The organism is Mycobacterium sp. ITM-2016-00318 (assembly GCF_002968285.2).
Taxonomy (GTDB): domain Bacteria; phylum Actinomycetota; class Actinomycetes; order Mycobacteriales; family Mycobacteriaceae; genus Mycobacterium.
Window position 1 is genome coordinate 5004058 of sequence record NZ_CP134400.1, and the last position, 229978, is coordinate 5234035.

The window sequence follows — 229978 nt, forward strand, 5'->3', positions numbered from 1 at the left end:
TCTGCCAACTCCTGCTCCCCTTCCGACGCCGCCCGTCGTCCATCATGGACTACATGGGACACGAGATCGTCGACATTGACCGCATGCCGAGGGGCGGGCCCGACGCCTCGTGTCTGGATCGGCTGCTGCAGACCGATCGACTCGAGTATCTCGATCGCGACGACATCGATGAGAAGAAGAAGCGCAGCGTAGTCCGGGCGCTGGAGTGGACCGGTGACGTCTTCGGCAACAACGAGAAGTTCGCCAGGATCGCACTCGACGAGGTGGCAGACGTGCCCGACCCGAGAATCCTCGAGCTCGGCGCGGGCCATGGCGCGCTGTCACGCAAGCTGCTCGAGTGGCATCCCACCGCAGAGCTCACGGTCACCGACGTTGAGCAGGCGTCGGTGACGGCGATCGCGGCAGCCGACCTCGGCGAAGAGCCCCGCGCGACGGTGCGCCGGATGGACGCCACCGCGATCGACGCGCCCGACCGGCACTTCGACCTCGCGGTGTTCGTGCTGTCGTTTCACCATCTGCCACCCTCGATGGCCTCGCGGGTGATCGCCGAGGGCACCAGGGTGGCGACCAAGCTGCTGATCATCGATCTACCGCGGCTGCCATCGCTCCTGCACATCGCGCGCCTGGCGACGATGCTGCCGCTCGCGCCGTGGATTCCGTTCGCACACGACGGCGTGATCAGCTCACTGCGCACCTACAGCCCGTCGGCGCTGCGGGCGCTGGCGCAACACGCAGGCCCCTCGATCGACATCGAGTTGCGCGGCGGGCTGGCCGGCCCTCAGATCGCGGTCGCCAACCGCAGGCTTCAGTCCTTGTAGCGCTGATGGTGTCCCCAGTCGCCGCCCTGGGAGATCAGCACCATCAGGAAAATCGCGTGGAAGATGATGAACAGCAGCAGCAGGCCGCCCGCTATCCACAGCGAGAGCTGACCGAGGCGCCGCACCCGGTCCGAGGCGTACTGGGCATCGGCGAAGTTGCCTGCCGCCCACAGCGGATAGACGTTGAACGCGTGGGTAAACGCCGAGAAGGACAGCGGCCAGAAGAACAGCACGGCGGCCACCGCCCACCCGACGTTGTGCGGCGGCGGGCCCACGGGCATCGGCGCACCAGGCGCCTGCGTCGGCGTGGTGGGTTCGGATTCCGTCATCGAGAGCCTCCCTCTCGTTGATTGGCGACAACATCGCCAACGTACCGCCGTCGACGGCACCCGTCAGATGCTCACCGACGCCCCACGTTCGAGTTCGATGATGCGATCGGCGATTCCACGCTTCCTCATCTCGTCGACGAAATCGGCCAACGGCGACGCGAACACGCCGTAATCGTCGAAATGCACCGGGATCATCTTCGGCAGCTTGAGCGCCTCGACGGCATCCGCGCCCTGGTTTGCGTCCATGGTGACCGTCAGGCCGAAGGGCAGTCGCCGACCGGCAGGCAGCCGGGTGCCACCGAGATGCAACACGCCTGCGTCGATGGCGTCGAACCGCACCGGGATCTCCTTGAGTTCGTCGACCATGAGCGTGTCGCCGGAGATGTAGAGACGTCGCGTGCGGCCGTCGGACGAGGAGAATTCGAGCATGCTGCCCATCACCGGCGGCAGCATCCGATGGATCGGGGCAGGTGCATGCCTGCCGGGCAGTGCCGTCACGGTGACGACGGTGTCTCCCTTGACGATTTTGTGTGTCTGCCAGGTCGAAAGGCCGAATGCGGACGCGAAGCCGCGGTGGCCGAGCCGCTTGGCGGCGTGCGGCGTGGTGAGGACCGGTAGCTCGTGATCGAGTTCAGTGGTCGCTCGCCGGTCCCAGTGGTCGCCGTGCATATGCGACAGGACGACGGCCTCGAGCTGCGGTAGCTGGTCGATGTCGATCGCCGGCTCCCGCAGCCGCTTGGAGACCAGGCCGTAGCCGAGATAGGCGTGCTGGCCCCGGTGTAGAAAGTTGGGATCGGTGAGGAAGGTGACGCCGCCACCCGAGATCAGCGTGGTGGCGTTGCCGATGAAGGTAACGGAGATGTCCATCGCCGGGGGCTACCCGCCCGGCGACGATTTATCCGGGGATTTCCTTGCGCGCGCGTCACAGAGCCTGTTGCATCGGCGTTGTGGGCGAAGAGGTGAAGCAGGCCGACTTCAGTCGTGAGCACCGCCGCGAATACCGGCGCAAGGTCCAGCTGTGCCTTGACGTGTTCGAGACGATGCTGACCCGGTCCAGCTTCGAATTCGAGCGCCCGTTGACGGGCATGGAGATCGAATGCAACCTCGTCGACGGCGGCTATCAGCCCACGATGCGCAATTCCGAGGTGTTGGACTCCATCGCCGACCCCGCCTACCAAACCGAATTGGGCGCTTACAACATCGAATTCAATGTTCCGCCCCGGCCTTTGCCCGGCAGGTCCGCGCTCGAACTGGAAGCCGACGTACGCAGCAGCCTCAACGCGGCCGAATCGAAGGCCAATGCGAGCGGTTCGCACATCGTGATGATCGGCATTCTGCCGACGCTGATGCCGGAACACCTCTCTGGCGACTGGATGAGCGAGTCGACCCGCTACCAGGCCCTCAACGACTCCATCTTCTACGCCCGCGGCGAGGACATCCAGATCGACATCGCGGGCCCGGAGCGGCTCAGCCTTCAGGCGGCCACCATCGCTCCCGAATCTGCTTGCACGAGCATGCAATTGCACCTTCAGGTATCGCCTGAGGACTTCGCCAAGAACTGGAATGCCGCGCAGGTGATCGCGGGCCCGCAGCTCGCGCTCGGCGCCAACTCGCCCTACTTCTTCGGACATCAGCTGTGGTCGGAGACGCGTATCGAGTTGTTCGCCCAAGCCACCGACACCAGGCCTGATGAGCTCAAGGCCCAGGGCGTGCGGCCGCGGGTGTGGTTCGGCGAGCGGTGGATCACGTCGATTTTCGACCTGTTCGAGGAGAACGTCCGCTACTTTCCGTCGCTGCTGCCCGAGCTTTCCGAGGAGGACCCCGTCGCCGAATTGGCTGACGGGCGGACCCCGAAGCTGCCGGAGTTGCGGTTGCACAACGGCACCATCTACCGCTGGAACAGGCCGGTGTACGACGTCGTCGACGGAAGGCCGCACCTGCGCGTCGAAAACCGCGTGCTGCCCGCCGGCCCGACGGTCATCGACATGATGGCCAATTCAGCGTTCTACTACGGCATGCTGCGCACCCTCTCCGAAGAGGACCGCCCGCTGTGGACGAAGATGAGTTTCGCTGCGGCACATCAGAATTTCCTTGAGTGCGCCCAGCATGGGATGGACGCCCGGCTCTACTGGCCCGGACTCGGCGAGGTGACGCCGGACGAACTGGTGCTGCGTCAACTGCTGCCGATGGCACGCGACGGGCTGCGCACCTGGGGTGTGTCAGGCGAGGTGACCGACCGCTATCTCGGCGTCATCGAAGGTCGCGCCAAGACCGGACGCAACGGTTCGGTGTGGCAGGTGGAGACGGTGCGCGCGCTGCAGGAGCGCGGCATGACCCGGCCGGAGGCGTTGGCCGAGATGCTTCGGTTGTACTGCGAGCAAATGCACAGCAACGAACCGGTGCACACGTGGCAGAGCGTCGGATGAGCACTTCGGCGAGGCGGGTGCTCTCCGTGGCGCTACTGGCGCTCGCCCTGGTGGGATGTCAGGTGAGCCGCGAAGCGGGCGCGGATCCGGTCACATTCGCGCTCGGGCAGCAGTTCACGCTCGGCGGTGGGCAGGAAGCGGTGTTCGGCGGCGGCGACCTGAGCGTGCGGTTCAGCGAACTCCTCGAGGATTCGCGCTGCCCAACCGAGGTCGAGTGCTTCTGGACCGGACAGGCACGCATCGCGGTCATCGTGCATGCGATCGGACGCCCTTCCACGACAGCGTATTTCAACACGAACCCTGCCCCGGGTGAGAACGTGGAGTCCGTCCGCGCGGGCGACTACGCCGTTGAATTGACGTCGCTCGAGCCGTACCCGCGCACGCCCGATGATCCGATCCCGTTCGAGGACTACCGGGCCACGCTGGTCGTAGCGCGCTAGCCGCCCGCGACCGCCGTGGTGGCCTCGGCCAGGGCGGCGGCGAAGACCGCCAGCTCGTCGGCTGTGGTGTCGACGTGCGGCGAGACCCGCAGCACCGGCCCGGCCATCTCGAACGGCGCGCGCGCCACCTCGGCGTAGGTGGTGACGATGCCGCGCTCGGCGATGAGCCATGCGCGGACCCGTTGCGGGTCGGCGTCCTTGGTCGCAACCAACGTGGTGATCGCGGTCGGCTCAGCGCCGGGTTCGACAACGCGCCAGCCGTCGGCGTCGGCGAGGATGTCGCGGGTCATCCGCCCCTGCTCGGCAAGGGCGGCACGGACGTTTTCCGCACCCGCCGCAAGGTACTCCCCCAGGGCGACCGAAAGAGCCACCCGCGCAGCGAGATTCGTCTCGCCGTGTTCGAGGCGCTCCAGCACCGTGAACGGCAGGTTCCATTCCGGTGGCGGCAGCCGGGGCCGCAGCCGCTCCGCCAGCGACGGCCGAATCGCAAGCATCCCCACTCCGCGCGGGCCCGCGAGCCATTTGCGGGACGAGGAGTAGACGGCGTCGGCGTCGACAACGCAGTCGATGTGACCGAGCGCCTGTGCGGCGTCGACGACCAGCGGCAGCCCGAGGCCGCGGCACACCTCGGCGAGCTCGCGCGCCGGCTGCACGATGCCGCGGTGGCTGGCCAACGGGGTGAGGTGCACCAGCTCGGGCGGGTTGACGGCAAGCATGGTGGCGGCTTCGTCCAGGTCCAGCCGTCCGTCGCCGTCGACAGGCAGCGCGCGCACGGCGAAGCCGTTCGCGGCCATCACCGCGAGGTTCGGACCGTATTCGCCGGGCAGGCATGCCACGGTGCGTGCTCCGGGCCAGCTGCTGAGCAGTAGATCAAGGGAGTGGTTGGAGCCGGTGGTGAACACGACGTCGGACGCCGACATTCCGGTCAATGCGGCGACCGCCGCGCGGCCCGCGTCGAGGGCGGGCGCCGCCGCCGTCGCGGCCACATAGCCGCCCACTTCAGCCTCGTGCCTGGCGTGCGCAGCGGCCGCGTCGATGACGGCAAGGCTCTGGCGCGAACAGGCGCCGCTGTCCAGGTGCAGGCCGGCCACCGGTGGCCGGGCCGCCCGCCAGCGGTCGGCGAGGTCGGTCATTTCGTCGACAGCGACAGCCCGAAGTCGCCCGCCGCGTCCGTCCACCAGTGGGTGCGCCGCAAACCTGCCGCCGACAACTCGGCTGTCACCCCGTCGGGACGGAACTTGCACGACACCTCGGTGAGCAGTTCCTCGCCGGCCCCGAAATCGACGGTCAGATCCACTGCGGCCACCCGCACCCGCTGCGGCGATCTCGCCCGCAGCCGCATCTCGATACGTTCCTCGTCGGCGTTCCACTTGGCCACATGCTCGAAGGCATCGAGGCCGAAGTCGGCGTCGAGTTCGCGGTTCACCACGGCGAGCACATTGCGGTTGAATCGCGCTGTGACACCTGCGCTGTCGTCATAGGCCCGGACCAGCCGGTCGGTGTCCTTGACCAGATCCGTCCCCAACAGCAGAGTGTCGCCCGGTTGCAGCGTGTCGGACAGCGTCGAAAGAAACCGGGCGCGCGGTTCTGAGGTCAGATTGCCGATGGTGGACCCGAGAAACACCACGAGCCGACGTCCGACGCGCGGGATCTTGCCGAGGTGCTCTTCGAAATCGCCGCACACGGCGTTGATTTCGATTCCCGGGTACTCGTCGAGGATTGCTGAGCTGGCGGCCTGCAGCATTCCCGCGTCGACGTCGAACGGGATGAACCGGCGCAGCGATCCGGTGTCGCGCAGCGCGCTGAGCAACAGCCGGGTCTTCTCCGATGTACCGCTACCAAGCTCCACTAACGTGTCCGCACCCGACGCAGCGGCGATCCCAGCCGAGCGGTCGCGAAGGATCTCGGCTTCGGCCCTGGTCGGGTAGTACTCGGGCAGACGGGTGATCTGGTCGAACAGGTCGCTGCCCACCGAGTCATAGAACCATTTGGGTGGCAACGATTTCGGGGTCTGGCTCAGACCCTCGTAGACGTCACGGCGCAGCGCCCGCGCGGCAGAGTCCGCGGCGAGGTGGTTGGACATCGACAAACTTGATGCGCGATCCACATTCGCTTCTCGCTCGACTGTCATGCCGATCCTTTCAGCGTGGTCATCTCAACACGGTTGCCGGTGACGGTGACGAGGTGACGGTCGGGGATCTCCTGCCAATCCCCTTCGTCGTCGAACGGTTCGCTGGCCAGCACCACGCCGTCGTCACGCCGCAGCGCGAACAGCGTGTCTCCCCATGTGGTGGCGCGCAGTTCGGATCCGTTGCCCGCCAGGATGTTCAACCTGGCATTAGGGTCGGCCGCCGCCACGTCGGCGATGGTTTCGCCCAGTGCGTCCATGCCGCGGTCGAAGATCATCGCGGCCAGAAGCGCGCTGTCGTTGGTGGACTCCGCCACAGCCGAGGCAGGCAGCACCGCGCGATCGACCAGACCGTTGTGCGACAACAACCACTGCCCGTCACTGAACGGCGCCGACGCCGATGCCTCGATGGGCATTCCGACACTTGCCGATCGCACCGCGGCCACCACGCATCCGCTGTGCAGGACGGGCGCCAGCGAGGCGAACGACGCATCCCCCCACAGCGGGGTGGCGCTGCGCCACCGCCTGACCACACCGCCGTCATCGAAGAACCCGATGCCCCAGCCGTCGGCGTTCATCAGGCCGTGCTTTTGCCTACGTGGTGAATACGATTGCACCAGGAGGCCGTACGGCGGATCGAGCGTCAGTGACGCCACCGATCGCGGCTTCCCGAGCCAGCCAAGGTGGCGACACATCAGACGTCCCAGGCCAGCCGCAGACCGCTGAAGATCTGCCTGCGTATCGGATGGTCCCAGTTGCGGAAGCTGGGCCGGAGGATGTCGCCGGCGACGGCCCACGAACCACCGCGCAGCACCTTGTAGTCACCGTCGAAGAACGGCTGGCTGTAGAGGTCGTAGATCATCGGCGTGAAGCCCGGCCACGGCCGCAACGGCGACGACGTCCACTCCCACACATCGCCGAGCATCTGTTCGGCACCATATGCCGACGCGCCGGCAGGGTAGGCGCCGACCGGTGCGGGGCGTAGAGCGTCGCCTCCGAGGTTGGCCAGCGCTTTGGTGGGTTCGGATGCGCCCCAAGGGAATCGGCGCCTTGCCCCGGTGTGCGGATCCCATGCGCACGCCTTTTCCCATTCGATCTCGGTGGGAAGCCGCGCTCCCGCCCACGCCGCGTAGGCCTCCGCTTCGAAGTACGTGATGTGCTGCACGGGTTCGTCGGCGGGAATGTCCTCAACGTGCCCGAACCTCGTTCTTGTCCCCTCGAGGCCGCCTTCGTTCCAGAACTGCGGCGCCGTCAAACCCGCCTTAACACAGTGCGACCAGCCTCGCTGCGACCACCACCGCGGCTCCCGATAGCCGCCGTCGTCGACGAACTGCCGCCATTCACCGTTGGTCACGGGCACCCGGCCGATGCGGAACGCGGGCACGTCCACCTCGTGCGCGGATCGCTCGTTGTCGAGCGACTGCGGTTCGGTGACCGCGTCGACACCGAGCACGAATGTGCCGCCGGACACCAGCACCGAGGTGCCCGCCATCTCGGACCTACCCGGCGGAAGCGCGCTTCCGTGATCGAGCAGCGGTGGACCCGAGCGCAGGTTCAGCGCCTGCAGCATGGTCTCGTCGTGCTGGTTCTCGTGGCTGATCACCAGCCCGAAGTTGAATGCCGCCTCGCTGTCATCGTCGGTCAGCGCGTCGAGCCGCTCGAGCGCCGTGTCGCGGACGGTCGCGCAATAGGCGCGGGCGTCCGTCGGCGGCATCAGCGGCAGATCAACCCTGCTGGCCCGTGGATTTCGGAAGGCGTCATAGAGCCGCTCGACGTCGGGGGCGAGCAGGCCGGGACGTTGCGGGTTGTTGTCCCGCAATAGCCACAGCTCTTCCTGCCAGCCGATGTGGGCGAGGTCCCACACCAGCGGGCTCATCAGCGGGTCGTACTGCCGGTGCAGTTCGGCGTCGTCGAACTCGACGAGCCGCAGCGTCCGGTCGCGGGCCTTCGTCAGCCGCTGCGCCAGAGATTCACGTGCGGTCACGGCTCCCCTTGCGCCAGTGCGGTGACCGCGGTGGCGATCCCGTTGCGCACCACCCGGTCGGAGAAATCGTCGGCCGGTGCGCGTCCTTTCTCGACCGAACGCATCAGCCGCTGCATCGATTCCTCGAGTTCGGCTGGCGCCCGCTCGGCGGCCGCCTGCACGCACCGGACCGCGGCTGCGCGCAGCCGCCGGTCCCCCAGCCCGGTCTGAGCGGCGCGATCCCACGCCATCGCAACGGGCTCGGTGACCTCTGCCGCGACGTCGGCGGCCGCCGGATCGTCGAGCAGCGTGGTGAGGGTGAAGACGAGCGCGGGCCAGTCGGCGTCGGGCACGCTGTCGAGGTAGCGGATCTCCAGGAACCGGCGCGGCCGCACCGGCGGGAACAGTGTGGTCAGGTGGTAGTCGAGATCGGCGATGGTCGGGCGTCGGTCGCCGAGCAGCACGCGGCCGTCGGCCCAGTCGGCGAACGGCACCCAGTCCGTCACCGGCACCGCGTCCATCTCCGGTGTCGGGTGCACGAGCATCACCGGCGCCTTCATCGCGTAGCGCGCCCACTCGCTCGACGGGTCCTCCGCGTCCGCGCCGAGCACCGGACCGCACCGGGCGGAGTCGAGCTGACTCCACACCCACTGCCGCGAGCTGCGCCAACCGGTGAACTTCCCGCCGAGCAGAGGCGAGTTGGCCGCGATGGCGACCATCGTCGGACCGAGCGCATGCGCCAACCGCACCCTGGCCGCCCACCCGGCCTGCGGTCCGGCCTCCAGGTTCACCTGCACCGACGCCGTCGAGGTCATCATCGCCGCCCCTGCGGCGCCGGTTTCGCTGGCCACGAAGAACTGCTCCATGGCGCGGTAGCGGTCGCCCGGGTTGATGCGCTTGGCCTGCCGCAACGGATCGGCGCCGAGCAGGACGAGGCCGAGGCCCGCTTCGGCGAACGCCGCGCGCAGCACCGCCCGGTCAGCGGCCATGGCGGTGATCGCGCTGACGATGTTCTCCGCAGGCGGGCCGGACAGTTCCACGGCGCCGCCGGGTTCGACGGTGATCAGACTCGCGCCGGGAAGATCGCCGACACCGGCAATGACCTCTCGCAGCTCGTTCCACTCCGGGCGACGGCCCGGTTGGGTGAGATCGAAGCAGTGCGCCTCGATCTCCAGACCGGCGCGGCCGACGGGACCGTCGGTCAGACACGTCTCACCGATCAGCTGCGCAGCGTCGTTCGCGTTGGTCAGCTCATTCTCGGCGGCGTCGACTGGGTGCCCTTCATCCAGGTCGGTCGTGATGGTGTTGGTCATCCCAACCATCCCCTCCGGCTCCGGACGATCGCGGCCTCTATCCATCTTCCAGAGATGACCGACAAAATCCCCGCGATTTTTTCCTGACGAATCGGTGTCGGGTGACCCGTCGGCAGGCGGTTACTGTCCGAGCGTGTTCTGCATCGCTCCTGCCAGCGCGTTCACCGCAGGGCCGCCGTTACCCGCTTGGCAGACTTTCGCCTGCAGCAGAACATTTTCGCGGAGCCGCGTCGTGTTGAAGCAGCGCCGGTCGGTGCCCGCCTCCTGCTTCACCCAGTCGGCGTCCGTCGCCGTCGCCGGTCCTCCGGTGAACGACCAGACCTCGGTCACCATGTTGTCCAGATGCATGGCCGTGGTCTGGCCCGAGCAGCCGACGGTGCGGTCGACGACGCGGTGGAACGCCCGGTCGGCGGCCTGGCTGGTGGCGAAGACTCCCACGGCCTGCTTGACCCGGTGGGTGTCGTCGGTCGGCGACTCCTGCGTCGTGGTGCCGTTGAACGATGCCAGGTCAGGATCGGCGTACACCTCGGGCAGCCCGACGTCGGCCCAGTTGTTGCACGCCGGGTTGTCGACCCAATACGACTGGAACGGGTCGGTGAACGGCCCGTCGAACCGCAACGTCGCGCCGACGATGTTGCCGACCGATCCCTTGCCGAGGACGGCGTAGTTGACCACTCCGGGTTCTGACGGGCGGGCCGCCGCGGGCGCGGCCACCGCCATGCCGACGGCCAGCCCGACTCCTGCTAGGGCGACGGTGCGCCTCATGAGGTCAGACCTTCGCCGACAGCTTGACGTCGATGTTGCCGCGGGTCGCCTTGGAATACGGGCAGACGCCGTTCGCCTTCTCCATGAGCTCATCGGCTGCGCTCTGCTCCAGGCCGGGCAGATACCCGATCAGGTGGGCGTTGATGCCGAATCCCCCTTGGGAATCCTTGCCGAAACCGACCTGCGCCGTGATGCCCGTCGCGTCGTCGAGATCGATCTTCTCGTTGCGGGCGACCAACCTCAACGCGCCGAGGAAGCACGCCGAATAGCCCGCCGAGAACAGCTCTTCGGGGTTGGTGCCCTCACCGTTTCCGCCCATTTCCTTCGGCGGCCGGGTGTCGAGGTCGATCCGGCCCGTCGTGGACTTCACGTGACCGTCGCGGCCACCTCCGGTTGCGGTTGACTCTGCGGTGAAAACGACTTCGATGCTCATGGGCTCGATCATGCCAGCTGCCGATCCGAACACGTAGCGGCACGGCATTTCGTGATTCGAGCACGATTCGGCGAACCCGGCGGCCTACTCGGCGCCACAGCAAACCACAGCGGAGTAGCTGATGAAGCGCCTTTTTCTGGTCGGCGCGGTCGGTACCGCGGTTGTGCTGGCTACCATCGCGCCGGTCGCGAATGCGGAACCTCAGCCGTCGCCTGCGCGGATGCCCTCTTCGACCTTCTTGCCGAGATCGGGGTCGACGTTGGTCCAGTACTCGAACACCCGCGACAGCACGGGTTCCCGCACGCCATCCGACACGTGGCCGATGATGTTGTGGGCCAACCGGTCCCGCTCGGCATCGTCGAGCACCTCGCGCACCATCGTGCCCGCCTGACCCCAGTCGTCGTCGTCCTGGCGCAGCGCGTACGCGGTACGGACCATGTCGCCGTCCGAGGCCCAGTGCACCTCAGCCGCACGCCTGGCGTCCACTTCGGGCCCGCCCATGGAGTTCGGCGTGTACACGGGGTCGGTGGCCTTTCGGATGCGCATCGCGCCGTCCTTGCTGTAGGCGTTCACCTCGACATGCGGCTCGTTGACCGGGATCTGTTTGTAGTTCACCCCGAGCCGGGCCCGGTGCGCGTCGGAGTAGGAGAACCCGCGGGCCAGCAGCATCTTGTCCGGGCTCAGCCCGGTGCCGGGCACCACATTGTTCGGCTCGAACGCGGCCTGTTCGACCTCGGCGTGGTAATCGGTGACATTGCGGTTCAGCGTCATCTTGCCGACCTCGTGCAGCGGGTAGTCGCTGTGCGGCCACACCTTCGTCAGGTCGAACGGATTGAACCGGTAGGTCTTCGCGTCCTCGAACGGCATGATCTGCACGTGCAGCGTCCAGCTGGGGAAGTTGCCGTCCTCGATCGAGGTGAACAGGTCGCGTTGGTGGTAATCGCCGTCCTCACCTGCGAGCCGGTCGGCGTCTTCCTGGGTGAGGAAGTCGATACCCTGGTCGGTCTTGAAATGGTATTTGACCCAGAACAATTCGCCGTCGGCGTTGAGCCAGCTATAGGTGTGGCTGGAGTACCCGTTCATGTGCCGCCATGTCTTGGGAATGCCGCGGTCACCCATCAGCCAGGTGACCTGGTGCGCCGACTCGGGTGACAGCGTCCAGAAGTCCCACTGCATGTGGTGGTCGCGCAGATTATTGGCCGCCATTCGCTTTTGGCTGCGGATGAAGTTCTGGAATTTCATGGGGTCGCGGACGAAGAACACCGGGGTGTTGTTGCCGACCATGTCGAAGTTGCCCTCGCTCGTGTAGAACTTCAGCGCAAAGCCGCGCGGGTCCCGCCACGTGTCTGGGCTGCCGCGCTCGCCCGCCACGGTCGAGAACCTGGCCACCATTTCGGTTTTGGCGCCCGGCTGCAGGAACGCGGCGCGGGTGAACCTGCTGACGTCCTGCGTCACCTCGAACTGACCGAAGGCGCCGCCTCCCTTGGCGTGCGGTTGACGCTCCGGAATGCGCTCGCGGTTGAAGTTCGCCATCTGCTCGATGAGGTAGTGATCCTGCAGAAGGATCGGGCCGTCGGGCCCCACGGTCAGCGAGTGCTCGACGCTTGGCGCTGGAGCGCCGGAATCGGTTGTCGTGAACTTGTCAGCCATGTGAGTCTGATACCCCAAACCGCAAAATCAGAAAAGCGCCGAGCGTGCGGGGGCGTACGCGACACGCGGGGCGTGCGCACAGAACCGCACACTCGGCGCGTTGTCCTACGGGCGGACCGGTGCTGACGTGGTCGGCGGCTGCGCAGGCTCCGGCTGCTGCGCGCCTGGGCCGCCGGGACCCTGCCGCTCGAAGCCGCCGCGCGGACCGGGTCCCATCGGACCCATCGGGAACATCGGCGGTCCGCCGCGGTGCATCTCTCCGAACTCGCGATCACCACCGCCGTGGTGGCCACGATGGCCGCCGCCGGAGTGCGCACCGAGGACGAATCCGCTGAAGAAGATCACCGCGACGATGAAGACCACCCCGGCCACGATCCCGACCCACGCGGCCACCGCGGTCAGCCGCGCGCGCCGACGCTCGGGTTCCACATAGGCCGGTTGCTGCGGTGCGGTGGTCCCCACGGGCCTCGTCGCCGGTTCAGGTGTTGATGTTGTTTCACTCATGGCATCGAGCATGCAAAGGCCAGCGATGCGCCGCTCTTGAATTGCATATGAATCTGCTGTGAATAGACCACCGTTTTCGGGCGGTTCAGGCGCTCGTCCGCCGGTGAGGCTCGGCGACCGGTTTCGACTCGGCGGAACCGCGCTGGCGTAGGAAGATCGACAGCCCGACGATGGCGGCGACGGCGATGAACTCGCTCTGCCAGTTCTGCATCGACTCGAACCAGAACTGAGACGTGGTCAGGTAGCGCCAGAGGGAGATCGCGGCCTGGCCGTGTTGCAGCTGTTCCTCGTTGAACGCCTTGACGCCGCCCACCGCGTGAAGCAACCACGAGGCGAAGAACAAGGCGAAGAAGGCAATCGCCAAGGAGTGCTCGTAGATCGGCAACACCCAGCCGCCCTTGCGCACCGGCCACGGCGTCCATCGGTTCGGCGTGACGTCACGCGGGTCCTCGTCCTGTGGCGCAGGCTCGTCGAGCGGCTTCGACTCCGATGACCCCTTCTGATAGAGGAATGCGGTCAGCACGACATACATGCCCATCTGAAGAAACTCGGACTCCCAGTTCTCGAACATCGCCTCGACGAAGTCACCCGTGGTGAGGTACTCGAGCACCGAAATCCGAGCCTGTGAGCCGTGCTCCTGTTGTTCCTGGTTGTAGGTCGCGGTGCCGGAGACGATCATGCCGATGAAGAAGACTGCGAAAAGGCCCAGGCACGTCAGCAGCAAGCCGTTCTCCCGCAAGAGCTTTCGGATATGGCCTTGCGGCATCTTTCACATCCTACTCGGCGGGTGCGTCCTTACCCGACGGATAGCAAATTCTTGCTTACGATGCGGAAGAATGTGGCTTGTCGCTGATTACGCCGTCCTCGTCCGAGCGGGACCATGAGCGTATGACGGACTCGACGACTGACGACTACGGCGAGTGGCTGCGCCTGGCGCAGGAGGCCTTCGGCGTCACGCCGAGCGGTCATTCGACCGGCAGCGACTCCCATGGCTTGAGCGGATTCACCGCGAACTGGATGACGCGGTACGGCGCTTGAGCGCGCGGGAGCGTATTCCACTGGCTGATGAACACACGCAGCTCGTCGAGCGTGGAGCCCGGCGAGATGTATCCGCCGTACGGCTGAGCCAATCGATTGACCTCCGGCGGCGGCAATTGCTCTGCGGGGTCGGGCCATTCGCCTGCGACCACCACCGTCGTCACCGGCGCGGCGCCAAGCGCCGTTGGGTTGTCGGCCACCCGAACCTCCATGTTGCCGTTGCTTGCGTTGAAGTACGACAACACCGTTTTTCCGTCGATCTGGCGGATGCTCATCTCGCCGATCCGGTCGGGCCACAACGGCGTCGGCGTTCTGCCCCAGCCACCGTCGGAGGACCAGCCCTGCCAACTCGCGCGATCGGTGAAGGTCTCGCGCTTCGCGCGGTAGAGAACCACAGGCCCGGTGCGGTCGAAGTTGTTGGCGACGATGTAGACCCAGCCGGTCGGCGAGCCGTCCGTCGGGATCGGATCGTAGTACCCGCTGATCTGGCTCTGCCTGCTGTTCTCGAAGGCCGCCGGACGCTCCGAACCAGCCAGCGTCGGCCAACTGCCGCGCGCCGGATCGGCTTTCACCAGCCGCGAGGCTTGGGGGCGCAGGTCTTTCGTGGTCGTGACCATCATGTAGTTGTCGCGGTTGATCTGCACGACACCGGCGGGCAGTTGCGACTCCCCCGGCTTCGTCGCCTCGGCAAGCAGCGGCTCGTCGGTGCCGGTGACGCCGTCGTAACGCACGCCCGTGGGGTCGTCGATCGAGTCGATCTCGACGTGCAGCGCGATCGGTGAGTACCAGCCGCCGAACCCGACGCCTTGGCCGGCGAAGCTGTCTCCGCACACCTGAAGGATGCCGCTCGGAAATTCCATGAATTCACACAGGTCGGTGGCGCCGATCCCGTAATCGCCTGTCGGCGTTCCTGTTCCAGCCGTTGGGCCGATGCGGAGCACTTGGCCCGGCGCCAGCGGCGGCAGGACCGGCTCGGGGATCGGCGAGGGCGGATCCGCGTACGCGACGGGTGCGGCGAACGCCGAGATCGACATAATGGCGAGAAGTACTCGCACTTCCCCGCCCAAACGTCGGCTTCGGCGCACAGGGGTGGTCGGGGTCAGAGCTCGGCGGCCAGCAGTTCGGCGATCTGAATAGTGTTCAGCGCAGCACCTTTTCGCAGGTTGTCGCCGGACACGAACAATGCCAGCCCGCGGCCTTCCGGCACACCGGGATCGTGGCGGATCCGGCCGACAAGTGAGTCGTCGACTCCCGCGGCGGCCAGCGGCGTCGGCACCTCGACCAGTTGCACACCCGCCGCGTCGGCGAGTACTTCACGCGCACGCTCGGGCGAGATCGGCTTGGCGAACTCGGCGTTGATCGACAGCGAATGCCCCGTGTACACCGGTACGCGAACGCATGTTCCGCTGACCAGCAGGTCGGGGATGCCGAGGATCTTGCGGCTCTCGTTGCGCAGTTTCTGGTCCTCGTCGGTCTCGCCGGAACCGTCGTCGACGAGCGAGCCCGCCAGCGGAACAACGTTGAACGCGATCGGAGCGACGTACTTGTTCGGCGGCGGAAAGTCCAGCGCACGTCCGTCGTGCACCAACTTCTCGCTGTCGCCGACGACCGCACTGGCCTGATCGAAGAGCTCCTGCACGCCCGCCAGCCCGCTGCCGGACACCGCCTGATACGTCGACGCGACGATGCGGACCAACTGAGCTTCGTCGTGCAACGGCTTCAGCACGGGCATCGCGGCCATCGTGGTGCAGTTCGGGTTGGCGATGATGCCCTTCTCGAGGGACCGGGCGCGGTTGGCGACATCCCGCTCGAAGTTGACCTCGCTGACCACCAGCGGGACGTCGGGGTCCTTGCGCCATGCCGACGAGTTGTCGATGACGACGGCCCCGGCGTCGGCGAACCGCGGCGCCTGCACCCGCGACATGGTCGCGCCGGCGGAGAACAGGGCGATGTCGATACCGCTCGGATCGGCGGTCTCGGCGTCCTCGACCTCGATCTGCTGGCCTCGGTACTCCAGCTTCTTGCCCTGCGAGCGGGCGGAGGCGAAGAACCGCACAGACGTGGCCGGGAAATCGCGCTCGTCGAGGAGTGTGCGCATCACCTGGCCGACCTGACCGGTCGCGCCGACTACACCGATGTTGACCATGGCGTCCTACCGTCCTGTTCCCGCGTACACCACCGCGTCCTCGTCGCCGCCGAGACCGAACGCCTCGTGCAACGCCGAAACCGCCTTGTCCAGTTCGGTGTCCTTGACCAGCACCGAGATCCTGATCTCCGAGGTGGAGATCAGGTCGATGTTCACGCCGACGCCTGCCAGCGCCTCGCAGAAGGTCGCCGTGACGCCGGGATGGCTGCGCATGCCTGCGCCGATCAACGACACCTTGCCGATGTGGTCGTCGTAGAGCACCTTCGTGAAGCCGATCTCGCTTTGCAGCGACGTCAGCTTCTCCACCGCGCCGGGACCGCTGTCGCGCGAGCAGGTGAAGGTGATGTCGGTCTTGCCGTCCTCCACCTTCGAGATGTTCTGCAGCACCATGTCGATGTTCACATCGGCGTCGGCGACGGCGCGAAACACCTTGGCCGCGTAGCCAGGGACGTCGGGCAGCCCGACAACGGTGACCTTGGCCTCGCTGCGGTCATGTGCGACTCCGGTGAGGATGGCGTCTTCCATGGGGATGTCCTCGATCGATCCTTTGACGATGGTTCCTGGCTTGTCGGTGTATGACGACCGGACGTGAATCGGGACGTCGTAGCGGCGGGCGTACTCCACGCAGCGCAGCATCAGCACCTTCGCGCCTGCCGCCGCCATCTCGAGCATCTCCTCGAAGGACACGGTTTCCAGATGCCGCGCGTTCGGCACGATCCGCGGGTCGGCGGAGAAGATGCCGTCGACATCGGTATAGATCTCGCAGACATCGGCGTTCAGCGCCGCGGCCAGGGCGACGGCGGTGGTGTCCGAGCCGCCCCTGCCCAGCGTGGTGACGTCCTTGCTGTCCTGGCTGACGCCCTGAAACCCGGCGACCAGCACGATCAGACCCTCGTCGAGCGCCGAGCGCAACCTGCCGGGCGTGACGTCGATGATCTTGGCGTTGCCGTGCGTCCCGGTGGTGATCACACCCGCCTGCGATCCGGTGAACGACCTGGCCTGCGCGCCGAGGGAGTCGATGGCCATCGCGACCAGTGCGTTGGAGATTCGCTCGCCCGCCGTCAGGAGCATGTCCATTTCCCGTGCCGGCGGGGCCGGGCAGACCTGTCTGGCCAGGTCGAGCAGGTCGTCGGTGGTGTCGCCCATGGCCGAGACCACCACGACCACATCGTTGCCCTGCTTCTTGGTCTCCACGATGCGCTCAGCGACGCGGCGGATCCGTTCGGCGTCAGAAACCGATGATCCGCCGTACTTCTGCACGACGAGCGCCACTGTCGAAACCTCTCAGGTGTTCAAAGAAGATCCCACCAAGGATAAGGGGTTCGCGCACCTCATTTACTCCGCCGGTAGCGTCGGGCCATGGGCCGCGACTCCGCCAAGAAGGCCGACACCCGGGTGCCCATCCATCCCGACATCGCCGCACGGTGGAGCCCGAGGTTGTTCGACGCCGAGGCAATGCTGGACATCGAGGCGCTGGTGGCCGTGCTCGAGGCTGCGCGGTGGGCCGCCACCTGGGGACATCGTCAGCCGGTGCGGTTCATCGTCGGCCTGCGCGGAGACCACACCTTCGGCGCCATCACCGAGCTGCTGAAGCGCGGCAACCGCTACGCGCACGCGTCGGGCGCGCTGGTGATGGTGTGCGTCGACGAGGGCGAGGACGAGCGGACGGCCCGCTATGCGGCGGTCGACGCCGGCGCTGCGATGGCGCAGCTGACGATCGAGGCGGTGTCGCGCGGATTGATCGCCCACCCGATGGCCGGGTTCGACGCCGACGGCGCGCGCGAGGTGTTCGGCATTCCGGCGGGCGTGCAGCCGATTGCGGTGGTGGCGGTCGGATCGCTCGGCGACTACGACAACGCGCCGCAGGAGATCGTCGAACGCGACGCGCAGGGTCGACAGCGCCTGCCGCTGGACGAGGTCGCGTTCGCAGGCAGCTGGGGCACGCCGTTGTCGTTATAGAAGGCGCCTCATCCGCAGGCGTCGGACAGCTTCTTCAGTGAGTCGGCGATCTGGGTGTTGAGCAAGTCCATCTGGAACACCGCGGGAGGTGCGGGCGCGCCCGGGGCTTGCGACTGGGCTGCGATACGGACCTCGGAGAACTTGCCGACGAACTCGTTCGCGAGGCTGGCGAGCTGGGTGGCGTCGCGTGCGAGCTCGGGTTCGTGCACGTTCTGCGCCCGCTCGGCGACGCCGTCGGCCCACGCCTGGTAGGCGCCTTCCTCGGCGACCGTCGGGACGCCCTTGGAATCAGCGGTCTTCGACGCGATCTGCTCGGCCTGCGCCGTGTTGAACGCCAGCACGTCCTTCACCGGTCGGCACTCCTCCGACGACGGGCCGAAAAGGCCCAGCCGGGACACCGCAAGGGCGACCACCGCGATCACCACCGCGGCGATGGTGAACGTCCAGCGGCGAGCGAGTCTCATCGCAGCGACTCTACGTTCGGCCGACAATTAACACTTACGCAACAAGCTGAAACCGTCCACGTAACAGAAACATCGGTTACTGCCAGTGATCGGCCAACGGAAGGCCGCAACCACTGATGGAGATGTATATGGACGTGGATACAGGAACCACAGCTTTCATGCTGTGTTGCATCATCGGCCTCACGCTGATGATCCCCGGGCTCGCGCTGTTCTACGGCGGCATGGTGTCCGTCAAGAGTTCGACCAACATGATGATGATGACGTTCGGCTCCGTCGCGATCGTCGGCGTGCTGTGGGTGCTGTTCGGCTTCTCGATGACCTTCGGCACTTCCTACGGCGGATTCGTCGGCGACGTCTTCGAATTCGCCGGGATGAAGGACCTGCTGGAGTCAAACACGACGATCAGCGGGTTACCGATAACACTGTTCGCCTTGTTCCAGGCGTTGTTCGCGGCGATCACCGTCGCCCTGATCTCGGGTGCGGTCGCCGACCGGATGAAGTTCGGCGCGTGGATGGTCTTCGCGGCGGCCTGGGCGGTCCTGGTGTATTTCCCTGTCGCGCACTGGGTTTTCGCCTTCGACGGCGTGGTGACCGAGAACTCCGTCGGCGGCTGGATCGCCAATAGCCTGAAGGCTATCGACTTCGCGGGTGGCACCGCGGTGCACATCAATGCCGGCGCCGCCGCGCTGGCCGTCGCGATCGTGCTCGGCAAGTCCGCAGGCTGGGGCAAGCTGCGCAAACCGCACAACGTGCCGCTGACACTGCTCGGTGCGGGCCTGCTGTGGGCCGGTTGGTACGCCTTCAACGGCGGATCGGCTCTGGCCGCGGGCAACTCCGCCGCCATCGTCATGGTCACCACGTTCGTCGCCACCTGTGCCGCCACGCTGGCCTGGATCGCGGTCGAGAAGATCAAGGACGGCCACGTCACCGGCGTCGGCGCGGCCTCAGGGGCCATCACCGGACTGGTCGCGATCACACCCGCCTGCGGTGCGGTCACGCCGGTCGGAGCGATCATCCTCGGCGCGATCGCGGGCGTCATCTGTGTCTACGCGGTCGGGCTCAAGGCGCGCTTCGGCTACGACGACTCCCTCGACGTGGTCGGCGTCCACCTCGTCGGCGGCGTCGTCGGCACTCTGCTGATCGGCTTCCTCGCCAGCGAAAGCATGCCCAACGCCACGAACGGACTGTTCTACGGCGGCGGTTTCGATCAGCTGTGGCGGCAGGCGGTCGCGGCAGGTGCGGTGATGGTCTACTCGTTCGTCGTCGCGGGCATCATCGCCTTCGTGATCAAGAAGACGATGGGCATCCGCATCTCGCCCGACGAAGAAGAAAAGGGCATCGACGCGGCGTTCCATCGCGAAGCGTCGTACGAACTGGCACCTGCCTGACCCAAGCCCCGGCCGGCGCGGCGACCCACTCGCCCGCGCCGGCCGGTTTGGTCGGCGCCGTGTTTCCTCACGTGATGCTTCGATTCATACCAAGAGAACAAGGCCCAGACATGCCCACCGACCTCGCCGCAATGGCCAACGAGTCCGGGACGAAGTTCATCCTCGCGCTGTTCGTCGACCTGCGCGGGAAACCGTGCGCCAAGCTCGTCCCTGTCGAGGCCGTCGAGCTGCTGGCCACCGAGGGCGTCGGCTTCGCCGGGTACGCCGCCGGCGCGATCGGCCAGGAGCCCAAAGACCCTGACCTGATGGCGATTCCGGATCCGACGTCGTTCACCCCGATCCCGTTCATCAAGGACGGGCTGGCCATTGTTCATTGCGATCCGCATGTCAACGGCGAGCCGTGGCCGTATGCACCGCGGGTCATCCTGAAGTCGCTGGTCCAGCGTGCCGCCGACGCCGGGTTCGAGCCGTGGGTCGGCGCGGAAGTCGAGTATTTTCTGCTGCACCGCGGTACCGACGGCAGTCTGTCGGTCGCCGACACCGCCGACACCGCTGACCAACCGTGTTACGACGCCCGCGGCGTCACCCGGATGTATGACCACCTCACCTCGATCTCCACCGCGATGAACCGACTGGGCTGGTCAAACTACGCCAACGATCACGAGGACGGCAACGGTCAATTCGAGCAGAACTTCGAGTACTCCGATGCGCTGACGACCGCGGATCGCGTTGTGACACTGCGCTATCTGTTGTCCGTGATGGCGGCCGAGCGCGGCATGGTCGCAACGTTCATGCCGAAACCCTTCGCCGACAAGACCGGCAGCGGATTGCATCTGCACCTGTCCCTCACCAGCGCGGGCAATCACGTCTTCCCCGCTGACGACGACGCGCGCGGGCTCGGGCTGTCCGACACCGCATACGCCTTCGTCGGCGGCATCTTGGAACATGCATGTGCGCTACAGGCAGTGGTGGCACCGACGGTCAACTCCTACAAGCGAACCGGAGCGGTGACGACATCGTCGGGTGCGTCATGGGCACCGAGGATGCCAACATACGGCGGCAACGACCGCACCCACTACATCCGGGTGCCCGATTCCTCGCGTGTCGAACTGCGCGGCGGCGACGGTTCGGCGAACCCGTACCTGGCCATAGCGGCAGCGCTGGGGGCGGGCATCGACGGGATCAAGCGCAGCACGGACCCCGGCGCCGTCGGGGACGGCAGCACCGGACGGCCGCTGCCACCGACGTTGTTGCACGCCGTCGACGAGTTCGAGGCCGACCCGGTGATCACCGGTGTCCTCGACGCCGCGGGCGATGGTGTCGCGTCGTACTTCGCCAAAGTCAAGCGCGACGAGTTCTTCTCCTACCACAGCGCCGTCACGCCGTGGGAGATCGACAACTACCTGACCGCCTTCTGATATCGGAATACGAAGGGAGTCAACACATGTGCGGGATCGTCGGATTGCACCTGCGTGCCCCCGACCTCTACCCGCGGTTGGGGGAACTGCTCACGGGAATGCTGTGCGAGATGGGCAACCGCGGCAGCGACTCGAGTGGCGTCGCCGTCTACGGCGATCCGACCTGGTCGCCGCCGGGACGCGGGGCTGTCTCGTTGGTCAACCTTCCCGATGACGCCGACAGCGTGGCCTCGACGGTGAGCAGGCCTCTCGGCGGCTCCGTCGATGTGGTGACCGTCGGCACCAGTTACCTGCTGACCGCCGACGTCACCTCCGAGGTGCTGCTGGACGTGGTCAAGGCGGCCTACCCCCGGGCGCTGATCGCAGGCTTCGGGACTGACATGGCCGTCCTCAAGGGAGTTGGAGACCCCCGGACGTTGACCGATGCATGGGGTCTGGCCACAGCGCAGGGCTGGCAGGGAGTCGGCCACACCAGGATGGCGACCGAGTCCGCCGTCACACCCGCCGGTTGCCATCCCTACACCGTGGGACCCGGGCAGTGCATGGTGCACAACGGCTCATTCGCGAATCACGCCACCATCCGGCGCCGACTACGCTCCGCGGGAATCGCTTTCGACAGCGAGAACGACACCGAAGTGGGCGCTCGCTTCATCACCAAGCAGCTTGCCGACGGTCGCGACGTCGAGTCGGCGCTCAAGGAACTCTGTGCGACGTTCGACGGCTTCTACACGCTGCTGGTGTCCGACCGGGATTCGTTCGCGGTGGTCCGCGACGCCATCGCGTGCAAGCCGGCGGTGATCGCCGAGACCGACGACTGGGTGGCGGTCGGCAGCGAATACCGCGCACTGGCAGGACTTCCCGGTGTCGAGAAGGCCATCATCTGGGAGCCGGAACCGGAGGTGATCTACGCATGGACTCGGTGACCGCCTTCGACCTGCGCGCCACCCCGCTGCGGGAGGTGAATTCGGCGCTGCACACTCCGGGGCTGTCCGTTGAATTCGTCATCACCCATCCCGACGGCGCCCACAATGTCGCCGTCGGTGTCAACGCACCGGTGCAGATCACCGTCGAAGGACACGTCGGCTACTACGCCGCCGGGATGAATCAGCAAGCCGAGATCACGATCAACGGCAATGCGGGCACCGGGGTCGCCGAGAACATGATGAGCGGCTCAGTGTGGGTGAAGGGCGACGCATCACAATCCGCCGGAGCGAGCGCACACGGCGGTCTGCTGGTCATCGAGGGCAATGCCGCTGCACGCTGCGGGATCTCGATGAAGGGTATCGACGTCGTGGTGGGCGGGAACGTCGGCCACATGAGCGCATTCATGGCGCAGGCAGGTCGGCTGGTGATCCGGGGCGATGCGGGCAAGGCGCTCGGCGACTCGATCTACGAGGCTCGCATCTACGTACGCGGCGAGGTCGCCTCGCTCGGCGCGGACTGCATCGCCAAGGAGACGGCCGACGAACACCGTCAGGAGCTCGAACATCTGCTCAAGGCAGCAGGTTTCGAAGGTGACGACATCAGCGCATACACTCGCTACGGCTCGGCTCGCTCCCTGTATCACTTCCATGTCGACAACGCTGCGAGCTACTGATGACCTACACCGCTGACGATCGTGCCCGCCTCGGCCTGCGCGAGTCCGCGACCTTCGACCGCCAGACCATCGCCGCCATCCACCGCGCGGCGGAGACCGGTATCTACGACATTCGCGGCTGGGGCGCCAAAAGACCGCTACCGCACTTCGACGACCTGCTCTTCCTCGGCGCGTCGATGTCGCGCTATCCGTTGGAGGGCTACCGCGAACGCTGCGGCACCGATGTCGTCCTCGGCGGTCGGCACGCCGAACACCCGCTTCGCCTTGACATTCCGGTCACGATCGCCGGGATGTCATTCGGCGCCCTGTCCGGTCCGGCGAAGGAGGCGCTCGGGCGCGGAGCAAGCGAGGTCGGCACGTCGACCACCACGGGCGACGGCGGCATGACGGCCGAGGAGCGCGGCCAGAGCAAGTACCTGGTCTACCAGTACCTGCCGTCGCGCTACGGCATGAATCCCGACGACCTCCGCAAGGCGGATGCGATCGAGGTGGTGCTCGGCCAGGGCGCCAAACCCGGCGGCGGCGGAATGCTGCTCGGCCAGAAGATTTCCCCGCGTGTGGCGGGGATGCGAACGCTGCCTGAGGGCATCGACCAACGGTCGGCGTGCAGGCACCCGGACTGGACGGGGCCGGACGACCTGACGATCAAGATCCGCGAGTTGCGGGAGATCACCGACTGGGAGAAGCCGATCTACGTCAAGGTCGGCGCCACCCGCACCTACTACGACGTGAAGCTGGCCGTGCACGCGGGCGCAGACGTCGTCGTGGTCGACGGCATGCAGGGCGGCACCGCTGCCACCCAGGAAGTCTTCATCGAGCACGTCGGGGTGCCGACGCTGGCCGCCGTGCCCGAGGCGGTGCAGGCGCTCCAAGAGCTCGACGCGCACCGTAACGGTGTGCAGCTCATCGTGTCCGGCGGTATCCGCACCGGCGCCGACGTGGCCAAGGCGATCGCGCTCGGCGCCGACGCCGTGGCGATCGGCACCGCGGCGCTGATCGCGCTGGGCGACAATCACCCCCGCCACGACTCCGAGTACCAGCGACTCGGCAGCGCGGCGGGCTTCTTCGACGATTTTCAGGACGGCACCGATCCCGCGGGCATCAGCACGCAGGACCCAGAGCTGGCAGCGCGGTTCGACCCCGTCGAGGGTGGCCGCAGGCTGGCGAACTATCTGCGGGTACTGACGATGGAGGCGCAGACCATCGCGCGGGCGTGCGGCAAGGCTCATGTGCTCCGCCTCGAGCCCGAAGATCTGGTCGCCGTGACCATCGAAGCCGCGGCCATGGCGCGGGTGCCGCTGGCGGGCACCGACTGGATCCCTGGCCGATGAGCGAGACGGCCGACGTTGTCGTCGTCGGCGGCGGCATCGAAGGTGCGGCGGCCGCGTGGGCACTGAGCCAACGCGGTGTGGCCGATGTTCTTGTCGCAGAACGCAATACCGTCGGGTCCGGCATGACAGGCAAATCGAGCGGAATCGTACGGTGTCATTACGGGGTCAGCTCGCTCGCCGCGATGGCCGCTGTCGGCCTCGAGGTGTTCGAGAAAGCCGACGAGATGTTCGGCACCGACATCGGGTTTCGCCAGACCGGATACGTGGTCGGTGTCGGCGAGCCGAACGTCGACTCGCTGCGCAAGAGCCTCGCCGCGCAACGTGCGGTCGGCGTGCAGACCGAGGAGATCGGTCACTCCGACGTCGCCGCGATGTGGCCGTTCGCCGACCTGACCCCGTTCGCCGCTTTCGGCTGGGAATCGCGCGGCGGCTACGGCGACGCCTATCAAACCGCGCAGGCGTTCGCGGCCTCCGCACGGTCTGCCGGTGTGCGGATCCGCCAGGGCACAACGGTCGCAGAACTGTTGATCGACAGCGACACGGTCACCGGCATCCGGCTCGCCGACGGCGCCACGGTGTCGGCGGGAACCGTCGTCGTAGCCACCGGCGTCTGGACGAAGCCCTTCCTCGAGCCGTACGGCTTCGACGTACCGATCCGCGTGGTCCGTGAGCAGATCGTCACCATCGACCCCGGGGTCGAAACGGCCGGCGTCCCGGTGTTCTCCGATCTGGTATCGCTGCAATACGTTCGCCCTGAGGTGGGCGGCGACATCCTCTTCGGGAACAGCGACCTGTCCGATGTCGAGGAAGTCGACCCCGACAGGTACCTCAATCGGGCGACGGAAGCCTTCGTCGACCTCACCGTGAACAAGGTCGGCACGCGGTTTCCCGGCTTCGGCGGCGCGACGATCCGGGCCAGCTACGCCGGATGCTATGACGTCACGCCGGACTGGAATCCGGTGATCGGCGCGACACCGATCGGTGGTCTGTTCGTCGCCGCGGGTTTCAGCGGCCACGGCTTCAAGATCGCGCCCGCGGTCGGCAGGCTGGTCGCCGATCTCGTCGTCGACGGCCGTAGCGCCGACCCTCGCATACCGGAGTCCGACTTCAGGCTCGCCCGGTTCGCCGAGAACGATCTGCTCAAGACGCCGTATCCGTACGTCGGCGCTGGACAGATGCGCTAGAGAGGACTGGCATGAGCGACCTTCCGCTCCTGAGGAACAAGTCCGGCACCGCGCGCGACCGGGATCCCAGCGCGCCGGTCGACGACCTCGAATTCGAGGCCGCTTCCTCTCGGTGATCGCCTTCCCCGATTCGCAGGTCTAGCAGCCGCCGATTCTGCTGAGAGATCGCCCAACAGCACGAAATCGCGATCTCCTTGCAGAATCGACGCGGACAAAGCGGGTTTTGTCAGGCGCGAGCTGCGGAGTATGGTGGTCGACGTGCAGCGGGTGCTCCTTCTCGGCAGCCGCGACGGGGTCTGAACCAGACTGGCTTCCCGTCGCGGGTAGTCGCGATGCGCCGGTCGAGTCCCTATTACTCCCGGAGCAAACACCGTGACCACCTTCTCGAAATCCAACCCGGATTCGCCTGACGCCTTCGCGTCGGTACGCCAGATCACCAAGCCGTCCGGCCCGGCCCACCCCGGTCAGCCTGCGTGGAACACCCAACGCGGATCGGCGATGCCGGTCAACCGCTATCGCAGTTTCGCCGACGAGGTCGAGTCCGTCGCTCTGACCGACCGAACCTGGCCTGACAAAATCATCGACCGGTCCCCCATGTGGTGTGCGGTCGACCTTCGCGACGGCAATCAGGCGCTGATCGACCCGATGAGCCCACAGCGCAAGCGACGCATGTTCGACCTCCTCGTCCGCATGGGTTACAAGGAGATCGAGGTCGGCTTCCCCTCGGCCAGCCAGACCGACTTCGACTTCGTCCGCGACATCATCACCGAGGGCGCCATCCCCGACGACGTCACCATCCAGGTGCTGACGCAGTGTCGGCCCGAGCTGATCGAGCGGACGTTTTTGGCGTGCGAAGGCGCACCGCGCGCCATCGTGCACTTCTACAACTCGACGTCGATCCTACAGCGCCGCGTGGTGTTCAAAGCCGATCGCGAGGCGGTGAAGGCGATCGCGACCGACGGAGCACGCAAGTGCGTCGAGGAGGCCGAGAAGTATCCCGGCACGCTGTGGCGCTACGAGTACAGCCCGGAGTCCTACACCGGCACCGAGCTGGACTACGCCGTCGACGTCTGCAACTCGGTCGCCGACATCGTCAAGCCGACTCCCGATGTGCCGCTGATCGTCAACCTGCCCGCGACCGTCGAGATGGCGACGCCGAACGTCTATGCCGACTCGATCGAGTGGATGCACCGAAATCTGAACCCTCGGGACTCGATCATCCTGAGCCTGCACCCGCACAACGATCGCGGAACAGCCGTGGCTGCAGCCGAATTGGGTTATCAGGCCGGCGCCGACCGGATCGAGGGCTGCCTGTTCGGCAACGGTGAGCGCACCGGCAACGTCTGCATCGTCACGCTCGGGCTGAACCTGTTCTCCCGTGGCATCGACCCACAGATCGACTTCTCCAACATCGACGAGGTCCGGCGCACCGTCGAGTACTGCAACCAGCTGCCCGTACCCGAACGTCATCCCTACGGTGGCGATCTCGTTTACACCGCGTTCTCGGGCAGCCACCAGGACGCGATCAACAAGGGTCTCGACGCGATGAAGGTGTCCGCCGACGAACAGGACGCCGATGTCGACGACATCCTCTGGCAGGTGCCGTATCTGCCGATCGACCCGCGTGATGTGGGGCGCACCTACGAGGCTGTCATCCGGGTGAACTCGCAGTCCGGCAAGGGCGGCGTCGCCTACATCATGAAGGCCGACCACGGGCTGGTGCTGCCGCGGCGTCTGCAGATCGAGTTCAGCCAGGCGATCCAGAAGATCACCGACGGTGAGGGCGGGGAGGTGTCGCCGAAGGAGATGTGGGACGTCTTCGCCGAGGAATACCTCACGCCGGTCCGCCCGCTGGAGCGCATCCGGCAGACGGTGACCGCATCGGAGGTCGACGGCGGCACCGACACCATCGAGGCCGTCGTGAAGGTCGACGGGGCCGAGCACGAGATCGTCGGCGCGGGTAACGGTCCGCTCGCGGCGTTCGTGGATGCGCTGGGCGCCATCGGAATCGACGTATCGGTGCTGGATTACTCCGAGCACGCCCTGTCGGCCGGCGAAGAGGCTCAGGCCGCGGCATACGTCGAAGCCTCTGTCGGCGGTAGAACGGTGTGGGGTGTCGGTATCGCGACGTCGATCACCACCGCATGGCTTCGCGCAGTCGTGTCGGCGGTCAACCGCGCCGCGCGCTAATCCAGGAAGGCGCTCAGCAGCCGGTCCACGAAACCGGCGGCATCCTGCGTGCCCGGTTCGGGCGCGAGGGTGAGGTTGCTGAACACAAACCCGTTCAGCACTCTGCTGAGTTCGTCCATCCGCTCCGGCGTCACGGTGAAGCCGGCGGCCTCGAATATGAGTGTCGCCGACTTCACCGCGGCGGCCTGGAGTTCTCTCATCAGCGGTTGCAGTTCTTCTCGGCGGGTGCTTTCCATGAACAGCTCGAATCGCGCCAATGTCCAGCGACGCAACTGTTCGTCGACCTCGAGCATGCGAATAAGCAAAACCCGCAGCGTATCTCGGGACATCGGTCCGACCGTCGACTGCAGTGCGCCGACACGCCGCCAATGCAGGTCCACCGTTCTGGCGGCGGTCGCCTCGAGGAGTGCCTGCCTGGTGCGGAAGTAGTTCGACGTGGTGCCGGCGGGCACACCGGCGCGACTGTCGACCTGCCGATGCGTCAGACCCCCGACGCCGTCATCACACAGGATGTCGATTGCCGCGTCGAGGATCTGGTTACGACGTTCCGGGTTGGGTGGCATCAGTTCCTATAGTGCAGCCTGGAGAACATCGTGAGAAGCGCAGCGTAGAACGGAAACAACAGGTAGCTGAACCACACCGGGAAGAAGTCGAAATAGAAGTCGACGTTGTCGCGCACCACGCCGAAATAGACGTGCATCGGCACACTGAGCCCGATGTAGACGAGCGACCACGTGAAGAACACCCTGTGGGCTCTGGTCGCGAATTCGACGCGACGCCACAGCAGTATGCCCGTGATCGCTGCGTAGGTCATCGGCACCAGCAACACCTTGTCCGTCGCGGGTGTCATCACGTACTGCAGGGTGGTTTCGTCGCCGAAGATGACGCGACAGAGGTGCATGCAAAGGCCCATCGCGATGGTGACGATCGCTGCTTCGCGGAAGAAATAGCCGTGTTGCCGGAAGCTACTGCGAAGGGATGGCTCGCGTACTACATCTGTAGTGGTTGTCATGCACCGACGGTACCACTACACCTGTAGTGCTCGTCAAGACTGGTTTATGGCTTCGCCGGGAGATTGGCCAGCCAGCTGTCGGGGAGCAGCTCGATCAGCTGCCCGTCCGGGTCACGGATCATCGCGAAATGCTCAGAGTTCGCACCCTCGACAAGAGACCCGCCGAAGGCTTCCACCTGCGCTAACACGCCTTCCAGATCGGACACCGACAGCGAGATGTGCGTCAGGCCGACCTCGTCCATCACCCGCTTCTCGCGTACCTGCGCCTTGCGCTGCGAATAATCGATCAGCTCGAGTACGAAGCCGTCGCGGACCAGGTACGTCGCCCGGACTCCGATCGGGCCGTCGAGCTGCAGAAGCGCGGCGGTGCCCTCGTCGGGCAGATCGAGGTCCCACCAGAACTGAAAGCCGAGCAACTCCTCGTAGAAGCGGCGCGACCGGTCGCGGTCGGTGACGCACAGCCCGACGTGGTTGAAGACCGTTCGGAAATTCGACACGACTCCGCCTCTCTAAACCTGCAAAGATAGCGCAATGGGCCGCCCGGACGTCAGCAGCGACGCGACCCTGAACTTCGATCATCACTGCGACGACTACCAGCGCAACGAGCTCGCGATCAACGCCGACCTGCGCAACCGGTGCCCGGTCGCATGGAATGAGAACTACGGCGGGTTCTGGTTCGTCACCGGCTATGACGCCGTCGCGGCGGTGGCGCGCGACGGCGAAACGTTCGCGCACAAGTACGAGCCCGACGCTCCCGACGGAGTCAGCTATCAGGGCGAGATGGGGGTCCCGCGCCCCGAAGGCCAACCGCCACTTGGCATCGGCGAGGTCGACGGCCCGTATCACCTGGCGCTGCGACGGGCGCTCACCCCCTTCTTCTCCACCGGCGCCGTCGAGAGGATGCGGCCGTTCATGGAGCAGTCGGTCCACTGGTTCCTCGACCAGCGGATCGCCGACGGGCGGATGGACCTCGTGAATGACTATGCCAGCCCGGTGCCCGCAATCCTCACCATGCGGTTGATGGGCCTGCCGTTGGACGACTGGCAGCGCTACGCCGACCTGTTCCACTCGGTGATGGCCGCGAACGGCGGCGACGACTACAACAGCGCGATCGCCGAGGTGCCCGGGATGCTCGACGGACTGCTGAGATTCATCGCGGCCCGCCGGGCGGAACCGCGCGACGACCTGACGAGTTTCCTCACTGCGTTCGACATCGACGGCAGGTACCTGACTGACACCCAACTGCTCGACATCCTGTGGAACCTCATCGGCGGCGGAGTCGACACCACGACGTCGCTGACGGCGCTGAGCCTGCTGCACCTCGGTACTCATCCGGAACTGCGCTCGCGGCTCATCGAGCGGCCGGAGCTGTATCGCAGTGCGGCGGAAGAGTTTCTGCGGTTCTTCTCCGTCAACAAGCAGCTGAGCCGCACCGTCAGCCGCGACACCGTGCTCGGCGGCCAACCTTTGCGGCGAAACGACCGGCTGCTGATCAGTTGGATCAGTGCCAACCACGACGAATCCGAGTTCCACTGTCCTGGCGAGGTGATGCTCGACCGCTCACCCAACCACCACGTCGCGTTCGGGCTTGGACCGCACCGATGCATCGGTGCACCGCTTGCGCGCGTCATGTTCGAGGTGATGGTCAGGGCCGTGCTGGAACGCATGCCCGACTACGAGATCGACCTCGACGGCGTCGAGCGGTACGCGGGCAACCCGACGATGGACGGGGTGGGCAGGCTTCCCGTGACGTTCAAGCCCGGACTGTCGCTGGGCACACCGCCCCCCCAGTGAGTCCTAGAAGAGAGCGAACTGGCCGCCGTCGAGGGTGTGGTCGGTGAACTCCTCGATGTCGGTTCCCGCGACCACGCCCTCGAGGCACGCCATGAAGTCGGCATCGGAGACCAGCGGCACGCCGAGCTCTCCTGCCTGATACCCCCTGCCCTGCTCGGGCTCAGGCACGTTGCAGATCACCAACGACGTTTCCGGGTCGATGGTGTCGGTGTAGGCCAAGCCTGCGTGCACGATGCGCTCGACGAGTTCCTCGTGGGTGCGCGACACTTCGGCCGACAGCGCGACCCGCATCCCCTGCACGAGCGGACGCCCGTGGACGTAGCGGCCGGGGTTGAGGTACGGGCACGGCATGCGCGACGCGATCATCTTGAGTGGGCGCAGCTCGTCGTGGGTGACAAGCCCACTTGGCCAGGTATGGCGCTCCACCGGCCGCAGCGGCAGCCAGACCTTGCGTTCCCGCGCGCGCACCAGCGCCGGTTTGAGGATCTGCGCCAACACCAGCGCGTCGTCCAGCGCATCGTGCGGCTTCATCTGGCTGATTCCCCAATGTGCCGCCAGCGTCTCCAGGCGCATGTTGTCGCAGTCGAGGCCAAGGCGTCGGGCGAGCTCGACGGTGCACATGACGCTGTCGATCGGCAGCTCGACCGCGGCGAGTTCGGCCTCCGCGGCCAGGAACGAATAGTCGAAGTTCACGTTGTGGGCGACCAGGGTGCGACCGCGCAACACCTCGATCAGCTTTGGCGCGACGTCGGCGAAGGTCGGCTGACCGGATAGCATCTCCGCGGTCAGGCCGTGCACGTGGGTGGGTCCTGGATCGACGCCTGGATTCAACAGGCTCGCGACGCTGCGCTCGACGTTTCCGTCGTCGCCGACGGCGAGGGCCGCCACGCTGACCACGCGAGCGTGGCCCGGTCGGAAGCCGGTCGTCTCGACGTCGACGACCGCCCAACCCTCGCCGGGCTCGGCGGCGGGCCGGCCCCACGTGTGGCTCACAAGATCAGGATGGCACGAGCGGCTGACAAGCCTCGGCCGCTGAGGTTGCGTGTCGGCCACATAAAATGCACACCAATGGTCACAGCTCGTGGACGAATCGCGCTGGCGGCCGGCTCCGCCGCACGCTGGTCGTCGCGGGTGACCGGTCGGGGTGCAGGCGCGATGATCGGCGGTCTGGTGTCGATGACGCTGGACAAATCGATCCTGCGCCAGCTCGGCGCGGGCCGCTCGACGGTCATCGTCACCGGCACCAACGGCAAGTCCACGACCACCCGGATGACGGCGGCCGCGCTCGGCACCCGCGGCCCCGTCGCCACCAACGCCGAGGGCGCCAACATGGACGCGGGCCTGGTCGCGGCACTCGCCGCCGCCCCTGACGCAGGCCTGGCGGCTCTTGAGGTAGACGAGATGCACGTGCCGCACGTCGCCGACGCGGTGAACCCGGCGGTGATCGTCCTGTTGAACCTGTCCCGCGATCAGCTCGACCGGGTCGGTGAGATCAACCACATCGAGCGCACGCTGCGGGCCGGGCTCGCGCGCCACCCCGACACCGTCGTCGTCGCCAACTGTGACGACGTGCTGATGACGTCAGCGGCCTACGACAGCCGCAATGTCGTATGGGTCGCCGCGGGCGGCGGCTGGGCCAACGACTCGGTGAGCTGCCCGCGCAGCGGCGAGATCATCGTCCGCGACGGCTACCACTGGTACTCCACGGGAACGGATTTCAAGCGACCGACCCCGCAATGGTGGTACGACGACGCGAACATCTACGGTCCCGAAGGGTTCTCGGTGCCGATGCAGCTCGCGCTGCCGGGAACCGTCAACCGCGGCAACGCAACTCAGGCGGTGGCCGCCGCCGTCGCACTGGGCGCCGACCCGGGGGCAGCGGTGACAGCGGCCTCCGGCGTCGACGAGGTCGCCGGCCGGTACAGCACCGTGCAACTGGGCACGCACACCGTGCGGATGCTGCTCGCCAAGAACCCGGCGGGCTGGCAGGAGGCGCTGTCGATGGTCGACACCGACGCCGGCTCGGTGGTGATCTCGGTCAACGGCCAGGTGCCCGACGGCGAGGATCTGTCGTGGCTGTGGGACGTCAACTTCGAACATTTCGTGAACCATCCGGTGGTGGCCGCGGGTGAGCGCGGTACGGACCTTGCGGTGCGGCTCGGCTATGCGGGCGTCGAGCACACGTTGGTGCACAACGCCGTCGAGGCGATCACGTCGTGCCCGCCAGGCCATGTCGAGGTCGTCGCGAACTACACCGCGTTCCTGCAACTGAATCGCACCTTGGGACGAGGCGGCCGTGGTCCCAGGGGGCTGGAGCGATGGGCCCACACCCGCAGGGTAGGGGACGACTCGGGGGAAGATGGCTGACTCGACGGTACGGATCGGCCTGGTGCTGCCCGATGTGATGGGCACATACGGCGACGGCGGTAACTCCGTGGTGATGCGGCAACGGTTGCGGCTCAGGGGTTTCGACGCCGAGATCGTCAATATCACGCTCGACGATCCGGTGCCGTCCACCCTGGACCTGTACACGCTCGGCGGCGCGGAGGACTATGCGCAGCGCCTCGCGACGCGGCACCTGATCCGCTATCCGGGCCTGCAGGAGGCCGCGGCCAAGGGCGCGCCGGTGGTGGCGATCTGCGCGGCGATCCAGGTGCTGGGGCACTGGTATGAGACGTCTGCCGGTGAACGGGTCGACGGTGTCGGACTGCTGGACCTGACGACGTCGCCGCAGCCGAAGCGAACCATCGGCGAGGTGGTGAGCCAGCCGCTGCTGCCCGGCCTCACCGACCGGCTGACCGGCTTCGAGAACCACCGGGGCGGAACGGTTCTAGGGTCCAATGCGCAGCCGTTGGCCACGGTGATCTCCGGTGCGGGCAACCGGGAGGGCGACGGAATCGACGGCGCCGTGCAGGGCAGCGTCGTCGCCACGTATCTTCACGGCCCGTGCCTCGCGCGCAATCCGCAGCTGGCGGACCGTATGTTGGCGCAGGTCGTCGGCGACCTCGCACCGCTGGAACTGCCCGAGGTGGACCTGCTACGCCGCGAACGGCTCGCCGCACCCCGCCGCGTGTAGCGCGTCACCGACTCTGGCCAGCCAATCGTGCGGGCTGTCTTCGGCGATCACCCGGATAACGGTCCAGCCGAGTGCTTCCAGCATCCGCAGCCGCGCAATGTCCTTGACGTACTGCTTGCGATCTTTGCGGTGGTGATCACCGTCGTATTCCACCGCGACCATGAAGTCCCGCCAGCCCATGTCTAGGTATGCGACCGGCTGCGTGGACCTGGCCAGCACGGGTATCTGCGTCTCCGGACGCGGAAACCCCGCGTCGTGCAGCCACAATCGCGTCATGCTCTCGCGCGGTGACTCTGCGCCTCCGTCGACCAGCGGAAGCAGTTCGCGGAGTTGGCGCACGTTCCTGGCGCGCGGGTACCGCTCGGCAAGTGCGAGCACCGCATCGGGCGAGAACTTCTGGTTCCACATCAGCGCGTCCAACCGCGCCAACGCCTCTGGTCTGTCCAGATGGCGACCCAGATCGAACGCCGTGCGAACCCTGGTCGTGACGGGCAATCCGGATCTTCTCGTGATTTCATCGTCGGCGACTCGTTCCGCGCGGGCGACCAAGCCGTCCTGGGGTGCGCATTTCACACCGAGGAGCTCGATCGGCACCGTTGGGTCCACCCATGGGGCGCCATGGAGAGCCGACGCCGCCACCCCGGCCACGGCTCCCCGCCGACGCGATGCGAGCCAGGCACCTATGGCGCGATCCCGCAGGGACGCCTCACGCTCCTTGGGTATGTACACGCCGCGATACAGCTTCGTGTACCAACGGCGCAGTTCGTGACGGGTCACCACTCCGGCCGCGACGGCTTCGCCACCCAATATCACCTGACTCATGACTGCATCGTGCAGGCAGGCACCGACAACGCTCGAGATCCGAGTTTTGTAGCGAAAGTGCGAGAGAACGTCTACAAAAGTCGACTTTCACGAATCACGTCAGGGCGCGGCGGCCGGAGAGCGCCCGGCCGAGCGTCAGCTCGTCGGCGAACTCCAGGTCGCCACCCATCGGCAGACCCGACGCGATGCGCGTGACGGCGAGCCCGGGGATGTCGCGAAGCATCCGAACCAGATAGGTGGCTGTCGCCTCACCCTCGGTGTTGGGGTCGGTCGCGATGATCACCTCGGCGATATCGACGCCGTCGACTCGCTCGCCAATCCTGTTGAGAAGCTCGCGAATTCGCAGCTGCTCAGGACCGACACCGGATAGCGGGTCAAGCGCGCCACCGAGTATGTGGTAGCGGCCGCGGAACTCGCGGGTGCGCTCGACGGCCTGCACGTCCTTCGGCTCCTCGACCACGCACACCAGCGACGCGTCGCGGCGCGGGTCCAAGCAGATCCGGCAGCGGTCGTCGTCGGAGACGTTTCCGCACACCGCGCAGAACCTGACCCCGTCGCGCACCTTGTTGAGCACCGCGGTCAGCCGGTCGATGTCCGGAGGCTCGACCGAGAGCAGGTGAAATGCGATGCGCTGCGCACTCTTCGGGCCGATGCCCGGTAGCTTGCCCAGTTCGTCGATGAGGTCCTGGACCGGTCCCTCAAACATAGCGGCTCAAACTCACACGCCTGGTAGACCCAGATCGCCCATGCCGCCCGCCAGCGGCCCGAGTCGTTCCTGGGCCAGCAGGGTGACCTGGCGGGCCGCATCGGCGTGCGCGCCGACGAGCAGGTCCTGCAGCGTTTCGACGTCGTTCGGGTCGACGACCTTCGGATCGATCGACACGCCGACGACCTCGCCGCTGCCCTTCATGGTGACCTGAACCAGACCGCCGCCGGCCTGCCCGTGCACCTCGGTGTTGGCCAGCAGTTCCTGGGCCTCCATCAGCTTCTGCTGAACCTGTTGCGCCTGCGCGAGGAGCGCCGACATGTCGGGCTGGCCTCCGGGTTGCATGATTGGTCCCCTTGCGTGTTGGTAACTACGTGGTCTCGACTTGGTTGCGCTCGCCGGTACGCAGCGTTTCGGTCTTTCAAGCGTAGACGCCCAGCGGCTACGTTGGCGCCGTGCGTGTGTCAGCGACCCTTCGTGTCGGCGCGACTGCGGCTGCCTGCCTAGTCGTCGCGGGGTCGACGCTCGCCGCCCCGATCTCCGCCGCGCCCGCCAACATCAGGGGCATGGTCGTGTTTCTCGACCCCGGCCACAACGGCGCCAACGACAGCTCTATCAGCCGCCAGGTGCCCACCGGCCGCGGCGGGACCAAGAACTGCCAGGAAAGCGGCACGTCGACGGGCGACGGCTATCCCGAACACAGCTTCACCTGGGAGACCACGCTGCGGATCCGCCAGAAGCTGACCGCGTTGGGCGTGCGGACCGCGATGTCGCGCGGCAACGACACCGGCCTCGGCCCCTGCGTCGACGAGCGCGCCGCGATGGCCAACTCGCTGAAACCCAATGCCATCGTCAGCGTCCACGCCGACGGCGGCCCGTCCACCGGCCGCGGATTCCACGTGCTGTACTCGTCGCCGCCGCTCAATCAGGCCCAGGCGGGCCCGTCGGTGCAGTTCGCCACGGTGATGCGCGACCAGCTGCGTGCCGCGGGCCTGGTGCCCTCGACCTACGTCGGGAGCGACGGCCTCAACCCGCGCTCCGATATCGCGGGTCTGAACCTGGCGCAGTACCCGTCGGTTCTCGTCGAGCTGGGCAATATGAAGAACCCCGCCGACGCGGGCCTGATCACCACACCCGAGGGCCGGCAAAAATACGCCGACGCGGTGGTCAACGGCATCGCGGGCTTCCTCGGCGCGCAGCCGCGTTAGCTGCTTTCGACGGCCTTCTTCAGGTTGTCCAGCACCTGGGCCTGAATCTTCTTCAACCCCAACGGCGCGAAAGTCTTCTCGAAGAAGCCGCCGATGCCTCCGGCGCCCTGCCATGACGTCTTGACCGTGACCGACGAGCCGGGCCCCGACGGTGCGACGGTCCAGTTGGTGACCATCGAGCTGTTGGCGTCCTTCTCGATGACGGTGTGGCCTGCCACGTCGACTGAGGCCTTGACGTCGCGGACCCGCGACTTCGTCGCCTGCAACTTCCAGGTCGCCACGGTGCCCGCACCCTGACCGCCTTCGAGCACGGCGTAATCACGGTAGTGCTCCGAGAGGATCTTCGGGCGAACCGTTGTGTAATCCGACACAGCCGCCAACACCTTCTCCGGCGTGGCGTCGATCAAGACGCTGCTCGACGCGCTGACCTGTCCCATCTCCTGTGACTCCCCTCTTCGTGGTGCGGTCGCATCAGCCGCAACCGCGGACTAGCGTATATGCGTGTCTGTTTCGGCAACCGAGGCGCGTGCTGCCCACGCCGCGGGTGTGCAGCGACTCCTTGACAGCTATCGCGCGATCCCTCCGACGGCGACCGTCCGGCTGGCCAAATCGACGTCCAACCTGTTCCGCAAGCGGGCCAAGAGCAACGCCAAGGGCCTGGACACCTCGGGGCTGACGGGCGTGATCGAGGTGGATCCGGACGCGCGGACCGCCGACGTCGCGGGCATGTGCACCTATGAAGATCTCGTCGCCGCGACGCTCCCGTATGGCCTGTCGCCGCTGGTCGTTCCGCAGCTGAAGACCATCACGCTCGGCGGTGCGGTCACCGGGCTCGGCATCGAGTCGACGTCATTCCGCAACGGCCTGCCGCACGAGTCGGTGCTCGAGATGGACATCCTCACCGGAGCGGGCGACGTCGTCACGGCGTCGCAGGAAGAAAACTCTGATCTGTTTCGCGCCTTCCCGAATTCGTATGGCACGCTGGGCTATTCGGTCCGGCTGAAGATCGAGCTGGAGCCGGTGAAGCCGTTCGTCGCCCTGAAGCACCTGCGATTTCACTCGCTCCAGGACCTGGTCGCGGCGATGGAACGGATCATCGAAACCGGCGGTCTCGACGGCACACCGGTCGACTACCTCGACGGCGTGGTGTTCAGCCCCGACGAGAGCTACCTGTGTGTCGGCGTGCAGACCTCGACGCCGGGACACGTCAGCGACTACACCGGCCGCGAGATCTACTACCGGTCGATCCAGCACTCCGCCGGCGAGAAGCACGACCGGCTGACCATCCACGACTACCTGTGGCGATGGGACACCGATTGGTTCTGGTGTTCACGCGCGTTCGGCGCGCAGAACCCGACGATCCGGCGGTTCTGGCCGCGGCGCTACCGACGCAGCAGCTTCTACTGGAAGTTGATCGGCTACGACCAGCGCTTCAACATCGCCGACCGCATCGAGAAGCGCAAGGGGCGTCCGCCGCTCGAACGCGTGGTCCAGGACATCGAGGTGCCGATCGAACGGTGCGTGGACTTCCTCGACTGGTTCACCGGGAACGTGCCCATCGAGCCGATCTGGCTGTGCCCGCTGCGTTTGCGCGGCGAGGCGAGCTGGCCGCTGTACCCGATCCGGCCGCATCACACCTACGTCAACGTGGGTTTTTGGTCGTCGGTGCCGGTCGGCCCGGAGGACGGTTACACCAACAGGCTGATAGAACATGAGGTCAGCAAGCTCGATGGGCACAAGTCGCTGTATTCCGACGCCTTCTATTCACAGGAAGAGTTCGACGAGCTCTACGGCGGGGAAACCTACAAAATCGTCAAGAAGGCCTACGATCCGGATTCACGTCTCCTCGATCTATACGCGAAGGCGGTGCAACGAAAATGACGACGGACAAAGAACATGCGGCAAGTGCGCCGCCCAGGAAGCTGGCGCTCGCCGAGATCCTGGAGATCTTCGCCGGAGGTGGCCGGATTCCGCTGCGGTTCACCGCATACGACGGAAGCACGGCCGGGCCCGACGACGCAGGCCTCGGTCTGGACTTGCTGACACCCCGCGGCACGACCTATCTGGCAACCGCACCCGGTGAGCTCGGGCTGGTCAGGGCCTACGTCTCCGGTGACGTCGACCCGCACGGCGTGCATCCCGGCGACCCCTACGAACTGCTGCGGGCGCTGGCCGACAAAATGGACTTCAAGCGGCCCTCTGCACGGGTGCTGGCCAACATCGTCCGTTCCATCGGCTTCGAGCACCTCAAGCCGATCGCGCCCCCGCCGCAGGAGGCGCTGCCCCGTTGGCGCCGTATCGCAGAAGGCTTGCGGCACAGCAAGACCCGCGACGCCGAGGCCATTCATCACCACTACGACGTATCGAACACGTTCTACGAGTGGGTGCTCGGCCCGTCGATGACCTACACGTGCGCCTGCTATCCGAATCCGGAGGCGTCGTTGGAGGAGGCGCAGGACAACAAATACCGGCTGGTGTTCGACAAGTTGCGGCTGCAACCGGGCCATCGACTGCTGGACGTCGGCTGCGGCTGGGGCGGCATGGTCCGCTACGCGGCCCGGCACGGCGTCAAGGCCGTCGGCGTGACGCTGTCGAGGGAACAGGCGCTGTGGGCGCAGAAGGCCATCGCCGAGGAGGGGCTGACCGATCTCGCGGAGGTGCGCCACGGCGATTACCGCGACGTCTCCGAAACCGGGTTCGACGCGGTGTCCTCGATCGGATTGACTGAGCACATCGGCGTGCACAACTATCCGGCGTACTTCGGCTTCCTGCAGTCCAGGATGCGCACCGGCGCATTGCTGCTCAACCACTGCATCACCCGGCCCGACAACCGCACCGGCGCAACGGCGGGCGGCTTCATCGACCGCTACGTCTTCCCCGACGGAGAGCTGACCGGCTCGGGCCGCATCATCAGCGAAGCCCAGGACGTCGGCCTCGAGGTCGTGCACGAGGAGAACCTTCGTCACCACTACGCCTTGACCCTGCGTGACTGGTGCCGCAACCTCGTCGACCACTGGGACGAAGCCGTCGAGGAGGTCGGCCTGGCCACCGCCAAGGTGTGGGGTCTCTACATGGCGGGCTCGCGGCTCGGGTTCGAGACCAATGTCGTTCAGCTGCACCAGGTTCTGGCGGTCAAGCTCGACGAGGACGGCAACGACGGCGGGCTTCCGCTGCGGCCGTGGTGGACCGCCTGAGGGGCTAGCCGCCGTCGATCCGGCGGGCGCCGAGTTCGTTCTGCAGTAGTTCGAGCGCGGCCTCTTCCGGATCGCGACGCTCCGTCTCGGCGTTGTCGCTGCCGGCCTCGGCCAGCATGCTGTCCTCTTCGCTGCGGGCGACGTCCCCTGCGGGTGTCTCCGCGGTGCCTGCGTCAGAGGGAGATCCGACCTCGTAGCGCACCTTGAGCCCGATGCCGAGCGCGTCCTTCAACGCTTCCTCGACGACGTCGGTGTTGCGCTGTTCGTTCAGCCGCTTCGCCAGCGGCGCCGACTCATGGTTCAACAGCAGCGTGCCGCCGTAGACGGTGCGCACCACCGCCCCGGCCAGCATGACCGCAAGCGAACGGCTGCGTTCGCGCACCTTCTCCAGCACGGTGGCCCACTGTCTGCGGATCGCTGCCGCGTCGGGTTCCCCTGGGACCGGGGCGGCGGGTGTGGGCGGTGCCTCGACCACCGGCTCTGACGGCGGTCGCAGTGGCGGCGGCGACGGCGGAGGCGCAGGCTCGACCGGCTTCGGCGCGGGCTCGGGACTCGACACCGGTGCGGGTGCGGGCTCCTTGACTTCGGGCGCGGCCTCCGGCGCAGGTTCCGACTTGTCCGACGGCTGCGACCTGCTCCTACGGGTGAACTGTTTCGCAGGCGCGCCCGCGGCGGATCCGGCGCCGCTTGCACCGTCGGCGGGAATCGACATGTCGAGACGCGTCTCGATGCGCTCGATCCGTTGCAGCAGAGCCGATTCCGTATCGCTTGCCGACGGCAGCAGCAGCCGCGCGCACACCACTTCCAGCAGCAGGCGCGGCGCGGTGGCGCCGCGCATCTCGCCGAGGCCGGCGTGCACCACCTCGGCGTAGCGGGTCAGCGTGCCCGCGCCGATGCGCGCGGCTTGATCGCGCATCCGATCGAGCACGTCGCCGGGTGCGTCGACGACTCCTCGCGCGGCGGCGTCGGGCACCGCCTGCAGGACGATCAGGTCGCGGAAGCGTTCCAGCAGATCGGTGGCGAACCGACGCGGATCGTGTCCCGCGTCGATGACGCCCTCGACCGCGCCGAACAGCGCAGCCGCATCGCCCGGGGCCAGCGCGTCGATCGCGTCGTCGATCAGCGCGACGTCGGTGGCACCCAGCAGTGAGAGCGCCCGCGGATAGAGCACCCGGTTGCCGTCAGCACCGGCCAGTAACTGGTCGAGCACCGAGAGGGTGTCGCGGGGCGACCCGCCGCCGGCGCGGATCACCAGCGGGTAGACGGTTTCGTCGACCTCGACGCCCTCCTGCTCGCAGATTCGCTCCAGCAACGAGCGCATGGTGCGCGGCGCCAGCAGCCGGAACGGGTAATGGTGGGTACGCGAGCGGATGGTTGGCAGCACCTTCTCGGGTTCGGTGGTCGCGAACACGAAGATGAGGTGGTCGGGCGGCTCCTCGACGATCTTCAGCAGCGCATTGAAGCCCGCGGTGGTGACCATGTGCGCTTCGTCGATGATGAAGATGCGGTAGCGCGACTGCGCCGGTGCGTAGAACGCGCGGTCGCGTAGCTCGCGCGTGTCGTCGACGCCGCCGTGGCTGGCCGCGTCGAGTTCGACGACGTCGACGCTGCCCGGCCCGTTCGGCGCGAGCGCGACGCACGAGTCGCAGACGCCGCACGGCGTCGCGGTGGGGCCCTGCTCGCAGTTCAGCGAGCGGGCCAGGATCCGCGCCGACGACGTCTTTCCGCAGCCGCGCGGGCCGGAGAACAGATAGGCGTGGTTGATGCGGCCTGCCGTGAGCGCGGTCGACAGCGGATCGGTGACGTGCTCCTGGCCGACCACGTCGGCGAATGTCGACGGACGGTACTTGCGGTAGAGCGCCACGCTCAGCAGGCTACCCAGCCGAGCGGACAGTCGGGCGGCGCGGCCGGTCCTGCACGGCGAGCGCTCACACCTGTACGGTTTCCGCGGCCTGTTTTGTACAACGATGAGCGCTCGCGGCTGGGACCGTCACCCGCTGGCCAGACTCAGTCCTTGAGCAGGGCTTCGGTTGCGGCGAGCAGCGCGCAGGTGGAGAGGCCGTGGATGGCCTCGCGCAGGTCGGGCAGCGACGGGAACGTCGGAGCGATTCGAATGTTCTTGTCCTCCGGGTCTTTCCGATACGGAAACGACGCGCCCGCCTCGGTGACGGCGATGCCGGCGTCCTTCGCAAGCGACACCGTGCGCTTGGCGGTGCCCGGCCAGACGTCGAGGTTGACGAAGTAGCCGCCCTTCGGGTCCGTCCACGACGCGATCTTCGACTCGCCGAGCCGGTCTCCGAGGATTTCCTGGACCAACGCGAACTTCGGCGCGAGCTGCTGCTGATGGCGCTGCATCTGCCGCCGCACCCCGTCGGCGTCCTTGAAGAACCGTAGATGCCGCAATTGGTTGACCTTGTCGGGTCCGATCGACTTCTTGCCTGCGTGCTGCAGATACCACGCGATGTTGGCCAGCGATCCGCCGAAGAAGCTCACACCGGCACCCGCGAAGGTGATCTTGGAGGTGGACGCGAACACCAACGGCCGGTTCTGGTTGCCTGCCGCCGCGGCCAACCCGAGGATGTCGATCTGCTGGACCGTGTCGTGAGTGAGGGTGTGCACCGCGTACGCGTTGTCCCAGAGCAACCGGAAATCTGAGGCAGCCGTGCGCATTTGGACCAACCGACGCACCTTCTCCCAGGAGAACGTGACGCCGGTCGGGTTGGAGAACACCGGCACGCACCACATGCCCTTGATCGCCGGGTCGGCGGCGACGAGCTCTTCGATCAGGTCGACGTCGGGGCCGTCTTCGAGCATCGGGATGTTGATCATCTCGATGCCGAGGCTCTCGGTGATCGCGAAGTGCCGGTCGTAGCCGGGCACCGGACACAGGAACTTGACGACCGGTTCGGCGACCCAGGGCCGCGGCGAATCCACCCCGCCATGGAGCAGCGAAAACACCACCACGTCGTGCATCAATTCGAGGCTGGCGTTGTTGCCCGCGATCAGGTTCTGCACCGGGATGCCGAGCAGCTCGCCGAAGATGGCCCGCAGTTCGGGCAGGCCGTGCAGGCCGCCGTAGTTGCGCGTGTCGGTGCCGTCGCCGTCGCGGTAGTCGTCGCCGGGGAGGCTCAGCAGCGCGTTGGACAGGTCGAGCTGCGCGGGTGCCGGCTTCCCGCGGGTCAGATCCAGTTTGAGCTGCTTGGCCTGCAGGTCGGCGTAGCCCGCCTTCTGCTTGTCGTGCTGCGCCTGCAATTCCTCACGGCCAAGCGAGTGAAACGACACGATGCGCGTCCTCAATGTCGGGAAAAGAAAAAGGGGACCCCGCGCACCCGACAGAGCCCATTGACCCTTGCTGCCTTCCGGCCCTGGGGGAGTTCACAGGATAGACGCCGCGCGGGGTCCACGGAGAGTGTAATACGTGGTCTCCGGCGGGCAGGTTGGAGCGGTGGGGGTGCCCCCAGCCCGAAGGGCAAGGGGGACGACTGGGGGATCGGCAGCGGCGGGCTGGGACGGCGTATTGGGCAGGTCGGTTACCATGGCCCGCGGAGGATTCGCCTAGTGGCCTATGGCGCTCGCCTGGAACGCGGGTTGGGTTAATAGCCCTCGCGGGTTCAAATCCCGCATCCTCCGCACTGGGTCCGAGGGGCGACCAGCCGGAAGTCAGAGCTGGTCACTCCTTGGCCCGAGGAATCTTGAGGAGGAGTATGAGCCGCAAAATTGCGGTGGCCTGGCACGCATCGTTCTCGATCGCCGCCGGCGTCTTGTACTTCTTCTTCGTGCTTCCGCGCTGGCCTGAGCTGACCGGTGCTACTTCACACAGCCTCGGCACGGTGCTGCGTATCGTCACCGGCGCGCTGATCGGCCTCGCCGCGCTTCCGGTCGTGTTCACGCTGCTGCGGACGCGCAAGCCGGAACTGGGGACGCCGCAGCTGGCGCTGAGCCTTCGAACGTCGTCGATCGGTCTGCACGTGCTCGCCGGTGCGCTGATCATCGGCACCGCGATCAGCGAGATCTGGCTCAGCCTTGACAGCGCAGGTCGCTGGCTCTTCGGCATCTACGGCGCCGCCGCGGCGATCGCGTTGCTCGGCGTCTTCGCGTTCTACCTGTCGTTCGTGGCCGAGATGCCGCCACCACCTCCCAAACCCCTCAAGCCCAAGGCCAAGAAGGCGGGTCGTCGCGGCCGCCGCAAGGCCACAGAAGCCCAGGCCAGCGAGGACACCGAGGTCACCGACGAAGCTCCCGAAGTCGCTCCCGAAGCCGAGGCTGCGCCGGAGACCGAGGAGGCCACGGGCGACGACAGCGAACCCGCCGAAGCCGAGGCACCCACGGAGGCCGAAGAGCAGGCCGACGAGCAGCCCGCCGAGGTGACAGCCGACAAAGAGGACGACGCGGCAGGAACCGAAACCCAGGCAAAGGCCGAAGAAGCCGACGGCGTCACCGGTGATGAGTCAGCCAACGGCGGCCTGCGGAACCGGCGCACATCAGGCAAGATCTCACTTCGGAAGCGCAAGAGATCGCGCGGCGGCGTTGCCGTTGACGATTAACCACACATCGACACGGGAACTCCTCATTGCCACGATGTAATGAGAATCCGCCCCAAGCCGAAAGTCCCCATATGGCCCGCTCGCACCCATATCGCCTGCTGATTGCGCTCGCCGCCGTTTTGGCACTGGTGGCGCCGATCCGCCCGGCGATCGCCGCTGCGGCGCCGCTCGACACCGCCATCGCGGCCGTCGAACCGGCCGTGGTGCAGATCGACACGACGATCGACTACCAGCAGGCCATCGGCGCGGGAACGGGCTTCCTGCTCAACCCCAACGGCGAGGTGCTGACCAACTTCCACGTGGTGCAGGGCGCTGACGTCGTCACCGCCCTCAACGTGGGCACCAGCCAGTCCTTCGGCGCCGACCTGATCGGCTACGACCGCACCCATGACATCGCGCTGCTGCAGCTGCGCGGTGCGTCCGGCCTCCCCGTCGCGCCGGTGGGCAACTCGTCGGCAGTGGCCGTTGGTGAGCCCGCCGTGGCGATCGGCAACGCCAATCCGGGCGGCCCGCCGACGCGTGAGGCAGGCACCATCACCCAGCTCGGCCGGTCGATCGAGGCCAAGGACGCGCTGACCGGTGCCTCCGACGAACTCACCGGCCTCATCGAGGTGGCCGCCAACGTACGCGCCGGTGATTCAGGGGGCCCGCTCGTCAACGGCACGGGCCAGGTGATCGGCGTGACGACGGCTGCGACCGTGAATTACCGGTTCGCTCCCGGGGGTAAGGGTTTCGCCATCCCCATCAACCAGGCGCTGGGAATCGCCGACCAGATCCGCGCGCGGACTCCGTCCGACACTGTCCACGTCGGGCCGCCCACGCTGCTCGGCGTCGGCGTCGCCGCGGGCGACCAGAGTCAGGGAGTGCCCGGCGTCATCATCCGCGAGGCGCTTCGGGGTGGCCCGGCCGAAGCTGCGGGCCTAGCCAGCGGCGATGTCCTCACCAGCATCGACGGCGCACCGGTGGATTCGGCGACGACGCTGACCCGGCTGCTCGACCGGCACTACCCCGGCGACGTCGTCGACCTCACCTGGATCGACAGGAGCGGCGCACAGCGGACCGGTAAGGCGACGCTGACCTCCTGACCGCACGGGTCAATTTTCTGGCCGAAAGGCACCGCTGCGATGCCTGCCCTTTCCCTATGCTGAGCGAGTGCCAAACACCACCCCTTATCGCGTCGTCCAGTGGACGACGGGCAATGTCGGAAAGAGTTCGGTGGAGGCGATCGCCAAGAACCCGAACTACCAACTCGTCGGGTGCTACGCCTGGTCCAAGGAGAAGGACGGCGTCGACGTGGGCGAGTTGGCCGGGATCGAGCCGCTCGGAGTCGCGGCCACCAACGATGTGGACGCGCTGCTGGCGCTGAAACCCGACTGCGTCGTCTACAACCCGATGTGGATCGATGTCGACGAGCTGGTGCGCATCCTGTCGGCAGGCGTGAACGTGGTGACTTCCGCGTCGTTCATCACAGGGCACAACCTGGGCGACGGCCGCCATCGCATCGAGGAAGCCTGCACGTCGGGTAACTCGACGATCTTCGGCTCCGGCGTCAGCCCGGGCTTCGCCGACCTGCTGGCGATCGTCGCGGCGTCGGCCTGCGATCGCGTCGACAAGGTGATCGTCGCCGAGTCCGCCGACACGACGCTGTACGACTCACCCGATACCGAGCGACCAGCTGGCTTCGGCGTCCCGATCGACGACCCCGACCTGGGGCCGATGGCTGCCAAGGGCACGGCCGTCTTCGAAGAAGCGGTGCGGCTGGTGGCCGATTCGCTCGGCGTCGAACTCGACGAGGTCGTGTGCGAAACCGAGTACGCGCAGACGACCGAAGACCTGGAGATGGCGTCTTGGACCATTCCCGCCGGACACGTCGCTGGGGTCTTCGCCAGCTGGCAGGGCCGCGTCGGCGGTAAGACCGTGGTGGACCTCAACGTGCGGTGGCGCAAAGGTCAGACGCTGGAACCGGATTGGAAGCTCGACGGCGACGGCTGGAAGATCACCATCGAGGGCCGCCCGACCGTCAACATGCAGGTCGGCTTTCTGCCGCCGCCGGACATGATCGAGAACATGAAGTCGATCCAGGACCTCTTCGTGATCGGCCACATCATGACGGCGCTCCCGCCGATTCACGCGATTCCCGCCGTCGTCGCCGCAGCGCCTGGGATAGCGACCTACAACGATCTTCCGCTACCCCAGGCACGCGGCACGGTGCCGACGAACAACTAGATGCAGGCACTGCCCTCTACGTAGCCGAACGGGCCCTCGATACCGACGCAGGCGTCGACCGGGTCCCAGCGCCCCGGGCCACGGCCGTCCCACCACCAGTCGTCGTCGTGTCCATGACCGTGTCCACGGCCGGGACCCTGCTCTGCGATGTACTGCGGTCCGGCGAGCGCCGGGGTTGCGGGTGCGGCGTTCGCGACGCCGGTGCTCACACCGACGGTGCCAAGCGCCATACCGGCGCTGAGGACGAGTCCTGCAGCGAGTGCTTTCACATCAATCACGCTAAATATCTCCTCAGCAGCTGTTCTTACGGTGCACGGCGCCGGATACCGTTTGGCGCGCCCTGTCGGCCAAAGACGTTGCAAGCACACATCTTCCGGCGTCCGCGAAACACTATAACGCCCGGTTGGACAGCGCGCGAAAGCAGCGCGTCACTTACGCGCGTGATGGTTTGCGCTGAACTAGCGCCTGCCTGCTAACCGCTTCTTCGGTGCGTCGCTGGGTCCGTCATCCTCGCGGAACGTCGCGCCGTATCGCGGCACTGTCATCGCACCGCTGTTGCGCGCGGCGGCGATCGCATTGCTCAGCGGGCGCGCCATGCCCGCGAACGAACCCATGTCGAAAACCAACGCCGTGAGCAACCTGTTGTGTACGAAACCAAACGCGCTACCGGTCGACGGGTCGGCCCAGCCGAGCGTCCCGCCGAGGCCGATATGGCCAAATCCCTTCATCAAGCCGGGGATCGGCGATTCGTGGTAGCCCAGGTGGAACGGCATCGGCATGATCATGTTCAGATCGGGCCGCACCTTCGGCTTGCCGGTCAGGCCGTTGGCCAACTCCGGCGAGAGGAAGTGCTGCCCGTCGATCACGCCACCGTTGGCGATGGCCGCGTACATCTTCGCCAGACCACGGCCGGTGACGACACCGTTGGCAGCCGGTACCTCGCCGTTCAGGAACGGAATGTCGCCCTGCACAAGAGACATGACGCCAGGGAAGTACATGGCGCCGAGTGCGCCGGAGAACGGCAGGCCCGCGACCTTGGGCGCGACAAAGTCGATCACCGGGTTGGGCCGCCCGTTCTGCGGAAGAAGGATCTGCGCGACTTTGGTCGGTGAACCGGCCGGCGGACGGCCGAGGTGCACGCCATCGGTGTTGAGCGGACGGGCCACCTCGTCACGAAACAGTTCGCGCATCCCCACGCCGGTGACGGCCCGGCACACCCCGGATATCAGCCATCCATACGTGAGCGCGTGATATGCCTGCCGTCCGCGGAGGTGGTCGACCCCAGCCGCGGCCAGCCGCTCCTCCATCAGGCGGTGGTCCAGCAGGTCCTCTTTGGTGACCCCTTTCAGATGCGACAGGCCCGCTCGGTGCCGTAGCACGTCGCGAATCGTGATGTCTTGCTTGCCTTTGGCTCCGAACTCGGGCCAATACTCGGCTACGGGGGTGTCGTAGTCCAGCAGCCCGCGATCGACGAGCCGGTGCACGACGGTGGCGGCGACTCCCTTCGTCGCCGAGAACACCATCGCACCGGTGTTGGCCGTCCACGGCGTGGTGCCGTCGCGATCGGACCACCCGGTCCAGACATCGACCACAGGCTTCCCGTCGATGTAGACCACGAGGGCCCCACCGCCGAACCGTCGACCGGGAGTCAGCCCGGCGAAGATGCGGATGACGTTGGCGAACCGCGGGTCCGCCGCCCCCTGTACCCCTCGTGGCAGGCCTTCTTCTGCGCGAAGCAGCGATGACGCCATGTCACTTCCCGTCATCGACAGCGTCGAATACCCCGACCGAGTGCTGGAACGGCGCAGGAGTGATCCCGACCTGGCTCCCGAAGGGGTGGTCGAGACAGTAGATGACGAACAACAACAGACCGAGCAACAGAGAGACCGCCCCCGACAGCACGATGTGGCCCCGCGTACTGTCCAATCGCAGGAAACCCGCCAACCCGACCAGAAGCACTCCGCCGAACATCAATCCGAACCACAGCAGCCATGGAATGCGCGGCTCGGCGTCGAGAATGCGGGTGTTGCGCTCCGACGCGAGCACCGTCAACTGGCCCAGGAATTCGGAGTTGATCCCCGATGACGCGGCGTCGGGATCCTGCCGACCCAACACCCGATACATATCGGTGATCGCGCTGCGGGCGACGTCGCTGGGGCCGCCGCCCTCGTTCTGCTCCTGCTGTCGCCATTCGGGACCCTGCACGGCGGTCGTGTACTTGCGCAGCAGAACCCGGATCTCCTGCTGCTCCTGGGCGGGCATGGCCACCGTCTGGCGATACATCGTCGCCAGCGTGGACGCCTCGTTGGCGACGTTGGCCTCGGCCGAAGAGAACTGCTCCCACGCGACCACCACCGTGAAGCCGAGCAACGCGCCGTACACCAAGGCAACCGTGGTCAGAAAGGGCGACAGCGTCGAGTTGTGCTCCTTCCCGATTTTCGAGGGGATCACGCGATCGGCGATCAAGATCATTCCCGTCGCCACGAGCACACACGCGACGATGACCACACCAAAGAGCACCCACACGTTCACGGCGCTATCCCACCACCTTGGTGACCGCCGCCTTGAGCTGGGCTCCCGGCGGGCCCTCCAGCGGCACGTCCTGGAGTACCCGGGCCTGGCCGCCCTGCACGGTGAAGTCACCGTCCTGCGGCTGATGACCGCCGGTGACCTGATACAACACCTTGATCTCCTTGTCCGGCAGTGGGTGCAAACCAAGGTATTTCGGCTCGACTCGATATCGGTACACGCATCCGCCCGGGTCTGCGCACTTCTGATCGGTGACGACGACGCCGATCTGGAACTCGGCCGGTGTCGGCACCTTCGGCGTTGGTGCGGCGAGGGTCGTGCGTGGCGGCGGCGGTGGGCTGTCCTTTGCGGTGATCATCGCGATGGACACCCCTAACCCGGTTGCGACCGTCGCGAAGACGGCCAGCGCCGCGATCAGTCGACGGGCGCTCATCCGACCTCCATTTGCCAAGACTGCACCACGGTGCCGCCGCGTGTTCGCCGATTGAAGTACTCCAATACCCACGCCGACCGCGCGAACCTGCAGTAAGTGTTATCGATATGCACGAGCAGTTGGCCGGTTACATCTCGGGGCGGGTCAACGCCGAGGACCTCGCGTTGGCGCCTGGCGGCGAATGGGTGCTGACGTCGGGGATGACGGGGCCCACCGCCCCGCTCGGCCGGCTGTACGCGGTGAGCGTGTCCAACGGGGCGTGCAACGAGATCTTCCCCTACCGCGCCACAGCCGCGTTGGACACCGAAAGGTTCATTCAGCAGCCCGATCTCAATCCGCTGAAATTTCGGCCGCACGGCATCGACGTGGGCTTGTCGCCCGACGGTCGGACCGAACTGTATGTGGTGAACCACGGTGGCTATGAGTCGGTCGAGGTCTTCGAAGTCAATCTCGACGAGTCCCGTCCCGCCTTGAAAGGGATTGGCGGCGTGCGACTCCCCGGCAGCGCCGTCGGAAACGACGTCGCAGCGGTCGACGACGGGTTCGTCGTCAGCACCACAGGAGACTTCGAGGGGCTGACCGAGGTGAGCGTCGAGGAAGCGATGGCGGGCGCCGACACCGGTGGCGTCCTGGAGTGGTCACCCGTGATGGGCTGGCTCGCCCTGCCCGGCACGGCGATCAACACCGCCAACGGCGTCGCGGTGTCACCCGACGGTGAATGGGTGTACATCGGCGGCTGGAACTCGCGCTGTATCAGAAAGGTCCGGCGTTGCGGCGCCGAACGGGAATCCGTCACCGCGTCGGTCGACATTATGGTCGACAACCTGACGTGGTCGGTGTCGGGCCGACTCCTCGCCGCGGGCACCTACGGCACGAGCATGCGAAATTTCCTCGCGGGCCACCTCGGCCCGAATCCGCGGCTCGGCATCCCGTCGCGGGTGATCGGCGTGGATCCGGAGACCCTCGCGACAGAACGGCTCATCGACTACGGCCCGGACACCTTCGGCGCGGCGACGACGGCACTTCAGGTCGGCCGCGAGATCTGGGTCGGTACGGCACGCGACCAGGGCCTCGCCCGGTTCCGGTTCCCCACCGCGATAAGGCGCTGACCACTTGTCCTGCTTCTACTTCTCACGGGCCGTGGAACCTGTTGAACAGTCGCAGAGAAGTGCATTAAGTGTGAAGAAATTGATTCCGGGGGATCAACCCCTTCAAGCCACAGCAGAAGAGCCGGGAGGCTTGGCTCCAAAGTGACAGCTAGGCAGAGCGTTTCACTATGTGAGCCGGGATCAAAGCTCACAAACCTATTGCGAAGGTACAACGAACCATCAGATGCGATTCCTCTTCCAGTCGGCTTTGCACAGTTGGCCGGGAGGATCTACTTTCCAGGAATCGCCGTCTGTCACTGTTGCTGAGCTTCCTTGCCTGCCACGGGGCATTTTCGCGTCCAGGAACTGCTCGCCGGGACGAGAGCTTTCTTCCGAAGAATCAACGACCCGGCAGCGTCGCTGGCTCACGAATCATTCGCGTGCTCAGCAGCCTCTTGGGCCAGCCGCAGCGTCGGGAACTCGCCGATGGGCTGGCGTTCCCGGAACAGGCGGTGCTCACCCGATGTGACGATGAGGATCGTCCAGTGGCCGTCATTGCTGAAGTAAGTCGGCCCCGAGATCCCGGACACCCTCCGCCATTTCATGACCGAATCACTTTCGATTTCTCGGTCTCACCCATTGGCCTGCTCCGCGTCGCTCGCAATAGGATTTCCCCCCGCGCTGGCTACTAGCCCTCCTCGGGGCCAGTGGCCGTGCGGGTGCAGCCCGCCCCAGTCGTCCCAGGTTTCGTGGCGTCGGTTGCGAGGGGCGACGATGCGGCGTCGCAGCTCAAGCAGCAACTCCTCGGTGGAGGCGCGAGCCAGCGCATCGGAGGCGGCGTGTGAGAGCGGTGCGGAAGGGGGGCGGCGTAGTTCGGGCACGGTTTCTTTGGGTTCCCCGCCGGTAAGGATGGTGTCGATGCTCCCCGGTGCCCAGGCCAGCTTGTTCTCCAGCATCGCGTAGGTGCCGGGGCTGGCCTTGCGGACGCCCTGCTCGATGTCGGCGAGGGTGCGCACGGTGAACGCCAGGGTGCTGGCCAGGTCGGTGCGGTTGCGGTAGCCGAGGCTTACCCGCCGACTCACAACGTGGTGACCGAGGTTTGCCAGGTCGCGTCGGTCCATGCAGTGATGATGACGCATTAGGGCGGCAATGTCGAGTCGCCGTTGCTATTTCTTTCTTTCTGTTGCTTGAACTGGCCTCACCAGCGCAATACCGCTGTAAGCATCGGCGAACCCATACGCCTGGTTAGCGTCGAGGTAGGCGCGTTCGATGAGTTGCTCTCATCACTGTCACGCCGTCACCACGTACACCGTCGTCATAGTTGCCTCCCGTCTCCGCTGGTGGGCCTCGATCTGACAGCACCGCATCACTACCACGTCCGACAAGCCGCTGCCGCGACGTCGCACGGATTCGGCATGACTGCACTCGTCCGCCTTCGTGACGTAGATAACAGCGGCAATGGTTGCCGGATTATTGACATAGTTGCTGTTTATTTCCTATTGTTGCTCATAACCGCCGCTGAATCCAAGGGGTTCGGCGGCGGCATCACTGTCCCGAAACTGACTGAGGCCCAACCCGTTCTCGGCAGGTCAACAAAGGAGAAAGCAAAGACATGAAGAAGATCATCACGGCCGGTCTGCTGGGCGGCGCGATCACCGCTTCCCTCCTGGGACCCGGTGCGGCCAACGCGGCAGAAAACGAGTACGTCGGCGTGGAACCGGGCAGGCTGGTCCAGATCTCCGTCGAGCGCACTGCTTCACTGCCTCTCGGGCAGGCCCAGGCACTCACGGAAGCCCACAGGGCGTTCAGGGCAGGCAACGACGCCGAGGTCACTCGCATCGTCACGAACATCGTCGATGGTCCGCAGTGGGCTATTGACCCAGCTATCGAAGCGGCTGCCCAGGTGCTGCCAAAGCCGGTGGGCGGAACCAATGGTGACTCCTACACCGCCGATGGTGACGGCTCGCTGATGCAGTTCCGCAACACCCAGATGCTGCAGGCACGTGACACCGCTCGCGCCAACGCCCAGGCTCACGTGGCCCAGGCGGGCGAGGTTCGTGACGCGATCAAGGCGGCCCTCACGCCCCCGGCCAACTAAGCCCGCATCACAGACTGATTCAGCCCCGGCCCGCGTACTCCAATCCGCGACCAGCCGGGGCTGATCTCTGTCCCCGATTTGCATTCACCCTATAGAGCGCTAGGCAAAACGCCGAAGTTGGACTTCACCCCTCCGCCGCGCAGCCCGCCTACTTCACCACAAAGGACCTTGTCGGCGAGCCGGTTTCGGATTCACCAACCTCACTACTGTGGCCTTTTCCGTGATCGTGGGCTATACCGAATTCCCCGAATCATCCCAATTGGCCGCAACCTTCTTGCTCGGTTGAACTCGTGGCGGCTCGCCCGGCATCTTCGGGTAGTTCGGTGGGTAGGGCAGATCGCCGAGGCCCCGCTCCTCGTCGGCCTCGACCATCTCGAGCAGCGGCTCGATCGACTGGGCGACGGCGTCTAACTCGGCCATCGCGTCGCCGCGCTTCTTGACCAGATCGGGGACGGTGGAAATGGTGTAGTCGTCGGGATCGGCATCGCGCAGTTCGTCCCACGACAGTGGCATCGAGACGGTGGCGATCGGTGTCTTGCGCACCGAGTAGGCCGACGCGAAGGTGCGGTCGCGGGCGTTCTGGTTGTAGTCAATGAACAACCGCTGGCCGCGCTCCTCCTTCCACCACGACGTGGTGACGGCGTCCGGAGCCCGCCGCTCCACCTCGCGCGCCAGCGCGATGCCCGCACGGCGCACCTGGATGAAGTCCCAGTCCGGTTTGATTCGCAGGAACACGTGGACGCCGCGCCCACCGGAGGTCTTCGGGAAGCCGATCAGCCCGAGTTCGTCGAGCAGCGGTTTGAGCACGTCGACGGCGATCGCGCCGGCTTCCCGGAATCCGGTACCCGGCTGCGGGTCGAGGTCGATGCGCAATTCGTCGGGGTGCTCGGTGTCCTGGCAGCGCACCTGCCACGGGTGCAGCGTGATGGCGCCCATCTGCGCTGCCCACGCGATGGCGGATGGATGCGTCACCTTCAGCGCGTCGGCAGTGCGCCCCGAGGGGAAGGTGATGAGACACGTCTGCAGGTAGTCGGGGTGCTTCTGCGGCACCCGCTTCTGGTAGATCTCCTCGCCCTCGATGCCGTCGGGAAAGCGCTGCATGTGAACGGGCCTGTCACGCAGCAGGTTCACCATCTGGTCGGCAACCGACAGGTAGTAGTCGAACACGGCGCCTTTGGTTCCCTTCGAACCAAGCTTGGGAAAGTAGGGCTTGTCGCGATTGGTGAACCGGACGGCGACCCCGTCGACTTCGATTTCCTCTGCTTTACCGGCCATTTCAGGACTCCAACACGTCGTAGAGGTCGTAGTTCACGGGTGCGTCGAGCTGGTCGAAGGTGCAACTCGCCGGATCGCGGTCGGGGCGCCAGCGGAGGAACTTCACCGCATGCCGAAATCGTTGGCCGTGGACCGTGTTTCCCTCCATCTGGTCGTAGGCGACCTCACACACCCTCTCCGGCCGGATCGGAATCCAGCGCTTGTCGGCCGCGGAGTTCCACCGACTGGGTTCGCCGTCGTTGACCTGGTCACCTTCCCGCAGCGGTGCCAGCTCGGCGAGTAGCGACACTCTGGCCTTCGCGGTGAACGACGCTGCGCCGCCGACCATCTGGAGCTCGCCGTCGTCGCGGTAGAGGCCGAGCAGAATGGATCCCACCCCCTCGCCGCTCTTGTGAATGCGGTAGCCGATGGCCACGCAGTCGGCGTCGCGGGCGTGCTTGACCTTCGCCATCTCCCGTTTACCCGGGAGATACGGACCGTCGAGCCGCTTGGCGATCACGCCGTCGAGGCCTGCGCCCTCGAACTCCTCGAGCCACTGCGCCCCCAGCGCCGGATCCTCGGTGGTGCGGGTGACGTGGCACCAGTCCTTCTCGGTGACGGACTCCAACAGCGCCTGCCTGCGGACCCGAAACGACTCCTTCAGCAGCGACGCGTCGCCGGTGGCCAGCGCATCGAATCCGATGAAATGCGCAGGCGTCTCCTCGGACAGCATCTTGATCCGGCTCGCCGCGGGGTGAACGCGTTGGCTCAGTGATTCCCAGTCCAGCCGGACCCGGCCTTCGATCTCGCGGGGGACCACGATCTCGCCGTCGAGCACGCACCGCGGCGCCACCTCGGCGCGCAACGCGTCGAGCAGTTCGGGAAAGTATCTGCCGAGGTCCTTGCCGTTGCGCGACTGTAGGACGACGTCGTCGCCGTCGCGGAACATCAGGGCCCGGAAACCGTCCCACTTCGGCTCGTAGGACCACACCCCGGCGTCGTCGGGCACCTTTGCCTGGGCTTTCGCCAGCATCGGGTCGATCGGCGGCTGCAGGGGGAGGTCCACGGTTCCCATACTCAACTAGACCGACGACATGGGGCAATGTCATCGACGCCGCCGCAGGCGAGAATAGGCGGGTGCAGCTGCCCGTCATGCCGCCGGTTTCGCCCATGTTGTGCAAGTCGGTGCCTGCGATTCCGCCGGGCGCCTCCTATGAGCCCAAGTGGGACGGCTTCCGGTCGATCTGCTTCCGTGACGGCGACGAGGTCGAGTTCGGCAGTCGCAACGAGCGTCCGATGACCCGCTACTTCCCGGAGCTCGTCGATGCGGCTGTCGCGGAGCTGCCCGACCGCTGCGTCGTCGACGGCGAGATCGTCATCGCCGCCGACGGTGCGTTGGACTTCGAGGCGCTGCAACTCCGGCTGCACCCTGCCGCGTCGCGGGTGAAGATGCTCGCCGAACAGACTCCGGCGTCGTTCATCGCGTTCGACCTGCTCGCCCTCGGCGACGACGACTACACGGGTCGGCCGTTCAGTGAGCGGCGGGCCGCACTCGTCGACGCGTTGGCCGACGCGGGCCCCACGTTCCACGTCACTCCGGCGACCACCGATCCGGCGACGGCACATCGGTGGTTCGCCGAGTTCGAGGGGGCAGGCCTCGACGGGATCGTCGCCAAGCCGCTGACAATCCGATATCAACCGGACAAGCGAATCATGTTCAAGGTCAAGCACGCCCGGACCGCCGACTGCGTCGTCGCCGGATACCGACTGCACAAGTCCGGTGCCGATGCGGTCGGCTCGCTACTGCTCGGGCTCTACAAGGACGACGGCACCCTGGCATCCGTCGGCGTCATCGGCGCCTTCCCGATGGCAATGCGTCGCCAGCTGCTCACCGAACTACAGCCGCTCGTCACCACGTTCGACAGACACCCATGGAACTGGGCGGCAACCGCGGAACCGGACGTCGTGCGCCGCTATGGAGGTGGCTCGCGCTGGAACGCGGGCAAGGACCTCTCCTTCGTGCCGCTGCGACCCGAGCGGGTCGTCGAGGTGCGCTACGACCACATGGAAGGCGAGAGGTTCCGCCACACAGCGCAATTCAGCCGTTGGCGGCCAGACCGTGAGCCACGCTCGTGCACCTACGCACAGCTCGAACAACCCGTCACGTTCACACTCGGCGACATCGTTCCGGGCCTGTGACCGCTCACGCTTGACCTCAACCTTTGTTCGGGTTGCACGGTGGTTCCCATGGAACAAGTTCTGAGTGACCTCTGGCAGACCCGCACCGACTCGCCCTTCCCCGGGCTGACGACCCACGCATTCCTGTGGACCGGCCGCAACGCGCTGTTCTACTCCACCGCGACAGACGCCGACTTCGCCGAACTCGAAGCCCTCGGCGGCATCTCCGATCAATACCTGTCACACCGCGACGAAGCCGGGCCGATGTTGGCGGCGATCGCCGGCCGTTTCGATTCGGCGCTGCACGCCCCCGTCACGGAACTGCTCGAAATCGGGCAGCATGCCCACGTCGACGTACCACTGGCCGGCCGACACGTCGACGCCAACGACGTCGAGATCATCCCGACGCCGGGCCACTCACCCGGCAGCACCTGCTATCTGGTCAACGGCGCCGAGGGCAGATACCTGTTCACCGGCGACACCCTGATACTCGGCGACTCGGGAAACTGGTGGGCCGGTTACATCCCCGGCGTCGGGGACGCCGACGCGTTGGGCGAAAGCCTGCGGCTGTTGCGCACACTGAGCCCCGATGTCGTGATTTCCAGCGCGTTCCAAGGTGTCTCGGCAGTGCACCGCATCCAGCCGAAACAGTGGAAGGACCACATCGACCAGGCGCTCGACGGCCTGCCGGCTGGTTTGACGTCGTACTGACCGGGCACCCGATGTGCATGTCCGTGACAGCATTCCAAGATCTGCCGCTCGCCGACCGGGACCGTGGGTGGGACGGCAACGCGGCGGAGAAGCGGGTCCGCAAATGGGCCGGCGCCGAAGACGAGCCGAACCAGGAATACCGCGACGCCCACGTCTGGTACGACAGCGACAAGAAGACCAATTTCACCGCCTACAAGCTGCTGATCGCCGACGTGGTCGGCGGCGAACTGAAAGTCGTTCCGCGCGCGGTGATGGCGGCAGGGGCGATCGTCGACGGCGCGCGCGGCGGGATCGACATACCGTCTGACGACGAAGACCGGGTGAAGAGCCATCTGGCCAAGTACTACAAGAAGATGGGTGAAACGGCCCCGTGGGAGCGTTAGTCCGCGGCGTACAGGTGAATCAGCCCTGATGCGACGGCGTATCGCGGTCCATGCACACCGTCTACGTTCGCCCTGCCGACAACCACGTCGGTGCCGCTCAACGCTTCACTGACGGTGCGGAGCAGTTCGTCGTCGAGCGCTCCGCCGCCTGCGAGGACGAGTGCGCTTGGGCCCTCATCGAACACCTGCATGCAGCGGGCGATGTTGGCTGCCACGGTTTCCTGTTTGATGGCCAGTCGCAGGCTGCGCCACTCCTCGGCGGCGAGCCTGCCCGTGAACGGAACAAGGCCGGCGCTCCCTCGGGTGCACAGCCGACCGATGGCGTCGGCGGAAGCCTGCTTGTCGAGGAACACGCGGCGCCCGTCCTCTTCGTGAGCGATGTGCGGGCTTTCCACACGCACGGCCGGTGACCGCTTCACCTGCTCAGCCAGCGCCAGGGGGATGCCGAGCACTCTTGCGACAGCGACGGTTATCGTCTCGCCCGCTCCGGCCGCCACCACCGTCACCCCGCCGCCGACCAAATCGATTGTGCCGCCGCCGATGTCACATACGATCGATCCCGGCGGCAGGCCCGGCGTCGTCCGCGCGCCATAGGCCGCGGCCTCCGGTTCGGTGGCGACCGTGCGCGCCGGCTTGCCCGTCAGCTCCGTCATGGTCGCCGCAGCGTCAGCCACGTCGTCGGCGGCGAGAAGCGCGACGACGGTGCCGTGCGTCTCGGCGATCCCCCTTCGCAGCCATGCCCCGTTGTCGATCGACGCCAGATCGGTGAAGAACACGTCGTCGACGGCGAGTTCGTCCTCCGACGACGCAATGGCGCGAAGCCGAACCCGCAGCACGCTGCCCGGCGGTTGCGACCGCAGGAGGCTCTGCGCCTGCGCGGGGGTGTAGCGCTCCTCCTTGCCGTCCACGACGCAGTCGACATAGTCGTCGTCCGGCGCGGGCGGTTCCGGCGGTTCGGTTCGCACGGTGACCGCGATGGCGGGCGAGTCCGCCAGCTCCCTGGTGAAAACGGCGACGTCGCGGATCTTCTCGTGCCCGAGCTGCAGAGCCGCAGACAGCGCGATCGGGTCGGCCATCGCACGGTAGGCGCGCCCTTCGGCGACCACCTCCACGGCGACCAGCACTCCCCGTTCGAGCCCCGCCAGATCGACCTCGTCGACGACGGGCACGTCGGCGGGTATGCGGTTGCGGATGAGCACGGCATCGTCCTGCGCGGCGAGCACACCCACGATCTGCCAGCCGCGCTCGAGCGCGCGGGTGACCTGCTCGGCGGCCACCTCGAAGTCGGTGGCCGCGTCGACGGAAACTATTGCAGGACCGGCGATCACGTCTGCACCAAGATCGCCGAGCGGCACATGCCGTCCGACGGCGGAGCCGGTGCCGGCAGGCGTCCGGGCGTCGGTCCTGCGCAGGCTACGCACCGGCGAGTGCGGGGACGATGGTGGCGGAAGCGGCGCCGTCGACGTGTCGACCGGACGCAGCGTCGCCAGCACCAACTGGTCGACGGCGGCGTCCGCCTCGATCTCCAACCGGTGCAGCAGAGCCGCCGCTCCCTCGAGCGATTCGCGAGAGCCCTTCCGACCCCGGGTCGGGGCCTGGCCGTGCGCGATCGGCTCGACGTCACCGTCGTCGACGCGCGCCAAGACTATTTCGGTGGTGTGGTTCCCGACGTCGATCCCGGCGACTACGCCCGCGGCCGTCAACGCAGAAGGCCTCGACGAGCATATGCGTCGGCGGCCTGCCGCACGAGCTCGGCGCACCGCGAGGCGCCGCGGTCGGAGAGCGACGCACGCAAGGCTTGCAGTTCCTCGGCGGTCGACCTGTGCGGACGCAGCGCCTCGTAGAGGCCCATGACCTCTTCGCCGTCGAGGACCGCCAATTCCGCTGCACGCAAGAAGTTGTCGGCGAGCTGCGGGTTGCGCTGCTCCTTGGCGACGGACGCCTGGTGCGCCAGCGTCGCCGGGTCCATCCGGAGATCCGCCAGTTCGAGCTTGCCGTCGACGGCCGCCTGCACGCTGAGTTCCTGTCGGCTCATGCTCGTGTCACCCTCACCGTCATCGGCGAGCGGCCCGGCTCGCAGAGCTCGCGCTCGAGGGCGACGAGCGCGACTGTGCGGGCCTGGTACCGGGCCGAGATCGACTCGTCGGTGCCGCCGCCCAGAATCGGGACGGGCGTCATACCCTTCGCGTGCCTACCCGCGTTCTTGCCGAGTTCCCGATACATCGCGGCCGTCAGCTGCGGTGCGACGCTGAAGAGCTCGAGGTTGGCCAGCGGGGCAAGATCACGTCGATGAATCAGTGCGGTGCCCTTGCCCTGCAACCCGATTCCGATCCCCGACCCCGATAGCCGCGCTGCGGTGAGCCCGATCAGACCGACGTCGATGGTGGATCTGACCCGGACGAGTCGCGAAAAGCAACCCTCCTCCTCCAGCCCCGCTTCGATCTGGCGCAGCGCCTCGCCGACGGTCAGACCACTCAGCGTGAGCCAGACGGTACGGGCGAACGCGGGCGAGAGCCCGATGCAGACTTCGCGCGGATCGCTGCCCTGTTGCGCCTCCTCGACGTCGGTGACGGTGAGGTGGCCGCGGTGTTCGTGCTGATCGGCCGTCAACTCCGGCACGGTGCGCGCCTGCCGGATGTTCTCGATCTCGGCGCGCCGCTCGTCCGTCGGCGCGTATCCGGTGCCCGGTCCGGAGTAGTCGTTCGGATCGGTGATCTTCGACAGCACCTGGAACTTGTCGTCGAAGATCGCCGACGTCTGCAGCTGATCGCCTTTCAGCCGTTCGCGGGTCAGCCGCATGATGGCCTCCGCCTCGTCGTCGTAACCGGTCCGCTTCAGCGATGCGATCACGTCGAAGACCGTCAGCTGTTTGGCCTCGATCGCCGCCGCCGCCTCGGCGACGATTCTGGGATGGCCGGGCGGTAGATCGCGAGATCCATTGGCGGCCACGACCACTTCGATGTGGTCGTCGGCGTAGTCGGCGAGCCCGAGGTCTCGGTAGACCGCCTGGACCGCGGTCGCGGCGCGCCTTCGCACCTTCGCCAGATGTTCGGCCGAGACGGTCCGGAGGCCGCCGTCGGCCGCCCAGTCTCGCTGCAGCACAAGGAAGTCGTCCATGTCGTCGGAGTTGAAGTTGGACAGCGCGAACGCGTTGTCGTAGCGCGGGATCGACCCGAAGCCGGAGAAGATGAAGTCCGCGCCCGCGAGCAGCACAGGCAGCGTGTGCGCGCTTCTGCGGATGTCGGATTCGGAGATCAGGTTGTCGTTGCCTGCGCAGGATTCGAGGTCGCGCAGCATGACCATCAGGTTCTCGGCGAGCAGTTCCTTCATGCCCTCGGGCACCGACGACACCACGCCGACGCCGTCGATGCCGCCGTTCTGCACGCCCTGGGCGCCGAGCGCCCTTGCCAGCGACACACATCGCGACTCGAGGTAGAGGATGGAGCATTTCTCGGCCGCGCCCATGAGCACCTCGGCTCCCCCGCCGCTGGTCACCCGCATTTTCAGGCCGCGCGAGGCATAGGCGGAGGTCAGGATCGCCTTGGAGAACGGGGTGTCGTCGCCATCGACGAACACCTGCTCGGTGCCGTAGAGGGAGATCGTCTCGGCGTAGCTGGTCAACCCGCGCAGGCCAAGCCGGAGTTCCAACGCCTCCTCGATCGAGCACTGGGCCATGGCGCCGGGCACCCCGACCTGGCTTCCGATCAGCAGGGCGATCGCGTTGGACGGCGCGTCGCCCAGCACCGGAACCGTGGTCTCGACCTCGCGGAATCCGTAGGCCACGGCGCTGGCCGCGTCGGCGGCGATCAGCAGTGGGTCGTCGAGCTGGTTGGTGACGTGGGCCTGATTGCTCGGCGTCCTCCTCGCGCGCATCTTGCTCATCGCCATCTGCATCTCGACGGGGGTGAGCACGGCGACCGCGCGGGCCAGTTTGGCCGGGGTGGTCCCGCCGACCAGCCGTGCGACTTCGGCGCGACTGACGGTCAGGTCGACCATCATTCGCGCCAGCGTCACGTCGTCGAGTGCCATCGCCTCCGGCGCCACCTCAAGGTCCAACCCGTAGCGGGCGATGAACTCGTCGATGACGTCGAAGTCCTCGGTCGGCTTGCCGTCGAGTTCCACGACGACCCCGTCACGCACCACGAGCGACGGGTCCGGGTCGAAGGGGCTGGCCATCGCGACCAGCCCCAACTCCGGGTTGGTGACGGAGAACCCGTCGAGGTTGACCGGTTTCGCGTCGAGGACGCGCATCCGCCCGAGGCCGAAATCGTTGTCGCTCACCGGCGGACTACGCTCCTACTCCCGCACTTCGGTGTCTTCGTAGATGACGCGGCCGATCAACTCGTATTTCGCGGGGTTCCGGTACTTGAAGTACAGCGCCAGCGCCCCGCCGAGGACGAACAACCCGACGACGATCCACGGTGTCAGCTTGAACAGCAGCGTGCCCGACGCGGCGCCAGCCGCTGCCTCCTTGTGCTGCCACAGCAGGAAGACGACGTACAGCATGCCGATCCCGCCGAGCAGCGGAGCGACCAGCGTCTTGAACCAGTGCTTGCTCTCCTCGTTCTCGCCGTGGAAGTGGAAGTAGGCGATCACCGAGAAGGCACACAACGACTGCACGATCAGGATCGCCATGGTGCCGAGAATGGCCAGCAGGGTGTAGAGGTGCAGGTAGGGGTCCATGCCCGCGAACAGGAAGGCCAGAATCAGCACCAGCGTGATACCGCTCTGCACGAGGGAAGCGATGTGCGGTGACCCGTGGGTGGGATGCGTCCTACCGACCGTCTTCTGCATCCGCTCCGAAAGACCTTCGCGGCCAAGCGCATAGAGGTAGCGAGAGGCGCAGTTGTGGAAGGCCATTCCGCACGCGAAGGAACCCGTGCACAGCAGGATGTTGAACATCGTCACGGCCCACTCGCCGTAGTACTGGCGAACCGGTCCGAAGAAGATGTCGCCCGCTGTGTTCGCGTCCTGCGCCAGCTGGATGGCGTTGGCCGGCCCGGTTCCGGCGATCGCCATCCACGAGACGAAGACGTAGAACAGACCGATGCCGACGACGCTGAGGATGGTCGCCCTCGGGATGATCTTCTTCGGGTTGCGCGACTCCTCGCCGTACATGGCGGTCGACTCGAACCCCACCCAGGACCAGAACGCGAAGAACAGGCCGAGCCCCGCGCTGGCGCCGACGATGCCCTCGGCGGAGGTGAACGCGCCGAGCGGGTTGAGGGTGTCGCCGATCACCAGGCCCTCCGGGCCGCCGCCGTGGACCAGAACCGCGAAGGCGCCGAGCGACAGCATGATGATCTCGGTGATCAGGAAGACACCGAGCACCTTGGCGGTGATGTTGATGTCGTAGTACGCGAGCACAGAGTTCGCGATGATCATCACCAACGCGGGAATGATCCAGTGCACGTCGAGGCCGAACAGAGACTCCATCAAGTTCTTCGCGAAGAACGAGAAGATGCCGATCAGCGAGCCTTCGAAGACGACGTAGGCCATCGTGATGATCAAGCCGCTTGCCATACCGACAATGCGGCCGAGACCGTGCGCGATGTAGCCGTAGAACGCGCCGGTCGCCGTGAGGTGTTTGGCCATCGTGGCGTAGCCGACGGCAAAGAGCGACAACACGATGGTGGCGACGAGGTAGCCCGCGGGCGCAAACGAACCATTTCCGAAGCCCACCGCGATGGGGACATTGCCGACCATTGCGGTGATCGGGGCGGCAGTGGCGACCGCCATGAACATCACGCCGACGATGCCGACCGCGTTCGGTTTCAGTCGGTGGACTTCGTTCTTGTTCTCGTTTTCGTCGCGGTTCAAGACCTGGTCGGTCATTATGGGCAGCCTCCGGGCGGTAGAAGGGCAGTCGAGTGTGGTGTACGCCACTACGCGAACCCTAGGAGTTTGGCACTACCAAAAGTGTCGCGCAAGCGGAGCGCGCAACCATTGACATAAATGGTCCATCCTTTTTATGGTGGGGGCTGCCCTCAACTCCGTAGAGGAGCCGCATGTACGACTACGGCACGTTCTCTTTTGACTCCAAGGCCGAGGTGCTGGAGGCCTCGAAGACGTTCTGGAACCCGGGCAAGACGCAGTTCTGGACAGACGAAGGCGTCGACCTCGTGATCGACCGCAGGCAGGGGTACTACCTGTGGGACATGAGCGGCCGACGGCTCATCGACATGCACCTCAACGGCGGCACCTACAATCTCGGGCACCGCAATCCCGAAGTGGTGCAGGCGATCACGGAAGCCACCGAGATCTTCGACGTGGGAAACCATCACTTCCCCTCGGTGGCGCGCACCGCGCTGGCACAGCGGCTCGTCGAATCGGCGCCCGCGTCGATCACCAAGGTCGCCTACGGGTCCGGTGGCGGGGAGGCCATCGACATTGCGATCAAAAGCGCGCGCCACGCCACCAAGCGACGCAAGATCGTCTCGATCGTGAAGGCTTATCACGGGCACACCGGCCTCGCGGTGGCATCCGGAGACGACCGTTTCGCCAAGATCTTCCTGTCCGACCGGCCCGACGAGTTCGTGCAGGTGCCGTTCGGTGACCTCACCGCGATGGAGCAGGCGCTGACGCCAGGTGACGTCGCCGCGGTGTTGATGGAGACGATCCCGGCCACGTACGGCTTCCCGCTGCCGCCCCGGGGTTATCTCGAGGCGGTCAAGGACCTGGCCTCAAAGTACGGGTCGCTCTACATCGCCGACGAGGTGCAGACCGGACTGATGCGGACCGGCGAGATGTGGGCTATCACCAAGCACGGCATCGAACCCGACATCATCGTCACCGGCAAGGGTCTCTCGGGCGGGATGTACCCGATCACCGCCGCCCTGCTGGGCGACCGCGCCGCGCAGTGGCTCGACGAGGACGGCTTCGCGCACATCTCCACGTTCGGCGGCGCCGAGTTGGGCTGCGTGGCCGCGATCAAGACCCTCGAGATCACCGGTCGCCCCGAGGTCCGGTCGACGGTGCACTACATCGCCGACCTGTTCGCCGAAGGGCTGCGCCGCATTCAGAGCGACAACCCGGACTGGTTCATCGGGATCCGGCAGAACGGCGTGGTGATCGGGCTGGAGTTCGATCATCCCGAAGGCGCCAAGTTCGTGATGCGCGAACTCTACGAGAACGGCGTGTGGGCGATCTTCTCGACACTCGATCCCCGCGTGCTGCAATTCAAACCGGGCATCCTGGTCAGTCGTGGTCTCTGCGAAGACGTGCTGGACCGGCTCGACGTCGCCGTGCGATTCGCCCGCAAGGCCGCCATGGATCGGAGGGCTTCATGACCACCGCCGCGCAGGCCGGCCACCTGCTCGAGCGTGCCCGGTGGGCCGCACGCGCGTACGCCGACTACGACCAGGCCTCGGTTTCGGCCATCGTCGAGGCGGTCGCCGACGCCGGATACACCGCAGCCGAGCGGTTCGCCGAGGCCGCGGTCGCCGAGACCGAGATGGGCGTCGTCGAGCACAAGGTGATCAAGAACCGGGCGTTTTCGCGGGGCATCCTCGACCACTACCGCGGTGAGGACCTCGTCTCACCGCGGATCGACACCGCGCGAAAGATCGTCGAGATACCCCGTCCTGCAGGCGTTGTGCTGGCCATCACCCCGACCACCAATCCCGTGTCGACGGTGTACTTCAAGGTGCTGCTCGCGCTGATGACCCGCAATGCCGTTGTGGTGGCGCCCCATCCGCGCGCCAAGAAGTGCTCGGCGGACGCGGCGCGGGTGCTCGCAGAGGCCGCGGTCGGCGCCGGGGCGCCCGACGGCATCGTCTCGGTCATCGACGAACCGTCCATCCCCCTTGCGGAGGCGTTGATGGCCGACGAGCGCACCGACGTCATCGTCGCCACCGGCGGAACCGGCGTCGTGCGTGCGGCGTACTCGTCAGGCAACCCTGCACTCGGGGTCGGTCCGGGCAACGTGCCGGTCTTCGTCGACGCCAGCGCGGACATCAACGCCGCTGCCCGCCGAATCGTCGACAGCAAGGCGTTCGACAACTCGGTGCTGTGCACCAACGAGTCGGTGCTCATCGTCGAGGAGTCCGTCGCCGAGAAGCTGAGCGCGGCGCTCACCCGCAACGGTGCCCACCTCCTCGATGCGGACGACGTCGCGCGGCTGCGCGAGTTCATGTACCCCTTCGGACATCTCAACACCGATGTGGTGGGTCGCGACGCGGCATGGATCGCGGGCAAGGCCGGACTGCGGGTGACCCAGAAGACACGGGTGCTCATCGCGCCGTTTGCGCACGTCGTCGAAGAAGAGGCGCTCACCCACGAGAAGCTCTCGCCGGTGCTCGGGATGACGACGGTGGCCGACGCGGAACGCGGCATTCGGGCGGCCAGGACGATCGTCCGGATCGGCGGGGTCGGGCATTCGGCGGCTATTCACAGCGAGAACCCCTCGGTCATCGCGGATTTCGCTGCCAGGGTTGCGGTCCTGCGGGTCTCGGTGAACGTCGGCAACAGCACCGGCAGCTCCGGGCTGGATACCAACCTGGCCCCCTCCATGACACTCGGCACCGGCTTCGTCGGCAGTAGCTCGCTCGGTGAGAACCTGGCGCCGCACAACCTGGTGAACTGGATCAAAATCGCCTACAACAGCGATTCGGAGGTGGGGATGCCGAACTTCGCCGGCATCACTCCGTGGCGGTCGCCAGCCGGGCGGGTTCCCGCATATCCGCGCGCCTCCAACGAATGGGAGTCCACGCCTGCATCGCCGCGCCGCAACGGCGCACCCGTCAAATCCCGGGCGACCGAGCCGAACCTCGACGCCCTCCGGGCAGAGCTGCGCCAGCTCGTCGCCGAAGAACTCGCACAACTCATCAAGAGGTGAGCCGTGGCTGAACTGCGTTCCTTCATCTTCATCGACCGCCTGCAACCGCAGACGATGTCCTACCTCGGCACGTGGATAAAGGGTGCGCTGCCCCGCGCCGCCGCCGCGGCCCAGATCATCGAGGTGGCACCGGGTCTGGACATCGAGGGCATCACCGACGTGGCACTCAAGCACGCCGACGTGAAAGCGGGGGTGCTCGTCGTCGAACGCCAATTCGGCTATCTCGAGTTCCACGGCGAAACCGGTGCCGTCAAGGCCGCCGCCGACGCGTGCCTACAGGAGATGGGCGCCACCGCCGACTCCGCGGTCCGCCCGACCGTACTGGCCTCCCGCGTCATCTCCAGCGTCGATCGGCAGCATGCATTCCTGATTAACCGCAACAAGATCGGGTCCATGGTGCTGGCCGGCGAGTCGTTGTTCGTGCTCGAGGTGGCGCCCGCATCGTATGCGATCCTCGCCACCAACGAGGCCGAGAAGGCCGCCGACATCAAAGTCGTCGACTATCGGATGATCGGCGCGACCGGCCGGGTGTACCTCTCCGGCACCGAAGCCGACGTGCGGCAGGCCGCGGCCGCCGCACACGATGCGTTGGCACGGGGCACGGCGTGACAGCGACCGGAGCCGACCTGCGCGCACTCGTGCGCGAGGTGGTGCGCGACGCCGTGGCCGATCTCGCGACGCCTACGGAGCCGACGAACGGGCACAGCGCTTTCCGGCCTGCGGCCCCGCTCACCGCCGAGGAGAAGGCACGTGTCGACACCGTGCGTATCGCGACCGACGCCGACCTCGACGCGTTCGTGCGACAGCTGATCCGGCTGTTCGAGAATCCGAAGAGCCGCGCCGACCTGCGCAACGGCCGGTTGAGCTTCCGGTTGGCCAACCCCAAGACCGGCGGCACGCAGGCCGCGACACATCGCATCGACAAGGGCGCCGTCACCGAGCGCCACATCATCGAGATCGCCGCATCGGGCGGGGCCCTGACGCTCGGGCCGAAGGCAGTGATCACGCCGCTCGCGCGGGAGAAGGCCCGTTCGCTTGGGGTCACGATCAACAAGGAGCGCAGATGATTTCGGCGACCGTAACCGGACAGGTCTGGTCCACCCGCCGCATCGACGGGCTGCCGCCGGGCGCCCTTCTCGAAGTCGAAGCCGACGGGTCGGGCGCGCGCCTGATCGCCTTCGACGTGCTCGGCAGCGGAGTCGGCGAGCGCGTCCTGATCGCACAGGGATCGGTCGCGGCCAACTGGTTCACCGGAACTCCGCCCCCGGTGGACGCCCTGATCATCGGATCCATCGACACCGATACAAGCGGGTAGCAGTCCGCGACCCGTGCACTGAGAAGTTGAGGACAAGGAGAAAGTGATGCCGAGCAACGCGATTGGAATGATCGAGACCAAGGGGTATGTCGCCGCGCTTGCGGCTGCCGACGCGATGGTCAAAGCCGCCAACGTCACCATCACCGACCGCCAGCAGGTCGGCGACGGGCTCGTCGCCGTCATCGTCACCGGCGAGGTGGGCGCGGTCAAGGCCGCCACGGAAGCGGGCGCGGAGTCTGCGGCCCAGGTGGGTGAGCTGATCGCCGTGCACGTGATCCCCCGGCCGCACAACGAGCTCGGTGCTCACTTTGCCGTTTCCGCGCAATAGTCAGCCGCGGTCATGGCTACAGAGACGGTGACGCGCACAGACATCCGCGTCTACCTCCTCGTGGAGGATCTGCAGCGGCAGTTCGCCGCATATCTGGGCACACCGACGCGGGCGCGCGGCTATCCGCCGTACGAGGGCGAACACGCACTGATCGTCGAGGTGTCGCCCGCACTGGCGATCGAGCGGGTCATCGACCTCGCCCTACGCGAGGTGCCCGGGGTGGCGCCGGGAATCCTCTACGTGGAGCGCCAGTTCGGCGTGCTGGAGGTGCACTCCGGCGAGCTGGACGACGTCCGTCGTGCCGGCGAGGCGATCCTGGCGGGTACGGGCAACCGGGCAGCCGATCAGCTCCGGCCGCGCGTGCTGTTCCACGACATCATCGACGACATCACCGACCAGCATGCGGTGATCCTCAACCGGAACCGGCAGGCGTCGATGATCCTGCCGGGGCAGTCGCTGCTCGTCTACGAGATGACCCCCGCGTTGTTCGCGGCAGTCGCCGCGAACGAGGCTGAGCGCGCGGCTCCCGGACTTACGATCGTCGACGTGCAGATGATCGGTGCAACGGGCCGCCTCTACATCGGCGGAAGCACGACTGACGTCACCACGGCGAGGGACCGGATCACCGCGGTGCTGGCCGGGATCGAGGGACGCGACCACTGATGGCGGATTCGGACGGTGTGATCTCCAACGACATCGACGTGGCCGAGCTTGCCCTTGCCGAATACGGTCTGCCGGAGGGCTCGTCGCTGACGCTGCTGAACCTTTCGGAGAACGCGACCTACGCGGTGGACCATGCCGGCACCGGCACGCAGACGATCCTTCGGGTGCACCGGCAGAACTATCACCTGCCGCATCAGATCGAGTCGGAGCTGGACTGGCTGGACGCGCTGCGCCGCGACAGCGACATCACCGTGCCGACGGTGTTGGAAGCAGCCGACGGCAGGCGCGTGGTGACGGTCGATTCCCGCGGAATCCCACGGCATGTCGTTCATTTCGCCATGGTCGCGGGCGCGGAGCCCGACGAGGAGACGGTGACCGTGGACGACTTCCACACCCTCGGGCAGATAACCGCCGCGCTCCACGAGCACTCCCACACGTGGCAGCGGCCACCGTCGTTCAGTCGGTTCGCCTGGGACTGGCCGAACTGCCTTGGGGCCGAGGCCCGCTGGGGGCAATGGCGGGACGCCGCAGGTGTCGGTGATGCCGAACGCGACATTCTGGATCGCGCGCAGCAGCTGTTGTGCAACCGTCTGGGAGAGTACGGCTCCGGACCCGACCGCTTCGGCCTCATCCACGCCGACCTCCGGCTGGCCAACCTTCTTGTGGACGGGCCGACCATCACCGTCATCGACTTCGACGACTGCGGATTCGGCTGGTTCTTCTACGACTTCGGCACGGCCGTCTCATTCATCGAGGACGACCCCGCGCTGCCGGAGTGGCAGGACTCCTGGGTCACCGGCTATCGCACCCGCAGATCAATGGCAGCCGAAGACGAGGACATGCTGTCGTCGTTCGTCCTGCTGAGGCGGTTGATGTTGCTGGCGTGGATGGGGACCCACAGCCACTCCAAGGAATCCCAGGCCAAGGCGATCACCTACGCCGAAGGCAGCTGCACGCTCGCTGAGCGCTATCTCAGTTCCAACGGCCATCGACTGGCCTGACCGAAGGGCACCTACATGTTCACCTCACTTCAGGGCCGTTCCGCCATCGTCACCGGGGGCAGCAAAGGCATCGGTCGCGGTATCGCCGAAACCTTTGCCGCAGCAGGCGTCGACGTATTGATCACCGCACGCAACCAGGCGGATTTGGACGCCACGGTGGCGGCGCTCGCCGACCAACCGGGGAAGGTCAGCGGCTTCTCCGCCGACGTGACGAACCCCGACGACTGCCGCCGTGCGGTCGAGGCCGCGATCGAGCGACACGAAGGCTTGGACATCGTGTGCGCGAACGCGGGCATCTTCCCGTCGGGCAAGCTGGAGGATCTGACGCCCGAGGACATCGAGCAGGTACTGGCGGTGAATTTCAAGGGCACCGTATTCGTGATCCAGGCCGCGTTGCCTGCACTCACCGCGAGCGGACACGGCCGGGTGATCGTCACGTCGTCGATCACCGGGCCGATCACCGGCTTTCCCGGGTGGTCGCACTACGGCGCAAGCAAGGCCGCGCAGCTCGGCTTCATCCGGACCGCGGCAATGGAGCTGGCACCCAAACGGATCACCATCAACGCCGTGCTGCCCGGCAACATCGTCACCGAGGGCCTCGTTGAAATGGGTCAGGAATACATGGACCAAATGGCTGCGGCGATTCCCGCTGGTCGACTCGGCAGTGTTGCCGACATCGGGAACGCCGCGCTGTTCTTCGCCACCGACGAAGCCGGTTACATCACTGGTCAGACGCTTGTCGTCGACGGCGGTCAGATCCTGCCCGAGTCCAACGAGGCGTTGGCGGAGGCGTAGCCGGGTAGAATTGGCCGTACCAAATCGACGGGGAGGTTCGAGAGTGGCGACGCCGACCGAGGAGCTGCGGCGTCGAATCGTTGCGGACATCAATGCGGGCGATCCCGGCGCCAAGCTCGGCAGCGAGCGAGACCTCGCCGAGCGCTACAGCACGAGCCGGTCCAGTCTTCGACAGGTACTGGCTGCGCTGGAGGAAGCGGGACTGGTACACCGGGTCATCGGTCGGTCCGGCGGCATCTTCATCAGCCACGGCCAGGTGCAACGCAGCCTGTCCGACGTCGTCGGCGTTCCCGCGTTCCTGGCGAACCAGGGTTACGTCGCAGGCACCAGGGTCATCTCGACCAAGATCACCGCCCCTGACCGGGTGACGCAGAAGGCCCTTCACATCGCCGCGAGCGACTTCGTCGTGGAGATCCAACGCGTCCGGCTCGCCGACGGCTCACCGATCTCGCTGGAGCTGGCCCAGTTTCCGGCCGAGGCGTTCCCCGGTCTGCTCGAGCAGCAGCTCGGTGGCTCCATCTACGAAATGCTGGAAGCCCATTACGGTCTCGTGCCGACACGGGCCGAGGAGCGGATCGAAGCCGTCAACGCCACCACCACTGAGGCGTCGCTGCTCGGGATCAAACCCAAGGCGGCACTGCTACTGATCACCCGGGTCACCCACGACCAGCACGGTGTGCCGTGCGAGTTCTCCCGCGACCTGTTCCGCGGTGACCGTACCCGTCTCGCGGTAAACGTGGCGGGCCACGGGGTGGGCGTCGAGTCGGCCGTCGACACTGCCTCGGTCTCGCTGCAGAAGCAGGAAGTCAAGACCAAGGCGAGCTGACCGGATGGCCCTCGGAGCTACTCCTCACGTCGGGGGAGCCGGCCGGTTCGCCCCGAGTCCGTCGGCAGACCTGCACATCGGCAACCTGCGAACAGCCGTGCTGGCGTGGCTGTTCGCCCGAACCTCAGGCAGGCGCTTCTTGATGCGCGTCGACGACCTCGACGATCGCACGCACACCGATATCGCCACCCGACAGCTTGATGACCTCGCGGCGATCGGGCTGACGTGGGATGAACCCGCCGAGTGGCAGACTCGCCACTCACAACGCTACGACGATGTCGTCGACGAACTCGCCGAACGCGGGTTGTTGTACGAATGTTATTGCAGCAGAAAGGATATCCAGCAGGCGCCGCGGGCGCCACATGCCCCGCAGGGGGCCTACCCCGGCACGTGCCGCGATCTGACCGACGACGAGCGCAGGGCGCGGCGCGATGCCACCGGTCGTCCGCCCGCGCTGCGGCTGCGCACCGATGTCGTCGCCTACACCGTGCACGACCTGCTGCACGGCGAATACACCGGCCTGGTCGACGATTTCGTTGTCCGCCGCGGCGACGGGGTGGCCGCCTACAACCTTGCAGTGGTCGTCGACGACGCCGCCCAAGGGGTCGATCAGGTCGTGCGCGGCGACGACCTGCTAGCTTCCTCGCCTCGGCAGGCCTACCTCGCGACACTGCTGGGCCATCCGCAGCAGACCTACGCGCACGTGGCGCTGGTGCTCAACTCCGACGGGGCGCGGCTGGCCAAGCGCGACGGCGCCATCACACTGGCGGAGATCGGGATTCCGCGTGCGCTTGAGCAGATCGCCGCATCGCTCGGCTGGCAGGCGACAAGCCTCGAGGAGATGCTCGCGCAGTTCGATCCGGCGGCGCTGCCGCGCGCGCCGTGGATCTACCTTCCGACGGACTAACTCTTCCGACGCGCACTTGCCTCGCTGACACAGCACGTGATACAACTGCCTCATCCGCAGTATCAGCTAGTGTCTCGACTTATGACTCCCGACCCGAAGGACACCTCCGTGAGCGCAGCGACCGTGACGATTCGTCGCACGCTCGACGCCCGCCAGCTGGACGTTCGCGCGCGGATACTGCACGCCGCACGTCAACTGATCAACGAGCAGGGTCACGAGGCCGTCGGCATGGAGGCCATCGCGGCGACAGCGGGGGTGTCCAGGGCGACGATGTACCGCTACTTCGCCTCAAAGGAACACGTGGTCTGCGACGCCGCACTGGCGTGGGGCCACGAACTCGCGGCACGCCTCCCCCAGGCGATCGCCGAGGCACCGGAATCGAGCCCCGCGATCGAGGTCGCCGTTGAACAGGTGGTCCGGGAAGCCGCATCGGACCTTCCAATGGTGCGAGCAACCATGTCGTCGGTGCTCGCCCTCGGCCCGGTCGCCGACGAGTTCCGTCTCGGCGTCCGCGGGATGTTCGACGCACTGACGGCGGGCACCGACACACCACCCGCCATGGATGCGGCGATGACGCTGCTGGGCCGGGTCTTCTTCGCCGATCTGGCTCTGCTCAGTGTCGGCGACATCACGATCGAGCAGTGCGTCGACGAGCTCCGCACCGCGGCCCAACGAATCCTGCTCTAAACCGACACATAGGAGCCTTCGCATGAACCAGTCCGAACTGCAGCCTGTTTGGGGTTGGCTGCTAGAGAGATTCGGCACGGAGTTCTTCGAATTTCCGCTGTACTTCGTGCCCGTGGTGGTTGCCGTGGTGCTGGTGACCGGTGTCGGCTACTCGATCCTCGACGTCGCGGCGCAGAGAATTTCGGCGCGTGCCGCATCGTTGCACGGATTGCGGGTCGCGGCCACCTATGTCGGCTCGGCGGCTCTGTTGCTGTATCTCAACGACCGGTTCCATCCGATTTCACTCGATGTGCCCACTGCCGCACCGACATTGACGTCATTTGTCGTACAGGTAGGCCTCTACATGCTGGCCGGCGAGTTTCTCACCTACTGGTGGCACCGCCTCGAGCACGGAAGCGCATTCGTCTTCAAACACGTTCACTACCTGCACCACCGGGTCAAGTCGCCGTTGACCATCTGGACCAACTTCGTCGTCCATCCGGTCGAGGGACTGATGGTGATGCTGTGCCTGTACGTCGCCCCGGTGGCGCTCGGTGCACACCCGCTGGTGATGATGGCCTACGCAGTGCTCAACACCACGGCCATGGTGGTGACCCACAGCGGTTACGACATGCCCTTCTACCCGAAGTGGTTGTTCCCGCCTGCCTCCAACCACGAACTGCACCATTCCGAAAAGCGCCCGACCAATCTGTCGGTGGTCATGAGCTACGGCGACAAGGTGTTCGGAACATTCAAGCAGACAACGGGTTTCATCGAGCGCTCAAGCGCTAATGAGGAGCTAGCCGTCAGGTGACTGGCGAGCGACCGTTCGATGCCCGTGCCGCCGCGGCCAGCAACTCGTCGCGGAACTGGGGATGGGCGATCGCGGCGAGCGCTTCGCCGCGCTCGCGCACGGTGCGGCCCTCGAGTTCGGCGGCGCCGTACTCCGTGACGATCACGTCGACCTGATGGCGGGGCGTGGTGATCACCGCGCCGGGGCCGAACCACGGCACGATCCGCGATTGCAGCTTTCCGTCGTTGGAGAACGTCGACGGCAGGCAGATCAGCGAGCGGTCCGACAGCTGGAGACCCGCCCCCGCCACGAAGTCCTCCGCGCCGCCGATTCCGCTGAACTGGCCGCCGGCGATCGTGTCGGCCACCACCTGGCCGTGGATGTCGATGGCGAGGGCGCCGTTGATCGTGACCATCTCGTCGTTGGTGGCGATCACGTCGGGGGCGTTGACCACCTCGACGGGCAGGAATGCGACATCGGTGTTTCCGTCGAGCCATTCGTACAACTCGGAGGAACCGAACGCGAACGTCGTCACGCTGACGCCGTCGTATTGCCGCTTTCCGGTATTGGTCACCTTGCCCGCGCGGTGCAGCTTCATGCAGCCGTCGGTGAACATCTCGCTGTGCAGTCCGTAGTCGCCGCCCTCGCCTTCGGCCAGCAGCACCGCGATCTGGTTCGGGATCGAGCCGATGCCCGTCTGCAGCGTCGCGCCGGACGGAATGTAATCCACGGTGTGCCGGGCGATCTCCTTGTCGACATCGGACGGCGCCGCCTCTCCCCCGGGTAGCGCGAGCGGCGCATCGGTCGACTGCACCATGATGTCTATCTCATCGACGTGCACGGCATGGCGGTGCTTCTCACCGAGTCCGAACGTGCGGGGGAAGGCGTCGGAGACCTCGACGACAAGAAGCCGGTCCGGATCAGCGCCCGCGCGGTGCAATTCGGGAATCGTGCCGCCCGCATGCAGCGACAGCGAGCACCAGCCGTCGGAGTCGGGCGGCGTCGCGATCGTCGTCATCACGCGCGGGGCCTGACGTTCGAGCAGCGGACCGAAGCGGCGAAAGTCGGCGGGAGTGAACTCGATGTCGGCGCCCATATCGCGCAGGGCGCGTTCGAGTGGACCGTAGAACCCGCACAGGTAATGCACGCCCTCGCGCGAGAACAATTCCGTCCCGACGGCCAGCAGGGCGCCGTAGACACGCAGATCAGTCCAGCCCTCGCGTTCGCCGAGCATTCGAAGGAAAGCGGGCGGCTGGCCCGGACCGAGCGGTATGCCCAGCGTGTCGACGGGGCGCAGGCGCGCGGCGGCTTCTTCGGCACTCAGTTCTTCTGGCATTGCGCCGGATCCTATATCGGCGCGCTGAGCAGAACTCTTTCTGTACACCCAGCCACTTGCTAGCGTCCGCCGGTGAGCATCGTCCGGAAGTCCTTCCTGGCCGTGATGCTCCTGGTCTCGCTGCTGCTGCTCGCGGCGTGCGGCGGATCGTCCGGCGAGAACCAGGTGAATGGTTTCCGATCAGGTGCTGTTCACCGATCGCGGGGTGATCCTCGAGAAGGGCCCGCCCGCCGAGGTGATCGGCGATCCCAAGGAGGACCGGACGAGGCAGTTCATCGACGAGTTGGTGACGTGATCTACACCCGGCACGAGATCTCCATGCTGTCGGAGTCCCGAACCGGAAAGTGCACGCTGACATACCCGTTGGCCGGCTCACGCACATAGTCGAGATAGGGCTGTAGCCCCGCCATGCTCGTGTTGTCGGCGACGACCATCGCGCCGGACGCCAGCCGCGGCTCGAGCAGGTGCAGCACCGCCGCGTACATGTCCTTCCACCCGTCGAGCAGGACGAATTGCACTGGGCCGTCGACCGATGCCAGGGTCTCGAGCGCATCGCCGTGCAGCACGGTGATCAGGTCGTCCAATCCGGCGTCGGCGAAGTTCGCCGTGGCCATCTTGACCTTCTGGGCGTTGAGTTCCGTAGTCACCACCCGACCTTCGCCGTTGTCGCGCACCGCCGACGCCAGGTGGATCGCGGAGATGCCGAGTGACATGCCGAACTCGACGACGGTCGTCGGGCGCGACGCCCTGACAAGCGTGTACAGCAGGCGGCCCGCTTCCGGTGTGATCGGCAGGTAGAAATCGCTCAGCGCGTCGGCGCGCTGCTGAGCGCTCGCCTCGGCGGGCACGGCGTCGCGGCCCATCAGCTCGCCGAGCATCGGCATTTGAGCGTCCGCGTCGGTGAACATCCGGTTGAGAGCCGCCGCGACGCGCGAGTCGAGCAAGGTGGAAGTCATAAGCTTGCAAGGTAGTCCACACTGGTCCCATGCCCGTCTTGCACATCGAGCACGAGATCAGCGATCTGGCGGTCTGGCGAGACGCGTTCAAGAGGTTCGCACCTGCCCGCGAAGCGGCGGGGGTGACGCGCACCGAGGTGTACCAGCGGGCCGAGGACCCGAACTATGTGGTGATCTCCCTGAGCTTCGAGAACCTCGATGCCGCAACCAATTTCCGTGAGCTTCTGATCCACCAGATCTGGTCGTCACCGGACTCGGCGCCGGCGTTGGTCGGTCCGCCGACCGCCCGCATCCTCGAGGAAGTGGAGCTCTAAACCGACACCGGCAGGGTGGGCCGTCGGAAACCGAGCGGTGACAGCCGACAGCGCAATGGCCGCGTCCAGCCGAGCCAGCGCGGCGTCAGGACCCGTAATACCGTCCGAGCACGTCGGACCGCAGCTCATCGAATTCGCCCGCCCCGATCGCGGATCGAATGTCGTCGACAAGCCGGATGATGAACCGCTCGTTGTGAATGGTGCAGAGCGTCGCCGACAACATTTCTTTGGCCTTGAACAGGTGATGGACGTAGGCACGGGTGTAGTGCTGGCATGTGTAGCAGTCACATTCGTCGTCGATGGGCGTGAAATCGCGGCGGTAGCGGGCGCCGGTGATGTTGAAGCGGCCGGTCGCCGAGTACACCGCGGCATTGCGAGCGACACGCGACGGCGACACACAATCGAACGTGTCGGCGCCCGCGGCGACGGCGGCGAACAGGTCGTCGGGCTCACTGATTCCCAGCAAGTGCCGGGGTTTGTCGGCCGGCAATTCGGCGCTGACCCAGCCGACGATCGTGGCGAGATTCTGCTTCTCCAGCGCGCCGCCGATGCCGTAGCCGTCGAAGCCTCGACCGTCGTCGTCGACGATCGACACCAACCCGCGCGCTGCTTCCCGTCGCAGATCTTCGTACTGCGCTCCCTGCACCACGCCGAACAGGGCCTGCGGCGCACGATCCGGTTTCTGCGCGCTAAGCCTGCGATGCTCGGCCAGGCAGCGCACCGCCCACCGGTGTGTGCGCTGAACGGATTGCTCCTGGTAGCCGCGAGTGTTCACGAGGGTGGTCAACTCGTCGAACGCGAAGATGATGTCGGCACCCAATTGATGCTGAATCCCGATGGACACCTCGGGGGTGAACCTGTGGGTGGATCCATCCAGATGCGAGGTGAACGTGACGCCGTCGTCGTCGACGCGGGCCAGCCGCTCCTTGCCTTCGGCGATCACGTCGTCGGCCTGGACCCGGTCGGTGTCCATTGCGAGCACCTTGCGGAAACCTGCGCCGAGCGAGAGAACCTGGAATCCGCCGCTGTCTGTCAAAGTGGGGCCCGGCCAGTTCATGAACGCACCGAGACCTCCCGCTTCGGCGACGATGTCGGCGCCCGGCTGCAGGTAGAGGTGGTAGGCATTGGCCAGAAGTGCTTGTGCGCCAATTCTTTTCATGGTCTCAGGTAACACCGACTTCACCGTCGCCTGGGTGCCGACGGCCACGAACGCGGGAGTGTGGATGTCGCCGTGCGGTGTTCGGATGACACCGGCGCGCCCTTGCCGCCCGGGAAGCTCCGCTTCGACCTTGAAATACGGATCCGCCACGATGTGTATTCAATCAGCAGGCGGTTGCCAGGCAAATTTCCGGCAATCTCAACACCCCAGGTGGGCGCCCCCCATACTCTCTGGAAGACGGGCCGCCGATCTTGACGGTTCGCGACAACAAAAGGAGAGCAGTGGTGAAGCGTGGGTTCGTGGTCGCCGTAGGCGGCGCGGCGATTGTCGTCGCCGGTCTAGCAGGCTGTTCGTCGGAGAAGAAGTCCGAGACGAGCGGAGAGACCTCCTCGGCTGCCTCAGCGGAGGGCAAGAGCACCGTCACGATCGATGGCAAGGACCAGGCCGTACAGGGCACAGTCGTCTGCAGCACCATGGGCGACAACGTCAACATCGCGATCGGCGATGCCACCACCGGTATCGGTGCGGTAGTGGGTACGGGCGACAGCCCGGTGGTGCATTCGGTCGGCCTGGGCAACGTCAACGGCGTCACGCTGGGCTTCCAGGAGAATGCGGGTCAGGGCGAGGCGAAGGCGGAGAAGGACGGCAACACCTACAAGATCTCCGGCACGGCGGTAGGCGTCGATATGGCGAATCCGATGCAGCCGTTGAACAAGCCCTTCGAGATCGAGGTCAGCTGCCCGTAACTGACGTCCATTCCAACGACACGGCGGCGTCCAACTGGGCGCCGCCGTTGTATATCCGGGCGCCTACGTACCCGGCGGCAACCTGTGCAAAAGTGGAAGTGTGAACGCACACCATCTGAGGCGTCTGCTTGGTGTCGCGGCATTGACGACCGGAACGCTGCTCGCCACACCCATTCCCTTTGCAGCCGCGGAACCCTGTCCCGACGCGGAGGTGGTGTTCGCCCGCGGCACGTTCGAGCCGCCCGGTCTCGGCGGGATCGGACAGTCGTTCGTCGACGCCGTGCGCAAGCAGGCGGCGGGTAAGTCGGTCTCGATCTATTCGGTCAATTACCCGGCCAGTACGGACTTTCCCACCGCAGTCCAGGGCATCAGGGATGCGGCCAACCGGATCGAGGCGACCGCGGCGAGCTGCCCGAACACCAAAATCGTGCTCGGCGGCTTCTCACAGGGGGCGGCCGTCGCGGGCTTCGTCACCTCCGAGACGGTACCGAGCGGAGCGGACGCCGAAGACGTGCCCGACCCGATGCCGCCCGAGGTCGCCGACCACGTCGTCGCCGTCGTCCTGCTCGGCAAGCCGGGGCCGAAGTTCATGGAGGCAATCGGAACGCCGCCGGTCGAGATCGGCGATCTCTACAAGGCCAAGACGATCGATCTCTGTATCGTCGACGACCCGATCTGCGCGGGCAACGGCGACGGCGGCAACCACAGCCTCTACAACCAGAACGGAATGACCGACCAGGCAGCGGCTTTCGCCGTCGGCAAGCTTTGACCAATTCGCCGCGCGTGGCATCGCGCCTAAAAGGGTTGCGACACGGTCACGGATAGGTACCTATCAGCGCATCAATAGTCTCATTAGCCCCATCGCTCACTATCGTCACATCAGCTAGTGCGGGTCGTCAACTGCGCGGTCCTGCTCCCTGAAAGGTGTGACATGTCGCCGTTTGCTCGAATCGCATCGATACCGGTGGCGTCGGCGGCCGCTGTCGGCCTCGTTTTCGGAGTCGTCGTCGCGCCGCCTGCCGTTGCGGAGCCGTGCACCGGCGCAGCCGCAGAAGCCCAGCCGCCTGCGGCGCCGAACACAGCGGCCACCCCGGAGTTGCCAGGCGTCAGCGGGCCACCGATCGGGCACCGGCCCCGCAAGGCGAACGACAGTGCACCGCTGCCCAACCTGGGCCGGCTATCGCGGTCGATCCTCAGCTCGGTCATGCCGCAGTCCGGGCGGGTGCAACAGCAGGCCGGGGTCGTTCCGCCCGCGCCGCCTCCGCCTGTTCCCAACGCGGCGGCCATCGCGGCGCCGGCACCACCGGCTCCCGCGCCGGGTCCGGCTCCGGCGCCCCCACCGGCGCCCGGTCCGCCGCCGGGCAGCGCGCTCGTCGGCTGGGTCACCGGCCCACAGAGCCCCAACGACACCATCAAGCGCTTCGCGATCACCGGCACCGACCTCGGAATCATGTGGGACAACGGCGATCCCGCGAACAATCAGGTGCTGATGGCCTTCGGCGACACCATCGGGTACTGCAGCGTGCGCGGTCGGCAGTGGCGGTACAACACGATGTTCCGTACCAGCGACCGCTCCCTGGCGCAGACGGTCGAGATCCCGAACGGTGTTGTCAACAACAAGTATTCGGGATCCCCGTTGTGGGCGCCCGCGTTGTCCAAGCAGGTCGTCAACAGCATCAAGTTCGCGCGTTCGGAGACGGGCATCATCCCGACATCCGGCATCGCGATCGGGAAGACGCAGTACATGAGCTTCATGTCGATCAGGAGCTGGGACAGCCCCGGCCAGTGGTCGACGAACTTCTCGGCGATCGCGGTCTCGCCCGACAACGGCGAGCACTGGGGCGTCTACCCGCAGAGCGTTCGGCCTGCATCCGGTGACGCGACGCCGCGAGTGCCTTATGTCCCCGGGGGCGAGAAGTTCCAGGTTGGCGCGTTCCTCAAAGGCAGCGACGGATACCTCTACTCGTACGGGACGCCGTCCGGGCGTAGCGGCTCCGCGTTCGTCTCGCGCGTGCCGCAGAACGCGGTGCCGGAATTGAGCCGATACGAGTATTGGGACGGCGGCAACTGGGTGCCGCAAAACCCGGGCGCCGCGCAACCGGTCATTCCCGGCCCGGTCGGCGAGATGTCGGTGCAGTACAACACGCATATGAAGCAGTTCCTCGCGCTGTACTGCAACGGAAACAACGACGTGGTGGCAAGGACGGCGCCCGCGCCGCAAGGTCCATGGGGACCGGAGCAATTGCTGGTCGCGTCGAGTGACTTCCCCGGCGGCATCTATGCGCCATATCTGCACCCGTGGTCAACGGGCAAAGAGATCTACTACAACCTCTCGCTGTGGTCGGACTACAACGTGATGTTGATGAAGACGGTGCTGCCCTAGCGTCGAAATGAGGCAACACCTGCCCGCAGCAGCGGCTGAACGCTTACCCCGCGGATAGGAAACTCTCTTCGTCCTAGAGCGGATTCTGGCGTCGGCGCAATTACCAGATCGCCACGCAGCCATCACCATTGCGTCATGACCAAATTCGCACCCACCGTCGTCACCGCAGCGGCCATCGGATTCGGCGCCTTGCTGATCGTCGGCGCGCCCGCGGCGAACGCAAGCCCGAAGTCCGATTGCGAAGGCAAGGGCGGCACCTATTCCGAGACCACGATCGTCGACAACGGAACCGGAAAAATCGGAACGAGCTACAGGTGCTGCGTCAAGGACGCCGCGACGAACACCACCAGTTGCACGACCACGACGGTGACTGCCGCGGAGAACATCCAACCGACGCGACCGCTGCACCGGGTTCCGCTCGGCGTACTGAACAACGCGGTTCCGATCGAGGCGGCCCCTTAGCCGTGCCTGGCCGCCTCCTGGGCGAGCTGCACGCGCGAGGTCAGGCCCAGTTTCGTGTAGACGTGGGTGAGGTGGGCCTGCACGGTTCGCGGCGAAACGAACAGCCGCAGCAAGTTCCTTGTTGCCGAGCCCTTCGCTGACGAGTTTCACCACGTCGAGCTCGGCCTCGTGCCCGCCCGCGCGAATACCAATGCTCCCTCGATCATGATCGGCGAGCGCTGCGCGGATCTCATCTTGTCCGCCTTGGCCACCGCCGTCCGTCACGTAGACAACAGGGCGATCAGTCCACCCGCGGCACCCACCACCAACACCGCAGCCACCAGCTGATTGACGCGCACGCGGCCACAGACGATGTCAGGTTCTTCGCGTAACGGCTCGAGAACGAACCGCCCGGCGCTGTACCAGGCTAGAACGGCCAGGGCGAGGCTCCCTGTCGGAAACTCTTTTGGCCACAGGCCGATATAGCCCGCCAATCCGAGCAGCCACCATGCCATCTCAAGAAACTGGACCGGGATCCGCCGCCTCATGACGCCCTTGGCGTCGTGCAGGAGGACACCGAACGGGGCGTCAGTCTCGCGGCCCACGCAGCAGCCGTTGAATACGCAGCCCAATCGAATACAGAAGCCACCGACGAGCACGCCGACGCCCATGTCATCGAACAATGCGCCGGCCGGAATGCCGAACAGCGCTGCTGCTGCGAATGACACCGGGACGAAGGTGAGCAGCGCACCGAAGACGCTCAAGCCGCCGGCAGCCCTGTCCCACAATGCACGTCGCGGGCCGGATGTGAAGTAGGCCTGAGCATGCACCAGCACGTGATATACCCGCGCTCCTATCACCCCAGCGAGCGCGGAAGCCATCGCCGCCGAACCGGCGCGCAGTGGCGACAGCCCGGACAGATCTGCCATCACAGCAGTCACCACGGTGCCGACGCAGATGCCGACGGCCAGAAACACTTTGTACGAGTTGACAGAATTCCCGGCGATCTCGAAGAAGCGGGGGAAGCCGAGCTGCACCGAAGGGGTGAGCGCGGGCGCGCTGGACTCACCGTCAGAGTTCAAGGACTGTCCTCAGCAGTTCGACCGCGATCCCGATCGCGCCGACCGTCAGTGCGATGTCGGCGATGTTGAAAGCCGGCCAGAAAGGCGGACGAATGTAGTCGGTCACGGAACCGCGCAGCGAGCCCTCGACGGCGTTACTTGCGGAGCCACCGAGCATGAGACCGACGAAAACACTCAGTGACGGCATCCACGCGGCGACGATGATCAGCGCAACAGCAGGTATCACCCATTGCCACAGCATGTGCGGGGTACTGACGCCGCCCCGGCCTATCCACAGCTGCCCCTCGACAACTCGTAGGCCGTCGGCGCGGCGAGCCAGAAGTTTGACCGCCTGATCGACTGCCAGCACCACAGTCGCGGTCTGGGCCAGTGCCGCCCAGCCGTTCACTCCGACGCCGCCGAGTCGGCACCCACTCCAGAAGCCTCGTGTTCGTGCGCCGTGCCCAATTGAATGTGGTCCACACGGCCGTCAGCGCCGATCTTGATCGTGGTGGGCCAGCACCGCACGCCATACCGCAGACCTATCTGCTGCCGGGAATCCTGCACAACCGGATACGACAGAGCGAGACGCTTGCGAACCACATCCAGTTGCTTTGCATCGGCGCCACCGTGAAACGCAACGATGAAGGGCGACGGACGACATTCATCGTGTAGCCGCTGCAGGCGCTGCAATTCCGCGATGCATGGCGCCGACCACGACTGCCAGAAGTTCAGCAGGACATCTCCGCCGCGCAGCCGGTGCAACGCGTATCCGCGTCCACCGTCGGTGAACGCGGCATCAGGCGCGGCCTCGCCCGGTGAGACGGCCAGACGTATCGGTGAGAAACCCGACGGGACAGTCGGAACCGCCAACTCGTCCAAGGCAGCGGCGACCGTTGCGGGATCGGGTTCACCCTCGTGCTTCCATACGAACTCGCGCCTGGCATTGAGCAGATACATCGACGGCGTAGTGGTGACCCCGAAGGTACGTGTCCAGCCGCCTTCGTCGTCCTCGGTGAGTTGTAGCGGGCCGGAGCTCTCGCCAGACAACCCGAGCCCATCTTCGACCTCGCGGCGAGACGCGTCGAAGGCACCGGCGGGCAAGACGACGACGGTCGCTACCGACGACGCGCGCTTCGTCCGACTCAACGCCTCCATCAGCGGACCAAGAGACCTAGCGCGGCCACCTGCGAAGTACACCAACGCATTTCGATGTCCCAAGCTGCTTCCCGGGGGGCTTTGCACGCCAACATGGCCGGCGATGGCCTGGCGCAAGGTGCCGCTTTCAACGAGCCCCGGGGTGAAGAACGGAATAGTCAGCGGACCCCACCACGACGGAATGTCAATCGCGACTTCCGGCTCTTGCACCCGGCAAGTCGTACCCCCCGCAACTCCTAACTCCTGCCCTGCCGACCCGATCAGGGTGCCTTCGAGTCGGAGGCAAATCCGACCGACATTCTTTACTCCCGCCGGCTTGGGAAGAATGAAGTCGTGCTCCTGTACCGACGTCTTTTCGACGCCCTGCAGAATGCTGCCGGTGTCGGGGTACTCCACCCACGTCCAGACGAACCGATCAATTCGCCCGGCTGGGATCCAGCTCTTGAAGGCAGTGAAAGCGGCGCCCCCATGGGTTTCGGCGACCTCGATCACCGGTGGACGACGCGGAGAAAGGCTGCCTATCTCACCCCGCACGATGACGCCGTTGCCGGTGATCTGGATGCTCGTGAATGACACAATCGCGCCGGGGTCGAACTCCCGCAATCCATTTCGAAGGTCGCTCCGTGCGTCCTGGAACACCCGTCTGATAGCGGTGCCGTTTCTGACGAGCGCCTCGTCCACCTCGCGCCTGACGATGTTGACCGCCCGATCGTGGGGGATGAACCACGACTCGTCCACATCGGGGTCGCCTGCACGCCTGACGCTGATCGCCTGGGTCTGCGGGTCCACGTCGAGCGTGATCAGCTGTGTGAACTGGACCCACCCGTTTGGCGCCCACGAAGTGGAGGTTCTCGCGTCGACGCGCCCCGAGATCTGTATCCCGCCATTGGTCAACGTCAGGAACGGGCCCCCGTTGCCGAAGCTCAGGTCGTACTTCACTGTGGCCGAGCCCAGCCCGTAATCGATGGTGAAGCTGGGATGCACTGCTGCGACCGACTGCCGGATCGCGTTGAGGTCGATGAGGCTGGTGACGTGCGATTTGCTGATTCCTACACCGAATCCACTTGAGCCGATGAACGATTGCGTGACGCCTTGAAGGCCGGTGGGAGGTGGCATTCCGCCTGACAGTTGGAACGGTAGCGCGATGACCTGGTTCGAGCCGGAGCCAATGCCTTTGAAGGAGGTGAACGCGAAGTCGTCTGGCAGGTCGACGGGAAGCAGGGTGAGACCGCGGATGAACTTGCGCACCTGTACGGCAATCCTGCTCTCGTCGACCGCCGTCAACCCGCTTCCCGGCGCGGCCACGAACTGAATCTTGGTGTCCTGCGCGGACGGCTCGATGAACAGCCGGCTTCCCTGCGAGCCAGGGACATTGGTGACGTCGAAGGTGGTGTGCACTTGGCCGTGGACCGATGCGGGCAGTGCGGTCGTGCCCGGATCCGGGTAGTACCGCGCCCTGATACTCGCGTGAATGGTGACCTCGGACGATGAGCCGTTCGGCACGGAGATCGTCACGTTTGACACCTGCAGCCTGACGAGGCCGCGCACGACGTCGGGATCGTCAGGCAGCTCGACCTCCCAGTTGTCGAATTCGTCGAACGCTTCGGAGAGCAGCTTCGCGGTGCCGGGAGGTGAGGTGGCAATCAGCTGATCACGAAGGTCATCAAGCCCAAGGCCGGAGCCGGCGCGCTGCTGGGCGATCACCCATTCGCCGAATGGACCTACTTCAGGCTCTCGGCGCGGAGGATCGCCGATGCGCGCACTCGTGCTGTGCAGAAGCTTGAGCGCGGCGTCCTGATCGGCATTCTGGTGGAGCGCACCCAAGAGTCCGTTGAGTTGGCGTACGGCGATCTGCACAACCGCCTCGCAGTCGCCGGTGAGGGGATTGGACATGGCTCTCCGACTTCCTCTAGGGCTACGTGACGGGTGTTAGTCGGACAGCCAGACCGGCGTAGTCGACACCGCTGGCCCGGGTGGCGGTGAAGGAGATGGCCGCGGCTCCAGGCGCATCGCCGATCAACATGCCGTTGGTGCTGGTGAATCGGAGCGTCTGGTTGTAGGCGGTGATCGGTCCCGATGCCGTGGCGAACATCTGCACGACCATTTCTTTCATGGCTGAGTTGACCGGCTGCGTCATCGTGGTACCCGCCTCTGTGCCGAACACCGGAGGCGCGGGTACGAAAGCGGACACCTGGGCGTAGGAGACGGAGCATGCCTCGAAACTCAGGTTCGATGCAGTTCGATCCACGGTGACCGATACCGTCTGCGCGCCTGTTGGCGGATTACGAAAGCCGAAGAATTCTTCGTATACGCCGCTGATCGCGTTTACCGCTTCGTCGTTTAGCCCACGGGCGCCGAGCGATTGCATCGCACCTGCACCGTAAGTGACTGTGCGGGTTGGCGTTCCAATACCGCCAGTCTGGGACCACCGCACTCCCACGACAACAGCCGCTGCGTTGCCCGACGCGGTGTGAGACCAGGTTGTGCTGGCGTTACCGATACCGGAGTCGGTATGGCCGCCGCTGACGGTATCGAAGGTCACGGAAGGCGCGACGACGACGACGGCGGGGGTTTCGACTGGGACGATCGGCGACCAAGGGCCTCGTTGACCGTCACCGTAGATCTCGCGAACTTGATACTCGTAGACCGAGTCCGCACTCGGCCCGCCGTCGATGGTGTTCTGCGGCAGCCTGTCGACGACAAAAAGATGTGGGAGCTCAGCCGATTGGCCCGCTTTCGGCTTCTTGTCACGCTGAAACTCGATCTGCGCTGAGTAGCCGCCAGTCCACGCCAATTTGACGGTGTAGGGGCCCGTGGCGGTGGCGCTGGTGATGACGAGCGGCGAATAGCTGCTTTGCGCCTCGAAACCACAGCCGGCGAAACCCAACAGCAACACGACCGGCAGGACGACTGCAGGCACAAGTATTAGCAGAAGCAACCACTCGATCATGGTGAATCGAGCATACGCTGCAGAAACGTCCCGCCCGTGGCCGTTCGACACGAAGTTTTATTCGACTGCAGCGTCCCGGGTGGCAATGGCAAGATACGCGGCTGGTCGGCGGGCGGTGATGGCGTGGCGGAGGGATTTGCAGACTACCTCGCCAGAGCGACGAACCCGGTCTGCAACTGCCCGAACACTTCTCACATCAACGCGGCCATCGGCAAATCATGCTCGACAGCACACTCAGTTGGCCCCCCTAGGTGGCGGGGCCAACTTTGGTTGGCCTTGACAGTCAAGGGCATTCGCCGATGCCAACCCAGGTTCTGGGATACAGTGAACTCAGTGTGCCCGTAGCAGCGGTTATCGCATGCTCTGAAGGGCAAGACCCATGAGTACCGACCTGTTGGCCCCCTTGGCCAGGCTGATATCTACCGCCGAGGCGATCGAGGAACTTCGAGACCTCTTCGCCGCCGAGGAGCCGTTAGACGACATCGCCGCACGGGTCGCAAAGACGGCACTTGCCGCCATCCCGAATGCGGACGCCGTGAGTATCACTGCGCTGTCGTGGCCAGATACTCGTACTGCGGCCTCCACACACGAGTGTGCGCTGGAACTCGATCACCATCAGTACGCGTCAGGCCGTGGGCCGTGTCTGGAAGCCACGTGGCGACGCACGCCGGTGCGCGCTGCAATCGGCGAAGACCTCCAACGGTGGCCGGAGTTCGTTGAAGCCGCGCGGCGCATGGGCATCCGAGCGAGTTTGTCGGTGCCGCTGCTCGTCGGCACCCTGGATGAGAAGCAGGAACTTCTGGGGTCGCTCAACATCTACAGCAAGACCGCATCCGCGTTCGACCCGTTCGACGCACAACTCATGCGCCTCTACACCGCGGCTGCCGGTCAAGCGATCAGCAACGCCGGCCGGTGGCAGGACTCCCGGGAGACTGTCACCCAGCTTGAGAAGGCGCTCCTCTCCCGTTCAGACATCGACATGGCTAAAGGAGCTTTGATCGCGCTGCACGGCTGCGACCCCGGTGAGGCGTTCGCCAGACTGGTCGAAGAATCTCAGCGACGAAACATCAAAGTGCGCGACCTCGCTGTCGAGATGCTCGACCGCCTGCAAGCAACTGCTTAAACCGCGCTCTTAGGCGTCGATATCGGTTGTCGACCCGGCCACCGAACCGCAGGAGATCACCAATGCCTCCGCGTCGGTGCGATCCTGGTGGACTGCCGCGCAAGAGGCTTGCGGCGAAGTCAGCCCCCGCAGAACTGATTCCGATGCTTCGGAGGCGCGGCGGCGACAGGCGGAGGGCGGTGAAGAACGGCGATTTGCCTGCGGCCGGCCCGATACCATGCGCGGTGTGCTGACAATGATCTCCCGCGTAGTCATCGCAGCCCCCAAGCGAGTGCTCCTTACGGTCGCGCTGTTGACCATCGCGGCGGCGGTGTTCGGGGGAGGCGTTGCCGAACACCTCGGCGCTGCGGGCTTTCAGGACCCGAACTCGAAGTCGGCACGGGGAATGGAAGTCCTCACCGAGAAGTTCGGCCAAGGCGACATGGACGTCACGTTCGTAGTCCGGAGTTCTGGTGACGTACTCGATCCGGCAGCGGCACGGGCCGGCCGCAGACTCGTCGAGGACATAAAGAGCGCCCCCCACGTCAGCGGAGTGGTGTCGCCGTGGGACGACTCGGCGCGGAGTGCGGGCTTGATCAGCCAGGACGGCAAAACCGCGGTCGTCATCGCGCAGATCACGGGCGGAGAGAACAACGCGCCGAAGTACGGAAAGGCGGTAGCCGACCAGGTCAGTGGTGAGCGCGACGGCCTGACCGTGCTGGCCGGGGGCACGGCGATGGTCACCTCCGAGATCAACGAGCAGTCCGAGAAGGACCTGCTGGTTGCCGAACTCATCGCCCTGCCGTTGACGCTCATCGTCCTCATCTGGGTGTTCGGTGGGCTGTTCGCCGCCCTGCTACCGCTGCTGGTCGGGATCATGGCCATCGCAGGGACGCTCGGAATGCTGCGCGGAATAACCCTTTTCGCCGATGTATCCATCTTCGCGCTCGACCTCACCACCGCCATGGGCTTGGCTCTCGCGATCGACTACACATTGCTGCTCGTCAGCAGGTACCGCGAGGAGTACCTGCTCATCGGAGATCGAGACGAGGCCCTGCGACGGGCAGTGGCCAAGGCAGGGCGCACGATTCTCTTCTCGGCGTGCACGGTGTTCCTCGCGGTGGGTGCACTCGCGGTGTTCCCGATGTACTTCCTGCGTTCGATGGCGTATGCGGGTTGCGGGGTGGTGGCCCTGGCCGGTCTCTACGCCATCGTCGTAGCCCCGGCGGTGATCAAGCTCCTCGGCGACCGAATCGAATCGCTCAACTTCCGTACCTTGCTCCGCCGAGCACCCAGGGACCCGGACATCAGGCGGAGTTTCCTGTACTCCACGGCCTCCTTCGCGATGCGCCATGCGATTCCGTGCGCGATGGCGGTCGTGGCCCTGCTGCTGATACTCGGGGCTCCGTTCCTCAGCGCGCGCTTCGGCCTCCCGGATGATCGCGTGCTGCCCACGAGCGCCGAGTCACGACAGGTGGGCGACACTCTCCGTACGGAGTTCCCCGGCAACACGGCGATGGCGACGTCGATCGTGATTCCGGATGCGAACAGTCTGAGCGACGACGACGTAGCCGATTACGCCGCCGCGCTCTCGAACGTTCCGGGGACGGTGGCGGTTTCGGCCCCGGGTGGTTCGTACGTCGACGGCCGCGCAGTCGGTCCTCCGCTGTTGCCGACTGCGGCGAAGGACGGGAGCCTGTGGCTCTCTGTGGCGATCGAAGACCCGTCGTCCGATTCGAAGTCCCGGGAGGAGCTCGATCGACTGCGCGCGGTTCCCGTGCCGCACGGCGCCGAGGCCCTGTTCACCGGCGCCAACGAGCTCAACCAGGACTCGGTCGACGAGATCGTTCGCCTGCTGCCCGTCGTGCTCCTTCTCGTCGCCACGACCACGTTAATCCTGATCTTCCTGCTCACCGGCAGCTTGCTGCTTCCGGTGAAGGCGCTGTTCCTCAACACGTTGTCGCTGTCGGCCACGCTCGGTGCGCTGGTCTGGGTGTTTCAGGAAGGGCACCTGGGCGGACTCGGCACCACGGCGACCGGCACCCTGGTCGCGGATGTTCTGGTGTTTCTGTTCGCGACCGCATTCGGCCTGTCCATGGACTACGAGGTTTTCCTCTTGTCCCGGATCCGAGAACACTGGCTGGCGTCACCCCAGCGCAGCGAGGACAACGCCGAGGCGGTGGCGCTCGGCATCGCGGGCGCCGGTCGGGTCATCACTGCGGCCGCGCTGTTGATGGTGATCGTCTTCGCGGCGCTCAGCAGCGGCCAGGTCGCGTTCATGAGGATGATCGGCGTCGGCCTCGCGCTCGCCGTCGTAGTGGACGCGACGCTCGTGCGGATGGTGTTGGTGCCGGCAGTGATGAAGCTTGCAGGCAGGTGGAACTGGTGGGCTCCGCGCCCGCTCGCCAAGCTCCACGCGAAGCTCGGGCTCGAGGGTTGAGACGGCTGTTTTACTCGGCGGTGAGAGTGATCTCGCCACGCAGTTCGTGGTCGAATAGGAAAGTGCCGGACTCGCGCACCGTCGGCGGGTGGAACGAATAGGCCGAGATGCACGAGGACAGGTAGGCGATCTCGGGATCGGTGGCAAAGGCGACGCCACCCACCCGCGAGACGATTCGGGCCACGCTTGCCTGGAGCTGGTCGCGCAGACCGAGCCGGATCCACAACAGGTCCGCGAAGAGGGCGTCGCTCCGGTCGCCGGCGTCGTAACGCTCGGCGATCATCCGGAGCGCCCGCCATACTCCTTCGACCGGGGAGAACAGCTCGACGAAATCGGCCTCGTTGAAGCCGGAACGATCCGCGAGTTTGAGCGCGAGCCGGGTAGCAGCTCCGATGTAGCCGGCCGTGATGATCAAGCCGAACAGCACGTAGCCCGACTTCTCGTTGCGGCCGTCTGGATCCTCCACATCACTGACCATCATCAACTCGTTCGGCACGAAGACGTCTTGAAAGATCACCTCATTGGTTTGCGCCGCGGACAGCGGTGAGCTGGTCCAGAGCGGGGTCACACTGAGTCCGGGGCTGCCGTTCCAAATGAGCATGATTGCGCGCTGTTTGGTGTCATCGAGGAGCACGCTGGCCATGACGCAGTCCATACTCGCCGCCAGGCTGCACGGCTTCTTACGCCCGGTGACCGTATAGCCGCCGTCGGCCGGGGTGGCAGCCATCGTGGGACGGAAGACGCTGCCGGAAATGGTGCCCTCCGAGAAACCCGACGCAAAGACGGTGCGGTTTTCGATCAGCGACTTGATGAGGCCCACAGTCGCCTCATCCGTGGTCTTGGCGAAGTCGGCCAGGCCTGCGACGGAAAGGTAATGCATCGTGCTCGCGGCGGCGAGCGAGGGGCTCAAGTAACCGATACCGCGTTGCAGCTCAACTGTTTCCACACAGGTTGCCCCCAAACCGCCGAGGTCTTTCGGCGCGGTGAGCCGAGGACCGTCATGCTCCTTCCACAGTTCGACGACGCCGGTCGCCGGGTCTTCGGCGGCCATGAGCCCAAGGGCCTCCAGCCTGCCGCCGAGTTCGGGGAGGTGACGGCTGACTGCTGCCACGTAGGACAGTCGCGCTTCGAGTCGGCTGCGATCCATCAGAGTTTCCTTTGTCGGGTTGGATATGAATGAGGTTGGGAGCTCACGGGTTACGTAGCTACGGCGATATACCTCTGCAGAGCCTCAGCCGAACTCGTGGAAGGTCGCCAGTTCGTCGTGGATCGGAGCAGTCTCGAGTCGAGCAGCGGGTCGCCGAGCGTCACCCAGTGCCCCGAGAACGGCGCAAGGTGCAAGCGGAAAAGCAAATCTGCGCCGGTTTCCAAGAGGCGCAGTGGGCCAGAGATCAGTCGTGATCCGTTAATCGAGCTGATCTCCTCGACACTCGTTTGGTCCGCTGGGGCAATGTTGTAGATGCCCGTAAGCCCCTTCGTGAGGATGGTGGCGTAGGCGTCCACTAGGTCTGAGTCCCATAGAAATTGGTAATAGGACCGCGCCGGCTCGGGGTAGAGCACGAACTTCGCGAGAAAAGCGCGAAGACCGGAGTTGTCAAAGTGCTCGCCGACTATGTAACAGGGTCGCGCCACGGCCAGACTCATGTCTCCCTCGGCGGCGTTGGCCCAGTGCCAATTTGCCAGGTGTTCCAGAAGAGCCTTGTGATAAAAGTAATAGTTGTCGGGATTCTGGTCCCCGGCGGGATAGCTGTCCTCGGCCAACTGTTTGCCTGTACCGCAGGATGCCACGCCGAGAGCGTTTGCGCTCGACGTGAGGACGAGATGGCGGATACCCACCCGGCTCGCTTCATCGAGCAGCGTCCGTGTCGCCACCACGTTGACCTGGAAAGCCCGCCGTTTGTCCCTGGGCTCCTCGACGCAGTAGGCCAGATGGACCAGCGCGTCGTAGTCGGTGACCGATTCGAGGTCGAACCGGCCGCTCAAGTCGAGGAACGTTTCGCGCAGCTTCGGGTGTTGCCGGCCCGTCCGTCGGCGGCCGAGGACGGTGATTTCTGCGACGTCGTCGCTCAGCAGGGCCCAGCTGAGCACGGACCGTCCGAAATCGCCGGTCGCACCGGTGATGGCGAGGCGGAGCCCTCGCCTCATGCAGCTGCCAGGGCCCACGAGAGTTCTTTGGTGAGCACATCAGCGCACCAAAGGACCTCTTCTTGGCTCAGTTCGGAGGTCATGCAAACGCGCAGGATTGGCTTGCCCAAAGGCACCGCCGGGTAGATCGCCGGGGTGACGAAGATCCCCGCGTCCCTGAGTTTGTGCCAGCTCAGCGCGGTTCGCAGCTCGTCGAACAAACGAATGGGAATGATCGGGGACCAGTCGGGACTGAGTTCGTCTGGGCGGTAAAGGGCGACGTCGAGGGGCTCGAGCGCCTTGCGGATGAGGCGGGCATTGCGCTCGAGACGGCTCCGACGTTCTCGTCCCTCATCACCCTGGATGACCTCGATCGCGGCGGCAGCGGCCGCCACCGACCCCGGTGTTCCGGACGTGCTGAACCAAAAGGACCGAGCGCTGAGCCGGATCTCGTCGATGATGTCCTGCGAAGCAGCGACGAATCCGCCCAACCCGCCAATGGCTTTTGACAGCGAGCCCATCAGGATGTCGATCTCCTGTGCGACCCCGTTCCGTTCCGTCAGACCAGCCCCGGTGGGCCCGAACACCCCGATACCGTGCGCTTCGTCAACCATCAGCAGTGCGCCTGCGTCTTTGCAGACAGCGACGATCTGTTCGAGCGGGGCAGTGGAACCTTCCATCGAGTACAGCGAGTCGACGAGAACCAAGATCCGCCGGAACTGCGTCCCAGCGTGGCTGCGCAGCGCCGCAGCCAGGGCCGCGGCGTCATTGTGGGCGAATTTGGTTTCGACAGCTTGACTTAGACGCACCCCGTCACGAATCGAAGCGTGTACATAGGAGTCCACGACGGCGAGGCAGTCCGGACCGAGGAGTCCCTGGATGGTGCCGACGTTGGTCTGATAACCCGTGGTGAACACGACAGCCCCCTCGCAGCCAAGCCATTTCGCAATCTGCTGTTCGAGCGCTACATGCAAGCTGTAAGTGCCGTTGAGTAGACGACTACCCGTAGTGCCGGCTCCGAAGTCTTCCGTCGCCTTGACCGATGCGGCGATGACGTTGGGATGCTTCGACAGGCCGATGTAGGAGTTCGAACCGAGCAGCACGCACTCCCGACCTGCGACGCTTACCGTCGGTGGGGTGACAGCGTCGATCTGCTGGAAGAACGGCAGTTGCCCGATGGCCGCGAAGTGACGAACCATGGCGATCCGTTGGCCGACGTCTGTGGCGATGTCACCGGTTTCGGAGTACTGCGTCCCGTCGTCATGCATGTGCTGTACCTCGTCGTTTCGGCGACAGACGCTGGGCGCCCGGCGGCTAACTGCGCGAGCAAGGCCTCTCGTTGACGAGCGGCTGTTCAACCAGACCCCGGCTTAGGCCCTGCTTATGAGCGACACCCCCCGGCAAATAAAGCCTACCTATGTGCGGTATTCGTGCCCCTGAAAAACGGTCGCAAATCTCACTCGCCGGCTCATCGTTCACGCTCTTGACGTCGTCGAACAGGGTCAGAATTGACGTCAGAAAATGGTAAGCGGTCCCCGCGAAATTCCTGTCGGCGTCGTCTAACAACTGACTCCGAATTTTGACCCCTCCGTCCGAGTCTCGGCTTACGAGCCGAGAGGAGAAGGGGGCCAGATTGAACATCTCAGCTCAGCGCTGCGACGTCCTTGTCATTGAACACGTACATGTTGCTTGAATCCGCGTGGAGGATCCACGTCTCGACATCCATCTTGCGCGCGTACGGCGTTCTCTCAGGGATTCTCACTGATGCTAGATCTCGGCTGCACATATGGCAGAAGAAAGATGGCGGTGGCGGAGGGATTTGAACCCTCGGACGGGGGTTACCCGTCACACGCTTTCGAGGCGTGCTCCTTAGGCCGCTCGGACACGCCACCGTGTGGCAGCGTACCGAACAACGAAGGGTCTATTCCAATCGCTGCCGCGCGAAGAACGCCTCGAGCGGCGCAGCACACTCGTCGGCCAGCACCCCGCCGACCACCGCGGGCCGATGCGTCAGCCTGCGGTCGCGCACCACATCCCACAACGAGCCCACCGCTCCGGTCTTCGGCTCCCACGCGCCGAAGACGAGCCGGGACACCCGCGCCATCACCAGCGCGCCCGCGCACATCGTGCACGGTTCGACGGTCACCGCCAGCGTGGTGCCCTCGAGACGCCAACCATCGCCCAGCACTGACGCGGCCGCCCGCATGGCCAGGATCTCGGCGTGCGCCGTCGGATCCCCGAGCGACTCCCGCGCGTTGGCAGCCCGGCCCAACTCCGTACCGTCGGGCCCGAAAACCACCGCGCCGATCGGTACATCGAGTGGCCCCGCGTCGCATGCGGCGGCAAGGGCAGCGCGGATGAGGTCTTCGTCGGTCACCGATCGAGGCGGTCGAGCACCGCCGACAACTCCTCGGCGAAGCCCATCTCCCTGGCGATCCGGCCGATCTGCTCGTCGGCGTACAGGTCGTACTCACCGATGATCACGCCGAGCACGGCCTCGGGCAGGCCGATGTCCGACAGCAATCCCAGATCGCCCTCTTCGAAGGGGTCGGCGTCCTCGAGTTCATCCGGCTCGATGTCGTTGTCGAGTTTCTCCAGCACTTCGGCGGCGATGTCGTAGTCCAACGCCGCGGTCGCATCCGACAACAGCAGCCGGGCACCCGCAGGCGCGGGCCGCACGATCACGAAGAATTCGTCGTCGACGTCCAGCAGCCCGAAAACAGCGCCTGCACTGCGCAGCTCACGCAGCTCGGTCTCCGCGGCCGCCAAACTGGTCAACGCATTGGAACGCATCGGCGAGCAGCGCCACTTGCCGTCCTCGCGGACAACGGCCACGCCGAAGCCGTCCGGCGCATCGGCGTCCCGCGCGGGTGCCCGCTGTGGTCCCATGGGCGCTTACGCTAGTCCCCGACCAGGGCATTTGACCAGCGATCCACACCAGCCGCGCGTTCGGTGAGCACGATCATGTGACACCCTTGAAGCCGTGACGAAACCGCCCGTCTGCGTGTTGGGTCTCGGCCTGATCGGCGGCTCGGTGATGCGCGCGGCGGCCGACGCGGGCCGCGAAGTGTTCGGGTACAACCGGTCGGTCGAAGGCGTCCAGGCGGCCGAGGCAGACGGCTTCGACGCGACCCCGAACATCGATGAGGCGCTCAAGCGAGCGGCGAACGCGAAAGCCTTGATCGTCGTGTCCGTGCCCGTGCCCGCGCTGCCGATCGTGCTCGAGCACATCCGCGACCACGCTGCCGACGTCCCGCTGACCGACGTCACGAGCGTCAAGGCTGCCGTGCTCGACCAGGTGAAGTCGTTCGGGCTGCAGGACACCTTCGTCGGCGGCCATCCGATGGCGGGTACCGCGCACTCGGGCTGGGCGGCGGGCGACGCGAAGCTGTTCGGCGGCGCGCCGTGGGTGCTCAGCGTCGACGATCACGTCGACCCCGGGGTCTGGGCCATGGTCATGCACTTGGCGCTGGACTGCGGCGCCGTCGTGGTGCCCGCAAGATCACACGAACACGACGCCGCCGCGGCCGCGATATCGCATCTGCCCCACCTGCTCGCCGAGTCGCTCGCCGCCACCGCCGCCGAAGTGCCCCTGGCCTTCGCGCTGGCCGCCGGTTCCTTCCGCGACGGCACCCGGGTTGCCGCGACGGCGCCGGATCTGGTGAGGGCGATGTGCGAAGCCAACGCCGAGCAGTTGCTGCCCGCCCTCGATCGCTCCATCGACCTGCTGAAAAATGCACGCAATTCGCTGGCCACCCAGGGTTCGGTCGCCGACCTCGTGAAGGAAGGTCACGCCGCGCGAATGCGGTTCTCCGGCTACCGCCGGTCTCAGATAGTCACCATCGCCGTCGGCCAGGACGGCTGGCGCGATGAACTCGCCACCGCGGGCCGCGCCGGCGGGGTGATCAAATCCGCTCTGCCAGTCCTGGATAGTCCAGGATGAAGCCGTCGGAGTCGACGGTCACCGTCGTGTCGGCCACCGGCGAATGCAGCTTGATGCCGTCGGAGGCACTGCTGTAGCTGATCGTCACCGGGCTGACCGCGAGGTCGGGCAGCGACACGTAGACCACCGGCACCGACATCGAGTCGCTGCGCTGATGCAGCCCGGTGCGCCGGATCGGCAACGTGTTGAAGAGCGGACTGAAGATCACATCCACGTCGAGCGCGCCGTCGTACGCGGCGCGGACGGTCTGGCCGGAGTGGTCCTGCACAAGCCACATGTTCTCTTCGTCGCGGGCGATCGACAGCTGCCGTTCACGCTCGGCCATGGTGACCGTCATCGAGAGCCGCTTGGTCGCCCCGGACTCGTCGGTGACGAGATCGTAGGACGCGGAGAAGGGCGGGTGCGTAGAGGTCGCCGCCGCCACCATCCGGCCGTATGCCTTGATCCGGTTGTTGGACAACTGCACCCGAGCGGATTCCATTCGCGGCACGTCGTGTGCGCGCCACGTCAGGATCGCCGGCCAGGCTGCGGGCTGTTCTGCACTCACCCATCTACCGTAGGCGAAGGACCGCCTCGTTCGTAGCCCGCTGAGAAACTGCACTTCGTCCGGTTCTCTGCGGGTACCCGTGACTCCAACGCCACTTCGTCATCCAGCAACGGCGTTGGCATTCGGCGTAACCGTCCGCTGCCCGGCACCGACGCCCACACCGCGAGCGCCATGAGGCCGTCGAGGATGAGCGCGAGCGCGGTCACCATCAGCGCGCCCACCAGCGCGAGGTAGAACTCGCGGACCTTGATGCCGTCGATCAGATAGCGACCAAGACCACCGAGGCTGGCGTACGCGGCAACGGTCGCGGTCGCGACGATCTGCAGCGTCGCGGTGCGCAGACCGCTGACGATCAGCGGCATCGCGTTGGGCACCTCGACGCGCAGCAGTACCCGGCGCTCGGTCATGCCCATCGATCTGGCCGCGTCCACCACCGCCCTGTCGACGTTGGCGATTCCGGAGTACGTGCCTGCCAGCAGCGGCGGAATGCCGAGAAGCATCAACGCGACCGTGGGCGGTATCAGCCCGAGGCCCCACAGCAGCACGCCGAGCAGCAGCACACCGAGCGTGGGCAGCGCACGCAACGCGTTCACGCCGGTGACGACGAGGAACGTGCCGCGCCCGGTATGGCCGATCAGCATGCCGAGCGGAATGGCGATCAGTGCCGAGAAGAAGACGGCGACCACCGTGTACTGAAGGTGCTCGAGGATTCGCGCGGTCAGACCTGCAGGGCCGCCCCAGTTCGCCGCGGTGAAGATGTAGGACAGCGCCTCGTTGAGGAAGTTCATGCGGCCACCCCCGCTTTCGGCTTGGCCGCCTTCGGCGTGCCGGTCGCCCTTGTCCACGGGGTGAGGGCCTTGCCCGCGAGCATGATCAAGGTGTCGATCACGAGAGCCAAAACGAAGATCGCGATGATGCCCGCGACGATCTGGTCACTCTTGTTGGCCTGATAGCCCTCGGTGAACCACGTTCCGAGACCACCGACGCCGATCACCGAGCCGACCGACACCATCGAGATGTTGGTGACGGCGACCACGCGCAAGCTGGCGACGAGCACCGGAACAGCTAGCGGCAGTTCGATTTTTAGCATCCGGGTGAGCGGCTTGTAGCCGACGGCCGTCGCCGCATCAAGCACCGCGGGCGATACGGCGTCCAGTGCCTCCGGAACCGCGCGCACCAGCAGCGCGACGGTGTAGAGCGTCAACGCCACGATCACGTTGGACTCGTCGAGGATTTGGGTCGGGATGATCAGCGGCAGCACGACGAACAGCGCCAGCGACGGAATCGTGAAGATGATGCTCGCGGTGACGGTCGTCAGCCGCCGCAGCGCCGTCGTACGTTGCACGAACGCCCCCAACGGCACGGCGATCACAAGCCCGAGCACGATCGGGATGAGCGACAAGCGCAGATGGATCACCGTGAGCGTCCACAGGTCGTCCAGGTGGGTGAAGAGATAGCGCACCGGCTACCCCACCTCCGGGATGCGTCGCTGCTTGTCCAGGAGCTCCAAGACGTCGTCGGCCCGCACGCCGCCGAGCAGTTGACCGTCGTCGTCGACCGCCACCCCCAGTCCCGTCGGTGACGACAACGCGGCGTCCAGCGCCAACCGAAGCGTGCCGTCGGGCCGGAAGAATGATCCACCACCGACGGTGCTGTCGTAGAGCGAGCTGCCTCTGCGGTGCACGTCGACGCCGTCGGCGTTGATCCACGCGAACGGCTTGCCGTCCTTGGTGACAAGCGCCCACTCCTGCGGCCCGAGCGCGAGCGTGTCGACATCTCCCTCGGATACCGACCGGACGTCGTGCAGCGGCAAGCCCGATGCATGGAAGAACTGCAGGCCGCGGTATCCGCGATCGGCACCGACGAAGCTCGACACCAGTTCGTTGGCCGGGTTCGACAACACGAACTGCGGATCGGCGTACTGCTGCAGCACGCCGCCCCTGCCGAACACCGCGACCTTGTCACCGAGCTTGACCGCCTCCTCGATGTCATGGGTGACGAACACGATGGTCTTCCGGAGTTCGCTTTGCAGCCGCAGGATCTCGGTTTGCAGGTCCTCGCGCACGACCGGGTCGACGGCGCTGAAAGGCTCGTCCATCAGGAGGATCGGCGGATCTGCGGCCAGCGCCCTTGCGACTCCGACGCGCTGCTGCTGACCGCCCGACAGCTGAGCGGGATAACGGTTGCCCAGCTTGGGGTCGAGCCCGACGCGCTCCATCACCCCGAGCGCGGCATTGCGTGCGCTGCGCCGGGATTCGCCTCGCAGCACCGGGACGGTGGCGATGTTGTCGATCACGCGAAGATGCGGCATCAGTCCGGCGCTTTGGATCACGTAGCCGATACCCAGCCGCAGTTTGACCGGATCCACCTTGGTGACGTCCTCGCCGTCGACGGTCAAGGTGCCCGACGTCGGATCGATCATCCGGTTGATCATCCGCATCGACGTGGTCTTGCCGCAGCCGGACGGCCCGACGAACACGGTCAGCGTTCCTTCGGGCACCTCCAACGTCAGATCGTCGACTGCGACGGTGCCGTCCGGATACTTCTTGGTGACGTTCTCGAAGGTGATCAACTCAGTGCCTTCTGCTCTTCGCGCAAGCGTCCCCCGCAAGCGGGTGGTACCCCCACATCGGTCTCATTTCTGCAGGGGCTTCTCGAAGCCGTTGTCCTTGATCCACGTTTCCGCCGCCTCGTCGGGGTCGACGCCCTGATTGCCCTCCACCGCGGTATTCAGTTCGATCAGCGCCTCGGTGGTCAGTTTCGCGCTGACGGCGTCGAGCACCGTCTTCAGTTCGTTGGACATCTTCTGAGATGCCACCAGGGGCACGACGTTCGCGGCGAGGAACACGTTCTTCGGGTCCTCCAACACCACCAGGTTGTTCTGCTCGATGGACGGCGACGTGCTGAAGATGTTCGCCGTGGTGACGGTGTTACCGGTCAACGCCTTGACGGTCGCGGGCCCACCGCCGTCGCTGATCGCGATGAAGTTGGCGGGCGCGATGTTGAGGCCGTATTTGTCCTTGAGTCCGACCAGACCCGTCACACGCGTCTGGAACTCCGACGGCGCACCCACCTTCACCTCGGCGGAGTGCGTGGCGAGATCCGCTATCGACGTGAGGTTCAGCCGCTGTGCGGTGGCCTCCGTGACAGCGAGCGTGTCCTTGTCCTCGGCGGGTGACGGGTAGAGGATCGACAGATCGCCGGGCAGCGCCTTGAGCAGCCCCAGCAGCACCGCGTCGGGGGTGGTGGCGGTGGTCTCCTCGTCGAAGTACTGCAGCAGGTTGCCGGTGTACTCAGGGATCAGATCGATCGAATGATCCTGCACCGCAGGGATATACGTCTCCCGGCTGCCGATACCGAATTGACGGGTGACGGTGAAGTCGTTGGCCTCCAGTGCCTGCGCGTAGAGCTCGGCGATGATCTTCGACTCGGTGAAATCGGCCGAACCGACCTTGATCGATTTCAGATCGCCGGAGATCTCGCCGCCGCCCAGCGGGTTCGAACTGCCACACGCGGTTGCGATCACGGCGAACACGGCCGCGAGAACCGCCAGACAGCTCTTCGGTGTCTTCGACATACCGCTCGACATACCCAATGTCCTCTCGGCGCTTGGCTTGACCGGACCTTGTCGACAAGCGGGGCAACCCGCCGCGCTTTGCAATCACCGTGAAAATGACGGTTCGTTTGATTCGGACCGCGAAAGGGCAAAGATGGTCCCATGACCAGCGATCCGTCCGTGCCCGACCGGCCCCTTGGGGCGACGCCGCTGCCCGGCGAGCCGACCCCGCCGCCGCTGGCGGAAATACCGGAGGAAGGCCATGTCGCCACGCCTGGGGCCCGTCCGGCGAACGCGGTCCATTTCACCCGCGCGGCCGCGCTGTGGTCGGCGTTGATAGGCGGTTTCCTGATCCTGATCCTGCTGCTGGTGTTCATCATGCAGAACACCAACTCCATCACCATCAACTTCTTCGGATGGAACTGGAATCTCCCACTGGGTGTCGCGATCCTGCTGTCAGCGGTTGGCGGCGGCCTTCTGACCGTCGCGGTGGGTACCGTCCGCATCGTTCAGCTTCGTCGGGCCGCCAAAAAGAACTTGAAGACCCGCTTTTAGCGCAACCCGCAAAATCCACCGCGGGAATGCAACCCATGCCGCTTTGGTTGATGTGTCACGTAAATGCACTAGGCGTCGACTAGCGTGATAAATCACGTAAAGCTTGAGGAGGCGGACACCATGGGTGTCGTACAGGACAGAGTCGCATTGGTGACAGGCGGTACGTCGGGCATCGGGTTGGTGTCAGCACACCGCCTTGCCGAAGAGGGCGCGTGTGTCTTCATCACCGGGCGCAGCCAACAGCGCCTTGACGAGGCGGTCGCCCGAATCGGCTCGGCGGCAACGGGTGTGGTCAGCGATGTCAGTAACTTCGCCGACATCGATTCGGTCGTCGAGGCAATCCGCTCGCACGGGCGCGGGCTGGATGTGGTCTTCACCAATGCCGGGGGCGGAGAGTTCGGCTCCATCGCGGACATCACCGTCGAGAACTATCTCGACACATTCAACCGCAATGTCGGCGGCACGCTGTTCACCGTGCAGAAGGTGCTACCGCTGCTCAACCGCGGCGCTTCGATCATTTTGGCCGGATCTACAGCGGCGTCCGGGTGAACACCCTGGTTCCTGGACCGGTCGAAACTCCCGGGCTGGTGGGCCTGGCGCCGTCGGGCGGCGAATCGGAGTTGTTGGCGCAGATGGCTGCCGGGGTCGCCATGAAGCGGGTGGCGGACCCCGACGAGATCGCCTCGACCGTCGCCTTCCTCGCCTCCGACGCGAGCAGTTTCATGACGGGCAGCGAGCTGTTCGTCGACGGCGGCGAGGCGCAGGTATGACCGGGCCCGCGTCAGTCGGGCAGGGGCAGTGTGCCCTTGCGCAGGATCGTCTCGAAGACCTCACCGAGCAGGTCGGCGAGCTTGTCGGCCGAATCGTCGTCGAGGTCGGAGAAGAACAGTGTGCGCACCCACGCGACGTGTTTGGGCGCAGCCGCCTGCAGCAGCCGCCAGCCCTGCGGCGTGAGTTTGGCGTCGGTGGCGCGGCCGTCGGTCTTCGACGCGATCCGCTCGACAAGGTGCCTGGTCTCCATGCGACGAAGCTGATGCGACAGCCTGCTCCGTTCCCATCCGATCCGGGTGGCCAATCGGCTCGACTGCAATCGCCGGCCCGGCTCGCCCGACAGCGCGTTCATCACCGTGTAGTCGGCGAGCGAGACCCCGAAGTCAGCCTGAAGCTGCCGGTTCATCTCGTATTCGAGCCGGTGATAGACCTGCATGTAGTTGTGCCAGGTCCGCTGCTGGGTGGCGGATAGCCAGATGCGCTGGGCCATACCGCACATCATCACTGTTGGTTGACGTATCACGCAATGAGGAGAGCGCCATGACACAAACCATCCACCAGCTCATGCTGGGCAATCTGCTGGAGGTGTTCGACGAGCGTGACCCCGAGCGACGGCGGTCAGCGATCCAGCGGATCTACGCACCCGATGTCCGGTGGACCGACGACGATGGTGTCAATGTGGGACACGACGCGCTCGACACGAAGGCGGCCGCACTTCAGGGCGGCCTCGGGTCGCTTCGGTTCGTGGCGGACGGGCCCGTGCGTCAAACGACCGGCTTCGGTTATCTGGCCTGGCATCTGGTAGCCGACGGCGATCCGACGCCTCGGGTGTCCGGCTTCGACGTGGCGATCATCCGCGACGAGGTCATCGCCGAGCTGTACACCGTGCTGACGAAGCCGCCCACCGGCTAACGGTTGAGCGCGCGCAGGCCCTCGGCCATCAACGGGCCGACGGCCTTGTCGACTTCGTCTGTGTCGGCCGCCACGCCGCCGCCCTCCCTGGCCCGGAACGCGATACCCGCGGCGATGATCGCCACCTTGAAGTAGCCGAGCGCCATATAGAAGTCCCAGTTGTCCAAGGGTTGTTCGGCCGCAAGCGAATACCGGTTGGCCAGATCGTCGGCGTCCGGCATCTTGTCCGACGCCCACGCAGAACTCGCGTGGATCACGTTGAACAGCGGATGGCGATACACACACATCAGCGCCGCATCGCTGATCGGGTCGCCGAGGGTTGACATCTCCCAGTCCAGGACAGCAAGCACCTTGGTGGAGTCGTCGAAGTCGAGCATCGTGTTGTCGATGCGGTAGTCACCGTGCACGATCGAGGTCTTGCTCTGCGCGGGAAGGGCCTCGGCGAGAGCCGAGTGCAGCTGCCGGACGTCGGCGTCGAATGGGTCGTTGTCGCGCTTGACGAGTTCCCACTGCGAACCCCACCGCCGAACCTGGCGCTCGAGATAACCCGACGGCCTGCCGAAGTCGCCGAGCCCCACCGGCTGCGGGTCGACCGCGTGGAGGTCGGCGAGCACCTTGATCAACGCGTCCACGCAGTCGCTGATCGTGTCCTCGTCGCCGAGCGCCTCGAGCTCGTCGGCGTGCCGCACCACCCGGCCCGACACGAAGTCGACCATTTGAAACGGTGCACCGCTGACCGAGTCGTCGTTACGCATGGTGACCGCGCGCGCGACCGGCACGGGCGTGTCCTGCAGGGCCGCCACGACCCGGTACTCGCGCGCCATGTCGTGCGCCGACGGCGTCAGGCCGTGCAGCGGGGGTCTGCGGAGCACCCACGTCGACTCGTCGTCGGCCACCAGGAACGTCAGGTTCGACCGGCCGCCCGAGATCAGCTCGGCCCGCAGCTCGCCGCTGCGTGGAATGCCCACCTCCCTGAGGTGGCGGTCAAGCGCGGCGAGGTCGAGACCGTCAAGCGAAGTCGTCACCGGACTTTCCTACCACCGCTGATTTCTCGGGAGCAGGTCCCATACGTGTTCGGTGCCGTTGACCGATGCGACGTAGAGCCCTCCCCCGCGAGACGACAACAGCCGGGTGACGCCCGCATAGTCGACGTTGACGCAAAGAATCTTGTCCGTGCGCAGGATGGAATGCAGCAGTCCGTTGATCACTCCGCCGTGGCTGAACACCGCGACCGTGTCCTCGTGTTCGCCCGATGACGCGATATCTCGGATGCCGTCGTTGATGCGGGCCAGAAACGCGTCCTCATCGACGGTGCTCGGCAGATGACCGCTCGCCAGCCGCGCCAGTTCCTCGGGGTACTCGGCGGCGATCTGCTCGATGGGGATGTAGTGCGCGAGGTCGCGGTCGTACTCGGCGAGCCGGTCGTCGATGTCGATGTCGAGCCCCAGCGCGTCGGCCACCGGTTGTGCGGTCTGCACCGAGCGTCGCTGCGGGCTGCTCACCAGACGAGAGATCGGGAACCGCGCCAAAGCGTCGGGCAGCCGCTTGGCCTGCTCGATGCCGTCGCCGGAGAGGTCGGGGTCGGATCCCTCACCAGGCTCGCTGCGCCGCGGCAACGCATGCCGGATCAGTAGGACTTGCACCGTGACACCATAAGGCCATGAGTTACGCGGACGAACTGTTCGACCTCACCGACCGGGTGGTGCTGGTCACCGGTGGTAGCCGCGGTCTCGGCAGGGAGATGGCGTTCGCTGCAGCGCAATGCGGGGCCGACGTGATCATCGCCAGCCGCAACCTCGAGTCGTGCGAGGCCACCGCCGAGGAGATCGCGTCGGCCACCGGCCGCGCCGCGATGCCCTATCAGGTGCACGTCGGCCGATGGGATCAGCTCGACGGTCTCGTGGACGCCGCCTACGACCGGTTCGGCAAGGTCGACGTCCTCATCAACAACGCCGGAATGTCGCCGCTCTACGATTCTTTGGAATCGGTGTCGGAGAAATTGTTCGACTCCGTTGTCAACCTCAACCTCAAGGGCCCGTTCCGGTTGTCGACGCTCGTGGGCCTGCGCATGGTCGCCGACGGCGGCGGCTCCATCATCAACGTCAGCTCGAGCGGATCGCGGCGTCCGCAGCCGGCACAGCTGCCCTACTCGGCGGCCAAGGCGGGTTTGAATGCGCTCACCGAGGGCCTCGCGCTCGCCTTCGGCCCAACCGTGCGGGTGAACACCTTGATGCCTGGACCCTTTCTGACCGACGTCAGCAAGGCGTGGGACATTCCTGCGACGACGAAGGGTGCGCAGAACTTCGCGCTCAAGCGTCTTGGCAATCCCGCCGAGATCGTCGGTGCGGCATTGTTTTTGGCGTCGGACGCGTCGAGCTACACCAGCGGATCGATCATCCGGGCGGACGGCGGGATGCCGTGAACTCCTACGGCTCGACGATGTTGAAGGCGGGATCGGGCCTGTCGACCACCGCCAGTACCGAGGGCATCGCGTTGACGTCTCCGGTGACCTCCAGCCCCGCTGAGTCGGTATCGCCCGCGGCAAATGCCAAGAGCCGCAATGTGTTAGCGAACATGATGGTCGCCTGCGCGGTGGATTCATCGGCAGTCAGCCTCCGGTGGACCAGCACCCCGTTGCGTACGGTCACGCGGTAGTTCGACGCGGTGTCGAGGAAGGTGATGTCGACGGCCACATCGAGATTCCACGCTAGGGGACCGTTGAGGTTGATCGCGAAAATGTCGAACAACTGTTCCGGCGTCAATTGCGCCATGATCGACGGCGACGCAGCCTGCGTCGGAGTGCCGAAATTGCCCTCCCGCAACTCGGTGGCGCCGGAAAGGAAGAAGTTGCGCCAGACGCCGTTCTCGGAGCCGTAGGCCAGCTGTTCGAGCGTGTCGGCGTACAGCTCCCGCGCGCCGGCGTGGCTCTTGTCCGTGAATATCGCATGGTCCAGCAACGTTGCCGCCCAGCGGAAATCGCCGTCCTGGAATGCCTTGCGGGCCGTCTCGACGACCCGCTCCATTCCACCGATGGCTTCGACGTATCGCGGTCCGATGGCTTCGGGAGGATGAGCCCACAACCGGCCGGGGTTGCCGTCGAACCATCCCATGTAGCGCTGGTACACGGCCTTGACGTTGTGGCTGACCGAACCGTAGTAGCCGTGCGTGTGCCAGGCCTTTTCCAGCGCAGGCGGCATTTCGAACGTCTCGGCGATCTCGATGCCGGTGTAGCCCTGATTCAACCGACGCAGCGTCTGGTCGTGCAGGTAGGCGTACAGATCCCGCTGCAGGGAAAGGAATTCGACGATCTCGTCCTTGCCCCATGTCGGCCAATGGTGAGAGGCGAAGACCACGTCGGCGCGGTCGCTGAAGGTGTCGATGGCCTCGGTCAGATATCCGGCCCACCCGTGCGGGTCCCGCACCAACGCACCGCGCAGCGTCAGCAGGTTGTGCAGATTGTGGGTGGCGTTCTCGGCCATACACAGCGCGCGGAACTTCGGGAAGTAGAAGTGCATCTCCGCCGGAGCCTCGGTGCCCGGCGCCATTTGGAACTCGATCTCGACGCCGTCGACGGTGTGCTTTTCGCCCGTATCGCGGATGTCGAGTGTCGGGGGGATCAGCGCCACTTCGCCGACCGACGGTGTCTGGCCGAGCCCGCAGCCCACCTGTCCCTCTGGCCCGCGCGCCAACACGGCCCCGTACATGTAGCCCGCTCGTCGTCCCATCGCCGTACCGGCGTAGACGTTCTCCTGCACCGCGTGTTCGGTGAAGTGCTCCGGTGCGATGATCGCGACCTTGCCCGCTTCGACGTCAGCCAGTGTCGTCACGCCGAGCACGCCGCCGAAGTGGTCGACGTGGCTGTGCGTGTAGATGACCGCAACGACGGGGCGGTCCCCACGATGCGCGCGATACAGCCCCAGGGCGGCGGCCGCCGTCTCGGTGGAGACCAGCGGGTCGATGACGATGATTCCGGTGTCGCCCTCGATGAAGCTGATATTGGACAGGTCGAGACCGCGGACCTGGTAGATCCCTTCGACCACCTCGTAGAGGCCCTGCCTGGCGACCAGTTGGCTTTGCCGCCACAGACTTGGATGGACCGACGGCGGCGCATCGCCGGTTAGGAACGAATACACATCGTTGTCCCACACCACCCGGCCGTCGGCGGCCGTGACCACACAGGGTTCGAGTGCGGCGATGAACCCCCTGTCGGCGTTCTCGAAATCTGTGATGTCGCTGAACGACAGCGTGTTGCGATGTTCGCGGTTCGCATTCTCGATGACTGCGGTGGGCGGCTTCTGTTCCATTTCGCCGACCCTGCCATCGATCGCGACTATGCGGGTTCGGTTGGGGCGGGACACTTCGATGGCCCCCTTACTCAGATAGGCGGCGGGGTTGCACGCCGTGATGGTTGACTGGCGCCATGGGTGTGCGTCGAGTGGTGACCGGACACGACGGGTCCGGGAAGTCGGTGTTCGCGAGCGACGAAACAGTCGAGCCCGACCGGCCGGTGCTGATGCCCGCCGCCGAGTTCTATCAGCTGTGGGGCGGCGACAGCGCTTCGCGGTTTCCCGACGACGGATCGATGCCGCCGTGGCGGACTTATTTTCCGCCCGTCGGTGGATTCCGGTTCGGCATGTTGACGCTGCCGCCGTCGACAGGAGTCGAGGAGCAGGAACTCTTCAACCTCGACGAGGCGGTGGCCGACATCGAGAGCAAGTTACCCGGCCTGCTGCGCTATATGGATCCCTCGGACCCAGGAATGCACGCGACCGACACCATCGATTTCGAAGTGGTTCTCGATGGCACTGTCGTGCTGGAACTCGACGGCGGTGCGGAGGTCACGCTGAAGCCCGGCGACACCGTGGTGCAGAACGGCACAAGGCACCGGTGGAAGAACCCCGGCGACACACCTGCCCGGATGGCGATCTTCATCTGCGGCGCGAACCACGAGGGAGTGCCTGCCGCCGATTAGTTCTCGCGTTCGGCAAGCCACCGCTCGGCACGGCGGGCCGACGCCCGTGACAGCCAGGCGTCCTGGATGAGTTCGGTCAGCTCCTGCCTGCCGATCTCCTTCAGCGAACCGGCACGCACCAACACCGACGGATGCCCGTCGAAGCGGTCGGTGGTGAAGAACGGCGACCCCTGGTCCTGGACAAGCGCGAGCTTGTCGCTCTCGGACTCGACCCAGATCATGATGACGTCGGTGTAGCGCTCACCCGTCTCCGAATCCTCAGCATCGGGCTGCGGCGTGCGAAAGAACACGAACGACTTCCCGCCGACCTGATAGATCGGGTTGCCTTTCGGGCCCTCGATCCTTTTGACGTGCGGCATGCCCGAGGCGATCTCGTGCACATCGGCGACCTTGGCGGGCAGGTCACGCATCGCGCTTCTCAAGGCGGTGCAAGGTGACGTCGGAGAGTTCGCCGTCGTCGACGATCGCGGTCATGAACGTGGCGAACGGTTGCCGCCTGCGATCGGTCGGCGATCCCGGATTCAGCAGGCGCAGACCGGTCGTCGCCGTGGTGTCCCATGGAATGTGGCTGTGCCCGAACACGAGAACGTCGGTGTCGGGATACAGCTTGGCCATCCGTGCGTCGCGGCCCGAGGACCCACCGGTCTCGTGGGTCACCGTGAACCGCAGCCCTTCAAGGGTCACATCGGCTCGCTCGGGCAGCCGGGCGCGCAGTTCCTCGCCATCGTTGTTGCCCCAGCACGCAACGAGCCTGCGGGCCCTCGCCTCGAGCGCATCGAGCAGTGCGGTCTCGACCCAGTCGCCCGCATGCATGACGACATCGGCCTTGGCCACCTCGTCCCACACCTGCGTCGGCAGGTCGCGCGCCCGCTTGGGCACGTGGGTGTCGGCGATCAGGAGCAGCCGCACGGTCAGCTCTGCGACAGCAGCTCGGCCATCTTCGGCATCAGCGCCTGCAACCCCTTGAGCGGCCGCACCATCACCTTCACCGAGGTGATCTCCTGCGCGTCGTTCCAGTGGATCATGTCGATGCCGTTGACGTATTTTCCGTCGATGGTCGCCTCGAACTCGAGAATCGCCGACCGCTCGCCGAACCACTTCTCGACGTAGTGGAAGTCGGTGTCACCGAAGACCTGCGCGGCCGCGGACAGGTACGCCAGCGTCTTGTCGCGGCCTTCCTGCGGCGTGAAGATCGCTGGCGAAGAGAACACCGCGTCGACGGCCAGCAGGCTGTCCAACTCCGAACTCCGGCCGTTCTCGATGATGTCGATCCAGCGGGTGATCACCGGTGGCGTCATGCAAACGACCCTATCGCCAAGAAAAGATTGTAAGCACTTACTATCTTTGGTAACGTCCTCCGCGTGACTTACGACGTGATCGTTCGCAACGGCCTGTGGTTCGACGGTACCGGCGCCCGCCCCGTGCGCCGCACGCTGGGCATTCGCGACGGCATCGTGGCCGCCGTGTCCGACTCCCCCCTCGACGAGACCGGCTGTCCCGACGTCATCGACGCCGACGGAAAGTGGATCCTGCCCGGCTTCATCGACGTGCACACGCACTACGACGCCGAGGTTCTGCTCGATCCGGGCCTGCGTGAATCCGTCCGCCACGGTGTCACGACGCTCCTGCTGGGCAACTGCTCCCTATCGACGGTGTACGCCGAGTCCGAGGACGCCGCCGACCTGTTCAGCCGCGTGGAAGCGGTGCCGCGCAAGTTCGTGCTCGGCGCCTTGGAGGCCAAGCGGACATGGACGTCGCCCGCCGAATACGTGCAGACGCTCGACGACCTGCCACTCGGTCCCAACGTCAGCTCGATGCTCGGACACTCGGATCTCCGCACCAGGGTGCTCGGGCTCGAACGGGCCACCACCGAGGGCGTCGAACCGACCGATGCCGAACTCGAGAAGATGGCCGAGCTGCTCGACGACGCGCTCGAGGCGGGTCTGCTGGGCATGTCCGGCATGGACGCGCCGATCGACAAGCTCGACGGCGACCGCTTCCGGTCCCGCGCCCTTCCGTCGACGTTTGCGACCTGGCGTGAGCGCCGCAGGCTGATCAAGGTGCTGCGCAAACGCGGCCGCATCCTGCAGAGCGCACCCAACACCAAGAACCCGATCGAGGCACTGAACTTCTTCCTCACAAGCAGCAGGCTGTTCGGCCGAAGGCGCGGCGTCCGGATGAGCCTGCTGGTCTCCGCCGACGCGAAGTCCAACACTGGTGCCGTGCACGTATTCGGCCCCGGCACAAGGATTCTCAACCGGCTGTTCAATTCGCTGGTGCGGTTCCAGCACCTACCGGTGCCGTTCGAGCTGTATTCCGACGGCATCGACCTGCCGGTGTTCGAGGAATTCGGCGCGGGGACCGCGGCCCTGCATCTGCGCGACCAGCTCGAGCGCAACGAGCTGCTGGCCGACCCCGAGTACCGGCGCCGGTTCCGCGCGTCGTTCGACCGCAAGAAGCTCGGCCCGACGCTGTGGCACCGCGACTTCCACGACGCCACCATCGTGGAGTGCCCGGATGCGACGCTGATCGGCAAGAGCTTCGGGCAGATCGCCGATGAGCGCGGCCTTCACCCGCTGGATGCCTTCCTCGACGTGCTCGTCGAGAACGGCGAACGCAACGTGCGATGGACGACGATCGTCGCGAACCACCGCCCCAAGCACCTCAACGCGCTGGCGATCGACCCGTCGGTCCACATGGGCTTCTCCGACGCCGGCGCGCACCTTCGCAACATGGCCTTCTACAACTTCCCGATCAAGCTGCTGCGGCGCGTCCGGGACGCCGAGCTCGCAGGCAAGCCGTTCATGACGGTCGAGCATGCGGTGCACCGCCTCACCGCCGAGGTCGCCGAGTGGTTCGGCCTCGCGGCGGGCACGCTCCGCGAGGGCGACCGCGCCGACTTCGTCGTCATCGACCCGGCCGGGCTCGACGACTCGGTGGACACCTACCACGAGCAGAAGGTGCCGTTCTATGGCGACCTGTCGCGAATGGTGAACCGCAATGACGAGGCCGTGGTGGCGACCGGCGTCAACGGCGAAGTCGTTTTCCGCGAGGGCGAGTTCCGCGAGGGCTACGGCGAAACCGTGAAATCCGGCCGATTTCTCAAAGCGGGTGCATCTGCACGGGCATCCGTCTCCGCCTGACATGGCAAGGACTCAACGGCAGCGCCGCGAGGACACCATCGCCCGGCTGCTCGACGCGAGCATCGAGACCATCATGGAGGTCGGGTACGCGCGGGCGTCGGCGAAGGTGATCGCTGCGCGCGCGCAGGTGTCCGACGGCGCGCTGTTCCGGTACTTCCCCACCATGGGCGACCTCATGGCGGCGACGGCACAGGAGGCGGGCCGCCGGCTGATCGACCTAGGCGTGAGCAAGGTGGCAGAGATTCCGGCCGCCGAGCCCTCGCTCGAGGAGGCGCTGACCATCCTTCGCGACGTCACCGCAGACCCGACCAACACCGTGATCCACGAACTGGCCGTCGCCGCACGCACCGACGAGCTCTTGCGTGCCACCCTGCGCGATGTCATGGCCGTGTACACCGCGAAGATCTACGAGATCGCGAAGATCACACTGTCCGATCAGATCGAGGCGTTCGGCGAAGACAATTTCCGGGTTCTGCTCGCCGTACTCCTCAACAGTTTCGACGGAGCGGCGATCTTCTCACATGTACTGACGCACGCGGCGATCGAGGAGCAGCGTATCCCGCTGCTGATGTCGATGATCGGCGTCGGCATGCGTGTTGATCATGCACCTCTGATTCCCGGCTGAAAGCATTCGCCATAGGGTGGTCAATGTGTCGGAGCAGCAAGCGGCCAGACCTGCCAAGTTGATCTTGTATGTCCTGACGGCGGGTCTTTTGATGGCGGGCTTGATGTTTCCGGTCGTCGGTGGCGCGGGCGCGATCGCGAACCGGTTGTCTGACCGGACCGCGCAGGACACCGCCAAGCTCCTCGAGGGCGAGATGCCGGTCATCTCGACGATGGTCGACGCCGCGGGCAACCCCATCGCGTGGATCTTCACGCAGCGCCGGTGGCTGGTGCCAACCAACCGGATCGCCGACACGATGAAGCTGGCGATCGTCTCGATCGAGGACAAGCGCTTCGGCGCGCACAACGGCGTCGACCTGCAGGGCTCGCTCACCGGACTCGCCGGATATCTCAAGGGCGCGGTCGACACCCGCGGCGGGTCGACGATCGAGCAGCAGTACGTCAAGAACTACAACTTCCTGGTCAACGCTGCGAACGACGCGGAGCGCCGGGCCGCGATCGAGACCACGCCGATCCGCAAGCTGCGTGAGATGCGGATGGCGCTCGAGCTCGACAGGGCGCTTCCCAAAGCCGAGATCCTGACCCGCTACCTGAACCTGGTGTCGTTCGGCAACGGCAGCTTCGGCGTTCAGGACGCCGCGAAGACCTACTTCGGCGTGAACGCCGTGGACCTGAACTGGCAGCAGGCGGCGCTGCTGGCCGGGATGGTGCAGTCGACGAGCACGCTCAACCCGTACACCAATCCCGAAGATGCGCTGGCGCGCCGCAACCTCGTCCTCGACACCCTGATCCAGAACCTGCCGGACAAGGCCCCCGAACTGCAGAAGGCCAGGGCCGCGCCGCTGGGCGTCCTTCCCAAACCCGCCCCGCTGCCGCAGGGCTGCATCGGAGCGGGCGACCGCGCCTTCTTCTGCGATTACGCGCTGTCGTATCTCGCCAGGGCCGGCATCGACAAGGACGTCCTCGCACGCAACGGCTACCTGATCCGCACCACGCTCGACCCGAGAGTGCAGGACTCAGTCAAGCAGGCGATCGACAAGATCGCCGACCCCTCACTCGAGGGCGTCGCGAGCGTCATGAGCGTCATCAAGCCCGGCCGGGACGCCCATCGCGTGCTGGCGATGGGCGACAACCGCACGTACGGGCTGGACCTCTTAGGCGGGCAGACCGTGCAACCGCAGCCGTTCACGACCGTCGGCGACGGTGGCGGGTCGACCTTCAAGATCTTCACCACCGCGGCGGCGCTCGACATGGGGATGGGCATCAACTCCCAACTCGACGTCCCCGCGACGTTCCGGGGGGCCGGGCTCGGCGACAGCAATACGCCGGGCTGTCCGCCGCGAACGTGGTGTGTGAGGAACGCGGGCGGCGGCGGCCGCGGCCCGATGAACGTCACGGACGCGCTGGCGCAGTCGCCGAACACCGCGTTCGCCAAGCTGATCCAACAGGTCAGCGTGCCGCGTGCGGTCGACATGGCGGTGCGCCTCGGGCTGCGGTCCTACGCCGAACCCGGAAGCGCCAAGGATTACGACCCGAATTTCAAGGGCAGCCTCGCCGACTACGTCAAACAGCAGAACCTCGGCTCGTTCACGCTCGGTCCGCTCGAGCTGAACGCGCTGGAGATGTCCAACGTGGCCGCGACGCTGGCGTCGGGCGGTATGTGGTGTCCGCCGAACCCGATCGACAAGGTCCTCGACCGCCGAGGCCGCGAAGTGCCCGTCCCGCAGACGAAGTGCGAACAGGCTGTGCCGGAGGGCCTGGCCAACACGCTGACGAACGCGCTCGGCAAGGATCACACCGGTGGCACGGCGACCAGTGCGGCCGGGTCCGTCGGCTGGAGCCTGCCGATGGCGGGCAAGACCGGTACCACGGAGTCGCACCGGTCGTCGGCATTCCTCGGGTTCACCAACCAGTACGCCGCAGCCAACTACATCTTCGACGACACCCCGGCCCCGAAGGAGTTGTGCTCGTGGCCGCTGCGGAGGTGCTCGAGCGGAAACCTGTACGGCGGTAACGAGCCTGCGCGCACCTGGTACACCGCGATGCAGCCGATCGCCGAAGAACTGGGTCCGATCGCGATGCCCCCGACCGACCCTCGCTATGTCGAGGGCGCACCGGCGATCCCGTTGCCGAGCATTGCCGGCCTCAAGTTCGATGCCGCACGAAAGAAGCTGCAGGACGCCGGTTTCCAGGTCGCCGACAAACCCTCGGAGGTGGACAGCTACTTGTCGAAGGGCGCGGTCGTCGGCACCACCCCGAAGGACAAGGCCGTCCGCGGGTTCCTGATCACGATCAACACCAGTAACGGCGTCGCTCCATACGAGTATTACCCGCAGCGGCGGTTCCCCGACACGCCACCACCGCCGCCGGAGGCGCCGCCCCCACCCCCACCACCACCGCCGCCGCCGCCCGACGCCAACGTGATCAACATCCCCGGGCTGCCGCCGATCTTCCTTCCGCCGCCTGCTCCGCCACCACCGCCGCCGGAGTTCGCCCCACCGCCGCCTCCGCCGCCCGGGCCTGCGCCGCTGCCGCCGCCGCCCTTCGGCGCACCACCCATAGGCGCGCCGCCACCACCGGCCTGAGCAGGCGCCGCCCGACGCGTCTACTCGGTGCGCTCAGTGGCGCCTTCCCGGATAGCGCGGGCGTCACGATGGAGCGCTTCGGCCTGTTTGCGTAGCTGTGTAGCCCTACGGTGAGTCGCGTCAGCGGCGCTGTGGGCGCGATCTGCCGACTCGTAATCCAACTGCGCGTCCGCTATCGCGTCACTGGCTTTGTCGGCTGCGTCCGAAGCGGCATCCTCGGCCTTACCCATGCAGCACCCCTTTCGTGAGACACGTCCTATAGCCGCACACGAAGCGGTGTAATCACCTCCGCGCCCTCGATCCCGGCCGGAGGCATCGACGCTGCGTTTGACCGTCAACGGCGCGGGGTATCTGTCGGGGGCTGGCTATTTGGGGAGGACCTGTAGTGGCTGACGGCATTTGTCCTGCGTGCGGCTATCCGACCATCGATTCCAGGACATGTGCCGCCTGTCTTCCGATAGCTGCCGCGGGTGCCGAGGCAACGCCGATCGCCACCGTCTAGGACATCAGGGAGGCTCGAAATGTCGAACATCGCTGGATCGCTGAACTCGCTGATTTGGCTTCTGATCGTCATCCTGATCATCGCCGTGGTCATCTGGGCGGTGCGGATGGCCTTCGCCCCGCGCGGCGGGCGCACCTACCGCGAGCACACGGTGGTTCAACAACCCGCGCCGTCCCAGCCCGCACAGTCCGGAGGTCTTGCGCCAGGCTGGTATCCAGACCAGAACGATCACCGCATGATGCGGTATTACGACGGCAGGGTGTGGACATCCGAGACGCGCGGCGCTTAAACGGAGCGCTCGTCACGCGCACCTGCAGCGTTGTAGAAACCGTGAAAGATTGCGCGCCCGAAGGGATTCGAACCCCCAACCTTCTGATCCGTAGGCAGGTCCATTCCATCCCCAAGTGTCCGTAGCAGTCCGGAAACTCGGCCTCCCTGCGCAATCACATCCACGTGAGTCCGTTGCCGTCCCCCGGAGTTGTTTTGACTTGTGACACTCTCGTGACAACGAGCGGCTGGCGCACTGAGCGCGTGTAGACCGCGCCGCGACCGGACCGCCAGCGAGCGCCTCGCGTTTGTGCGTGTTCACGCTCGCCGGCGAGACCGGTCAAGCGGTCACGCAGCGGTGGCAGGCAAGCGGGGCCCGTTTACGCGCAAGCGGGCGGTACACACGAGGGCGTGAATATCCGCACCGTCGGCCCAGGGGGTGCGACATTAGTTGCGATAAAGCCAGGTTCGAGCTTTGCGAAGTCACTGATGCCAAAGGGAAGGTCGGGAGTCCCCTTTCCCGGGGTAAATTGCCCCTCCACCCCGAAAATTTGTGCGATGTTTCCGGGCACACCACCTGGGCCGGGAGCATTGGTTGGGTCTGCAGCGGTGGTGCCTGGGTCTGCAGCGGTGGTGCCTGCGTCGTCTGTTGGCTCTGCCCAGGCCACTCCGGCGATTGGAACAGACACGGCAGCCGCTGCGGCCGCGGTGACGAACAGTTTCTTGAGCATGTGCTTCTCCGATCGAATGACTGCGGGCCACGACGGCTCACGTGTCACCGATCCTCCGCCTGCCGAGGGAGCCGGCATTCAGTAATCGACTACTGCACCCGGCTAGCTGTGCGTGGACGAGAAGGACACGGGTGCTGGGAGGGGATGGGCCGGATTGGCTGGCGGTCCGGGCGTTACCCGGCGAACGGGGCGGGTCGATTGTCGGCGGTCCCGACTATCCTGCCGAAAATGGAGGGCGATCTCGTCCGGCTCCGAGGCAAATGGGTGACTGAAGCACCCACCCGGTGCCCCAACGGGCACACCCTCGGCGCTAACCAAGTCCTTGTCGGTCACGTGGCCTGCCTCGGTCATGGCGGCGGCGGACACACCAGCTGGCATTGCCGAACCTGCGAATCGGTGGTCTACGGACCGCCGCTTAATGTCCATTGCACCTGCCTCGAAGGTCCAGCAGCGGTGCGAATTTCGAGCAAAACTAGCCCCTCCTCTTGAAGTGCCCCCAAGGGAGTGGTAATTAGATAGCTGGGGAGGAGGGCAGCGCGGGTGGTCGGCCGTTCGCGCATCCAAAGGTCTCGTCGGTTCTGCCCCGCGTGCCAGCGGGACCGCCCCTCTCGTCGTGTGGTCGCCCCTGGGGGTCTTCCTAGTCGCTTCGTTCGTTGGTTCCCGAGAATTTGTGCCGCGCTGCGTCCCCGGCCTCTGCGTCGGCATCTCGGCCGGCGCGGTGCCAAGCTGCCGCAGCTTCGTGATTCGCCGCGTCGCCGCCTTCGAGAGCGGCGGCCCTAGCGTCGTGTTTGCGGGCGGCTCTATCGTGCGCTGCTGCCGCGCTGTCGTACGCTTCCGCGTTGCGCTCGGCCGCTCGACGGACATCACCTTGCGTCGGGCGCTGTCCTGCGGCGAGCTGTTCGCGCCTACGGGCGATCTCTTCAACTCGCTTACGGCGGCGCGATGTTGAGTCCATGGTCACTTTGACGCTACGCGCGGGCACCACCAGGGCGTGACGAGACTAGCAACCCGGCGCGATCTTCACTCCGGGGGTGGCTTGGCGGGCCGAAGCCTCTTCCCGGCGTGAATTTCGCACCTCTTTCGATGCTCGCCGGAGCGCCTCACTTCTCGCGCAGACTTCGGCGGACGCCTGACAAAGCTCGCGCGATAGCTCCTTCACCGCTTGACTCAGTTCGAACATGGCCACGGACCGGTTATCGAAGGAGCCGGGTCGCCCACTCACGGCGGTAGATTAACCAGTTGCTCACCGGTTATCCATGCAGACCCGATGTATTTCGGTGTTTCGTGAATGACTTGCAAGGGCAGCGGATAATTCCAGTCCAGCGTGGTCATTGCGGCACCGAACGTCCACATTCGTCCCCTCGGGCGAGTCGGTCGCGACGCAACGCAGCGCAAATATTTGTTGTGTTCGTCAATTTCTCCCCTGAGTCCGGTGACGGAGGGGACAGTGATGCCATGAACACGATCATTCGTAGACGGCTGGCCGTGGCAAGCGGAGTCGCCGCGCTTTCCGTGTTGGCTTCGATCGGCGCCGTCCTGCCAACACTCCCCACCGCACCCGATACCCCGACGGGTACGCCGATGGCGGTCGCACCCACAACAGGCCCCACGGGGACGATCAGCACATCAGCCCCCCCACCGGAACCGGGGACGAACAGTCGCAAGCCGACGCAGACCCCGCCGGATTACGGGCAGACCACCCATCCCCGTCCCACCCGGAAGCCGCCCCCGACCCCGCCTCCAGTACTCGGTTGACAATCCGCGCAAAGCAGCAACTTCTGCAGGGCCGCCACGGGGTTCATCCCCTCTGTTAAGACGCTAGCGTCGCCCGCTGACCGCCGCCCCACTTGTCAGTAGCCCTTGCCGGATTCGGAGGCATTCGATGATTTGAGCGACATTCGTCTGGCAAGCTCCCAGCAGTCAGAGCCGGAAGATTAGCGGCGTCCATTTCGTTCTCCGGTTCGTTTGACGGGCCGATGATGCCGGAGTCTTCGCGGCTGACTAGTTCGGTGATCACAGACTCACACGTGTTGGGGGGTGTGGGCCCGGGTTGCGCCTCGACCCCGGGCACGCAACCCGGGCCCACCATGGGACGCGCAGTAGCCAGCCGTGAACCAGCTCGCAGCGATCCCGTCCTTGTTCGCCGCCGAGCCAGGAAGGAACAAGCCATCCCGGCGACGAACGAAGTCTTTTGTTTGTCATGCAAACGTCGCCTTCCCGCTTCCGCGGCGGCCTGCAACTTCTGCGCCGTAACGTGCCAACGTCGCCGCCACCAATGGAGCGACCACAACAGTGCCGTCTCGGCGGTCCCACCCGAACAAACCAGCCTCTTGTATCGGTCGTTTACGGGCACCCGCTGCCGCGTCATTAAGTTGCGGTTGATCGGCGTGCGAAATCTGGCCTGTGACAACCGCGTCGAGGAAGCCACCTGCGGCGCGGCCCATCTGCCCGGCTGTCGTGGTTATCACTTTGCACTTCTGCGCCTCCAACGCGGGAATCAAACTCGCTGCCGGAGATGCGCCGTCAATGACGATCGGAACGCGGCGGCCTGCCCTCTCAACGAGCCACTGCAACGCCAACAGCGGATCCGCGACATAGTCATTGCCGAGAAGCTCGACGTGCTGCCGGTCATCGTCCAACAGCCAGGCACCAGCCACCGACAACACCGACCTGTCGGGTGTTGCGTCCACCGCCAACGCCGAAGGCTTACGGCTGCTTTCGGGACCGGACGCCGCCAACGACGCCCAGTGCTCCATGTCGAAAACCTGCTCCATCTGGTCAACCGGCCAGCAGTTCAACCGCTCCCGCTGAAATCCATCCGGAGATAGTTCACGACGTTCGCTTTCCATCGCTTCAAGCTCCACACGTCCAGGGTTGGCCGCGATCCACTGCGCACGGTCATCGATGTCGGTGCCCGGTTGCGCTCCGTACTCAACCCACGCCAACGCGCTATCGGTGCCCGCATGCGCCGTTTGTCGCAGCCTCCCGAATACCTCCGCGTCAGTCGTCAACTGCGGCGCCGTTCCGAACAGCCACACTTGAGCATTCGGACGAGCGGACTGCGCAGGCTTCGCGGACTCCCACTGCTGATCTGTAATCAGCTGAGCCTCATCAGCGAGATAGCAGTCAATTGACCATCCACGCAACGTTGAACGCGTCCGGGCCGGGAAGAAAATGTGAGTGCCGTCCTTCAGCCAGATCTCTTCGCGACCGAGCGCGCGGCCCACTGACTTCACCCGCCGAGACAACTCGGTGTAGTTCTCGAAGAACGACAGCAGGTTGAGGAACAACTCACGGCTGGTGGACTGGACGTGCGCCGAACAGATGATCACCCTTTCGCCGAACAACAGCGCGCCGGCCAAAGCCCGCACCGTGAGCACCAGCGATTTTCCGTTCTGGCGGCTTATGTTCGTACAGACGGTCTTCGCGGCCCACGAACCATCCGAGCGCACACCCAAACCGGCCTCGAGAAGGTCTATCTGCCACGCGTCCAGCTGCGTACCGTACGCAGCCGCCAAATCAACAACCAGTTCAGCGTCATTACGCTCAGCCAAGGGCGCCATTCGCAGTCTTGGCCGAGCGACGTTCGGCGAGTTGGTCAACGACATCCTTCACCCCCTCCCCAGACATCGACTCAATCTCTGAAAGGAGCAGCCGATACTCACGAGACAACGCAGGCAAATCACGCGCAGAATCACAGCCCTCAATCGCCTCAGCGATACGGTCCCGTGTGTGTGTAAGCCGCTCCAAACGCTCCATCTGGGCTAATTCACCCCTCCTGTAGAGCGGAATGCCCAGGGGTAGCCGTGATGGATTGGAGGCGAGCCCCCGCCCCAGGGGGTGTCATGCTGTCCACTTCCTCGTGGTCATGAATGGTTCGATGGCAGGCTTGCGGTTGCGGTCTCCACATCCGCGCCTGGCATTGCACAGCCTGTGGCTGAGTCTCACATTGGATCGTTGATATGGGCTGCCGCCTTTGGACACAGGTACAAGCTCATCGATTTCCGGTGAGTCGGCCAGACCGTGAGGCAACGTGACATCGACCCACTTGCCGCACAGGTGGCAGGTGTCCTCTTCAGCCAAGACCTGGGCGCGGAGCTTGCGACGGCGGTGTCCGTTGCCGTACCTGTTGCATCGCTTCGCCATCGCTTACCCGGCGAACGTGGCGCTGCTGCGTCGTGGGTCGAAGGGTTCGGTCATGTCGGGTTCGCGTGCCTGGCTTGCGGCGTGGGCTTCCTCAATCGTGAAGAACGCAAGCGTTCTGCCCGCTCGGATGTTGGCACGCCAATGACTCCACAGCGTGCCGTCGTCGTCGGCGCGGCTGCTGACGTCCACCCATGGGTTACTGAAGGTTTCGCACGACCACCAGCCCGTCGCCCAGTGCGAACCAGGCGGAGTCAAAAAGCGATTGCGTAATTGGAATGCGTCTCGTAGCTCGCCAGCGTCTGATTCGGCGCAGGCCACCAAATGCGCTTCATCGTTGCGGCGGGCGCGGGTCAACTCAACGATTGTTTCCTCGAGCTGGGCGGCGCTGTGCAGCCGTTCGATGAGTTGGTCGGCGGTGACGCGCAGCTCGGAGTGCAGACGGTCACGGTCAGCAAGGATCGCGCTTAAAGCCCTCTGCCCGGCGATGCTTTCGGCTTCTCTGTGCTGTGTCAGGCGGTGCTGCTTTCCGACGTGCTCAGCGATTGCCCGGTCGATATTGTCCGCGGTGGCGTTGTCGGCGATGAGCAGTGCGGCCGCGTTGTGGGGTGGCGGTTCTGGCCGGTTGGCACGCAGCTCAGTTAGTCGCTTGACCCAGTGGGATGCGTCTTCGGGCAGGTCGAGACCGAAGTGGTTGAGCGCATGCGCGGCGTCGAGGCATTCGAGTGCTGAGGTGGAGTACATAGTTACCGCCTCCGTCCATGCCGTCTGAGTGCAGCCTCTGCTGATGCAGTACTGGCAAGGCCGTCCTCACCCGTCAGGTTCTGCTTGCGTTGGAATCGCGACAGTGCCTCTGCTGCTCGTTCCTTGCCCGACTTGTGCCCGGTACGTTCGGCCAGCTCACTGAATTGCTCGGATGACATGCCGGCCACCAGGGCGTCGAGCACATCGCCCAGCGATGCGCCCTCCACATTGGGTTGTTCGTTCACTCGTTCTCCTGAGGTAGAGAGTCTTCCGGGACGAGCCAGCGACCGCCGACTTTGATGCCGCCGATATTCGGTGCGATATCACGTACATGTCGGTCGCTGCACTGAAGGCGTTTGGCTGCTTCGGCTGTGTGCACATACTTAGTTTGATGTGTTGGCGCCGAACTGGTTCCGACCGCGGAACGGCCCAGTTCAGCACGGATTTCCCCGATGGCTTGGTCGAATGCTGCGACCGGGCCGTGGCTGAGAACTACCGTTGGGCGAACTGCCTCCAGGGCTGATTTCGCTGTGAGTAGAACGGTTCGTGTCAACATCACAAGCGACCATTCGCCGCGTCATAGATGCGGTGAGAGAGCACTATGGCGGCCGCCCACGAGAAGCAACCTAAGCCCTCGATGTGAACCGAATCCCCCTCGAGGACAACAATTGGAACACCGCGGCAGTCAATACACGTTCGACTGGCGCTCCGTGTGCGTCTCTTCTCGCAGCGAATGCACGTGTGCCTGTTCTTGTTCTTTGTGCTCATGCCGGTACCGCCGCGGTGCCGAAAACCTCTGTAAATAGCTCCGAAGCGTAGAAGCGGTGTTGCGTGCCTTCGCGGGCGAACGTAACGCGGCCAAGCGGATCCACTCGGAGGATTCTTTCCACCACGGGCAGGGATCGACCGTTTCGGCGGACAACTACGCGGTCGTCACTGCGTACCCGTCCATGTGAGGAGACGCTGTAACCCCACCATCCTGGAACTGGCCGCCACTCTTCGACGTTCACGCTGCCCGCCTCTTTGGCGCGTGCTGTGTTCGTCCCGCGATGACACCAGGCGGGCGGTGCGACGGCTTCAACCCATCGACATAGGCGATGCAAGCTGAGAGGGCGGGACAGGTCTGACAGATTGCGACTGCACGCTCAACGGCCCAGGCCCGGTCTTCCGCGTCGTCCTGGTCGGCGTCGAACAGATCCCAGCGACCTACACATCGAGCGCCGCGCAGATCCGGGAAGCCGGCCAACGCCGAGGCGACCCCCTCCCATGTGGCCGTCATGACGCCGCACCACCCAGCCGCCCGATCTGCTGAGCGACAACCTCTTGAGGGGCGAAGCACCGGCACTCCGCACACAATCCCGAGTTGTTGTCGGCGAGAAGCTGTTCACCGCACCGGCAGGAGAAGTCCTCTTGCTGACCTTCTCCTCGGGCCTTCGCAACCGCAGCGAGTACCCGGTCAGTTTGTCCAGGGGAATCCGGCGTGAGGCCGCCCGGAGGGGCTAGGGAGTGTTCGTGTGGTCCCTGCTCTCCTGTGAGTGGCACAACTGGCACAAGGGCCTGTTCATGCTGGTCGTGGCCTTGTGCCGCCTTATGCCATTCATCCGATTTGGCACAAGGTGGCATAGGGGGCTGACCAGCGTTTATGCCACCTTCACCGCTTGTGCCATCAGGGATACACCCCGATTGGTCGCGTTCTTGATCGGCTGGCAGCGACCATCGTGATACCGGGCCACCGGCCGCCTGCTTCTCGTACTCGACAACAACGCGCTGTTTTTTGCGGGCACGCTGCAAAGTGCGCTCAGAGAATCCGGCGGCCTTCGCCTTGGCCTTGATCTCGCCGGACAATTCACCTGGGTTGCTCTCGAGGTACATCCGCAGCCACGTCTCGGCGTCTGTACGGTCCTGCTCATCGTCGCCATGCTCAGCGTCGTAGTTGTCCGAAACATGCTGCCCCGCGGTTTTTGTGGACTCGCCGACGTAGCGCAGGATGGGCACGGTGCCGTCGGTGTCGTCGGTCGGCGGGAACACCTGCACGGCGTCGATGCTGAACTTGGTGGCTGGCACATCGGTTCCGGTCACGTTGGCCTTATCAGGGCCGACCAGAAGGTGTCCGTCCTCGTCACGCTGAGCGAACAGCGTCATCCGGGCCTTCTGCCGTAGCGCCCCCGTAGCGCCGTACAAGTCCCGAACATTGCCGCTAGCAATGCGATTGGTGTGGGTCAAGAGCAACACCGCGGCACCAGTGGATGTCGCGGTCTCCTTCCACGGGTGCAGAGCCCGCCGGGCTTGCTGGGGGTCACGGACCGACAAGCCCGCAGACACGGTGTCGAGCCAGGCATCGACAACGATCAGTCCAGGCTTCGGGTCCGCCTCCTCGACGAGCCGCATGTGGAACGGGAACACCGGCGAGCCGGACCCGTCGTCGCTTTCGCACAGCACTGAGACCCTGTCCAGATCCGCTCCCGCGAGTTCAAGCCGCGGCAGGACGGCGGTTGACCAGTCATCCTCGGTCAACACCAACAGTGCATGCCCGGGCTCACGTTCTGGAATGCCGAAACCTGGCCACGCCTTGCCCGTTGTGTAGGCGCCTACCACCGCTACCCAGAGGAGACTTTTGCCGATACCTTCGCCACCGACGAGGACAGTCGGTGCTCCCCGCGGAATGCGTCGGTGTGCCAGATATTCAACGGGCGCGGCCGGCTTCAGCTCGGATGCCCCGCGCACCCGCATCACTTCGTCTTCTTGACCTTCTTGGGGTGTTGTCACGCTGCCCGCCCGTGGGAGTAGGAGAAGCACTCCGCAGCGAGTTGGTGATGCCCTTGACGCCACATCACTCGACACGCGTCGGTGTCGAACAAGCCGGGGACTCCTGCGGCGCGAAGGTGCATAGCAGCGGCGACGACAGCCTCGGCACTAACAGCCGTACGGTCGGCCCCGCAGCGGTGCTTATCGACGTCGGGGTCGCGGACGCAACCGCAGCTGCCGATAGGTGGCTGGCGGAGCTTCGCGGCGTGACGCAGGGATCGACTAGAATGGTGTTGCGACGTGGAGGTTGTGGAGGTAGCCCCGGACTTAGTGCCGGGGCACACTTCTATGGGGGGATTGGTGGGTGGCGCGGTCATCACACCGCCTGCTGATCGAGTCGGTTGATGAAATCGACGATCGCCTGCTCGGGGATTAGGCGCCGGCTACGGACCTGTACCGACCGCAGCTCTCCGGATCTGAGTAACGCGAAGATGGTGGAGCGGCCGACGCCGAGGCGATCCTGGGCCGACTTGATGTTATGGAGACGGTTTACCGCTTCCGCGAGCGCTTCTGTCACTGATGGACCTCCTGTGTAGTAGAGACACAACAATTGATTTCTTTGTGTCGCAGTGAAGTGTCTACCAGTTCTGGACGGGTCACACAAGTACGTGCTAGGGTGTGTCGCTGTGACACAGCATTGGAGTGAAGGTCTGCACCAGCGGATCGCCCGGGCCATCAGAGACGCCCGCCAAGGACGCATGTCGGCGCAGGAGCTTGCGGACGAAACACAGCAGCTCGGCTACCCCATCACCCGCTCGCAGATCGCCAATTACGAGTCCGGCCGTAAACAAACCCTCGATGTCGCTGAACTGCTTGTGATCGCCGCGGCTCTTGAGGTGCCGCCGGTGACGCTCCTGTTCGGCGGCCCACCTGATGAAGAGGTGGAAATGCTGCCGGGCTGGACAGGTCCGGCGTTCTTCGGGATCGCGTGGTTCAGCGGTGATCGCGAACTCGCCTGGCCCGGACCGGAAGTCATCGACCCCGATGAAGCACGCGCCATGGTCGACCAGGTGATCGCTAACCTCCATACGGCTGCGGCGAGGCTGTTGTGGCTAACGCGTAAACGTGCGGCCGTGCACAGCGCCCTCGTTGAATCACGTGTCGTGTCGAAGATGAACGCGAAGGCATGGAGCGACGACCAATTCGATGCAATGGTGCGCCGCGATGCCCGGTTGATCGAAGAGATTGACGAGATTAGCGATGAGATCGCGAAGGCTGTCGCCGAAAGCGAGGGGCAGACAGAATGACCCGCCAGCAGTTACCGCCGCAAATCAAGAAGATCACGTTGGCGGACAAGTCGATTCGATACCAGCTGATCACCGACGTGGGCGCCGATCCTGACACCGGAAAACGGCGGCAGGTCCGGAGGCGCTTCGAGAGATTGGAGGACGCCAAGAACGCCCTGACCGAGATCTCGGGGAAGGTCGCGCGTAACGATTTCGTGCCCCGTCGAGCCTTCACTGTGGAGGACTTGTGCGCCGACTGGCTCACCAGCCTCCACGGATTACGCGCCACCACCATCGCAGGCTACGAATACGACCTTGCCCCCCTGCGAGAGATCCATGGCGCACTACCGGCGCAGCGACTCACCCGGCGGCACATTGACGACCTCGTTACCGACCTGAGTGCCGGAGGCACGAAAACTGCGAAGGGGCACGTCCGCAAACCGTGGGCGGCGAGATCACTGAACCGCACGATCGACACCGCCGCAATGGTTCTCGAGTACGGCGTCGAGCGGCGCCTCATCGGCTCGAACGTGGCCGAGAAGGTCAAGCGGCTCTCGAAACCACGGAAGGAGATGAGCACCTACATACCGGACGAGGTGGCCAAGGTGCTCAAGGCAGCCGACGCGGACCGGGACGGGCATTTGTGGTACTTGGCGCTCAGCGGTTTGCGCCGGGGTGAGATCGCCGGGTTGCGGTGGTCCGACATCGACCAGTCAGAGAAGACGCTGACGATTCGGATATCTCGGGTAGCGGCCGCGGGAAAGGCGGTGGAGAACGCCCCGAAGACGAACGCATCTTCCCGCATCCTGCCCCTGGACGACGGTCTGGCGGCGGTCCTGCGAGCAGCCCGCAGACGGCAGGCTGAAGAACGTCTGGCTCTGGGCGCTGCATACGGCGTCGGCGACTACGTGGCGTGCGACGAGGCTGGACGGCCGTACCATCCGGACACCCTGAGCAAGAGGTGGTCCAATCTCATTCACGGTGCAGGCATCCGGCACATCAATTTGCATTCGGCTCGGCACACCTGCGGCACGACTTTGCACCTACGTGGCGTTCCGTTGTCCGTCGTCGCGGCGTGGCTAGGTCACGCCGACGCGAGCGTGACAGCGCGGATCTATGCGCACTCCCAGCCCGACGCATTGAAGGCCGCTTCGGTGACATTGGGAGCAGTTGTGACAAGCACCGTGACACCAATCGGAACGGCGGCTGAAACGAATTGGGCTCCGACCACTTGCAGTGCTGCTCAGAGCCTTTCCACTGGGCGCGCCCGAAGGGATTCGAACCCCCAACCTTCTGATCCGTAGTCAGATGCTCTATCCGTTGAGCTACGGGCGCCTGTGCTGTTCAGTTGTGCGTGGCTGTGTGAGCCGCGGCGGAGGCGAGAGGATTTGAACCTCCGGTCGCCTTTGAGGGCGACAACTCATTAGCAGTGAGCCCCATTCGGCCGCTCTGGCACGCCTCCCGACGGTGTACCGCCGATCCGACAGAGTACACATGCCGCTGCACACCAGGCAAAGCGTGTTCCGGCCACCCATAGACTGGTCGGGTGCCTGCCCGTCTACGCCCTGAACTGGCCGATCTGCCGGCGTACACGCCGGGCAAGACGGTGCCGGGTGCGATCAAGATCGCCAGCAACGAGACGGTGCACGGCCCGCTGCCGAGCGTGCGGGCGGCCATCGAGAAGGCCACCGAGACCGTCAACCGCTACCCCGACAACGGCTACGTCGAGCTCAAAGAGCGGTTGGCCAAGCACGTCAATTTCGCGCCCGAGCACATCGCGGTCGGCTGCGGATCGGTGAGCCTGTGCCAGCAGCTCATCCAGATCACCTCCACCATTGGCGATGAGATCGTATACGGCTGGCGCAGCTTCGAGATCTACCCGCTACAGACCCGCACCGCGGGCGCCACACCGGTCCAGATCGCGCTGACCGACCACACCTATGACCTCGACGCGATGGCGGCCGCGGTCACCGGCCGCACCCGGCTGATCTTCGTCTGCAATCCAAACAACCCGACAAGCACCGTCGTCGAGCCCGAGGCGTTGACGCGCTTCATCGAGGCGGTGCCGACCGACATCCTGATCGCGCTCGACGAGGCGTACGTCGAGTACATCCGTGACGACATGCTGCCCGACAGCTTCGGGCTGGTCCGCGCGCACAGCAATGTCGTTGTGCTGCGCACATTCTCGAAGGCTTACGGGCTGGCCGGGCTACGGGTCGGCTACGCCGTCGGCGATCCGGACGTCATCACCGCACTCGGCAAGGTCTACGTCCCGTTCAGTGCGACGAGCGTCTCGCAGGCCGCCGCGATCGCGTCGCTGGACGCCGCCGACGAACTGCTTGCCCGCACCGATGCCGTCGTCGCCGAACGATCCAGGATGACCGCCGCGCTGCGCGAGGCGGGCTACACCGTTCCGCCGTCGCAGGCCAACTTCGTCTGGCTGCCGCTACCCGGACGGGCTCAGCAGTTCGCGGCCGATTCGGCCAACAGCCGCATCATCGTTCGGCCCTACGGCGACGACGGGGTGCGGGTCACCGTCGCCTCCGAGCAGGAGAACGACATGTTCCTCGAGTTCGCGCGAGGTTGGGTCGGCGGCAAATGACCACCGCCCGCGAACGGTTCGACGAACTCAGGCGCACGGCGCGCATTCCCTACGACGATCTCGACAACTCTGGTCCACGCTCCACCCGGTTGCCGTCGACTTCATGATCGGCGAATGGAGAGCGAGCGACCTGCCCACCGGTCACCGCTCCGACGGTTTCCTCGGGGACAGCTACGACGCCATGCCCATCCACGATCACTTCAAAAGGATCGACGACGACGCCGTCCTCGCCATCATGAACGGCAAGGCCGCCCTCGACAACGGGCGACACATGTACTTCTTCCTCGAACGGCTCTGAGCGCCGCTAGCCGCTCGGGTTGCGGCCGGTGTAGGCCACCAGCTTGTGCAGCGACCTCGCATCGGCCGCGATATCGATCGGGTCGTCGAAGCCGGCCGTGTTCCTGCCCTCCGGCGTGATGACACCCTTCGCGAGCTCGATCACGTAGTCCGACAATGAGTCGGGCGCATCCACCTTGCGACCCATCGACGTCGCGTAATCCCAGGCGTGCACCAGGAATTCGAGCGACAGGATCGCCGCCATCGTCCGCGCGGGCGCCTCGTTGTCGCCGAACTGCACCGTGCCGTCGAGCCCTCGACGGTGCCACGCGTCCAAAGCCGGCCTCGCAGCGGCGACAACCTGGCGTTCGACCGAGTCGGCCGAATCGCGATCTGGAAGCTGTGCGCCGGCGGCGCCGCCGATCACGGTGATCGAATTCATCAGGTGGTCGGTCAGTCCGGCGATGTCGAACTCCCTGCACGGAGTCTGCTTCGACAAGTCGTCGTCGGCGATCGGATGAAGCACGCTCTGCAGCACAGCCAAGCTGGCCTCGGCGCTTTCTAGTTCATCGGTCGGTGGCGAATCGGGGCCTGAGCGCAAATCGGAGGGCATGAGCCCCACGCTACGACGCCGGTGCGCCTATCGTTGCGCAGATGAGAACCCACCTACGGGTAACGGCCGCGGCACTGGTCTTCATCGGCCTCGCCACGGGGTGCGCACGCACCACGGAGGGCTCCGTCGCGATGACGACCGAGCCCGGACCGCCGATCTCGGCGCCGACGCGGACACCGTCGACCGACGACCCCGACTTCCCCGGAATTCCAGGGCTGCCGAACATTCCCGGTCTGCCGCAGATCCCGGGGTTCCCGATGCCGGGCAACACCAATGTCCCCGAGGTGCCCGCGCCCGCGAACTCCGAGACCATGCAGTGCAGCGAGTTCACAAAGCTCGACGAGGCGACGCAACGCGCGGTCATCAAGGCGATCCTCGAGAAGCAGGATCCCCAGCAGGGCGAGGGGCCGGAGTCCGAGATGGTCGCGGCGATCATGGCGTCGGCGATGTGTTCGTTCCTGCCAAGCGCGGTCGTCAAAGAGGTGGTGCTCGGCGGGTCGCCGCCGTGAGTGGCTAGCCTTTCGACCCATGGGCGATACCTACGAATCCCTCACCGTCGAGATTTCCGACCACGTCGCACAGGTAACGCTGACGGGGCCGGGCAAGGGCAACGCCATGGGGCCTGCGTTCTGGGCCGAGATGCCCGAGGTGTTCGCGAAGCTCGACGCCGACCGCGACGTGCGCGCGATCGTGTTGACCGGATCGGGAAAGAACTTCAGCTATGGGCTGGACCTCCTGGCGATGGGCGGCTCGTTGTCCGACGTGCTCTCCGACGGCGCCACCGCGCGCCCGCGCGCCGACTTCCACGCCACGATCCTTCGTATGCAGGGCGCCATCAACGCCGTCGCCGACTGCCGTACCCCGACGATCGCGTCAGTGCACGGTTGGTGCATCGGCGGCGGCGTCGATCTCATCTCGGCCGTCGACATCCGCTACGCCAGCGCCGACGCGAAGTTCTCGGTCCGCGAGGTGAAGATCGCGATCGTCGCCGACGTGGGCAGCCTGGCCCGGCTCCCGCTCATCCTCAACGACGGCCACCTGCGCGAGCTTGCGCTGACAGGTAAGGACATCGACGCCGCACGGGCCGAGAAGATCGGGCTGGTCAACGACGTCCTTCCCGACGCAGAAGCCTCGTTGGCAGCGGCACATCAGACCGCGGCCGAGATCGCCGCGAATCCACCGCTTGTGGTCAGCGGTGTCAAGGACGTTCTCGATCAGCAGCGCATCGCACGGGTGTCGGAGAGCCTGCGGTATGTGGCCGCGTGGAACGCGGCGTTCCTGCCGTCGAAGGACCTCGCCGAGGGCATGAAGGCGACGTTCGAGAAGAGGGCGCCGAACTTCACCGGCGAATAGGCGTCCAGCCCAACTCGGCCTTCGCCTTCGCGTTCGACAGCGGCAGCCAGGTGTCGCCGAACGCGAGCACTCCATAGGGAGCGACGGCCTTGACCACTGCGCGCGGGATGCGCACCTGCCGCGGCCGGCCCAGCTTCGCCGCCAACTCCCTGCAGTAATCGTTGAACGACTGCGGCCGGTCGTCGACGATGTTGTAGATCTGACCGTCGCTGCCGTGATCGAGCGCATTCGCGGTCGCCGAGACGACGTCGTCGATGTGCACCCAGGACACGATTCCGCTGCCGCCCATGTCCAAGGAAACGCGCCACTTCGCCATTCGCGCGAACATCTCGTCGTGCGGTACACCGGGGCCGTAGAAAACGCCGTAGCGCAATACGATTCCCTCAGTGTCGCTGCGCTGCCCTGAGGTCAGAACCGTGCGCTCCATGTCGCGCAGCGCGGTCAGCATCGCATCGCCGCCCGGCGGCGGCGGCCCCGGGTACGGGTCGCTCTCGTCCATCAGTGCCGGCCCGGTCGACGGGTATCCGTAGGCGAAGATGACCGATTCGGCGACGACGCGGCGCACGCCTGACCTCTGCGCAGCGGCGACGAGATTCGGTGCGCCCTGAGCCCACAGCCGGCTCGCGGGCTCGAAATCTTTGACCCGCATCGGTCCCCGTTTCGGCAGGGTGGTCAGCAGCGACACCACCACCTGAGGGCCGACGTCGGCGACCACCTTCTCGATGCCGTCGGAATCGAAGACGTCGGCAACCATTCCCTTGGCGCCGGTGGCCTCGATCTGCGACGTCTTCGCCGGCGACCGCGTCAGGCCGACCACGTCGTGTCCGCGGGCGGAGAGCTCACGCAGCAGCGGAAGACCCGGGACGCTGGTGGCGCCTGCCACCAACACGCGCATCAGTGCCCACCCTTCTCGGCGGTCACGGCCGCACGAAGGGCCATCGCCAGTATCACCGTTGTCGCGACAAGGCCGCCCGCCTCGAGCCAGCCGATGAAATCGCCTGCGCCGTGGTGGGGATCGACGATGTGGCTGATCGCATGCAGCGCCCAGTGCAGCGTGGCGAAAGCCAGCGCCGGTACCCGCCACGACACCCGCCGCACGGCAGCCAGTAGCAGCAGACCCTGCGGAATCTCGAACGTCGCGTTGTCGAAGATGTAGTGGTCGTTGCGGACCCCGAACGTCCCGAGGGTGTCGAAGAACGCGCCGGGGAAGAACATCATGAAGAGTCCGATACCAAGGGCGTACACCCCGAAGACGACCAGGCTCAGTTCGACAAGCCCGGGTCTTGTGCGCGTCGGTGTCGTTGACATACGTTCACGTTAGTTCGTCAATGGCCTCAAGAGAGGCACCACTTTCATGGCAGTTTCGGGTACCAGTTCCGGTCCAGAAGTCCTGATCGAACTGGACCGCGCGGCGGCCGAACCGCTGCACCGCCAGTTGGCCGACGGGCTGCGTACCGCCATCCGCACCGGGCGCCTGGCCCCGCACACCCGGATGCCCTCGACGCGGGTGCTCGCGGCAGACCTCGGCGTATCGCGGCGCCTCGTGGTCGACGCGTACAGCCAACTGATCGCCGAGGGCTTCCTGCTCAGCAGGCATGGCTCGGGTACCAGGGTCGCGACGGTCGAAGCCGCGAGCGCACCGCAGCACATCGAGTCCGCGCGCCGCTACGACGTCGACTTCCTTCCCGGCTCGCCCGATCTCAGCAGCTTCCCCCGAGCCGCCTGGCTGCGCGCGCTGCGGACCGGCTTGGCCGAGATCGGCTCGGAGTCGCTCGGCTACGTCGAACCGCAAGGCCTGCCTGCGGCGCGCATCGCCATCGCCGACTATCTGCGCCGCACCCGCGGCGTGCAGGCAGACCCGCGCCACATCGTGCTCTGCTCGGGAGCGACCCAGGCCATCGCACTGCTCAGCCGCGCGCTGAAGGGCGACGAACTGCCGCTGGCGATGGAGGACCCCGGCTTCTGGTTGCACCGAATGGTGCTGCGACACAACGGCGTCGATCCACTGGCCGTTCCGGTCGACGAGGATGGGCTTGACGTCGGTGCGCTGGCCGAGAGCGGCGCAAGGACCGTCCTTTCGACGCCCGCGCACCAGTCACCGACCGGTGTCGTGCTCACAGCGACCAGACGGACTGCGCTGGTGGAGTGGGCCCGCGCGGGCAATCTGGTCATCGAGGACGACTACGACGCCGAATACCGCTACGACCGGGCGCCCGTGGGAGCCCTGCAGGGCCTCGCGCCGGACCTAGTCATCTACCTCGGCTCGACAAGCAAGACGCTGGCACCGGGGCTGCGCATCGGATGGATGGTGCTGCCGCCTGCACTGGTCGGTGCCATCAGGCTGTCGAAGGGACTCGCCGACACCGGTAGCTCGGTGATGGATCAGATCGCGTTCACCCGACTGTTGACCTCCGGCGGCTATGACCGTCATCTGCGCCAGATGCGCCGCCGGTATCTCAGCCGACGCAACGCGCTGCTGGCCGCGCTGGGCCGCGATCTGCCGCAGGCGAAGGTCCTCGGCGCCGCCGCAGGGGTGCACCTGACGGCCCGCTTCCCCGACGGCTATCCGATTGCCGACCTGGTCCGACGCGCGGCAGCGATGCGGGTGAATGTCGAGCCGCTCGCCCCCTGCTATGCCGATCCGGCCACGGCACCGCCGGGGCTGCTGCTGGGCTACGCCAACCTCACCGAGTCTCAGATCACCGCGGGGGTCGCAGCGCTGGCGCGGGCGGCCCCGTGAGGTTCGCGATACTGTTGGGATGGCAACGGTCGACGTGGAGGTCCACACGACAATCGAGCGGCCACGTGCGGAAGTCGCCGAGTACTGCTGCGACCCGGACAACGTCACGGCGTGGTACGCCAATATCAAAGCGGTGCAACGAGAGACGACCGGCCCGGTGACGATCGGCTCTCGCTTCCGGTTCACCAGTGGCTTCCTCGGTCGGACGTTGGAGTACACCTACAAGGTGGTCGAACTGGTGCCAGACGAACGGTTCGTGATGCGCTCCAGCAGCGGCCCGTTTCCGATGGAGACCACCTACGCGTGGGAGGACGCCGAGGGCGGCGGCACCTGGATGACGCTGCGCAACCGCGGGGAGCCGACGGCGTTCGCGGGGCTGGCCGCGCCGATCCTCGCCACCGCGATCAGACGGGCGACCAGCAAGGATCTGGAGCGCCTGAAGGCCATTTTGGAATAGCGCTGAACAGCGGTTTTCAGATTTCGCTGCAGAGTAGCGCGCCATCAACTTGTCTCAGAACGCCAGCTTGTTACGCTCCCCGAGGACCCTGGGCAGAGTGCAACGGCTCACCCAGGACGTAAATAAGCAGTAGGAGCACCATGACCGAGCGCGGGGCGCTCACCGAGCACGCCGCCCCCGAGCGGCTAGTCGTCGCTCGCGGGCTGTTCAGTGGACCCAGCGTGCAGGTGTCCGACGAGATGTACGCCCGCATCCTGAGCGGCAAGGCGCACCGGGAGCGAAACGCCCTGCACCTCGAGCACGGCGCCACCGTCGACACCAACACCTACTTCGGCCGACTTCCCGCCAGCTACTTCCAGCGCTGGACCATCGCCAACGAGGTGCAACTCAAGCTCGTCTTTGACGCCTCCGGTCCCGCGACCCTGCTGCTGCGCGCCTCGGATGCCGGCGGCACCGAGCGAACGGTCACCAGCAAGGAGGTCGACGGGACCGGGACCGCGGTGCTGTCGACCGGGCTCAACGAGTTCGTCGACGGCGGCGCCCTGTGGATGGAGTGCCGGGCAGTCGGCGGCCCGCTGAGAATCACCGACCTGGAGTGGACGGTGCCGTGGCCCGACACCATCCGGCCCGCCGCCATCGCCATCTGCACCTTCAACCGGGCCGACGACTGCGCGACCAATTTGGCGACCATCGCGGGCGACAAGAGTCTGTTGGCGGGTATCGACGCGGTCTATGTCGCCGATCAAGGCACCGACGCCGTCGAGACCCGTCAGCTCTACCAGGACGTCGCCGCGCAGCTGGGCGACAAGCTGGTGTATCTGCGGCAGCCGAACCTCGGCGGCGCGGGCGGATTCGCGCGCGGCCTCTATGAGATCTCGAGCATCGCCGACCACGCCAACGTCATCCTGATGGATGACGACATCCTGCTGGAACCCGAAACGGTGCTGCGGCTCAACGCTTTCGCCAATCTGACGCCGAAGCCGACGATCGTCGGCGCGCAGATGCTGTATCTGAAGAACACCAGGCAGCTTCACGTCGGCTCAGAGCAGACCGAGATGCACCGGCTGCGCGCCGGCCGGTGGGCGCCCAACGCACTGCACAACTCGAACATGCTCAAGCACCGGCAGGACCAGCGTGTCGACGCCGAGTACAACGCCTGGTGGTCGTGCCTGATCCCCTCGGAGGTGATCGCCGCGATCGGTTTGCCGATCCCGATGTTCTTCCAGTGGGACGACATCGAGTACGGTCTGCGCGCTGCCGAGGCCGGCTTCCCGACCACGACGCTGCCCAACGCCGGCGTTTGGCACGCCGACTTCCACTGGAAGGACCGCGACGAGTTCATCCGCTACTTCAGCGTGCGCAACTCGCTCATCACACACGCGATGCACGGCCAGATCGACGGGAAGGTCACCAGCAGGTGGTTGGCACGTGAGATCACCGAGTGCCTGACGGCGATGCAATACGGCTTGGCCTACACCATGGTTCGCGGTATCGAGGACTTCCTGAAGGGCCCGGAGGTCCTGCACGACGGCGGACCATCCGCTCTCGCGGCGATACGCGCCGATCGGTCGGAGTTCGCCGAGACCGTGGTGCATCCGGCCGTGAAGATCGGTGAACTCACCGGTGCCGTTCCGCGGATCGTTCCGCTCGGTCACCGCCCCCGCAAGGACCGGATCAACCTCGTGTTGGCCAAACGCCTTGTCTACCAGTGGCTTGGCCGCGCCATTCCCGGACCCGTCGCCATCACCGCGGCGCACAACGAGTGGTGGCACGTGTCGCTCTTCGACTCCGCCGTGGTGACCGACGCGTCGCAGGCCGGGGTGCGGATCCGCCGCCGCGACAAGCAGAAACTGAAGTCGGTCTCGCGGCGCGCCCGCAGGGCGCTTCGACGGCTGCAGAAGGAGGCGCCGTCGGTGCAGGCAGCCTACCGGGAGGCGCTGCCCGAGCTGACCAGCCGGGACAACTGGGCACGACTGTTCAGCAGCTGATCAGTGCAGCCGGACTGCCACCTGCTCGTTGTTGCCGGTGTAGCCGAGATATTCGAAGGTGCGACCGGTTCGCGCGGTGAACTCGGTCCACGCCCGGTACTCGTGCATCCGCCAGCCGGGATAGTTGAAGAACTCGTCGAAGAGCAGAATCGCATCCGCCGCGAGACGATCGCCGAGGAGATCGAACACGGTCTTCGTCGACGAGTAGAGGTCGCAGTCGACATGTAGGAACGCGATCTGTTCCTCGTTGCGGGCGAGATATCCGGGCAGCTCGTCGGTGAACAACCCGACGATGATCTCGGCTCCTTCGACGGTGGGAATCTCCTCCTGCGCGAACTCGCCGACGGGAAACCCGGAACGCCACGCCTCGGGTAGCCCGGCGAAGCTGTCGAACCCGGCCACCGTACGGTCAGCGGCCACCGTGTCGGCGATGATTGTCAACGTGCTGCCCGTCGCTACCCCGAACTCCAGCGCGAGACCCGGCCCCTTGATCTGACTGAGCGCGAATCGCAGCGTGTCGTGCGGATGCCAGAACACCGACGCGTTCGGCATGTGCTCGAGAACGAACTCCGCGCTGCCACTGGCGGCGGCGATGTCCTGCGCGTTCAAGATGTCGCGACGCGAGATCTGCTCGAGGTCATGCAGCCTGCGGTGCAGGCGTTCATCCGACTCCGTGAGCCGGCCCGCCAGCCGGTCGAGCGCCGCGAGCTGTTCGTTGTGCAGATCCGTCAGGTGCCGTTGGTGCTCGTCGAGGGATTGTTGCCGCCGCGTGAGCTCGGCGTCGACGACCTCGGCCATCGCGCGCTGCAGCTTCTGCCGCGCGGAGATTTTGAGCCGGTCGAACATGCACAACACCGTAGTCGACCGGAACAAGACCGATCGCCCGGCGCAGCGGTGGCGGAGGGATTTGAACCCCCGGACGGTGTTAGCCGTCTCTCGCTTTCAAGGCGAGTGCATTAGGCCGCTCTGCCACGCCACCGCCGATAAGAGTACGTGCCGCCGCGGACCGCTCGCGCGGAGCGCCTAAGCGCTCAGACCCGCCCGACCTTGGCCGCTGACGGGGTTCCCTTGAGCCCGACGCTGATTCGTCTGCAGTTCTCACCCATCGCGGCGATCTGCGGCCGCGACAGCCTGCCCAGGAAATTGTCGCGCACACCCTGTCCGTAGGTGACCATCGCCTGCCGCACCAGAAGGCGGCCCTCATCGGTGATGCTGGCCAGCACGCCGCGCCCGTCGTCGGGGCTGGCGCCACGGCGCACCAGGCCTGCCACCTCCAGCCGGCGGATCTGGCGGGTCACCCGACTCGGCAACGACATCAACCCTTCCGCCAGATCGCCCATGCGAGCCGATCCGGTCGGCGACTTGTCCAGCATGTCGAGCAGGCGCACATCGTTGAGAGTCAGCCCATGCGCCTCGACCAGCGCCCTGTTCAGGGTCGCGTACATGCGCAGTGCCGAGTCGAGGAAGTTTTGCCATGACCTCTGCTCGGCGATGTCCAGGCCTGGCATATCACCAGCTGTACGCCCGGCAATCATCCCCTCCATCTTCGAGATGTTAAACGACATTCGCGTTGCTGAGGGCCGGTTTCCACCGGTAGTAAAGTTTTTCGAATGCGCGCGATAGTGGTCGAATCCGCCGACCGGCTGACTTGGCAGGAAGTTCCCGATATCACGCCCGGCCCAGGTGAGGTTGTGGTGAAGGTCAGCGCCGCGGGCATCAACCGGGCGGATCTGCTGCAGGCAGCAGGCAACTATCCGCCCCCGCCGGGAGCAAGCGACATCCTCGGCCTCGAGGTCTCCGGCACCGTTGCCGAAGTCGGCGAAGACGTCGAGCGCTGGCCAATCGGGCAACCTGTATGCGCTTTGCTGGCCGGCGGTGGTTACGCCGAGTTCGTCGCCGTCCCGCAGGGCCAAGTCATGCCGGTGCCAGACACCGTCGAGTTGCCCCACGCTGCAGGTTTGCCCGAGGTGGCCTGCACGGTGTGGTCCAACCTGGTGATGACAGCGGGGCTGTCCGAGGGCCAGACGGTGCTGCTGCACGGCGGCGCCAGCGGCATCGGCACGCACGGCATCCAGGTCGCGCGGGCGCTCGACTGCCGGGTGGCCGTGACCGCGGGGTCGTCGTCAAAACTCGAACTCTGCAAGGAACTCGGCGCGGAGATCCTCATCAACTACCGGGACGAGGATTTCGTCGAGCGGGTGCGCGAGGCGACCGACGGCGCAGGCGCCGACGTGATCCTCGACATCATGGGCGCCGCCTATCTGGATCGCAATGTCGACGCTCTGGCCAACGACGGTCGCGTCGTCATCATCGGTATGCAGGGCGGTGTCAAGGCCGAGCTGAACGTGGCCAAACTGCTCGGCAAGCGGGCAGGCGTCATCGCCACCGCGCTTCGGGGCAGGCCGGCGCATGGCCCGAGCAGCAAAAGCGAAGTCGTCGCCGCAGTGGTCGACAACGTGTGGCCGATGGCCGCCGACGGTCGCGTCCGCCCGGTCATCGGTGCGGAGTTCCCGATCGATCAGGCAGCGGCCGCGCATGAGTTGCTGAACTCCGGCGACGTGTCCGGGAAGGTACTGCTGCGCATCCCGGACTGAGGGACGCGGCTCTCAGCCGAGCGACGCCAGCGCGCGGACCAGCTGATCAACCTCTGCGGTCGTGGTGTAGTGCGCGAGCCCGACCGTCACCGCGCCCCCGATGTCGTTGACGCCGATGACGTCGAGCACCCGTGAGCTCGCGTTGGCGATCGCGAGCACGCCGTTCTTCGCCAGCCGTTCGACGACCCGCTCCGCGGGCACCTCCTTGACCACGAAACTCAACACCGGAATCGCCGACTCCGGCCTTCCGATCACCATGATCAGCGGCAGCGACCGCAGGGAGATCAGCAGGTACTCGAACAGCCGCTCCATGTAGGAGGCCGCGGACTGCATCGACACTGCCAGCCGGTCCCTGCGCGTGCCGGTGGCCGACTCGTCAAGACAGGCGAGGTAGTCGATGCTCGCGACGAGGCCGGCCAGCAGCGGGTACTGGTGTGCGCCGATCTCCAGCCGCGCCACCCCGGTGGCGTACGGGTCGAGCGCGATCGAGCCGAACGAGTTGATGCTGTCGGGATCACGGAAGACGAGGGCACCGACGGGCGGGCCGCCCCATGCGAGCGCGTTCACCGCGACGACGTCGGCGTCGATCTCGTCGATGTCGATGAGGCGGTACGGCGCGGCCGCCGAATGGTCGACGATGACGAGGCCGCCGTCGACATGCATCAGCTTGGTGGCCGCGCGCAGATCGGTCACCGTGCCCAACGTCGCGGACGCCGAGGTGACGGCGACCAGCCGCGTCGCCTCGGAGATCAGGTTCTCCCACTGCCACGTCGGCAACTCACCGGTTTCGATGTCGACCTCGGCCCATTTCACCTTGGCGCCATATCTATTCGCCGCGCGCAGCCACGGCGCGATGTTTGCCTCGTCGTCGAGCCGAGTGACTACGGTTTCATAGCCCAACCCGACGCGCGACGAAGAGGCGTCGGCCAACGAGTTGAGCAGGATGGCACGGTCGGCACCGAGGATGACACCGCGCGGGTCGGCGTTGACAAGATCGGCGACCGCCTTGCGGGCCGCCTCCAGCACCGCGGCGCTGCGCTGCGCTGCGGGATGCGCGCCGACCGTCGTCGTCATCGAATTGCGGAACGCCGTCGAGACGGTCCTGGCGACGGAGTCGGGCAGCAACATGCCGTGCTGGGCGTCGAAATGAACCCATCCGTCGCCCAGCGACGGATGCAATCCACGCACCCGGGCGACGTCGTATGCCATGCCAGCCACCTTAGAGAGTCTGTGAAACCCACAAACCGAAGCATTCCGTGGGTGCCCGAGGCCGGAGCGGGCAGTGCCGGACAGGGTCACCTGCGCAGCCATACTAGTGCAGTGAGCTTGGCCTTCGGAGTGCTACTAGCGGTGTTGTTGCTGGTAGTACCGGGAGCCATCGTCGCGTGGGCGGCCCGGATGCCCGTCCCGGTCGCCGTCGCGGTCGGCCCCGCGTTGACCTACGGGGTTGTCGCACTGGCGATCGTTCCGTTCGGCGCGGTCGGAATCCCGTGGAACGGGTTCACCGCCTTCTTTGCTCTCGCGGTCATTACCGCATTCGCAGCGGGTTTGCCGAAAATGCTCAGCCGCTTCAGGGACACCGACGCCGAGACGCTGTCGATATCGCGCGGGCCCGCGCTCACCGTCGCAGCGGGCGTGCTTCTCGGGGCGTCCCTGATCGTGGTGGCGGCCGTCTTGGGGCTGCCGCACTGGCAGTCCATACCCAGTACGTGGGACGCCGTGTGGCATGCCAACACGGTCCGGTGGATCCTCGACACCGGACAGGCTTCGCCGACCCACATGGGCGAACTGCGCAACGTCGAGACCCACGACGCGCTGTACTACCCGTCGACGTTTCACGCCGTCGCGTCGGTATTCAGCCAGCTGACCGGGGCGGCGCCCACAACCGCCTACACACTGAACTCAGTGGCGGCGGCGGTGTGGCTGTTTCCGGTGAGCGCGGCGATCTTGGCCTGGAAGCTGTTGCGGCAGCGGCTCGGTCAGTGGCGGGCCGCAGGCGCGGCCGCGTCGGCGGCGGTGCTGTCGGCGTCCTTCACCGCGATCCCCTACGTCGAATTCGACACCGCGTCGATGCCCAACCTCGCCGCGTACGGGATCGCCGTGCCCACGATGGCGATGGTGATGTCCGCCGTCGCCCAGCGAGAGCGCATACCGCTGGCGGTACTCGCACTTCTCGGCATTTTCTCCGTGCACATCACCGGCGGTGTGGTGACGGTGCTGTTCGTGGTGGCCTGGTGGCTGGTGTCCGCGCTGTGGCGTCCGGTTCGCGGCAGGCTCTCGGATTTCATCGCACTGGTGCTGATCGCGGTGCCGACGGTCTGTCTGCTCCTGCCGCAGTTCGTCGGCGTGCTCGCGCAGGCGGAGATCATCGAGGGCCACGCCTTCGTCACTCACGAGGGCAAGAAACGCGGGCTGATCGACGCGCTCGTCCAGCACACTCGGCACCTCAACGACTTCCCGATCCAGTGGATCCTTGTCGTGCTGGGCGGCATCGGGGGGCTGATCCTCGTCTACGAGAAGGTGTGGTGGCCGCTGGTCGTGTGGCTCGGGCTTGTCGTCTGCATCGTGCACTCTTCGGCGCCGTTCGGCGGCCCGCTCGGCACCCTCACCGGCAAGTTCAGCGACCTCTTCTACAGCGACCCGCGAAGGTTGTCGGCCGTGGTGGCGATGCTCCTTGCACCCACTGCGGGCCTGGCGCTCTTCGTCCTCGTCAGCGCCTCGGTGCAGGGCATCCGCAGGCTCGTCGGTCCAGACCGGGCGCGCCAGAGGATCTGGTACGGCGCAACCACCGCGGTGCTGATCGCGATCACCGCCGTCACGGCGGTCTGCTACGTGCCCCGGCACAAGTTCCTGTTCGGCGAGAAGTACGACTCGGTGCTGATCGACGACAAGGACCTCGAGGCGTTCGCCTACCTCGCGACGCTGCCCGGCGCGCGGGACACCCTGATCGGCAATGCCAACACCGACGGCACTGCCTGGATGTATGCGGTGGCCGGGCTGCACCCGCTGTGGACGCACTACGACTACCCCTTCCAGCAGGGACCGGGATATCAGCGCTTCATCTTCTGGGCACATGCCGACGACGCCGACACCGACGCGCGCATCGCCGAGGCGGTGAAAGCGCTCGATATCCGCTACGTGCTCACCAGCACACCGGTGGTGCTGAAATTCGCGATGCCCGACGGGCTAGTGTCACTGGATAAGTCACGGTCATGGGAGAAGATCTACGACAACGGCGAAGCCCGCATCTACGAATGGCGCGGCGTCTAGAGGGAATCTGGATTGGATGACTACGAACACTGACGACGACAACATCGAGATCATCGGCGGCGACGGGCCGATGGAGCCCGAGGAGGACGGCGGCGGCAAGTCGCTGACCGACCTCGTCGAGCAGCCCGCCAAGGTGATGCGGATCGGCACGATGATCAAGCAGCTGTTGGAGGAAGTTCGGGCCGCACCGCTCGACGACGCCAGCCGCAACCGGCTGCGGGAGATCCACAAGACCAGCATCAGCGAGCTGGAGGACGGCCTCGCGCCCGAACTGCGTGATGAACTCGAGCGGCTGACGCTGCCGTTCACCGAGGACGGCGTGCCGTCCGACGCCGAGCTCCGGATCGCCCAGGCGCAGCTCGTCGGCTGGCTGGAAGGGCTGTTCCACGGCATCCAGACCGCGCTGTTCGCCCAGCAGATGGCGGCGCGCCAGCAGCTGGAGCAGATGCGGCAGGGCGCCTTGCCGCCCGGCGTCAGCGTTCCGGGACAACGCGGCGGACCCGCGTCGACCGGGACCGGGCAGTACCTGTAGCGGCGGTTCTCCTTTGGCAGCACCGCGGATCGAGACGCGCAACGCGTGGGTGGAGTTCCCCATCTTCGACGCGAAGGCGCGCTCGCTGAAGAAGGCGTTCCTCGGCAAGGCAGGCGGCACGATCGGCCGCAACGAGTCCAATGTCGTCGTGATCGAGGCGCTCCGCGACATCACGATGTCGCTCGAGCTCGGCGACCGGGTCGGCCTCGTCGGGCACAACGGGGCAGGCAAGTCGACGCTGCTTCGGCTGCTGTCGGGCATCTACGAACCGACAAGGGGCGTCGCCACCGTGACCGGCCGGGTGGCGCCGATCTTCGACCTCGGCGTCGGCATGGACCCCGAGATCTCCGGCTTCGAGAACATCGTCATCCGCGGTCTGTTCCTCGGGCAGACCCGCAAACAAATGCTGGCCAAGGTCGACGAGATCGCCGAGTTCACCGAGCTCGGCGACTACCTTAAGATGCCGCTGCGCACCTACTCGACCGGTATGAGGGTGCGGCTCGCGATGGGCGTCGTCACCAGCATCGATCCCGAGATCCTTCTGCTGGACGAGGGCATCGGCGCCGTCGACGCCGAATTCCTCAAGAAGGCGCAGACGCGGCTGCAGAGCCTCGTCGAACGCTCCGGCATCCTCGTCTTCGCCAGCCACTCCAACGAATTCCTGGCCCGGTTGTGCAACACCGCCATGTGGATCGACCACGGCACGGTCAAGATGACCGGCGGCATCGAGGAAGTCGTGCGCGCGTATGAGGGCGAGGACGCCGCGCGTCACGTGCGCGAGGTGCTCGAAGAGAATGCCCGGGATCGTGCATGAGCAAAAAACTTGTCGCGGTCGTCGTCACCCACCGTCGTCCCGACGAACTCACGAAGTCGCTCGACGCGGTCTGCACTCAGAGCAGGCGGCCCGACCACCTCGTCGTCGTCGATAACGATGACGACGAGCGCGTCCGTGATCTCGTGCGCACGCGAGGAGCACAAGGGGCGGGAGCCGGCCAGCCCATCCCCACCACCTACCTCGGTTCACGCCGAAACCTCGGCGGTGCAGGCGGTTTCGCACTTGGGATGCTGCACGCGCTCACGCTCGGCGCCGACTGGATCTGGCTTGCCGACGACGACGGGCGGCCGCAGGACCGCGACGTGCTGGCCACCCTGCTCAGGTGCGCCGAGAAGCACGCCCTTGCCGAAGTGTCGCCGATGGTGTGCAACCTCGACGACCCCGACCGGTTGGCGTTTCCACTGCGCCGCGGTCTGGTCTGGCGCCGCCTCGTGAGCGAGCTGCGCGCCGACGGCGCCGGAGTGGGCCCACCCGCGTGCTGGGGAGTGCTGCCGGGGATCGCCTCGCTGTTCAACGGTGCGCTGTTCCGCGCGTCCACCGTCGAAGCTGTCGGTGTGCCCGACCTGCGGCTCTTCGTGCGCGGCGACGAGGTGGAACTGCACCGCAGACTGGTGCGCTCCGGCCTGGCGTTCGGGACCTGTTTGGACGCAATCTATCTGCACCCGTGCGGAACCGACGAGTTCAAACCGATCCTCGGCGGCCGGATGCACACCCAGTACCCCGACAACCCGACCAAGCGGTTCTACACCTACCGCAACCGGGGCTATCTGCTGTCGCAGCCCGGCCTGCGCAAGCTGCTGCCGCAGGAGTGGCTGCGCTACGGCTGGTATTTCCTGGTGTCGCGACGTGACCCGCGTGGCCTGGTCGAATGGCTGCGGCTGCGCCGACTCGGCCGCAGGGAGAGATTCGAGAAGCCATGACGTTCACCGACGCCGCCGCCGCGTCGCGCACGATGTCGCGGGCCCGCCGCGATCTCGTCGACGGCTTCGCGCGCCGCGAACTCTGGCTGCATCTGGGCTGGCAGGACATCAAGCAGCGCTACCGCCGTTCGGTGCTCGGCCCGTTCTGGATCACCATCGCCACCGGTGTCACGGCGATCGCGATGGGCGGGCTGTACTCGAAACTGTTCAAACTGGAGCTGGCCGAACACCTTCCGTACGTCACGCTCGGCCTGATCATCTGGAACCTGATCAACGCCGCGATCATCGAGGGCGCCGACGTGTTCGTCCACAACGAAGGTCTCATCAAGCAGTTGCCGACGCCGCTGTCGGTGCACGTCTATCGACTGGTGTGGCGGCAGCTCATCCTGTTCGGACACAACGTCGTGATCTTCGTCGTGATCGCGATCATCTTCCCCAAGCCGTGGAACTGGGCCGACCTTGCGGTCATCCCCGCACTCGGCCTGATCGTGCTGAACTGCGTGTGGGTATCGCTGTGTTTCGGCATCCTGTCCACCCGATACCGCGACATCAGCCCGCTCCTGTTCAGCCTCGTCCAGCTGCTGTTTTTCATGACGCCGATCATCTGGAACGAGGCCACGCTCGAACAGCAGGGTGCCGGGCGATGGGCCAAGATCGTTGAGCTGAACCCGCTGCTGCACTATCTCGACATCGTGCGCGCGCCGCTGCTCGGCGCCGATCAGGAACTGCGGCACTGGGTGGTGGTGCTGGCGTTCACCGTCGTCGGCTGGATCTTCGCGGCCATCGCGATGAGGCAGTACCGGGCGCGGGTGCCGTACTGGGTTTAGTCGTTCACAGGCACTTCACAGTAAGTTCGGGCGTTAATGAACCATGAGCATCCCGCCATATGAGCCACCGAAGTCCCCACCGCCCGCCAACGCAGCCAACACGCTGCTGTGCCCGAAGTGCGCAGGGGTGATGAAGACCTACGAGCGCAACGGCATCCACCTGGAGCAGTGCGACACCTGCCGGGGGATCTTCCTCGACTTCGGCGAACTGGAGTCGCTTACCCAGATGGAGAACCGGTTCGTGCAGTCCGCGCCGCCACCCCCGCCCCCGATGCAGCAGCCCGGATACGGCTATGACTACGGCCCGGCCTGGGGCCACCGCGGTAACAAGCACTACCGCAAGCAGGGCTTCGGCAGGCTGTTCTTCTCCAGCTAGCGCATACGCGCGCAGGCCGCGACGAGCAGGTCGTCGTCGGGGTGATGCGCGGCGGCCTGTACCACCCCGGCCCGCGCGAACGGCTCGAGGATCGGCCACGGGTCGCCGGGCGGCAGCGCCGGTCCGCCGCCGTTGCGGTACGCCTGCAAGAACAGGTGCCAGTCGTCGTCGGGCATCAGTCCCGCCGCCCAGAAGCCCGCAGGTCGGGCGAGGTCCCACGCGGGATCGCCGACGCCGAGGTCGTCGACGTCGATCAGCAGCCACGGCCCGTCAGGCGTCCTGCCGAGCTGACCGAGGTGCCAGTCACCGTGCACTAGCGTCGACGGCCGATCGGGTGAGCCGGCTCGCCAGGCCTTTTCGGCCAAAGCGGCGGCCGCGCCGCGCACGACGTCGTTTCCGCGCGCGGCGTCGACGGCACGCCGCAATCGCTGCGGCCATCCGTGGACAGGCGAGCGAGCGGGCGCCGGCTCGTTGTGCAGCCGAGCCAGAAGTCGTCCGGCATCGGCCCACGGCAGCGCTTCCGGCTGCGGTGCAACGGTTTCCGCCAGCCGCCAGGTGCTGCGCCAACGCAGGCCGATCTGTTGCGGCACCGCGTCGAGCGGGGACAGAAAGGAACCCGACTCCGCTGCGATGCGGAGCCGGGCCCTCAATGCCCTCGGGTCGGTGCCCGGCCGGTGCAGTTTGTGGACCACGTCGCCGTCGACGGTGATCTCCGCTCCGGACCGGGTCTGCATCCTTACCAGTATCAGCGCCGCGGCACTGCGGTGCGAACAGTCACGTTGATGCGGTTCCATGCATTGATCGTGACGGCCATCGCGATGACCTGAGCGAGTTCGCGGTCGTCGAACACCGCGGCGGCACGCTCGTACACGCCGTCGGGCACGCCGTCGGTGGGGGTCAACCTCGTTCTGACACTGCCCGACGACACCGAGCACGCGGTGATGCGACGAGCCGGGAGGCAGGAATCGCGTTGCAGGGCTTCGCCGTGCCCGCCGACCATGCGTTTCGGCGGGCCGTTGATGCGCTTTGGCCGTGCTGGAGGCCACCGGGCTGGCAGAGTGATCGGCTATGAGTCCCGGGCAGCGTCGGCATATGGGCGTGTACGAACGCACGCTGGAGAAGGTCGCGCGAACGCCGATCGGCGACTGGTACATGAAGAAAATCGCGCCGCGCCTTGATCCGCCGCTGCTCCGGTTGACGGGCGGACGGGTCAGCTCGGTGTACCCGGTACCAGTCATGTTGCTGACCACCACCGGCGCCAAGACGGGTCAGCCGCGGACGCTGCCGCTCTTGTACATCGCCGACGGCGACCATCTGATCCTCATCGCATCGAACTACGGCAAGACGTCACACCCGGCGTGGTACCGGAACCTACTGGCCAACCCGAAGGCCGAGGTGCTCGCGGGTTCGCGCAGCGGGATGTACACGGCGTCGGAGGTCACTGACGCCGCCGAGCGGGACCGAGCGTGGAATCTAGCGCTGGACATGTACGCCGGTTATGGCGATTACGAAGGCAGGGCGGGCGATCGTAAGATCCCGCTTATACGCCTGGAACGCGTGGCCCGCTGAGGTTATCCACAGTCGTAATTTCATCCACAGGTATGGGTTGACCTGGTCATCGTCGGCCGATTGGGTCGTGTGGCGCGAGTAGTTTCGAAAGCATGTTCGATGATCTTGTGACCGCAGCTGGCTCCGCTGGTCGGGGTGTGGCGGTGGGTGCGTGGGCGCGGGTGGAGAACGCGGCGTGCGCGCGGCGGCTCGCGGCGATCGCTGATGTGTTGGAGGCCCGCTGGTCTGCCGACGGCTCGGCCGAGCGCGAGCAGTGGTGTCTGGATAACTGGAACGCTGTGGCCGCGGAGGTGGCGGCGTGCCATGAGGTGTCGCTGGGGGTGGCCTCGCATCAGTTGATGATCGCGATGGAGCTGCGCGAGCGGCTACCGCGAATCGAGGAAGTTTTTCGCAGCGGTCGGATCAGTTTGCGGATGGTGTCGACGATCGTCTCGCGCACCGCGCTGGTCAGCGAGCCTGAGGTGCAGGACAAAATCGATGTCGAGTTGGCCGCTGCGGTGCCCGAGTGGGGGGCGTTGTCGCAAGCCAAGGTGGAACAGGCCATCGATGACTGGGTGCAGCGCTATGACCCGTTGGCGGTGCGCCGCATGGAGCTGCACGCCCGCGGCCGCCATGTGGACACGCACTGCGACGGCAGTGGCACCGCCACGATCGAGGCGATGCTGTTCGATCACGACGCCGCCGCGCTCGACGCGCGGCTGGAGGCGCTGGCGCGCGGGGTGTGTGACGGTGATCCGCGCACCCTCGAGCAGCGCCGCGCCGACGCCTTGGGCGCGTTGGGCCACGGTGTGGATTATCTGGCGTGTCTGTGCGGAGCCGGGGACTGCGCGGCGGCCGGGGCGCAGCCCAACGCGGTGGTGATCAATGTGATCGCCGAGGAGAAGACCCTGGCCGACGACACCGCGGTGGTGCTGGACGGGGCCGACCCCGACAAGCCGACCACACCGCAGCGGGAGATGACGCTGGCCCAGTTGGCGGTGTGCCCGCCGCTCACCGGCCCGGCCGCCACACCGCCGGCGGTGATGATCGGCGGGCCGGTGATCCCGGCGCCGTTGTTGGCCGCCAAGATCGCCGCAGGCGCCACCATCTGCTACATCGTGCACCCCGGTGACGCGCCACCCGAGACGCGGTACCGGCCGTCAGCGAAGTTGGATCGGTTCGTCCGGTGTCGGGATATGACGTGCCGGTTTCCGGGCTGTTCACGACCCGCTGATATCTGCGATCTTGATCATACGATCGCCTACCCGGTCGGGCCGACCTGCGCGTCGAACCTGAAAAGCCTGTGCCGACAACACCATCTGCTCAAAACGTTTTGGGCCGGCCGGTGCGGCTGGCGCGATGAACAACGACCCGACGGCACCGTGGTGTGGACCGACCCGCACGGCCAAACACAGCTGACCCGACCGGGCAGCTACGGGCTGTTCCCGTCACTGTGTCGACCGACCGCACCAGTGATCCTGACCACCGCAGACAAGGCCGCAGCCGCCGCACGTCAGCCGGCATGCGGGCTGACCATGCCCCGCCGGCGACACACCCGCGCACAAAACCGCGCCCAACACCTCACCACCCAACGCGCCCGGAACCGGGAACTGATCGAAGATCGCGGAAATGATTGGCCCGAATCCTGTTTCTCGGCAAGACCCAGACCACCGGCGAACGACGACCCACCGCCCTTCTGACAGGGCCGAACTACGTCGAGGCGACGGCGAACAGACTCCATTGACCGGGCACTTTCCTCAACTCGTGCGCGCCGCGGTCTGTCGCGCAGCGTGCTGGCCTACTTCGCGCAATCGCTGCCACAAGTAGCTGCTTCTGACCATCAGATGATCCGCAACTCTCCTGACAACCGCTGAGCCGCCTCCCCTGTATCGGCTCGTCACGACTTGCGGGCCACGATCACGGGCACTTCGGCCGCGTGCACGACCGCCGAGCTGACTGATCCGAGCAGCATTCCGGCGAATCCGCCCCGGCCGTGGCTTCCCACGATGATGAGCTGTGCCGTAGCGGAGTGGTTGACCAACCAACGGCCGGCATCGTCGTGGATCACGGTGGGCTTCACTTGTACATCCGGGTAATTTTCCTGCCAGCCCGCCAGGCGCTCGCTCAGTGCCTCGTCGCCTTTCTGCTCGTCGATCGTCCAGTTGAGGTGGGCCCCCGACGTGAAGGAATGCGCCCAGGCGTGCATTGCGATCAGCGGTGCTCGCCGGTGCGATGCCTCGTCAAAGGCGATCGCGGTGGCCAACTCCGATGTCGGTGAGCCGTCGATGCCGAGCAGGATCGGTGCGTGTACGTCCGGCTCGGGGTGCTGCTTGCGGATCACCGCCACCGGGCAGTGGGCGTGGCGGACCAGTCCGCTACTGACGGAGCCAAGCGTCAGTCGGTCCATTGCGGTCATACCGCGGTCGCCGACCACCACAAGCCGCATGTCCTTGGACGCATCGATGAGGGTGGCCAGCGGATGGGCGAATAGGAACTCGGTATCCACTTTGCCCCGCCTGCGATCGCCGCGCTCGTCGTCGACGATCTGTCGCGCGGCGGCGAGTATCCGGTCGCCCTCGCCGTGCTGTGCCAAGCGCGAAGTCAGCATCGTCTCAGTGTCGTAAGTGACGGGCCCTCCATGGCGCTCGGCGACCGTCATAAGCGTGAGGTCTTCGCGACGCATCGCGGCTTCACGCACCGCCCACCGTACCGCGGTGTGGGAGAACTCCGAGCCGTCGACACCGACCAGGATTCCGGAAGTATTTGGGGCCATTGTCATTTCGCCATCTCCGAGGTTTCGTAGGTGCCCGGTCGCGGCACGGTCTTCTTTCCGAGATCCCGGCACCTCTCGCGCTCAACGCTAGGAGGTGGATCGCCGCCGGTCTGCAGACCTAGGTCACCCCATCTGCGCCATTGGTCCCGGAAACGGCCCCTCCCTTTCACGCGAGAGTGCATGTCCCCGATCTCGCGTGCGAACTGCACGGGCGGCCTCAATGGTGGCGGTTTTCGACAGACTTAAAATCCGCACAGTGTCGGTTCGAGTCCAACTCCGGGCACCGAGGAAGGCCAGGTAGGCGCGCTCTCACGGCGAATGGATCGGTTGAGGACTTCGCTCGTCGCGGCGTCGTCGCGGCGCGCGGCGGGTCCGACGTGGTAGCGCAAAGACAACCAGCGCGACACGCCGAGATGTGTCGAAGGCTGACCCTAGACTCGCCCCAATCGAAGTACGTGCGACTCCGATTCGTCTCGCCGAGACCCTCGGGTCAGCAACGAGTCGAGCAGGAAGCTGGTGCAGCGACTTCGCGACACGATGAGCGGTCTTTGGGGCGCGCCCTTGATGGCCCGCCGCGGCCGAACGTCCGCAACGACTGCGGAGATCTGGCAGCGATCTTGCACGGTGGGATGGAAAGTTCACCATCCTGACGGGCACACGCGTAACCCGCCATATCGAGTTTCTCAATTATTAGCGAGCGCGAGCATCTGGAAAGTGGGCGACAGCTCCCAGGCTGTGATCATCGCGCCCGAGCGCGACGACGCGGTGGCGCTCGCCGAGGTGGAGTTGATGCCGGCCTAAGCCGTTGACCGAACAGCGATCGGATGGAGCTACTTTCGCTCGACGCGCCATCCCCTGCCGGCAGCTTGTCGACTGGTACCGAAACCACAGGTTGTCCGTCTGTTTCGGGAGCGGCGCTGTAAGGCCCTTCGCCGGAGCGACGCAGTTTGCCGACAAGCCGTCCCACCGTTTCGGGCGGGATAAAGGCTATGTAGAGGACGAACACCGCCAGGGTGAAGAAGCCGACGGCCATGGTCACCATGATCCCGGTATGCATCAGGATTCCGGCGGCCAAGACCCATGGCCGCACCGCGCGGTTCCACACCAGAATCGCGATTGCGAACTCCAGAACGAGGGTGCCCCACGTTGCGGCGTTCATCAGCAGAGCATTAAGCCGGATGAAGTCGGGCACAGGCAGTAACACCATGTCCTCGAGACGTAGCGCGTAGGACACTGCCGTGCCTTGCGGCCAGGTGATGCCGGACAACTTTGCATTTACCGTAGCGAGGTAAATCAGTGAAACTTGGCACTGCAACAGCCGAATCGGCCAGCGCGGTCGTACCTGTGCCGACCAGAAGTCTCCCATTCTTCGGCGTTGGTCTAGCGAGAGCGCAGCGCCGCAAGGGGACAACGCGAGGAACAGGGCCTCGATGCGAATGAGCATGTCGCCGGAGTTGAACACGGTGGGATTTCGTCGGTCGAACGAGAGGATGAGGATGAAGACGACGATCGACGCGATCCTGCTGTGCCAACCGATTGTCAAGGCGATCGCGGCAAGTAGCAAGATCACCCAACCGATCAGCAGAACCTTTCCGCTAGTCCATATCTCGAACACACTCCAGCGGTAGGGGCCCACGTCGCCAGGATGCGACACCCCATCGGCCCCAAAGAATTCGTATAGACCGGTAAGTAGGGACAGAGACCAGGCGATCACCAGCGCGCCGAAGGCGATGCGGACGAGTCCCAGGGTGTAGGTGGGTTCGGGTCGGAACCAGAATGTCCGCCAAGCGTCGGACATATCGGAAAGACGCAGCGGATTGGTCATGGCCGGCCAATCAAGTGCTCGTCATACAGCGTCTCTGCGCCGACTATCCTCTCATGGCGTACGCCCGGTGGTGGCAATTGCTCTGTGCGCATGATGATCTGGACGCGGACAGGAGTCTCAGACGGATCTGTCAATTCGCGCACCACCCAATGAGCCAGGTCGGGTTGCATCGCCGGATCGCGCGGAATGTTCTCCTTGAGCTTTTGCCAGTGATACCACGCGAACGGGCCAATCAACTTGTCCCCACTGGGATTTACCCACTTTCGTGTCGTGCCGTCGTCCATGGTCACTTGCACTTCGGTGTACTCAAGTTGACGGATGACGTCCGGCGCATACATCTTCCAAACCTGCTCAAGACCCACGCTCTGCGCCACCGGCGCCAGCACCGGCAGGAGAGCGCGTTTGATTGCCGACTCCGGCAGGTTCCACGCCACGCCAATGAGCAGGATTACCGCTACCAGTCCGCTGATTACCGCTTGACCGAACATCGAGCGATCGAATTGTTGCCGAGCCGCCGACTTGGTGTGGTTGACGGCCCAGCGAGCAAAACGTCGCATCTCAGTGGCTTACCAGAACTGCCACCACGGCCGGCCACCGCTGCTTGAACCGCTGCGCTGGGCGCCAATGAACAATCCCAAAAAGGCGGTGACGAGGCCGCTGATGGTCATGGTGAATTGAGTCCACACATTCTGAATGAAGGTAACCAATGCGCCAGGCTCCGCACTACCGCTGGAACCTGCTGTGCCGCTGCTGGAACCTGCTGTGCCGCTGCTGGAGCCCGCTGTGCCGCTGCTGGAACCTGCTGTGCCGCTGCTGGAGCCCGCTGTGCCGCTGCTGGAGCCTGCTGTGCCGCTGCTGGAACCCGCTGTGCCGCTGCTGGAGCCTGTTGTTTCGCCGGTGGAGCCTGCTGTGCCGCTGCTGGAGCCTGCTGTGCCGCTGCTGGAGCCTGTTGTTTCGCCGGTGGAGCCTGCTGTGCCGCTGCTGGAGCCTGTTGTTTCGCCGGTGGAGCCTGCTGTGCCGCTGCTGGAGCCTGCTGTGCCGCTGCTGGAGCCTGTTGTTTCGCCGGTGGAGCCTGCTGTGCCGCTGCTGGAGCCTGCTGTGCCGCTGCTGGAGCCTGTTGTTTCGCCGGTGGAGCCTGCTGTGCCGCTGCTGGAGCCTGTTGTTTCGCCGGTGGAGCCTGCTGTGCCGCTGCTGGAGCCTGCTGTGCCGCTGCTGGAGCCTGTTGTTTCGCCGGTGGAGCCTGCTGTGCCGCTGCTGGAACCCGACGAACCACTCGCACCGCTCGTTGTGCCGCATTCGTCAGCGACATATTCAATCCGCACAAAACGGCCGGTGGTGTCGAACAGTCCGCTCGGGCCAAGCTTAGTCGCCAGGCCGCTGGAGCCTGCTGTGCCGCTGCTGGAACCCGCTGTGCCGCTGCTGGAACCCGCTGTGCCGCTGCTGGAGCCTGTTGTTTCGCCGGTGGAGCCTGCTGTGCCGCTGCTGGAGCCTGTTGTTTCGCCGGTGGAGCCTGCTGTGCCGCTGCTGGAGCCTGTTGTTTCGGGGCATGCCGCCGTGAGCGAGAACTGCGGGGACTCGTCAGGAACCGAGAAAAGCGCGCCACCTGTCAGCGCTAAACCGCCGGCGAACAGCGCGGCTCCAACCGCGCGCCGAGTGTGCGATGGCTCCTCAGTTGGTGCTGGAACATGCTGCTCCAAGGAATTCTGGTCCTTTTCGCTTTTGCTACTCACGTCGCTCCTTCTGCCTGGTGCACCCCTGCGCATTGGTGAGTTCGATTTGCGGCTTACGACTGCAACCTAAGGTCGGCAGCCGCTCAAAGCACGAGTAGTTGACTTCTTGTCTTCGCAGGCAATCTGCCCGCGACTTGGCGCGAACTGCAAAGGACGCGAGACGCGGGAGCGGCTGGACAAACACCCGCTGCCTGTGCCCAGCCCGAAGTCGACCGACAAACCTGACCTTTCAACACGACGAACGCACCTCGGCCGCCACCTCCCGACGGGTTGGGGCCTTTGTTAGTGACGCTGGCACTAGGCTAGGACTTTGCTGCAAACCATGTCAACAGGCGCGATACTACCCAACACCAATAAGTTGAGTTCTGCACGTTCGCGGCACCCATTTACGCGTCCGCCGATTCCGTTTCCGCATGTAGTCGGGCATCGGCGTCTCGACATTGGCGTCAGTTCGCCCACACTATTGCTTGATTGATCAAACATAGTGCCCATCCATGCATTCGAGATCAGAATCGGTTGCTGATCCGACTTCGCCCTGCTCTCGACCCCGGCGACCTGACTTCACCCACTGACGGCTTCCCGAGGCCACTCACACCGAGCCCTTTTGCTGAGTAGACGACCACTCCCGCTACGCCCTGTTCGACGACGAACGCGCCGAAATGATTGACCGCACTTGAGGCGAGGAGTCGGCCAATCGATGGGCCGAAGGTGGTTGCCCGGCGTGGTCGGATCGAACCCAGAACTCTTCAAGATGAATCAAAAGCCGGCCATCGTTCGAGCACCGCCGTCCTCTCGTGGTTTGGGCCGTGATCTTCACTCCCACAGTCGATTTCATAATCATCCCCCTCGGGCCAAGGCAACGGTGACGGCAGAGAGCGCCACGTGTTCAGGAACATGGCCGCCGAGCGCGATCCCCATCAACCGCGGCATCAGCACGTCTGCGGATTGCTCAAGGCGTCTACGTGCAGCTCTCCGGATTTGCGGCGCGGCTCCACATGTGGAGCGTCGCCAGAGCGCGATTGTCAGCGCGCCCGGCCACCAAGGTGAACCGCCCGGTTGCACACGCTTCGAATGTGTCCGCCGGATCAAGACGAGGCGACGGACCGGCGACCAGGCACTCCTTTTTCGGGGAGAAAGCTCCAGATACGGGAAGGCCGAAAGTCGGACCAGAGGGCGGTCCAGACGAGCACGAACGCAAACAGCGCCATCGAGATCCGATGGTTGGACGTGATGTCGTCGCCGGGAAGCGTCGGAGCCAGGAATGTGAACGTCCAGAACAGCGCAAAGAACACGTAGACCGCGAAGTCGCGCCATCGCTGCTCGACGGTGCGTGCCGTCGCGGCCGCGCGAAGGGCTAGCGCGGGAATTAGCGCGAGAATGCAGTAGTAGTAGTTCGACGGCAGACTGAACGTGAACATGAACACGACGCCGCCGAGGAGCGCGGCCTCGTAGGGACGACGCCTCGACGCCGCCCATACCGTCGCCGCGGCAACCACTGCCTGAAGCGGCACCACGATCGGGCGCATCGACACCCAGGTCTCGCGCAGCGCCAGATTCCACATCCGGTACCGGTCGTTTCCCTCGTGGCCGTGGAAATTCTGAAAGGGAACCCAGTCGCGAAACGTCAGGACCTTCTTCAGGCCCAAACTGAGCGGGTGATAGACGTCGTCATGTCGGCCGATGCGCATGAAAAAGACATTCCATTCGGACACCCCGAACATGATGATGCTCGCCAAGACAAACAGAACGACGATCCCGCCGAAGTAGAGCGCGAACGTGCGCAGCACCGCTCGGTACTCGGCTGAGCGACGTGCACGCACGGCGAGGGGAACCATCGCGGCGACCGCGAAGGCGACGGGGAAGAGCCGATCGCACGTGGCCAACCCGAACAGAACCCCAGCAAGGGCCCATCGTTCCTTTTTCAGGGCGACGATTCCGAGGACAAGCGCGACGACCCACATGAAGCGGAGAACGGACCCACCATTCCACGAATAGTCCGAGACGAAGCTCGCGCCGAAGAACGTCACGAAGACGAGGGCGGTGATGTTTCCGAATCCCACCCGCATCATCAAGAAGCAGACGACGAGGAGGATGAGATCGATCCCCGTCGCGACGAGATACGTCGGCCACGGGCCCGCTCGAATCGGAATCCAATTCGTCAGCGGCTGGCTGAGCACGAGGCTGCTCGGCGGCGCGTTGTAGCCGGCGTCGAAGATCACGGCATTCCAGCGGCGGTCCTCGGCCAGACGGGCGAGCTCGCGCACGTCGTCCTTGAACGAAGCCCACCGTGAGTCGGAGAATCGTGCACGCGCGCCGGCACGGCATTGAGCCATGCTCTCCTCGTCGGTCTTGTCGGTGAGAATGTCGGCAAGATCGCGGACGGGCCCCGTGATGCGCGGCGGATGGTGTTCTTCGGCGGCGATCTCCCGATCGGCCAGTGTCAAACAGTCGTAGAGCGCGAGGTAGCCAATCTCACGGAAGTACTTCGGCCCGAGGTAGTAGTGGACGAACTCATGAAAGTGGAATGGGCGGTTCTGGTGAACCTTCGTCCGAGATGGGCTCGTCGCGTTGAGATCCGCATCGACGTAGATGTCCTGAAATGAACCGTTGCGCGTCCATGACGCGATCGACGCCACGGCACACAGTAATAGGACCACGGCCGCCCATCGGCGCGCCCGCCCGCGCGTCAGAACGATCACCGTCGCCATGATCGATGCGAGGAGGACCACGAGGACTGCCGTCGTCAGCTGTGCTCCCGTCACGCCAGCTCCTCACCAGACAGTCAGCAGGCCCGCACTGAAGAGAACGAACGAATCAACATCGCCAAAGATCGCACGACGTACAGCATCGCACCCGCAAACCCAACGAAGAAGCCCGCGACGATTGCTGCGGCTTCCCCGATCGAATGACTGCCGGTAGTCGCTTTACCGGTAGTCGTCCGGCGCGACCGCGGCGCCGGTGGCCTGGCCGATCACCTTCGCCAGCTCAGCGATCAGCAGACCGCCCTCCTCGGACACGGCGGGCGCATCGGTGGGGCAAGCATTCGCGCTCGGAGATGCCTGGGAGATGTGAGGCGTTCTTCCTGTCGTCCGGGTCGTACAGGTCGATGGCGGAACTGTACGACAGCTCGGACACGAATTGCGGGTGGTGGAGGAATACCAGTTCCTGGACGTAGGGGATGGCGCCGCGTGGGGCTGGCGGTGCCTCGGCGCGCCGCCACAGGTGGTCGTTGCCGCGCAGGAATTCGCTTTAGTGCTTGACCCCGATCAGGTACAGAGTGTCGCGGGCGAGAACCAGCAGGTTGAGTTCGTGCCAGCGACCGCGATTGAAGGCACGTCGATAAACAACTCCACTAGTACGCACGGTCTGTGTCGAGGCTCGTTGGCCCATTACGTTCGACTGCCCAACGCCTGCGATATCGAAGAACATGGAGCGAATGATCGAAGTCATCGCTTATATCGCGTCGGGTCGCGGGAGTCGCTGTTGGTTCGTGCCGAACCCCGTGATCGCCTCCCGAGTCCGCAATGTGCCCACTTAAAATCCGTCCAGTGTCGGTTCGAGTCCGTCATGCATACGAAGGGAACCACCAACGGGCTACGGACCGTTGGGCGAGAAGCTGGACGCTTGATTGGCCTCGGAAAAGGCGAACCCTGCCCGCCAACTGTGCGTCGCCACGAGAACGTCCTTTCGCAATTCGGGTACCCGGCGGCACCGTGGTGTGGACCGACCCGCACGGCCGAACTCATCTGATGCGACCGGGCAACTACGGGCTGTTCCCGTCGCTGTGTCGACCCACCGCACCGGTGATCCTGTCCACCGCTGAAACGGCCGCATCAGCACTGAGCGTGCTCGCAATAGGCAACTGATCGGGTATCTCGGAGATGATTGCGCCGAAGCCTTTTCCCGCCGCCCTTCTGACGGACCGAACTACGTCGATGCGACGGCGAAGAGCTTCCACTCACCGGGCACGCCCCTCAACTCATGGGCGCCGCGGTCCTCGAACTCGAGGCCCGACCCGATAACCAGGTCGCGCAGTGTGCTGGACACGAGCACATCATTCGCTCTGGCCAGAGCGGCTACGCGTGCACCGATGTGAACACCGATGCCGCCGATGTCTTCGCCGCGCACCTCGCACTCACCGGTATGCAATCCGGCGCGCACCTCGATGCCTAACGCCTGCACTGCATCGCGAATGGCCATGGCGCAGCGGATCGCCCGCTGCGGGCCGTCGAACATCGCCAGGAAGCCGTCACCGGACGTGTTCACCTCACGGCCACGGAACCGCGCGAGTTGTGCCCGCACAACGGCGTCGTGGGCGTCAAGCAAGGCATGCCAGTCACGGTCGCCCAACTCCGCCGCCCGGCGCGTCGACTCAACGATGTCGGTGAACAACACCGTCGCCAGCACCCGATCATCGGCCACATCGGCCCGTTCGCCAGTGAGGAATTCCGCGATCTCTTTGAAGGACTCGCGCCATGGTTCGACGAAGTGGTACGTGTTGCGGCCCGGCAGCTCAACATATTTCGCGCCATCGATGCGGTCGGCGACGAACCGGCCGCCTTCCGGTGCGGACAACGGGTCGTCGGTGTATTGGATGACAAGCGTGGGAACGCGGACGCTGGGCAGAATCTCGCGTGCGCTCAATCCTGTGGTCAGCGGCAACATCAACGCCACAGTTCGTGGGCTCGCCGTCAGGCGTTCCTCTCGTGCCCACGCAGCCCGGATCTCCTCATTCCACGGCATGTCCGGATTGACCAGGTGTTGCAACTCGCCGGTGCCCCACGTGGCGACCAACGTGTCGATGGCTTCGCCTTGCGCCGCCGTTCGATCCGGCGGATCCACGTGGCCGTTGAGCACGACCAGCCCAGCGGTGCGCGACGGATGCGTGCCGGCGAACAGCGCCGCTGTGGCGATCGCGCCCGGATACGTGACGAGAAATGCTTCGCGACTCCCGAGGTCGTCGAGCACCGCGGTGATGCTGTCGGCCCATTGCTCCAACGTCGGCAGCGCTTCGGCGGTGACGGGATCGGATGCACCGGTGCCTGGCTGATCGAAGAAGATCAACCGGCCGAGCGATGTCATCGCCTCAACCCACCCCTGAGTCGACGGCAGCTCCGGGAAGAGCTCACAGCATGTGAACCAGTTCGACACGAACACGATGTCGCGCTCACCCGCGGGCGACGCGCGATAGGCGACCCGCAAGTCCCCATTCAGCGCGTACCGCGTCTCCGAGAACACCGGAGAAGTGTTTCAAAGCTCAGCGCCGAGATTTGACGAACCGCACAACGAAATAGATCGCGACTGCCGTACAGGGCAGCGCCAAGAAGAGCGGGCCCATCCAATCCGGCGCGGGCTCATTCATTGCGGGGAAGACGCGCGAGCTTCGTCAGCGAGGCACCCAACACCATGAGTACCGCGATCGCGATGAGTTCCCAATGTTCCCGGATCCATTTGGCGACCCGCGCCGTAGCGCTTCGGATCCTCGAACGGGTTCTGCTCGTTGATTCCAGGTCGAGGTCGTCCTCCATCAGCGGATGAACCCACCCCAGAGGCCTCCTGAGTAGGCTGCCCGGGTGACCGAGCCCCCGATGCAGCCGAACCTGAGTCTGATGACGCAGATATGGCGGTTCGTCGTCACCGGCGGATTCTCGGCCATCGTCGACTTCGGGCTCTACGTCCTGCTCTACCGGTTTGCGGGCATGCAACCCGACCTGGCCAAGGTCATCGGCTGGATCGCAGGCACCACCACCGCATACCTACTCAACCGACGCTGGACCTTCCAGGCGCCGCCCAGCACCGCAAGGATGGCCGCCGTCTGGGGCCTTTACATCACGACCTTCGTCGTGCAGGTCGGCCTCAACCACTTCTTCCTGCGGCTACTCGACTACACACCGACCGCTGTGGTCGTCGCGTTCGTCATCGCCCAGGGCACCGCGACCGTCATCAACTTCGTCGTGCAGCGGGCGGTCATTTTCCGGCTGCGATGAGCCGAAGGCACCGCACGGTACCCTCGTCACGATGTTTCCGACCACCGCACGACGCCTGACCGGCTGGGGTAGAACCGCCCCGTCGGTGGCCGCGGTGCTGTCCACCCCGGACCAGGAGCTGATCGCCAAGGCGGTCGCTCAGGCGGCCGACGGCCGCTCGCGCGGCGTCATCGCGCGGGGATTGGGACGGTCCTACGGCGACAACGCCCAGAACGGCGGCGGCCTTGTCGTCGACATGACCGCGCTGAACAAGATCCACTCGGTCGACCGTGAAAGCCACCTCGTCGACGTCGACGCGGGCGTGAACCTCGACCAGCTCATGCGCGCCGCCCTGCCGCTCGGCCTCTGGGTCCCCGTGCTGCCAGGCACCCGCCAGGTCACCGTCGGTGGGGCCATCGCCTGCGACATCCACGGCAAGAACCACCACAGCGCGGGCAGCTTCGGCAATCACGTGCGGTCGATGGATCTGCTCACCGCCGACGGCGAGATCCGCCACCTCACACCCGACGGCGCCGACTCCGAGGTGTTCTGGGCGACCGTCGGCGGCAACGGGCTGACCGGAATCATCGTCCGCGTCACGATCGAGATGACGCCGACCGAAACCGCGTACTTCATCGCCGACGGCGACGTCACCTCCGGCCTCGACGAGACGATCGCCTTCCACAGCGACGGCAGCGAGTCGAACTACACCTATTCGAGCGCCTGGTTCGACGCCATCAGCGCTCCGCCGAAGCTGGGCCGCGCGGTGATCTCCCGCGGCTCTCTGGCCACCGTCGAGCAGCTTCCCAAGAAGCTGCAGGCCGATCCACTGAAATTCGATGCGCCGCAATACTTCACCGCACCCGATATCTTCCCCAACGGCCTCGGCAACAAGCTCATCTTCGGTGCGATGACCGAACTCTGGTACCGCACGGGTAAGACCTACCGCGGCAAGGCCCAGAACCTGACGCAGTTCTACCATCCGCTCGACATGGTCGGCGAGTGGAACAGGGCCTATGGCTCAGGCGGATTCGTTCAGTATCAGTTCGTCGTGCCCACCGAGGCTGTCGAGACGTTCAAGAGCATCATGGTCGACATCCAGCGCTCCGGGCACTACTCGTTCCTCAACGTGTTCAAGCTGTTCGGGCCCGGCAATAATGCGCCGCTGAGCTTCCCGATTCCCGGCTGGAACGTGTGCGTCGACTTCCAGATCGGACCTGGCCTCAACGAGTTCCTCAACGAGCTCGACGGTCGCGTCCTCGAATTCGGCGGCCGGCTCTACACCGCAAAAGACTCACGTACCACCGCCGAGACCTTCCACGCCATGTACCCGCGCATCGACGAGTGGATCGCCGTGCGCCGCAAGGTCGATCCCGACGGCATCTTTGCCTCGGACATGGCCCGACGTTTGGAGCTCCTGTAGATGGTGTTCGACGCCACCGGTAATCCGCAGACCATCCTGCTTCTAGGCGGGACGTCCGAGATCGGACTCGCGATCTGCGAGCGCTACCTGCGCAATGCGGCTGCCCGCGTCGTGCTGGCCGATCTGCCCAACCACCCGAAGCGCGACGACGCCATCGCACAGATAAAGGCTGCGGGCGCGAAGTCCGTGGACTGGATCGACTTCGACGGAACCGACACCGACAGCCATCCGAAGGTCATCGACGAGGCTTGGCGCGGAGGCGCCACCCCAAGAGACGTCGATGTCGCAATCGTGGCCTTCGGCCTGCTGGGCGACGCCGAGGAGCTGTGGCAGAACCAGCGCAAGGCCGTGCAGATCGCCGAGATCAATTACACCGCCGCTGTTTCGGTGGGTGTACTGCTCGGCGAGAGGATGAAGGCGCAGGGTTTCGGGCGGATCATCGCGATGAGTTCGGCGGCCGGCGAACGGGTTCGGCGGTCCAACTTCGTTTACGGTTCCACCAAGGCCGGACTCGACGGCTTCTACCTCGGCCTCGGAGAGGCGTTGCGGGAGTTCGGGGTTCGGGTGCTGGTGATCCGGCCCGGTCAGGTGCGCACCACGACGACTGTCGAACACTGGAAGGCCACGGGTACCAAGGAAGCGCCGTTCACTGTGGACAAGGAGTACGTCGCCGAGTTGGCGGTCACGGCATCGGCCAAGGGCAAGGAACTGGTATGGGCGCCGGGTGCGTTCCGGTACGTGATGATGGTCCTGCGACACATTCCGCGACCCATCTTCCGCAAGCTCCCCATCTGAGCACCTGCGGGTCGATGATGCGGGGCGCGCTGGCCGTGCTCGGTCAGATGGCGGTGGCGGTCGTGGTCGCGGTCCTCGTCTCGGCCGTCGCGATGACGGCGATCGCCCAGGTCCAGTGGCCCGCATACAACTCCTCCAACCAGCTGCACGCGCTCACCACCGTCGGCCAGTTCGCTTGTCTGGCAGCAATACTTGCCTCCGGATGGCTCTGGCGGCGGGGCAGACGTCTTGTGGCTCGCGCCGGCGCACTGGTCTTCCTGTCGGCGTTCTCGGTCGTCACGCTCGCCATGCCACTCGGCGCCACCAAGCTCTACCTGTTCGGCATCTCCGTCGATCAGCAGTTCCGCACCGAGTACCTGACCCGGCTCACCGACACCGCCGCGTTGCGCGACATGACCTACTTCGGCCTGCCGCCGTACTACCCGGCGGGCTGGTTCTGGGTCGGCGGGCGGGCAGCGGCACTGACCGGCACACCGGCGTGGGAGATGTTCAAACCGTGGGCGATCACGTCGATCGCCATCGCGATCGTGCTCGCTTTTGCCCTGTGGGCGAGCATGATCCGGTTCGAGTATGCGCTGATCGTCTCCACCGCGACGGCCGCCGCGACCCTGGCCTATTCGCCCGCAGAGCCGTACGCCGCCGTCATCACCGTCCTTCTGCCACCGGTGCTCATCCTGGCGTGGTCGGGATTGCGCGGCCGGACGCGAGCAGGCGGATGGGCGGCGGTCGTCGGCGTCGGCGTCTTCCTCGGCGTCGCCGCGCTGTTCTACACACTGCTGCTCGGCTACACCGCATTCGCCGTGGTCATCATGGCCGTAATGCTCGCCATCGCGCGCCGCAGCGCCGAACCCCTTCTGCGACTGGTCCTCGCCGGGCTGATCACCGGTGCGATTGCGCTGATCGGTTGGCTGCCATACCTATTGGCGGCGGTCAGCGGGAAAGCCGCAGATTCCGGCACCGCGACCCACTATCTGCCGCCCGACGGCGCGCAGCTGTCCTTCCCGATGCTCGAGTTCACGCTGCTCGGCGCGCTCTGCATGCTGGGCACGGTGTGGCTCGTGGTACGGGCCCGCAGTTCGACGCGCGCGGCGGGCCTCGCGTTCGGCGTGGTCGCCGTCTACGCCTGGTCGCTGCTGTCGATGCTCTCCACGCTCGCCGGCTCCACCCTGCTGTCGTTCCGGCTGCAGCCCACCGTGACCGTCCTGCTGACCGCGGCGGGCACCTTCGGGTTCATCGAACTGACCCTCGCCCTGGCGCGCCGGTACAGCCCCGATGCGACACAGCGGATCGTCGTCGCCGCAGGAGCCGTCGGCGCGCTCGGCGCGATGACGTTCGCCCAGGACATCCCCGACGTGCTGCGCTCCGACATCGTCGTCGCGTACACCGATACCGACGGCGACGGCCAGCGCGCCGATCGTCGTCCGCCGGGTGCTGAGAAGTACTACCGCGAGATCGACACCAGGATCTCGGAGGTGACCGGAAGGCCCCGCGCCGAAACCATCGTGTTGACCGCCGACTACAGCTTCCTGTCGTACTACCCGTATTACGGGTTCCAGGGGCTCACGTCGCACTACGCCAACCCGCTCGCCCAATTCGCCGAGCGCGCGGCGGCCATCGAACGCTGGGCCACCATCGAGCGCCCCGACCAGTTCATCGCCGCACTCGACAGCCTGCCGTGGCAGGCGCCGACGGTGTTCCTCATGCGTCGCGGCGGCGCGGGCGATTCGGCCGACACCTACACACTGCGGCTGGCCGAAGACGTCTATCCGAACCAGCCCAATGTGCGTCGCTATCAGGTGCCGCTCGACGCCGCACTGTTCGACGACCGGCGATGGAGCGTCTCCGACATCGGGCCGTTCGTCTTGGCCATCCGCCTACCCGAGGGCGGATGATGGCCGTCGACACGTCGCCCCAGCCGGGCCAATTACCATCAACCCCCGTGGTCGGCGACGGGGCGAAGGGAACCAATCACCGCACCGCGCGGTTGGTCGCCGTCGTCACCGGCCTGCTCGGCGCCGCGCTGGCCGTCGCGACCCCGTTTCTGCCCGTCAAGCAGACGACCGCGCAGCTGAACTGGCCGCAGAACGACGTGCTGCAGAGCGTCAACGCCCCGCTGATCGGCTATGTGGCCACCGACCTCGAGATCAGCGTGCCGTGTTCGGTGGCCGCCGGCCTCGCCGGGCCGGAGAACGCAGGCAGGACCGTCCTGCTGTCCACCGTGCCGAAGCAGTCCCGAAAGGCCGTCGACCGCGGCCTGCTCATCGAACGGGTCAACAACGACCTGCTCGTCATCGTCCGCAACACCCCGGTCGTCAGCGCTCCGCTGCAGCAGGTCCTCAGCCCCGCATGCCAGAAGCTGACGTTCACCGCGCACGCCGACAAGGTCACCGGCGAGTTCGTCGGCCTTGTTCAGGGACCCTCGAACAATCCAGCCGACGATCCGGGCGGTCCCCTCCGCGGTGAGCGCAGCGGCTACGACTTCCGGCCCCAGATCGTCGGCGTATTCACCGATCTGGCCGGGCCCGCACCTCCAGGTCTGACGTTCTCGGCGACCGTGGATTCCCGCTACAGCACGTCCCCGACGCTGCTGAAGCTCATCGTGATGATCGTCGGTGTCGCGATGACGGTCGTCGCACTCGGTGCGCTGCACGTCCTCGACACCGCCGACGGCATGCGACACCGGCGATTCCTCCCACCGCGATGGTGGACGGTCCGGCCGTTGGACGCTCTGGTGATAGCGGTGCTGGTGTGGTGGCACTTCGTCGGCGCCAACACCGCCGACGACGGCTACATCCTGACCATGGCGCGGGTCTCCGAACACGCCGGTTACATGGCCAACTACTACCGGTGGTTCGGCACGCCGGAAGCGCCGTTCGGCTGGTACTACGACCTGCTCGCGCTGTGGGCGCAGGTCAGCACTCACAGCGCATGGGTGCGGCTGCCGACGCTGGTGATGGCGATCGTCTGCTGGTGGGTGATCAGCCGCGAGGTGATCCCGCGGCTCGGTCACGCCGTGAAGACCAACCCGGCGGCGAAATGGACGGCCGCGGGCATGTTCCTGGCGTTCTGGCTGCCGCTGAACAACGGTCTACGACCCGAGCCGATCATCGCGCTGGGCATCCTGCTGACCTGGTGCTCGGTCGAGCGGGGCGTGGCCACCAGCCGAGTGCTCCCGGTGGCGATCGCGATCATCATCGGCGCGCTGACACTGTTCTCCGGCCCGACCGGAATCGCGGCCGTCGGCGCGCTGCTCGTCGCCGTCGGGCCGCTGAAAACCATTGTCGCCAGCCATACTTCGCGATTCGGCTACCTCGCGTTGCTCGCACCTGTGCTGGCCGCGTGCACGGTCACCATCATCCTGATCTTCCGAGATCAGACCTTCGCCGCTGAAATACAGGCCAGCACGTTCAAGTCGGCCGTCGGACCGAGCTTGAGCTGGTTCGACGAACACGTGCGCTACGAGCGACTGTTCATGGCGACCCCCGACGGGTCGGTCGCGCGCCGGTTCGGTGTCCTCACCGTGCTACTCGCTCTGGCGGTTTCGGTGGCGATGACTCTGCGCAAGGGCAGAATTCCCGGCACCGCTGTGGGGCCCAGCAGGCGCATCATCGGCATCACGATCATCTCCTTCCTCGCGATGATGTTCACGCCGACCAAGTGGACGCATCACTTCGGGGTTTTCGCGGGCCTTGCCGGATCGCTCGGTGCGCTCGCCGCCGTCGCGGTCACCGCCGCGGCGATGAAGTCCCGGCGCAACCGCACCATGTTCGCCGCGGCCGTGCTGTTCGTGATGGCGTTGTCGTTCGCCAGCGTCAACGGCTGGTGGTATGTCTCCAACTTCGGTGTGCCGTGGTCGAATCAGTTCCCCGAGTGGCACTTCGGCTTCACCACCATGCTGCTCGGTCTTGCCGTCGTCGCGCTTCTGCTGGCCGCCTGGTTCCACTTCTACGGTCACGATCGATCACCGCCCGATAAGAGCGGTCGCCGGTTGGCGCGAATCCTACAGTCGCCGTTGGCGATTGCCGCATGGCTGCTGGTCGTGTTCGAGGTGCTGTCACTCACGCTCGGCGTGATCGATCTGTGGCCTGCATGGTCGAACGGCCGATCCAATCTCGGTGCCATCGCAGGGAATCGCTGCGCGCTCGCCGACTACGTGATGGTCGAGCGGGATCCCAACGCAGGCATGTTGACGCCGGCGGACGGTGCGCCTGCCGACGCCCTCGCGGGCTCCACCACGGAGGGATTCGGGCCCAACAACATCCCGACCAACCTGTCGGCGGACGAAGTCATCGGAGGTGGACCGGGGACGTCGAGCAACTTCGCCGACTCGGCAGAGGGCGACGACGACGAGACCAGCCAGAGCGGCACAGAAGGCGGCACAACGGCCGGCGTCGGCATCAACGGTTCCCGCGCGCGGCTGCCGTTCACCCTCGACCCGGCCCACACCCCCGTCATGGGCAGCTGGCGCAGCGGCACGCAGCAACCGGCGGTGCTCCGATCCGCGTGGTACCGGCTTCCCGCCGACTGGGCCGAGCGCGATCGGTCCTCGTCCATCCTCGTCGTCGCCGCGGCTGGACGCTTCGATGCAGGCGACATCGTCATGCAATGGGCGGATGACGACGGCGAGCCGAACGGCAGCGTCGGGTTCGCCGACGTCGGCGCCCCGCCCGCGTGGCGCAATCTGAGGGCCCCGCTGTCCGCCATTCCTCCCGATGCCACCCGGGTGCGGCTGGTCGCCACCGATGACGATCTCTCGCCGCAGCACTGGATCGCGGTCACCCCGCCGCGGATCCCGCAGCTGCGCACGCTGCAGGACGTCGTCGGCTCGCAGGACCCCGTGCTGCTGGACTGGCTGGTCGGCATGGCCTTGCCGTGCCAGCGCCCCTACGACCACCGCAACGGTGTCATCGAAGTGCCGAAGTGGCGCATCACGCCGGACCGGTTCGGTGCCGAGGCGAACTCGCCGGTGATGGACAACGTGGGTGGCGGCCCGCTCGGCATCAGCGAGTTGCTGCTGCGCGCGACGACGTTGCCGTCGTATCTGAAGGACGACTGGTTCCGCGACTGGGGCGAGCTGCAGCAGTTCACGCCGTACTACCGCGACGCAGAGCCGGCGCGGCTTGATCTCGGTTCGGCCACGCGAAGCGGGCTCTGGAGCCCGGCGCCGCTGCGTTATTAGCGACGTCGCCTAACATCGACCCTCGTGCCACGCGACGAGACCGAGCGGACCCGAGGCTCCGCCATCGCCCGGCTCGTCGCCGTCGTCGCGGGCATCGCAGGAATACTGCTGTGTGCACTGGTCCCGCTGCTGCCGGTGAAGCAGACCACCGCCACCATCAACTGGCCGCAGCAGGCATCGGGCATGGTCACCGATATCACCGCCCCGCTGGTGTCCGGCGCTCCGCAGGCCCTCGACATCTCGATCCCCTGCCAGGCCATCGCCACGCTGCCTGCCCAAGGCGGTGTCGTGCTGTCCACGGTGCCGCGTGAGGCGACCGAGGCGACCAAGGGCGCGCTGTTCGTCCGCGCCAACGCCGACACGGTGTTCGTTGCGTTCCGGGATTCGGTGGCGGCGGCCGCCCCCAGGCCCGCGGTGGCCGCGGGCAACTGCAGCGTGCTGCACATCTGGGCCACCACCGGGCAGGTCGGCGCCGACTTCGTCGGGATCACCGGTTCCGCAGGGACGCTGGCCCCGGAGAAGAAACCTCAGGTCGTCGGGATCTTCACCGACCTCAGGGCGGCGGCATCGAGCCCGGGCCTGTCCGCGCGCATCGACGTCGACACCCGTTTCATCACCACACCGACGGCGCTGAAGCTGGCCGCCATGGTGCTCGGCGTCGTGCTGGTGCTCGCCTCGATCGCGGCCCTCGCGGTTCTCGACAGGGCATCGGGCAGAGCCGTGCCCCGCGCCTGGCGGCGCTTCCTTCGCGCCGGGCCCGTCACGTGGCTCACCGACGCCGGGGTGGTGGGCACCCTGCTGCTGTGGCACCTCATCGGTGCGATCAGCTCCGACGACGGTTACAACCTGGCCATCGCGCGGGTGTCGGCGGACGCCGGCTACACGGCCAACTACTACCGGTTCTTCGGCGCGAGCGAGGCGCCGTTCGACTGGTACCAGAGCGTGCTCGCCCAACTGGCGTCGATAAGCACCGCCGGGGTCTGGATGCGGCTGCCCGCCACCGCCGCGGCGATCGGCACCTGGTTGATCATCAGCCGGTGCATGCTGCCCCGACTGGGCAGGCGGGTCGCCCTCAACCGGGTCGCGGTGCTCACCGCGGGCGCGGTGTTCCTCGCCGCGTGGCTGCCGTTCAACAACGGCCTGCGACCGGAACCGATCATCGCCTTCGGCACCGTCGCCGCGTGGGTGCTGGTGGAGAACGCCATTGGCACCCGCAGGCTGTGGCCGGCGGCGGCGGCGATCGTCATCGCGGTGTTCAGCGTCACCACCGCCCCGCAGGGTCTCATCGCGCTTGCCCCGATTCTGGTCGGCGCCAGGGCCATCGCCCGCCACATCCGATTCCGCCGCCCGATCGACGGATTGGTCGTTCCTCTTGCGCCGCTGCTTGCCGCCATGTCGCTGATCTTCGTCATCGTCTTCCGGGATCAGACGCTGGCCACCGTCGCCGAGGCCGCGCGCATCAAGTACGTCGTCGGTCCCACGATCGCCTGGTACCAGGAATTCCTGCGCTACTACTTCCTCACCGTCGAGGACAGCACCGACTCGTCGCTCACCCGCCGGTTCGCCGTGCTCGTGATGCTGCTGTGCCTCTTCGGAATGATCACGGTGCTGCTGCGCCGCGGACACGCACCCGGCGTCGCGTCGGGTCCGGTGTGGCGTTTGATCGGCAGCACCGCGGTCGGGCTGCTGCTGCTCACCTTCACCCCGACCAAGTGGGCCGTGCAGTTCGGCGCCTTCGCCGGGCTGGCGGGCGCACTCGGCGCGGTGACCGCATTCGTGTTCGCGCGCGTTGGCCTGCAGACCCGACGCAACCTCGTGGTGTACGTGACCGCGTTGTTGTTCATATTGGCTTGGGCCACATCGGGTATCAACGCCTGGTTCTACGTCGGCAACTACGGTGTGCCGTGGTTCGACAAGCAACCCGTGATCGCGGGCGTGCCTGTCACGTTCATCTTCCTGGCGCTCGCGATACTGACCGGCCTTCTGGCGGGCTGGCTGCACTTCCGGATGGACTACGCCGGGCACACCGAGGTCGCCGACACCGGTCGGAACCGCGCGCTCGCGTCGACCCCGCTACTCGTGGTGGCGGTGATCATGGTCGTGCTCGAGGTGGGCTCGATGGCCAAGGGCGCCGCCGGGCGCTATCCCGTCTACACCACCGCCAAGGCCAACGTCTCGGCGCTGACCTCCGGCCTGAGCAGCGCCAGCTGCGCGATGGCCGATGACGTACTGGTGGAAACCGACACGAATGCCGGCATGCTGCAACCAGTTCCGGGCCAGCGCTTCGGCAAGTACGGCCCGCTGGGCGGCGAGAACCCCGTCGGGTTCAACCCGAACGGCGTCAGCGACACCCTCGAACCCTCCGAGCCCGTCGTCGCCAACCCGGGAACCGTCAACTCCGACGGCTCGCCGAACAAGCCGAACGCCGGCGTGGGCTACGCCGCGGGCGCCAGCGGCGGCTACGGACCCGAAGGCGTCAACGGGTCGCGGGTCTTCCTGCCGTTCGGCCTCGACCCGAAGCGCACGCCGGTGATGGGCAGCTACGACGAGAACACCGTCGCGGCCAAGGCGACCTCCTCGTGGTACCAACTGCCGCCGCGCACGCCGGACCGCCCGCTGGTGACAGTCGCTGCGGCAGGAGCGATCTGGTACTACGAGGAAGACGGCTCCTTCAACTACGGTCAGTCACTCAAGCTGCAGTGGGGCGTGCACCGGCCGGACGGCTCCTACCAGGCTCTCGGGCAGGTTCAGCCGATCGATATCTTCATGCAGAAGGCGTGGCGCAACCTGCGTTTCCCGCTTGCGTGGGCGCCGCAGGAGGCCAACGTGGTTCGCCTTGTCGCCGACGACCCGAACCTGTCCACCGACCAGTGGTTCGCGTTCACGCCGCCGCGTGTGCCGGTCCTCGAGACGGCCCAGCAACTGCTCGGCTCCGACGCCCCTGTGCTGATGGACATCGCCACCGCGGCGAACTTCCCGTGCCAGCGGCCGTTCTCCGAACACCTTGGCGTGGCTCAAGTTCCGGAGTATCGAATTCTTCCGAACCTCAAGCAGACAGTGGTGTCGTCGAACCAGTGGCAATCCTCCGAGGACGGCGGCCCGCTGCTGCTCACCAAGGCGCTGCTGCGGTCCGACAGCGTGCCGTCCTATCTGCGCGACGACTGGTACCGCGACTGGGGTGCGATCGAGCGCTACTTCCGGTTGGTGCCCGAAGCCGAGGCTCCCGACGCCGCCATCGATCAGGGTTCGGTGACGGTGCGCGGCTGGACGCGTAGCGGCCCGATCAGGGCGCTGCCATGAGCGATATCAGGGCCACCCGTTGGGTGGCGACGATCGCGGGCCTGATCGGCTTCGTGCTGTCTGTGGCCACCCCGCTGCTACCGGTCGTGCAGACCACCGCGACGCTGAACTGGCCGCAGAACGGCCAGCTGAACGACGTTACGGCGCCGCTGATCACGCAGGTGCCGGTGACGATGACGGTGACGGTGCCGTGCGACGTGGTCCGCTCGCTGCCACCCAACGGTGGCACGGTGCTTTCGACGGCACCCAAGGGCGGCAAGCAGGCAGCCCTCGCCGCGCTGTTCGTCAACGTCAACGCGCAGCGCGTCGACATCACCGACCGCAACGTCGTCGTCGCGAGCGTGCCGCGCTCGCGCGTCGTTGCCCCGAATTGTCAGCGGATCGAGATCACCTCGACCGATGCAGGCACGTTCGCCACCTTCGTCGGGCTCACCGACCCGACCACCGGAAAGGAGCAGCGCACCGGCTTCAGCGATCCCAATCTGCGCCCGCAGATCGTCGGCATCTTCACCGATCTCGTCGGCCCCGCACCGCCCGGCCTTTCGGTGTCGGCCGCCCTGGACACCCGGTTCTCCACCAAGCCAACGGCTTTGAAGCTGGCCGCCATGCTCGGTGGAATCGCTGCCACGATCATCGCGCTGCTCGCCCTGTGGCGCCTCGACCGCCTCGACGGCAGGCGGATGCACAGCCTGATCCCGGCCCGCTGGCGCACCTTCAGCGCCGCCGACGTCGTCGTGGTGGGCACGTTCCTGCTGTGGCACGTCGCAGGTGCCAACTCGTCTGACGACGGATACATCCTCGGCATGGCGCGCGTGGCCGACCATGCCGGCTACATGTCGAACTACTTCAGATGGTTCGGCAGCCCCGAGGACCCGTTCGGCTGGTACTACAACCTGCTGGCGCTGATGACCCATGTCAGCGACGCGAGCATTTGGATGCGCCTGCCGGATCTGATAGCCGCACTGGTGTGTTGGCTGCTCCTGTCGCGAGAGGTGCTGCCGCGGTTGGGGCCTGCGGTCGCCGCGTCGAAGCCCGCGCTCTGGGCGGCGGGCCTGGTCCTGCTCGCGGCGTGGATGCCGTTCAACAACGGTCTTCGTCCCGAGGGGCAGATCGCCGTGGGCGCGCTGATCACCTATGTACTGATCGAGCGGGCCATCAGCTCGGGGCGGATGACACCCGCTGCGCTTGCCGTGATCGCCGCGGCGTTCACCCTCGGGATCCAGCCGACCGGGCTGATCGCGGTGGCCGCACTGCTGGCGGGCGGACGCCCGCTGCTGCGCATCCTGGTGCGCAGGCACCACATCGTCGGGACCTGGCCGCTGATCGCGCCGCTGCTCGCCGCGGGCACCGTGGTGCTGACCGTGGTGTTCGCCGACCAGACGCTGGCGACGGTGTTGGAGGCGACGAGGATTCGCACCGATATCGGTCCGAGCCAGGCGTGGTACACCGAGAACCTGCGCTATTACTACCTGTTCCTGCCGACGGTGGACGGCTCGCTGTCGCGGCGGTTCGGTTTCATGGTGGCGGTGCTGAGCCTGTTCATCTCGATGTTCGTGCTGTTGCGGCGCAAGCGGGTTGCAGGCGTTGCGCGCGGTCCGGCCTGGCGCCTGATCGGCATCATCTTCGGCACGATGTTCTTCCTGATGTTCACCCCGACCAAGTGGGTGCATCACTTCGGCCTGTTCGCCGCGGTCGGGGCGGCGATGGCGGCGCTCGCCACCGTACTGGTGTCGCCTGCGGTGCTCCGCTGGTCACGCAACCGGATGACCGTGGTGACAGCGGTGCTGTTCGTGATGGCGCTGTGCTTCTCGTCGACCAACGGCTGGTGGTACGTCTCGAGCTTCGGGGTGCCGTTCAACAACGCGATGCCGAAGATCGCCGGAATCACCATCAGCACAATTTTCTTCGTGCTGTTCGCAATCGCCGCGATCTACACCGTGTGGCTGCACTTCGCGCCGCGCGAGCGCGGCGGCGGCCGATTCGCCCGCGCGCTCACCGCTGCGCCGATTCCGCTTGCCGCGGGCTTCATGGTGATGGTGTTCGTCGCCTCGATGCTCGTCGGCGTCGTGCGCCAGTACCCCACATACTCGAATGGATGGGCCAACCTGCGCGCATTCACCGGCGGCTGCGGCCTGGCCGACGACGTGCTCGTCGAACCCGACACCAACGACGGATTCATGGCGCCGCTGCCTGGTGACTACGGTCCGCTCGGACCGCTCGGCGGCGAGAAGCCAGTCGGGTTCTCCCCTGGTGGCGTGCCCGATCGCATTGTCGCCGAAGCGATCCGGCTGACGCTGCCGATGCCGGGCACCGACTACGACTGGGACACGTCCGCCAAGCGAAAGACCGAGGGCGTCAACGGCTCGAAGGTTCCGCTGCCCTACGGCCTCGACCCGGCCAGGGTACCGATCGCGGGCACCTACGCCGAGGGCGCGCTGCAGCAGCAGAGCAAGCTAGCGTCGGCGTGGTACCAGCTGCCCGCGCCTGACGACGCGCATCCGCTCGTGGTCGTCACCGCGGCGGGCACCATCGCGGGTAACAGCGTGCTCAACGGGCACACCGACGGGCAGACCGTCGAACTGGAATACGCGATGCCGGGTCCCGACGGTGCTCCGGTGCCCGGTGGCCGGCTGGTACCCGACGACATCGCCATTGCGCCGTCGTGGCGCAACCTGCGCTTCGCGCGCTCTCAGATTCCCGCCGATGCGGTCGCGGTTCGTGTTGTGGCCGAGGATCTCTCGCTGACACCCGGGGACTGGATCGCCGTTACCCCGCCGCGGGTGCCCGAACTGCGGTCGCTGCAGGAGTACGTCGGATCGCAGCAGCCGGTGCTGATGGACTGGGCGGTCGGGCTGGCGTTCCCGTGCCAGCAGCCGATGCTGCACGCCAACGGCGTCACCGAGGTGCCGAAGTTCCGCATCACGCCGGACTACACCGCCAAGAAGCAGGACACCGACACCTGGCAGGACGGCCGCAACGGCGGGCTGCTCGGTATCTCCGATCTGCTGTTGCGCGCCCATGTGATGGCCACCTACCTGTCGCGGGACTGGGGCCGCGACTGGGGGTCACTGCGCAAGTTCGAAACGATAGTGGAGGCCGAGCCGGCGCAGCTCGACTTGGGCACGGCGACGCGCAGCGGGCTGTGGAAGCCCAACAGGATTCGGGTCGGCGCGTGAGCCCGTAGGGTGCTCAGGTGTGGTCGACCGCATCGAGTTGGGCGCCGCGACGCTAATCCGCGTCGTCGAATGGCAGGTCGGTCACCTGCCGCTGGCCCTCTTCCCGCAGACACCCCCCGAGGCATGGCGTGATCTCGCTGCGCAGTTCTCGCCGACGTTCTGGACCGACGAGGCCTGGCGGATCGCACTGCAGACCTGGGTCGTGGAGGTCGACGGGCTGACCGTGCTGGTCGACACCGGTGCGGGCAACGGCCGCGACCGCGCCGCGATGGCGCCGCTGGACCATCTCGACACCGACTACCTCGAAGCGTTGCAGCGGGCCGGCGTGGAAGCAGACGCCGTCGACGTCGTCGTCAACACGCATCTGCATTCCGATCACGTCGGGTGGAATACCAAGCGCGACAACGACTCCTGGGTGCCGACTTTTCCCAACGCGCGCTACCTCGTTCCGGAGGCCGACTACCGCCACTTCCATCCCGAGAACGCGAGCGGCAGGCCGCAGGCACGGACCGAGGACGAGCAGGGCCGCCGGGAGCAGAGCCTGGTCGTGTGGGCTGACAGCATTGCGCCGGTCGACGACGCGGGGCAGATCGAGCTGTGGTCCCAGGACCATCGGATCAGCGAATCGCTTCGGTTGCGGCCCGCCCCGGGGCACAGTCCCGGTTCGTCGGTGCTGTGGCTCGATGCGGGAAGGCCCGCCGTGTTCGTCGGCGACTTGACCCACAGCCCGGTGCAGTTGCACCGGCCCGACGATCCGTGCGCCTTCGACGAGGACCCTGTGGCCGCCGCGGTCACCCGCAAGCGGGTGCTGACGGATGCCTCGCGGCGGCGCGCGCCGGTGATTCCAGCGCACTATCCGGGGCACGGCGGCGCAACCGTGGTGGCGCGTGGCGACGCGTTCATGATCGACGACTGGCTGGAAATAAGCGCCCTGTAGATTTTCTTGACTTATTCCAGAAAAGGTACAAGACTTTCGAACGTGCCTACGGCGGAGGACTTCCAGCAGATGCTGCGGGGCGCCACCCTACGTGTGACCCGACCCCGCGTCGCGGTACTCACCGCGGTGCACGCCCATCCGCACGCCGATACCGACTCCATCATTCGCGCCGTTCGTGCCGATCTGCCCGACGTCTCGCATCAGGCGGTCTACGACTCGCTCAGCACGCTGGCGACGGCGGGCCTGCTGCGAAAGATTCAGCCGTCCGGTTCGGTGGCCCGGTACGAGTCACGGGTCGGCGATAACCACCATCACGTCGTCTGCCGGTCCTGTGGCGTCATCGCCGATGTGGACTGCGCCGTCGGGGAGGCACCATGCCTGACCGCGTCCGACGACGACGGCTCCCTTGCCGGCTTCTCCATCGACGAGGCCGAGGTCATCTACTGGGGCCTGTGCCCCGACTGTGCGCCCGCGCACACCTTGCGATCACAACCGTGATCACAGCCCGTAACACCCACCACTCCCGGAAGGAATGCTGTGTCATCTGATACATCTGACGCTCGCCCGCCGCACGACGACTCCAGGACGGCTAGTGACAGCGAGAGCGAGAACCCGGTCATCGATTCGCCGAAGCCGAAATCGCATGCTCCGCTGACCAACAGGGATTGGTGGCCGGAGCAGGTCGACGTGTCGGTGCTGCACAAACAGAACGAGAAGGGCAATCCGCTCGGTGCGGACTTCAGCTACGCCGAGGAGTTCGCCAAACTCGACGTCGAAGCGTTCAAACGCGACGTCATCGACCTGATCAACACGTCGCAGGACTGGTGGCCCGCCGACTACGGCAGCTACGCAGGCCTGTTCATCCGGATGAGCTGGCACGCCGCAGGCACCTACCGGATCTTCGACGGGCGCGGCGGCGCCGGGCAGGGCGCGCAGCGCTTCGCCCCGCTCAACAGCTGGCCCGACAACGCGAACCTGGACAAGGCGCGCCGGCTGCTGTGGCCGATCAAGCAGAAGTACGGCAACAAGATCTCCTGGGCCGACCTCATCGCTTACGCAGGCAACGCCGCGCTGGAGTCGGCCGGCTTCAAGACGTTCGGCTTCGCCTTCGGCCGCGAAGACATCTGGGAGCCCGAGGAGATGCTGTGGGGCCAGGAGGACAGCTGGCTGGGCACCGACGCACGCTACGGCGGCACGAACGACAGCGACCGCAAGCTGGCCGAGCCGTTCGGCGCCACCACCATGGGCCTGATCTACGTGAATCCCGAAGGGCCCGAGGGTAAACCGGATCCGCTGGCTGCGGCACACGACATCCGCGAGACCTTCGGCCGGATGGCGATGAACGATGAGGAGACCGCTGCACTGATCGTCGGCGGCCACACCCTCGGCAAGACCCACGGCGCGGGCCCGGACGAAGGCATGGGACCCGAGCCAGAGGGCGCCCCGATCGAGCAGCAGGGTCTGGGCTGGAAGTGCCCGTTCGGCTCCGGCAAGGCAGGCGACACGATCACCAGCGGCCTCGAGGTCGTGTGGACGAACACGCCGACCAAGTGGAGCAACGCCTACCTCGAGATCCTCTACGGCCACGAATGGGAGCTCACCAAGAGCCCGGCCGGCGCATGGCAGTTCGAGGCCAAGGATGCCGAGGCGACCATCCCGGATCCGTTCGGCGGACCCAACCGCAAGCCGACGATGCTGGTCACCGACATCTCGATGCGGGTCGACCCCATCTACGGCGAGATCACCCGGCGGTGGCTCGAGCACCCCGAGGAGCTCAACGAGGCGTTCGCCAAGGCGTGGTACAAGCTGATGCACCGCGACATGGGCCCGATCGAGCGTTACCTGGGGCCCTGGGTGGCCGAGCCGCAGCTGTGGCAGGACCCGGTGCCTGCGGTCGAGGGTCAGCTGATCGACGATGCCGACATCGCCTCGCTGAAGGGCAAGCTGCTCGATTCCGGTCTGTCCTTGCAGCAGCTGGTGAAGACGGCGTGGTCGGCGGCGGCGAGCTTCCGCGGCACCGACAAGCGCGGTGGCGCCAACGGTGCCCGGATTCGCCTCGAACCGCAGAAGAACTGGGAGGCGAACGAGCCTGCCGAGCTGGCTCAGGTGCTGCCGGTGCTCGAGTCGATCCAGCGGGACTTCAACAGCGCGGGCGGTAAGAAGGTCTCGCTGGCCGACCTGATCGTGCTTGGCGGTTCGGCGGCGGTCGAGAAGGCGGCGCGCGACGCCGGCTTCGAGATCGACGTGTACTTCGCGCCGGGTCGCACCGACGCGTCGCAGGAGCAGACCGACGCCGAGTCGTTCGCGGTGCTCGAACCGCGGGCCGACGGGTTCCGCAACTTCGTGCGTCCCGGCGAGAAGGCGCCCCTGGAACAGCTGCTCGTCGAGAAGGCGTACATGCTGAACCTGACGGCTCCGGAGTTGGCGGTGCTGATCGGCGGCCTGCGTGCGCTGAACGTGAACCACGGCGGCAGCAAGCACGGCGTGTTCACCGACAAGCCCGGCGTTCTGTCCAACGACTTCTTCGCCAACCTGCTCGACATGAGCACGGAGTGGAAGCCGTCGAAGTCGACGGAGAACGTCTACGAGGGTACCGACCGTTCCTCGGGGGCGGTCAAGTGGACCGCCACGGCGAATGACCTTGTGTTCGGGTCTAATTCGGTGCTGCGCGGCATCGTCGAGGTGTACGCGCAGGACGACAGCAAGGGCAAGTTCGTCGAGGACTTCGTCGCCGCCTGGGTAAAGGTCGTGAACAACGACCGCTTCGACCTGGAGAAGTAACTCCTCGCCTGATGCGACACCCCGCGGGCCTTACGGGCTCGCGGGGTGTTGTGTTTGCGCGAACCCGTGGCTAGATCGGCGTCAGGCCGTGCTTGCGCTGTACGCGACCGTGTTTCTGCTTGTCCCGCAACAGATGTAACGACTTACGCAGCAGCAGGCGGGTCTCGTGCGGCTGGATCACCGAATCGATGAATCCCCGCTCGGCGGCGATCCACGGCGTCGCCATGTTGAGGTTGTACCCCTCGATGAAGTCCGCCCGGATCTTCTGCACCTCCGGCGCCGTCGGATCCGGGAACCGCTTCACCAGCAACTGCGCGGCACCCTCGGCTCCGATCACCGCGATGCGCGCCGTCGGCCATGCGAAGTTCAGGTCCGCCGACAGTTGCTTGGAGCCCATCACCGCGTACGCGCCGCCGTAGGACTTGCGGATCGTGATCGTGATCTTCGGGATGTCGGCCTCGACGACGGCGTTCAGGAAGCGACCACCGCGCTTGATGATGCCGCCCTTCTCCTGCTCGACACCGGGCAGGAAGCCCGGGGTATCGACGACGAAAATCAGTGGCGTGTTGTAGGAGTCGCAGAACCTGATGAAGCGCGCCGCCTTGTCGGAGGCTTCGTTGTCGATCGCACCCGACATGAACATCGGCTGGTTCGCGATCACGCCGACCGGCCTGCCGTCGACCCGCGCGAACGCCGTGATGATCGCCTGGCCCTGCTGCGCGGCCACGTCGAACACATCGCCGTCGTCGAAGATCCGCAGCAGGATCTCGTGCATGTCGTAGGCCGTGTTGTCGGCGTCGGGCACGATCGAGTCCAGCTCGAGGTCGTGCGGCGTGATCTCCGGCTCCAGCCCCGGGTTGACGATCGGCGGGTCGTCGAACGTGTTGGCAGGCAGGAAGCTCAGGTAGTCGCGGACGTATTGGAACGCCGACTTCTCGTCGTCCACGACCTGATGGATGTTGCCGTAACGGGCCTGCGCGTCCGCGCCCCCGAGCTCGTCGAGCGACACATCCTCGCCGGTGACGTCCTTGATCACGTCCGGTCCGGTGACGAACATGTAGCCCTGATCGCGCACCGCGACCACCAGATCGGTCTGGATCGGCGAATACACCGCTCCCCCAGCGCATTTGCCGAGGATGATGGAGATCTCCGGCACGAAGCCGCGCAACAACTCGTGCCTACGGCCGAGTTCGGCGTACCACGCCAACGAGGTCACCGCATCCTGGATGCGCGCGCCGCCGGAGTCGTTGATCCCGATGATCGGGCAGCCCACCATGGCGACCCACTCCATCAGCTTGGCGACCTTGCGCCCGAACATCTCACCGACCGTGCCCTGGAACACCGTCTGATCGTGGCTGAACACCGCGACGGGACGACCGTTGATGCGGCCGTGTCCGGTGACGACACCGTCGCCGTACAGCGCGTTCGGGTCGCCGGGTGTCTTGCACAGCGCCCCGATCTCGAGGAACGTGCCCGGGTCGAGCAACGCATGGATGCGAGAGCGGGCGCTGGGAATACCCTTCTTCTCCCGCTTGGCGACGGCCTTCTCACCACCGGGTTCCTTTGCCAGCTCGAGCTTTTCGTGCAGTTCGCTGAGCAACTCCGCAGTGGTTTTCGTGGTCACTTCGCCTGCTTCTCCTGATCTTTCCGGCTGGCCTGGATGCGGTTGATCGCCTCGCTCATGTGCGCGCCGACCTTCGCGATGTACGGCTCGTCGATCGCCTGGATGTGCTCGCCCCCGATCGGCACGACCTCGAGATCGCTCACGAACTCGCCCCAGCCGCCGTCCGGCTTGCGGGTGGCGTAGCGCGGCTCGAAGAAGATCGCGTCGTCGTGGTAGCGGTCGGCCATGTAAAGCGTGACGTGCCCGTCGTAGGGCTTGATCTCCGCGGTCTCGAGCAGCCGGTTGTCCAGATACGACGTGCGCTGGTGTTCGATCACCCCGCCGGGGATCTCGACACCACTGGCCTTGACGGCCTCAAGCACGAACTGCACCTGGCCGTCGTCGTCGAGCTCCTCGAGCTGCTCGTAGGGGATCGCGGGCACCTGGACGTTGAAGGTGCGTTCGGCAAACCGCGCGTAACGGTCCCAGCGAGCCCTGGTCTCCTCCTTGGTCTGCGGCACCTCTTCACCGGCGCGCACCGTGTCGATCAGCCCGACGAAGCGCACATCCGCGCCCGCCTGCTTGAGCCCGATCGCGCATGCGTAGGCCATCGCGCCGCCCAGCGACCAGCCCGCGAGGATGAACGGGCCGTCGTGCATCTCCAGCAGCTTGGGCACGTACTCGGCGGCGCGCTCCTCGACGGAGCCCTCGACCCGCTCGATGCCGTACACCGGGGTGTCCGCAGGCAGTCGGTTCAGCAGCGGCTCGTAGACCACCGTCGAACCACCGGCCGGATGGAACACGAAGACCGGCACGGCCTTCGACCCTTGCTTCGGCGCACGCAGCGTCCGAACGAACCCGTCCAGCTCGCCCGCCTCGAGGTGCTCGCGGACGATGGTCGCCAGCGCCTCGATGGTCGGCGAGTTCTTCACGTCGTCGGCGGTGATGGTGCCCTCGGCACGCTCGGTCAGCCGCGCCGCGATCTTCTCGGCGGTCTCGTCGTCCACCGTGGGCAGCGCGTTGAAGATGCCGCCGGGTGACTTGCCGGTGACGATCGCCCACGTCGCGAACGTGACCCGCTCGGCGGCTTCGCGGGGCGGCACGTCGGCGCCGAGCGCCTCGGTGACGGCCTCCTGCGTCAGCACCTGCGCAGCCAGCCCGGCCGCACTTGGCTTGTCGCCGTTCGCGCCCGGGCCCGACGGGTCGGTCGGCGGCGGCGGAATCGGCACATCGGAAACCGGTGCATCAGACTGTGTTTCGGGCTCCGCCTGCGGATCGGCCACCGGCGTCGTCGCGGTGGTCAGATTCGCGCCGCTCAACACCGCCGCCTGCTCGGCGGCGATCTCCTCCGGCGTCTGCGTCTTCTGGTGCTCGGCCAGGTCCTCGACCTCGTCGCGGTGCTCGATCGCGTACTGGATGAGGCTCTCGACGTTGTAGAGGTTGGCGTCGCGCACCGCGGTCAGCTGGATCGGCGGCAGGTCGAAGTCGTACTCGACGCGGTTCTTGATCCGCACCGCCATCAACGAGTCCAGGCCGAGTTCGATCAGCGGCACCTCCCACGGGAGATCCTCGGGCTCGTAACCCATCGCACCGCCGACGATCGCGCCGAGCCGGTCATGGATGGTCTCACCGCTGTCCGGCGACCACTTCTCGAAACCGGCGCCCAGATTGGCGCCGCGGGTGAGGTGATCGCTGAGGATCTCCGCGTCGTCCTCTTCTTCCTGATGCGAGACCTCGGCCGGCGCCGCGGCGACCGCGACCCCTGTGGCCACGGCGGCAGGCAGCGCGCCGGCCTGACCGTCGCGGCTGACGACTGCGTCGTAGACGAGCGTGAACGACTCGTCGATGCGGGCATGCACCTGCACGCTCGCACCGCCGGGATGACGGGTCAGCGTCGTCACCAATCTGGCGCCCGCACCGGGCACCGCCCGCTGCTCCGACGCCGTCAGCTTGGCATCCGGAAGCACCTGCGACGCTGCGGCTTTCACCAGCCCGGCGAGGTCGGAAGCACCGTCCTTCGGGAAGTACTCCCACACATGGCGGCCGTCGGGCGTCGCCACGTGGTTACCCGGCATCGACGTCGAACTGTCGCCGGTGAACTTCGCCTCGAGCCAGTGCGGCTTGCGGCGGAAGCGGGTCAGCGGGATGTTCGCGTAGTCCAGCGCGCCTGCCAGGCCGCGAGACTTACGTGGGAACAGCGTCGTGAAGTCGAGGTCGTGGCCGTGCACGAACAGCTGTGCCATCGCCGCCGTCATCGAATCGACTTCGTCCTGCTTGCGCGCCAGCGTCGCGATCAGCTGCGCATCGTGCAGTCCGGCCGCCGCGGTGGTGAGCCCAACCTGCATGAGCGCAACGGGATTCGGCGCGAGTTCCAGAAACGTGGTGTGACCGTTGTCGACGGCGTTGCGGATGCCGTGCGTGAAGTACACGCTGTGCCGCAGGCCCTTCTTCCAGTAGTCCACGTCGTGGATCGGCTCACCGCCGGGGCGCAGATAGCTGCCCTCGTGCACGGTCGAGAAGTAGCCCATGGTCAGGGGCCGCGGCTCGATGCCCTGCAGTTCGGCGGCCAGCTCGCCGAGCAGCGGGTCCATCTGCTGGGTGTGGCTTGCGCCCTTCGTCTGGAACTTGCGGGCGAACTTGCCCTCTTTCTCGGCCCGCTCGATGATCGCGTCGACCTGCTCCGGTGGCCCGCCGATAACCGTCTGCGTCGGCGCCGCGTAGACACACACCTCGAGGTCGGGGTAGTCGGAGAACACCGTCTTGATCTCGTCCGCGGAGTACTCGACGAGCGCCATCAGGCGGATGTACTCGCCGAACAGCATCGCCTCGCCCTCGCCCATCAGATGCGAGCGCGAGCAGATGGTCCGCGTGGCATCGGCGAGCGTGAGCCCGCCTGCGAAGTACGCCGCCGCGGCCTCGCCCAGCGACTGGCCAACCACCGCACCGGGTTTGGCGCCGTGGTGCCTGAGCAACTCACCGAGCGCGACCTGGATCGCGAAGATGGTGACCTGAGTTGTCTCGATGCCGTAGTCCTGCGAATCGTCGAGTATCAGCTCGACGACCGAATAGCCGAGCTCGTCCTGAACCAAGGCGTCGACCTTGTTGATCCACTCCGCGAACACCTCGTTGCGGAGATAGAGGCTCTTGGCCATCTTGCGGTGCTGCGCACCGAATCCGGCCAGCACCCACACGGGCCCGTTGCTGACGGGGCCGTCGGCGCTGTACACATTCGGGCTCTGCTTGCCGTCGGCGACCGCGCGCAGTCCCTTGATCGCCTCGTCGTGATCGTGGGCCATCACGACCGCGCGGGAACGCCCGTGGTTGCGCCGCGACAGCGACCGGCCGATCGACTCCAGCGACGACTCACGCCCCTCGGGGCTGTCCATCCAATCGGCGAGTTCCGCGGCCGCCAACTTCTTGCGCGACGTCAGGAACGCCGAAACAGCCAGCGGCACAACCGGTGTGGGTGGCTGCTCGGCCTCCAGCTCCTCGCGGGCGACCTCGAGCAGACGCTTGGCCTCGTCGGTCATGCCCGGCAGTTCGGCCGCACCTTCACCGCCGTCGGTCTCGTAGGCATGCTGGCCGAAGAACTCGGCGCCTTCGTTCTCGGCCTCGTCGATGAACTCGCCGTATTCGTCCATCCGCACACCGCCGACGTACACGGCGTCGGCCTCAGGAGCGGCATGCTTGCCCGCCGCGACGTCCTCGGTTTCGGGCTGGGGCTCGACGAGGTCAGACGGCAGCACCTCGCGCAGCACCAGGTGCGCATTGGCGCCGCCGAAGCCGAAGCCCGAGACACCGGCGATGGCGTGTCCGCTGTAGCGCGGCCAGTCGGTGACGGTGTCGGCGACCTTCAGCCGCACACCCTCGAAGTCGATGTAGGGATTGGGGCCGCTGTAGTTGATCGACGGCGGCAGCTTGTCGTTGCGCAGTGCCAGCGTCATCTTGGCCAGGCTGGCCGCGCCTGCCGCCGACTCCAAGTGGCCTACATTGGATTTCACCGCGCCGAGCAGGGCGGGCTTGTCCACTGGCCGACCCCTGCCGACGACCCGGCCGAGTGCGTCCGCCTCAATCGGGTCACCGAGGATGGTGCCGGTGCCGTGCGCCTCGATGTAGTCGACAGTGCGCGGATCGATGCCCGCGTTCTTGTACGCCTTCCGCAAGACCTCGGCCTGCGCGTCGGGGTTCGGGGCGAGCAGGCCGTTGGACCGGCCGTCGTGGTTGACCGCGCTGCCTGCGATGACCGCGAGGATCTCGTCGCCGTCGCGGCGCGCGTCGGCCACCCGCTTGAACACCAACATGCCGCCGCCCTCGGAGCGGGCATAGCCGTCGGCGTCGGCGGAGAAGGACTTGATGAGGCCGTCGGGCGCCAGCACGCCGCCGACCTCGTCGAAGCCGACCGTGACCAGCGGGGTGATCAGAGCGTTCACGCCGCCGACGACGACGACGTCGGCTTCACCGGTGCGCAGCGCCTGCACGCCCTGGTGCGCGGCCACAAGAGAACTGGAGCACGCGGTGTCCACCGCGACCGACGGACCGCGGAAGTCGTAGAAGTACGACACCCGGTTGGCGATGATCGAGCTCGCCGTACCGGTGATCGCGTACGGATGCGCGACCGACGGATCCGACATCGCCAGGAAGCTGTAGTCGTTGGTCGAGCTGCCGATGAATACGCCGACGCTCTTACCGCGCAGCGACGAGGCCGGGATGCGGCCGTTCTCCAGCGCTTCCCACGTCAGCTCGAGCGCCATCCGCTGCTGCGGATCGATGTTGTCGGCCTCCATCTTCGACAACGCGAAGAACTCGGCGTCGAAACCCTTTATGTCGGAGAGATATCCGCCGCGGGTGCGCGCCTTGGCGACGCGTTCGGCGATCCGCGGCTCGTGGAGGAACTCCACCCACCGGCCCTCGGGCAGATCGCTGATGCCTGACCGGCCCTCCAGTAGCGCCTGCCACGTCTCGTCGGGCGTGTTCATATCGCCGGGGAACCTGGTGGCCAGCCCGACGATCGCGATGTCGTCGACTTCGCGGTCGCGGGACCAGTCCATATCGTCGCCTGTGAGGTCGACCTCCGGCTCGCCCTCGACGATCACCGTCGCCAGCGAATCGATCGTCGGATGGCGGAACGCGACGGTCGCCGTCAGCGTCACCCCGGTGAGGTCCTCGATGTCGCTGGCCATCGCCACCGCGTCGCGCGAGGACAGGCCGAGCTCCACCATCGGGGCGGAGTCGTCGATCGCGTCGGGAGCCTGGCCCGTCGCGTTGGAGACCCAGTTGCGGAGCCACTCGCGCATCTCCGTCACCGTCATATCGGTGCGCGGGGACGCGGCAGGGCCCTCGGGTGCCGGCGCGGCTCCGGTGTCTGATGTCGCCGCCGACGCGGCTCCGGTGTCTGATGTCGCCGCCGGCGCGGCTCCGGTGTCGGGGGCGTTCTGCGAATTCGGTTCTGTGTCAGCCATTTTCAGTCAGTCTGCAGTTCAGTCAGTTTCATCGGGGAAGGCATTGGCCACCCTCCCGCTGCGCAGGCTGCCGTCCAGGTACGCGGCGCGGCAGGCGCGGCGGCCGATCTTGCCGCTCGAGGTACGCGGGATGGCACCGGCCGGGGTCAGCAGCACGTCACGCACGGTGACGCCGTGGCGCACCGCGATCGCCGCCCGGATGGCGTCGGCGACCGGCGCCATGTCCATCTTGTGCGAGCCGGGCGCCCGCTCGCCGACGATCACCAGCTGTTCGGAGGTGTCGTCGAGATCGCGCTTCAGGCCCGCGTGCGCGTTCTCGAACACCTCATCGGGCAGCTGGTTGGCGGGCACGGAGAACGCGGCGACGTACCCGGTGCGCAGCGCCTTGGTGGATTCCTGCGCCGAGTACTCGAGGTCCTGCGGGTAGTGGTTGCGGCCGTCGATGATGACGAGGTCCTTGACGCGGCCGGTGATGTAGAGCTCGCCGTCGTGGTAGGCGCCGTAGTCGCCGGTGCGAACCCAGGTCGCGTCGTCGGTCGCGCCCTCGGCATGCGACGGGTTGGTGCGCGACTTGAGGATGTTCTGGAAGGTCGCGACGGTCTCCTCCGGCTTCCCCCAATAGCCGGTGCCCATGTTCTGTCCGCTGATCCAGACCTCGCCGATCTGGCCGTCGGGCAGCTCGGTCGCGGTCTCGGCGTCGACGATGACCGCCCACTCGGCGACACCCACCTTGCCCGCACCCGCCTGCGCCACCGCACTGGGTGAATCGGGTTCCACCTCAACGAATGTGCCGGTGTTCAGCGCTTCGCGGTCGACGGTGATGATCCTCGGGTGGTCACCCATCGGGGTCGTCGAAACGAACAGGGTCGCCTCGGCGAGTCCGTAAGACGGTTTGATCGCCTGCGGGGCGAACCCGTACGGGCTGAACGCCTCGTTGAACCTGCGCACGGTGGCAGCCGAGATCGGCTCGCTGCCGTTGAGGATGCACTTGACCACGCTGAGGTCCAGCTCCGGCTCGCCGTCCTTGGGCAGCCCGCGCGCCGCGGCGTGATCGAAGGCGAAGTTCGGCGCGACGGAGATCACGCCGCCGGTGTCGTCGGGCTGACGCGCCATCGCGCGGATCCACCGGCCCGGTCGGCGAACGAACGCTGCCGGTGTCATGAACTCGACGTAGTGACCGATCATCGGCGAGATCATCGCGGTGATCAGGCCCATGTCGTGGAAGAACGGCAGCCAGGAGACGCCCCGGTCTCCCTCCTCGCCTTCCAGCGCCTCGATCACCTGCACCACGTTGGTGGCCAGGTTCAGATGCGTGATCTGCACACCGGTCGGGATGCGCGTCGAGCCCGAGGTGTACTGCAGGTAGGCGATGGTGTCCTGCTCGACCTTCACCGGCTCCCAGGTGGCGCCGACCTCGTCGGGCACCGCGTCGACGGCGATGACACGCGGCCGCTCCTTGGCGGGCCTGCTGCGGAAGAACTTGCGGACACCCTCGGCTGACTCGGTGGTGGTGAGGATGGCCGACGGGTGGCAGTCGTCGATGACGGCGTGCAGGCGGCCGACGTGACCGGGCTCGCTCGGGTCGAACAGCGGCACCGCGATCCGGCCGGAGTACAGAGTGCCGAAGAAGGCGATGAGGTACTCGAGGTTCTGCGGGCACAGGATGGCGACCCGGTCGCCGGGTTCGGTCACCTGCTGCAGGCGCGCGCCGACGGCGCGGTTGCGCCTACCGAAATCGGCCCAGTTCAGATCCCGCGCGACACCCTCGCGCTCGGTCGAGAAGTCCAGGAACCGGTAGGCGAGCTTGTCTCCACGCACCTTGGTCCATCGTTCGACATGAAGAACCAGGCTGCCGTTGTCGGGAAACCTGATCTGTCCGTCCTTGAGGAACGGGTTACGGAACCCCATCTCACTCTCCTGTCAAACCACACTCGTCGCGATGCTGGAACGCGCGTGGACCTCTGGGGCGTCACGGCTGTCTTGAAGGACTCTGTTGTCCGCATGGACGCCGAGCCCCGCCCGATGGTACCGAGGCGTCGGTTTTCACCGCCGCAACACCCTATGAGCTGGACGTTTCGTCCGGCCTTCTGTCGTTAGTCTTAGTTATTTCTTAATGTTAGGCGACCGCTTCGCGCACACCAAATCTATGCGGTCACGTGTCAGCCATGTTTTGGACGCGGAGCGTTATCGATCACCTTCTGCGTCCAATCCAGCGTCCACGCCGTGGAGGGCTGGCCGCCCAGATTCCAGAACTGCGTGGTGGCGTACAGGGCGTGCACGGGCTGCCCGGCCCCGCCCGCGAGAATCTCGAGCGTCTTCGGCAGGTTGGTGATCGAGAAGGCCTCCTCCGGCGCCGAGCAGATCAGGTCACCCGTCGCGCAGATCTCGTTGACGCGGTCGTTGAGGACACCGAAGCCGCCGGGACGCGGGCCCGTCATCGTCAATCCCATCGACGACAGCATCGGCACCTCGTTCAGCGTGATCTCGGCGCCCTGCCCGGGGGGGTTCGGCCCCACGTCCAGCCCGACACCGGTCTGCCTGCGACCGTCGGCGATCAACGTCGCGCCGAGCACCAGGTCGGCGTCGACCGGGCCGCGGCCGTTGCCGATGTCGCTGACCATGTCGCCCGCGATCACCGCCCCTTGGGAGAACCCGACGAGCACGTAGCTGGTCAGGGGGCAGCGGTTGTTCATGTCCGTCATGGCCTTGACGGCGTTGCGGGTGCCCTCGGCGCGGCTGTCGTTGTAGTTCATCTGGCCGTCGGACGACAGCGGATTGTGGAACTGGGCCGTGTAGGGAACCGTGTACACCTCGAGCCGGTCGGTGCCGAATTGGCCGCGGATCGGGTTGGACACGTTCAGTAGCAACGCAATCGGGAACTGCGTCGGGTTGAACGGGTCGAGTGCCGGTGATGACTCCCACGTCCCGGGGATGGAAATCAGCTGCACGTCGGGACAGCTCGCATCCTGGAACTCCGGACGGGGCTTACCCGTCGGTCCGCTCGTCGGCGGCACCGCCGACGGTGGAAGGGCGGTCTCCTCCTTGTCGGGCTGGCGGACCATGATCCACACGACCGCGACGACCAGTGCCACGACGAGCGCCATCGCCCCCGCTGCGATGAGCGCGAGTAACCGGTGGCGTTTCCGCCGACTGTTGGTAGCCAAGAATTTTCCTTTTAGCAGAGACGTTCGGTAGCGATCCGAATGTAGTCAGCGGTGAGGGCATCCACCTCTGAGGGCGGCGGCGCAATGGCATTCATCTGGTGGCTGCGCGCATCACCGCGTACCAGCGGCGTCACATAGTCGCGAACGGCCGCCTCCGATTGTTTGGCCGCGCGCGCCTGGCAGACGTAGGACCCGATGCTCAACGCGAGCAGATCGGTCGACGGCCGAACACCGGCGGCCTCCAGCGCTTCGAGATAGGACCGCTGCTGCGCGGTCACCGTCAATTTGGTGGGTTGCGAGCCTTCGGCCCGCGGTCCGACGATCTTCTGCGGCTGGGCCCTCGACTGCATCGTCGACGGCGGCACGGACATGGTCGGCAGCATGCCGTCACCGGAGGTGCATCCGGTGAGCAGCGCAGTGACAGGGGCCACGAGCGACGTCGCTACGGCGACGCCACTGGACCACCTCGGCCAACGCCGAACCGTCTGCTGCACTCCTCCAAGGTACCGGCGTTAGACAGTCACCTGATCGTGGTGACGAGTTCGCCGGACATGGCGGCGAGTTGCGGACCCCACGTGCCCCAGTCGTGTTGCCCGCTCGGCGGGAAGTCGAAGTGCGCGTTGTGGCCGCCGACGGCGCGGTAGTGCTGGTAGAACTCGCGGTTGGTGCCCTGGGCGATGTCGCAGTACCCGATCATGGCGGCGGGATCACTGCACCCGAGGGTGGTCGGAGCGAAGACCCACAGCCGGGTGTTGTTGTCGGCCAGTAGCTGGACGTGCACATTGGGCGAATGCCATTTCCACCGGCCGAGTTGTGGCAGACCCCACATGTTGCGGATGTCGACCCCGCCGTACTGGGCCAGCCCCGCCGTGATCGCGCCGTCAACACCGGTGCGCTCAGGTGCGACAAAACCAGACAGCGAACCTGCGTAGCGGTACTTGTCGGGGTGGAAGGCCGCCAGCGCCAACGCGCCGTATCCGCCCTGGGCGGCGCCGACGACGCCGTGCCCGTTGGGGGCGAGCCCCTTGTTGGCGGCCAGCCAGGCGGGCAGCTCATCGGCGAGGAAGGTCTCCCACTGCCTGCTGCCGTCCTGCTCCCAGTTGGTGTACATGCTCCATGCGCCGCCCGCCGGGGCGGCCACCGAGATGCCCTTGCCCGCCAGCGTGTTGAACGCGCCCGCACCTACCCAGTTGCTCACGTCGGGACCCGCGTTGAACGCGTCGAGCAGAATGACGGCGTGCGGGCCACCGCCCTGGAAGGCGACGGGAATGTCGCGGCCCATGGCCCCGGACGGCACCATCAGCATCTCAACGCCGTCGGCCTTGGCGACCGGTGCCACCGCCGACCACAGGCCCGCCGCAAGCACCACCGACATGACCGCTCGAATCATCCCGCGCATATACCCACCCTCACCGTTGGCTTTCCCCGCGCAATGCAGTGAACCACATCACCAGGCCGTCGGTGAAACAACTGACGGCGGTGACCCCGAGGGATCACCGCCGCCAGTACGTAGCGCTGTTTTACCGCGTGCTCAGCCGCCTGTGGTGGCCGAGGCCGTGTCGGTGGAGGCCGACGCGGCGGTGGCCGCCGCCTGCTCCGGGGTCGGATTGGACGGCTGCGGAGTCGCGCCGAGCACCCGCTGGATGTCGGGCTTCATCTGCTGCAACTGCGCGCCCCAGTACTCCCAGCTGTGAGTACCGTTCGACGGGAAGTTGAACACACCGTTCTTACCGCCCGCGGCGATGTACTGCTCCTGGAACGTCTTGTTCGTCCGCAGGGTGAAGCCCTCGAGGAACTTCGCGTTGAAGTTGTCGCCCGCGATCTCGCCGTTGACGTCGCCCGGCTTGCCGTTACCGCAGTACACCCACACGCGGGTGCCGTTGGCGACCAGCGTGGCGATGTTCACCATCGGGTCGTTGCGCTTCCATGCCGGATCACTCGACGGGCCCCACATGTCCTTGGACTTGTAGCCGCCCGCGTCACCCATCGACGTGTTCACCAACATCGGCCACCAACCCTCGGAGAGGTTCAGGAAGCCGGACAGCGACGACGCGTACTGGAACTGCTGCGGGTAATAGATGGCCAGCGTCAGCGCGGCCGAACCGGCCATCGACAGACCGACTGCCGCGTTGCGGTTCGGGTTCACAGCCTTGTTGGCCGCCAGGTAGGCAGGCAGCTCGGAGGTGATGAAGGTCTCCCACTTGTAGGTGGAGCAACCGGCCTTGCCACATGCGGGTGCGTACCAGTCGCTGTAGAAGCTGGACTGGCCGCCGACCGGCATGATCGTGGAGAGACCGGAGTCGACGTACCACTCGAATGCCGGGGTGTTGATGTCCCACCCGTTGAAGTCTTCCTGCGCGCGGAGACCGTCGAGCAGATAGACGCCCGGGGCATTGGCGCCGCCGTTCTGGAACTGGACCTTGATGTCGCGTCCCATTCCCGCGGACGGAACCATCAGGTACTCGACCGGCAGGCCCTGCCGTGAAAACGCCCCCGCAGTCGCCGAGCCTCCGACGACGCCGACGAGGCCGGGCAGCACGGCGGCCGCCATGGCCGCGACCGTGAGCCGGCGCGCCAAGGCGCCGCGCATCTTCCCAACGAACTTCATGCTTCATCTATCCCATCTGTCGTATGCCGCACCCGAGATCACAAGACCCACTCGGCTCAGGCGCCCGTGTAGTCAACCACACCTTGGTGTGATATCTCTCCTCAGCTGCTCTCCTCCGTGGTCGCCGCCTACCCCCGTTAAGTGCGGTGACCAGGTCTTATTCGAAAGCTTGCACGAGCGCGAGGTCATGGACCGCTCGCGGGCAATCCGGTGTACTCGGGAACGACGGGCTTCGGAATCGGCAGCCCACACCGGATGAGTTCGTACATCGGTACCCGATCGATTCGGTACTTCGTGAACCCATAGGCGTGCACCACATTCGACAGGAAGCGGCGCGGACCCAGCGGATCTCGTATCGAGATCAGCATGGATTCGGTGGCCGGACATTCCAGAGCCACCTCGGCCTGGGCGATCCAGTCCTCGTCGAGATAGGGCGGGAGGTAGGGCGGCTCCTTCAGAAACGGGCCCTCTGCGACGGCCCAGTCGGGGAAGAGGTTCTTGTCGTGACCGATCCGGCCGTCCTCGAGACGCGCGGTGTGCGCGGCAATCGGGTTCGCGAGCCCGATCTGGTCGATCACCCGCACATCGAGGCCGACGTTCATGCCGAGCATGCCGAGGTTTGTGAAAAACACTGTGTGCGGGCCGATATAGGACTCCCGTTGCTCCGGCGGCATGTCCGGCGGCGGCGGAATCGCGGGTACGACGTCCCACTGGTCGTAGTTGCCCGCCGGCAGGAGCAGCGCCCCGTCGGGCGTGTTGTCGAGCGCGACCAGCACGGCCCGCATCCGGGGGTAGTCCAGATAGTCGGCGGCCGTGAGCGGGTGGGCGTGGCCGGTGGCCTGCGAGTAGAACCGCCGTTCGTCGACGATGCCCGTATACGTCACCCGGGTTGCGTCGGAGCCCATTCCCGGCGCATTGGCGGCCCACAACGACCAGCCGACGACGGCGAGCCACAACACCGATATGATGCCGGCGAGCTGGTATCCCACTCCGCGACTGAACTTTTCGCCGTCCGGAAGCAGGACGGGTATCACCGCGATAGGCGCCACCAGACAGAACATCGGCGTGAGCAGAACCCGGCCGTGCATGAAGTCGCCGCCCTGCCGAATCCAGTAGGCCGCCTGCAGAAGCCCGCTGACGACGATGAACAGCACGACGGCGGGCGGACTCTGCACCATGCGCGCGAGCCTGCTGTAGCCGTAGGGCGCCTCCCGCCGGATCCACCACGGCCGGCTGCGGGTGGTCAACAGGATGAGGGCCAGCACACCCAGCAGAAGGGCGGGCAGCCACAACAGATACGGCTCATCGAAATTGTTCAGGTACACCCAGCCGTGCGCCCACTTGTCACCCGTGGCGTCCTTCGCCAAAGCCGTTTGGGGAAACAGCAATCCGTAGTAACCCATGCGGAAGATCTGGTACGCGACCGGGAGCAGTCCGCCGGCTGCGACGATCAGGCCGCGGCGGCGCCAATCCCGTGCCGCGATCAGCATCATGATCAGGGCCAGTCCGCCGATCAGCGCGAGTTCGGGGCGGACGAGAACGGAAAGCCCGGCGACAAAGGCGAGCGACGCGTCGAAGAACGGGCTGACCGCATTGCGCTGACCGGTGTCCCGATAGGAACGCAGCGCCTGCGACCAGCACACCATCATCCACCACAGCAGCCCGAGATAGGCAAGCACCAAACCGTTTTCGAGACCCGAGGTGGCGAAGTCGCGTGCGGGCGGCACCGAGATGTAAACCAGGACACCCGCGGGTAACAGCAGGGCGCGGCGGCCCTGCAGGCTCGGTGCGTACAGCCTGCCCGCCCCGAGGATCAGGAACACGACACCGGCCACGCTGAGTACGAGTGCCAACCACAGCGCCACGTACTCGAGTTGGGTCGGGCCGCCGATCAGGCCGCCGAGGTAGTTCAGGTAGGTCCACAGCGTCGACGTGTTCGACTCGACGCGTTCCCCCTTGTTGAAGACGGGGCCGTTGCCCGCCATCAGGTTCCTCACGGTCCGCAGGACGATAAGGCCGTCGTCGGCGATCCAGCGGCGCTGCCACGCACCCCACGCGAACAGGGCGCCCACGACGACAACGCTGCACCACAGACTGACCCGTGCGGTGATGTCGAAGGGAAATGCGGGCCCGGCCGCCACCCGAGGGGCGTCTCTCGGTGGCCCTTTCGGGTCAGCCGAGGAGAACAGCGGCACCGATGGTTCCGATCCACGCGACCGCCAGAAGCTGAAGCACCCGATCCTTCAGCGCAATTTCCTCCGGTTCGCCTGCCAGGCCACTGTCGACGTCGACGGCGTAGCGCAGGATCGCGATCGTGAACGGGATCATCGTGATCGCGTACCAGGAGGCGTTCGCGCCGTCACGCTCGAATGCCCACAGCCCGTAGCAGACCACCATGGCGGTCGCCGACAGGGTCCAGACGAAGCGCAGATACGTCGACGTGTAGCTCTCCAGAGACTTGCGGATCTTGGCGCCCGTCTTCTCCGAGAGCTGTAGTTCGGCGTACCGCTTACCCGCCACCATGAACAGCGAGCCGAACGTCATCACCAGCAAAAACCATTGCGACAGCGGGATATTGGCCGCCACGCCACCGGCGATCGCCCTGATCAGGTACGCCGAAGAGACGATACAGATGTCGAGCACCGCTTGGTGTTTGAGGCCAAAGCAGTACGCCAGTTGCATAGCGATGTAGACGCCGATCACACCGGCCAGATTCGGCGTCGCGAGGAACGACACCGCCAGCGCCGCGATCGCGAGCACCACTGCTGTGCAGTACGCGAGCCACTGCGGCACCACGCCCGCGGCGATCGGCCTGAACCGTTTGGTCGGGTGCGCGCGGTCCGCCTCGACGTCACGCGCGTCGTTGACCAGATAAATGGACGACGCGGCGAGCGAGAACGCCACGAATGCGATCGAAACCTTGACCGCGACCTCACGCCAGTCGTACTGCACGTCGCTGCCGAGGGCGGCCACCGGAGCGATCAGCACCAGCAGGTTCTTCACCCACTGGCGCGGACGCGCCGCCTTGATCAGGCCGGTGACGACGTTGCGGGGTGGGCCCTTCTCCGGTGCCGCGTCATCGCTGCGCTTCTCCGCGCTGGACGCACTGCTGTCACTCGAGATGCTCATGAGGTCTCCTTCGGCCCCGACGCGATGAAACCCACCGTCTTCGCGACGGCAGCGCCGACCGCGACGCCGGTGATCACGTCACTGGGATAGTGCACGCCGAGAACCATGCGGGACAACGCCATCGGTGGCACCAAGAGTGAGGGCAGCGGCAGGCCGGTGACCCGCGCCAGCAGAACCGCCGCCGCCGTGGTCGAGGTGGCGTGCGCGGACGGGAAGCTGAGCCTGCTCGGGGTGCCGACGTTGACCGCGATGCTCGGGTGGTGCGGACGTTCCCTTCGCACCACGCGCTTGATGATGACGGCCGCGGCGTGCGCGGCGAACGCCCCGACTCCGACGGCCAGCCATGCCCGCCGCTTGGCGGGTTGACACAGCGCGCCGAGGCCCGCGATGGCCAGCCATCCGATGCTGTGCTCGCCGAAGTGGGAGAGGATGCGCGCGCCCGCGAGCACGCCTGGCCGGTCGGCAAGCGCCGACTGAACCGCGACCAACGCGGCCTCCTCGCCGCGCCGAACATCAGCCATGACCCGGGTTCTCCACAAGGCCCCCCTGGTCGTCCCCTACGCTCCGCGTGTGGGCCCATCGCTCCCGCCCCCGGGGATCGAACACGGCCTCCCAGGCCTGCACACCGGAAAGCGTGGGAAGCGCGTCACGGTATGCCTTGCGCATGTCGTCGAAGCGCCGCAACAGCTTCCGTTGGCGCTGAAGGGACTCCCGCAATAGCGCGAACATCGTGGCGCGGTCGCGCTGGCGGTAGACCACGCCGCGACTGTCGGCGGTGGTGACCGTGACCCCGTCGACGCTGCACAGCAGGAACCAGCGCGAATCCTGCGTGGGCACGTTCAACTGGGGCCGCTCATGGTGCGCCGGGTCGGCCTTGCTGAGGTTGTGCAGTACTCCGCGGAGCAGCCGAACCGCCTTGCCCGGCGGCGTTCTCGGCTCGCCGACCCGGCCCACCAGGCCCGAGGGAGCCGGCAGCTGCGTGGCGGACGGGAGAATCACCGCGTCGGGGTACTCCTTGCGGAGCCGGTGCACCTCGGGAAGGGCCGACTCCAGGATCGCGAAGATGTGGTCGGGCCCGGCAAGGAAGTCGTCCATGGCCTTGTTCTGGATGGCGACGGTCGAATATTCCAGACACAGAAGGTGTTTCAGGGTGGCCTTGAGGTGGCTCCGCACCAGTCCGCGCACGTCGCCGTCCCAGTGCAGCGCCGCGACCACCAGCCGGTTGCGCAGATGGAAGTAAGCCTGCCAGTCGATGGCGTCGTCCTTGTCGCTCCACGCCATGTGCCAGATTGCCGTGCCCGGCATGGTGACCGTGGGATAGCCGTGTTCGGCGGCGCGCAACCCGTAGTCGGCGTCGTCCCACTTGATGAACAGCGGCAGCGGCTGGCCCAGTTCGTCGGCCACCGCCCGCGGGATCATGCACATCCACCAGCCGTTGTAGTCGACGTCAATGCGACGGTGCAGCAGCTTGCTGTCGGAATACCGGTCGTTCAGCGGCTTTCGGGCGAAGTCGTGGTCGTACTTGGTGTGCGGCGCGTTGGTCCACATGAAGTCGTGTCTGCCGACGATTTCGCCCATCACGTGCAGGTGGGCCGGATCCTGCAGGTTGAGCATCTGACCGCCGACGAGCATCGGTGTCTTCGCGAACCGGCTCATCGCCAGCGCCCGAAGAATCGAGTCGGGTTCGACGCGGATGTCGTCGTCCATGAACAGGATTTGTTGACAATCGGTGTTCTTCAGCGCCTCGTACATCACGCGGCTGTAGCCGCCGGACCCGCCGAGGTTGGGCTGATCGTGGATCGAGAGGCGATTGCCCAGCGGCGCGGCGGCTTCCGCGAAGTCGGGGTGCTCGCGAAGCTTCCTGGTGCCCTGGTCGGGCACGATCACCGCGCCGATCACCTCGTCGACCAACGGGTCGGAGGTCAACGCTCGCAGTGTGTCCACGCAGTCATCGGGCCGGTTGAACGTGGGCATCCCGACCGCGATGTTGGCCGTACCCGGCGCGGGCACCGGCGCGTACCAGCCTGCGTTCTGCAGGGTGACCGCGCTGTCGGTGGTGATGTCGAACCAGATCCAGCCACCGTCCTCGAAAGGCTCGAGGCTGACCTCGAACTCGACGGGGGCAGGGCTGTCGTGGTGAAACGGCTTGCCTTCCACGAAGATCCGCGCGCCGGTGGCCTTGCTTCGGTACACGTCGACCCGGCCATTGCCGGTCAGTTCCGCGCGCAGCACCACCGACTTCAGGATCGACCAGCGCCGCCAGTAGCTCGCCGGGAGCGCGTTGAAGTACGTCGAGAACGAGACCTCGGACTCGGCGCCGATCTGCAGCGTCGTCCTGGTTTCGGCGTGCGCCCGGCGGGCGTTGGTGGTCGACTCTTCGAGGTAGAGCTTGCGAACGTCGAGCGGTTCGCCGGGGCGGGGCAGGATGATGCGGGCGAGCAGGCTGACCGCGGTATCGGTCATGATGTCTCGACCTCGTGCAGCGGTTCGCCGTCGCACAGGTGCGGGGCGAGCACGTTGTCGTACATGTTCAGCGCGCTCGCGATGGCCATGTGCATGTCGAGGTACTGGTAGGTGCCCAACCGTCCGCCGAACAACACCTTGGCCTGCGCGGTTTCGGCCTTGGCCCGGCTGCGGTACGCGGCGAGCAGGGTCCGGTCGCCTTCGGTATTGATCGGGTAGTACGGCTCGTCGTCGTCGTCGGCGAACCGCGAGAACTCCCGCATGATCACCGTCCTGTCGTCCGGGTAGGCGCGCTCCGGGTGGAAGTGCCGGAACTCGTGGATCCGGGTGTAGGGCACGTCCTCGTCGTTGTAGTTCATCACCGGGGTGCCCTGGAAGTCGCCGGTCGGCAGCACCTCTAGCTCGAAATCCAGTGTGCGCCAGCCCAGTCGACCCTCGGCGTAGTCGAAGTAGCGATCCAGCGGGCCGGTGTACACCACGGGGGCGTCCGGGCTTTCGGCGCGCAGCGCCTCGCGCACGTCGAACCAGTCGGTGTCCAGCCGCACCTCGATGCGGTCGTCGGCGGCCATGTTCTTCAGCCACGCGGTGTAGCCGTCGACGGGCAGGCCCTCGTAGGTGTCGTTGAAGTAGCGGTTGTCGAACGTGTAACGGACCGGCAGCCGGGTGATGTTGCTCGCGGGCAGTTCCTTCGGGTCGGTCTGCCACTGTTTGGCGGTGTAGTGCTTGACGAACGCCTCGTACAGCGGACGCCCGATCAGCGAGATGGCCTTCTCCTCGAGGTTCTTCGCATCGGCGGTATCGATCTCGGCGGACTGCTCCTTGATCAGCGCACGGGCCTCGTCGGGGGTGAAATACCTGCCGAAGAACTGCGACACCAGGCCCAGCCCCATCGGGAACTGGTAGGACTGCCCGTTGTGCATCGCGAACACGCGATGCTGGTAGCCGGTGAACTCGGTGAACTGCCGCACGTAGTCCCACACCTTCTTATTGGAGGTGTGGAACAGGTGCGCGCCGTAGCGGTGCACCTCGATGCCGGTCTGCGGTTCGGGTTCGGAGTACGCGTTGCCGCCGATATGCGGTCGCCGGTCCAGCACCAGGACCCGCTTGTCCAGCTGTGTCGCCACGCGCTCGGCGATCGTCAGGCCGAAGAATCCGGAACCGACGACAAAGAGGTCAAAACGAGCGGTCATCGGCAGCCAGGGTATCCGACCGCGCTGCGCCGCCCCGAATCCAATACGGGCCCAATGTAGCGATTCGCTCACAATTGCATCTCGTCACTCTAGACCCACCAGTCACAGCAGTAACATCGTTCACGTAACCAGCACCGCCCACGTAGTCCATGTATTGAGGAGACTTCCGTGCCAAACCGACGTCGACGCAGGCTCTCGACAGCCACGAGCGCAGTCGCCGCCCTGGCCGTCGTGAGTCCATTTGCGGTATCCGCCATTTCCGAGATGACAAAGCCCGCGCCCCAACCGCGCGAGTTCCAGTCGGCCGCCATGGTGACCGATCTGCCGAACGAACTCATGTCGGCGCTCTCACAAGGTTTGTCGCAGTTCGGCATCAATCTGCCGGCCGTGCCCTCGTCACTGACCGGCGCCGACGCCGGGATGCCGACCACGCTGACCGCGCCGGGCAGCCTCGCCTCGCCCGGCCTGACATCACCGGCCCTGGCCCCCGGCACATCTCCCGCCCTGACCCCCGGCCTGACGACGCCGCCCGCCGCCGGTCTGCCCGGCGCGACGACGCCGCCGCTGACCGACCCTGCGTTGTCCAGCACGGCGCTGCTCGATCCGGCTGCCGGCCAGTTGGCGACCGCCAATCCAGCGCTGACCAGCCCGGCACCACCGACCCCAGGTGGGCCTGCTGGGCTGCCCGGCCTGGCAGGCGACGCCGCAGGCGCCGTCAATCCGGCGCTGACCAGCCCGACCGGGGCGGTTCCAGGTGGCCTGACGACGCCGCCGGTCACCGGGCTCGACCCGGCGCTTGCGACGACGCCGATCTCCAATGCCGCGGGCCTGCCCGCGCCCGGCGAGGTGCCGATCTCGGCGCCGATCGGGCTCGATCCTGCCGCGGGTACCTACCCGATCCTCGGTGGCGACCCGGGTCTCGGGCTCGGCGCCATGCCCGCCGCCAGCACCGGGGGCGGCGGCGGCATCTTCAGCGAACTCAGCAGTGCTGCGCAGCAGCTCGGCGCAGGCCAGGCCATCGATCTGCTCAAGGGTGTGGTGATGCCGATGATCACCTCGGCGATGAAGCCCGCCGCAGCGGCGGCCCCGCCGCCGCCACCCGTACCGGCCCCACCGGCTCCGCCTGCCGGATAGTCCTGCCTCTAAACGGCGCCGCAGAGCCAAGTGGCGGGTTCTGCGGCGCCGTTGCAGGGCATGTGAACCAACAAGGGTGCGTTTTGGCCGTGTCGAAACACTGGTAACAACTGACCCATACGTAACATCGATCCGTGCCGTCCCGTCTACACCCGATGTTGTTCACCGCAATCGCGGGGACCGTGGTGATCCTTCCGTGGGCGCTTCCGAGCACACCGTTCGATGAAGACCGCCGCCCGCTCGCCGAGCAGACCCAGTTGACACAGCAGCCGCTGACCGGCCTCGGCGGCGGCGAAACGATTCGCGAGATCCACCAGGACACCCCGTTCTCGCTCGTCGCCCTTACCGCGACCGACCTCGATGGGACCTCGGCGCGGGTGCGGGCCCGCAAGCCCGACGGCTCGTGGGGGCCGTGGTACGAGGCCGAGAATCTCGACGGCGTCGGCGACGCGTCGTCCGCACCCCGCGGCACCGAACCGGTGTTCGTGGGACTCACCACCACGGTGCAGATCGCGGTGAACCGCCCGGCCGGCGCAACGGCATCCGCGCCGCAGAAGCCCGCCGTCGTCGTCGGCCCCGCCGATCCGGACCTCGGCTACCTCCCCGCCAACACCAACCAGCCGTTCGGGCAGAACGTGAACGCCGTGTTGATCAGCCCGCCACAGGCGCCGGTCGGTGATCTGCCGCTGCCCAACGCCGTGACACCGCCGGGCCAGCCGCCGAACATCATCACCCGCGCGCAATGGGGCGCCGACGAATCGATGAAGTGCCCCAACACCGTTTACGACGATGGCGTGCGGGCGGGCATCGTGCACCACACCGCGGGAAGCAACGACTACGGTCCGCAGGATTCCGCGGCGATCGTCCGATCGATCTACGCGTATCACACCCGCACCCTCGGCTGGTGCGACATCGCCTACAACGCATTGGTCGACAAGTACGGGCAGGTGTTCGAGGGGCGGGCCGGTGGAATGGACAGGCCGGTCGAGGGTGCGCACACCGGCGGGTTCAACAAGGACACCTGGGGTGTGGCGATGCTCGGCAACTTCGACCTCGCACCGCCGACACCGATAATGCTGCGCACGGTCGGGCGGCTGCTCGGTTGGCGTCTCGGCATCGACCACGTCGACCCAAGGGGCACAGTTGTTCTGCCATCGGACGGCGGCTCGTTCACCCACTTTGCGAGGGGTGCGACGCCGACCCTGCCGACGATCTTCACCCACCGCGATGTCGGCAACACGGAATGTCCCGGCAACGGCGCCTACGCGTCGATGGACCAGATCCGCGACATCGCTTCGCGTTTCAACGAGCCACTGCCGCCACCAAGCCTCAAGGACCTACTGCGCGGCGGTGCGATCCTGGCCAAGTGGGAATCGCTCGGCGGAGACACCAGCGCACTCGGCGCACCGCGGTCCCCGGAAGCCGCCGGTGAAGGCGGTGCCCGCTACGCGACCTTCGACAAGGGCGCGGTGTACTGGTCACCGGAAAGCGGCGCCGAACCCGTCACCGGCGAGATCTATCAGGCGTGGGGTTCACTCGGCTACGAGCGCGGCGCGCTGGGGCTGCCGACAAGCGGCGAGATTCAGGAGCCGCAGTGGATAGTGCAGAACTTCCAGCACGGCACGCTGAACTTCGACCGTGAAAAGGGCACCGTCACAAGGGTTATCGACGGCATAGCCGAGGAGCTACCGCCCTCGGACGACGCGCCGGTCCAGCTGGAGCGGATCAAACCCATCGATCCCAGCTGATCAGGTGATCGTCATCCGACTGAGCTGGATTGTCGGATTCCTCAACGCGGCTCGTCCCTCCCCGCTTGATCGTCATCCGACTGAGCTGGATCGTCGGATTCCTCAACGCGGCTCGTCCCTCCCCGCTTGATCGTCATCCGACGTCCCACCAGCGTTCCAGCACCTGCGCCAGCCCGTCGTCGGTGTTCGGCGCCGTGACCTCGTCGGCCGCCTCGACCGCCTCGGGGTGCGCGTTGCCCATCGCCACACCGAGGCCCGCCCACCGCAGCATCGGGATGTCGTTGGGCATGTCACCGAACGCCACCACACCCTCGGCGGTGATGTCATACGGCCGCGCCACTTCTTCGACTCCGGTTGCCTTGCTGATACCCAGCGGCACCACCTCGATCAGGCCGTTGTTCGTCGAGTAGGTGATATCGCCTTGCAGGCCGACATGTTCGGCCAACTCGGCCGCCATCTCGGAGCTGCGTGCGCCCGCCTTGCGGATCAGCAGCTTGATCGCCGGCGCACCGAGCAGATCCTCGACCGACACCTCGGTGTTGTCGGGATTGAGCCACGCGTGCTCGTAGCCGGGCGAGCTGACGAACTGCGGGGTGGCCGCGTCGTGGGCGGTCCTGCCGACCCGCTCTACCGCGAGGCCGGCGCCGGGGATGACGCGGGTGGCGATCTCGGCGATCTCACCGAGCTCGTCCGCCGACAGCGTCCGCGCGGACACGACCCGGTCGGCGGCGGGGTCGTAGATCACCGCGCCGTTCGCGCAGACCGCCATCGGCGCGAACCCGAGCGCATCGACGACGGGTTGCACCCAGCGGGGCGGGCGGCCCGTCGCGAGCACGAACCGGGTGCCCGCGTCCACCGCGGCCAGTACGGCGCTGCGGGTGCGCGGGGTGATCATTTCGTCGTCGTCGAGCAGCGTGCCGTCCACGTCGCTCGCGATCAGTTCGGGTGTCAAGCCTGCTGCTCCCTACGGGCGCGCTCGGCCAGTTCGGCCTCGTCGAGCACCTTCGCTTCGTCGAGCGTGGGCGCCGATCCGCCCATCCGCCGTGGCACCCAGTACGCGCCCTCGGGATGCTCGTAGGACTCCTGCGCCCGGTGCAGCACGACGGTCATCGCCTCGCGCATCGCGGCATCGGTCTGCGCGACGTTCTCGGCAGGCGGCACCGGCGCACCGACGGCGACGGTGAACGGGATCTTGCCGCGCATCAGCCTGCGCGGATGGTCCTTGGTCCACCGCCGGTGTGCGCCCCACACGATCAGCGGGATGATCGGCACCTGCGCATCGATGGCCATTCGCGCCGCCCCGGTCTTGAACTCCTTGAGCTCGAAGCTGCGGCTGATCGTCGCCTCCGGGTACACGGCGACGAGCTCGCCCGCACGCAGCCGATCCACCGCGACCGTGTACGCCCCCCGACCCGCCTTGCGGTTCACCGGGATCGTCCCGGTGTGACTGATCAGGAAGTTGACGACCTTCACTTGCGTCATCTCCTGCTTGATCATGAAGCGCAGCCGCCGGTGCCGCTTGTACGCAGCCAGCGCGGCGGGCATCCAGTCCAGATAACTGGTGTGATTGATCGCGACCACGGCGCCGCCGCGGTCGGGGATGTGCTCGAGCCCGTGGTAGGTGATTCGGGTTCCGGATACGGCAACACCTGCGCTGCAGGCGATCTCCAGCGTGCGGAAAACCGGTTCCATCTGTTCTAGCCCGATGCTCCAGCCGGGTCGCCCCCCTGCTCACGGCGCGCGGCCCTCGCTTGGGCCTTCTGGCTGGCCTCCTCGGCGTCCATCAGGTTCGCCTCGGCCAACGTGGGCGCCCCGCCGCCGAGTCGGTGTGGCACCCAGAACTCGCCCGGCGGATGAGGCCCGTACTCGTCCTGCACCTTCTCCAGCAGGTGCTGCATGCGCGAATGCAGCAGTGCGGTCAACTCGGCCGCAGGCAGCGTCGGGGGGATCGGCTCGCCGACCGCCACCGAGATCGGCACCTTGGGCCGCCACATGTTCTTCGGATGTCCCTTGGTCCAGATGCGCTGGGCACCCCACACGATGTGCGGCACGATCGGAACGTCGCACGCGATGGCCATCCGCGCCGCGCCGGATTTGCAGTCCTTGATCTCGAAACTGCGGCTGATCGTCGCCTCGGGGTAGACGCCGACCAGTTCGCCCTCTTTGAGCTTCTCGCAGGCCTGCCCGTAGGAGGCCGAGCCGTCGGCCCTGTCCACCTCGATGTGTCGCAGGCTACGCATGATCGGACCGGTGATCTTGTTGTCGAAGACCTCTTTCTTCGCCATGAAGCGCACCTTGCGGCCGCGCTTCTGCCGGTAAGCCGGCAGACCGGCGAAGGTGAAGTCGAAGTAGCTGGTGTGGTTGATCGCGACGACGGCGCCACCGGTGACCGGCAGATTCTCCACTCCGGTCACGGTGAACTTCAACCCCTGCAACCGCCACGCCAGGCGGGCGAGTTGAATCACGGTGCCGTAAACGGGTTCCACACCTGGCAGCCTAGCCTCGTGACGTTCCCAACCGAACCCGTGGCGGTTCCTACGGTCGCCGACGCGATCGCCGCAGGTCGACCCCTACGCGCGGGGTGGGTCGATGAACTCCCCACCTGCTCATCGCCGAGCGCAGCGACGGGGTGACGGCCGACACCGAGCGCATCGCGTACTACCGCTACAGCTGGGACTAAACTCACCCTGAGCTCCCACCCCGCAGGAAAGGCAATCAGTGCAGGTCACCAGCGTCGGCCACGCCGGTTTTCGCATCGACACCAGCGCCGGAAGCATCCTCTGCGACCCGTGGGTGAACCCCGCTTACTTCGGGTCGTGGTTTCCGTTCCCCGACAACAGCGCGCTGGACTGGGATGCGCTCGGCGACTGCGACTACCTCTACGTCTCGCATCTGCATAAGGACCACTTCGATCCCCAGCACCTCGTCGCGCACGTGAACAAGGACGCGGTCGTGCTGCTGCCCGACTATCCGGTGCCCGATCTGCAGCGCGAACTGGTGGGGCTCGGCTTTCATCGCTTCTTCTCGACGACGGACTCCGTCAAGCACACCGTCAGTGGCCCGAAGGGCGACCTCGACGTGATGATCATCGCGTTGCGCGCCCCGGCGGACGGCCCGATCGGCGACTCCGGATTGGTGCTCGACGACGGAGAGACGGTGGCGTTCAACATGAACGACGCACGGCCCGTCGACCTGGACGTGGTGCACACGGACTTCGGTCAGGTGGACGTGCACATGCTGCAGTACTCGGGCGCGATCTGGTATCCGATGGTCTACGACATGCCCGCGCGCGCCAAGCAGGCGTTCGGCACGCAGAAGCGGCAGCGCCAGATGGACCGCTGCAGGCAGTACATCGCCCAGGTCGGTGCGACGTGGGTGGTGCCGTCAGCCGGTCCGCCGTGCTTCCTCGATGCCGAGCTACGCGACCTCAACGACGACCACGGCGATCCGGCCAATATCTTCCCCGACCAGGTGGTCTTCCTCGATCAGATGCGCACCCAGGGCCACGACGGCGGCCTGCTGCTGATCCCCGGTTCGACCGCCGATTTCACTGGCTCACAATTGAACTCGGTGCACCATCCGCTGCCCGACGACCAGGTCAACGCCATCTTCACCACCGGCAAGGCCGACTACATCGCCGACTACGCCGAGCGGATGGCGCCGGTGCTCGCCGCCGAGAAGGCCCGTTGGGCGCCTGCCGAGGGCGAGTCTCTGCTCGAACCGCTGCGGGCCAAGTTCGAGCCGATCATGAGCCAGAGCGACCAGATCTGCGACGGCATCGGCTATCCCGTCGAGTTGCGCATCGGGCCTGAGACGGTGGTCATCGACTTCCCGAAACGGGCTGTCCGCGAGCCTATTCCGGATGAGAAATTCCGTTACGGGTTCGAGATCGCGCCCGAACTGGTGCGCACGGTGCTGCGCGACGACGAGCCCGACTGGGTGAACACGATCTTCCTGTCGACACGCTTCAAGGCGTGGCGGGTGGGCGGCTACAACGAATACCTGTACACCTTCTTCAAATGCCTGACCGACGAACGCATCGCCTACGCCGACGGCTGGTTCGCCGAAGCCCACGACGACTCGACGACGATCGAGCTGGACGGCTTCCTGATGCAGCGACGCTGCCCGCATCTGAAGGCGGACCTGTCGAAGTTCGGCGTGGTGGAGGGCTCAACGCTGACCTGCAATCTGCATGGCTGGCAATGGAATCTGGACAACGGGCGGTGCCTGACATCCAAGGGCCACGAGCTCAGGTGCGAGCGGATATGAGCGCCGCGCCTCGCCAGTACTACGACGACGGGTTGATCCAGCTCGACCAGGAAGCGATCACGTTGCGGCGCTACCACTTTCCGTCGGGCACATCGAAGATCATTCCGCTGCGATCGGTCCGCGGCTACAAGGCCGAACCGCTCGGGATGTTCACCCAGCGGTTCCGCATCTGGGGCAGCTCGGATCTGCGCCGGTGGCTGCCGCTCGACGTGTGGCGGCCGATCAAGTCGACGCTGGTGACGCTCGACGTGGCAGGCGCCAAGCCGAAGCCCGCGTTCACCCCGCAGCGTCCCTCTGAGTTCCTGGCCAAGCTCGACGAGCTGCTCGAGTCAAGACACTAGTGTCCTGAGTCGTTAATTCGTTGGCAGTAGTTGCCGATGCTGGCGAGGATTTGGTCGGCGGTTTTGGTCCAGACGTAGGGCCGGGGGTTGTCGTTCCAGGTGTCGATCCAAGCCCTGATGTCGGTGTTGAGTTGGCGCACCGAGGTGTGGGTGCCGCGACGCAGTTTCTTGGTGGTCAGTTCGGCGAACCACCGTTCGACCAGGTTGAGCCATGACGAGCTGGTCGGGGTGAAGTGCAGGACGAACCGCGGGTGCGCCAACAGCCAGCGCTGGACTGCCGGCGTCTTGTGGGTGGAGGCGTTGTCGAGCACCAGGTGCACGTCCAGGTCGGTGGATACGGAGGCGTCGATGGTCTTCAAGAAGGCCAGGAACTCGGTGGCCCGGTGGCGTGTGTGCAGCGCACCGATCACCTTTCCGGTGCTGAGATCCAGTGCGGCATAGAGGCTTGAGGTGCCGTGGCGGACGTAGTCGTGGCTGGCTCGCGCGGGGATTCCGGGCAACATCGGAAACACCGGCGCAGTGCGATTGAGCGCCTGAATCTGGGTCTTCTCATCAACACACAACACCATGGCCCGTTCCGGTGGGTTCAGATACAGTCCGACGACGTCGCGGACCTTGGCCACGAACAACGGATCCTTGGACAGCTTCCAGGAATCCTGTTTATGCGGTGCCAGGCCGAATGCCCGCCACACCCGCGACACCATCGACTGCGACAGTCCCAGGTGCTCGGCCATCGACCGGGTCGACCACTGAGTGGCGTTTCGGGGGGCCGTCTCCAGCGTGGCAGTGATCAGCTCCTCGATGCGGGCATCCTCCACGACGCGGGGCCGGCCCGGCCGCGGTTCATCGAGCAAGCCGTCGAGGCGATCAACGGCGAACCGGTTGCGCCATTTGGTCACCATCCCGCGGGTCACGCCCAGCTCCCGGGAGATCTGCGTATTACTCGAATCACCTTCACAGGCAAGAACTATGCGAGAACGCAGGGCCAGCGCCTGAGCGCTCTTAGGTCGACGCGCCCAGGCCTGCAACTGCTCACGCTCATCGTCGCTCAACACAACGCTCATCGCTACTGGACTCGGCATGATCCCAGTCTAGCGGCTGAGCGCGGATTAACGACTCAGGACACTAGCGGGGCTCAAGCACTTCGGTGCCGACGTAGGGCCGCAGCGCCTCTGGCACGCGCACGCTGCCATCGGGTTGCTGATGGTTCTCCAGGATCGCCACCAGCCACCGGGTGGTGGCCAGCGTCCCGTTCAGCGTTGCCGCCGTCTGCGGCTTACCGTTCTCGTCGCGGTAGCGGATCGCGAGCCGTCGGGCCTGAAACGTCGTGCAGTTCGAGGTCGAGGTCAGCTCACGGTATGTCTGTTGGGTCGGGACCCAGGCCTCGCAGTCGTACTTGCGGGCGGCGGACGCGCCGAGATCCCCCGCGGCGATGTCGATCACGCGGTAGGGCACCTCGATGGCCGCGAGCATCTGGCGCTCCCAGCCGAGCAGGCGCTGATGCTCCGCCTCGGCGTCTTCGGGCTTGCAGTAGACGAAGCCCTCGACCTTGTCGAACTGGTGCACGCGGATGATGCCGCGGGTGTCCTTGCCGTGACTGCCGGCCTCTCGGCGGAAGCACGACGACCAGCCCGCGTAGCGACGCGGACCGGCGGACAGGTCGAGGATCTCGTCGGAGTGATAGCCGGCCAGCGGCACCTCGGATGTGCCGACGAGATAGAGGTCGTCGGACCCGAGCCGGTACACCTCCTCGCTGTGCGCGCCGAGAAACCCGGTGCCCTCCATGATCTCTGGTCGAACCAGCACGGGCGGGATGACGAGGGTGAAACCGTTCTCGGTGGCCAGCCTGACCGCGTGCTGCATCAGACCCAGTTGCAGCAGTGCCCCATATCCGGTGAGGAAGTAGAACCGCGCGCCGGAGACCTTGGCGCCGCGCTCCAGATCGAACAGCCCGAGTGATTCACCAAGGGCCACATGATCTTTGGGGTCCGTGATGGCCGGTGGTTCGCCTACGGTGTCGAGGATCGCAAAGTCGTCCTCGCCGCCCGAGGGCACGCCGTCGATGACGACGTTCGATATCGCCATGTGTGCGTCGGTTAACGCCTTGGCGGCGTCGGCCTGCTCGGCTTCGGCGGCCTTGACCGTCTCGGCGAGTTGCTTGGCCTGCTCGAGAAGGGCCGGTCGGTCCTCCTTCGACGCCGCGCCCACCTTCTTGCTCGCGGCCTTCTGCTCGGCGCGCAGGTTATCGGCGGATGACACCGCGGCCCTGCGGTCCGCATCGGCCTTCAAAAGGGCGTCGACGAGACCGGGATCCTCACCACGGGCACGCTGCGATGCCCGGACCGCATCCGGGTTTTCACGCAGCAGTTTGAGGTCGATCACGGCGCAACCCTACCGTTGGGGGCACAACCCCATAACGTTACATTCGCCTCCCTTGTCACAGGGGTCGGCGCGCCTGTCACAATAGAGCAGATGTTGGATGCACCCGAGCGGGTCGACACGACCGCCAGGCCGACCGAAGCGGTGGCAGAACACCACCCGTCCAAGGTGACGTGGTGGCGCAGTCTGCACGCCACGTCCACCCGGCGCGCGTTGTTGCTGACCGCGCTCGGTGGGCTGCTGATCGCAGGCGTGCTCACCGCGCTGCCGCAGCGCGACGGCGTGGGCGGCGGCCCCGCCGGTTCGATCGCGCTCGGCCTGCGCGGCGCCGAGACCTTCGGCAAGGCCAAGAGCGGCGACTGCCTGAACTGGCCGGAACGCAACCCGGATGCCGCCCAGGTCGTCGAATGCAAGAGCGAGCACCGATTCGAGGTCGCCGAGTCGGTCGACATGCGGACCTTCCCCGGCAGCGAATACGGACCCGACGCCGCACCGCCGTCGCCCGCGCGCATCCAGCAGATCAGCCAGGAGCAGTGCCAGGTGGCGGTGCGCCGCTATCTCGGCGAGCGCTTCGATCCGAACAGCCGTTTCACGGTTTCCATGATGTGGTCGGGCGACAAGGCGTGGAAGCAGTCCGGCGAGCGCCGGATGCTGTGCGGCCTGCAACTGCCCGGTGCCAACAACACACAACTCGCCTTCCAGGGCAAGGTCGCCGACGTCGACCAGTCCAAGGTGTGGCCCGCAGGCACGTGCCTCGGCATCGACCCGTCGACCAACCAACCGACCGACATCCCTGTCGACTGCGCAGGCCCACACGCCATGGAGGTGACCGGCGCCGTCAACGTCGGCGAGCAGTTCCCCAACGGCCTGCCGCCCGAACCCGAGCAGGATGCATTCGTCAAGGACGCCTGCACCCGCATGACCGACGCCTATTTGGCGCCCATCCAGCTCCGCAGCACCACGCTCACGCTGATCTACAGCACGATCTCGCCGCCGAGTTGGGCGGCAGGCAGCCGCCAGGTGTCGTGCAGCATCGGCGCCACCCTCGGCAACGGCGGCTGGTCGACGCTGCTCAACAGCGCCAAGGGTCCGCTGCAAATCAACGGCCAGCCACCGATCCCGCCGCCGGACCTTCCCGAGGAGCGGCTGAACTTCCCGCCGATCCCGATGCCCGACACGTCGTCGTCAGCGGGACAGAGCAGCAGCTCGTATGACCAGAGCGGCTCGGGCAGCTCCAACCAATCCAGCCAGTCGACCCAGTCGACCCAATCGACCCAGCACGGTCAGCAGTCGCAGAACACCGCGACCCAGACGCCGCCGTCACCCGCGCCCGCCCCGCCCGGCAACACGTTCCTGAACGAGGCGCCGCCCGGCCAGGCGCCTCCCCCCGCCGACGCTCCCCCGCCGCCACCGGCAGACGCACCACCCCCGCCGCCACCGGCAGACGCACCGCCCCCGCCGCCTGCCGATGCGGGCGTCCCGCCGCCCGCGCCGGGTCCGGTTCCCGGGCCGCCGCCAGCCGAACCCATCATCCCGCCGCCGGCCTGATCCGATGACCGTGCGGATGAGCCCGCAACGGTTTGAGGAACTGGTGTCGGATGCGCTTGATCTGATTCCGCCTGACCTCGCCGCGGCGATCGACAACGTCGTCGTGCTCGTCGAGGCACGCAACCCGGATGAACCCGACCTGCTCGGACTCTACGAGGGCGTTGCGTTGACCGAACGCGACTCCTGGTACGCGGGTTCGCTACCCGACGCGATCACCATTTATCGCGAGCCCCTTCTGGACATCTGTGAGTCAGAGGACCAGGTGGTCGACGAGGTCGCGATCACGGTCATCCACGAGATCGCGCACCATTTCGGCATCGACGACGACCGCTTGCACGAACTCGGCTGGGCTTGATCCCGCGGCGGAGGACAGGGCGCGGCAACCGCGGATTGTCCCTCGGTGGTGCTATCAAGGGGCCATGGAGCAGGACTGTCGCGGGTGTCGAGCGGGACTCGACCACTGCCACGGCACCGTCATCCATCACGCGCTGCAGTGGTCGGAATGCACTGAGGTCGACTGCGTCATGCCCGAAGTCGGGCACGCATTCGTCGTCGACTGCGAGGTGATCGGCTGCGTCTGCGTTCAGCCCATCGGGTCCGCCGAGGAGAGTGCGTCCTCCACCGGGTGAGGCTCGGGCTCGGGATAGAACGGCGGAGCCGCCTCGCCCCAGTGCAGACAGCTCCACCGGCCATCGGTAATCGGCGCCAGCACAACGGATTCCGCATTGCTGAGGTGGTGGTCGAGCGCGAAGCCGGTGTCGACACCTGCCAGCGTCGCGGCCGCCAGCCTGATCGCTGCACCGTGGCTGACCACGACGACGTCGCCGTGCCATGAGTCGTCGTCGAGATAGCGCATCCGCAGCTGCGTGAGCACCGGCACGTACCGGTCGAGGACCTCACGGCCACTCTCGCCACCGGCCAGCCGCGCATCCAGATCGCCCTTGTGCCAGCGGTGGTAGACCGCCTTGAACTCCTCGATGGCGGCATCGTCGTTGCGATCCTCGAGAGCGCCGACCTGGGCCTCGTGAATGCCGTCGAGCCGCTGCGGCGCCACCCCGCGCTCGTCGCCGATCTCGGCGGCGGTCTGGGAGGCCCTGATCGCAACGGAATGCGCCACCAGCCCGATCTCATGCGGCCACTCCCGCGCGAAGATGCGCGCCTGTTCACGTCCGAGCTCGGTGAGTTCAGCACCCGGCGGGCGGGTGTCGAGCCGCCGCTCGACGTTGCCGTGTGACTGACCGTGTCGAACCAGCACGAGCCGTCCGCTCATGTCCGGCCCTCCCGCAGTCCCGCCAGCCAGCGTGACGCCTCGTCGAGTTGAGGCGGCGCAGCTCCTGCTGCCGACCCCGTCGGCCATGACCCCAGATATCGCACATCTGCACAACGACGGTGAAGCGCTTTGAGTGCCTCGGCGACGGCATCGTCATCTATATGTCCCACGCAGTCGAGGAAGAAGATGTAGGTGCCCAGCTTCTTCCGGGTGGGCCGCGACTCGATCCGGGTCAGGTCGATGTCGCGGATCGCGAGCTCGGTCATGGCCGCCACCAGCGCGCCGGGAACGTTCTCCAGTTCGAGCACCACCGACGTCCGGTCCGCGCCCGTCCTCGACGGCGGCGGGCCCGGCCTGCCGACCAGCACGAAACGGGTTCGCGCGTTCGGCTCGTCGACGACGTCGGAGGCCAGCGCGCTCAGTCCGTACCGCTGGGCGGCCAGCGCGGTGCTCACGCCCGCGTCGGCGCGGCCCTCGGCGACATCGTCGGCCGCCGCGGCGTTCGAGTTGGCCGGTATGAGCTTGGCGTCGGGCAGGTTTTCCGCCAGCCAGTTGCGAACCTGCGCGCTTGCGACGGGGAACGCTGCGATGGTCCCGACGTCCGCGACGGTCGCGCCGGGGCGCACCACGATGGTGAACGCCACATCGAGGGTGAGCTCGGCGAAGATCTGTAGCTCGGAGCCGGTCGCGAGGCTGTCGAGCGTCGGCAGCACCGAACCCTCGATCGAGTTCTCGATCGGCACGCACGCATAGTCGGCGTCGCCGGAGCGCACGGCCGCCAGCGCGGCGGTGGTGCTGTCGGTCGGCAGCGGCGTCACCTCCACAGAAGGTGCGCTACCAGGCACCATGCCGCCCTCCGAGATGCGGATCAACGCCGCCTCTGTGAAGGTCCCCTGCGGTCCGAGGTAGGCGATGCGCGGCACGTTTCAACCCTAACGGTTGACCGGCGACGGCCCTTCGACGTCGCAGGGTGCGTCTTGCAGACCAACTTAGGGTTCGCTAAGTTAGGGTCACCTTATCTACCGGAGGCGATGTGATGGCGGCACCGATGACGACACCGACGACGGCCGAGCGGATTCGCAGCACGTGCGTACGCGCGGGCGGTGCGATGCTCGCGATCGAAGGCGTCGAACCGATCCCCAGCTCCGTGCACCACCTGCTGGATGACGGCTCGTTCGCGGTCACCGTCCCCGTCGACGGGTTGGTCGGCATGGTCGTCGCCGCAGGCGCCGCAGGCGTGCCCGCGGTCTTGGAGATGACCGACTACGCGCCGCTGCCGTTGCGCGAGCCGGTGCGCTCGCTGGTCTGGACCCGCGGCCGCGTCCAGACCGTCCCGTCCGGGGAGATTCCCGAGCTTCTCGACCTGATCGCCGCTGCCGACCCCAATCCCGCGCTCCTGCAGATCAATACGGCGCACGACGCCGACGGCGATACCCGGCTGACCTTGGTGCGGCTGGAAGTGGAGTCCGTGGTCGTCGCCGACTCCACAGGCGCGGAGGCCGTCGGCGTCGGCGCCTTGCTGCAGGCCCGACCAGACCCCTTCTGCGTGATGGAGTCGTGCTGGCTGCAGCACCTGGAGGTGGCTCATCGCGAGGTCATCGACCGCCTCGCGGACCGACTGCCGACGACGCTGCGGCGGGGCCGCGTGCGACCGCTCGGGCTCGACCGGTACGGCGTGCGACTTCGGGTGGAGAACGACGAAGGCGATCACGACGTCCGGTTGGCGTTCAACAAGCCCGTCGACGACGTCACCGGCCTGTCGCAGGCGATCCGGATCCTGATGGGCTGCCCGTTCCTGAACGGGCTCCGGGCCAAGCGCCCGCTACCGTAGCGTGGTGTGAGCGCGCCCGAGGAGCTGACCGAAGCCGACCGGCGCGCGCTGCACATCGAGATCGCCGTCGTATTGGCGGTGACGTTCGGGCTGAGCGCCTACACCGCGGTCCTCGACCTCGTCGAGGCCATCCTGCTGAATCTGTCGAAGCAGACCGTCGCGCTCAATCCACGGCTGTCGCCGTTCGACCTGATCAACCTCGGGCTCAACCTGGCCAGGGTGGCGCAGTTGATCGCGTGGGGCGCCCTCGGGCTCTATCTGTTGTGGCGCAGCGGAATCGGGCTCGCCAAAGTCGGGCTCGGCCGCATCAGGCTGCGCCCCGACGTGCTCGGCGGCCTCGGCCTCGCGGCCCTGATCGGTCTGCCGGGCCTCGGCCTCTACGCCGCGGCGCGCGCACTCGGCATGAGCGTCTCGGTGGTGCCGTCGACGCAGAACAACTCGTGGTGGCACATCCCTGTGCTGATCCTGCTCGCCCTCGCCAACGGTTGGGCCGAGGAGGTCATCGTCGTCGGGTGGCTGCTCACCCGGTTGCGGCAACTGCGGGTGAATCCCACAGTCGCCCTGGTCGCCACCAGCCTGCTGCGCGGTGCGTATCACCTCTACCAGGGCTGGGGCGCGGGTCTTGGCAACGCGGTGATGGGCCTGGTGTTCGGGTACGCGTGGCGGCGTACGGGACGGTTGTGGCCGCTGATCATCGCGCACGGCGTCATCGACACGGTGGCGTTCGTCGGATACCTGCTGCTGGCCGGCCATCTCGGCTGGCTCGAATAGCGGGCCGCGTACATTCTCTGTGTGAACGGCGACCGGCGTCCTCCACCACCCCGGCGGCGTGAGCCCTCGCAGGTGATCAGGCGCGACCCGAACCGACCGCCACCGGTGTGGCCGCCCAATCCTCCGACTCCGCCGAGGCGTCCGCCGTCACCGCCCCGGTACCCGCCGGCATCGCCGCAGTCTCGGCCGCCGCCGGTACGGCGGCCCAATCAGGTTGTGCGCCAACCACCTTCGCCGCCACGTCCGGTGGCGCAGAAACCCAGGCGCCGCGCGCGCCGAATCGCGTTGAGCCTGTTCGCGGTGCTCGTCCTCACCGTCGCAGGGCTGATCGGAACCGCGTTGTGGATCGACACCAAACTGCATCGGATCCCTGCGCTGGCCGCCTATCCCGACAGGCCCGCCGAGGGTAAGGGCACGACGTGGCTACTCGTCGGGTCCGACAGCAGACAGAACCTGACCCCCGAGCAGCAGATCGAACTGGGCACCGGCGGCGACATCGGCAACGGGCACACCGACACGATCATGCTGGTGCACGTGCCCGGGCTGTGGTCGGACGCCCCCACCACGATGGTGTCGATCCCCCGCGACTCGTATGTGGAGATCCCCGATTACGGCACCGACAAGCTCAACGCCTCCTTCGCCTTCGGCGGCGCCGCACTGCTCGCTCACACCGTCGAACAGGCGACCGGCGTGCGGCTCGACCACTACGCCGAGGTCGAATTCGACGGGTTCGCAAGGCTTGTCGACGCTGTCGGCGGGGTGACGATGTGTCCCCCCGAGCCGATCTCCGACCCCCTCGCGGGCATCGAACTTCCAGCGGGCTGCCAGAAACTCGACGGCCCCAACGCGCTCGGCTACGTGCGCACCCGCGCCACTCCGCGCGCCGATCTGGACCGGATGGTCAACCAGCGGCAGTTCATGTCGACTCTGATGCACCGCGCAGCCAGTCCGGTCGTCGTGCTGAACCCGTTGCGCTGGTACCCGATGGCCAACGCGGCGGCCGACTCTCTCACCGTTGACTCGGGTGCCCATGTGTGGGACCTCGCGCGGCTGGCATGGGCGCTGCGCGGCGACATCACCACCACGACCGTGCCGATCGGCGAATTCTCCGGCAGCGACTCGGGTTCTGTCGTGGTATGGGACGAGGACGTCGCCGACCGGTTGTTCGCAGCCCTGAGGGCGGATACTCCCGTGCCGCCGGACGTGCTGGAGGCCGGAGCCATCCGCTAGTCGCGGCCCGCCCCGGTCAGCGGGTTCTGGAGCCAGTCCTTGGTGCGCCCGGGGTGATTGGTCGCCACCCACGCCACCCCGAGTTCCCGGCAGTACCGGACGTCCTCGTAGTGGTCGACGGTCCAGCAGTACAGCGCGCGGCCCTGAGCGGCAGCTCGGTCGACGAGTTCGGGGTGCTCGCGCAGGGTCATGATCGAGGGGCCGACCGCCGTGGCGCCGACGGTGGTCGCCGCGCTGCCGCCGAGGTAGCGCGACGTCTCGCCGAGCAGAACCGTCGGCAGCAGGGGCGCCGCCCGCCGGATCCGCCAAACCGCGGCCGCCGAGAACGACATCACCACCGCCCGCGACAGGTCAGCCGACGCGGGCGACGCGATGCCGTAGCGGTGCAGAAGCGCCAGCACCTTGCTCTCCACCAGCGCGCCGTAGCGCACCGGATGCTTCGTCTCGATGAACAGCTTGACCGGACGGCTCCAATCCAGCACCAGCGAGACCAGGTCGTCGAGCGTGAGCAGCCCGGTGTCGCCCTGCGAGCCGTCGGCGCGCCAGCTGGCGTGCCATGAGCCGTAATCCAGTTCCTTCAGCGCGGCAAGCGACATCTCGCTGACCAGCCCGGTGCCGTTCGAGGTTCGATCCACCCGCCGGTCGTGGACGCACACCAAGTGCCCGTCCTTGGTCAGCCGAACATCACACTCCACACCATCGGCGCCCTCCTGCAGGGCGAGCTCGTAGGCGGCCAAGGTGTGCTCGGGACGTTCCGCGGACGCGCCCCGGTGGGCGACCACGAACGGGTGACCGCCGAGGTCGTTGCCGTCTCCGGCGTCGCCCGCGTTCATACGGCTATGCTGCCGGGTTTTGGCCTTCGGGCTCAACAGGAACACCCGATTCCGGCTCGACTTTCTCCGCTCCTCCCGTGCGCGGCGATTCGTCGGCGACGATCACCCACCGCTTCGACGGCTTCTCGACCGGCCTGCGCTCGAACCCGAGAAGGACGCGGGCCACCGAAACCATCGCAGCCATCGCGATCAGGTAGGCGACGATGGTCGTCACGGTGTTGTCGGCGATACCCTGCGCATCGGTGGTGAAGCTCGTCGCGATCGCGAACACCGATACCGCGGTGGACAGCACCCATACCGCCCACCAGACGGTGATCGGCCTGCGCAGGCGGGCGGCAGCGTCCTCGACGTCGGCGAGCTCGAGCACGAACACCGGCGCCCACGCCAGGTTCGCGAATGGCACGAGACAGCCCGCCCGCAGCGCCCAGAGCGGCCGGTGTTCCTCGCGCCCAACGTGGTTGAAGGCCGCCGCGCGTCGTGCGATCAACCAGTTCGTCAGCAGGACGAAGGTGGCGAACACCAGGAAGAGCGCGGCCACACTGACCACCACACCGATCCACGTCGCGAGCCACGCCACCACGGGATTCAGTAGGACGTCGCGATTGATGATCAACAGCGCATACCGCACGATGTGCACCAGAGCTGCGACGCCGAGCACGGCGATCGTCGCCACCAGGGTCACGCGCAGCGCGCCGATCGCGGGACCGCGGCGCGGTTCGGCCTCCTGCTCGTTCTGCGCGGTGTCGAACTGGTCGACGAGTCCCCACCGCGGAATGACCGCATAGCGCGGTGTCGGGCCGAAGTTGCGCGGTCGGCGGCGAGGAGGCGGCGCCGAGCCGGGGCGGACGGCGACCCAGCGGTAGCCGGCAGGCAGCCGCTGCGAACCCTTCTGCTCGCCCTGGCCGCCGGGACGTATCGCGGGCGCGGTCGGAGGTGCGCTCCACTGCGAGGGCGGCGACGGTGGCGCCGACGCGGACGGCGCGAGCAGGGTGCCGTTGCACCGTGGGCACCAGACCCGCTGCCGGTCCCGCACGTTCCACCGCGTCCCGCACCGGGAACACACCTGGATCATTCGACCAGCCTAGCGAGGGTCGCTCAGACGGTGCCCGGGCCGCCGCCGTCGGTGACGACGGGCCTGCCCGCATCGGACCACGCCTGCATACCGCCACTGACGTTGATCGGCTGATAGCCGTTCTGGGCCAGGTAGCGGGCCACCCGCATGGACCGGCCTCCGAGGTGGCACACCACGAAGAGCGTCGCCTCCTGATCGATCTCGGCCATGCGGGCAGGCACCTCGCCCATCGGAATGTGCTGAGCGCCTGCGGCGTGGCCGCGGTCCCACTCGTCGTTCTCCCGGACGTCGAGCAAAACGACTGACTCGTCGAACGCCGTCGGGACGCCGGACACGTCTACTTCCCGGATACTTGCTGGGCCCGCCATGCCCTCATGCTAGATGCGGGCTCTTGTCGACACACGTCAAGCAGCAATGTGCGGCTATCCACAGTTTCCACAGGTTCATCCACAGGCAGCCACCGGGGGAAACCCCCTCTGAGCTTCTCAGTCTGTGCATTTCCTTGGGAGCCCTGTGGATAACCTGGGACCGTTATCGAACAGTGATCAACAGGCCAGACCCGCCTGAGCGAAATCGATTGGCGCTCTAACCTTTGCTGCAGACGGCCCGATTTTCCCCGTTGCCGGCAAAGGGTTATGATCGGCGTCACAACAGCAGTTGTGATTGATCTCACGGGGGTGGGTAAGTGAACGTGCCGGTCAGGGGCCTCTAGATGACATCGCATCCATACGGGTCCGGATCCGCTACGTCGTCTGAGTGGCAGTCGTCGGCTCACGTCTATCCGCGGGGCCAGTTGATGGCGTGCGTTCGCGCAGGTCTCATCGCGCTCGTCCTGCTGGGCATCCTCGCGCTCATCGTCTTGTTCTGAACTCGTTCCGAAACTGAAAAGCCGCCGGAGACCGGCGGCTTTTTCGTCTGACGCACGTCTACTTGGGCGGGTACACGCCCATCTGCTTGGCCTTGTCGGTCTGCCAGAAGATGTCGGCGATCTCATCGATCGTCTTGAGCAGCTTCTCGGCGACGGCGGCGTCGAGCGACTTCTTGACGTCACCCGCGCCATGGACACCGTCCCAGAACAACTGGTGCAGGTTCGGGAACTGCTCGAAGTGCTCCTTGGTGAAGAAGTCGGCCCACAGCACCATCAGGTGGTGTTTGACCTCCTCGGCGCGGACCTCCTTGATGTAGATCGCACGGGTCTTGAAGTGCTCGTCGTCGGAGTCGTGGTACTTCTGAATCGTCTTCAGGCACGACAGCGCTTCGATCTTGGCCTGCGCGGGGTCGTAGACACCGCAGTACAGGTCGCAGTGGGCGTGGGCTTCAGTAGCGTTTGAGAAGAGTCGATGCAGCATTGCTTTAACCTACCCTCAGCACATGGGCGATAACCATCGACTCCGATGGTGGCCGATCCGCCGCTTCGCGGTCGTCGACGACTCCATGCGCCCGACCCTCGGCCCAGGTGACGGGCTGCTCGCCGTCCGCGGCGGAGGCGTCCGGCCCGGCCAGATACGCGTATTCCCTGACCCCAGGCGCTCTTCCCGGTGGCTGGTCAAACGCGTCGCCGAAGTGCACGACTCTGGGAGCACGGTGATTTTCGAGGCGCGCTCCGACAACCCCCGCGCGCCGGGCGCCGCCGATTCGCACGAGTTCGGACCCGTGTCGGCGGCCGGCTCCTACCGCGTCGTGCTCAAGGTGCGAGCCAAAATCGACCGATAGCACCCGTGTCGTCTTGCGCCCCAGTCGTTGCTGGCTCATGCTGAGCGGATCGGCCCAGTGGGGTGTCGGCGACGTCCGAACACATCGACGAGTCGCGGAGGCGAGATGGAGACGGGGTCTGGTCGAGCGATCGAGATCGCTCCATTCCATTCGCGCGGTGCGCTCAAAGGCTTTGTCGTGTCTGGCCGATGGCCTGATTCGACCAAGGAGTGGGCACAGGTACTGCGGGTCGCTGTGCGCGTGGCGTCCTTCCCCGGATTGCTCGCCACCACAACGATATTCGGCGCACGCGAGGAGTTGCCCGAGTCTCCGGAACCCGGCACTGTCGGCCTCGTGGTCGCCGAGGGCACGGTGGTTGGCGAGAACGCCGTGCCGCCAGGGCATTTCGCCGACCACCAACCGCCCGCACTGCTCATGCTGCACCCACCGTCGGAGACCACCCCGTCGCTGCCGGAATGTTCTGGCGCCGCATCGGGGTGCGTTCTCCTTCCCGGCCTGCCACACCTGGGTCTCGGACACCGCGCCGCCTGGGTGGAGGCCGAGTCCGATGGAACCGTCACCTCGATGGTGAGCCGCGTCGGCATCGATCCGATCAGCGATCCCGACACCGCCGTCCTGGCCATGCTCCTCGCCGCCTAGGGCGTCGTCCGAGAGTCCTCCGCTGAAACCGTCGCCCGACCAGAGGGGACATGCGGCTGGAAATTCCGTCTCCCCGCGCCGGGCGCCGCGCCGTCGGTGAGGGGTTCGTAAGGGCGTAAAATCAGCAAACCTCGCGATCCGCTCGGTAGGGGGTGACACCGGTTGCCCGAGGCCGGTGCGGCGAGCAGATAGCCAATGGTCAGGAACCTCCGAGCTAAGTCCCACCTACGTCTCCGTCAAAATTTGCTTGACCCCATCATGAGACATCGTTGAGATATGGTCTAAACTTGCTGCTTACCGCGCTATCGAGGCCCGCGAGGAAAAAGCCGCGTTAACTTTTCCGCGGTTTGCACTTGGTTGTTGGCACAACTCTCGCTACGATGATCAGCAAATACGCCGCCTAGTTTGCCCGCTCTGTTTGCATGTGGAGGTCAATCCGATGAGCAAGACGTTCTCCGCCCGCCTAAACCGCCTGTTCGACACGGTTTATCCGCCGGGGCGTGGTCCGCACACATCAGCTGAGGTGATCGCGGCCCTCAAGTCGGAGGGCATCACGATGTCGGCCCCCTACCTGTCTCAGCTGCGTTCAGGCAACCGTACGAATCCGTCGGCGGCGACCATGGCCGCCCTTGCCAACTTCTTCCGTATCAAGCCGGCGTACTTCACCGACGACGAGTACTACGAGAAGCTGGACAAGGAATTGACCTGGCTGGCCAATATGCGCGACGAGGGCGTTCGTCGTATTGCGGCAAGGACGGTCGGCCTGTCCGCCGAAGCGCAACAGGACATCGTTTCCAAGGTCGATGAGTTGCGTCGCCGGGAGCATCTCGACGATTAGCCCGCGGGGCGCGGCAACGCCGTGCCCGGCGAAGTAATCGCCGAAACCCCTCCATCAGGAGGACGCTGCGACACCCGCCCTGTCCAGCTGCCGGTACTGCTTCGCGATCGCCAGGATCCACTCCCGGTCCGAATAGCTGGTGGGTTGACGCAGCCAGCCGAGACCAGGGAACAACGCACGCTTGGTCTCCGCGTCGGTTTCGCCGCGGCCCGCGTGTATCCACTCTGCGACCGCGCGCGCTTGTGCCTCCGGCCCCACGTCCGGTGAGTCGACGTCGGCCAGGTCGATCAACTCATCCAGGTCGTGGTCGGCCGATGCGCCGGAGGCGTCCACCCGACGCCGCAGCGCGGCATCGGCGGCCGTGGCCTCGAGAAAGAGCGCGTCGGAGATCAGCGACATCCGCTCGGCCACCCGGAACACCAGCGGCCCGCGGGGACGAACCCCGATGCCCACGTCGGGATGTCGCTGGCCGAGCTCGTCGAGCAGCGGCGCGATCACCCGCAGCTCCCGGCGCGCGCCGAACCAGTCCTCGACGCTGGGCAGTAGCGAGCCCGCCGCGACCACGAGCATCGCGCAGCCCAGCAGCGTCGCGGCCGCACCGACTCCGACGAATTGCGTTGTGCCGACGGCACGCAGGAAGAAGAAGGCGCTGGCGAGCACGATCAGCACGATGCCGACGGTGAACACGAACAGCGCCCTGCCGCGGCGGGTCCGATTCGAATGCCGCATGCCCGCCCAGGATACGAGCGTCAGGGCCAGCAGCACGTACAGCAGAGGCAGAAGCCATGAGAGCGCGGTTCCGTTGGAGCCGAGGTTGCGTCGCAGATACTCCTCGGGCGACATCTCCGGCTGATGGCCAGCGGCGAAGAACACCACAAGCGTGGCGGTCGCGATGACCACGGCAATGCCGTACTGCCACATCGCGATGCGACGCAGCGTCGCCGGTTTACGTGGCGACGCCACCGTGGTGATCATCACGCAGCTGCCTGCGGCGCAGGCCACCAACGCGACCTGGCTGAGCCCCATCGAGATGTTCGGCCAGTGCAGCAGCGTGTCCAGAAGCAGCGTCAGCGGTTGCCAGTTGAGCGCGGCCACCAACCCCAGGCTGCCGAGCGCCAGGATCATCGCGGTGCTCACCAGGGATTGCTTGTTGACGAGGGCCCAACCGATGCGCAGGCCGGTGGCGAGACCGAGTAGTCCGGCGATCACCCAGATGATCAACCAAATGCCTCTCCGAGCCGTATCTGCACGATCGAGGAGCGGTCGGAGGGCAACCTACCGAGGCGGTAGATGAGCAGCGCCGCGAAATCCTCGGCTTCCTGCTCGGCGTCTTCACCGCTCGGCCCCATGCAACCGGTGCGCTGGTTGAGCATGTAGCCGATCAGTTCCGAACTGGCGAACTCCGTTTCCGCGCGGGCGGCTTGGACGACGGGAATGCCTTCGTGGCCGAGGACGAGGTGGCCGAGTTCATGGGCCAGCGTGCGGTCCCAGGCGGGCAGTCCCTTCTGAATCAGGAACACGTCCCGGTCGGCGTACTGCCGCCACTGGCCGCACACCCCGGGAGGCAGATCCGACATCTTGAGCTCGATGGGCCGCTTGCGGTCCGCACTGACGGCGTCGACAAGGCGGGGCAACGAGATTTCACCGCGGCGCGGGGCGAGATCGAGCACCGCGCTGACCGCGCGGGTCACGTGCCGACTTGCAGGCATTACATCCCCCTCTCCGACGAGTCCACTATGCGCCGCCCACCCCGCTTGCGGGGGGCAGTTTGTACTACTACCTCATGAATCGTGCTGAGCCGCCGACGTGGACGGCGTGCCCCGCTTTCGCTTGCCGGTACCCTACTAACCCCCCGGCACCCGTGAGCACCAGAATCCCGACAAGACCAGGCACCGCCAGCGCTGCTACCTGCGGCATTGCGGCGGTGCGGAGATATTCGTTGTAGCCGATCCGATACGACGCGTTCGGCGCCGCGGCATTGGACCCGACGTTCGCCGGTTGCGGATTCCTGCCGGGGGGCGGTTGCGACGGGAGACCGCGCGGTGCGGGCGGCAGGCCGGCCGACCCGCCCGAACCGCCCGATCCGGCGCCACCGGCGAGCCCGACACCGAGGGGCGGCGCGACGATCACCGGCAGGGCGATGGGCACCGCGGCGCCAACGGCTGCCGCGCCAGCCACCACACCGGCCCCCGCGTCGATCACTGCGGGTTCGCCGGGAAGTCCCGGCGGGGCCGGAAGCTCGCCGGGCAGTTGCATATCGGGCACCTGCGGCGGTTTGTAGCGCGGCAGGTCGATGACCGCGCCGCCGCCACCCGGGAAGCTCTGCGGCGGAGTCGGTTCGGGCTCTGCTGGCGGCTCACTGGGCTTCGTCGGCTCAGTGGGCTTCGTCGGCTCAGTGGGCTTCGTCGGCTCGGTGGGCTTCGTCGGCTCGGTGGGCTTCGTCGGCTCGGTGGGCGGCGTCTTCGTCCCGCTCGACGGGGTGTCTGTTCTCGTCGGTTCGCCCTCGCCGGGGCCGTTCCACCGGCCGTTGCCCCAGCTGGTGTCGGGCCGCTGCCACACGTTGGACGCGTTGTCGCCGCCGCCGTCGTCGAAGCCGAACGCGCGCCGGACGATGTCGCCCACCGAGTCGTCGCGCGTGTGGCTGTCCGGACCCTTGCGGTCGTCCTGGCGGCTGTGTCCCTGACCCGGGTCGGCAAGCGCGATGGCCCCGCCGGCGCCACAGATCAGCAGGCCAGACGCTACGAGGCATGCCGATGCGGCGGCACGCGCGCGCGGAGCCACTCGGTCACCACCTCTCACGACGCGCCGAAAACGGCGATTGACGATTGCGACGATTGTCGCACAATCTGTTCGCCACGTTTGCTAGTGGACCGAACCAGAGACATTGCGGGCCGCGTCGGCGGCGGTCGCGGCGCGGACGATAGTGTTGTTCAGCGCCATCGCGAAACACGAATGGCCGAAATGCCGACGAGATGACCGGGAGGCGGCCGGGATGGGTCTGTTCAAGCGACGGAAAAGCCGCGCTACTCGGCGAGCTGAGGCCCGCGCCATCAAGGCGAAGGCGAAGCTGGAGGCCAAGCTGGCGGCGAAGAACGAGAACCGTCGGCGCAAGGCCGCCCACAGGGCCGAAACCAGGGCGCTGAAGGCTCAGCTCCGGGCGCAGCGGGAAAGCGACAGGACGGCGCTCAAGGTTGCTGAAACGCAACTCAAGGCGGCCCGCGAGGGCAAGCTGCTCTCCCCGGCGCGCATTCGCCGAACGTTGACGATCACGCGCCTGCTGGCCCCGATCGCGGTGCCGCTCGCCTATCGCGGGGCGATGGCCGCCCGCGGTTTCCTCGATCAGCGCAAGGCCGATCAGCTGGGCATCCCGCTCAGCCAGCTCGGCCAGTTCTCCGGGTACGGAGCGCAGCTGTCGGCCCGCATCGCGGGCGCGGAGCAGACGCTGCGCATGGTCGCCGAGAAGAAACCGAAGGACTCGGAGACCAAGCAATTCGTCGCCGCCATGACCGATCGGCTCACCGACCTCTCAGCTGCGGTGGCCGCAGCCGAGAAGATGCCGACGGCCAATCGGCGGACCGCCCACAGCTCGATCAGCCAGCAACTCGACGGCATCGACGCCGACCTGATGGCCCGCCTCGGCGTGGCCTGACGCAGTGAGCGCCCGGCAGACCACCGCCGCCCGTCTGCGGGGTATCGCCGCCGGGCTGCTGACCGCGGCACTGGCGGTGGCCGCGCACGGTGCCGCCGACCACGCGGTGCCGTCCGGTACGGCTGTCGCGCTGCTCGCGGTGCTCGCCGCGACGGTGGGTGCGCTGACGACGTCCATGCCGCGCGCCTCCGACGCGCGCGTGGTTTTCGGTCTGCTCGGGACGGGCCAGGTCGTCGGCCATGTGATGCTGACCGTCGCCAGCCACAGCCACGGCACCGTCGCAGCGCCCGGTTCGGCGATGCTGACCGCGCACGCGCTGGCGGTGCTCGCGGGGGCGGTCCTGATCGCCACCGGAGATCGGCTCTGCCGCGCGGTGTCGCGTGTTCTCGAGGTGGCCGTTCGCGCGGTCGTCCCGCCGGTTCCCACCAAGCCGTTCGTCGTCGCCTGCGCCGATCACCCTCAGCGGTCGGTACTGCTACTTGCCGCATCGGTGTCACATCGGGGTCCGCCGGTCAGCCTCGCCCGCTGACCGTTCCAGTCCCCCGATCGAGAAAGTGACAATTCCATGCGTTCCCCCTTCAGGGCGCCAACGCGCGCCCTCTTCACCGTCGCCGGCACGGGCGTGGCCGTGTGCATCGGCCTAGCCTCCGGGGCCTGGCCCGCGTCAGCGCACGTGCACGCCGAAGCCGACAACCCCGCGCCTGGGTCGACGGCGGTGGTGACCTTCCGTGTGCCCGGCGAGTCCGAAAACAATTCTCTGACAACGAAGTTGAGCGTGAAACTGCCCGACGTCGCATCCGCCCGAACCGAGGCCATGCCCGGCTGGACGGCCACGCTCGATCGGGATGCCGCGACGGGTGCCGTCCGCTCGGTGACGTGGACCGCCGACCCGAAGGCCGGCATATCGTCCGATCAGTTCGCACTGTTCAGGGTTTCGGTGAAGCTCCCCGACGGTGACAGCGTTTCCTTCCCCACCACCCAGACCTATTCCGACGGCACTGTGGTGGCATGGGACCAGGGCCCCCTACCGGACGGCGGCGAACCCGACCATCCGGTGCCTGCACTGAGCCTCACCGATGCCACCGCGTCGCACGGGGTGTCCGACGTAGAGATGACGGCCAGAAGCGCGCCGACCGAACAGGCCGCCGACAACACCGCACGGTGGCTTGCAGGCGGTGCGCTCACGCTCGCCGCGGTCGCCGTAGCCGCAGCGCTGGTCGCACGGAGGCGCACGTGATCCGGGCGTTGCGGCTCGCGTTCATCGCCGCCCTGATGGCGGCGATGGCGCTGGCCGGTGCGCCCGTGGCGTCGGCACACGCCGCCAGCATCGCGGCCGACCCCGCCGAGAACACCGCGCTGGCCGCCGGACCGCAACGGGTCAGCGCGACGTTCAACGAGCCGATGCAGTCCGCGTTCGCCGCGATGACCGTGGTCGGCCCGGATGCGAACCTCTGGTCCGTCGGCGACCCCGAGGTCACGGGTGCGGTGCTCTCCGTCGGCGTGCGCCCACTCGGTCCGGCGGGCACGTACACGGTGAACTACCGGGTGACGTCGGCGGACGGGCACTCGGTGTCCGGTTCGTGGACGTTCCGGCTCACCGTCGCCGCGACCGGCACACCGGGCCCGTCGGCCGCCAAGCAGGCAGAGCCCGCGGGCGGAGACGGAATCCCGGTGTGGCCGTTCCTGGTGGCCGCTGCGGTGATCATCGGGGGCGGGATCCTGTGGACGGCGCGGCGAAGGACCTGACGCCGACTCGGCGCCGCGCCGCCGTCGGCGGTGTTCTGGTCGTTGTCGGCGCCGCGCTTGCGGCATGGGCATTGGCGTATCCGCAGCCCGCGCCCGCGGCCACCGTGGTGCGGGCGCTCGCAGACTGCACGGCGGCGGTCACGCTGGGCCTGGCACTGGTGCCGATGCTGGACGCGGGCCGCTACCGCGACGAGCTGGCGCGGCGGGCGGGCGGACCGCTCGGCTGGGCCGCCGGCGTCTGGCTTCTGGCCGAGCTGTGCCGCGTTGTGGTGGGCGCGGCCGACGCCACGGCGGTTCCCGTCACACGCGTCGGCCTGCGCACCACGGCGGAATTCGCGATGTCGACCTCCGCCGGACGGTCGAGCCTGTTCAGTGTCGCGGCCGCCGCGCTGGTGTTGGTGATTGCGCTCGTCGCGGCGAAGACGCCGCCGTCGGCGGTCGCCGCGGCGGGGATCACCGCGGTCGGACTCGTCGCGCGCACGGTCGGCGGCCACATGTCGGCGAGTGCGTTCGGCGCGATGGCGATCGCGATTCACGTTCTGGCGGCCGCCCTCTGGTGCGGCACGCTGGCCGCGCTCGTGCTGACGGTGGCTCACCGCGGGCAGTGGGCACGCGTCCTACCGCGCTTCTCCGAGCAGTCGCTGTGGTGCGTTATCGCGTTGCTGGCCGGTGGCGTGATCGGTGCTCTGGTTGCGGTGGACTCGCCGAGGCAGCTGTTCGCCACCGGATACGGCCGGGTGTTGCTGCTCAAGATCGTGCTCACCGTTGTCTTGATCGTGCTGGCGTGGCGCAACCGCGCCCGCTGGTTGCCTGCGGCAAAGTCCCATCGCGTCACCGCGTACGTCTCGCGAACGAGATCGCTGACCGAACTGGCAATCATGGCGGTCACCCTGACCATGGCCGCCGCGTTATCAGTGACCGGTTAGGGTTGAATGGCGAAGGACGAGACACTGCAAAGGAGCAGCCTGATGGCCGACCAGCAGGATCGACCCGACGAAAAGCCGGGGACCCCAGCGCCCACGCCGCCGCCTGCAGCCCCGCCGCCACCACCTCCGGCGAAGGAGCCGCCAGGCAAGTCCGCCAAGGCTGCGAAGAAGACCCCGGCAAATGCACCCAAGAAGACGCCGGCGAAGGCCGCCAAGAAGGCTGTGCCCGCCAAGAAGGCCGTGAAGAAAGCCGCCCCGAAGAAGGCCCCGCCGAAGCCGCCGACTCAAGGGCCGCCGAAGGTCGCGCCCAAGCTCGCCGACACCAACGGCGATCGTAACCTCGCTGCCGCCAAAGAGGCCGCCGCGCAAGCGAAGTCAACCGTGGTCGCGGCAGGTAATCCCGCGACCGGCCCGGCCACGGTGCCTCTCGTCGGCCCCGAGCCGTCGCGGCTGCCGCTCGCCGCGGCGATCGCCGCAGGCGTGCTGGCCATCCTGCTCGTGCTGGTGGCTCGCCGCCAAGGCGACGACTGACAAAGCACTTGACCCTCACGTGGCGTCAGGGTCGATAGTGGCGGCATGGACGCCAAGACCGTCGGGGCGGTAGCCACCGTCACGGGTGTCTCCGTCCGCACCCTGCACCATTACGACCACATCGGTCTGGTGGTGCCGAGCGTCCGCACCCCGGCCGGTTATCGCGGCTACACCGACGCCGACATCGAGCGGCTCCATCTGGTGCTGGTGTACCGCTCGGTCGGGCTGCCACTCGACCAGATCCGCACCCTGCTCGACGACGGAGGCGCCGACGTGGCGGCCCATCTGCAGCGTCAGCATGCGCTGCTGAGCGAGCAGGCCGACCGGCTCAACGACACGATCAAGGCAGTGGAGGAACTGATGAACGCACATCGCAGGGGCATCCAACTGACGGCGGAGGAACAGGTCGAGATCTTCGGCGCCACCGCGTTCAGCGAAGAGTATGCCGATGAGGCTGAACAGAGATGGGGCGACACGGACGCATGGGCGCAGTCGCAGCAACGCACGGCCGGCTTCACCAAGGACGACTGGATCAGGATCAAGGCCGAGGGCGAAGCGCTGCTGACCGCGCTGGCGGAGGCCAAGCGGGCGGGGGTCGCACCGGGTTCGGCCCGTGCCGACGACCTGGCGGCCCGGCACCGCGCGTCGATCGATCAGTTCTACGCCTGCGACGACGACATGCAGCGCTGCCTGGTGCAGATGTATCTAACCGACGAGCGGTTCACGAGGTACTACGACGACGTGGAGCCGGGTCTGGCGCAGTTCCTGCACGACATCGTTGTCGAAAGCTTGAATTCTTAGTCCGTTCCACCGTTAGTTTGAGGCCCATGACCGGGCTTCTGCCCTCGGGGACGGTGACTTTCCTACTCACCGATCTGGAAGGGTCTACGCGGCTTTGGGAGAGCAATCCCGAGGCGATGACCGCGGCGATGGTCCGGCACGACGAACTGCTCCAGGAGGCGATTACGGCACATCGCGGCTTCGTCTTCGCGCGGATGGGTGACGGCATGGCCGCGTCGTTCTCGACTGCCGGTCAGGCGGTCGCGGCCGCGGTCAGCTTCCAACGAGCTTTGACCGAGGAGCAGTGGGCCACGGCCAGTCCGCTTCGCGCACGCATCGGGATACACACCGATGAGGGCATCGTGGTCAACGACAACAACTACGTGAACCAGCCGGTCAACCGCGCTGCCCGGTTGATGGCCGCGGCACACGGAGGGCAGGTCGCCGTGTCAGGCGCCACGGAATCGCTTGTCCGCGACGAGCTTCCGATCGGCACGCGGCTGATCGACCTCGGCGAACATCGCCTGCGCGATCTCGGGCAACCGATGCGGGTATTTCAACTCACCCATGACGGGCGGTCCGACGACTTTCCACCGCTACGGACCATGGACTCCTTCCCCGGAAACCTCCCGGCACAGGTGAGTTCGTTCATCGGGCGACAGAGCGCGGTCGCCAAGGTCGCCGCCGCGCTGACAAACTCCCGAATCGTCACGATCACCGGTGTCGGCGGAGTCGGCAAGACCCGGCTTTCGCTCCAAGTCGCGGCGGACGTTCTGCCGCGTTACCGCGACGGAGCATGGCTCGTCGAACTGGCGCCGGTCAGGGACCCCGATGGCGTCGTCGACGCCGTGGCAGCGGTATTCGGTCACAATCGAACGGGCCCATCGCTCGTGGAGTCGCTGGTCGAGATGCTCCTCCACAAGAAGGTCCTCCTGGTCCTCGACAATTGTGAGCACGTGCTGGGTGCGACCGCAGAACTCGTCAGCACCATCGAACGGGTCTGCCCCGGCGTCGCAGTGCTGGCCACAAGCCGCGAGGGCATGGCCATCGACGGTGAGCAGTTGATCGCCCTACCGCCTCTTGATGTCGGTAAGCCAGGCGAGGAAACCGGAAACCTGTTGCAGACCGATGCGGTCAGCCTGTTCGTCGAACGCGCCAGGCGAGTAAAGGCCGATTTCGAACTCACACAGGACAATGCCGACGCAGTAGTCGAGATCTGTCGCCGGCTCGACGGGGTCCCGCTTGCGATCGAGCTCGCCGCGGCCCGCACCATCGCCCTGAGCCCAGCGGAGCTCCTTCGTCGGCTGGACCGCCGGTTTCAGTTGCTCGCGGGCGGTCGGCGAGGAGCAGTCGAACGCCACGCGACACTGCGTGCTGCGATCGACTGGTCGTATGAGCTGCTCGATCCGGCCGAGCAGCGGCTGCTCGCGCGCGCTTCGGTGTTTTCCGGCGGCGCCACCTTCGCGGCCATCGAGGCGATCTGCTGCGGCGGCCCGGTCGGTCGCGACGTGGTTCTCGACCTCGTGACACGTTTGGTTTCTCGGTCACTTGTCGTCGCAGAGGACCGAAGAGACGCAACTCGATACCGACTTCTGGAGACGATCCGGCAGTACGGCGAGGAGCGTCTCACCGAGTGCCACGAGACCGAGGCAATGCACACCTGCCATGCCGACTATTACGCAGACCTGTCGGCTCTGTCCTCCGAAAACGCGCACGGGCCGGAACAATTGACATGGGTCCGGAAGATCAACGTCGAGCGCGAGAACATCCGTGCGGCCCTGATGTACGCGATCGACATCGGCAACTCCGCGCTAGCGGTCAAACTCGTCGCCAGTCACCCACATCGGCAGGCCATGTCCGGATACCCGATGGGAGACGTACTCCTGACGCCGGCGTTTCGGGTACTCGACCTGCCCGGTGCCGAGAACGAGCCCGAGTACGCGCGCGTTCTCGTTGTCGCGGCGCATCAGTCGGTCTACAGCGGCGACTACGACACCGGGCACGAACTCTGCCGACAGGCGGCCGAGGTCGAGGGGAAACTTCACGACCCCCTCCCCGGTCCCCGAATCGAGATGGACCAATGGATTCTCAGGGCCGCCGCGCTGCTGTGGTCGGGTGACTACACCGAAGGCGCGACCTCCTATGCGCGGGCAGCCGAAATCGCGGACAGCGAAGGTTATCCCGGCATTGCCGCGATGTTGCTCTCGTACAGCGTGAACAGCATGCTGCTAGGAGGAAGTAAGGAGAACGAGGAGATCGAGAGGGCGGAGGAGGCTGTGAGGCTTGCACGTAGATCTCGGATGCCGGCAGCGATGGTGTCCGGCCTCAACTCGCTGGCGCTTGCGATCGCCGAGCGAGAACCAGCCCGCGCGCGTGCGTTGTTGCGGGAGAGCGTGGACCTTTCCACTGCGTCCGGCGATGAGATGTCGATCGGTTTCCTCACCGCGTGCATGGTGTCCGGCCGCCTACGCGATTGGGAGTTGACACTGGCGTTGTCAGGCCGTTCATTCGCGGGAACGCGTTGGGCACTCGCGCCGTCTCAGGTCGCCACCACCCTTGCCGAGTGCGCCCGGTCCTTCGCCGAAACCAAACCGGAGGTCGCCGGCCTCCTTCAGGGAGCCGCTTACAGCGCCTTCGCTCAATCCAATCCGATGTCGAGGGAAAGGCGCCGCATCCCGCAGTCCTCGAAGGGGAACTTTGTTCTGGAAGCTCTCCGCGAGACCGGCAAGCTCGTCAGCGATGCTCTAGGTGATCAGAAACGCGGGGAGCTCGCACATGCGGGGGCTGCCATGAGCATGGACGAAGCGGTCAGCTGTGCCCTGGCGAGCATCGACCCCAAGCTGCTGTCCGGACCCGTCTCGGTCTGAATCAAAACCACAAAGCGGTGATATGAGCTAATCGGCGTCAAATGTGCTGAATCCCGCTTGATATCTCTGAGAACGCATAACTTGTGCGCATGACGGTTGACGCGGTGAGTGAGATCGACTACGACCCATACGATGAAGCGCTCAACATGAATCCATACGCGACGCTCCGACGGCTGCGTGAGGAGGCGCCGCTCTACTACAACAGCGAATACGACTTCTTCGCTTTGAGTCGGTTCAGCGACGTCAGCCACGGGCTGGTCGACCACGACACGTTCAGTTCAGCCCATGGTGCGATTCTCGAATGGATCAAGAAAGGGCTTGCGGTTCCCTCGGGCATCCTGTCATTCGAGGATCCGCCACTTCACAACATTCACCGCCACTTGCTGGCCCGCATGTTCACCCCGCGCAAGATCAACGCGCTGGAGCTGAAGATTCGCGAGTTCTGTTGTCGGAGCCTGGATCCGTTGGTCGGAACCGGACAGTTTGACTTCGTCCGCGACCTCGGCGCGCAGATGCCGATGCAAGTCATCGGGATGTTGCTCGGCATACCGGATGGCGACTTGGAAGGCATCCGAGATAGGTCACACAACAACATGAAGACGAAATCCGGCCAGCCGATGAAGCTCAGCGCCAAAGGAGTAGGACAGCTGGGAGATGCGTACGCCGATTACATCGACTGGCGCGCCGAGCACCCTTCAGACGACCTCATGACCGAACTACTCAATGTCGAGTTCAAAGATGAGAGCGGATCTGTGCGTCGGCTACGGCGTGACGAACTTCTCCTCTACATCAACGTCGTGGCGCAGGCGGGTAACGAGACCACCACTCGGCTGATCGGATGGGCGGGCAAGGTCCTCGCCGAGCATCCCGAGCAACGACGACACCTGACAGACAATTTCGCCCTGATCCCGCAAGCTGTCGAGGAGCTCGTGCGATTCGAACCTCCCCCTCCACACACGGCGCGCTACGTGACCCGAGATGTCGACTACTACGGCCGGAAGGTTCCCGAAGGCAGTGTGATGATGATGCTCATCGCCTCGGCATGTCGCGACGATCGTCAGTTCCCTCCGGACGGGGATGTCTTCGACATACACCGCGGGCCACGACAGCACGTCGGATTCGGTGTCGGCATCCACTACTGCCTCGGTGCCGCGCTCGCTCGCATGGAGGGACGTATTGCGCTCGAAGAGATCTTGAAGCGGTTTCCCGAATGGGACGTCGACCTCGACAACGCGGTGTGGTCGCCCGCAACGGCGACCAGGGGCTGGGACAGCATGCCGGCAGTCATTGCTTGAGCACTGCGCTGGCTAGCATCGACCGGTGACCATCGAACCGCGCGCCACCGCTGACCTCGTCGACGAGATCGGACCCGACGTGCACAGCTGCGATCTGCAACTGCGACAGTTCGGCGGCAAGGCACAATTCGCGGGGCCCATCACCACGGTGAAGTGCTTCGAGGACAACGCACTGCTGAAATCGGTGCTGTCGGAACCCGGCAACGGTGGCGTGCTGGTGATCGACGGTGAGGGATCCGTGCACTCGGCGCTCGTCGGCGACATCATCGCGGGACTCGGGGTCGACAACGGCTGGGTGGGCCTGATCGTCAACGGGGCCGTGCGCGACGCGGCAACGCTGCGCACTCTGGACATCGGCGTCAAGGCGCTGGGCACCAATCCACGCAAGAGCGCCAAGACCGGCGACGGCGTGCGCGACGTGGCCGTCGAGTTCGGTGGTGTGGTTTTCGTGCCTGGCCATATCGCCTACAGCGACGACGACGGCATTGTCGTCGTCGCCGCAGGCTGACGCCTTAGGCCGAAGCCGTCACCGCTACACGGTGTTTGGTGAAGAGCAGCGCTTCGTCGTCGACCTTGCCGCGGCGGATCAGGTTCAGGTCGAGCAGGTAATTCTGCTTGAGCCGCCACGGGGCGACGTGGCCTGCCTTCGGCAGGTAATCGAGGGCCCTCAGCACATAGCCGGGAGTGAAATCCATCAGCGGACGTTCGTCGACCGAGTTGCCGGGATGCTGCGGCTCGACGCGGTCGAAGCCGGTTTCTCCCATGTAATTCAGGACGCGGCAGACGAACTCCGACACCAAGTCGGCCTTCAGCGTCCACGAGGCGTTGGTGTAGCCGATGGTGAAGGCCATGTTCGGCATGTGTGTGAGCATCATGCCCTTGTAGGCCATTGTGTCGTGCAGGTCGACAGCCTCACCGTTGCGGAAGATCTGTGCGCCGCCGAACAGCTGTAGGTTCAAACCCGTTGCCGTGACAATGATGTCGGCCTCGAGCTCCTGGCCCGACGCCAGCTTGATGCCGGTCTTGGTGAACCGCTCGATGGTGTCGGTGACGACGTCGGCCTTGCCCTTCTTGATGGTCCTGAACAGATCACCGTTGGGCGCCAGGCAGAGTCGCTCGTCCCACGGGTTGTAGCGAGGGCCGAAGTGCTTCTCGACGTCGTAACCCTCGGGCAGGCGACGCTCGGCCATCGTCATCAGGGTCTTGCGCATGAACTTCGGGAAGCGGCGGGAGATCTGGTACTGGCCGGACTGGAAGATGATGCTCTTCCACCGGTTCACCACATAGGCGGGCTTCTCGGGCAGCGTCTTGTTCATCCGTACCGTGAACGGGTCGACGTCGGGCAGCGCGCCGATGTAAGTCGGGGAGCGCTGCAGCATCGTCACGTGGCCCGCGCCCGAATTGGCAAGCGCCGGAATGAGCGTCACTGCCGTGGCGCCACTGCCGATGATCACGATCTTCTTACCCGTGTAGTCGAGGTCCTCAGGCCAGTGCTGCGGATGGATGATCGTGCCGTCGAAATCGTCGCGCCCGGCGAACTCCGGGGTGTAGCCCTCGTCGTAGTTGTAGTAGCCGCTGCACGCGATCAGGAAGGCGCACGAGATCTCGCGCACCTCGCCGTTGCTCTCGATCCGCACCGTCCAACGGTTGTCGGCGTCCGACCAGTCGGCGGCGATGACCTTCTGCTGGTACCGGATGTTCTTGTCGATCCCGTACTCGGCGACGGTCTCCTCGAGATAGCTCATGATGGACGGGCCGTCGGCGATGGCCTTCTCCGATGTCCACGGCTTGAACCGGAACCCGAGGGTGAACATGTCGGAGTCCGAGCGGATGCCCGGGTACTTGAACAGGTCCCAGGTGCCGCCTAGATTCTCGCGGCGCTCAAGGATCACATAGCTCTTGTCAGGGCAACGGTCCTGCAGATGCCAGGCCGCGCTGATACCCGAGATGCCAGCTCCAACGATGACAACGTCGACAAATTCAGTCATGATGTAAAGCTATCAACACCGTGTCGAGTAAGTCAACAGCGTGTTGAGAAATTCGACACCATGTAAAGTGGCGGTCGTGACAACCGTCAGCCAACCCCGTGCCGTCCGCGGCCGACGAGCCGCGAGGCCCTCCGGCGACGACCGTGAGCAGGCCATTCTCGATACGGCGCGCCGCCTGTTGGAAGAGCACTCGATCGCCGAGATCTCGGTTGACGACCTCGCCAAGGGTGCAGGCATCTCCAGGCCGACCTTCTACTTCTATTTCCCGTCGAAGGACGCCGTGCTCTTCGCGCTCTTCGAGCAGGTGATCAGCGAGGCCGACGCCGCGTTCGAGCGGCACACGAAGTCGGTGCCCGTCACCACCGATCGCTACGAGATGTGCCGGGCCGGCATCGGGGTCTTCTTCGAGACGTTCGTGGCGCACCGCGCCGTCACCCGCGCCGCCCAGGAAGTGCGGACGTCTCATCCAGAGGTCCGCGACCTGCTGGCGACGTTCATGACCAAATGGATCGAGAACACCGCGGCCACCATCGAGGCCGGACGGGCACAGGGCCTGGCGCCGACGACGTTGCCTGCACTCGACCTCGCCACAGCACTGAACCTGATGAACGAGCGGGCGCTGTTCGCGTCGTTCAGCGACGAACAGCCCGCCATCCCTCCCGAGCGGCTGCTCGACACCCTGGTGCACATCTGGGTCACCAGCATCTACGGCGAGTCCACATAGCTCGTCAGACCCGGGATGCGAACATGTGTTCGTGTCGGATCTCGCCACCATCCTGCACGCTGATCTCGACTCTTTCTATGCGTCGGTCGAACAGCGCGACGACCCCGCGCTGCGCGGCAGGCCGGTGATCGTCGGCGGCGGGGTCGTGCTGGCCGCGAGCTACGAGGCCAAGGCGTACGGCGTGCGCACGGCCATGGGCGGGCGCCAGGCCCGCAGGCTCTGCCCGCATGCGCTGGTCGTGCCGCCGCGGATGACGGCCTACTCCGAGGCCAGCGACGCGGTGTTCGAGGTCTTCCACGACGCCACTCCCCTCGTCGAGCCGCTTTCGGTGGACGAGGCGTTCCTCGACGTGTCCGGC

219 protein-coding genes, 5 tRNA genes, 1 other RNA gene and 5 pseudogenes (2 of these 230 running past the window's edge) are annotated in these 229978 nt (G+C 66.2%); 115 read left to right on the forward strand and 115 right to left on the reverse strand.

All coding sequences use genetic code 11. The annotated features are described in order from the left end of the window. Positions 1 to 8, reverse strand: partial view of a glycerol kinase GlpK gene (glpK, locus tag C6A82_RS24640; RefSeq protein ID WP_105348302.1) — the beginning only. Its footprint begins 1510 nt before the window's first position; 8 of the gene's 1518 nt are visible here — the first part of the coding sequence; its start codon is at positions 6 to 8; the stop codon falls past the left edge of the window. A 36-nt stretch (positions 9 to 44) separates the two neighbouring features. On the opposite strand from glpK, the gene C6A82_RS24645 reads away from it, so the two are divergent. After that, complete coding sequence (locus C6A82_RS24645; protein WP_105348303.1) at positions 45 to 818, forward strand: class I SAM-dependent methyltransferase; 774 nt, start codon at positions 45 to 47, stop codon at positions 816 to 818. Here the strand turns inward: C6A82_RS24645 and C6A82_RS24650 are convergent. Then, positions 806 to 1147 carry a CD225/dispanin family protein gene (locus C6A82_RS24650; protein ID WP_105348305.1) on the reverse strand — a complete coding sequence of 114 codons (342 nt, stop codon included), beginning with the start codon at positions 1145 to 1147 and terminating at the stop codon, positions 806 to 808. The genes C6A82_RS24645 and C6A82_RS24650 overlap by 13 nt on opposite strands. A gap of 63 nt (positions 1148 to 1210) precedes the next feature. After that, positions 1211 to 2014 (reverse strand): MBL fold metallo-hydrolase, encoded by an 804-nt coding sequence (locus C6A82_RS24655; RefSeq protein WP_105348307.1) that lies wholly within the window; start codon positions 2012 to 2014, stop codon positions 1211 to 1213. An 80-nt stretch (positions 2015 to 2094) separates the two neighbouring features. On the opposite strand from C6A82_RS24655, the gene C6A82_RS24660 reads away from it, so the two are divergent. Both C6A82_RS24660 and C6A82_RS24665 read left to right on the forward strand, forming a co-directional pair. After that, positions 2095 to 3573, forward strand: a complete 1479-nt coding sequence (locus C6A82_RS24660) for a glutamate--cysteine ligase (protein ID WP_105348308.1) — start codon at positions 2095 to 2097, stop codon at positions 3571 to 3573. Beyond that, a complete protein-coding gene (locus C6A82_RS24665; protein ID WP_105348310.1) occupies positions 3570 to 4013 on the forward strand; it encodes a hypothetical protein in 444 nt (147 codons plus the stop codon). Before C6A82_RS24660 ends, C6A82_RS24665 begins: the two co-directional genes overlap by 4 nt. Here C6A82_RS24665 and egtE read toward each other — a convergent pair. The 13 genes from egtE to C6A82_RS24730 all read right to left on the reverse strand — a co-directional run bounded on the left by egtE (position 4010) and on the right by C6A82_RS24730 (position 17225). Further along, the gene (egtE, locus tag C6A82_RS24670; protein ID WP_105348312.1) at positions 4010 to 5146 is read right to left on the reverse strand and encodes an ergothioneine biosynthesis PLP-dependent enzyme EgtE; all 1137 of its coding nucleotides are present in this window, start codon (positions 5144 to 5146) and stop codon (positions 4010 to 4012) included. The genes C6A82_RS24665 and egtE overlap by 4 nt on opposite strands. After that, positions 5143 to 6144: an L-histidine N(alpha)-methyltransferase gene (gene egtD, locus C6A82_RS24675; protein ID WP_105348313.1), complete on the reverse strand. Its 1002-nt coding sequence runs from the start codon at positions 6142 to 6144 to the stop codon at positions 5143 to 5145. The genes egtE and egtD overlap by 4 nt, the downstream gene beginning before the upstream one ends. Further along, positions 6141 to 6836, reverse strand: coding sequence for an ergothioneine biosynthesis protein EgtC (egtC, locus tag C6A82_RS24680; protein ID WP_105348315.1), 696 nt, complete (start codon positions 6834 to 6836; stop codon positions 6141 to 6143). Before egtC ends, egtD begins: the two co-directional genes overlap by 4 nt. After that, positions 6836 to 8125, reverse strand: coding sequence for an ergothioneine biosynthesis protein EgtB (gene egtB / locus C6A82_RS24685; RefSeq protein ID WP_105348316.1), 1290 nt, complete (start codon positions 8123 to 8125; stop codon positions 6836 to 6838). The genes egtC and egtB overlap by 1 nt, the downstream gene beginning before the upstream one ends. Continuing rightward, positions 8122 to 9417, reverse strand: coding sequence for an ergothioneine biosynthesis glutamate--cysteine ligase EgtA (egtA, locus tag C6A82_RS24690; protein ID WP_105348318.1), 1296 nt, complete (start codon positions 9415 to 9417; stop codon positions 8122 to 8124). The genes egtB and egtA overlap by 4 nt, the downstream gene beginning before the upstream one ends. A gap of 120 nt (positions 9418 to 9537) precedes the next feature. Then, entirely contained in the window at positions 9538 to 10182 is a 645-nt protein-coding gene (locus C6A82_RS24695; protein ID WP_105348327.1) for a sensor domain-containing protein, read from the reverse strand. Positions 10183 to 10186: 4 nt separating this feature from the next. After that, the gene (locus C6A82_RS24700) at positions 10187 to 10615 is read right to left on the reverse strand and encodes an organic hydroperoxide resistance protein (protein ID WP_199193932.1); all 429 of its coding nucleotides are present in this window, start codon (positions 10613 to 10615) and stop codon (positions 10187 to 10189) included. 201 nt (positions 10616 to 10816) lie between these two features. Continuing rightward, positions 10817 to 12265 carry a catalase gene (locus C6A82_RS24705; protein WP_105348329.1) on the reverse strand — a complete coding sequence of 483 codons (1449 nt, stop codon included), beginning with the start codon at positions 12263 to 12265 and terminating at the stop codon, positions 10817 to 10819. Between the two features lie 105 nt (positions 12266 to 12370). Next, complete coding sequence (locus C6A82_RS24710) at positions 12371 to 12781, reverse strand: hypothetical protein (protein WP_105348331.1); 411 nt, start codon at positions 12779 to 12781, stop codon at positions 12371 to 12373. A 73-nt stretch (positions 12782 to 12854) separates the two neighbouring features. Beyond that, entirely contained in the window at positions 12855 to 13535 is a 681-nt protein-coding gene (locus C6A82_RS24715) for a DUF6766 family protein (RefSeq protein WP_105348332.1), read from the reverse strand. Between the two features lie 199 nt (positions 13536 to 13734). After that, positions 13735 to 14841 carry a DUF4185 domain-containing protein gene (locus C6A82_RS24720; RefSeq protein WP_105348333.1) on the reverse strand — a complete coding sequence of 369 codons (1107 nt, stop codon included), beginning with the start codon at positions 14839 to 14841 and terminating at the stop codon, positions 13735 to 13737. Positions 14842 to 14906: 65 nt separating this feature from the next. Next, the gene (locus tag C6A82_RS24725; protein WP_105348335.1) at positions 14907 to 15953 is read right to left on the reverse strand and encodes an aspartate-semialdehyde dehydrogenase; all 1047 of its coding nucleotides are present in this window, start codon (positions 15951 to 15953) and stop codon (positions 14907 to 14909) included. A 6-nt stretch (positions 15954 to 15959) separates the two neighbouring features. Further along, positions 15960 to 17225 (reverse strand): aspartate kinase, encoded by a 1266-nt coding sequence (locus C6A82_RS24730; protein ID WP_105348336.1) that lies wholly within the window; start codon positions 17223 to 17225, stop codon positions 15960 to 15962. 87 nt (positions 17226 to 17312) lie between these two features. Between C6A82_RS24730 and C6A82_RS24735 the strand changes: the two genes are divergently transcribed. Further along, positions 17313 to 17912 (forward strand): nitroreductase family protein, encoded by a 600-nt coding sequence (locus C6A82_RS24735; RefSeq protein WP_105348338.1) that lies wholly within the window; start codon positions 17313 to 17315, stop codon positions 17910 to 17912. Between the two features lie 8 nt (positions 17913 to 17920). Here the strand turns inward: C6A82_RS24735 and C6A82_RS24740 are convergent, their stop codons facing one another. Further along, the gene (locus C6A82_RS24740; protein ID WP_105348340.1) at positions 17921 to 18376 is read right to left on the reverse strand and encodes a hypothetical protein; all 456 of its coding nucleotides are present in this window, start codon (positions 18374 to 18376) and stop codon (positions 17921 to 17923) included. A gap of 134 nt (positions 18377 to 18510) precedes the next feature. Between C6A82_RS24740 and C6A82_RS24745 the strand changes: the two genes are divergently transcribed. The 8 genes and pseudogenes from C6A82_RS24745 to leuA all read left to right on the forward strand — a co-directional run bounded on the left by C6A82_RS24745 (position 18511) and on the right by leuA (position 27484). Beyond that, a complete protein-coding gene (locus C6A82_RS24745; protein WP_105348359.1) occupies positions 18511 to 19764 on the forward strand; it encodes an ammonium transporter in 1254 nt (417 codons plus the stop codon). Between the two features lie 110 nt (positions 19765 to 19874). Next, positions 19875 to 21182, forward strand: a complete 1308-nt coding sequence (gene glnT, locus C6A82_RS24750; RefSeq protein WP_105348341.1) for a type III glutamate--ammonia ligase — start codon at positions 19875 to 19877, stop codon at positions 21180 to 21182. 26 nt (positions 21183 to 21208) lie between these two features. Further along, positions 21209 to 22105 carry a glutamine amidotransferase gene (locus C6A82_RS24755; RefSeq protein WP_105348343.1) on the forward strand — a complete coding sequence of 299 codons (897 nt, stop codon included), beginning with the start codon at positions 21209 to 21211 and terminating at the stop codon, positions 22103 to 22105. Next, complete coding sequence (locus C6A82_RS24760; RefSeq protein ID WP_105348345.1) at positions 22093 to 22779, forward strand: protein glxC; 687 nt, start codon at positions 22093 to 22095, stop codon at positions 22777 to 22779. Before C6A82_RS24755 ends, C6A82_RS24760 begins: the two co-directional genes overlap by 13 nt. Beyond that, the gene (locus tag C6A82_RS24765; RefSeq protein ID WP_105348346.1) at positions 22779 to 24110 is read left to right on the forward strand and encodes an FMN-binding glutamate synthase family protein; all 1332 of its coding nucleotides are present in this window, start codon (positions 22779 to 22781) and stop codon (positions 24108 to 24110) included. Before C6A82_RS24760 ends, C6A82_RS24765 begins: the two co-directional genes overlap by 1 nt. Beyond that, positions 24107 to 25294, forward strand: a complete 1188-nt coding sequence (locus tag C6A82_RS24770) for an FAD-binding oxidoreductase (RefSeq protein ID WP_105348348.1) — start codon at positions 24107 to 24109, stop codon at positions 25292 to 25294. Before C6A82_RS24765 ends, C6A82_RS24770 begins: the two co-directional genes overlap by 4 nt. A gap of 11 nt (positions 25295 to 25305) precedes the next feature. After that, a pseudogene (locus tag C6A82_RS24775) lies at positions 25306 to 25407 on the forward strand (XRE family transcriptional regulator); the annotation flags it as partial. Positions 25408 to 25666: 259 nt separating this feature from the next. Continuing rightward, entirely contained in the window at positions 25667 to 27484 is a 1818-nt protein-coding gene (gene leuA, locus C6A82_RS24780; RefSeq protein ID WP_105348349.1) for a 2-isopropylmalate synthase, read from the forward strand. On the opposite strand, the gene C6A82_RS24785 is transcribed toward leuA, so the two are convergent. Genes C6A82_RS24785 through C6A82_RS24795 form a run of 3 tightly spaced genes read right to left on the reverse strand, consistent with a single transcriptional unit; the run spans position 27481 to position 28993 of the window. Further along, positions 27481 to 28047: a TetR/AcrR family transcriptional regulator gene (locus C6A82_RS24785; protein WP_105348351.1), complete on the reverse strand. Its 567-nt coding sequence runs from the start codon at positions 28045 to 28047 to the stop codon at positions 27481 to 27483. The genes leuA and C6A82_RS24785 overlap by 4 nt on opposite strands. After that, positions 28047 to 28496, reverse strand: coding sequence for a hypothetical protein (locus C6A82_RS24790; RefSeq protein ID WP_105348353.1), 450 nt, complete (start codon positions 28494 to 28496; stop codon positions 28047 to 28049). Before C6A82_RS24790 ends, C6A82_RS24785 begins: the two co-directional genes overlap by 1 nt. Before the next feature lie 44 nt (positions 28497 to 28540). Next, positions 28541 to 28993 (reverse strand): VOC family protein, encoded by a 453-nt coding sequence (locus C6A82_RS24795; protein ID WP_311101523.1) that lies wholly within the window; start codon positions 28991 to 28993, stop codon positions 28541 to 28543. A 34-nt stretch (positions 28994 to 29027) separates the two neighbouring features. On the opposite strand from C6A82_RS24795, the gene C6A82_RS24800 reads away from it, so the two are divergent. Further along, positions 29028 to 30290: a cytochrome P450 gene (locus tag C6A82_RS24800; RefSeq protein ID WP_105341545.1), complete on the forward strand. Its 1263-nt coding sequence runs from the start codon at positions 29028 to 29030 to the stop codon at positions 30288 to 30290. 3 nt (positions 30291 to 30293) lie between these two features. On the opposite strand, the gene C6A82_RS24805 is transcribed toward C6A82_RS24800, so the two are convergent. Further along, positions 30294 to 31283, reverse strand: a complete 990-nt coding sequence (locus C6A82_RS24805; protein WP_105341544.1) for a DEDDh family exonuclease — start codon at positions 31281 to 31283, stop codon at positions 30294 to 30296. 75 nt (positions 31284 to 31358) lie between these two features. On the opposite strand from C6A82_RS24805, the gene C6A82_RS24810 reads away from it, so the two are divergent. Together C6A82_RS24810 and C6A82_RS24815 are read left to right on the forward strand one after the other, a co-directional pair. After that, positions 31359 to 32657 carry a MurT ligase domain-containing protein gene (locus C6A82_RS24810; RefSeq protein ID WP_311101524.1) on the forward strand — a complete coding sequence of 433 codons (1299 nt, stop codon included), beginning with the start codon at positions 31359 to 31361 and terminating at the stop codon, positions 32655 to 32657. Continuing rightward, on the forward strand, positions 32650 to 33366 hold the full coding sequence (locus C6A82_RS24815) for a type 1 glutamine amidotransferase (protein ID WP_105341675.1): 717 nt from the start codon (positions 32650 to 32652) through the stop codon (positions 33364 to 33366). The genes C6A82_RS24810 and C6A82_RS24815 overlap by 8 nt, the downstream gene beginning before the upstream one ends. Here C6A82_RS24815 and C6A82_RS24820 read toward each other — a convergent pair. From C6A82_RS24820 to C6A82_RS24830, 3 genes are all read right to left on the reverse strand, one after another. After that, entirely contained in the window at positions 33328 to 34188 is an 861-nt protein-coding gene (locus C6A82_RS24820; protein WP_105341673.1) for a DUF559 domain-containing protein, read from the reverse strand. The two genes, C6A82_RS24815 and C6A82_RS24820, sit on opposite strands and share 39 nt — an antisense overlap. 94 nt (positions 34189 to 34282) lie before the next feature. After that, complete coding sequence (gene recR / locus C6A82_RS24825; protein WP_105341672.1) at positions 34283 to 34894, reverse strand: recombination mediator RecR; 612 nt, start codon at positions 34892 to 34894, stop codon at positions 34283 to 34285. 12 nt (positions 34895 to 34906) lie between these two features. After that, positions 34907 to 35239, reverse strand: a complete 333-nt coding sequence (locus tag C6A82_RS24830) for a YbaB/EbfC family nucleoid-associated protein (RefSeq protein WP_105341670.1) — start codon at positions 35237 to 35239, stop codon at positions 34907 to 34909. A gap of 116 nt (positions 35240 to 35355) precedes the next feature. On the opposite strand from C6A82_RS24830, the gene C6A82_RS24835 reads away from it, so the two are divergent. Next, on the forward strand, positions 35356 to 36102 hold the full coding sequence (locus tag C6A82_RS24835) for an Rv3717 family N-acetylmuramoyl-L-alanine amidase (protein WP_105341676.1): 747 nt from the start codon (positions 35356 to 35358) through the stop codon (positions 36100 to 36102). Here C6A82_RS24835 and C6A82_RS24840 read toward each other — a convergent pair. Next, positions 36099 to 36539 carry an SRPBCC family protein gene (locus C6A82_RS24840; RefSeq protein WP_105341668.1) on the reverse strand — a complete coding sequence of 147 codons (441 nt, stop codon included), beginning with the start codon at positions 36537 to 36539 and terminating at the stop codon, positions 36099 to 36101. The genes C6A82_RS24835 and C6A82_RS24840 overlap by 4 nt on opposite strands. 64 nt (positions 36540 to 36603) lie before the next feature. On the opposite strand from C6A82_RS24840, the gene C6A82_RS24845 reads away from it, so the two are divergent. Together C6A82_RS24845 and C6A82_RS24850 are read left to right on the forward strand one after the other, a co-directional pair. Further along, positions 36604 to 37983: an FAD-binding oxidoreductase gene (locus tag C6A82_RS24845; protein ID WP_311101525.1), complete on the forward strand. Its 1380-nt coding sequence runs from the start codon at positions 36604 to 36606 to the stop codon at positions 37981 to 37983. After that, on the forward strand, positions 37980 to 39296 hold the full coding sequence (locus C6A82_RS24850; RefSeq protein ID WP_105341621.1) for a class I SAM-dependent methyltransferase: 1317 nt from the start codon (positions 37980 to 37982) through the stop codon (positions 39294 to 39296). The genes C6A82_RS24845 and C6A82_RS24850 overlap by 4 nt, the downstream gene beginning before the upstream one ends. A gap of 4 nt (positions 39297 to 39300) precedes the next feature. On the opposite strand, the gene C6A82_RS24855 is transcribed toward C6A82_RS24850, so the two are convergent. The 3 genes from C6A82_RS24855 to ffs all read right to left on the reverse strand — a co-directional run bounded on the left by C6A82_RS24855 (position 39301) and on the right by ffs (position 42701). Continuing rightward, positions 39301 to 41160 carry a DNA polymerase III subunits gamma/tau gene (locus C6A82_RS24855; protein ID WP_105341623.1) on the reverse strand — a complete coding sequence of 620 codons (1860 nt, stop codon included), beginning with the start codon at positions 41158 to 41160 and terminating at the stop codon, positions 39301 to 39303. Between the two features lie 143 nt (positions 41161 to 41303). Next, positions 41304 to 42578 carry an aminotransferase class I/II-fold pyridoxal phosphate-dependent enzyme gene (locus C6A82_RS24860; protein WP_105341511.1) on the reverse strand — a complete coding sequence of 425 codons (1275 nt, stop codon included), beginning with the start codon at positions 42576 to 42578 and terminating at the stop codon, positions 41304 to 41306. Positions 42579 to 42606: 28 nt separating this feature from the next. Further along, positions 42607 to 42701: signal recognition particle sRNA small type (ffs, locus tag C6A82_RS24865), an RNA gene on the reverse strand. Between the two features lie 139 nt (positions 42702 to 42840). On the opposite strand from ffs, the gene C6A82_RS24870 reads away from it, so the two are divergent. The 4 genes from C6A82_RS24870 to C6A82_RS24885 all read left to right on the forward strand — a co-directional run bounded on the left by C6A82_RS24870 (position 42841) and on the right by C6A82_RS24885 (position 46066). Beyond that, positions 42841 to 42926: transfer RNA gene (locus C6A82_RS24870), tRNA-Ser, on the forward strand. 74 nt (positions 42927 to 43000) lie between these two features. Beyond that, positions 43001 to 43840, forward strand: coding sequence for a hypothetical protein (locus C6A82_RS24875; RefSeq protein WP_105341510.1), 840 nt, complete (start codon positions 43001 to 43003; stop codon positions 43838 to 43840). Between the two features lie 71 nt (positions 43841 to 43911). Next, positions 43912 to 44925: a S1C family serine protease gene (locus C6A82_RS24880; RefSeq protein ID WP_105341508.1), complete on the forward strand. Its 1014-nt coding sequence runs from the start codon at positions 43912 to 43914 to the stop codon at positions 44923 to 44925. A gap of 67 nt (positions 44926 to 44992) precedes the next feature. Further along, positions 44993 to 46066 carry a dihydrodipicolinate reductase gene (locus tag C6A82_RS24885; protein ID WP_105341584.1) on the forward strand — a complete coding sequence of 358 codons (1074 nt, stop codon included), beginning with the start codon at positions 44993 to 44995 and terminating at the stop codon, positions 46064 to 46066. Here the strand turns inward: C6A82_RS24885 and C6A82_RS24890 are convergent. The 4 genes from C6A82_RS24890 to C6A82_RS24905 form a co-directional block, all read right to left on the reverse strand. Continuing rightward, a complete protein-coding gene (locus tag C6A82_RS24890; protein ID WP_105341585.1) occupies positions 46063 to 46335 on the reverse strand; it encodes a hypothetical protein in 273 nt (90 codons plus the stop codon). The two genes, C6A82_RS24885 and C6A82_RS24890, sit on opposite strands and share 4 nt — an antisense overlap. A 189-nt stretch (positions 46336 to 46524) precedes the next feature. Next, positions 46525 to 47817: a serine hydrolase domain-containing protein gene (locus C6A82_RS24895; protein ID WP_105341587.1), complete on the reverse strand. Its 1293-nt coding sequence runs from the start codon at positions 47815 to 47817 to the stop codon at positions 46525 to 46527. A gap of 1 nt (position 47818) precedes the next feature. Further along, positions 47819 to 48538 (reverse strand): DUF4239 domain-containing protein, encoded by a 720-nt coding sequence (locus tag C6A82_RS24900; protein ID WP_105341591.1) that lies wholly within the window; start codon positions 48536 to 48538, stop codon positions 47819 to 47821. Positions 48539 to 48602: 64 nt separating this feature from the next. After that, positions 48603 to 49028, reverse strand: coding sequence for a hypothetical protein (locus tag C6A82_RS24905; RefSeq protein ID WP_311101527.1), 426 nt, complete (start codon positions 49026 to 49028; stop codon positions 48603 to 48605). Positions 49029 to 49135: 107 nt separating this feature from the next. Between C6A82_RS24905 and C6A82_RS24910 the strand changes: the two genes are divergently transcribed. Then, a complete protein-coding gene (locus tag C6A82_RS24910) occupies positions 49136 to 50137 on the forward strand; it encodes a hypothetical protein (protein ID WP_105341858.1) in 1002 nt (333 codons plus the stop codon). A gap of 404 nt (positions 50138 to 50541) precedes the next feature. On the opposite strand, the gene C6A82_RS24915 is transcribed toward C6A82_RS24910, so the two are convergent. Then, positions 50542 to 50721 (reverse strand): hypothetical protein, encoded by a 180-nt coding sequence (locus C6A82_RS24915; RefSeq protein WP_105341857.1) that lies wholly within the window; start codon positions 50719 to 50721, stop codon positions 50542 to 50544. A 27-nt stretch (positions 50722 to 50748) separates the two neighbouring features. Further along, positions 50749 to 51198: a hypothetical protein gene (locus C6A82_RS24920; RefSeq protein WP_142405840.1), complete on the reverse strand. Its 450-nt coding sequence runs from the start codon at positions 51196 to 51198 to the stop codon at positions 50749 to 50751. A 333-nt stretch (positions 51199 to 51531) separates the two neighbouring features. On the opposite strand from C6A82_RS24920, the gene C6A82_RS24925 reads away from it, so the two are divergent. Next, a complete protein-coding gene (locus tag C6A82_RS24925; RefSeq protein ID WP_142405839.1) occupies positions 51532 to 51732 on the forward strand; it encodes a hypothetical protein in 201 nt (66 codons plus the stop codon). Next, entirely contained in the window at positions 51729 to 52214 is a 486-nt protein-coding gene (locus tag C6A82_RS24930) for a hypothetical protein (RefSeq protein WP_105341853.1), read from the forward strand. The genes C6A82_RS24925 and C6A82_RS24930 overlap by 4 nt, the downstream gene beginning before the upstream one ends. Positions 52215 to 52445: 231 nt before the next feature. On the opposite strand, the gene ligD is transcribed toward C6A82_RS24930, so the two are convergent. Then, positions 52446 to 53489 (reverse strand): non-homologous end-joining DNA ligase, encoded by a 1044-nt coding sequence (gene ligD, locus C6A82_RS24935; protein WP_105341851.1) that lies wholly within the window; start codon positions 53487 to 53489, stop codon positions 52446 to 52448. Between the two features lies 1 nt (position 53490). Continuing rightward, positions 53491 to 54543, reverse strand: coding sequence for an ATP-dependent DNA ligase (locus tag C6A82_RS24940; RefSeq protein WP_311101528.1), 1053 nt, complete (start codon positions 54541 to 54543; stop codon positions 53491 to 53493). Positions 54544 to 54605: 62 nt separating this feature from the next. Here C6A82_RS24940 and C6A82_RS24945 point away from each other — a divergent pair, with 62 nt between their 5' ends. From C6A82_RS24945 to C6A82_RS24955, 3 genes are read left to right on the forward strand one after another with little or no spacing between them, the layout of a single operon-like run. After that, complete coding sequence (locus C6A82_RS24945; protein ID WP_311101529.1) at positions 54606 to 55667, forward strand: ATP-dependent DNA ligase; 1062 nt, start codon at positions 54606 to 54608, stop codon at positions 55665 to 55667. A 48-nt stretch (positions 55668 to 55715) separates the two neighbouring features. Then, entirely contained in the window at positions 55716 to 56357 is a 642-nt protein-coding gene (locus C6A82_RS24950; protein WP_105345287.1) for an MBL fold metallo-hydrolase, read from the forward strand. 17 nt (positions 56358 to 56374) lie between these two features. Next, positions 56375 to 56740, forward strand: coding sequence for a hypothetical protein (locus C6A82_RS24955; RefSeq protein WP_105345286.1), 366 nt, complete (start codon positions 56375 to 56377; stop codon positions 56738 to 56740). Here C6A82_RS24955 and C6A82_RS24960 read toward each other — a convergent pair. Genes C6A82_RS24960 through C6A82_RS24975 form a run of 4 tightly spaced genes read right to left on the reverse strand, consistent with a single transcriptional unit; the run spans position 56737 to position 62575 of the window. Further along, positions 56737 to 58443, reverse strand: coding sequence for a diol dehydratase reactivase ATPase-like domain-containing protein (locus tag C6A82_RS24960; RefSeq protein WP_105345284.1), 1707 nt, complete (start codon positions 58441 to 58443; stop codon positions 56737 to 56739). The genes C6A82_RS24955 and C6A82_RS24960 overlap by 4 nt on opposite strands. Next, a complete protein-coding gene (locus C6A82_RS24965) occupies positions 58440 to 58775 on the reverse strand; it encodes a diol dehydratase small subunit (protein WP_105345283.1) in 336 nt (111 codons plus the stop codon). Before C6A82_RS24965 ends, C6A82_RS24960 begins: the two co-directional genes overlap by 4 nt. Next, positions 58772 to 60991, reverse strand: coding sequence for a propanediol/glycerol family dehydratase large subunit (locus C6A82_RS24970; protein ID WP_105345291.1), 2220 nt, complete (start codon positions 60989 to 60991; stop codon positions 58772 to 58774). The genes C6A82_RS24965 and C6A82_RS24970 overlap by 4 nt, the downstream gene beginning before the upstream one ends. Positions 60992 to 61036: 45 nt before the next feature. Then, a complete protein-coding gene (locus C6A82_RS24975; protein WP_105345281.1) occupies positions 61037 to 62575 on the reverse strand; it encodes an APC family permease in 1539 nt (512 codons plus the stop codon). Positions 62576 to 62748: 173 nt separating this feature from the next. Here C6A82_RS24975 and C6A82_RS24980 point away from each other — a divergent pair, with 173 nt between their 5' ends. The 13 genes from C6A82_RS24980 (at position 62749) to C6A82_RS25040 (ending at position 72891) form a co-directional block, all read left to right on the forward strand. Continuing rightward, on the forward strand, positions 62749 to 64029 hold the full coding sequence (locus C6A82_RS24980) for an aspartate aminotransferase family protein (RefSeq protein WP_105345280.1): 1281 nt from the start codon (positions 62749 to 62751) through the stop codon (positions 64027 to 64029). Beyond that, complete coding sequence (locus C6A82_RS24985) at positions 64026 to 65576, forward strand: aldehyde dehydrogenase family protein (protein ID WP_105345278.1); 1551 nt, start codon at positions 64026 to 64028, stop codon at positions 65574 to 65576. Before C6A82_RS24980 ends, C6A82_RS24985 begins: the two co-directional genes overlap by 4 nt. Before the next feature lie 3 nt (positions 65577 to 65579). Next, positions 65580 to 66185, forward strand: coding sequence for a BMC domain-containing protein (locus C6A82_RS24990; RefSeq protein ID WP_105345276.1), 606 nt, complete (start codon positions 65580 to 65582; stop codon positions 66183 to 66185). After that, positions 66182 to 66643, forward strand: coding sequence for a hypothetical protein (locus tag C6A82_RS24995; RefSeq protein ID WP_105345275.1), 462 nt, complete (start codon positions 66182 to 66184; stop codon positions 66641 to 66643). Before C6A82_RS24990 ends, C6A82_RS24995 begins: the two co-directional genes overlap by 4 nt. Further along, entirely contained in the window at positions 66640 to 66891 is a 252-nt protein-coding gene (locus tag C6A82_RS25000; protein ID WP_105345273.1) for a EutN/CcmL family microcompartment protein, read from the forward strand. The genes C6A82_RS24995 and C6A82_RS25000 overlap by 4 nt, the downstream gene beginning before the upstream one ends. Before the next feature lie 46 nt (positions 66892 to 66937). After that, entirely contained in the window at positions 66938 to 67219 is a 282-nt protein-coding gene (locus tag C6A82_RS25005) for a BMC domain-containing protein (protein ID WP_105345272.1), read from the forward strand. A gap of 12 nt (positions 67220 to 67231) precedes the next feature. Beyond that, a complete protein-coding gene (locus C6A82_RS25010; RefSeq protein WP_105345271.1) occupies positions 67232 to 67882 on the forward strand; it encodes a microcompartment protein in 651 nt (216 codons plus the stop codon). Continuing rightward, positions 67882 to 68883, forward strand: a complete 1002-nt coding sequence (locus C6A82_RS25015; RefSeq protein WP_105345269.1) for a phosphotransferase enzyme family protein — start codon at positions 67882 to 67884, stop codon at positions 68881 to 68883. Before C6A82_RS25010 ends, C6A82_RS25015 begins: the two co-directional genes overlap by 1 nt. A 15-nt stretch (positions 68884 to 68898) precedes the next feature. Then, positions 68899 to 69678: a 3-oxoacyl-ACP reductase FabG gene (fabG, locus tag C6A82_RS25020; protein ID WP_105345267.1), complete on the forward strand. Its 780-nt coding sequence runs from the start codon at positions 68899 to 68901 to the stop codon at positions 69676 to 69678. A gap of 43 nt (positions 69679 to 69721) precedes the next feature. Continuing rightward, positions 69722 to 70504, forward strand: a complete 783-nt coding sequence (locus C6A82_RS25025; RefSeq protein ID WP_105345265.1) for a GntR family transcriptional regulator — start codon at positions 69722 to 69724, stop codon at positions 70502 to 70504. A gap of 4 nt (positions 70505 to 70508) precedes the next feature. Then, on the forward strand, positions 70509 to 71411 hold the full coding sequence (gluQRS, locus tag C6A82_RS25030) for a tRNA glutamyl-Q(34) synthetase GluQRS (RefSeq protein WP_105345264.1): 903 nt from the start codon (positions 70509 to 70511) through the stop codon (positions 71409 to 71411). Between the two features lie 108 nt (positions 71412 to 71519). Continuing rightward, positions 71520 to 72098: a TetR/AcrR family transcriptional regulator gene (locus C6A82_RS25035; RefSeq protein ID WP_158261634.1), complete on the forward strand. Its 579-nt coding sequence runs from the start codon at positions 71520 to 71522 to the stop codon at positions 72096 to 72098. Between the two features lie 22 nt (positions 72099 to 72120). Next, positions 72121 to 72891: a sterol desaturase family protein gene (locus C6A82_RS25040; protein WP_105345261.1), complete on the forward strand. Its 771-nt coding sequence runs from the start codon at positions 72121 to 72123 to the stop codon at positions 72889 to 72891. On the opposite strand, the gene C6A82_RS25045 is transcribed toward C6A82_RS25040, so the two are convergent. Continuing rightward, entirely contained in the window at positions 72884 to 74206 is a 1323-nt protein-coding gene (locus tag C6A82_RS25045) for an acetyl-CoA hydrolase/transferase family protein (RefSeq protein ID WP_105345259.1), read from the reverse strand. The genes C6A82_RS25040 and C6A82_RS25045 overlap by 8 nt on opposite strands. 172 nt (positions 74207 to 74378) lie before the next feature. Between C6A82_RS25045 and glnQ the strand changes: the two are divergent. Further along, a pseudogene (gene glnQ / locus C6A82_RS25050) lies at positions 74379 to 74501 on the forward strand (glutamine ABC transporter ATP-binding protein GlnQ); the annotation flags it as partial. A 1-nt stretch (position 74502) separates the two neighbouring features. Here glnQ and C6A82_RS25055 read toward each other — a convergent pair. Next, a complete protein-coding gene (locus tag C6A82_RS25055; protein ID WP_396836839.1) occupies positions 74503 to 75090 on the reverse strand; it encodes an O-methyltransferase in 588 nt (195 codons plus the stop codon). 101 nt (positions 75091 to 75191) lie between these two features. Here C6A82_RS25055 and C6A82_RS25060 point away from each other — a divergent pair, with 101 nt between their 5' ends. After that, positions 75192 to 75476, forward strand: coding sequence for a hypothetical protein (locus C6A82_RS25060; protein WP_105341428.1), 285 nt, complete (start codon positions 75192 to 75194; stop codon positions 75474 to 75476). A gap of 85 nt (positions 75477 to 75561) precedes the next feature. Here the strand turns inward: C6A82_RS25060 and tgt are convergent, their stop codons facing one another. Next, positions 75562 to 76785, reverse strand: a complete 1224-nt coding sequence (tgt, locus tag C6A82_RS25065) for a tRNA guanosine(34) transglycosylase Tgt (protein ID WP_105341430.1) — start codon at positions 76783 to 76785, stop codon at positions 75562 to 75564. A gap of 134 nt (positions 76786 to 76919) precedes the next feature. Between tgt and C6A82_RS25070 the strand changes: the two genes are divergently transcribed. From C6A82_RS25070 to C6A82_RS25085, 4 genes are all read left to right on the forward strand, one after another. Beyond that, the gene (locus C6A82_RS25070; protein ID WP_105341432.1) at positions 76920 to 77381 is read left to right on the forward strand and encodes a lipoprotein LpqH; all 462 of its coding nucleotides are present in this window, start codon (positions 76920 to 76922) and stop codon (positions 77379 to 77381) included. 100 nt (positions 77382 to 77481) lie between these two features. Next, a complete protein-coding gene (locus C6A82_RS25075) occupies positions 77482 to 78150 on the forward strand; it encodes a cutinase family protein (protein ID WP_105342535.1) in 669 nt (222 codons plus the stop codon). A 162-nt stretch (positions 78151 to 78312) separates the two neighbouring features. After that, the gene (locus tag C6A82_RS25080; protein ID WP_105342524.1) at positions 78313 to 79764 is read left to right on the forward strand and encodes a DUF4185 domain-containing protein; all 1452 of its coding nucleotides are present in this window, start codon (positions 78313 to 78315) and stop codon (positions 79762 to 79764) included. A gap of 135 nt (positions 79765 to 79899) precedes the next feature. After that, a complete protein-coding gene (locus tag C6A82_RS25085) occupies positions 79900 to 80226 on the forward strand; it encodes a hypothetical protein (RefSeq protein WP_105342526.1) in 327 nt (108 codons plus the stop codon). Here the strand turns inward: C6A82_RS25085 and C6A82_RS27030 are convergent. The 5 genes and pseudogenes from C6A82_RS27030 to C6A82_RS25105 form a co-directional block, all read right to left on the reverse strand. Beyond that, a pseudogene (locus C6A82_RS27030) lies at positions 80223 to 80388 on the reverse strand (response regulator transcription factor); the annotation flags it as partial. The gene C6A82_RS25085 and the pseudogene C6A82_RS27030 sit on opposite strands and share 4 nt — an antisense overlap. A 98-nt stretch (positions 80389 to 80486) precedes the next feature. Then, positions 80487 to 81242, reverse strand: coding sequence for a prolipoprotein diacylglyceryl transferase (locus C6A82_RS25090; RefSeq protein WP_158261595.1), 756 nt, complete (start codon positions 81240 to 81242; stop codon positions 80487 to 80489). Between the two features lie 34 nt (positions 81243 to 81276). Next, positions 81277 to 81675 carry a signal peptidase II gene (locus C6A82_RS25095; protein WP_158261596.1) on the reverse strand — a complete coding sequence of 133 codons (399 nt, stop codon included), beginning with the start codon at positions 81673 to 81675 and terminating at the stop codon, positions 81277 to 81279. Next, on the reverse strand, positions 81672 to 84317 hold the full coding sequence (locus tag C6A82_RS25100; protein ID WP_105342531.1) for a TlpA family protein disulfide reductase: 2646 nt from the start codon (positions 84315 to 84317) through the stop codon (positions 81672 to 81674). Before C6A82_RS25100 ends, C6A82_RS25095 begins: the two co-directional genes overlap by 4 nt. 22 nt (positions 84318 to 84339) lie before the next feature. Next, a complete protein-coding gene (locus C6A82_RS25105) occupies positions 84340 to 85374 on the reverse strand; it encodes a hypothetical protein (RefSeq protein ID WP_105342533.1) in 1035 nt (344 codons plus the stop codon). Between the two features lie 379 nt (positions 85375 to 85753). On the opposite strand from C6A82_RS25105, the gene C6A82_RS25110 reads away from it, so the two are divergent. Both C6A82_RS25110 and C6A82_RS25115 read left to right on the forward strand, forming a co-directional pair. Next, positions 85754 to 86497, forward strand: a complete 744-nt coding sequence (locus C6A82_RS25110; protein ID WP_311101530.1) for a GAF and ANTAR domain-containing protein — start codon at positions 85754 to 85756, stop codon at positions 86495 to 86497. A 235-nt stretch (positions 86498 to 86732) separates the two neighbouring features. After that, a complete protein-coding gene (locus C6A82_RS25115; protein ID WP_311101932.1) occupies positions 86733 to 88916 on the forward strand; it encodes an MMPL family transporter in 2184 nt (727 codons plus the stop codon). Between the two features lie 10 nt (positions 88917 to 88926). On the opposite strand, the gene C6A82_RS25120 is transcribed toward C6A82_RS25115, so the two are convergent. The 6 genes from C6A82_RS25120 to C6A82_RS25145 all read right to left on the reverse strand — a co-directional run bounded on the left by C6A82_RS25120 (position 88927) and on the right by C6A82_RS25145 (position 93929). Beyond that, on the reverse strand, positions 88927 to 90063 hold the full coding sequence (locus tag C6A82_RS25120; protein ID WP_105342133.1) for an acyl-CoA dehydrogenase family protein: 1137 nt from the start codon (positions 90061 to 90063) through the stop codon (positions 88927 to 88929). A gap of 50 nt (positions 90064 to 90113) precedes the next feature. Continuing rightward, positions 90114 to 91061: an NAD-dependent epimerase/dehydratase family protein gene (locus C6A82_RS25125; RefSeq protein WP_105342136.1), complete on the reverse strand. Its 948-nt coding sequence runs from the start codon at positions 91059 to 91061 to the stop codon at positions 90114 to 90116. Continuing rightward, positions 91058 to 92239 (reverse strand): aminotransferase class I/II-fold pyridoxal phosphate-dependent enzyme, encoded by a 1182-nt coding sequence (locus tag C6A82_RS25130; protein ID WP_311101531.1) that lies wholly within the window; start codon positions 92237 to 92239, stop codon positions 91058 to 91060. Before C6A82_RS25130 ends, C6A82_RS25125 begins: the two co-directional genes overlap by 4 nt. Positions 92240 to 92841: 602 nt before the next feature. Then, positions 92842 to 92932: transfer RNA gene (locus C6A82_RS25135), tRNA-Ser, on the reverse strand. A 29-nt stretch (positions 92933 to 92961) separates the two neighbouring features. Continuing rightward, the gene (locus C6A82_RS25140) at positions 92962 to 93417 is read right to left on the reverse strand and encodes a nucleoside deaminase (protein ID WP_105341834.1); all 456 of its coding nucleotides are present in this window, start codon (positions 93415 to 93417) and stop codon (positions 92962 to 92964) included. Continuing rightward, a complete protein-coding gene (locus tag C6A82_RS25145; protein WP_105341835.1) occupies positions 93414 to 93929 on the reverse strand; it encodes a tRNA adenosine deaminase-associated protein in 516 nt (171 codons plus the stop codon). The genes C6A82_RS25140 and C6A82_RS25145 overlap by 4 nt, the downstream gene beginning before the upstream one ends. Positions 93930 to 94023: 94 nt before the next feature. Between C6A82_RS25145 and C6A82_RS25150 the strand changes: the two genes are divergently transcribed. Then, a complete protein-coding gene (locus tag C6A82_RS25150; RefSeq protein WP_105341837.1) occupies positions 94024 to 94983 on the forward strand; it encodes a prephenate dehydrogenase in 960 nt (319 codons plus the stop codon). On the opposite strand, the gene C6A82_RS25155 is transcribed toward C6A82_RS25150, so the two are convergent. From C6A82_RS25155 to C6A82_RS25175, 5 genes are all read right to left on the reverse strand, one after another. Next, positions 94946 to 95530 carry a putative glycolipid-binding domain-containing protein gene (locus C6A82_RS25155; protein ID WP_105341839.1) on the reverse strand — a complete coding sequence of 195 codons (585 nt, stop codon included), beginning with the start codon at positions 95528 to 95530 and terminating at the stop codon, positions 94946 to 94948. The genes C6A82_RS25150 and C6A82_RS25155 overlap by 38 nt on opposite strands. Continuing rightward, complete coding sequence (locus C6A82_RS25160) at positions 95527 to 96318, reverse strand: ABC transporter permease (protein ID WP_105341848.1); 792 nt, start codon at positions 96316 to 96318, stop codon at positions 95527 to 95529. The genes C6A82_RS25155 and C6A82_RS25160 overlap by 4 nt, the downstream gene beginning before the upstream one ends. Continuing rightward, a complete protein-coding gene (locus C6A82_RS25165) occupies positions 96315 to 96992 on the reverse strand; it encodes an ABC transporter permease (protein ID WP_105341845.1) in 678 nt (225 codons plus the stop codon). Before C6A82_RS25165 ends, C6A82_RS25160 begins: the two co-directional genes overlap by 4 nt. 3 nt (positions 96993 to 96995) lie before the next feature. Next, the gene (locus C6A82_RS25170) at positions 96996 to 98102 is read right to left on the reverse strand and encodes an ABC transporter ATP-binding protein (protein WP_105341846.1); all 1107 of its coding nucleotides are present in this window, start codon (positions 98100 to 98102) and stop codon (positions 96996 to 96998) included. Between the two features lie 63 nt (positions 98103 to 98165). Then, positions 98166 to 99107, reverse strand: a complete 942-nt coding sequence (locus C6A82_RS25175) for an ABC transporter substrate-binding protein (protein ID WP_105341315.1) — start codon at positions 99105 to 99107, stop codon at positions 98166 to 98168. 141 nt (positions 99108 to 99248) lie between these two features. Here C6A82_RS25175 and C6A82_RS25180 point away from each other — a divergent pair, with 141 nt between their 5' ends. Beyond that, positions 99249 to 99641: a lipopolysaccharide assembly LapA domain-containing protein gene (locus C6A82_RS25180; RefSeq protein WP_105341316.1), complete on the forward strand. Its 393-nt coding sequence runs from the start codon at positions 99249 to 99251 to the stop codon at positions 99639 to 99641. Positions 99642 to 99761: 120 nt separating this feature from the next. Continuing rightward, positions 99762 to 100411 (forward strand): annotated as a pseudogene (locus tag C6A82_RS25185) (SDR family NAD(P)-dependent oxidoreductase). An 11-nt stretch (positions 100412 to 100422) separates the two neighbouring features. Here the strand turns inward: C6A82_RS25185 and C6A82_RS25190 are convergent. Then, on the reverse strand, positions 100423 to 100902 hold the full coding sequence (locus tag C6A82_RS25190; RefSeq protein WP_311101532.1) for a MarR family winged helix-turn-helix transcriptional regulator: 480 nt from the start codon (positions 100900 to 100902) through the stop codon (positions 100423 to 100425). 50 nt (positions 100903 to 100952) lie between these two features. On the opposite strand from C6A82_RS25190, the gene C6A82_RS25195 reads away from it, so the two are divergent. After that, on the forward strand, positions 100953 to 101324 hold the full coding sequence (locus C6A82_RS25195; RefSeq protein ID WP_311101533.1) for a nuclear transport factor 2 family protein: 372 nt from the start codon (positions 100953 to 100955) through the stop codon (positions 101322 to 101324). Here the strand turns inward: C6A82_RS25195 and C6A82_RS25200 are convergent. Continuing rightward, entirely contained in the window at positions 101321 to 102349 is a 1029-nt protein-coding gene (locus C6A82_RS25200) for a phosphotransferase family protein (RefSeq protein ID WP_105341238.1), read from the reverse strand. The genes C6A82_RS25195 and C6A82_RS25200 overlap by 4 nt on opposite strands. 9 nt (positions 102350 to 102358) lie before the next feature. Next, on the reverse strand, positions 102359 to 102967 hold the full coding sequence (locus C6A82_RS25205; protein WP_311101534.1) for a histidine phosphatase family protein: 609 nt from the start codon (positions 102965 to 102967) through the stop codon (positions 102359 to 102361). A 17-nt stretch (positions 102968 to 102984) separates the two neighbouring features. Between C6A82_RS25205 and C6A82_RS25210 the strand changes: the two genes are divergently transcribed. Then, complete coding sequence (locus C6A82_RS25210) at positions 102985 to 103746, forward strand: SDR family NAD(P)-dependent oxidoreductase (RefSeq protein ID WP_105342925.1); 762 nt, start codon at positions 102985 to 102987, stop codon at positions 103744 to 103746. Positions 103747 to 103750: 4 nt separating this feature from the next. Here C6A82_RS25210 and C6A82_RS25215 read toward each other — a convergent pair whose 3' ends face one another. Further along, the gene (locus C6A82_RS25215; protein WP_105342923.1) at positions 103751 to 105628 is read right to left on the reverse strand and encodes an alkyl/aryl-sulfatase; all 1878 of its coding nucleotides are present in this window, start codon (positions 105626 to 105628) and stop codon (positions 103751 to 103753) included. Between the two features lie 116 nt (positions 105629 to 105744). Here C6A82_RS25215 and C6A82_RS25220 point away from each other — a divergent pair, with 116 nt between their 5' ends. Continuing rightward, entirely contained in the window at positions 105745 to 106296 is a 552-nt protein-coding gene (locus tag C6A82_RS25220) for a cupin domain-containing protein (protein WP_105342922.1), read from the forward strand. Here the strand turns inward: C6A82_RS25220 and C6A82_RS25225 are convergent. Genes C6A82_RS25225 through C6A82_RS25235 form a run of 3 tightly spaced genes read right to left on the reverse strand, consistent with a single transcriptional unit; the run spans position 106293 to position 107594 of the window. Next, positions 106293 to 106706: an MmcQ/YjbR family DNA-binding protein gene (locus C6A82_RS25225; protein WP_105342920.1), complete on the reverse strand. Its 414-nt coding sequence runs from the start codon at positions 106704 to 106706 to the stop codon at positions 106293 to 106295. The genes C6A82_RS25220 and C6A82_RS25225 overlap by 4 nt on opposite strands. After that, complete coding sequence (locus C6A82_RS25230) at positions 106699 to 107205, reverse strand: metallophosphoesterase (RefSeq protein WP_105342918.1); 507 nt, start codon at positions 107203 to 107205, stop codon at positions 106699 to 106701. Before C6A82_RS25230 ends, C6A82_RS25225 begins: the two co-directional genes overlap by 8 nt. 2 nt (positions 107206 to 107207) lie before the next feature. After that, positions 107208 to 107594: a nuclear transport factor 2 family protein gene (locus C6A82_RS25235; protein ID WP_105342916.1), complete on the reverse strand. Its 387-nt coding sequence runs from the start codon at positions 107592 to 107594 to the stop codon at positions 107208 to 107210. 63 nt (positions 107595 to 107657) lie between these two features. Between C6A82_RS25235 and C6A82_RS25240 the strand changes: the two genes are divergently transcribed. From C6A82_RS25240 to C6A82_RS25255, 4 genes are all read left to right on the forward strand, one after another. After that, positions 107658 to 109439: an amidohydrolase family protein gene (locus C6A82_RS25240; protein WP_105342915.1), complete on the forward strand. Its 1782-nt coding sequence runs from the start codon at positions 107658 to 107660 to the stop codon at positions 109437 to 109439. A gap of 1 nt (position 109440) precedes the next feature. Next, a complete protein-coding gene (locus C6A82_RS25245; protein WP_105342913.1) occupies positions 109441 to 110064 on the forward strand; it encodes a TetR/AcrR family transcriptional regulator in 624 nt (207 codons plus the stop codon). A gap of 25 nt (positions 110065 to 110089) precedes the next feature. Next, positions 110090 to 112648 carry a transglycosylase/D,D-transpeptidase PonA2 gene (gene ponA2, locus C6A82_RS25250; protein WP_311101535.1) on the forward strand — a complete coding sequence of 853 codons (2559 nt, stop codon included), beginning with the start codon at positions 110090 to 110092 and terminating at the stop codon, positions 112646 to 112648. Positions 112649 to 113169: 521 nt separating this feature from the next. After that, complete coding sequence (locus tag C6A82_RS25255; RefSeq protein ID WP_105341311.1) at positions 113170 to 113439, forward strand: DUF2510 domain-containing protein; 270 nt, start codon at positions 113170 to 113172, stop codon at positions 113437 to 113439. A 2907-nt stretch (positions 113440 to 116346) separates the two neighbouring features. Here C6A82_RS25255 and C6A82_RS25260 read toward each other — a convergent pair. From C6A82_RS25260 to C6A82_RS25280, 6 genes are all read right to left on the reverse strand, one after another. Further along, on the reverse strand, positions 116347 to 117702 hold the full coding sequence (locus C6A82_RS25260; protein WP_142405870.1) for a hypothetical protein: 1356 nt from the start codon (positions 117700 to 117702) through the stop codon (positions 116347 to 116349). Between the two features lie 595 nt (positions 117703 to 118297). Beyond that, complete coding sequence (locus C6A82_RS25265) at positions 118298 to 119035, reverse strand: hypothetical protein (RefSeq protein WP_105342325.1); 738 nt, start codon at positions 119033 to 119035, stop codon at positions 118298 to 118300. 2 nt (positions 119036 to 119037) lie between these two features. Then, the gene (locus tag C6A82_RS25270; protein ID WP_105342327.1) at positions 119038 to 119280 is read right to left on the reverse strand and encodes a hypothetical protein; all 243 of its coding nucleotides are present in this window, start codon (positions 119278 to 119280) and stop codon (positions 119038 to 119040) included. A 519-nt stretch (positions 119281 to 119799) separates the two neighbouring features. After that, positions 119800 to 120045 carry an NUMOD4 domain-containing protein gene (locus tag C6A82_RS27035; RefSeq protein WP_158261590.1) on the reverse strand — a complete coding sequence of 82 codons (246 nt, stop codon included), beginning with the start codon at positions 120043 to 120045 and terminating at the stop codon, positions 119800 to 119802. 265 nt (positions 120046 to 120310) lie between these two features. After that, positions 120311 to 121765, reverse strand: coding sequence for an AAA family ATPase (locus C6A82_RS25275; protein WP_105342330.1), 1455 nt, complete (start codon positions 121763 to 121765; stop codon positions 120311 to 120313). A gap of 391 nt (positions 121766 to 122156) precedes the next feature. Further along, complete coding sequence (locus tag C6A82_RS25280) at positions 122157 to 122357, reverse strand: excisionase family DNA-binding protein (RefSeq protein WP_233216760.1); 201 nt, start codon at positions 122355 to 122357, stop codon at positions 122157 to 122159. 109 nt (positions 122358 to 122466) lie between these two features. Here C6A82_RS25280 and C6A82_RS25285 point away from each other — a divergent pair, with 109 nt between their 5' ends. Together C6A82_RS25285 and C6A82_RS25290 are read left to right on the forward strand one after the other, a co-directional pair. Continuing rightward, positions 122467 to 123087 (forward strand): helix-turn-helix domain-containing protein, encoded by a 621-nt coding sequence (locus C6A82_RS25285; protein ID WP_233216761.1) that lies wholly within the window; start codon positions 122467 to 122469, stop codon positions 123085 to 123087. Further along, entirely contained in the window at positions 123084 to 124370 is a 1287-nt protein-coding gene (locus C6A82_RS25290; protein ID WP_311101933.1) for a site-specific integrase, read from the forward strand. The genes C6A82_RS25285 and C6A82_RS25290 overlap by 4 nt, the downstream gene beginning before the upstream one ends. Here the strand turns inward: C6A82_RS25290 and C6A82_RS25295 are convergent. Then, positions 124329 to 124401 (reverse strand) — tRNA-Arg (locus tag C6A82_RS25295). The two genes, C6A82_RS25290 and C6A82_RS25295, sit on opposite strands and share 42 nt — an antisense overlap. A gap of 38 nt (positions 124402 to 124439) precedes the next feature. Next, a tRNA-Ser gene (locus C6A82_RS25300) sits at positions 124440 to 124528 on the reverse strand. Between the two features lie 84 nt (positions 124529 to 124612). On the opposite strand from C6A82_RS25300, the gene hisC reads away from it, so the two are divergent. Then, positions 124613 to 125668, forward strand: coding sequence for a histidinol-phosphate transaminase (gene hisC / locus C6A82_RS25305; RefSeq protein ID WP_105346741.1), 1056 nt, complete (start codon positions 124613 to 124615; stop codon positions 125666 to 125668). A 103-nt stretch (positions 125669 to 125771) separates the two neighbouring features. After that, positions 125772 to 125966, forward strand: coding sequence for a DUF4334 domain-containing protein (locus C6A82_RS25310; RefSeq protein ID WP_233217022.1), 195 nt, complete (start codon positions 125772 to 125774; stop codon positions 125964 to 125966). Positions 125967 to 125972: 6 nt separating this feature from the next. On the opposite strand, the gene C6A82_RS25315 is transcribed toward C6A82_RS25310, so the two are convergent. After that, entirely contained in the window at positions 125973 to 126557 is a 585-nt protein-coding gene (locus C6A82_RS25315) for a TIGR03086 family metal-binding protein (protein WP_105346740.1), read from the reverse strand. 41 nt (positions 126558 to 126598) lie between these two features. On the opposite strand from C6A82_RS25315, the gene C6A82_RS25320 reads away from it, so the two are divergent. Continuing rightward, the gene (locus C6A82_RS25320; protein ID WP_105346738.1) at positions 126599 to 127066 is read left to right on the forward strand and encodes a hypothetical protein; all 468 of its coding nucleotides are present in this window, start codon (positions 126599 to 126601) and stop codon (positions 127064 to 127066) included. Positions 127067 to 127085: 19 nt separating this feature from the next. Beyond that, positions 127086 to 127910 carry a crotonase/enoyl-CoA hydratase family protein gene (locus C6A82_RS25325; RefSeq protein WP_105346737.1) on the forward strand — a complete coding sequence of 275 codons (825 nt, stop codon included), beginning with the start codon at positions 127086 to 127088 and terminating at the stop codon, positions 127908 to 127910. On the opposite strand, the gene C6A82_RS25330 is transcribed toward C6A82_RS25325, so the two are convergent. Both C6A82_RS25330 and C6A82_RS25335 read right to left on the reverse strand, forming a co-directional pair. After that, positions 127897 to 128805, reverse strand: a complete 909-nt coding sequence (locus C6A82_RS25330) for an NAD(P)-dependent oxidoreductase (RefSeq protein ID WP_105346735.1) — start codon at positions 128803 to 128805, stop codon at positions 127897 to 127899. The two genes, C6A82_RS25325 and C6A82_RS25330, sit on opposite strands and share 14 nt — an antisense overlap. Further along, positions 128805 to 129218 (reverse strand): hypothetical protein, encoded by a 414-nt coding sequence (locus C6A82_RS25335; protein ID WP_105346733.1) that lies wholly within the window; start codon positions 129216 to 129218, stop codon positions 128805 to 128807. The genes C6A82_RS25330 and C6A82_RS25335 overlap by 1 nt, the downstream gene beginning before the upstream one ends. Before the next feature lie 46 nt (positions 129219 to 129264). On the opposite strand from C6A82_RS25335, the gene C6A82_RS25340 reads away from it, so the two are divergent. The 3 genes from C6A82_RS25340 (at position 129265) to C6A82_RS25350 (ending at position 133095) form a co-directional block, all read left to right on the forward strand. Next, a complete protein-coding gene (locus C6A82_RS25340) occupies positions 129265 to 130650 on the forward strand; it encodes a PLP-dependent aminotransferase family protein (protein WP_105346732.1) in 1386 nt (461 codons plus the stop codon). 19 nt (positions 130651 to 130669) lie between these two features. Continuing rightward, positions 130670 to 131107, forward strand: a complete 438-nt coding sequence (locus C6A82_RS25345) for an SRPBCC family protein (RefSeq protein ID WP_105346730.1) — start codon at positions 130670 to 130672, stop codon at positions 131105 to 131107. 140 nt (positions 131108 to 131247) lie between these two features. Further along, positions 131248 to 133095: a glycosyltransferase gene (locus tag C6A82_RS25350; protein WP_105346728.1), complete on the forward strand. Its 1848-nt coding sequence runs from the start codon at positions 131248 to 131250 to the stop codon at positions 133093 to 133095. Here the strand turns inward: C6A82_RS25350 and C6A82_RS25355 are convergent, their stop codons facing one another. The 3 genes from C6A82_RS25355 to C6A82_RS25365 all read right to left on the reverse strand — a co-directional run bounded on the left by C6A82_RS25355 (position 133096) and on the right by C6A82_RS25365 (position 134639). Continuing rightward, entirely contained in the window at positions 133096 to 133941 is an 846-nt protein-coding gene (locus C6A82_RS25355) for a TylF/MycF/NovP-related O-methyltransferase (RefSeq protein ID WP_105346726.1), read from the reverse strand. 46 nt (positions 133942 to 133987) lie between these two features. Next, positions 133988 to 134074 (reverse strand) — tRNA-Ser (locus C6A82_RS25360). Positions 134075 to 134126: 52 nt separating this feature from the next. Then, positions 134127 to 134639 (reverse strand): MarR family winged helix-turn-helix transcriptional regulator, encoded by a 513-nt coding sequence (locus C6A82_RS25365; protein WP_105346743.1) that lies wholly within the window; start codon positions 134637 to 134639, stop codon positions 134127 to 134129. Positions 134640 to 134705: 66 nt separating this feature from the next. Here C6A82_RS25365 and C6A82_RS25370 point away from each other — a divergent pair, with 66 nt between their 5' ends. After that, positions 134706 to 135689: an NAD(P)H-quinone oxidoreductase gene (locus C6A82_RS25370; RefSeq protein WP_105346725.1), complete on the forward strand. Its 984-nt coding sequence runs from the start codon at positions 134706 to 134708 to the stop codon at positions 135687 to 135689. Between the two features lie 12 nt (positions 135690 to 135701). On the opposite strand, the gene C6A82_RS25375 is transcribed toward C6A82_RS25370, so the two are convergent. Then, positions 135702 to 136898: a cysteine desulfurase-like protein gene (locus C6A82_RS25375; RefSeq protein ID WP_105346718.1), complete on the reverse strand. Its 1197-nt coding sequence runs from the start codon at positions 136896 to 136898 to the stop codon at positions 135702 to 135704. Positions 136899 to 137009: 111 nt separating this feature from the next. On the opposite strand from C6A82_RS25375, the gene C6A82_RS25380 reads away from it, so the two are divergent. From C6A82_RS25380 to C6A82_RS25405, 6 genes are read left to right on the forward strand one after another with little or no spacing between them, the layout of a single operon-like run. Next, positions 137010 to 138959 carry a DUF6541 family protein gene (locus C6A82_RS25380; protein ID WP_105346716.1) on the forward strand — a complete coding sequence of 650 codons (1950 nt, stop codon included), beginning with the start codon at positions 137010 to 137012 and terminating at the stop codon, positions 138957 to 138959. Between the two features lie 16 nt (positions 138960 to 138975). Beyond that, positions 138976 to 139491 (forward strand): bacterial proteasome activator family protein, encoded by a 516-nt coding sequence (locus C6A82_RS25385; protein WP_105346715.1) that lies wholly within the window; start codon positions 138976 to 138978, stop codon positions 139489 to 139491. Between the two features lie 13 nt (positions 139492 to 139504). Beyond that, entirely contained in the window at positions 139505 to 140305 is an 801-nt protein-coding gene (locus C6A82_RS25390; protein WP_105346713.1) for an ABC transporter ATP-binding protein, read from the forward strand. After that, positions 140302 to 141246, forward strand: coding sequence for a glycosyltransferase (locus tag C6A82_RS25395; RefSeq protein WP_105346711.1), 945 nt, complete (start codon positions 140302 to 140304; stop codon positions 141244 to 141246). The genes C6A82_RS25390 and C6A82_RS25395 overlap by 4 nt, the downstream gene beginning before the upstream one ends. Next, positions 141243 to 142073: an ABC transporter permease gene (locus tag C6A82_RS25400; RefSeq protein ID WP_105346710.1), complete on the forward strand. Its 831-nt coding sequence runs from the start codon at positions 141243 to 141245 to the stop codon at positions 142071 to 142073. The genes C6A82_RS25395 and C6A82_RS25400 overlap by 4 nt, the downstream gene beginning before the upstream one ends. A gap of 43 nt (positions 142074 to 142116) precedes the next feature. Continuing rightward, complete coding sequence (locus C6A82_RS25405) at positions 142117 to 142449, forward strand: zf-TFIIB domain-containing protein (RefSeq protein WP_105346709.1); 333 nt, start codon at positions 142117 to 142119, stop codon at positions 142447 to 142449. Here the strand turns inward: C6A82_RS25405 and C6A82_RS25410 are convergent. Together C6A82_RS25410 and C6A82_RS25415 are read right to left on the reverse strand one after the other, a co-directional pair. Then, positions 142446 to 143183 (reverse strand): phosphotransferase family protein, encoded by a 738-nt coding sequence (locus C6A82_RS25410; RefSeq protein ID WP_105346707.1) that lies wholly within the window; start codon positions 143181 to 143183, stop codon positions 142446 to 142448. The genes C6A82_RS25405 and C6A82_RS25410 overlap by 4 nt on opposite strands. Positions 143184 to 143194: 11 nt before the next feature. Then, positions 143195 to 143332, reverse strand: a pseudogene (locus C6A82_RS25415) (carboxymuconolactone decarboxylase family protein); the annotation flags it as partial. 209 nt (positions 143333 to 143541) lie between these two features. Here C6A82_RS25415 and C6A82_RS25420 point away from each other — a divergent pair. Beyond that, the gene (locus C6A82_RS25420; protein WP_158261653.1) at positions 143542 to 144018 is read left to right on the forward strand and encodes a nitroreductase/quinone reductase family protein; all 477 of its coding nucleotides are present in this window, start codon (positions 143542 to 143544) and stop codon (positions 144016 to 144018) included. A 92-nt stretch (positions 144019 to 144110) separates the two neighbouring features. Further along, entirely contained in the window at positions 144111 to 145697 is a 1587-nt protein-coding gene (locus C6A82_RS25425) for an HNH endonuclease signature motif containing protein (protein WP_105346704.1), read from the forward strand. A 197-nt stretch (positions 145698 to 145894) separates the two neighbouring features. Here the strand turns inward: C6A82_RS25425 and C6A82_RS25430 are convergent, their stop codons facing one another. The 3 genes from C6A82_RS25430 to C6A82_RS25440 all read right to left on the reverse strand — a co-directional run bounded on the left by C6A82_RS25430 (position 145895) and on the right by C6A82_RS25440 (position 149152). Beyond that, on the reverse strand, positions 145895 to 146776 hold the full coding sequence (locus tag C6A82_RS25430) for a universal stress protein (protein ID WP_105346703.1): 882 nt from the start codon (positions 146774 to 146776) through the stop codon (positions 145895 to 145897). A gap of 733 nt (positions 146777 to 147509) precedes the next feature. Next, entirely contained in the window at positions 147510 to 148595 is a 1086-nt protein-coding gene (locus C6A82_RS25435) for an HTTM domain-containing protein (RefSeq protein WP_105346701.1), read from the reverse strand. After that, positions 148592 to 149152, reverse strand: coding sequence for a hypothetical protein (locus tag C6A82_RS25440; protein ID WP_142405998.1), 561 nt, complete (start codon positions 149150 to 149152; stop codon positions 148592 to 148594). Before C6A82_RS25440 ends, C6A82_RS25435 begins: the two co-directional genes overlap by 4 nt. Before the next feature lie 184 nt (positions 149153 to 149336). Between C6A82_RS25440 and C6A82_RS25445 the strand changes: the two genes are divergently transcribed. Next, positions 149337 to 150395, forward strand: coding sequence for a hypothetical protein (locus C6A82_RS25445; protein WP_311101536.1), 1059 nt, complete (start codon positions 149337 to 149339; stop codon positions 150393 to 150395). A gap of 1015 nt (positions 150396 to 151410) precedes the next feature. On the opposite strand, the gene C6A82_RS25450 is transcribed toward C6A82_RS25445, so the two are convergent. Beyond that, complete coding sequence (locus C6A82_RS25450) at positions 151411 to 153087, reverse strand: glycosyltransferase 87 family protein (RefSeq protein ID WP_105345964.1); 1677 nt, start codon at positions 153085 to 153087, stop codon at positions 151411 to 151413. Positions 153088 to 154038: 951 nt separating this feature from the next. Here C6A82_RS25450 and C6A82_RS25455 point away from each other — a divergent pair. Beyond that, on the forward strand, positions 154039 to 154191 hold the full coding sequence (locus C6A82_RS25455; RefSeq protein WP_158261645.1) for a hypothetical protein: 153 nt from the start codon (positions 154039 to 154041) through the stop codon (positions 154189 to 154191). 61 nt (positions 154192 to 154252) lie between these two features. On the opposite strand, the gene C6A82_RS25460 is transcribed toward C6A82_RS25455, so the two are convergent. Continuing rightward, entirely contained in the window at positions 154253 to 155563 is a 1311-nt protein-coding gene (locus tag C6A82_RS25460; protein WP_105345967.1) for an adenylate/guanylate cyclase domain-containing protein, read from the reverse strand. A gap of 350 nt (positions 155564 to 155913) precedes the next feature. On the opposite strand from C6A82_RS25460, the gene C6A82_RS25465 reads away from it, so the two are divergent. The 10 genes from C6A82_RS25465 to katG all read left to right on the forward strand — a co-directional run bounded on the left by C6A82_RS25465 (position 155914) and on the right by katG (position 173882). Then, positions 155914 to 156312: a GtrA family protein gene (locus tag C6A82_RS25465; RefSeq protein WP_105345982.1), complete on the forward strand. Its 399-nt coding sequence runs from the start codon at positions 155914 to 155916 to the stop codon at positions 156310 to 156312. A gap of 31 nt (positions 156313 to 156343) precedes the next feature. Next, positions 156344 to 157714, forward strand: coding sequence for an FAD-binding oxidoreductase (locus C6A82_RS25470; protein ID WP_105345969.1), 1371 nt, complete (start codon positions 156344 to 156346; stop codon positions 157712 to 157714). Then, entirely contained in the window at positions 157715 to 158509 is a 795-nt protein-coding gene (locus C6A82_RS25475) for a decaprenylphospho-beta-D-erythro-pentofuranosid-2-ulose 2-reductase (protein WP_105345971.1), read from the forward strand. A 17-nt stretch (positions 158510 to 158526) separates the two neighbouring features. Continuing rightward, positions 158527 to 160401 carry a galactan 5-O-arabinofuranosyltransferase gene (locus tag C6A82_RS25480; protein WP_105345972.1) on the forward strand — a complete coding sequence of 625 codons (1875 nt, stop codon included), beginning with the start codon at positions 158527 to 158529 and terminating at the stop codon, positions 160399 to 160401. After that, positions 160401 to 163688 carry an arabinosyltransferase domain-containing protein gene (locus C6A82_RS25485; RefSeq protein WP_105345974.1) on the forward strand — a complete coding sequence of 1096 codons (3288 nt, stop codon included), beginning with the start codon at positions 160401 to 160403 and terminating at the stop codon, positions 163686 to 163688. Before C6A82_RS25480 ends, C6A82_RS25485 begins: the two co-directional genes overlap by 1 nt. 24 nt (positions 163689 to 163712) lie before the next feature. Next, complete coding sequence (locus C6A82_RS25490) at positions 163713 to 166988, forward strand: arabinosyltransferase domain-containing protein (protein WP_105345976.1); 3276 nt, start codon at positions 163713 to 163715, stop codon at positions 166986 to 166988. Next, on the forward strand, positions 166985 to 170164 hold the full coding sequence (locus tag C6A82_RS25495) for an arabinosyltransferase domain-containing protein (protein WP_105345978.1): 3180 nt from the start codon (positions 166985 to 166987) through the stop codon (positions 170162 to 170164). The genes C6A82_RS25490 and C6A82_RS25495 overlap by 4 nt, the downstream gene beginning before the upstream one ends. A gap of 19 nt (positions 170165 to 170183) precedes the next feature. Beyond that, positions 170184 to 171101: an MBL fold metallo-hydrolase gene (locus C6A82_RS25500; RefSeq protein ID WP_105345979.1), complete on the forward strand. Its 918-nt coding sequence runs from the start codon at positions 170184 to 170186 to the stop codon at positions 171099 to 171101. A 69-nt stretch (positions 171102 to 171170) separates the two neighbouring features. Next, positions 171171 to 171599, forward strand: coding sequence for a Fur family transcriptional regulator (locus C6A82_RS25505; protein ID WP_199193806.1), 429 nt, complete (start codon positions 171171 to 171173; stop codon positions 171597 to 171599). Between the two features lie 39 nt (positions 171600 to 171638). Then, a complete protein-coding gene (gene katG, locus C6A82_RS25510; protein ID WP_311101537.1) occupies positions 171639 to 173882 on the forward strand; it encodes a catalase/peroxidase HPI in 2244 nt (747 codons plus the stop codon). Positions 173883 to 173952: 70 nt separating this feature from the next. Here katG and C6A82_RS25515 read toward each other — a convergent pair whose 3' ends face one another. From C6A82_RS25515 to glf, 12 genes are all read right to left on the reverse strand, one after another. Continuing rightward, a complete protein-coding gene (locus C6A82_RS25515) occupies positions 173953 to 175506 on the reverse strand; it encodes an acyl-CoA carboxylase subunit beta (RefSeq protein WP_105345827.1) in 1554 nt (517 codons plus the stop codon). Continuing rightward, positions 175503 to 180794: a polyketide synthase Pks13 gene (gene pks13 / locus C6A82_RS25520; protein ID WP_105345844.1), complete on the reverse strand. Its 5292-nt coding sequence runs from the start codon at positions 180792 to 180794 to the stop codon at positions 175503 to 175505. The genes C6A82_RS25515 and pks13 overlap by 4 nt, the downstream gene beginning before the upstream one ends. A gap of 168 nt (positions 180795 to 180962) precedes the next feature. Next, positions 180963 to 182852 (reverse strand): long-chain-fatty-acid--AMP ligase FadD32, encoded by a 1890-nt coding sequence (gene fadD32 / locus C6A82_RS25525; protein ID WP_105345829.1) that lies wholly within the window; start codon positions 182850 to 182852, stop codon positions 180963 to 180965. Between the two features lie 251 nt (positions 182853 to 183103). After that, a complete protein-coding gene (locus C6A82_RS25530; RefSeq protein ID WP_105345831.1) occupies positions 183104 to 184108 on the reverse strand; it encodes a cutinase family protein in 1005 nt (334 codons plus the stop codon). An 11-nt stretch (positions 184109 to 184119) separates the two neighbouring features. Next, on the reverse strand, positions 184120 to 184602 hold the full coding sequence (locus tag C6A82_RS25535; protein ID WP_105345832.1) for a DUF732 domain-containing protein: 483 nt from the start codon (positions 184600 to 184602) through the stop codon (positions 184120 to 184122). A 26-nt stretch (positions 184603 to 184628) separates the two neighbouring features. Continuing rightward, entirely contained in the window at positions 184629 to 185507 is an 879-nt protein-coding gene (locus tag C6A82_RS25540) for an alpha/beta hydrolase-fold protein (RefSeq protein WP_105345834.1), read from the reverse strand. A gap of 132 nt (positions 185508 to 185639) precedes the next feature. Beyond that, positions 185640 to 186716 (reverse strand): esterase family protein, encoded by a 1077-nt coding sequence (locus C6A82_RS25545; RefSeq protein ID WP_105345835.1) that lies wholly within the window; start codon positions 186714 to 186716, stop codon positions 185640 to 185642. 185 nt (positions 186717 to 186901) lie between these two features. Then, the gene (gene zomB / locus C6A82_RS25550; RefSeq protein ID WP_396836722.1) at positions 186902 to 188911 is read right to left on the reverse strand and encodes a flagellar motor control protein ZomB; all 2010 of its coding nucleotides are present in this window, start codon (positions 188909 to 188911) and stop codon (positions 186902 to 186904) included. Beyond that, positions 188889 to 189845, reverse strand: coding sequence for a decaprenyl-phosphate phosphoribosyltransferase (locus C6A82_RS25555; RefSeq protein ID WP_105345837.1), 957 nt, complete (start codon positions 189843 to 189845; stop codon positions 188889 to 188891). The genes zomB and C6A82_RS25555 overlap by 23 nt, the downstream gene beginning before the upstream one ends. Then, positions 189842 to 190366, reverse strand: a complete 525-nt coding sequence (locus tag C6A82_RS25560; RefSeq protein WP_105345838.1) for a phosphatase PAP2 family protein — start codon at positions 190364 to 190366, stop codon at positions 189842 to 189844. Before C6A82_RS25560 ends, C6A82_RS25555 begins: the two co-directional genes overlap by 4 nt. Further along, positions 190359 to 192308 (reverse strand): glycosyltransferase, encoded by a 1950-nt coding sequence (locus C6A82_RS25565; RefSeq protein WP_105345840.1) that lies wholly within the window; start codon positions 192306 to 192308, stop codon positions 190359 to 190361. Before C6A82_RS25565 ends, C6A82_RS25560 begins: the two co-directional genes overlap by 8 nt. Beyond that, the gene (gene glf / locus C6A82_RS25570) at positions 192305 to 193498 is read right to left on the reverse strand and encodes a UDP-galactopyranose mutase (protein WP_105345842.1); all 1194 of its coding nucleotides are present in this window, start codon (positions 193496 to 193498) and stop codon (positions 192305 to 192307) included. The genes C6A82_RS25565 and glf overlap by 4 nt, the downstream gene beginning before the upstream one ends. Before the next feature lie 168 nt (positions 193499 to 193666). Between glf and C6A82_RS25575 the strand changes: the two genes are divergently transcribed. Both C6A82_RS25575 and C6A82_RS25580 read left to right on the forward strand, forming a co-directional pair. Beyond that, the gene (locus C6A82_RS25575; RefSeq protein ID WP_311101538.1) at positions 193667 to 194632 is read left to right on the forward strand and encodes a hypothetical protein; all 966 of its coding nucleotides are present in this window, start codon (positions 193667 to 193669) and stop codon (positions 194630 to 194632) included. Between the two features lie 155 nt (positions 194633 to 194787). Further along, complete coding sequence (locus C6A82_RS25580) at positions 194788 to 196380, forward strand: N-acetylmuramoyl-L-alanine amidase (protein ID WP_105342248.1); 1593 nt, start codon at positions 194788 to 194790, stop codon at positions 196378 to 196380. A 133-nt stretch (positions 196381 to 196513) separates the two neighbouring features. On the opposite strand, the gene C6A82_RS25585 is transcribed toward C6A82_RS25580, so the two are convergent. The 3 genes from C6A82_RS25585 to C6A82_RS25595 are packed head-to-tail and all read right to left on the reverse strand — an operon-like array spanning position 196514 to position 198866. Then, positions 196514 to 197332, reverse strand: coding sequence for an HAD family hydrolase (locus C6A82_RS25585; protein WP_105342250.1), 819 nt, complete (start codon positions 197330 to 197332; stop codon positions 196514 to 196516). Then, complete coding sequence (locus C6A82_RS25590; RefSeq protein ID WP_105342252.1) at positions 197329 to 198072, reverse strand: 1-acyl-sn-glycerol-3-phosphate acyltransferase; 744 nt, start codon at positions 198070 to 198072, stop codon at positions 197329 to 197331. The genes C6A82_RS25585 and C6A82_RS25590 overlap by 4 nt, the downstream gene beginning before the upstream one ends. Before the next feature lie 5 nt (positions 198073 to 198077). Then, the gene (locus C6A82_RS25595) at positions 198078 to 198866 is read right to left on the reverse strand and encodes a 1-acyl-sn-glycerol-3-phosphate acyltransferase (RefSeq protein WP_105342253.1); all 789 of its coding nucleotides are present in this window, start codon (positions 198864 to 198866) and stop codon (positions 198078 to 198080) included. A gap of 232 nt (positions 198867 to 199098) precedes the next feature. Between C6A82_RS25595 and C6A82_RS25600 the strand changes: the two genes are divergently transcribed. Further along, a complete protein-coding gene (locus tag C6A82_RS25600; protein ID WP_105342255.1) occupies positions 199099 to 200649 on the forward strand; it encodes an MBL fold metallo-hydrolase in 1551 nt (516 codons plus the stop codon). Further along, the gene (locus C6A82_RS25605; RefSeq protein ID WP_105342256.1) at positions 200646 to 200990 is read left to right on the forward strand and encodes a hypothetical protein; all 345 of its coding nucleotides are present in this window, start codon (positions 200646 to 200648) and stop codon (positions 200988 to 200990) included. The genes C6A82_RS25600 and C6A82_RS25605 overlap by 4 nt, the downstream gene beginning before the upstream one ends. On the opposite strand, the gene C6A82_RS25610 is transcribed toward C6A82_RS25605, so the two are convergent. Together C6A82_RS25610 and serS are read right to left on the reverse strand one after the other, a co-directional pair. Then, positions 200987 to 202072, reverse strand: a complete 1086-nt coding sequence (locus tag C6A82_RS25610; protein ID WP_311101477.1) for an IS630 family transposase — start codon at positions 202070 to 202072, stop codon at positions 200987 to 200989. The two genes, C6A82_RS25605 and C6A82_RS25610, sit on opposite strands and share 4 nt — an antisense overlap. Before the next feature lie 43 nt (positions 202073 to 202115). After that, entirely contained in the window at positions 202116 to 203372 is a 1257-nt protein-coding gene (gene serS / locus C6A82_RS25615; RefSeq protein WP_105341283.1) for a serine--tRNA ligase, read from the reverse strand. An 81-nt stretch (positions 203373 to 203453) separates the two neighbouring features. On the opposite strand from serS, the gene C6A82_RS25620 reads away from it, so the two are divergent. The 3 genes from C6A82_RS25620 to C6A82_RS25630 all read left to right on the forward strand — a co-directional run bounded on the left by C6A82_RS25620 (position 203454) and on the right by C6A82_RS25630 (position 205546). Beyond that, entirely contained in the window at positions 203454 to 204917 is a 1464-nt protein-coding gene (locus C6A82_RS25620) for a septum formation family protein (protein ID WP_396836840.1), read from the forward strand. A 4-nt stretch (positions 204918 to 204921) separates the two neighbouring features. Beyond that, positions 204922 to 205272, forward strand: a complete 351-nt coding sequence (locus C6A82_RS25625; RefSeq protein WP_199193587.1) for a metallopeptidase family protein — start codon at positions 204922 to 204924, stop codon at positions 205270 to 205272. Between the two features lie 64 nt (positions 205273 to 205336). After that, a complete protein-coding gene (locus C6A82_RS25630; RefSeq protein ID WP_105341809.1) occupies positions 205337 to 205546 on the forward strand; it encodes a hypothetical protein in 210 nt (69 codons plus the stop codon). Here the strand turns inward: C6A82_RS25630 and C6A82_RS25635 are convergent. Beyond that, on the reverse strand, positions 205501 to 206187 hold the full coding sequence (locus C6A82_RS25635) for a histidine phosphatase family protein (protein WP_105341808.1): 687 nt from the start codon (positions 206185 to 206187) through the stop codon (positions 205501 to 205503). The genes C6A82_RS25630 and C6A82_RS25635 overlap by 46 nt on opposite strands. Continuing rightward, a complete protein-coding gene (gene pheA, locus C6A82_RS25640; protein ID WP_105341806.1) occupies positions 206184 to 207110 on the reverse strand; it encodes a prephenate dehydratase in 927 nt (308 codons plus the stop codon). The genes C6A82_RS25635 and pheA overlap by 4 nt, the downstream gene beginning before the upstream one ends. A 125-nt stretch (positions 207111 to 207235) precedes the next feature. Here pheA and C6A82_RS25645 point away from each other — a divergent pair, with 125 nt between their 5' ends. From C6A82_RS25645 to C6A82_RS25655, 3 genes are all read left to right on the forward strand, one after another. Then, the gene (locus tag C6A82_RS25645) at positions 207236 to 208018 is read left to right on the forward strand and encodes a DUF2470 domain-containing protein (protein WP_396836730.1); all 783 of its coding nucleotides are present in this window, start codon (positions 207236 to 207238) and stop codon (positions 208016 to 208018) included. A gap of 6 nt (positions 208019 to 208024) precedes the next feature. Further along, the gene (locus tag C6A82_RS25650) at positions 208025 to 208789 is read left to right on the forward strand and encodes a CPBP family intramembrane glutamic endopeptidase (protein WP_105341805.1); all 765 of its coding nucleotides are present in this window, start codon (positions 208025 to 208027) and stop codon (positions 208787 to 208789) included. A 216-nt stretch (positions 208790 to 209005) separates the two neighbouring features. Beyond that, positions 209006 to 210019 (forward strand): LCP family protein, encoded by a 1014-nt coding sequence (locus C6A82_RS25655; RefSeq protein ID WP_311101540.1) that lies wholly within the window; start codon positions 209006 to 209008, stop codon positions 210017 to 210019. On the opposite strand, the gene C6A82_RS25660 is transcribed toward C6A82_RS25655, so the two are convergent. Genes C6A82_RS25660 through C6A82_RS25670 form a run of 3 tightly spaced genes read right to left on the reverse strand, consistent with a single transcriptional unit; the run spans position 210016 to position 212292 of the window. Continuing rightward, entirely contained in the window at positions 210016 to 210852 is an 837-nt protein-coding gene (locus tag C6A82_RS25660) for a glycerophosphodiester phosphodiesterase (RefSeq protein WP_105341259.1), read from the reverse strand. The two genes, C6A82_RS25655 and C6A82_RS25660, sit on opposite strands and share 4 nt — an antisense overlap. 4 nt (positions 210853 to 210856) lie before the next feature. Beyond that, entirely contained in the window at positions 210857 to 211924 is a 1068-nt protein-coding gene (locus C6A82_RS25665) for a DUF4328 domain-containing protein (RefSeq protein WP_311101541.1), read from the reverse strand. 23 nt (positions 211925 to 211947) lie between these two features. Then, entirely contained in the window at positions 211948 to 212292 is a 345-nt protein-coding gene (locus C6A82_RS25670; protein ID WP_105341816.1) for a rhodanese-like domain-containing protein, read from the reverse strand. A gap of 344 nt (positions 212293 to 212636) precedes the next feature. Between C6A82_RS25670 and C6A82_RS25675 the strand changes: the two genes are divergently transcribed. Then, on the forward strand, positions 212637 to 212792 hold the full coding sequence (locus tag C6A82_RS25675) for a hypothetical protein (RefSeq protein WP_199193588.1): 156 nt from the start codon (positions 212637 to 212639) through the stop codon (positions 212790 to 212792). 58 nt (positions 212793 to 212850) lie between these two features. Here the strand turns inward: C6A82_RS25675 and sodN are convergent, their stop codons facing one another. Then, positions 212851 to 213273 carry a superoxide dismutase, Ni gene (sodN, locus tag C6A82_RS25680; protein WP_105341818.1) on the reverse strand — a complete coding sequence of 141 codons (423 nt, stop codon included), beginning with the start codon at positions 213271 to 213273 and terminating at the stop codon, positions 212851 to 212853. Positions 213274 to 213295: 22 nt separating this feature from the next. Here sodN and C6A82_RS25685 point away from each other — a divergent pair, with 22 nt between their 5' ends. The 3 genes from C6A82_RS25685 to C6A82_RS25695 all read left to right on the forward strand — a co-directional run bounded on the left by C6A82_RS25685 (position 213296) and on the right by C6A82_RS25695 (position 215114). Next, the gene (locus C6A82_RS25685) at positions 213296 to 213637 is read left to right on the forward strand and encodes a S26 family signal peptidase (protein ID WP_233216726.1); all 342 of its coding nucleotides are present in this window, start codon (positions 213296 to 213298) and stop codon (positions 213635 to 213637) included. Positions 213638 to 213742: 105 nt separating this feature from the next. Continuing rightward, on the forward strand, positions 213743 to 214276 hold the full coding sequence (locus C6A82_RS25690) for a peptidase (RefSeq protein ID WP_105341820.1): 534 nt from the start codon (positions 213743 to 213745) through the stop codon (positions 214274 to 214276). A 439-nt stretch (positions 214277 to 214715) separates the two neighbouring features. Continuing rightward, on the forward strand, positions 214716 to 215114 hold the full coding sequence (locus C6A82_RS25695) for a transcriptional regulator (RefSeq protein ID WP_105341826.1): 399 nt from the start codon (positions 214716 to 214718) through the stop codon (positions 215112 to 215114). A 54-nt stretch (positions 215115 to 215168) separates the two neighbouring features. Here the strand turns inward: C6A82_RS25695 and C6A82_RS25700 are convergent, their stop codons facing one another. The 3 genes from C6A82_RS25700 to C6A82_RS25710 all read right to left on the reverse strand — a co-directional run bounded on the left by C6A82_RS25700 (position 215169) and on the right by C6A82_RS25710 (position 217895). After that, on the reverse strand, positions 215169 to 216335 hold the full coding sequence (locus tag C6A82_RS25700; protein WP_105341821.1) for a hypothetical protein: 1167 nt from the start codon (positions 216333 to 216335) through the stop codon (positions 215169 to 215171). Then, positions 216332 to 216823, reverse strand: a complete 492-nt coding sequence (locus tag C6A82_RS25705; RefSeq protein WP_105341823.1) for an ImmA/IrrE family metallo-endopeptidase — start codon at positions 216821 to 216823, stop codon at positions 216332 to 216334. Before C6A82_RS25705 ends, C6A82_RS25700 begins: the two co-directional genes overlap by 4 nt. Before the next feature lie 67 nt (positions 216824 to 216890). Continuing rightward, a complete protein-coding gene (locus C6A82_RS25710; protein ID WP_311101543.1) occupies positions 216891 to 217895 on the reverse strand; it encodes a hypothetical protein in 1005 nt (334 codons plus the stop codon). Positions 217896 to 218106: 211 nt separating this feature from the next. Here C6A82_RS25710 and C6A82_RS25715 point away from each other — a divergent pair, with 211 nt between their 5' ends. From C6A82_RS25715 to rraA, 10 genes are all read left to right on the forward strand, one after another. Then, a complete protein-coding gene (locus C6A82_RS25715; RefSeq protein ID WP_105345403.1) occupies positions 218107 to 218763 on the forward strand; it encodes a DUF6474 family protein in 657 nt (218 codons plus the stop codon). Between the two features lie 4 nt (positions 218764 to 218767). Continuing rightward, positions 218768 to 219292 (forward strand): hypothetical protein, encoded by a 525-nt coding sequence (locus tag C6A82_RS25720; RefSeq protein ID WP_233216929.1) that lies wholly within the window; start codon positions 218768 to 218770, stop codon positions 219290 to 219292. A gap of 36 nt (positions 219293 to 219328) precedes the next feature. After that, on the forward strand, positions 219329 to 220000 hold the full coding sequence (locus C6A82_RS25725) for a YcnI family protein (RefSeq protein WP_105345390.1): 672 nt from the start codon (positions 219329 to 219331) through the stop codon (positions 219998 to 220000). A gap of 35 nt (positions 220001 to 220035) precedes the next feature. Further along, entirely contained in the window at positions 220036 to 220509 is a 474-nt protein-coding gene (locus C6A82_RS25730; protein ID WP_105345405.1) for a copper resistance CopC family protein, read from the forward strand. After that, positions 220485 to 221435 (forward strand): copper resistance D family protein, encoded by a 951-nt coding sequence (locus tag C6A82_RS25735; protein ID WP_233216931.1) that lies wholly within the window; start codon positions 220485 to 220487, stop codon positions 221433 to 221435. Before C6A82_RS25730 ends, C6A82_RS25735 begins: the two co-directional genes overlap by 25 nt. 42 nt (positions 221436 to 221477) lie before the next feature. Further along, entirely contained in the window at positions 221478 to 221966 is a 489-nt protein-coding gene (locus tag C6A82_RS25740; RefSeq protein ID WP_105345407.1) for a hypothetical protein, read from the forward strand. 45 nt (positions 221967 to 222011) lie between these two features. Further along, positions 222012 to 222767 (forward strand): MerR family transcriptional regulator, encoded by a 756-nt coding sequence (locus C6A82_RS25745; protein WP_105345392.1) that lies wholly within the window; start codon positions 222012 to 222014, stop codon positions 222765 to 222767. Between the two features lie 26 nt (positions 222768 to 222793). Further along, complete coding sequence (locus C6A82_RS25750; RefSeq protein WP_105345393.1) at positions 222794 to 225613, forward strand: adenylate/guanylate cyclase domain-containing protein; 2820 nt, start codon at positions 222794 to 222796, stop codon at positions 225611 to 225613. An 89-nt stretch (positions 225614 to 225702) separates the two neighbouring features. Continuing rightward, positions 225703 to 226908: a cytochrome P450 gene (locus C6A82_RS25755; RefSeq protein WP_105345394.1), complete on the forward strand. Its 1206-nt coding sequence runs from the start codon at positions 225703 to 225705 to the stop codon at positions 226906 to 226908. A 25-nt stretch (positions 226909 to 226933) separates the two neighbouring features. Further along, positions 226934 to 227416, forward strand: a complete 483-nt coding sequence (gene rraA / locus C6A82_RS25760; protein ID WP_105345395.1) for a ribonuclease E activity regulator RraA — start codon at positions 226934 to 226936, stop codon at positions 227414 to 227416. Positions 227417 to 227420: 4 nt separating this feature from the next. On the opposite strand, the gene C6A82_RS25765 is transcribed toward rraA, so the two are convergent. Further along, positions 227421 to 228896, reverse strand: a complete 1476-nt coding sequence (locus C6A82_RS25765; protein ID WP_105345396.1) for an NAD(P)/FAD-dependent oxidoreductase — start codon at positions 228894 to 228896, stop codon at positions 227421 to 227423. A gap of 76 nt (positions 228897 to 228972) precedes the next feature. On the opposite strand from C6A82_RS25765, the gene C6A82_RS25770 reads away from it, so the two are divergent. Then, the gene (locus C6A82_RS25770) at positions 228973 to 229620 is read left to right on the forward strand and encodes a TetR/AcrR family transcriptional regulator (RefSeq protein ID WP_105345408.1); all 648 of its coding nucleotides are present in this window, start codon (positions 228973 to 228975) and stop codon (positions 229618 to 229620) included. 31 nt (positions 229621 to 229651) lie between these two features. After that, positions 229652 to 229978: the beginning of a DNA polymerase IV gene (gene dinB / locus C6A82_RS25775; RefSeq protein WP_396836738.1), read on the forward strand. 873 nt of this gene lie beyond the right edge of the window; the window shows 327 of its 1200 coding nt (coding positions 1-327); the start codon lies at positions 229652 to 229654; the stop codon falls past the right edge of the window.

Coding starts and splice junctions, on each gene's coding strand:
- C6A82_RS24645 (WP_105348303.1), top strand. CDS start 45: ATGGACTACATGGGACACGAGATCGTCGACATTGACCGCATGCCGAGG.
- C6A82_RS24650 (WP_105348305.1), bottom strand. CDS start 1,147: ATGACGGAATCCGAACCCACCACGCCGACGCAGGCGCCTGGTGCGCCG.
- C6A82_RS24655 (WP_105348307.1), bottom strand. CDS start 2,014: ATGGACATCTCCGTTACCTTCATCGGCAACGCCACCACGCTGATCTCG.
- C6A82_RS24665 (WP_105348310.1), top strand. CDS start 3,570: ATGAGCACTTCGGCGAGGCGGGTGCTCTCCGTGGCGCTACTGGCGCTC.
- egtE (WP_105348312.1), bottom strand. CDS start 5,146: ATGACCGACCTCGCCGACCGCTGGCGGGCGGCCCGGCCACCGGTGGCC.
- egtD (WP_105348313.1), bottom strand. CDS start 6,144: ATGACAGTCGAGCGAGAAGCGAATGTGGATCGCGCATCAAGTTTGTCG.
- egtC (WP_105348315.1), bottom strand. CDS start 6,836: ATGTGTCGCCACCTTGGCTGGCTCGGGAAGCCGCGATCGGTGGCGTCA.
- egtA (WP_105348318.1), bottom strand. CDS start 9,417: ATGACCAACACCATCACGACCGACCTGGATGAAGGGCACCCAGTCGAC.
- C6A82_RS24695 (WP_105348327.1), bottom strand. CDS start 10,182: ATGAGGCGCACCGTCGCCCTAGCAGGAGTCGGGCTGGCCGTCGGCATG.
- C6A82_RS24700 (WP_199193932.1), bottom strand. CDS start 10,615: ATGAGCATCGAAGTCGTTTTCACCGCAGAGTCAACCGCAACCGGAGGT.
- C6A82_RS24705 (WP_105348329.1), bottom strand. CDS start 12,265: ATGGCTGACAAGTTCACGACAACCGATTCCGGCGCTCCAGCGCCAAGC.
- C6A82_RS24710 (WP_105348331.1), bottom strand. CDS start 12,781: ATGCTCGATGCCATGAGTGAAACAACATCAACACCTGAACCGGCGACG.
- C6A82_RS24715 (WP_105348332.1), bottom strand. CDS start 13,535: ATGCCGCAAGGCCATATCCGAAAGCTCTTGCGGGAGAACGGCTTGCTG.
- C6A82_RS24720 (WP_105348333.1), bottom strand. CDS start 14,841: ATGTCGATCTCGGCGTTCGCCGCACCCGTCGCGTACGCGGATCCGCCC.
- C6A82_RS24725 (WP_105348335.1), bottom strand. CDS start 15,953: ATGGTCAACATCGGTGTAGTCGGCGCGACCGGTCAGGTCGGCCAGGTG.
- C6A82_RS24735 (WP_105348338.1), top strand. CDS start 17,313: ATGGGCCGCGACTCCGCCAAGAAGGCCGACACCCGGGTGCCCATCCAT.
- C6A82_RS24740 (WP_105348340.1), bottom strand. CDS start 18,376: ATGAGACTCGCTCGCCGCTGGACGTTCACCATCGCCGCGGTGGTGATC.
- glnT (WP_105348341.1), top strand. CDS start 19,875: ATGCCCACCGACCTCGCCGCAATGGCCAACGAGTCCGGGACGAAGTTC.
- C6A82_RS24755 (WP_105348343.1), top strand. CDS start 21,209: ATGTGCGGGATCGTCGGATTGCACCTGCGTGCCCCCGACCTCTACCCG.
- C6A82_RS24760 (WP_105348345.1), top strand. CDS start 22,093: ATGGACTCGGTGACCGCCTTCGACCTGCGCGCCACCCCGCTGCGGGAG.
- C6A82_RS24765 (WP_105348346.1), top strand. CDS start 22,779: ATGACCTACACCGCTGACGATCGTGCCCGCCTCGGCCTGCGCGAGTCC.
- C6A82_RS24770 (WP_105348348.1), top strand. CDS start 24,107: ATGAGCGAGACGGCCGACGTTGTCGTCGTCGGCGGCGGCATCGAAGGT.
- C6A82_RS24785 (WP_105348351.1), bottom strand. CDS start 28,047: ATGCCACCCAACCCGGAACGTCGTAACCAGATCCTCGACGCGGCAATC.
- C6A82_RS24790 (WP_105348353.1), bottom strand. CDS start 28,496: ATGACAACCACTACAGATGTAGTACGCGAGCCATCCCTTCGCAGTAGC.
- C6A82_RS24800 (WP_105341545.1), top strand. CDS start 29,028: ATGGGCCGCCCGGACGTCAGCAGCGACGCGACCCTGAACTTCGATCAT.
- C6A82_RS24810 (WP_311101524.1), top strand. CDS start 31,359: ATGGTCACAGCTCGTGGACGAATCGCGCTGGCGGCCGGCTCCGCCGCA.
- C6A82_RS24815 (WP_105341675.1), top strand. CDS start 32,650: ATGGCTGACTCGACGGTACGGATCGGCCTGGTGCTGCCCGATGTGATG.
- C6A82_RS24820 (WP_105341673.1), bottom strand. CDS start 34,188: ATGAGTCAGGTGATATTGGGTGGCGAAGCCGTCGCGGCCGGAGTGGTG.
- recR (WP_105341672.1), bottom strand. CDS start 34,894: ATGTTTGAGGGACCGGTCCAGGACCTCATCGACGAACTGGGCAAGCTA.
- C6A82_RS24830 (WP_105341670.1), bottom strand. CDS start 35,239: ATGCAACCCGGAGGCCAGCCCGACATGTCGGCGCTCCTCGCGCAGGCG.
- C6A82_RS24840 (WP_105341668.1), bottom strand. CDS start 36,539: ATGGGACAGGTCAGCGCGTCGAGCAGCGTCTTGATCGACGCCACGCCG.
- C6A82_RS24850 (WP_105341621.1), top strand. CDS start 37,980: ATGACGACGGACAAAGAACATGCGGCAAGTGCGCCGCCCAGGAAGCTG.
- C6A82_RS24875 (WP_105341510.1), top strand. CDS start 43,001: ATGAGCCGCAAAATTGCGGTGGCCTGGCACGCATCGTTCTCGATCGCC.
- C6A82_RS24880 (WP_105341508.1), top strand. CDS start 43,912: ATGGCCCGCTCGCACCCATATCGCCTGCTGATTGCGCTCGCCGCCGTT.
- C6A82_RS24895 (WP_105341587.1), bottom strand. CDS start 47,817: ATGGCGTCATCGCTGCTTCGCGCAGAAGAAGGCCTGCCACGAGGGGTA.
- C6A82_RS24900 (WP_105341591.1), bottom strand. CDS start 48,538: ATGATCTTGATCGCCGATCGCGTGATCCCCTCGAAAATCGGGAAGGAG.
- C6A82_RS24905 (WP_311101527.1), bottom strand. CDS start 49,028: ATGAGCGCCCGTCGACTGATCGCGGCGCTGGCCGTCTTCGCGACGGTC.
- C6A82_RS24910 (WP_105341858.1), top strand. CDS start 49,136: ATGCACGAGCAGTTGGCCGGTTACATCTCGGGGCGGGTCAACGCCGAG.
- C6A82_RS24915 (WP_105341857.1), bottom strand. CDS start 50,721: ATGAAATGGCGGAGGGTGTCCGGGATCTCGGGGCCGACTTACTTCAGC.
- C6A82_RS24925 (WP_142405839.1), top strand. CDS start 51,532: ATGACTGCACTCGTCCGCCTTCGTGACGTAGATAACAGCGGCAATGGT.
- C6A82_RS24930 (WP_105341853.1), top strand. CDS start 51,729: ATGAAGAAGATCATCACGGCCGGTCTGCTGGGCGGCGCGATCACCGCT.
- ligD (WP_105341851.1), bottom strand. CDS start 53,489: ATGGCCGGTAAAGCAGAGGAAATCGAAGTCGACGGGGTCGCCGTCCGG.
- C6A82_RS24940 (WP_311101528.1), bottom strand. CDS start 54,543: ATGGGAACCGTGGACCTCCCCCTGCAGCCGCCGATCGACCCGATGCTG.
- C6A82_RS24950 (WP_105345287.1), top strand. CDS start 55,716: ATGGAACAAGTTCTGAGTGACCTCTGGCAGACCCGCACCGACTCGCCC.
- C6A82_RS24955 (WP_105345286.1), top strand. CDS start 56,375: ATGTCCGTGACAGCATTCCAAGATCTGCCGCTCGCCGACCGGGACCGT.
- C6A82_RS24965 (WP_105345283.1), bottom strand. CDS start 58,775: ATGAGCCGACAGGAACTCAGCGTGCAGGCGGCCGTCGACGGCAAGCTC.
- C6A82_RS24970 (WP_105345291.1), bottom strand. CDS start 60,991: ATGCGCGTCCTCGACGCGAAACCGGTCAACCTCGACGGGTTCTCCGTC.
- C6A82_RS24975 (WP_105345281.1), bottom strand. CDS start 62,575: ATGACCGACCAGGTCTTGAACCGCGACGAAAACGAGAACAAGAACGAA.
- C6A82_RS24980 (WP_105345280.1), top strand. CDS start 62,749: ATGTACGACTACGGCACGTTCTCTTTTGACTCCAAGGCCGAGGTGCTG.
- C6A82_RS24985 (WP_105345278.1), top strand. CDS start 64,026: ATGACCACCGCCGCGCAGGCCGGCCACCTGCTCGAGCGTGCCCGGTGG.
- C6A82_RS25000 (WP_105345273.1), top strand. CDS start 66,640: ATGATTTCGGCGACCGTAACCGGACAGGTCTGGTCCACCCGCCGCATC.
- C6A82_RS25005 (WP_105345272.1), top strand. CDS start 66,938: ATGCCGAGCAACGCGATTGGAATGATCGAGACCAAGGGGTATGTCGCC.
- C6A82_RS25010 (WP_105345271.1), top strand. CDS start 67,232: ATGGCTACAGAGACGGTGACGCGCACAGACATCCGCGTCTACCTCCTC.
- C6A82_RS25015 (WP_105345269.1), top strand. CDS start 67,882: ATGGCGGATTCGGACGGTGTGATCTCCAACGACATCGACGTGGCCGAG.
- fabG (WP_105345267.1), top strand. CDS start 68,899: ATGTTCACCTCACTTCAGGGCCGTTCCGCCATCGTCACCGGGGGCAGC.
- gluQRS (WP_105345264.1), top strand. CDS start 70,509: ATGGCCCTCGGAGCTACTCCTCACGTCGGGGGAGCCGGCCGGTTCGCC.
- C6A82_RS25040 (WP_105345261.1), top strand. CDS start 72,121: ATGAACCAGTCCGAACTGCAGCCTGTTTGGGGTTGGCTGCTAGAGAGA.
- C6A82_RS25045 (WP_105345259.1), bottom strand. CDS start 74,206: ATGCCAGAAGAACTGAGTGCCGAAGAAGCCGCCGCGCGCCTGCGCCCC.
- C6A82_RS25055 (WP_396836839.1), bottom strand. CDS start 75,090: ATGCCGATGCTCGGCGAGCTGATGGGCCGCGACGCCGTGCCCGCCGAG.
- C6A82_RS25060 (WP_105341428.1), top strand. CDS start 75,192: ATGCCCGTCTTGCACATCGAGCACGAGATCAGCGATCTGGCGGTCTGG.
- C6A82_RS25080 (WP_105342524.1), top strand. CDS start 78,313: ATGTCGCCGTTTGCTCGAATCGCATCGATACCGGTGGCGTCGGCGGCC.
- C6A82_RS25085 (WP_105342526.1), top strand. CDS start 79,900: ATGACCAAATTCGCACCCACCGTCGTCACCGCAGCGGCCATCGGATTC.
- C6A82_RS25100 (WP_105342531.1), bottom strand. CDS start 84,317: ATGTCCAATCCCCTCACCGGCGACTGCGAGGCGGTTGTGCAGATCGCC.
- C6A82_RS25105 (WP_105342533.1), bottom strand. CDS start 85,374: ATGATCGAGTGGTTGCTTCTGCTAATACTTGTGCCTGCAGTCGTCCTG.
- C6A82_RS25110 (WP_311101530.1), top strand. CDS start 85,754: ATGAGTACCGACCTGTTGGCCCCCTTGGCCAGGCTGATATCTACCGCC.
- C6A82_RS25115 (WP_311101932.1), top strand. CDS start 86,733: ATGATCTCCCGCGTAGTCATCGCAGCCCCCAAGCGAGTGCTCCTTACG.
- C6A82_RS25120 (WP_105342133.1), bottom strand. CDS start 90,063: ATGGATCGCAGCCGACTCGAAGCGCGACTGTCCTACGTGGCAGCAGTC.
- C6A82_RS25125 (WP_105342136.1), bottom strand. CDS start 91,061: ATGAGGCGAGGGCTCCGCCTCGCCATCACCGGTGCGACCGGCGATTTC.
- C6A82_RS25130 (WP_311101531.1), bottom strand. CDS start 92,239: ATGGTTCGTCACTTCGCGGCCATCGGGCAACTGCCGTTCTTCCAGCAG.
- C6A82_RS25145 (WP_105341835.1), bottom strand. CDS start 93,929: ATGGGACCACAGCGGGCACCCGCGCGGGACGCCGATGCGCCGGACGGC.
- C6A82_RS25160 (WP_105341848.1), bottom strand. CDS start 96,318: ATGAACTTCCTCAACGAGGCGCTGTCCTACATCTTCACCGCGGCGAAC.
- C6A82_RS25175 (WP_105341315.1), bottom strand. CDS start 99,107: ATGTCGAAGACACCGAAGAGCTGTCTGGCGGTTCTCGCGGCCGTGTTC.
- C6A82_RS25180 (WP_105341316.1), top strand. CDS start 99,249: ATGACCAGCGATCCGTCCGTGCCCGACCGGCCCCTTGGGGCGACGCCG.
- C6A82_RS25190 (WP_311101532.1), bottom strand. CDS start 100,902: ATGGCCCAGCGCATCTGGCTATCCGCCACCCAGCAGCGGACCTGGCAC.
- C6A82_RS25195 (WP_311101533.1), top strand. CDS start 100,953: ATGACACAAACCATCCACCAGCTCATGCTGGGCAATCTGCTGGAGGTG.
- C6A82_RS25210 (WP_105342925.1), top strand. CDS start 102,985: ATGAGTTACGCGGACGAACTGTTCGACCTCACCGACCGGGTGGTGCTG.
- C6A82_RS25215 (WP_105342923.1), bottom strand. CDS start 105,628: ATGGAACAGAAGCCGCCCACCGCAGTCATCGAGAATGCGAACCGCGAA.
- C6A82_RS25220 (WP_105342922.1), top strand. CDS start 105,745: ATGGGTGTGCGTCGAGTGGTGACCGGACACGACGGGTCCGGGAAGTCG.
- C6A82_RS25225 (WP_105342920.1), bottom strand. CDS start 106,706: ATGCGTGACCTGCCCGCCAAGGTCGCCGATGTGCACGAGATCGCCTCG.
- C6A82_RS25235 (WP_105342916.1), bottom strand. CDS start 107,594: ATGACGCCACCGGTGATCACCCGCTGGATCGACATCATCGAGAACGGC.
- C6A82_RS25245 (WP_105342913.1), top strand. CDS start 109,441: ATGGCAAGGACTCAACGGCAGCGCCGCGAGGACACCATCGCCCGGCTG.
- C6A82_RS25255 (WP_105341311.1), top strand. CDS start 113,170: ATGTCGAACATCGCTGGATCGCTGAACTCGCTGATTTGGCTTCTGATC.
- C6A82_RS25265 (WP_105342325.1), bottom strand. CDS start 119,035: ATGTACTCCACCTCAGCACTCGAATGCCTCGACGCCGCGCATGCGCTC.
- C6A82_RS25275 (WP_105342330.1), bottom strand. CDS start 121,765: ATGCGGGTGCGCGGGGCATCCGAGCTGAAGCCGGCCGCGCCCGTTGAA.
- C6A82_RS25290 (WP_311101933.1), top strand. CDS start 123,084: ATGACCCGCCAGCAGTTACCGCCGCAAATCAAGAAGATCACGTTGGCG.
- C6A82_RS25310 (WP_233217022.1), top strand. CDS start 125,772: ATGATCGGCGAATGGAGAGCGAGCGACCTGCCCACCGGTCACCGCTCC.
- C6A82_RS25315 (WP_105346740.1), bottom strand. CDS start 126,557: ATGCCCTCCGATTTGCGCTCAGGCCCCGATTCGCCACCGACCGATGAA.
- C6A82_RS25320 (WP_105346738.1), top strand. CDS start 126,599: ATGAGAACCCACCTACGGGTAACGGCCGCGGCACTGGTCTTCATCGGC.
- C6A82_RS25325 (WP_105346737.1), top strand. CDS start 127,086: ATGGGCGATACCTACGAATCCCTCACCGTCGAGATTTCCGACCACGTC.
- C6A82_RS25330 (WP_105346735.1), bottom strand. CDS start 128,805: ATGCGCGTGTTGGTGGCAGGCGCCACCAGCGTCCCGGGTCTTCCGCTG.
- C6A82_RS25335 (WP_105346733.1), bottom strand. CDS start 129,218: ATGTCAACGACACCGACGCGCACAAGACCCGGGCTTGTCGAACTGAGC.
- C6A82_RS25340 (WP_105346732.1), top strand. CDS start 129,265: ATGGCAGTTTCGGGTACCAGTTCCGGTCCAGAAGTCCTGATCGAACTG.
- C6A82_RS25345 (WP_105346730.1), top strand. CDS start 130,670: ATGGCAACGGTCGACGTGGAGGTCCACACGACAATCGAGCGGCCACGT.
- C6A82_RS25350 (WP_105346728.1), top strand. CDS start 131,248: ATGACCGAGCGCGGGGCGCTCACCGAGCACGCCGCCCCCGAGCGGCTA.
- C6A82_RS25355 (WP_105346726.1), bottom strand. CDS start 133,941: ATGTTCGACCGGCTCAAAATCTCCGCGCGGCAGAAGCTGCAGCGCGCG.
- C6A82_RS25365 (WP_105346743.1), bottom strand. CDS start 134,639: ATGGAGGGGATGATTGCCGGGCGTACAGCTGGTGATATGCCAGGCCTG.
- C6A82_RS25370 (WP_105346725.1), top strand. CDS start 134,706: ATGCGCGCGATAGTGGTCGAATCCGCCGACCGGCTGACTTGGCAGGAA.
- C6A82_RS25375 (WP_105346718.1), bottom strand. CDS start 136,898: ATGGCATACGACGTCGCCCGGGTGCGTGGATTGCATCCGTCGCTGGGC.
- C6A82_RS25385 (WP_105346715.1), top strand. CDS start 138,976: ATGACTACGAACACTGACGACGACAACATCGAGATCATCGGCGGCGAC.
- C6A82_RS25395 (WP_105346711.1), top strand. CDS start 140,302: ATGAGCAAAAAACTTGTCGCGGTCGTCGTCACCCACCGTCGTCCCGAC.
- C6A82_RS25400 (WP_105346710.1), top strand. CDS start 141,243: ATGACGTTCACCGACGCCGCCGCCGCGTCGCGCACGATGTCGCGGGCC.
- C6A82_RS25405 (WP_105346709.1), top strand. CDS start 142,117: ATGAGCATCCCGCCATATGAGCCACCGAAGTCCCCACCGCCCGCCAAC.
- C6A82_RS25410 (WP_105346707.1), bottom strand. CDS start 143,183: ATGCAGACCCGGTCCGGAGCGGAGATCACCGTCGACGGCGACGTGGTC.
- C6A82_RS25420 (WP_158261653.1), top strand. CDS start 143,542: ATGGGCGTGTACGAACGCACGCTGGAGAAGGTCGCGCGAACGCCGATC.
- C6A82_RS25425 (WP_105346704.1), top strand. CDS start 144,111: ATGTTCGATGATCTTGTGACCGCAGCTGGCTCCGCTGGTCGGGGTGTG.
- C6A82_RS25430 (WP_105346703.1), bottom strand. CDS start 146,776: ATGACAATGGCCCCAAATACTTCCGGAATCCTGGTCGGTGTCGACGGC.
- C6A82_RS25435 (WP_105346701.1), bottom strand. CDS start 148,595: ATGACCAATCCGCTGCGTCTTTCCGATATGTCCGACGCTTGGCGGACA.
- C6A82_RS25440 (WP_142405998.1), bottom strand. CDS start 149,152: ATGCGACGTTTTGCTCGCTGGGCCGTCAACCACACCAAGTCGGCGGCT.
- C6A82_RS25465 (WP_105345982.1), top strand. CDS start 155,914: ATGCAGCCGAACCTGAGTCTGATGACGCAGATATGGCGGTTCGTCGTC.
- C6A82_RS25470 (WP_105345969.1), top strand. CDS start 156,344: ATGTTTCCGACCACCGCACGACGCCTGACCGGCTGGGGTAGAACCGCC.
- C6A82_RS25475 (WP_105345971.1), top strand. CDS start 157,715: ATGGTGTTCGACGCCACCGGTAATCCGCAGACCATCCTGCTTCTAGGC.
- C6A82_RS25480 (WP_105345972.1), top strand. CDS start 158,527: ATGCGGGGCGCGCTGGCCGTGCTCGGTCAGATGGCGGTGGCGGTCGTG.
- C6A82_RS25485 (WP_105345974.1), top strand. CDS start 160,401: ATGGCCGTCGACACGTCGCCCCAGCCGGGCCAATTACCATCAACCCCC.
- C6A82_RS25495 (WP_105345978.1), top strand. CDS start 166,985: ATGAGCGATATCAGGGCCACCCGTTGGGTGGCGACGATCGCGGGCCTG.
- C6A82_RS25505 (WP_199193806.1), top strand. CDS start 171,171: ATGCTGCGGGGCGCCACCCTACGTGTGACCCGACCCCGCGTCGCGGTA.
- pks13 (WP_105345844.1), bottom strand. CDS start 180,794: ATGACGGTGACGGAGATGCGCGAGTGGCTCCGCAACTGGGTCTCCAAC.
- fadD32 (WP_105345829.1), bottom strand. CDS start 182,852: ATGGGGTTCCGTAACCCGTTCCTCAAGGACGGACAGATCAGGTTTCCC.
- C6A82_RS25540 (WP_105345834.1), bottom strand. CDS start 185,507: ATGCGCGGGATGATTCGAGCGGTCATGTCGGTGGTGCTTGCGGCGGGC.
- C6A82_RS25545 (WP_105345835.1), bottom strand. CDS start 186,716: ATGAAGTTCGTTGGGAAGATGCGCGGCGCCTTGGCGCGCCGGCTCACG.
- C6A82_RS25555 (WP_105345837.1), bottom strand. CDS start 189,845: ATGAGCATCTCGAGTGACAGCAGTGCGTCCAGCGCGGAGAAGCGCAGC.
- C6A82_RS25560 (WP_105345838.1), bottom strand. CDS start 190,366: ATGGCTGATGTTCGGCGCGGCGAGGAGGCCGCGTTGGTCGCGGTTCAG.
- C6A82_RS25565 (WP_105345840.1), bottom strand. CDS start 192,308: ATGACCGATACCGCGGTCAGCCTGCTCGCCCGCATCATCCTGCCCCGC.
- glf (WP_105345842.1), bottom strand. CDS start 193,498: ATGACCGCTCGTTTTGACCTCTTTGTCGTCGGTTCCGGATTCTTCGGC.
- C6A82_RS25580 (WP_105342248.1), top strand. CDS start 194,788: ATGTTGTTCACCGCAATCGCGGGGACCGTGGTGATCCTTCCGTGGGCG.
- C6A82_RS25590 (WP_105342252.1), bottom strand. CDS start 198,072: ATGGAACCGGTTTTCCGCACGCTGGAGATCGCCTGCAGCGCAGGTGTT.
- C6A82_RS25605 (WP_105342256.1), top strand. CDS start 200,646: ATGAGCGCCGCGCCTCGCCAGTACTACGACGACGGGTTGATCCAGCTC.
- C6A82_RS25610 (WP_311101477.1), bottom strand. CDS start 202,072: ATGCCGAGTCCAGTAGCGATGAGCGTTGTGTTGAGCGACGATGAGCGT.
- C6A82_RS25625 (WP_199193587.1), top strand. CDS start 204,922: ATGACCGTGCGGATGAGCCCGCAACGGTTTGAGGAACTGGTGTCGGAT.
- C6A82_RS25630 (WP_105341809.1), top strand. CDS start 205,337: ATGGAGCAGGACTGTCGCGGGTGTCGAGCGGGACTCGACCACTGCCAC.
- C6A82_RS25635 (WP_105341808.1), bottom strand. CDS start 206,187: ATGAGCGGACGGCTCGTGCTGGTTCGACACGGTCAGTCACACGGCAAC.
- C6A82_RS25645 (WP_396836730.1), top strand. CDS start 207,236: ATGACGACACCGACGACGGCCGAGCGGATTCGCAGCACGTGCGTACGC.
- C6A82_RS25660 (WP_105341259.1), bottom strand. CDS start 210,852: ATGAACGCGGGCGACGCCGGAGACGGCAACGACCTCGGCGGTCACCCG.
- C6A82_RS25665 (WP_311101541.1), bottom strand. CDS start 211,924: ATGATCCAGGTGTGTTCCCGGTGCGGGACGCGGTGGAACGTGCGGGAC.
- C6A82_RS25670 (WP_105341816.1), bottom strand. CDS start 212,292: ATGGCGGGCCCAGCAAGTATCCGGGAAGTAGACGTGTCCGGCGTCCCG.
- C6A82_RS25675 (WP_199193588.1), top strand. CDS start 212,637: ATGACATCGCATCCATACGGGTCCGGATCCGCTACGTCGTCTGAGTGG.
- sodN (WP_105341818.1), bottom strand. CDS start 213,273: ATGCTGCATCGACTCTTCTCAAACGCTACTGAAGCCCACGCCCACTGC.
- C6A82_RS25685 (WP_233216726.1), top strand. CDS start 213,296: ATGGGCGATAACCATCGACTCCGATGGTGGCCGATCCGCCGCTTCGCG.
- C6A82_RS25690 (WP_105341820.1), top strand. CDS start 213,743: ATGGAGACGGGGTCTGGTCGAGCGATCGAGATCGCTCCATTCCATTCG.
- C6A82_RS25695 (WP_105341826.1), top strand. CDS start 214,716: ATGAGCAAGACGTTCTCCGCCCGCCTAAACCGCCTGTTCGACACGGTT.
- C6A82_RS25705 (WP_105341823.1), bottom strand. CDS start 216,823: ATGCCTGCAAGTCGGCACGTGACCCGCGCGGTCAGCGCGGTGCTCGAT.
- C6A82_RS25715 (WP_105345403.1), top strand. CDS start 218,107: ATGGGTCTGTTCAAGCGACGGAAAAGCCGCGCTACTCGGCGAGCTGAG.
- C6A82_RS25725 (WP_105345390.1), top strand. CDS start 219,329: ATGCGTTCCCCCTTCAGGGCGCCAACGCGCGCCCTCTTCACCGTCGCC.
- C6A82_RS25730 (WP_105345405.1), top strand. CDS start 220,036: ATGGCGGCGATGGCGCTGGCCGGTGCGCCCGTGGCGTCGGCACACGCC.
- C6A82_RS25740 (WP_105345407.1), top strand. CDS start 221,478: ATGGCCGACCAGCAGGATCGACCCGACGAAAAGCCGGGGACCCCAGCG.
- C6A82_RS25745 (WP_105345392.1), top strand. CDS start 222,012: ATGGACGCCAAGACCGTCGGGGCGGTAGCCACCGTCACGGGTGTCTCC.
- C6A82_RS25750 (WP_105345393.1), top strand. CDS start 222,794: ATGACCGGGCTTCTGCCCTCGGGGACGGTGACTTTCCTACTCACCGAT.
- C6A82_RS25755 (WP_105345394.1), top strand. CDS start 225,703: ATGACGGTTGACGCGGTGAGTGAGATCGACTACGACCCATACGATGAA.
- C6A82_RS25765 (WP_105345396.1), bottom strand. CDS start 228,896: ATGACTGAATTTGTCGACGTTGTCATCGTTGGAGCTGGCATCTCGGGT.